The following is a 200,232-nucleotide window of genomic DNA, read 5'->3' on the forward strand; positions in this document are numbered from 1 at the left end:
GCCTGGCGCAGGCTGGCCTGGGTCACCTCACGGATGTCCCGGCCGTCGATCGTGATGCGGCCACCGCTGACATCGTAGAAGCGGAACAGCAGCCGCGCCAGCGTGGACTTGCCGGCCCCCGAGGGACCCACCACCGCGACCTTGCGGCCTGCCGGCACCTCGAAGCTCAGGTCGTGCAGGATGGGCCGGCTGGGGTCGTAGGCGAAGCTGACGTTCTCGAAGCGCACCACGCCTTCGTGCACCTGCAACGCCGGCGCCCCGGGCCGATCGTCGATCTCGCGTTCACGCTCCAGCAGGCTGAACATGCGCTCCAGGTCAGTCAGCGCCTGCTTGATCTCGCGGTAGATCACGCCAAGGAAGTTCAGCGGGATGTAGAGCTGGATCATGAAGGCGTTGATCATCACCAGGTCGCCCAGCGTCATGCGCCCGGCCACCACGGCCTCGGTGGCACGCCACAGCATCACGACCAGCGCGGTGGCGATGATGAGCTGCTGCCCGCTGTTGAGCACCGAGAGCGTGGACTGCGACTTGAGCTTGGCGCGCCGCAGGCTCTCCAGGCTCTCGTCGTAGCGGCGGGTCTCGTAGTCCTCGTTGTTGAAGTACTTGACCGTCTCGTAGTTCAGCAGTGAATCGATGGCCTTGGTGTGGGCCTTCGAGTCGAGCTCGTTCATGGTCTTGCGGTAGCGCGTGCGCCACTCGGTCACGAAGACGGTGAAGGCAATGTAGGCGACCAGCGCGAGGCCGGTGATGACGGCGAACCAGGCATCGAACTTGACGCCCAGCAGCGACAGCACCAGCACCACCTCGATCAATGTCGGGATGATGCTGTAGAGCGAATACGAGATCAGCGAATGCACCCCGCGCGTGCCGCGCTCGATGTCGCGTGTCATGCCGCCGGTCTGGCGCTCCAGGTGGAAGCGCAGGCTCAGGCTGTGCAGGTGGCGGAACACCTGCAGCGAGATGCTGCGCGACGCCCCCTCGGTCGCCTTGGCGAACACCAGCTCGCGCAGCTCGGTGAACAGCGAGGTGCACAGCCTCAGACCGCCGTAGGCCAGCAGCAGGCCGACCGGCACGACCAGCAGTGCGCGCGGGTCGCCCGGCTGGATCGAGAGGCTGTCGACCAGCCGCTTCAGCAGCAGCGGCACGCCGACGTTGGCGAGCTTGGCGCCGACCATGAAACCCAGCGCCAGCAGGACCCGCCAGCGGTACTGCCACAGGTAGGGAAACAGCTGCGACAGGGTGGCCCAGTCGGAGCGCGGCGTGCCGGCGGGAGCGTCAGGAGGCGCGGCCTCGGCCGGCAAAGCTGCATATCTGCGCATCGTGAAACAATTCAGTTTATGTCTGTACGATTTATGGAGTGAGGAAACGATGGCCGATTCCAACACCTGCCCGGTTCCCTGCGTGAACCAGCCCGCCAGTTTGCCTGCTGACATGCAACTCGTGCTGAGGGTCATGCCGATGCCCGCGGACGCCAATGCCAATGGCGATATCTTCGGCGGCTGGATCATGGCGCAGGTCGACCTCGCCGGCTCGGTGCTGCCGGTGCGCCTCGCCAAGGGCCGCATCGCGACCGTCTCGGTCAACCAGTTCGTCTTCAAGCAGCCGGTGTCCATGGGCGATCTGCTGTCTTTCTATGCCCGTGTCGAGCGGGTCGGCCGCACCTCCGTGACCGTGCATGTCGAGGTCTACGCCGAGCGCAACCCGGCCGATCCGCAGGTGGTCAAGGTCACGGAGGCCAGCCTGACCTATGTCGCGATCGACCGTGAGGGCCGGCCCCGGCCGCTGCCGGTCCAGGCCGGCAAGGCCGCGCCGGCCTCCCCCTGACCGGGACCCCGGGCACGGGGTACGGGCATCCACACTGGCCGCACGGGCATGTTCCAGGGAATGCCGTTTGCTCCCTCTTCAGGGTCGCATCACGGAGGATCCCCATGAAGATCGCGCAGGTGGCCCCGCTGATCGAGAGCGTTCCGCCCCATGGTTACGGAGGCACAGAACGTGTCGTCTCCTACCTGACCGAGGCGCTGGTGGCGCAAGGGCATGAGGTGACCCTGTTCGCCAGTGGCGATTCCGTGACGAGCGCCGACCTGGTGCCGGTGGTCGAACGCAGTCTGCGCCTGCACCCGCGCCGCCCGGAGCCGCTGCCCTGGCACACGATGATGCTCGACGAGGTGGCGTCGCGCGCCTCGACCTTCGACGTCATCCACTTCCACATGGACTACCAGCACTACCCGCTGGCACGCCGCTGCCGCACCCCCTGCCTGAGCACCCTGCACGGCCGCCTCGACCTGCCCGACGTGCAGGCGCTGCACCGCCACTTCCGCGAGCACCCGGTGATCTCCATCTCCGACGCCCAGCGGGCCCCGCTGCCCGAGGCCAACTGGTGCGCCACGGTCCACCACGGGCTGCCGCGCGACTTGTACACCTTCCAGGACCAGCCCGAGGACTACTTCGCCTTCGTAGGTCGCGTCTCACCCGAGAAACGGCTCGACCGCGCGGTGGAGATCGCGATGGCCTGCAACACCCGGCTGCGCGTGGCCGCCAAGGTCGACCAGGCCGACCAGGACTACTTCGAACGCCACATCCGCCCTCTGCTCGCGCACCCGCTGATGGACTTCGCCGGCGAGATCGAGGAAGCCCGCAAAAACGACTTCATCGGCAAGGCCCGGGCGCTGCTGTTTCCGATCGACTGGCCCGAGCCCTTCGGGCTGGTGATGATCGAGGCGCTGGCCTGCGGCACGCCGGTGATCGCCTACCCCTGCGGCTCGGTCCGGGAGGTGCTCGAGGACGGCGTGAGCGGCTACATCGTCGACAACCAGCGCGACGCCATCGAGGCGGCCCGCCGCATCGGGAACATCGACCGGCGACGCTGCCGGGAGATCTTCGAACGCCGCTTCACCTCGGCGACGATGGCCGGCAACTACCTCAAGGTCTACCAGACCCTGCTGCAAACGCGGGCGAGCCGGCGTACGGGCAACAGGGCTGCTGAAATAGCCACCTAGGGCCTGTAGACAGGCCCTAGCCCGCCTCCCGCCCCCGGCTGCCGACCAGGCCGAAGCCGGGGCGCGGCAACCCGATTGTCAGGAGATCAGCGTGACCGACAAGATCCGCATCGGCGACAAGTGGTACGTCAGCGCGCACGCCGCGCGGAGCGAAGACAACCCCCACGTGCTCAAACACAACGAGGCCTTCCTGCTGCTCGACCGCTTCGGCGACATCCACGGCCACGGCGACGGCGAGCAGGGGCTCTACCACGAGGACACGCGCTACCTGTCCCACCTGGAGCTGCTGATCGACGGCGTGCGGCCCATGTTCCTCGGCTCGGCGGTCAAGGAAGACAACAGCCTGCTGATCGTCGAGTTGATGAACCCGGACCTGCAGGAGAACGCGGTGCCCAAGGGCACGCTGCACCTGTTCCGCGCCAAGCTGCTCTGGAAGGACGCCTGCTACGAGCACATCCGCGTCACCAACCACGGCGACGAGAGCGCGCGGCTGCGCCTGTCACTGCTGTTCGACGCCGACTTCGCCGACCTCTTCGAGGTGCGCGGCATGGAGCGGGCCCGGCGCGGCGAGCTGCAGCCCTGGGCCTGCAACGGTAGCGAGGCCCAGCTGGTCTATCGCGGGCTCGACGACATCGTGCGGCGCACCCGGGTGGTGTTCGAGCCGGCCCCCTCCTCGCTCGCCCCCGGCCAGGCCGATTTCGTCCTGGAAGTCGATCCCAAGGAAGAGCTTCACCTCTACTGCACCGCCAGCTGCGAACAGGAGCCGGCCGGGGTCGCCGAGCCAGCCCCCCAGGCGCCCGCGCTGCTCCACTACGACGAGGCCTTCCGCCAGAACGACAGCGCGCGCCGTGCGGTTCTCGGCCTGTCCTGTCACGTCGAAACCTCCAACCCGCTGGTCAACCTGTGGCTCAACCGCTCGGTGTCGGACCTCGCGATGCTCACCTCGGCGCTGCCCAGCGGCCCCTATCCCTATGCCGGCACACCCTGGTACTCGACCACCTTCGGCCGCGACGGCATCCTGACGGCGCGCGAATACCTCTGGGTCGATCCCTCGCTGGCCCGTGGGGTGTTGAGCTTCCTGGCCCGCACCCAGGCCACCTCCGAGGAGCCCGAGCGCGACGCCGAGCCGGGCAAGATCCTGCACGAGGCCCGCAAATGCGAGATGGCCAACACGCGCGAGATCCCCTTCGGTCAGTATTACGGCACGGTCGACGCGACACCCCTGTTCGTCGCGCTGGCCGGCGCCTACCACCGCCGCACCGGCGACCACGAGTTCCTGCGCGGCATCTGGCCCAACATCCTGGCGGCGCTGGAGTGGATAGACCGCTACGGCGACCGTGACGGCGACGGTTTTGTCGAGTACGCCTGCCGCAGCAAGGACGGGCTGGTGCAGCAGGGCTGGAAGGACTCCAACGACTCGGTCTTCCACGCCGACGGCCGCATGGCCGAGCCGCCGATCGCGCTGTGCGAGGTGCAGGCCTATGTCTACGAGGCCAAGGTGCTGGCGGCCGAGATGGCGGTGCATCTCGGCGAGCCGGACCACGCGGTACGGCTGCGCAAAGAGGCCGAGGCGCTGAAGCAGAAGTTCCAGGCCAGCTTCTGGTGCGAGGACATCGGCGCCTACGCGATCGCGCTCGACGGGCACAAGCAGCCCTGCCGCGTCGCGACCTCCAACGCCGGCCATGCCTTGTGGACCGGCATCGCCGCGCCCGAACACGCCCGTCGCATGGCGCAGCGCCTGCTGCATCCCGACTTCTACTCCGGCTGGGGGGTGCGCACGGTGGCCGGCGGGCAGGCCCGCTACAACCCGATGTCCTACCACAACGGCTCGATTTGGCCGCACGACAACGCCCTGATCGCCGCCGGCATGGCGCGCTACGGCTATACGCAGGAAGCCTTGCGGGTGCTGACCGGGCTGTTCGACGCCAGCCTGTTTTTCGGTCAGCACCGGCTGCCGGAGCTGTTCTGCGGCTTCCCCCGCAGGCCGTCGGAAGGGCCGACCCTCTACCCGGTAGCCTGCTCGCCGCAGGCCTGGGCGGCGGCCGCGGTGTTCGGCATGGTGCAGGCCTGCCTGGGGCTGGACTTCCGCGCCGAGCCGGCCGAGGTGGTGTTGAAGTCGCCGCGCCTGCCGGCCTTCGTGGACTGGATGAAAATCCGCCAGCTCTCGATCGGCGGCAGCAGCGTGGACCTGCTGCTGCAGCGCTACGACAACAACGTCGGCATCGAGGTGACGCGCAAGACCGGCGAGATGGCGGTGCGTGTGGTGATCTGAGTCCTCAGGGCCGCCGCACGAAGGAGGCGGTGCTCAAGAAGGGATCGGCCGCGGCCCGCTGAGGGGCCGGCAGTCGCTGCGCCATCACGTGGCCCAGATGGCGGGCCCACCGCGCATACAGGCCGGCTCCGGGATGGAAACCGTCCTCCGCGAGTTCCGAGGCGGCCAGCTGCCCCTCTGCGATCTCCGCAGGCAGCTCGACGTGCACCACCTGCCGGGAGGGCGCCCAGGTCGCCTGCGCCCGGTTGAGCTGCTGCGCGTCGCGCCCCAGCACGCTCCTCAGCGGCCAGGGCAGCAGTTGGAAATGCTCCAGCGGCGGTGTCGCCGACCACAATACCAGACGGGGCCGGCACTGCTGGCAAAGCGCCAGCCAGAGCGCGTCGCGCTCGCGCACCGCGCGTGCCGGCGGCACCTGGCTCAAGACGTCGTTCATGCCCAGCACGACCAGCACCGCGTCGCAGGGCCGCGGTGGCAGCTGGCGCAGCAGCGGCAGCGCGTCCTGCGTGGTCAGGCCGGTGCGCGCGAGCAGCTGCCACGCGACCGGCCGCAACAGGCGCAGCGCCAGCTCGCGGGCCAGCGGGCCGGCCAGCGCTTCGTCCTGGGTGGTGACACCGACGCCGGCCGCCGAGGAGTCGCCCAGCACCAGCAGGCGCAAGGGCTCACCGGCAGCCTCCGCGGTACCGGCGGGCGCGGCCAGCCCTTCGCGCGGACCGTCGGCCTCGGGCAGCACCCGCGCCTGCTTGCGCACGCGCAGGCCCTGCGCCACCAGCAAGGGCGAGAGGGTGAACTTGGTCAGTCCCCACATGGTCGCGCGGCCGCTTCCAGCGTCCTTTTATTCGAACTTCGAGAAGTCGGGCTTGCGCTTCTCGAAGAAGGCCTGGAAAGCCTCGCGCGCTTCGGGGCTGCGCAGGCGCTGGCCGAAGATCTCGCCCTCGACGGCGATGGTCTCCTGCACCAGCTTGGCATGGGCCCGGCGCATCAGCTTTTTGGTCTCGCGCACGGCGGCCGGCGGCAGCTGGTTGAAGCGCTCGGCCATGCGGCGCGCGTGGTGGACCACCTCGCCAGCCGGCAGAATGGCGTTGACCAGGCGCATCTCCTGGGCCTCCTCGGCGCCGAAGGGATCGCCCAGCAGCAGCTTCTCGGCCGCCTTCACGTGGCCGGCGTAGAGCGGGATCGTGAAGCTGGACGCGAACTCGGCCACCAGGCCCAGGCTGGTGAAGGGCATCGCGAAGCGCGCGTCGTCGGCCGCGTAGACCAGGTCGCAATGGGCCAGCAGGGTGGTGCCGATGCCGATCGCGGCCCCGGTCACGGCCGCCACCACCGGCTTCTCGACCGCGGTGAGCTGCTGCATGAACTGGAACACCGGCGAGTCGCCGCCCTGCGGCGGGCGCTGCATGAAGTCCTCCAGGTCGTTGCCCGAGGTGAAGATGCCCGGCTGTCCGGTGATCAGCACCGCGCGCACCGTCGTGTCGGCCTGGGCGGCCTTGAGCGCATCCGCCATCGTCTGGTACATCGCGGCCGTCAGCGCGTTTTTCTTTTCGGGACGCGCGATTTCTATCGTCTGCACGCCGTTCACGACAGCGGTCTTGATGCTCATGTCATCTCCTGGTTGAAACTCTGGAAGCCGTGAAACAGCTCACTGGCACGTCGCCACAGTGTCGCCTCGAACTGCTCGCGGAAAAAGCCGAAATGGCCGATGCGCCCGACGTTGGCGTCCTGTGGCGTGATGCGCTCGATGCGGCGCGGCGCATTGCGGTAGCAGTCGACCAGCGCATGGGTGCCGCGCTCGGTCATCAGCTCGTCGTCGCTCATCGAGAACGCCACCACCGGGAAACGCGCCTCGGCAAAGGCCTGCTGCACATGGTGGCCCTCGGCGCCGACGTGGTAGCCCGGATGCAGGCACCAGCGCCGCCACTGCAGGATCACGCCGCGCGGCAGGTCGCCGACCTTGCGCAGCCGCCGACCCGGAAAGTAGCCGTACAGGCGGGTCGCCAGGGGCACCAGGACGTGCCAGAAATACAGCACCGTGCGGCGCGTGCGGGGTGCGTTGTCGCGCCAGTAGCCGCTGCCTGCAGCCACCGAGACCAGGCCGTCGACCCGGCCCCGGTTGCGCAGCAGCCCCGGCAACTGCGCCCCCAGGCTGTGCCCCAGCAGATAGAGTGGCAGTCCCGGCGCGGCCGCGCGCAAGGCCTCGATCGCGGTGTCGTAGTCGCAGGCCCAGTCGAACAAGTCGGCCTCGAAGCCCTTGAGGCTGCGGGCCAGCTCGCGCGGCCGGGAGTCGCCCATGCCGCGGTAGTCGAAGGTCGCGACCAGGTAACCCTGCTCCGCCAGCCAGCGGGCGAAGGGGCGGTAGAACTCCTGGCGCACCCCCATGGCCGGACCGATGAGCACCGCGGCGCGCGCAGTGGCAACCTGCGAGTCGGGCCGGAACAGGCGTGCCGCGATGCGGGCACCGTCCGGCGTCTGCAGCTCCACGTTTTCCATCTCTTCTCTCCTCGATGGCCTGGCCTCGGTCTGGGTGCCGGGGCTCGTCCTGCCCGCCATCCTCACCGCCGCCGCCCGGTGCGGCGGTCACCTGAGTGACAAGGGCCGCACACGGCGGCCCTTGTTCTTCACGCGTCCCGTCCGGAACGCCGCCGGGCCGCCGGCGGCGGCCCGGGGTCGATCAGACCCGCTCGAAGATGCCGGCCGCACCCTGGCCGGTGCCCACGCACATCGTGACCATGCCGTACTTCAGGTTGTGGCGGCGCAACGCATGCACCACGGTGGCCGCGCGGATCGCGCCGGTGGCGCCCAGCGGGTGGCCGAGGGCGATTGCGCCGCCCATCGGGTTGACCTTGGAGCGGTCCAGGTCCAGCGAGTTGAGCACCGCCAGCGACTGCGCCGCGAAGGCTTCGTTCAGCTCGATCCAGTCGAGGTCGGAGGCCTGCAGGCCGGCATAGCGCAGCGCGGCCGGGATCGCCTCGATCGGGCCGATGCCCATGATCTCGGGCGGCACGCCCTTGACCGCGAAGCTGACAAAGCGGGCCAGCGGCTTCAGGTCGTACTGCTTGATGGCCTTCTCGGAGGCCAGGATCAGGCAGCCGGCGCCGTCGGAGGTCTGCGAGCTGTTGCCGGCGGTGACGCTGCCCTTGGCCGCGAACACCGTCTTCAGGCGGCCCAGGCCCTCCAGCGAGGTGTCGGGGCGCGGGCCCTCGTCGACGTCAACGGTGCGGGTCTTGACCTTGATGGAGCCGTCGGCCAGGTTGGGGAAACGCTCGACGATCTCGACCGGGGTCATCTCGTCGCGGAATTCGCCGGCCTGGATGGCCTTGAGCGCCTTCAGGTGCGACTGCAGCGCGAACTCGTCCTGCGCCTCGCGCGAGACCTTCCACTGCTGGGCGACCTTCTCCGCCGTCAGGCCCATGCCGTAGGCGATGCCGATGTTCTCGTCCTTGGCGAACACGGCCGGGTTGATCGAGGGCTTGTTGCCGCTCATCGGCACCATGCTCATCGACTCCACGCCACCGGCGATCATCACGTCGGCCTCGCCGACGCGGATGCGGTCGGCCGCCATCTGCACCGCGGTGATGCCGGAGGCGCAGAAGCGGTTCACGGTCACGCCGCCGACGGTGTTGGGCAGGCCGGCCAGCAGCGCGGCAATGCGCCCGACGTTCAGGCCCTGCTCACCCTCGGGCATCGCGCAGCCGATGATGGCGTCCTCGATGGCCTTGGCATCCAGGGTCGGGACCTGCTTCAGCGCGCCCTGCATCGCGGCGACCAGCAGGTCGTCGGGGCGGGTGTTCTTGAAGTAGCCGCGGCCGGACTTGCCGATCGGGGTGCGGGTGGCCGCAACGACGTAGGCTTCTTGAATTTGCTTGCTCATGATTGATTCTCCGAGCGATCAGTTGCGGACCGGCTTGCCGGTCTGCAGCATGCCCATGATGCGTTCTTGGGTCTTGGGGTTGTCCAGCAGCGAGCAGAAGTGCTTGCGCTCCAGCGCCATCAGGTATTCCTCGGTCACCAGCGAGCCGCCTTCGACCTCGCCGCCGCAGAGCACGTCCGCAATCAGGCTGCTGATGTGGTAGTCGTGCTGGCTGATGAAGCCGCCGTCGCGCATGTTGACCAGCTGGTTCTTGATGCTGGCGATGCCCGAGCGCCCGGCCACCGGGAAGGGGCGACGCACCGGCGGGCGGTAGCCGCTGTCGAACAGCGACTTGGCCTGCTGGATCGCGACGTAGAGCAGCTCGTCCTTGTTGGGCACGATCACGTCGCTGTCGAGCAGGTAGCCCAGCTTGCGCGACTCGATCGCGCTGGTGCCGACCTTGGCCATCGCGGCACCCGTGAAGCCTTCGGTCAGGAAGGTCAGGATGAAGGCGCCGGCATTGCCCGCGGCCGCCATCTCGGCCGCACGGCGGGCGATGTAGGTCAGGCCGCCGGCACCCGGGATCAGGCCCACGCCGACTTCGACCAGGCCGACGTAGCTTTCCATCGCGGCAACCCGCTTGGCGGAGTAGACCGCCAGCTCGCAGCCGCCGCCCAGCGCCATGCCGCGGATCGCGGAGACCACCGGCACGTTGGCGTAGCGCAGGCGCAGCATCGCGTCCTGCAGCTTCTTCTCCTCGGCCTCGATGGCCTTGGAGCCGCCCGCCATGAAGGCCGGCAGCATGGCCTGCAGGTCGGCTCCGGCCGAGAAGGGATCATCCGGCGACCAGACCACCACACCCTTGTACTGCGCCTCGGCCAGATCGACCGCCTTCAGCAGACCTTCGACCACGCCCGGGCCGATGGCGTGCATCTTGGTCTTGATGCTGACGATGACGACCTCGTCGTCCAGCGTCCACAGGCGCACCGAGTCGTCCTCGTGCAGGGTCTTGCCGGCGGTCTCGGGGGCGGCGGCACCCGAGCCCAGCACATCCTCGGAGAACAGCTGGCGCTGGTAGACCGGCAGCTTGCTGCGCGGCACATAGGTCTTCTTCGCGGGCGACCACGACCCTTCGGCCGTGTGCACACCCTCGCGGCCGTCGAACACCCAGGCAGGCAGCGGCGCCTTGCTCAGGGCCTTGCCGGCGTCGATGTCGTCCTTGATCCACTGGGCGACCTGCTTCCAGCCGGCGGCCTGCCACAGCTCGAAGGGGCCCTGCTTCCAGCCGAAACCCCAGCGGATCGCGAAGTCGACGTCACGCGCGGTCTCGGCGATGTCTTCCAGGTGCACGGCGCAGTAGTGGAAACCGTCGCGGAAGATGGCCCACAGGAATTGCGCCTGCGGGTTGCTCGACTCGCGCAACAGCTTCAGGCGCTCGGCGGCGGGCTTCTTCAGGATGCGGGCGACCAGCTCGTCGGCCTTGCCGCCAGCCGGCACGTAGTCCGCCTTGGCCGGGTCCAGGCGCAGGATGTCCTTGCCGGCCTTCTTGTAGAAGCCGGCGCCGGTCTTCTGGCCCAGCGCGCCCTTCTCGATCAGCTTGGCCAGCACGGGCGGCGTCGCATAGGTGGGGAAGAAGGGGTCGTCAGCCAGGTTGTCCTGCAGCGTCTTGATGACGTGGGCCATCGTGTCCAGGCCCACCACGTCCGCGGTGCGGAAGGTGCCGGAGCTGGCGCGGCCGAGCTTCTTGCCCGTCAGGTCGTCGACGACGTCATAGGACAGGCCGAAGTTCTCGGCTTCCTTGATGGTCGCCAGCATGCCGGCGATGCCGACGCGGTTGGCGATGAAGTTGGGGGTGTCCTTCGCGCGCACCACACCCTTGCCGACGCTGCTGGTGACGAAGCTCTCGAGCTGGTCGAGGATCGCCGGCTGCGTGGTCGGGGTCGGAATCAGCTCGACCAGGTACATGTAGCGCGGCGGGTTGAAGAAATGGATGCCGCAGAAGCGCGGCTTGATCTCTTCGGGCAGCGCCTCGGACAGCTTGGTGATAGACAGGCCCGAGGTGTTGGAGGCGACGATGGCATGCGGCGCCACGAAGGGAGCGATCTTCTTGTAGAGATCGAGCTTCCAGTCCATGCGTTCGGCGATCGCCTCGATGATGAGGTCGCACTCCTTGAGCTGCTCCAGGTGCTCTTCGTAGTTGGCCTGGCCGATCAGTGCGGCGTCTTCGGGCACGCCCAGCGGGGCCGGCTTGAGCTTCTTGAGGTTGTCGATCGCCTTGGTCACGATCCCGTTTTTCGGGCCTTCCTTGGCGGGCAAGTCGAACAGCACGACCGGCACCTTGACATTGACCAGATGGGCAGCGATCTGCGCACCCATCACGCCGGCACCGAGCACGGCGACTTTGCGGACTTGGAATCGACTCACGGAGTTCTCCTAGATATTCGGCCGGCGCCCTCCCGATGGAGAGGGCGCCGGCGCAGACTCATTCGACGCGTTGCCAGACCTGCGTGCGCCCCAGCAGGGGAGCACCGATATAGCCGCGCACTTCGAGCTTCTGGCCGCCTTCGGTGGGTTTGAGCCTCACCTTGTAGACCTTGCCGTTGTTGGGATCGAGGATGTCGCCACCATCCCAGAGCTGGGCATCCTCGGCGTTTTTCTTGACGTTGCGAATGATCGTCAAGCCCGCCACCGGCTTGTCCTTGCGCTCGTCGGAACACTTCTCGCAGACCGCGTCCGGCTTGGCCTCGGGGTCGAGAATCTTCTCGACCTTGCCATTCAGCACGCCGTTGGTCTCCTGGATGCGCACCAGCGACTTCTCCTTCTTGGTGCCGTCGTCGATGGTCTTCCACAGGCCGACCGGCGAGGTGTTCGCGAAGGCGCCGCCGCAGACGAAGGCGGCGGCGACGAGGGCCAGAAGCTTGTTCATATGTTCTCCTTGATGGTGTTGGATGCCGGGCAGACCGCGTTGGACAGGCGGGCCGCCCGACCGGCCCAGCTTAGAACAAAGCCTCGTCCATCTCCATCAAAGGCTTGACGCCAGCACGGGCAGTGCGGATCAGCGAAGCGGTCTCGGGCAGCAGCTTGGCAAAGTAGAAGCGCGCCGTGATCAGCTTGGCCTTGTAGAAGGGATCACCGGAGTCGACCTTGGCCAGCGCCACCTTGGCCATGCGGGCCCAGAAGTAGGCGAACACCAGGTGGCCGCAGACACGCAGGTAGTCGACCGCCGCGCCACCGACTTCGTCGGGGTTCTGGAAGGCCTTCATGCCGATCTCGGTGGTCAGCTTGGTGACCTTGTCGCCCAGGTCGGCCAGCGGGTTGATGAACTCCTGCATGTTTTCGTTCACGCCTTCTTCTTCGACGAAGGTCGCGACGATCTTGCCGAACTTCTTCAGCTTGGCGCCGTTGTCGGCGAGCACCTTGCGGCCCAGCAGGTCGAGCGACTGGATCGTGTTGGTGCCCTCATAGATCATGTTGATGCGGGCGTCGCGGACGTACTGCTCCATGCCCCACTCGGCGATGTAGCCGTGGCCGCCGAAGACCTGCATGCAGTGCGAGGTCGCGATCCAGCCGTTGTCGGTCAGGAAGGCCTTCACGATCGGCGTCACCAGGGCCACCAGGTCGGCGGCTTCCTTGCGGGCGGCTTCGTCGGTGCTGGAGAGCTCGCGGTCGATCAGCAGCGCGGTCCAGAGCGACAGCGCGCGGCCGCCTTCGGCATAGGCGCGGGCGGTCAGCAGCATCTTGCGCACGTCGGGGTGCACGATGATGGGGTCGGCCGGCTTGTCGGTGGCCTTGGGGCCCGACAGCGAGCGCATCTGGATACGGTCCTTCGCGTAGGCCACCGCATTCTGGTAGGCCACCTCGGTCAGGCCCAGCGACTGCATGCCCACGCCCAGGCGGGCCGCGTTCATCATCACGAACATCGCCTGCAGGCCCTTGTGCGGCTCGCCCACCAGGGTGCCGACGGCGCCGTCCAGCACCATCTGCGCGGTGGCGTTGCCGTGGATGCCCATCTTGTGCTCCAGGCCGCCGCAATAGATCTTGTTGCGCTCGCCCACGCTGCCGTCGGCGTTCACGAGGAACTTCGGCACCACGAACAGCGAGATGCCCTTGGAGCCTTGCGGGGCGTCGGGCAGGCGGGCCAGCACCAGATGGACGATGTTCTCGGCCAGGTTGTGCTCGCCGGCGGAGATGAAAATCTTCTGGCCGGTGATGCGGTAGGTACCGTCGCCCTGCGGCTCGGCCTTGGTGCGCAGCAGGCCCAGGTCGGTGCCGCAATGCGGCTCGGTCAGGCACATCGTGCCGGTCCACTCGCCGCTGGTCAGCTTGGGCAGGAAGGTCTTCTTCTGCTCCGGCGTGCCGTGGGCATGCAGGGCCTCGTAGGCGCCGTGCGACAGGCCCGGGTACATGGTCCAGGCCTGGTTGGCCGAATTCATCATTTCGTAGAAGCACTGGTTGACCGTGATCGGCAGGCCCTGGCCGCCGTACTCGGGATCAGCGCTCAGCGCCGGCCAGCCACCTTCGACGTACTTCTGGTAGGCCTCCTTGAAACCCTTGGGCGCGGTCACCTCGTGGGTGGCCTTGTCCAGCGTGCAGCCCTCCTGGTCACCCGTCTGGTTGATCGGGAAGATCACCTCGGAAGCGAACTTGCCGCCCTCCTCCAGGATGGCGTTGATCGTGTCGGCGTCGACCTCGGCGTGCGCGGGCATCTGCTTGAATTCGTCAACGACGTTCAACATCTCGTGCAGCACGAATTGCATGTCGCGCAACGGCGGGGTGTACTGGGCCATGGAGGGTCTCCTACGAAAAAAGGGGGGACGGTTATCGGGTGGGGGCAGGGGTCTTGGCCGCCTTGCGCGAGACCGGCACGGCGGAACCGGGCTTGGGCGCCGTCTCGGTCGCGTAGTGGCTGATGATGAACTCGAAGCCGCGCCGAGCCCGGTCGATCGAACCTGGCGAGCGCAGGAAACGGGCGTCGTGGTGCAAGGCGAGGATCAGTCCGTGCACCTCGAACAGCATCTGCATCGCGTCGACATCGGGACGCAGGTGGCCTTCCTCGATCGAGATCGTGATGGCGCGGTTCAGCGCCCGGTGCCACATGCGGACCATCTCGACCAAGGCATCGCGGACCGGGCCGGGGCGGTCGTCGAACTCGACCGCGCCGCTGATGTAGATGCAACCGGAGTCGATCTCGACCGAGACGCGCCGCACCCAGCGCTCGAACAGCGCGCGCAGCCGCGGCAGGCCGCGTGGCTCGAGCACGGCCGGAAAAAACACCTCTTCCTCGAACTTGGCGTGGTACTCACGGATGACCGAGATCTGCAGCTCCTCGCGCGACCCGAAGTGGGCAAACACGCCCGACTTGCTCATGCGCGTGACTTCCGCCAGCGCGCCGATGGACAGGCCTTCCAGCCCCACCTGCGAGGCCAGGCTGAGGGCCGCGTCAAGGATCACGGCCTTGGTCTGCTGCCCCTTCTGGAGGCCGCGCGTGGACTCACGGGCGATTTCGCGCGTCGACTTGCTGGCGGTCATGGGGGGGGAGCTCACGATGCATCCGGAATAAAACGAACGGTCGTTCTATTTTGCAGAAATCCGGCGACCCGCACTGCAGAAGCCGGAGGAATTTCTAGAGCCGGGTGCCTAAAAGCGACAGACGTGGCCCGGATTGCGGGTAAACCCCGAGTGCAAGACAGCACCTCAGTCCTGCACGCCGCTGGAATCGCCCTCTTCCACCGATTCGTCGGCGGCTGCCTCAGTGTCCTCATCGCGAGCCTTGCGGTCCAGGCGATCCTTCAGCGCGGCCGCTTCCTCCAGGAAGGTCTGCGGCGCGACCGGCAGCGCCAGCCGCAGCGCCGGGGGCGGCAAGGTGGTGAGGTAGAGCTCGTCGGTGAGCCGGCCGCTGCGCTGCCACTGGAAGGCTGCCGCGGTCGCCAGCCCACCGGCGGTCAGCAGTGTCGTGGCCACGGCCAGGCGGCGCCGCCGCGACGGCAGCACCGCGCACAGGTGGGCGTACACCGCCCCGGCCAGCACGGCCGTCTCGGCGGCTGGGCGGATGCGGCTCAACAGGACCCAGGAGCTCGCGAAGGCCAGCACCGCCAGCAGCGCACCGAGCACGCCGGAGGCCAGCAGACCCGAGGCCGCGATGCGCAGATGGGTCCAGTAGTCGAAACGGTGCCGGAACAACTTGGAGCCCAGGGCCCACAGCAGGGACCAGAGCGACAGCGCCGCGCAGGACACGATCACCATCAGCGCGAAGCGCAGCAGGAACTCACCCGGATCGGTGGCGAGGTACTCCTCCCAGCTCATCCAGGCCAGCCACAGCGCGCTGGCGCCGAGCGCCGAGGCCGGCAGGCCGGGTCGCCAACTGCCCGGGCGCGGAACCGCCACCTCGGGCGCCAGCGGCTCGCCCCGCAGGCGCACCCGCAGACGCGTGCCGCCGAGCAGCAGCTCCTCGCCGGGCGGCCTCAAGGCCGAGCTGCCGGCGCGCAGCCAGCTGCGGCCGCTCTTCACGCCGTTGACGCTGTCACCGACGGCCAGCAGCAGCCCCTCGGGGCGCCCTTCCAGGCTCAGGTGGCGCGGCGCGACATGTGGATCGTCGAGCACGATGTCGCAGTCCAGCGAACGGCCCAGGCTCACCGGCCAGGCCGTCACCGGGTAGGACTGCCGCAGCTGGCCGTCGCGGTCCAGCACTTCGATCAGCGCGATCTTGTCCATCCGTAGCCTTGCAGGTAGTGGGCGGCGAGCCGCATCGCGTTCTTGAAATCGACCCCGCGGGCATCGAAGCGGCCTTGTACGCCAGCGGTGGATTGGTCCAGCGTCGCCACCAGCACGCTCAAGTCGTAGAGACCGGTCAGCTTGCGGTAGGCGCTCATGCAAAGCACCGCGCGCAGGGCCAGGCCGTCGCGGTCGACGAAACGTTCCTCGCACTGCGGCACGGTGCGGTGGCGCGTCGCGCGGCCGCCGAAGCTTTCGTTGCGGAAGCTGGCCGAGTACTGCGCGGCGAAACGCAGGCTGCCCAGGCGGCTGCCGTCGTAGGCTTCGTGGCGCACGCTCAGCCCCCCGGTCTGCAGCCAGTCCGAGATGAAGATCTGCGTGTCCATCTCGCACTCCGAGCGTTCGAACTCCAGGCCGCGCGTATCGGCCGGCGTGGAATTGCCCCAGCAGCGCATGAAGGTCTCCTGGGGCACCGGGATCGCGTAGCGCGCATGCGTGCTCTCGCGCCAGGGCTGTTTCAGGAAACGCTCGGTGAGGCGCTGCTGGTGAGCCAGCAGCTGTTCGCTCAGCCGGTCGTAGAGCGGGCCCTCGATGGCTTTGGCGTCGCGCCCCTGCGCGAGCAGCTCCTCGGCATAGCGGCCGGGCACCAGGAAGCTCACCAGCTGGCCGTCGCGCCGTGTTGCCACGTTCACGCCGATCACGCGGCCCTGCTCGTCCAGCGCCGGGCCGCCGCTCATGCCGGCGTTGAGCGCACCGGCGAAAAAGATGTTGGGATAGAAACTGCGCTCGACCAGGCCGTTGTAGTTGCCTTCCACCACGGCGAAGCCCACATCCAGCGGATTGCCCAGCGAGTAGATGCGCTCACCCTTGGCGAGGCTGCGCCCGGAGGGGCGGAAGGCCAGCGGCGTGCGCCCCTGCAGGCCGGCGTCGCCGGCGCGTACCAGCGCCAGATCGTGGATCGCGTCGAAGGCCAGCAGTTGCAGCGGTCCTTCGCGGCCATCGTCGGTGCTGTAGACCAGACGGTAGCGACCCGGCTCGAGCGCCACCTGGCTGACCACATGGTAGTTGGTGATCAGGTGGCCCTCGGCGGTGACGACAAACCCGGAGCCGACCGAGGCCTGGCTGGCCTGCCCCTTGAGCAGCGTGCGCACCTGCACCAGCTGGCCGCGGGTGACGCCATAGAGCCGCTGCGCGGTGGCCGACACGGGAGGAGCTGACAGGCTCGTGGCGGTTTCGCCTGGAGGCAGCGCCGGAGCGCCCTGGGACGGGGGTTGAGCCAGGGGCAGGCTCTGAGCCCAGACCGCCGCCATGCCCAGCCCCGCAAACCCGTACACGGCTGCGCGGCGCAGCCAGCCAAAGAAGGACTTCATGCCGGGCATTGTAGGAAGGCAGCTCGCTGTCGGTGGCCTCGCCCGCTGCCCCGGCCAAGATGTCGGAACGATGACCGGAGGCCGCCGCAGGGCCGCACTGTGGCGGCGTCGCCCCAGCACTTGCACGCAAGCCTTTGAGCCGGGAATGCATATTGCAGTATGCTGCGCGGAGAGGCAAAGCTATGGACGTCCTACAACTCGACGTGTCTGGCCGGCCCCAAGCGTGGATATCGCCCAAGGACGCGGCCATCCTGTACGCCAGCGACTGTGTCGCCTGGACGTTGGGGGATCCCTTTGTCGTTCTGCGAGGCGGCATACAGCGGATCACCGGGCTGCAATCGCGCATCGAGCTGCACCCCATCGTGGCGGTCCGCGGCTCGGTCCCCAGCCGGGCCTGGCGCCAGGTGCCGGCGCTTTCCAACGCCAAGCTGTTCGTGCGTGACCGCCACCTGTGCGCCTACTGCGGCCACCAGTTCCCGGTCGAGGACCTGACACGCGAGCACATCGAGCCCACCTCGCGCGGCGGCTGCGACAGCTGGATGAACTGCATCACCGCCTGCCGCAGCTGCAACGGGCGCAAGGGCAGCCGCACGCCCGAGGAAGCCCGCATGCCCCTGCTCTACCTGCCCTACGTGCCCAGCCTGCACGAGGACATGATCCTGCGCGGCCGCCGCATCCTGGCCGACCAGATGGAGTTCCTGCTCGCCAGCGTGCCGCGCAGCAGCCGGCTGCACGCCTGACCTTCCGGTGTTCGGGCGACGCCCTGCCGCGCCGCCTTTCTTATGCGGAAAACGAGTGAAGAAAGAACTTTTTATTTGTTCCCTTCATAAAAAGTCGTTTTGATAATCGTTTTCCGCATGTCGCACATCTGAACAAGGAGGAAGTCATGGCAAGTCTGCGTCTCGGGGACATCGCTCCCGATTTCGAACAGGATTCGACCGAGGGCCGCATCCGCTTCCACGAGTGGCTGGGCGACAGCTGGGGCGTGCTGTTCTCGCACCCGGCTGATTTCACGCCGGTGTGCACCACCGAGCTCGGTCTGACCGCCAAGCTGAAGGACGAGTTCGCCCAGCGCGGGGTCAAGGCAATCGCGTTGTCGGTGGATCCCGTCGATTCACATCAGAAGTGGATCGGCGACATCAACAGCACCCAGAACTGCCAGGTGAATTTTCCGATCCTGGCCGACGCGGACAGCAGCGTGTCCACGCTCTACGACATGATCCACCCGAATGCGAACGCCACGCTGACGGTGCGTTCGCTGTTCGTGATCGACCCGCAGAAGAAGGTGCGCCTCATCATCACCTACCCGGCCAGCACCGGGCGCAACTTCGACGAGATCCTGCGCGTCATCGACTCGCTGCAGCTCACCGACAAGCACAGCGTCGCGACCCCGGGCAACTGGAAGCAGGGCGAGGACGTCGTGATCGTGCCCTCGCTGCAGGACCCCGAGGTGATCCAGCAGAAGTTCCCCAAAGGCTACAAGGCCGTCACGCCCTACCTGCGGCTGACGCCGCAGCCGAACAAGCCCTGAGCCCCCCGCCTGCCGGGACCCGGTGGTCCGGGCCCCGCACCTGGACTTCTGTCGCGCCTGCGCCAAGGGCCGCGGGTCGCTCTTCTTTTGCCCGGCGTGCCGCCGGCCGGTAAACATCCATGAACTTCCAGCAATTGCGCTCCGTCCGCGAGACGGTCCGGCGGGGTTTCAATCTCACCGAGGTGGCCCATGTGCTGCACACCTCGCAGCCCGGCGTGAGCCGGCAGATCCGCGAGCTGGAAGACGAGCTGGGCATCGAGCTGTTCGTGCGGGCCGGCAAGCGGCTCACCGGCCTGACGCCACCGGGCGCCGAGGTGCTGCCCATCATCGAGCGCATGCTGCTCGATGCCGCCAACCTCCGGCGCGCCGGCGACGACTACGCGTCGCAGTCGCGCGGCAGCCTCTGCATCGCCACCACCCACTCCCAGGCGCGCTACGCGCTGCCGACCGCGGTGGGCGACTTCCGGCGGCAATTCCCCAACGTCACGCTCAAGCTGCACCAGGGCTCGCCGCGACAGGTGGCCGAGATGCTGTTGACCGGCGAAGCCGACATCGGCATCGCGACCGAGGCGCTGACACGTTATGAGGACCTGGTGGCGCTGCCCTGCTACCGCTGGACCCACTGCGTGATCGTGCCGCCGGATCACGAGCTGCTCGATGGCGAGCCGCTGACCCTGGAGCGCCTGGTGCGCCACCCCGTCATCACCTACGACGAGGGCTACACGGGCCGCTCGCACATCGACGAGGCCTTCCAGCGCGCCGGCCTCCAGCCCGAGGTGGTGCTCACCGCGATGGATGCCGACGTCATCAAGACCTATGTGGAACTCGGCATGGGCATCGGCATCGTCGCTTCGATCGCCTATGACGAGGAGCGCGACCGCAGCCTGCGCGCCCTCGACGCCCGCCACCTGTTCGCGATGAACATGACACGCCTGGGGATCCGCCGCGGCACCTATCTGCGCGCGTATGTCTATGCCTTCATCGAGTGTTTCGCGCCCCCCCTGACGCGCGCGGCGGTGGACCGGGCGCTCGGCGCCGAGCCGGGTACCAGCTTCGAGATCTGAGCCAGGCCCTAAACTCGCCGTGTCGCATCGCAAGGAGCAGGCATGGCAGACCTCGGGCGCATCCGCGTCGGCATCGGCGGCTGGAGCTACGAGCCGTGGCGCGAGACCTTCTACCCCGACAGCCTCCCGCAGCACCGGGAACTGCACTACGCAAGCCGGCAGCTCAGCGCGATCGAGATCAACAGCACCTTCTACCGCGCGCCGCCCGGCGAGATCTTCGCGCGCTGGCGTGACGAAACGCCCGAGGACTTCGTGTTCTCGGTCAAGGCGCCGCGCTACTGCACCCACCGCAAGGTGCTGGCCGAGGCGCTTGAGACGTCGGCGCGTTTCCTCGAGGCCGCGGCCCACCTGGGCGACAAGCTCGGGCCGGTGGTCTGGCAGTTGCCCCCGACCCATCGTTTCGATGCCGACGACCTCGACCGCTTCCTGCAGGCGCTGCCGCGCGAGGCCGGCCCCCGGAGCCTGCGCCACGTCGTCGAAGCGCGCCACGACAGTTTCCTGGTCGCCGAATTCCCGGCCCTGCTGCGCCAGCATCGGGCCGCGAGCGTCTACACCGACTCGGACAAGTACCCCAGCTTCGCCGACCTGGGCGGCGACTTCGTCTATGCACGGCTGATGAACTCCCAGCCCGACCTGCCGACCGGCTATCCCGACGACGAGCTGGACGACTGGAGCGAGCGCGCCCGCCGGTGGGCCGCCGGCGGCGAGCCGGCCGAACTGCCGCGTATCGTCGATGCGCCGGCGGAGCCGCGTGCGCGCGACGTCTTCATCTATTTCATCAACGGCGCGAAGGAAAACGCTCCGCAGGCGGCCGGCGCCCTGCTGTGGCGGCTGGAGCAGCACCCGCATTGAGCCCGGGCTTACGCAAGGACACAGTGCTTTCGATGTGAGGGGTTCATTGCACCCCCTCCTCGCTTCTATCGTTCACGGGCACACCCTGGATCCATTCTGGTGCTGCACCGACCGCAGGAGCGAACGAAGGCGCCGGCCAGGGGCCGCTGATGCCTGCATGCCGGGCTGCAGCACCCCACTACCGGAGACAACCATGCTGGACGCCGCAGGCGGCACCTCCTATGTCTACACCCCCGTGTACTACCGGGAGCCCGAACCCGAGCTGCCCCCGGCGCCGAAAAAACCGGATGTCCAGGCCGCGGCCGACCGCGTGATGGACGCCGGCGAGCGGCCCATCATCAAGGACAACTACGAAAAACGCCTGGACGTCTTCGCTCAGGAGATGAGCCAGGGCGACGCGCAGTACCAGGCCGAGCTGATCGACGAGATTCTCAAGCGCGACCCGGGCGCCTTCGACTCCTGGCTGAAGTCCAACCGGGTCCACGACCTCACCGGCGAAGGCCTGCTCACGACGCAGGAGCGCGACACGATCTTCCGCGGCATGAAGGCCGGCATCGAGGGCTGCCGCTTCAATGCCGACGAGATCCCGGCCAACTTCATCCGCGACTCCAAGGACCCGGCCCTGATCGCCAGCTACATGCGCCGGCAGAACACCGAAGACCGGGGCGGCTTCGAACGCTCGCTGACCGCCTTCAGCGGGGTGCCGGCCGACCAGATGCGCAGTTTCATCGCCGATCCGAACAACAAGACGCTGGTGCGCGACTTCACGCTCTCGGTGCAGCGCCACCAGGACTGGTACGAGAACCAGACCCTCGACCTGCTCCAGACCGTGACAACCCCCGGCGGTGTCGTCAGCCATCAGCATGACGCGCCGGTCAGCTTCTCGAAGGAGCAGCTGGCCGCGATGCGCGACGCCTTCCGCGACAACGACGGGCTGAAGACCAATGGCGAACTGCTGCTCGCCTACCCCGACCGCATCGAGCGCAACGAGGAAGTCACCCGGCAGTACTCCCAGTTGTCACACGACATGGCCGACATCGTCGGCAAGGACAACGCGAACTGGGCCACCTTTGCCGTCTGGGCCTCCGACGAAATCGGCCGCAATCTGGAAGGCGGGCTCGGCATCGAGCTCGGCGAAATGGGGCTGGGCGATCCCCGCCACTGGCTCAGCGTGGGCAACTCCAAGCTCATCTCCGACATCGGCCCGGGCTTCCAGCACTTCACCAAGGTCTTCAGCGACCCGGCCAACCGCAACATGAGCTTCGAGGACTTCTGGGCCGGCTTCGAGGCCGAGTGGGGCGGCCGCGGCATCTCCTACCTCGACGGCGGCCAGGACACGCAGCTGGACATGAAAAACGCCTTCAAGGCCTACCACGAGGCGATGCAGCTGCGCCAGCAGGAAACCGACCTCGGCCTCAAGGGCCCCGGCCACGAGCAGGAGATCGCGGCGCTGGCCAACCGCCGCGGCCAGCTGATGCTGTATGCCAACACCCTCGTGGGGCTGCAGGAGCAGGACATCATCCAGCCCGAAATCGAGAAGGGCATGCAAAGCGGCGCCGGCCTGGGGCCGGTCAATCTCTGGGGCGCCGGGCGGCACTGGATCGACCTGCACAGCCCCGACCGGACCTTCCACACCAACGAGTCCTTCCCGGTGTCGGGCGATCGCGTGAAGCTGGACGCGACCTTCACCACGGTTGACGGCAAGACCATCCGACTGAACGACGCGCTCAACGACCGGCTCGCCGGGCTGCGCGGCGACGACAAGGACCCGTCGGATCCGGCCAGCGCCGCGACCGGCCACTGGGAGCGCTACGGCGAGCGCATGACCTACATCTACCACCTGTTCGCCGAGTACCAGCGCGACGGCACGCTGTTCACGGATCCGCGCGTGGCCTTCGACTCGCGCGCGACCGAGCTCAACAACGACCCGCACTACCCCTACGGTTGAGTGGTGTGCCCGGCGCGTCTGCGCGTCGGGCACGAGCGGCCGTCAGACCGCTGAACGCCGCTCAGGCGGGCGACGACTCGAAGCGCGTCACCCGACGCGCCTTCAGGTGGACCGCCACGCCCGGACGCAGGCCCAGCCGCTCGCTCAAGGCACCGTATTCGGAGCGCGGCAGCTCGACATCGACATAGCTGCCGTCATCCACACGCTTGAACTCGATGCGGGTGTTGGGTCCGACCGTCAGCACCTGCGACAGCGTGACGGGCAGCGTGCCGGGCTCCGGCGTCGCAACGATCTCGAGTTCGTGCGGGCGCACGTAGCTGACCTCTCCAGCGGCCGCCAGGCCGCCCGGGCCATGGCCCAGCCGGCCGTGGAACAGGTTGACGTCGCCCAGGAACTGCAGCACGAAAGGCGTGGCCGGGTGGTCATAGACCTGGTCCGGCGAGCCCTCCTGCTCGATGCGACCCTGGTTCATCACGACGATGCGGTCGGCCACCTCCATGGCCTCGTCCTGGTCGTGCGTGACGAACACGCTGGTGACGTGCATCTCGTCGTGCAGCCGCCGCAGCCAGCGGCGCAGCTCCTTGCGCACCTTGGCGTCGAGTGCGCCGAAGGGTTCGTCCAGCAGCAACACCTTGGGCTCGACCGCCAGCGCGCGGGCCAGCGCGATGCGCTGGCGTTGGCCGCCGGAAAGCTGGTGCGGGTAGCGGTCGGCGATCCAGTCCAGCTGCACCAGCTTGAGCAACTCGTTCACCTTCGCGCGGATCTCACGCTCGGGCGGACGGCTGGCCTTGGGACGCACGCGCAGCCCGAAGGCGACGTTCTCAAAGATGCTCATGTGCCCGAACAGCGCGTAGTGCTGGAACACGAAACCCACCTGGCGCTCGCGCACGTCAGCGAATGTCGCGTCCTCGCCGTGGAAGCGCACCGAACCGCTGTCCGGCCGCTCCAGCCCGGCGATGATGCGCAGCAGCGAGGTCTTGCCCGAGCCCGAAGGCCCGAGCAGCGCGACCAGCTCCCCGGAGGGGATGTCGAGGTTCAGGTTGTCGCAGACGACGGTGGCGCCGAAGCGCTTGTTCAGACCACGGACTTCTATGCTCATTCCAGCTCTCCCGCGAGTTGTTTCTCGCGCTTCACCCGCTGCTCGACCAGCAGCTTCAGCACCAGCGTGACGAGCGCCAGCCCGGCCAGCAGCGAGGCCACCGCAAAGGCCGCCGCGAACTGGTATTCGTTGTAGAGGATCTCGATGTGCAGCGGCATCGTGTTGGTCTGGCCGCGGATGTGGCCCGAGACCACCGACACCGCGCCGAACTCGCCCATCGCCCGGGCGTTGCACAGGATCACCCCGTACAGCAGCGCCCACTTGATGTTGGGCAAGGTGACGCGCCAGAAGATCTGCCAGCCCGAGGCGCCCAGCACGCGTGCGGCCTCCTCCTGCTCCTGCCCCTGGCTCTGCATCAGCGGGATCAGCTCGCGCGCGATGAAGGGGAAAGTCACGAAGATGGTCGCCAGCACGATGCCCGGCACCGCGAAGATGATCTTCACGTCGTGGTCGCGCAGCCACTCGCCCCACCAGCCCTGCAGGCCGAACAGCAGCACATAGATGAGGCCGGCGATCACCGGGCTGACCGAAAACGGCAGGTCGATCAGCGTCAGCAGCAGGTTCTTGCCGCGGAAGTCGAACTTCGCGATGCACCAGGCGGCTGCGACGCCGAACACCAGGTTCATCGGCAACGCGATGGCGGCCGCCGTCAGCGTCAGCTGGATGGCCGAGAGCGCGTCAGGCTCGGTGATCGCGGCGAGGTAGACCTCGACGCCCTTCTTCAGCGCCTCGACAAACACCGAGACCAGCGGAACGAAGAGGAACAGCGTCAGGAACAACAGCGCGACGGCGATCAGCGTGACACGTACCCAGGGCGCTTCCTGGGTGGCCGAGCGCCGCTGCGGCGGCGGCACGGCCGTTGCGGGGTGGTGCGTGCCGGCGGGCATGGTAGCGGTATGGATCATGGTATCGGACGTCGGCCCTCAGCGGCCCTGCCGCCGGCGCGACCAGGCCTGCAGCAGATTGATGAAAAACAGCATCACGAAGGAGGCCACCAGCATCACCACGGCGATCGCGGTGGCGCCGGCGTAGTCGTACTGCTCCAGCTTGGTGATGATGAGCAGCGGCGTGATCTCGGACACCATGGGCATGTTGCCGGCGATGAAGATGACCGAGCCGTACTCGCCCAGTGCGCGCGCGAAGGCGAGCGCGAAGCCGGTCAGCAGCGCGGGCGTCAGGATGGGGAAGATCACCCGGCTGAAGGTCTGCCAGCGGCTTGCACCCAGCGTCGCCGACGCCTCCTCCAGCTCGGTGTGCAGGTCCTCCAGCACGGGCTGCACGGTGCGCACGACAAAGGGCAGGCCGATGAAGGTGAGCGCGACGAAAACGCCCAGCGGCGTGAACGAGACCTTCAGGCCCAGCAGCGCCAGCCACTGGCCGATCCAGCCGTTCTGTGCATACAGCGCGGTCAGCGCGATACCGGCCACGGCGGTCGGCAGCGCGAACGGCAGGTCCACCAGCGCGTCGACCACACGCCGCCCCGGGAAGGAGTAGCGCACCAGCACCCAGGCCACCAAGAGCCCGAACACCGCATTGACGAAGGCGGCTGCCAGCGAAGCGCCGAAGGTCAGGCGGTAGGAGGCCAGCACGCGCGGCGAGCTGACCGCCTCCCAGAACTGCGGCCAGCTCAAGGTGAAGGTCTTGAGGAAGGCCGCCGACAGCGGGATCAGCACGACCAGGCTGATGTAGAGCAGCGTGAAGCCGAGCGCGAGGTCGAAACCGGGCAGCACGCTGTGACGCCGCAGCAGGGTGCGGGAGAAGATCATGGTCAGCGTTCCGGGTCAGCGTTTCGCGGCCGACAGGATCTGATCGTAGGTGGCGCCGTCGTCGAAGTGCTCCTTCTGGGCCTTTTTCCAGCCGCCGAACACCTCGTCGATCGTGAACACCTGGACCCTGGGGAAATCCTTCGCGTATTTCGCGAGCACCTTGGCAGCACGGGGACGCAGGTGGTGGCGGGCGGCCAGGTCCTGGGCCTCGTCCGACCACAGGTACTTCAGGTAGGCCTCGGCCAGCTTGCGGCTGCCCCGCTTGTCAGCCACCTTGTCCACCACCGCGACCGGGTTCTCGGCCAGGATGGTCCAGCTCGGGTAGACCACGTCGAAGTCCTCGCCGAACTCGCGCTTGATCAGCGGCACTTCGCTCTCGAAGGTCACCAGCGCATCGCCGATGCCGCGCTGTGCGAACGTGGTGGTGGCGGCGCGCCCGCCGCCGTCGAAGACCGGCACATTCGCGAAGATGCGCGTCGCCAGCTCACGTGCGGCAGCCGGCGTCGCGCCCTTCTTGAGGGTCGCACCCCAAGCCGCCACATAGGTGTAGCGGCCGTTGCCGGTGATCTTGGGATTGGGAATCACCACCGAGACGCCCGCGCGGCCGAGGTCGTCCCAGTCCTTGATCTTCTTCGGGTTGCCCTTGCGCACCAGGATCACCGAGACCGAGGTGGTGGGCGCGCTGTTGTCGGGCAGGCGCTTGGCCCAGTCGGCCGGCACCAGCTGCCCGCGGTCGTGCAGCATGTCGATGTCGTTGGACTGGTTCATCGTGATCACGTCGGCCTCCAGGCCGTCGGCCACGCTGCGTGCCTGCTTGCTGGAGCCGCCGTGCGACTGGTTCAGCTTGACGTCCTGCCCGGTGCTGGCCTTCCAGTGTTTCGCGAACAGGGTGTTGTAGTCCTTGTAGAACTCGCGTGAAACGTCGTAGCTGACGTTCAGCAGGCTCTGCGCCTGGGCAAAGACCGGCAGTGCGGTCCCGCCGACGGCCGCCGCGGCCAAGGTGCACAGCAGGGCCCGGCGGCCGGGCAGGAAGCGAGAGGCGGGAAAGGGCATGGGGTGTCCAGAATCCAACAGAGATGCCCCATCCTAAGGACCCCTCCTTCCATGACGAACGATTTGATACGCAGTTGCTTATCCGGATTTCGTATATAGACTCACCTCAACACTACTTCCGGGTAAATATCTTGTCGAAGACACCGCCGTCCGCGAAGTGGGTCTTCTGTGCCTTGCTCCAGCCGCCGAAGGTCTCGTCGATCGTGAACAGGGTCACCTTGGGGAACTGCCCGGCGTACTTGGCTGCCGCTTGCGGGTCGACCGGCCGGTAGTAGTTGCGGCCGGCGATGTCCTGGCCCTCCGGCGAGTAGAGGTAGTCGAGATAGGCTTGTGCGACGGCTCGCGTGCCCTTTTTGTCGACCACCTTGTCGACCACCGCGACCGGCGGCTCGGCACGGATGCTCAGTGAAGGCGCGACGATGTCGAACTTGCCCGGGCCGAGCTCCTTCAGCGCCAGCAGGGCCTCGTTCTCCCAGGCCAGCAGCACGTCGCCGAGGCCGCGCTCGACGAAGGTGGTGGTCGCGCCGCGGGCGCCGGAGTCCAGCACCGGCACGTTTGCCAGCAACTTCGTGACGAACTCCTGGGCCTTGGCTTCCGAGCCGTACTTCTTTTGTGCATAACCCCAGGCGGCCAGGTAGTTCCAGCGTGCGCCGCCGGAGGTCTTGGGATTCGGCGTGATGACTTGCACACCCGGCTTCACCAGGTCGTCCCAGTCCTTGATGCCCTTGGGATTGCCCTTGCGCACCAGGAACACGATGGTCGAGGTGTAGGGCGCGCTGTTGTGCTTCAGGCGCTTCTGCCAGTCGGGGGCCAGCAACTTGGCGCGCGCGGCCACCTCGTCGATGTCGTAGGCGAGCGCGAGCGTCACGACATCGGCCTCCAGCCCGTCGATCACCGAGCGAGCCTGCTTGCCCGAGCCGCCGTGCGAGGTCTTGACGCTGACGGTGTCGCCGGTCTTGTCCTTCCAGTGGCGGGTGAAGGCGGCGTTGTACTCCTGGTAGAGCTCGCGGGTCGGGTCGTAGGAGACGTTCAGCAGGCTGACGTCCTTGGCGAGGGCTGCGGTGCCGGTGGCGGCCAGCGCCAGCGCGGCCAGCGAGTGTCGGAGGAAGCGGAAGGAAAACATCGGAGTCCTGTGGTGTTTGGTTTTGCGCTCTTCGCGGTGAAGAGATGCTAAAAACAGAGCAGCCGCGGAAGAACGAATGGATCCGCCGTTCCTTATTCGAAAAACAATGAAGCGAGCGGTTCAGACCGCGAACGAAAACTCCAGCGTGTGGGCTCGCTCCGGCCGCCGGGCGCGTTCGACCTGCTGCACCAGCAGGCGGGTGAGTGTTTTGGCCTGAGGCAGCGGCCCGAAACCGGAGTCCACGTTGATGTGGCCGACATCGCCGAGATTGAGAAACTGGCTGCCCCAGCGACGCGCCCAGGCGCGCGCCGACTCGATGTCCATCCAGGGATCGGTCTCGCTGGCGACCAGCCCATGCGGCAGCGCCAGCCGGTGCTGGGGCAATTGCGCCTCGACGCCGAACTTGGCGGGGTCGGCCGGCGCCACCAGCAGCGCCGCACGCACCGGCGCTTCGCGCTCCCCGGCGGCTTGCGCGAGCATCAGGTAGCGCGCCAGCGCCAGGCAGCCGAAGCTGTGCGCCACGGCCACCCAGGCGCCGGCCGGATGGCCCTGCAAGGTCGACGCAATGCGACCGGCCCAGCGGTCGAGGTCGGGCACCGTCCAGTCGTCCTGCTCGACGCGGACGCTGCCGCGAAACTGGTGCTGCAGCCAGGTCTGCCAGTGCCCCGGACCGCTGTCGTTCAAGCCCGGGATCACCAGCACCCGGACCGGATCGCCTCGATATGCCACACCGACTCCTTTCACCGGCTTCAGAGGGTGGCGATCGACACCTCGGTCGACTTCACCAGGGCGATCACCTCCTTGCCGACCGTCAGGCCGAGTTCCTTGACCGAGCGGGTCGTGATGACCGAGGTGACGATCAGGCCGGCCGGCGTCTCGACGTCGATCTCCGACACCACCGGCCCCTCGATGACCTCCTTCACCTTGCCGCGGAACTGGTTGCGAACATTGATGGCCGTGATGCTCATGGGCGGAAACTCCTGTGGGGGGTGAGGTGCGGCCCGGCCGCTCCCGGCGGGCTCGAGCAGCGAAGGTAACGAAGCGGACCTGGTCGGAGAACGAATGAATCCGACGCTGCACATGCGGAAAGCGCATGCGGGTCGGCGAGCAGAGGCTGGAACACCGGGCGCCGGCGTTCGCAGGAGAATCGGAGCTTTTACCGACGCCGCCCGCGATGCCCTCGGATCTTGTCGACGCCAATTACCGCTTCATCGCAGCCTCCAACGAGCTGAACGCGCGCATCAGCCAGCGCCTGCAGGCGCTCGGCCTCTACCTGACGCTCACGCTGGGGCTGCTGGCGGCCTTGCTCGGCCTCCAGCACGAGGGCGGCGCCCCGCGGCTGCCGGTGCACTGGCTGTCCTTGGGTTTTCCGGTCGCCTCGTGGTGCCTGGTCCTGCTCAACTACAAGACCGAACGTGCGCTGGCCCACTTGCGAGGTTTCCTGTCCGCGCTGGAGCAACTCGGCGACGCCCACCTGCGCCTGCCCAGCTACAACACGGATCCGCGCTGGTCGCTCAGCGCCAACAGCGCGCGCCGCTTCCAGGACTATGCCGCTGGCCTGCTCGCCGGTGCGGGCAACGGCCTGGCCCTCGGGGCCCTGTGGTACACCTACCCGGCCGAGCTGGCCGGGGCGCGGGTGCTGCTGTGGCTGAGCACCTCGACGGCGGCACTGTCGGTGCTCGCGCTGTTCTCGATGCAGCGGCTGGCGGTGCGAGCCGCCGGCTCGGCACAGGACACCGGCCCCGCGCCCCGCTGAGGGCACGGGGCGTGCATCATTGCCGCTCGGCCGCGCCGAGGTCGATGCCACCGACGCTGCGGCGCGGCACCGGCAGGCCCCTGGCGTCGAGCTGGTAGGTCACCGCGAGGTTGCGCACTGCCTGGGGCGACTCCTGGCCCGCGTTCACCACCGGGCTGCCGGCGAGCGGCTGCAGGGTCTGCAAGTCCACCGGCGGGGTGCGGCCGGTGATGAGGTTGGCGACGCCGTTGAGCGCGCCGCCCACCTGGTGCCAGAGACCGGCATCGGTCCAGCGCGCATCGATCCAGTTGCGACCCAGGTTGACGATGCCGCCCGAGGGGATGCCGTCGGCGTTGTCCTGCTTGTCGCGCATGCGCGGATACGGGATCGCGGCATCGAACAGGAAGACGTTGTTCCAGACCTCGGCGGTCTCTTCTGTGGTCGAGATCTGGAAGATCACGGCATAGTCGTCGCCCGTGATGTGCACCGTGTTGTTGAAGAAGTACAGCGTGCCCTTGCGGTAGCTGTCCTCGTTGCCGGCGTGGTCCCCACCGTAGTGGATGGTGCTGCCCTTGCGGCCGTCCTTGACGATCTGGTTGCCATAGACGTAGGTGCGGCGGTAGGCCGGGTCGTCCTTGATCAGCACGTAGTAGTCCTCGGTCTCGACCAGGTCGAGCGCGCGGGCTCCGTCCTCGATGCGGTTGTAGCGGATCACCGGGCCCACCGAGCGGTCCTTCAGCGAGTTGCCCGCCGCGCCCGCGCGCATCGGGCCGTAGCGGTTGAACTCGTAGACCGTGCCCACGCTCTGGATGTAGGTGGTGTGGTTCAGTTGGATGCCCGCCACGCCGTTGCCGTGGAAATGGTTGCCGGCGATGCGCAGGTTGCGCGTGATCGTGAAGTCGCCCTCTTCCTTCGAGTTGCTGAAGATGGCCTGGGAGCAGTCATTGATCTCGTTGTCGGCGATCGTGATGTTGTGGCCGCGCTCGATCCACACGCAGGCGCCGAACTCCACATACTCCCGGCGCTGGCCGAAGCTGTCGGTGAAGTGATTCCCGGGGCGGGCGCCGCGGATGTGCAGCCCGTCGATCTGGATGAAACGCGGGTAGGCCTGCCAGGCCTGCGTCTGCAGGCGGTTGACCAGGACCACCGAACGCGACTCGTGCAGCTCATGGCCGTAGGGCACGCCGCGGCGCGAGACCGCGTCCCGGCCGTCGAGGATGGGACGCTCGCCGTTGGGGCCGCGCACGCCGCACACGCGCACCGGCGCGTCGGCACGGCCCTGCGCAGCGATCACCACCTTGCCGTGGTAAGGCGTCGAGCGGTAGAAGACCCGCACCGTGTCGCCGGCCTTGAGCTGCTCCCAGGGCACCTGGTCGAGGTCGCTCAACTGTCCGGCGCGCGGTCCGACCTGGTAGTCCGTGCCGCTGCCCGGCTCGCAAGCGCTGATGCCGAGGATTTCGGCCGGGACTTCATGCCTGTCGGCAGCGTCGCCGGAGCCACCGCCACCGCCACCGCCGCCGCAAGCTGCGAGCAATGCCGCCAAGGCGATGGCACCGCTGGTGAGTGAGACAAAACGGCGCGCAGCCGCAGCAGGCAGGCGCCTGAACGTTTGTTGTTGCATCTTGATGTGTTCAGCCGCGACTGGCGTCGGCCGACCTTTCCCTGAGCGGCGAATTTAACATGCACTTTCACAACGGCGAGGCGGCTGGTCAGAGAAGGCTGTCACCCTGATCAACGGTCGAAATTGCCGACCGGACGGTTGAGACACCGGTCTCAAGGCCGCGGCAGCGTCTCGGCATCGCCGGGGCGACGGTAGCCGAGTCCGCTCCAGGCACGCACTGTCAGATCCTTCAGGAGCCCTCGGCGCCAGGCATCCCGCGTGAGATCGTGCACACCCTGTCATCGCCGCCCGTCCGCAAGGGCAGCGCTTGCGGCCGTCATAACATCCGCGACCGCTCACACGCCACCCCGCCATGACCCACCCCGACTTCATCGACGTCCAGCTCGAGCGCCCTTTCGCGATCGGCCCCCGGCCCTGCAACGCGCTGGCGACCTGGTTCGTGGCCGCGCTGGCCGAGCGCGCGCTGCAGGCCGGATCGCCGGCGAGCCTGCCGGCCGACGCACTGCGACGCCGCATCGGCAACGAAGCGGCCTATCCGATGGCCGTCACCCGGCTGTTCCGGCTCTGTGAAGCCGCCGGCGTGCAGATCGGCTGGGGTCCCGGCGGCCCGGCCGCGCCGACTGGACTCAGCCTGCACGGCCGCAAACATGGCCCCTTCTGGGTGGCGCCGGGCCAGGCGCGACGTTTGCGGTTCTGGCTGGGCGAGCGCCGCCTGCGCCTGCCGGCGCTGCGCCAGCACCTCTTGGCCGCGTGCGCCGACCCGGAAACTGCCGCAGGCACACCGGCGCCGACGGGGGACGGCCGCTTCTGGTTCTCCTTCCTGCAGGCCCGCCAGCAGGCGGAAGAAGGCGGATCGGTCCCGCCGGCCGCGGCCCTGCCCTCGCTGTCCGGTCTGGCAGCGCTGGCCCAGGGTCCCGGTGCCGACCTGCAGCAGGCCTGGGCGCTGTTCGCGCTGGCGCGCCAGGCGCGCCGGCGCGACGCGACCGGCTCCGCCCGCGAGGCCTTGCAGCGGGCCCTGGCCGCGACCGAGGCGCAGGCCCGCCAGCCGCGCCGGGAGGCGGTGCGCGGGCTCTGCCACCTGGGGCTGGCCTGGTGCGCCTACCAGGACAGACGTTACGGCGAGGCCCAGGCGCTGCTGGACCGCGGCCTCAAGCCCGCCGAGGGCGCCGTCTGGCAGCACAACCCGCGTCTGCGCGCAGAACGGCTCAACCTGCAGGCGCTGTTGCTGAAGAGCCGCCTCAGCCGGCCAGCCGGCAAGCCGGTGGCGACGGCCGATGCGGCCCGTGTCATCGCGGGCTTCGAGGAGGCGCTGGTGTGCGCCATCGAGGCGGATTCCTTCACGCTGGTGGAGAGCATCGCTTCCAACCTGGGGTATGCGATCTGGCTGCTTCAGCTCGGCGCGGCTGGCGACGCCCCGGACGGCGAGGCGCAGCGGGTCGACGCGATCCGCTGGCTGCTGCTCAGCGAGTGGTACCGGCGCCGCCACGCCCTGGCCGCCGGTTCGCTGTCCAATCTGTTGAGCGTGTGCCGCATCGCGCGCGGCGGCCTGCCCTATGCGGCGCCCTCCGCCACCGGCACGACAACGCCGCTGAAGCTGGCGACGCTGCGGCAGCAGCTGGGCCCCTTCGGGGAGTTGCTGGGCGTGCCGCCGGGCAGCGACGACTGGTCCCTCGTCACCTCCGCCCTGCTGGACGAAGTGCGCGCGCAGCCCGAGGCCCACGGCCGGCTGGAGACGGCCGGGGTGATGCTGGAGCACCTGTGGCAGCTGTGCCGGCGCGCTCACGCGGCCGCCGGCGGCGTGGCGCCTCTGCTCACCGAGCTGCGCTGCCTCGTCGCAGCCATGAACGCCGTGGACCGCGGCTTTTTCGCGCAGGAGTTGCGCAGCCTCGAAGCGAGCGGCCTGTCGTGAAGCTGCTCCCGGCCGCGATGCCGGGCTGGGTGGCGACCTCGGGATCGCAACGGCTTGCCTATGCTTGCCAGCTGCGGCCCGGCTGAGCGCAGGCTGCCCTTCCGGGCAGTAAACACCGGCGGTGACCGCCTCTGCCGCCCGCCTGGGCGCGCCGCTTGCTGCCGGCTTGCTCACTGACCACCCACAAGCTTCAGGAGATCCGCATGCCGACCGTGCCGCACACCCCCCTCGCCGCCCTGCTCTCGGTTGCCGCCCTCGGCGCCCAGGCCGTGCCGCTGACGCCCCCGGACACCATGCTGGAGGCCACGCCCGCCTCGATCGCCGACCGTCCCTCGCTGGCCGGCACCGTGGTCGCCGATGCCGTCGCCGATTTCAGCTACGCCGATTTCGACCTCGGCCCGCCCCCCATCGAGGACCGCCAGGTCACCGGCCAGTTGCAGTCGCGTGTGGTGCGTTCCTCGCTCGACGGCACGCTGGACTTCTACTGGCGCGTGACGCTGGACGCGAACTCGGACCCGGCCTGGGACTTCCGCGTCATGCTGGACGGCGTCTACAACGCCGCCTTCTCCTACGATGCCGGCTGGCGCACGGACGAGCCCGGAACGATGGCCCCCAGCTACCTGCACCGCTGGGACGAGCTGGCCCTCCCCGTCTCGCGCCAGCCGGGCAGCGTGGACTTCAGCTTCGCCGCCGGCGACGAGCCGCTCGCCGCCGGCGCCTCGACCTACTTCTTTTTCCTTGACACCGATGCCACGGCCTTTGCCGAGACCGGCAGCGTGAGCCTGGGTCGCAACATCGTCGGCCGGCCGATTTCCGACACCCTCACCACCTTCGCGCCGGCGGTGCCCGAGCCGTCCACCTATGCACTGCTCGCGGCCGGCGGCCTGGGCCTGTGGCTGCAGGCTCGCCGGCGCCAGCGTCGCAGCGCGGACTGAAGGCCGCGAGGCCTCAGCCGGCCACCGGCTCGGCCTCCACCGCCGGCCACGCGGCCGGCGCGGCCTCCTCCCCGCCGTGCGCGGCGAAACGCTCCGCCTGCTCGCACCGCAGCACGCCGAGCTGGACCAGGTGCAAGGTCGAACGCCGCTGGATCAGGTCGTTGTTGGCGAACAGCTCCGCCACCCAGTCCACGAACACGCGCAGCCGTGTCGTCAGGTGGCGGTTGGGCGGATAGATCACGTGGATGGGCTTGGGCTCCGCCATCCACTGGCACAACACCGGCTGCAGCGCACCGCTGCTGAGGTGCTGCTGCACCATGAAGGTGGGCACCTGGATGATGCCCATGCCGGCCAGGCCCGCCGCGAGATAGGCATTGCTGTCGTTGACCGACACGCGGTAGCTGCCCTTGACCTGCACTCTTTCGCCGTCCTTGGCGAACACGAAGTTCTTGTAGCGCCCCCCTGAAAGGAAGTAGCTCACCATCGTGTGCTGCTCCTCCAGCTCGGAGGGGTGGCGCGGCTGGCCGTGCTTCTGCAGGTAGACCGGGCTGGCGCAGGCGATGGACTGCACCTCGCCGATACGCCGGGCGATCATGGACGGGTCGGTCAGCTCCCCGGCGCGCAGCGCGCAATCGACGTTGTCGCCGATCAGGTCGACCGGCCGGTCGCTCACGCCCATGTCGACCTGGATCTTGGGATAACGCTCGAGAAAGTCGGGCAGCGCCGGCAACACCACCAGGGTGGCGACGCTGGCCGGCACCTCGATGCGCAGGCGACCGCCCGGGCAGGCGCGCGCGTTGTACATCGTCGTATCGATGTCGTCGAGTTCGGTGATCAGGCGCGCGGCGCGCTCGTAATACGCAGCCCCCTCGGAGGTCACGGTGACACGCCGCGTGGTGCGGTGCAGCAGCTTGGTGTGCAGGTGCGACTCCAGCGTCTGCACCAGCTTGGTCACGGTGGGCTTGGGGGTCTGGAGCAGGTCGGCGGCCTTGGTGAAGCTGCCCGTCTCGGCCACGCGCAGGAAGGCGCGCATTGCGGCAAGTTGGTCCATCTTTCCTCCGTCGGCAAGCCCGGTGGGCACCAGGCCAGCGGCGATTATTCATCCATAGAAATAAAGAAACCAAGAACTTCGTATTTATTCGGCGTAAGCAAAACCATATCGTTTGCCGCAGTGCAACACAAGCCCGGCCAACGATGCGCTCCGCCCCCTCCTCCCGCCCACAAAGCCCGTTCGGTGAGCCCGCCGACATCCGCGATGAACAGCTCGGCCTGGGCCCGTCGCGCCGTGTCGGGTTGAGGGTCTACGGCCGGCGTGACCGCCGCCCGGCGCTCGCGGAGTCCTGGCCGCTGGTGCTGCACTTCCACGGCGGCGCTTTTGTCGGCGGATCGCTGGACAGCGGTGCGGTGGTCGCGCGCCTGCTGGCGCTTGCTGGCGCGGTGGTGGTCTCGGTGGACTACCCGCTGGCCCCCGGCGCGCCCTTCCCGCAGCCCCTCGAAGTCGGCTATCGCGCGCTGCTGTGGGCCTGGGCCGCGAGGGTCCGGCTGGCCGGCCGGCGAGCCCGGCTGATGGTGGCCGGCGAGGAGGCCGGCGGCAATCTGGCAGCCGCGCTGTGCGCGGTCGCACGTGACCGCGATGCGCCGCCGCTGGCCGCCCAGGTGCTGCTGTCGCCGATGCTGGACCCCTGCCTGGGCACCGGCTCGGCGCGCCAGGCCGAAGCCGGCCTCAACGGCTGCCGCTGGGCGGCCGGCTGGCGCCACTACCTGGGCCCGGGCGGCGAGGCCGATCACCCCTATGCGGTGCCCGGACTGGCGCGTCGCATGAACGGACTGCCGGCGGCCCTGGCCATCACGGCGCCCGGCGACCCCTTCCATGACGAGACGCTGGCCTACACGCGTCGGCTGCGCGCCGCCGGCATCGCGGCCGAGGACTGCGTGATGGACGGGGCCCGCATCGCGCCGGGCAGCTGGGACGAGGTCACGACGCTGGAAGCGCCCTGGATCCCCCGGCTGCTGCAGCGGCTGCGGCGTTTTCTGCAGACCGGCTGACCCGCGCCCCGAATTCCGATCACCTGCTCCTTCACCTCAGAACGACACACTCTCAGGAGTTTTTCATGAGCCTCCCGCTCGACCCTCACTCGCCGCCCGCGACGGCATCACCTTCCTCTGCGTCTGCTCGGTCCGCTGCGCGCGGCCGGCGACGCCAACTCTGGGCCCTGGGCGGCCTGGTCGCGGCCCTGGCCGGCGGCGGCGCCGCGGTGCTGGGCCTGTCCTCCCCCAGCGCCGAAGCCAACGCCCCGGCCGCACCGCCGCCGGCCACACCGGTCTCGGTGGCACCGGCGCTGCAACGCAGCGTGGCCGCCTGGCACGAGTTCTCCGGCCGCCTTGAAGCGGTCGAGCGGGTCGACATCCGCCCGCGCGTGGCCGGCACGGTGCAGGCCGTGCACTTCCGCGAGGGCGCACTCGTCAAGGCCGGTGAACTGCTCGTCACGCTGGACCCGGCGCCCTATGCCGCCGAAGTCGAACGGCTGGACGCCCAGGTTGCGGCGGCGCAGGCCCGCGTCTCGCATGCCGCCAGCGAGCTGCAGCGCTCGCAACGCCTCTGGCAGGAGCGCGCCATCGCCCAACGCGAGCTGGACGAACGCGAGAACGCCGCCCGCGAGGCGGAGGCCAACCTGCGCTCGGCCCGCGCCGCGCTTCAGGCGGCCCGTCTCAACCTCGGCTACACCCAGGTGCGCGCCCCGGTGGCGGGGCGTGTCGGCCGGCTTGAGGTCACGGTGGGCAACCTGGTGGCCGCGGGCGCCTCGGCCCCGGTGCTGACCACGCTGGTGTCGGTGAGCCCGATCTACGCCAGCTTCGAGGCCGACGAACAGGTGGTGCTGCGCGCGCTGCGCCAGCTCCCCGGCGGCGGCTCGGCGCGCAGCCAGCTCGCGCGCATCCCGGTGCGCATGGGCACCGCCGAAAGCGCCGACCTGCCGCATGCCGGCCAGCTGCAGCTGGTCGACAACCAGGTCGACGCACGCAGCGGCACGGTGCGCGTGCGTGCCGTCTTCGACAACGCCGACGGCAGCCTGATGCCGGGCCAGTTCGCGCGCCTGCGCATGGGCCAGCCCAGCGAGCAGCCGGCGGTACTGATCAGCGAGCGCGCCATCGGCACCGACCAGAGCAAGAAGTTCGTGCTGGTGGTCGGCGCGGACAACACCGCCAGCTACCGGGAAGTGACGCTGGGCCCGAGCATCGACGGCCTGCGTGTCGTCGCCTCGGGCCTGAAGGCCGGCGAACGCATCGTCGTCAACGGCCTGCAGCGCGTGCGCCCGGGGGCGCAGGTCGCCCCGCAGCCGGTGGAGATGGACGCGCGCGCCCAGCAGCAGGCCGGCGGCCGTGGCGCCACCCGGTCCTGATCGCACCCCAGGGAGTCCAACGTGAACCTATCGAAGTTTTTCATCGACCGGCCCATCTTCGCGGGCGTGCTGTCGCTGCTGATGCTGATCGCCGGCCTGCTGGCCATGCGCGCGCTGCCGATCTCCGAATATCCCGAGGTCGTGCCGCCCTCGGTGGTGGTGCGGGCGCAGTACCCCGGCGCCAACCCCAAGGTCATCGCGGAAACCGTCGCGACGCCGATGGAGGAAGCCATCAACGGCGTCGAAGGCATGCTTTACATGAGCAGCCAGGCCACCACCGACGGCCTGCTGACCTTGACCGTGACCTTCCGCCTCGGCACGGACCCGGACAAGGCCCAGCAGCTGGTGCAGAACCGCGTTTCGCAGGCCGAGCCGCGCTTGCCCGAGGAGGTGCGGCGGCTCGGCGTGACCACGGTCAAGAGCGCGCCCGACCTCACCATGGTCGTGCACCTGCTCTCGCCCAACGAGCGCTACGACATGACCTACCTGCGCAACTACGGGCTGCTCAACGTCAAGGACAGGCTGGCACGGGTCGAAGGCGTCGGCCAGGTGCAGATCTTCGGCGCCGGCGACTACTCGATGCGGGTCTGGCTGGACCCGCAGAAGGTCGCCGAGCGGCGCCTGTCCGCGAGCGACGTGGTGCGCGCGATCCGCGAGCAGAACGTGCAGGCGGCGGCCGGCATCGTTGGCGCCTCGCCGAGCCTGCCTGGGGTGGACCTGCAGCTGTCCATCAATGCCCAGGGTCGCCTGCAGACCGAGGAGGAGTTCGGCGAAATCATTGTCGCGACCAGCGCCGACGGCGGCGTGACACGCCTGCGCGACATCGCGCGCATCGAGCTGGGCGCCTCGGAGTACGCGCTGCGCTCGCTGCTGAACAACAAGCCGGCAGTGGCACTGCCCATCTTCCAGGCGCCGGGCAGCAATGCGATCGCGATCTCCGACCAGGTGCGCCAGGTCATGGCCGAGCTGAAGCAGGACATGCCCGAGGGCGTGGACTACCAGATCGTCTACGACCCGACGCAGTTCGTGCGCGCCTCCATCGACGCGGTGGTGCACACGCTGCTGGAAGCCGTGGCCCTGGTGGTGCTGGTCGTGATCCTGTTCCTGCAGACCTGGCGCGCCTCCATCATCCCGCTGCTGGCGGTGCCGGTGTCCATCGTCGGCACCTTCGCGGTGATGCACCTGTTCGGCTTCTCGATCAACGCCCTGAGCCTGTTCGGCCTGGTGCTGGCGATCGGCATCGTGGTGGACGACGCCATCGTGGTGGTCGAGAACGTGGAGCGCAACATCGAGGCCGGCCTGAGTCCCCGCGAGGCCACCTACCGGGCCATGCGCGAGGTCTCGGGGCCCATCATCGCGATCGCCCTGGTGCTGATCGCGGTGTTCGTGCCGCTGGCCTTCATCAGCGGTCTGACCGGGCAGTTCTACAAGCAGTTCGCGCTGACCATCGCGATCTCGACCGTGATCTCGGCGATCAACTCGCTGACCCTGTCGCCGGCACTCGCAGCCCTGCTGCTGCGCGCCCACGGCACGCCCCCGGACGCGCTGACACGGGTCATGGACCGCAGCCTGGGCTGGCTGTTCCGCGGCTTCAACCGGGCCTTCGGGCGCGGCTCGACCGCCTACAGCGGCGGGGTGTCGCGCGCCATCGGCCGGCGCGGTCTGATGTTCGCCTTCTACCTGGCACTCGCGGCCGCCACCTTCGGGCTGTTCCGTGCCGTCCCGGGCGGCTTCGTGCCCGGCCAGGACAAGCAGTACCTGGTGGGCTTCGCGCAGCTGCCCGACGGCGCGACCCTGGATCGCACCGAGGACGTGATCCGGCGCATGGGCGAGATCGCGCTGAAGCAGCCCGGCGTCGAAGACGCGATCGCCTTCCCCGGCCTGTCGATCAACGGCTTCACCAACAGCTCCAACGCCGGCATCGTGTTCGTCACGCTCAAGCCCTTCGACGAGCGGCGCGACGAGACACTGAGCGGCGGCGCCATCGCGGCCCAGCTGAACCAGCAGTTCGGCGCCATCGAAGACGCCTTCATCGCGATGTTCCCGCCGCCGCCGGTGCAGGGGCTGGGCACCATCGGGGGCTTCAAGCTGCAGATCGAGGACCGCGCCGCGCTCGGCTACGAGGCGCTGGCCGAGGCGACCAACGCCTTCATGGCCAAGGCCTGGCAGGCGCCCGAACTGGCCGGCATGTTCAGCAGCTTCCAGGTCAACGTCCCGCAGCTCTACGCCGACATCGACCGCACCAAGGCGCGCCAGCTGGGCGTTTCGGTGACCGACGTGTTCGACACCATGCAGATCTACCTGGGCTCGATGTATGTCAACGACTTCAACAAGTTCGGGCGGACCTACTCGGTGCGGGTGCAGGCGGATGCGGCCTACCGGGCGCGCGCCGAGGACGTCGGGCTGCTGAAGGTGCGCTCGTCCAGCGGCGAGATGGTGCCGCTGGCGTCGCTGATCCGCATGCAGCCGAGTTTCGGGCCCGAGCGCGCGATGCGCTACAACGGCTTCCTCTCGGCCGACATCAACGGCGGCCCGGCGCCCGGCTACTCGTCGGGGCAGGCGCGCGAAGCCGTCGAGCGGATCGCCAGGGAGACCTTGCCCAAGGGCGTGAGCTACGAGTGGACCGAACTGACCTACCAGGAGATCCTGGCCGGCAACTCGGCGCTGTGGGTCTTCCCGCTCGCGGTGCTGCTGGTCTTCCTGGTGCTGGCGGCGCAGTACGAGAGCCTGACCCTGCCGCTGTCCATCATCCTGATCGTGCCGATGGGGCTGCTGGCGGCCATGACGGGCGTGTGGCTGTCCAGCGGCGACAACAACGTGTTCACCCAGATCGGGCTGATCGTGCTGGTGGGGCTGTCGGCCAAGAACGCCATCCTCATCGTCGAGTTCGCGCGTGAGCTGGAGTTCGCCGGACGCAGCCCGGTGGAGGCGGCCATCGAGGCGAGCCGCCTGCGCCTGCGCCCCATCCTGATGACCTCGCTGGCCTTCGTGATGGGCGTGCTGCCGCTGGTGCTGTCCACCGGCGCCGGCGCCGAGATGCGCCAGGCCATGGGGGTGGCGGTGTTCGCCGGGATGATCGGTGTGACGCTGTTCGGCCTGTTCCTGACGCCGGTGTTTTACGTCCTGATGCGCCGCCTCACCGGCAACCGGCCCCTCAAGCTGCACGGCGAGGTGCCGCACCCCTGGCAGGTGACCGAGCCCACGCAAGCGGGCGGCGGGGCGACCGCTCGCCCGCTGCCGGCCGCGCCCCGCGAGGCGCTGGACTGAGCCCGCATTCGAACCCGAAGGAATCTTTCATGACTGCGATCACCTTCCCTGCCTTGAAACGACCGGCCCTCGCCGCGCTGCTGGCCGCGATGGTGCTGGCCGGCTGCGCGACCCCCGAGGCCGTGGACCCGGCGGCGCTGCCCGCCGTGCCGGCCGGCTTCAAGGAAGCCGACAGCGGCCGCTGGACCGTGGCCGCGCCGGCTGACATGCAGGAGCGCGGTGCCTGGTGGCGCCTGTTCTCCGACCCGGTGCTCGACGGCCTGGCCGAGCGCGCCGCCCTGCACAACACCGACCTGCAAGGGGCCGCTGCCCGGCTGGCCCAGGCGCGGGCCCTGCTGCGTGTCAGCGATGCCGCCCGCGCCCCGCAGCTGCAGGCCCAGGCCGGCGCGCTGCGTGAAGCGCCCCCCGGCATGGGCGGCCGAGCCGCCACATTGCTGTCCGCGGGGCTGGGCCTGTCCTACGAGGCCGACCTGGTTGGCCGCCTGTCGGCCGCGACGCGCGCCGCCACGCTGGACGCCCAGGCTCGCGAGGCCCTGCTGCAAAGCACCCGGCTGGTGGTGCAGGCCGACGTCGCCTACACCTACCTGACCCTGCGCGCGCTGGACAGCGAGCGCAGGCTGGTGCGTGACACCCTGCTCGCCTACGGCGACACCCTGCGCCTCACCGAACGCCGCTTCGAGGCCGGCGACGTGGCCGAGCTCGACGTCGCGCGGGTGCGCACCGAGGTCGCCGCCACCGAGGCCGAGGCCCTCGCCCTGGACCGCCAGCGTGCCGAGCTGGAGCATGCGCTGGCCGTGCTGGTGGGCGAGCCGGCCTCCAGCTTCGCGGTGGTCGACCTGGCGGCCAGCGGGCAGCCCTTGCCGCAGGTCGAGCTGCCCCATGTGCCGCCCGGCCTGCCGTCCACGGTGCTCGCGCGCCGGCCGGACGTGGCGGCGGCCCAGCGCAGCCTGATGGCGGCCCAGGAGCGGGTCGGCATCGCGCGCGCCGCCTGGTTCCCCAGCCTTGCACTGACCGCCAGCGGCGGCCATGCCTCCGGTGAGCTGTCGGATCTGTTCGAATGGTCGGCGCGCGCCTGGAGTGTCGGCGCGCTGCTGTCGCTGCCGATCTTCGACGGCGGGCGCCGCGAGGCCGGCGTGCAAACCGCGCGCGCCGAGCTCGACGCCGCGCTGGCGGCTTACCGCCAGCAGGTGCTGACGGCCTTCCGCGATGTCGAGGACCAGCTGAGCGGCTTGCGCCTGCTGGCGCAGCAGTCACAGCTGCAGCAACGCGCGGTGGAGTCCGCGGCCCGCGCCACGGCGCTGTCGGCCTCGCGCTACCGCAACGGGCTGGTCAGCCAGCTGGAACTGCTCGACGCTCAGCGCAGCGAACTGCGCAACCGCCGCCAGGCCCTGGTGGTGCAGGCGGCGCAGTACCAGGCCACGGTGGGCTTGATCCGGGCCCTGGGCGGCGGGTGGGAGGGGCCCGCCGAGGGCGATGCCCCGCCCTCGCGCAAGCAGGCCAGCCTCTAGAAAACCTGCGCGGCACGGAGCCTGGCCCGCGCCCGCTCCGGGGCGGGTTCAGCCCGCCGCCGACCGGTGCGGCGGGTTGACGAAACCGAGCTGGGCTTCCTGAACCAGCTCGCAGGCCAGCCGGGTGACCACGGCCTCCACCGGCACCGGCGGTGCGTCCGCGGCGCTGCGCAGCAGCCGGCGCAGCGTGTCGGCGTGCGGCAGCGCGGGGCCAAAAAAACGCACCTCGCCGTCGCGCACGATCAGCAGGCTGGGGAAATCCTCGATGTCGAGGTCGCCGAGCAGCTCGGCTTCGTCCTCGATGTCCACCCAGCGGAAGGCCACGTCCGGCCATTCCGCCTCGGCCTGCTCCCAGATCGCCTGGTAAGCCTCGCAGACCCGGCACCAGCCGGCGCAGAGACAGGCAGCGAGCAGGCCGGCCGACGGGCCGGGCTGCGGGGCGGACGCGGGGGCGGGTGGTTGGCGCATCGGGCAAGCCTACCGCAGCCGCGGCTGCAAGCAGAATGCTCGGTTTTTCAGACCCGCCGGGACCGGTCACACTGTGGCCTTCATTGCCACTGCGGAGTCCTCATGAACCAACCGGCCACCCTCGCGATCGCCCTTCTCTGCACCGCTGCCCCGGCGCTGGCCGAGCCCATCGGCTCGGTCGACACCGTGTTCAAGCTGATCGGCCCGGACCACAAGGTGGTGGTGGAGGCCTACGATGATCCGAAGGTCACCGGCGTGACCTGTTATGTCTCGCGGGCGAAGACCGGCGGCATCTCGGGCGCGGTGGGCCTCGCCGAAGACAAGGCCGAGGCCTCGATCGCCTGCCGCCAGGTGGGCCCGGTGTCCTTCGCCCAGCCGGTGCGCCAGCAGGAAGAGGTCTTCAACGAACGCCTGTCCATCCTCTTCAAGAAGCTGCGTATCGTGCGCATGGTGGACCGCAAGCGCAACACCCTGCTCTACCTCACCTACTCCGACCGGCTGATCGAAGGCTCGCCGCGCAACAGCGTGACGGCGGTGCCGGTGGACCGCGGCACCCCGATCCCGGTGAAGTGAAGCGGCGACGAAGGGCTCAGGCCGCGGCAAGCGCCTGGTCGAGGTCGGCCAGCAGATCGTCGATGTGCTCGATGCCGACCGACAGCCGCACGGTGTCCTCGGTGACACCGGCCTTGCGCAGTTCCTCGCCGGACAGCTGTCGATGGGTGGTGGAGGCCGGATGGGTGGCGAGAGAGCGCACGTCGCCGATGTTCACCAGCCGTGTGAACAGCTGCAGCGCGTCGAGGAAACGCGCGCCGGCCTCACGGCCGCCGCGGATGCCGAAGGTGAGCAGGCCCGAGGCCTGGCCGGAGAGGTAGCGCTGCACCAGCGTGTGGTCGGCATGGTCGGGCAGGCCGGGATAGTTGACCCACTCCACCTTGGCGCTGCTTTTCAGGTGCCGTGCCACCTTCAGCGTGTTGTCGCTGATGCGGTCCATGCGCAGCGCGAGCGTCTCGATGCCCTGCAGGATCAGGAAGCTGTTGAAGGGCGAGATCGCGGCGCCGGTATTGCGCAGCGGCACCACCCGGGCCCGCCCGATATAGGCGGCGGCGCCGAGCGCTTCGGTGTAGACCACCCCGTGGTAGCTGACGTCGGGTTCGTTCAGGCGCTTGAAGCGCTCCTTGTGTTCGGCCCAAGGGAAGCGGCCGGAGTCGACGATGGCACCGCCCAGGCTGGTGCCGTGGCCGCCCAGGTACTTGGTCAGCGAGTGCACGACGATGTCGGCCCCATGTTCGATGGGCCGGCACAGGTAGGGCGTGGGCACCGTGTTGTCGACGATCAACGGTACGCCGTGGCGATGCGCCACCTCGGCGATCGCAGCGATGTCGGTCACGTTGCCCTGCGGGTTGCCGAGCGATTCGACGAACACGGCCTTGGTGCGAGCATCGATCAGCGGCTCGAAGCTGGCCGGATCCCGATAGTCGGCGAAGCGGCTCTGGATGCCGTACTGGGGCAGCGTGTGGGCCAGCAGGTTGTAGGTGCCGCCGTAGAGCGCGCTGGACGAGACGATGTTGTCGCCGGCTTCGGCGATGGTCAGGATCGCATAGGTCACCGCCGCCTGGCCCGAGGCCACCGCGAGCGCGCCGATGCCGCCTTCGAGCGCGGCGACCCGCTGCTCCAGCACCGACTGGGTCGGATTCATGATGCGGGTGTAGATGTTGCCCTGCACCTTGAGGTCGAACAGGTCGGCGCCGTGCTGGGCGCTGTCGAAGGCGAAGGCGACCGTCTGGTAGATGGGCGGCGCAACCGCGTGGGTGGTCGGGTCGGGCTGGTGGCCGGCGTGCACCGAAAGGGTCTCGAACTTCCAGTCGGGCTGGGAAGGCTGGGGGCTCTGGCTCATGGACGGGTCTCCGAGGGCTGAAGTGGTCACGGCGGGTTCACACTGCCAGGCTCACACGGCAAAGCGCCAGTCGGGCGCAGGCAGCGGCATGGCGGCGGGGTCGCGGGACGGCCTGTCCTGCCCTGGCTGCTGCAACACCCGCTTCAGGATACGCTCCTCCCGGGCCGCGAAGGCTGCCGCCCCGCGCGAGCGGGGCCGCTCCAGTCCGATGCGCTCGTCGAAGGCGATGCGCTGCTGCTCGATCAGCACCACGCGATCGGCCAGGGCCACCGCCTCGGACGCGTCGTGCGTGACCAGCAGCGCGGTGAAACCGTGCTCGCGCCACAGCGACTCGATCAGTTGCTGCATCTCGATGCGCGTCAGCGCGTCCAGCGCGCCCAGCGGCTCGTCCAGCAGCAGCAGGCGCGGCCGGTGCACCAGCGCGCGCGCCAGCGCGACCCGTTGGCGCTGCCCGCCCGAGAGCACCGCGGGCCAGTCCCCGGCCCGCTCGAGCAGACCCACCTGGGCCAGCGCCTCGCGGGCGCGCTCGCGGGCGTCGGGGCCGGTCAGCCCCAGCGCGATGTTGTCGAGCACCCGTTTCCAGGGCAGCAGGCGGGCATCCTGGAACATCAGCCGGGTGTCTTCGTCGCGACCCGCCAGCGTCCGGCCGTCGAAGCGCAGCTGCCCGGCATCAGCGCTTTCCAGGCCGGCCAACAGGCGCAGCAGCGTGCTTTTGCCGCAGCCACTGCGGCCGACGATGGCCAGGAACTCGCCGGGCGCGATGCGCAGGTCCACACGGTCGAGCACACGGCGGCCGGCATAGGCCTTGGACAGGCCTGCCACCTCGACGGCGGTGCCCCGTCCCCGGCTGCTGCGGGCGGCAGGCGCCTCGGGCACCGATAGCTCCAGGGATACGACACGTTCCAGTTCAGCGCTCATCTGCACGGCTCAGGCCTCCCCTTGGACCTGGTAGCCGGGATGCCAGCGCAGCCACCAGCGCTCCAGGGCCTTGGCGAACAGGTCGGCCAGCTTGCCCAGCAGCGCGTAGAGCAGGATGCCCAGCACCACCACGTCGGTCTGCAGGAACTCGCGCGCGTTCATCGTCAGGTAGCCGATGCCCGCCTGCGCGGAGAGCGTCTCGGCCACGATCAGCAAGACCCACATCAGGCCCAGCGAGAAGCGCAGGCCCACCAGGATGGAGGGCAGCGCCCCCGGCAGGATGACCTGCCGGTACAGCGTCCAGCCGCGCAGGCCGTAGCTGCGGGCCATCTCGATGAGTCCGCGGTCCACCGAGCGGATGCCGTGGAAGGTGTTGAGGTAGATCGGGAAAAACACGCCCACGGCGACCAGGAACAGCTTGGCCGCCTCGTCGATGCCGAACCACAGGATGACCAGCGGGATCAGCGCCAGCGCCGGGATGTTGCGCAGCATCTGCAGGCTCGAGTCCAGCAGGGTTTCGGCGCTGCGGAAGGTGCCGGTCAACAGGCCCAGCAGCAGGCCAAGACCGCCGCCCAGCGCGAGGCCGGCCAGCGCGCGGGCGCTGCTGACCCGCACATGCTCGAACAGCTCGCCCGAGGCCGCCAGCTGCCAGAAGGCGACCACGACGGCGCTCGGCTCGGGCAGCACGCGGGTGGACAGCCAGCCCGCACGCGAGGCCAAGGCCCACACCGCCAGGATGCCGATCGGCAGCAGCCAGGGCAGCCCCCGGCGCCGCAGGGCATGCCAGCGGGGCCTTGCCGCGCTGGGCCGGGCCGGCCCGGGAGACGCCGTGGTTTCAGACGGCAAGGTGAAGGTCGCGGACATGGTGCTCACCTTGGGTGTCGAAGGAATTCGAGGGCGGCTCGATGAGTTCCAGCCGGTTGCCGAAGGGGTCCTCGACAAAAACACGGCCGTCGTTCAGCGCCGAACGGTCGACGCGCTGCCCGGTGGCTTGCAAGGCATCGGCCAGCCGGGCGACACCGGCCACGCGCAAGGCGATATGCGCCTGCGGCGCGACGCCGGTGTAGGACCCCTCGCTGAGGTCCAGCCTTTGCCAGCCGAGCGAAAAGCGCAGCACGCCGGGCCGGTCCAGCTCGGGGTGCCGCACCTCGGTCAGGCCCAACAGGCCCTGGTAGAAGGCCCGTGCCCGCGGCGAAGCGCCGAAGGGGATGGGCAGTTGAATGTGGTCGATGCCGTGGATCTCTGCCATGGTGGTTCACTCCGGACTGCTGGAACGGTTCATCAGCTCGCGCCGGCCCGGGCGGACCGCGCCTCGTCGTTGCTGGGCGGTACGAAGCTGTTGGCGACGATCTCGCCGAAGGGGCCGGTCAAGCTGCGGTGCCCGGGCAGGCGGTCGCCGCCTTCGCGTGCCAGCGGCAGCAGCGGGAAGACCAGTTCGGCCACCCGGTGCGCCTCTTCGAGATGCGGGTAGCCCGAGAGGATGAAGTGCTCCAGGCCCAGCTCGGCATACTCCTTGAGACGGTCCGCCACCTGGTGCGGGTTGCCCACCAGGGCGGTGCCCGCGCCGCCGCGCACCAGGCCGACACCGGCCCACAGGTTGGGCGAGATCTCCAGGCCCTCGCGCACGTCGTGGCGGTTGAACCTGCCGCCGTGCAGCGCCGCCATGCGGCGCTGCCCGACCGAATCCATCTGCGCAAACTTCTTCTGGGCCGCCGCGACGACCTGGTCGTCGAGGTGCGAGACCAGCTCGGCCGCCGCCGCCCAGGCGGCCGCCTCGGTCTCGCGCACGATGACGTGCAGGCGGATGCCGAAGCTCAGGCTGCGCCCGTGGCGTGCCGCGCGCTGCCGGATGTCGGCCACCTTGGCCGCCACCGCCGCGGGCGGCTCGCCCCAGGTGAGGTAGGTGTCCAGCTGCTCGGCCGCGAGCTCGTGCGCCGCCTCCGAGGAACCGCCGAAAAACAGCGGCGGATGGGGGCGGCTGACCGGCGGATAGAGGGTCTTGGCGCCTTTCACCTGCAGATGCCGGCCGGGATAGTCGAAGCTGCCGCCCTCATGGCTGCGCGCGAGGATTTCGCGCCAGATCGTCAGGAACTCCCGCGACAGCTCGTAGCGCTCGTCGTGGCTCAGGAAGAGGCCGTCGCCTTCGAGTTCGTCGGGATCACCGCCGGTGACCAGGTTGATCAACAGGCGCCCGCCGGAGAGCCGGTCCAGCGTGGCCGCCATGCGTGCGCCCTGCGAGGGCTGCAGCAGCCCCGGCCGCAGCGCGACCAGGAATTTGAGCCGCCGGGTGGCGTCGATCAGGCTGGATGCCAGGATCCAGGAGTCCTCGCAGGACCGGCCGGTGGGCAGCAGCACGCCTTCGTAGCCCAGGCTGTCGGCGGCGATGGCGACCTGCTTGAAGTAGTCGAAGGTGGCGGCACGGGCGCCCCTGCTGGTGCCGAGGTAGCGTGAGTCGCCGTGGGTGGGAATGAACCAGTGCAGTTTCATGGCGGTGTCCTCGTGTTCCTGCCGGTTCAGCGGCCGCCCCACGCCGCAAGGGTGCCGGCGGGAGGCAGCGCGTCGGCGACGCGGATGGGCTTGGGGATGAGCTTGAGCTGGTGGAAGGCATCGGCGATCTTCTGCTGCTCGGCCACGACCGAGGCGTTGACCGGGCGGATGCCGTAGGCGAAGCGCGCGGCCGCCCGCTCGGTCACCTCGGCACTCAGTCCGATCTGCGCCGCCAGCACCGCCGCAACCTCCTTCGGGTGTTGGGCGGACCACGCGTCCAGCCGAGCCAGCTCATCGACGATGGCGCCGATCACCGCGGCGTTGTTGTCCGCATAGCCGCGCGCCGCGAGATAAAACTGGTGGTTGGCGACCAGGCCCTGGCCGTCGGCCAGCACACGCGCGCCGAGCTGGGTCTCGGCAGCAGCGAGGAAGGGGTCCCAGATCACCCAGGCGTCCACGCTGCCGCGCTCGAAGGCGGCCCGGGCGTCGGCCGGCGGCAGGAAGACCGGCTGCACGTCCTTGTAGCTGACGCCGGCCTTCGCGAGCGCCTTGACCAGCAGGTAGTGGACGTTGGAGCCCTTGTTCAAGGCAATGCGCTTGCCCTTGAGCCCGGCCACCGACTTGAGCGTCGAGTCCTTGGGCACGATGATGGCTTCGGCCGTCGGCGCGGGCGGCTGGTGGGCGACATAGACCAGGTCCGCCCCGGCGGCCTGCGCGAAGATGGGCGGCGCCTCGCCGACCGTGCCGAAGTCGATGGAGCCGACGTTCAGGCCCTCCAGCAACTGCGGACCGGCGGGAAACTCGGTCCACTTGACGCTGATGCCTTGGGGCGCAAGTCGCTTCTCCAGATCGCCGCGCGCCTTCAGCAAGGTCAGGGTGCCGTACTTCTGATAGCCAATGCGCAGCACACGGGCGGGCTGGTCGGCGGCCCGCGCCGGGATGCCGGCGCCGAGCCCGGCCGAGGCGGCGACGGCCAGCGCCGTGCGCAGCCAGGTGCGGCGAGCGCCGCGGAGGGGGGACGTGTCGTTTTTCATGGGGTGCTCTTGGGATCTCGGAGAAAGCGCGAAAAAGCCACCCCGCACGGCCGTCGGCACGCGGCGAGTCGGGGTGCAAGGCCCCGTGGCTGGGGGCGAGGAGACGCCGGTCCGTCAGGGCCGGCAGGGACAGGAGCGGCAGAGGGAGGACGAACTGCCTGAGATGCCGATGTTTTTCATGCCGACTTCGATGGGCCCCTGGGGCCGCCTGGGTGATGCGATGGGCCTCACGATAGAAGCGCGAGCCCGCGCCGGGAACGAAGCTTTTCGGCTTTGCTTGGGCGCAAAGCGCATGTGTCGCGACGCGCGTCGCAACGATTCGGCAGCCCGAGATGCACGGGGCTTGCAAAGCCCCCGGGGAGTGTGGCTATAATCTCGGTCTCTTGGCGCTTTAGCTCAGTCGGTTAGAGCGACGGAATCATAATCCGCAGGTCCGGGGTTCGAATCCCTGAAGCGCCACCAGAACACCACGCCCAACCGGTCTCGGTTGGGCGTTTTCGTTTGGGCAGTTCCCGCGCCGGCGCGGGGTTGCGGGCGGTTTGCGAAGGTCGATGGCCTGCCCTTCGCGGCCCATGAGAGGCCGGCGGCAGCTTCGCGAACTGGTCGAGGATGGGCCGCACTTCGACATCCTCGTCGAGCGCGCGGAAGTCGTGGAGCAGTTGGGATTCCGCACGCAGGGCGTCATGCCCACATCGTCGCGCTGGGTCGGGGTGAGCGGCGTGGCGGGCGTGTGCTTGTCCTCGCGGAGCACGAGGGCAAGTAAAGCGATCTGCAGGCGACTCTGGGCGCCGTCAATGACAGACCGGATGTCGTTTGCTCGGGCTTCTCCTGGCCGTGCTGCGCACACGGCTCAGGCCGGCAGGTGCGCGGAGCGCACCAGATGGCGGTAGCGCAGGTTGAGCAGCACATAGCAGATCATCGTCGCCGTCATGCCCGCCAGCATGGCCTCGAGCCGCAGGGGCAACATCAGCACGAGTGCCGTCAGGGCGAACACCGCGGCAGTGTTGGACAGCAGGTAAGGCCGCAGTTCCGGCACCTCCATGTAATAACCGTACTGCTTGCCCAGGAAGAACAGCCCGGTGCCGGCGGCGGCGAGCAGGCGGAAATCACGCGGGTCGAGCCCGCCCAGGATCGCATGCCGGATCAGCAAGGCCAGGATCGCCAGCCCGATGAACAGGAAGAAGTGCGAGTAGAGGATCGAGTGTCCAGTCGTCAACTTGCGATGCTCCAGCAGGTGGAAGCTGTCGAAGTAGATCCACCAGATCGCCGACACCATGACGAATCCGCTGACGGCGGCGATGACGTTGGAGCGGTTCCAGGCGATGTCCGCCAGTGCCGCGGAGATGCTGATCACCGATTCGCCCAGCATGATGATGGTCAGCAGGCCGACCCGCTCGACCAGATGCGTCGTGTGCGCAGGCACGACATGCAGGCGCCGGTTGAGCACCACCAGGGCCGCCATGTCGAACAGGATCCCGGCGTAGAAGACCAGGTAGTTCCACGGCGGCCGCAGCAGGACCGAGGACAGGCTCACCGCGGCGCCGATGGCGAACACCGTGCCCACCGTTGTCGCGATGCCACCCTGGTCGTGGTGCTTGCGCTTGGAGACAAAGTACATCCCGGCGACGATCAGCCGCGCCCCGCAGTAGCAGGCCACGGCCAGCTTGTACGTGCGAGCGTCCTGCGCGGCGTCCGAGACCTGCGCCGATATGACGACCAGCAGGAACATCATCAGCAGCGTCGACAGCCGGTGCTGGCGGCTGTCGGTGTCGAAGCGATTGGCGTAGATCGTGTGGCCCGCCCAGATCCACCATACCGGCAGGAACGCCAGCACGAACTGCAGGAACTGCTGCGGAGCGATGTGGCCGTCGTGCACTTCGGTCAGGATCTCGCCGACGTCGCGCAAGGCGACGACGAAGATCAGGTCGAAGAACAGTTCCAGCCAGGTCGCCCGCCGGTGCGGGTCGAAATATCTCAAGTCCTTCACGCAGCCATCCTAGGGTTTGGAGCCCGGCCATGCGCATGTCGAGGCCTCCTCGGTGCTTGTCCATCGTTCGCGGCCCAGGTTTGCGGCAAGTGCGTGCCATGAAAAGCAAGGCTTGGAGTGAGGGATGGCCTGCACGAACGACGAGCGGGGCAGGCACTGCAGAGCACTTGGGAGCCGGCCCGGCCGGACCGGCCGCAGTAGCGAAGTCCCGAGAACCGCACACAGGAGCCGAAGCCGCAACCCGAACATGTCTTTCGTCCGGTCGTCGACGAGTCCGAGTCGAGGAATGCGCACCAACAGCGGTCGCACCCGCAACGACGAAAGCAGCCATGCCAGGAAGCTGAGCGACACGGAGCACGGCATGGCCGCCGCGGGGGGAAAGTCAGGTGACGGCAAGAAGGCGCCCCCGCCTCTGGTCGGCACGCGTAGCAACTGATCGTTCCATCGAGATCTGGAAGGAGTTGAGTCATGGCCCATACCCAGCATAACCACCCGCGCACGCCGAGCGCCGGGTCCGGAAGCAACGACAAGAACGCCAGTCCGCCCGTTAAGGCACAGAACGATCCGCAGCGCGGCCAGGGCAAGAAGGTCACGCAGAGCCCGCGCAAGCCTGCGCCGCAGGCGGCGGCCGGCAAGCGTCACGAATAGCGTTGCCGGCCGGGCCGACCACGGGCGGCCCCGGCTCGTGCGCCTCGCCACGGCCTCAGCGCCACAGAAACCGCCGGCCGGCAGTGGCGGAGGTGGTGACGTGCGCCCGGCCCCGATCGGTTGCCTCTGGCGCCGACATGCAGCTTCGCCGCGGCGCGTTGTGGGGGCCAACGTACCAGTTCCACCTCAGGAGTTTGGGAAAGCGTTAGCCGAGGAAGCGTGTGAGTGCCGCCTCACGGCACTGCGGACAAAAAACTGGGGACGGACGCCCCGGTGATCCAGGCACCCACCGACGCCATCGTGCGCATCAGCGCCAGCGCCATCTGCGGTACCGACCTGCACATGGTGCGCGGCACATTTGCGGGATGGTGCCGGGGACGGTGCTCGGCCACGAAGCGACGGCGCCGAACTGCTTATCAATGCTGCAGGGCGCGTGTCGGTGACGGAGCGGCGCTTCCCTCCTTTGGATCTACCCGAGCTACCGAATGAGCGTCGAAGGTCGTGTGTGGGAGCAGGAACAGCACAGGAAGCTCTGCCTTTCGGTGGTCCTGCACCAGTCGCTGATGCCTCAATCGGCGGGCGCCCTCAGTGGCACGCAGGAGCTTGAGAGGAAAGTTTGCAATAGCCGCCGCCTCCTCCACCAGAACCTATCGAAGGCCCAGCACGGCTGCTGGGCCTTTGTCGTTTCCGGACCTCGCACCCGCTCCGGTGGGCGGCCGCGACGCTCAGGAAGCCTTGCCTGCCATCCGATCGCTGTTGCTGCTGCTGCGGCTGCCCTTGAGGTGCATCTCGACGTCGTCGGCGCCGTCGCCGACGGCCTCGACCGCCTCCCTGAGCTGCTCCGGCGTGGCATCGAGCTTTTTCGACCACTCGCGCAGCGCCTGCTCCTGATGGACGTCGATGCGTGGGCGCGCGTCGGCGCCGCGATGGGCTGGCTGATGGGCCATGAGGATCTCCTTCAAGGTGGAAGTGGGGATGAGACCGACAGGCAACGCCCATGCCGGGCCGCCGACACCGACCGCGGGGTGGAAAAAGTCTCGCTTTGCGTCGTGGCGAACCCTGACCCCGGGGCTGGCAGGGCTAACAGGTCGCTTAAGCTCATCGCTGCCGGTCGGACGCCTTGGCGGACGCCGATGCGAGCGAGCTGACAACCATGGCCCCTTTGGCAATTTCCACCGCCGCCGTCTGTATCTGCCTGGCCCTCGTGGCCTGGCTGTTCCGCCTCGTGTTCCGCAGCTCGATCCGCGCGGCTCAGGCCTGGGGACCGGCGCGCCGGCCGCATCCGCTGGACGTGCTGCTGTCCATCCTGGCGGACGAGCTGACCGAGTGGAAAGGCGGACGCCTGCTGGCCTTCGCTGTCGGGACGCTGTGCATCACGCTGGCCGGCGCCGGACTGGCCGCCGCCCTGCTGCGCCACTTGCGCTGACCCCCTCCGGCGCACCGGCCCGAGCGCTACACTGACAGGCTTTCCGCCGCCTGGAGCTTGCGCGGCCGCATTCACCCACAACAGCCCCTGGATCTACACCATGCACCGCTGTGTCCTCTTCGGCCTTGCCGCCGCCCTCGCCCTGCCGGCCATCGTGCAGGCCCAGGTGCAACGCGCCTTCCCCCAGAACGCCCTGCGCGGCGTGATCGTCGTGCAGCAGCCGCCGGAGATCACGCTCAACGGCGAGGCCGCACGCCTGGCACCCGGCGCCCGCCTGCGCGGCACCGACAACATGCTGCTGATGTCGGGCTCGGTAATCGGCACCAAGCTGCGCGTCAACTACACGCTTGACGACTACGGCCTGGTCAAGGACGCCTGGGTGTTGCGCGAGGACGAGGCGAAAAAGGTCTGGCCCAAGACCCGCGAGGAAGCGGCGCGCTGGCGCTTCGACCCGATCGCCCAGACCTGGACCCGTCCCTGAGGAGGCCGCCATGACCGACACGCTCAAGACCGGCAAGAAGGTCTACATCAAGACCTTCGGCTGCCAGATGAACGAGTACGACTCGGACAAGATGGCCGACGTGCTCAACGCCGCCCAGGGCTACCAGCCGACCGACAACCCCGAGGATGCCGACCTGATCCTCTTCAACACCTGCTCGGTGCGCGAGAAGGCCCAGGAGAAAGTGTTCTCGGACCTGGGCCGCTTCAAGCACCTCAAGCACAAGGGCGTCAAGATCGGCGTGGGCGGCTGCGTGGCCAGCCAGGAAGGCGCCGCCATCATCGAGCGCGCGCCCTATGTGGACGTGGTGTTCGGCCCGCAGACCCTGCATCGCCTGCCCGACCTGCTGGCCCGGCGGGAGCAGCTCAACCGCCCGCAGGTGGACATCAGCTTCCCCGAGATCGAGAAGTTCGACCACCTGCCGCCGGCCAAGGTGGACGGCGCCAGCGCCTTCGTCTCCATCATGGAGGGCTGCTCGAAGTACTGCAGCTACTGCGTGGTGCCCTACACGCGCGGCGAGGAGGTCTCGCGTCCGTTCGACGACGTGCTGGTGGAGGTCGCCGGCCTGGCGGACCAGGGCGTCAAGGAAGTGACCTTGCTGGGCCAGAACGTCAACGCCTACCGTGGTGCGATGGGCGACACGGCGGAGATCGCCGACTTCGCGCTGCTGATCGAGTACGTCGCCGAGATCCCGGGCATCGAGCGCATCCGCTACACGACCAGCCATCCCAACGAGTTCACGCAGCGCCTGATCGATGTCTACGCACGCGTCCCGCAGCTGGTGAACCACCTGCACCTGCCCGTGCAGCATGGCTCGGACCGCATCCTGATGGCGATGAAACGCGGCTACACGGCGCTCGAGTACAAGAGCACCATCCGCAAGCTGCGGTCGGTGCGCCCGGACCTTTGCCTGTCGAGCGATTTCATCGTCGGCTTCCCCGGCGAGACCGAGGACGACTTCGCGAAGATGATGAAGCTGATCGACGACGTCGGCTACGACAGTTCCTTCAGCTTCATCTTCAGCCCGCGCCCCGGCACGCCGGCCGCCGCGCTGCAGGACGACACCCCCAAGGACGTCAAGCTCAAGCGACTCCAGCACCTGCAGGCCACCATCGAGGCCCATGTGCGGCGCATCAGCGAAAGCCGCGTCGGCAGCGTGCAGCGCATCCTGGTCGAAGGCCCCTCCCGCAAGGACCCCGGCGAGTTGATGGGCCGCACCGAGTGCAACCGCATCGTCAACTTCGCAGGTGGCCCCAACGCCGCCCGGCTGGTCGGCCAGATGATCGATGTCACCATCACCCAGGCCCTGCCCCATTCGCTGCGTGGCGAGGTGCTGACGCGCGAAGGCGTCGCGCTGCCGGCCTGAGCCGGCCGACAGCGTTCAGGGCAGCTCGCGCACCAGCGCAGCGCTGCCCCGGCGGATCTGCCCGAGCAGTTGGTCGAGCCGCTCCACCACGGTCTTCGGGTCGCCCTTGAGGTGGCGTGGCAGATGGGCAATGGCCGCGTGCCAGTGCAGCTGCTCCAGCGGCGGCAGCTCGGGATGGTGGCGCAGGCCCAGCTCCAGGATGCGCTCGGCCACGGCGTGCGCCTCGCCGCGGCTGTGCACCTGCTCGACCAGCACGGCATAACGGTCGTCGTCCAGCCGGAGCGGCAGGTCACCCGGGTTGCAGGCCTCGCGCATCACCCGGCCGCAGGCCTTGGCAACCGCCTCGGAGAGGCCCGGGCCATGGGCGCGTCGCAGGTCGTCGAGGTTGGCCAGGCGCAGCAGCACCACCGAGCCCTTGGTATTCAGCCGCAACGCGCGCACCGCCATGGCCATCAGCAGCGAGGGCAGTTCGGCCGCATGCAGCAGGCCGCTGCGGCGATCCCGCCGCGCGCCCTCGCGCTTCAGGCCGGGGTCGCTCAGCACCTCTCGGGCGCTGAAGTTGAGCGCGTAGGTCAGCACCGCGATCTCGGCCGCCACGCCGGCCAGCATCGCGTAGCGGGCCGGACTGTCGGCCGGCAGCCAGCCCTGCGCATAGGCGATCTGGGTCGCCACGCCGACGGCGGCGGCCGCGAACGCCCCCACGTACCAGCGCATGTAGGGCAGGCGCAGTCCGCGCACGGTCCACAGCAGCAAACCGACGCTGAAGATCACCAGCGCGTAGTAGCCGTGCTGCGCTGTCAGCACGCGGGGCTCCTGCGACAGCTGGGGCCACAGCACGTAGGCGGCGGTCAGGGTGACGCCGAAGACCGCGACGGCCAGCGCCCAGGTGCTGGCGCGCAGGCCGCTGATGGCTTGCGGCAGGGCCCGCCGCACGAACAGCAGGCTGACCGATGCCAGCAGCGTGCCGCTGACCAGGCGCGCCGCCTGGGTCGCGCCGGCCTCGTGGCCGCCCAGGTAGACGCGCGCGTAGCCCATCTGCACCAGCTGGAACACCGCCATCAACACCACGTGCCAGGCGTACCAGGCGCTCACCGCGTCGCCGCGAAACAGCGCCTCGCCGCTCGCGTAGGCCACCGCCATCAGGGCCACGCCGAGGAAAAGCCCGATCCAGAGGTGCTCGATCGCCCGGTGGGTGTCGTAGCCCTCCTCGGGCCACAGCAGCGGCCGGGGCAGGAAGGGGTCGGCATGGCGCAGCCGCAGCAGCACCTCGGTGGGCTGTGCGCCGGCCAGCGCTCGCACCGGGAACGCGAGCTCCGGCGCCGAGATCGGCCACAGCGAGGGCAGGATGCGGTCGCCCGCCTCCAGGCGGCTCCAGCCACCGCCTTCGAGGGGCTGGAACAGGGTCGCCTCGCTCACCACCGTGCGCGGCAAGTCCAGCACGACCCGGGGTCCGAGCGCGGACGGCAGTGTGAAGCGCAGCCAGACCGCCGCCGGCGCAGCGGCGAATTCCTGGCGCGGACCCAGTCGGCGCCAGTCGCCGGCCTTGCGGGCTTGCTCGGGGCTCAGTCGGCCGCCGGCATCGACCAGGTAGTCGGCCTGGCCGACCAGGGGCATGGGCTCGACCGCCCAGGCCCGAGGGGCCAGCGCGAGCAGCAGCGCCGCCAGCACCACCGGCCCCAGCATGGGCAGCAGCCGGCGCACCGCCCGCGCCAGGCGATCAGCCACGACTGCGCGGTCCCCAGCCGACCCAGGCCAGCGCCAGCGCGCTGGCCAGCACCATCGCCAGATAGGTCAACATGCGGCCGTCGCGCCCCAGCACCACCAGCCCCGCCACCAGGGCCAGCGCCGCGCCAGCCCCGCTCCAGGCCGCCAGACGGCGCCAGGCCACCCCTTTGAGCTGGCCGCGCCAGGCCAGCTTGACGAAGCAGGCACTCAGCAGGCCGAGGGCCGCGGCGGGCGCGAAGAAATTGAGCAGGTGCCACAAGGCGTCCAGGGGGCCCATCAGCGGAAGCGCTCCATGAGTTGATCTCGATCAAGCCCATAGTGACACACCAAGTGCTTGAAACTCCTTGAAATTTTATAATCCCCCGCATGAGCGTTTTCGCCCTCGGTCTGAACCACACCACCGCCCCCGTCGATCTGAGGGGGCGGTTCGCGTTCACGGCCGAACAGCTGGGTCCCACGCTGCGCAGCCTGCGCGAGCGTTTCAGCCTGCGTCCCGAGGCGGCGCTGATCTCCACCTGCAACCGCACCGAGCTGTACTGCGCGGCGCCGCGCGACCTGGTGCGTCCGGCGATGGACTGGCTGGCCGGCATGGGCGGCGTGGCAGGCACCGAGCTGGCCCACCATGCCTATGTGCTGGAGGGCGGCCAGGCCGCGCGGCATGCCTTCCGCGTCGCCAGCGGGCTGGACTCGATGGTGCTGGGCGAGCCGCAGATCCTGGGTCAGATGAAACAGGCGGTGCGCGAAGCCGACGCCGCCGGGGCCCTCGGCACCACCTTGCACCAGCTGTTCCAGCGCTCCTTCGCGGTCGCCAAGGAGGTGCGCACCTCCACCGAGATCGGTACACATTCGATCAGCATGGCCGCCGCCGCGGTACGCCTGGCGGCCCAGCTCTTCGAGGATCTTCGCGAGGTCAAGGTGCTGTTCGTCGGCGCCGGCGAGATGATCGAGCTGGCCGCCACCCACTTCGCGGCCAAGGCGCCGCGTGCGATGGCGGTGGCCAACCGCACGCTCGAGCGCGGCGAGAAACTCGCCACCCGCTTCAGCGCCGAGGCCATGCGCCTCGCGGACCTGCCCGCGCGCCTGCACGAGTTCGACGTGGTGGTGTCCTGCACCGCCAGCTCCTTGCCCATCATCGGCCTCGGCGCGGTCGAGCGGGCCCTGAAGGCGCGCAAGCACCGGCCCATCTTCATGGTCGATCTCGCGGTGCCGCGCGACATCGAGCCCGAGGTCGCGCGCCTGGACGACGTCTACCTCTACACCGTGGACGACCTGTCCGGCGTGGTGCAGAGCGCCGGCGAGAAACGCCAGGCCGCGGTGGCCCAGGCCGAGGCCATCATCGAGACCGGCGTGCAGAGTTTCGTGCACTGGCTGGATCAGCGCGCGACCGTACCGCTGATCCAGGCCTTGAATGCCCAGACCGACGAGTGGCGCGAGATGGAACTGGCGCGGGCCCGCAAGGCGATCGCGCGCGGCGTCGACGTGGAGGCGGTGCTCGAGGCGCTGTCACGCGGCCTGACCCAGAAGATGCTGCATGGCGCGCTGGCCGAACTGCACAGCGCCGACCCCCAGCACCGCTCCCAGCTGGCCGACACGGTGTCGCGCCTGTTCCTGCGCGGATCCTCGCGGCCCGGCAACAGCCGCCGTTAGCCCCCCTCCCGTGCCCGGCGCGGAATGGGCGCGAGCGCGCTTTTCTGCCGTCGGGCCCCCTAATGTCCTCCAGTGTCCTGAACCGGGTCCACGATGAAAACCGCCCTGCGCCAACAACTCGAACGGTATGTCCAGCGTCTGCAGGACCTGGACGCCGTGCTCGCCGCGCCCGACGTGCTGAGCGACCTGTCGCGCTTTCGGGGGCTGACCCGCGAGCATGCCGAGGTCGCTGTGGTCGCCCAGCGCTACCAGCGCTACCTGCAGCGTGAGAACGACCTGCAGGGCGCGCGCGAAATGCTGGCTGACCCCGACATGGCCGAAATGGCCCGGGAGGAAATCGCCGCAGCCGAGGCCGAGCTGCAGCGCCTGGAAGGCGAGCTGCAGCGCTCGCTGCTACCGCGCGACCCTGACGACACGCGCAATGTTTTCCTGGAGATCCGCGCCGGCACCGGGGGCGACGAATCGGCGCTGTTCGCGGGCGACCTGCTGCGCATGTACCTGCGTTTCGCCGAGCGCCAAGGCTGGCGCAGCGAGCTGATGTCGTCCAGCGACTCGGACCTGGGCGGCTACAAGGAGGTGGTGGCCCGCATCGAGGGCGAGGACGTCTACGCCTGGCTCAAGTACGAATCCGGCGGTCACCGGGTGCAGCGTGTGCCGGCCACCGAGACCCAGGGCCGCATCCACACCAGCGCCTGTACCGTGGCGGTGATGCCGGAACCGGACGAGGCCGAGGAGGTCGCCATCAACCCGGCCGAACTGCGCATCGACACCTTCCGTGCCAGCGGAGCCGGCGGCCAGCACGTCAACAAGACCGAGTCGGCCATCCGCATCACCCACTTGCCCACCGGCATCGTCGCGGAATGCCAGGACGACCGCTCCCAGCACCGCAACAAGGCCAAGGCGATGGCGGTGCTGTCGGCACGGCTGCGCGACCGCGAACGCCACGAACGGCAGGCCAAGGAGGCGGCCACCCGCAAGAGCCTGATCGGCAGCGGCGACCGCAGCGACCGCATCCGCACCTATAACTTCCCCCAGGGCCGGCTCACCGACCATCGCATCAACCTGACCCTCTACCGCCTGCAGGCCGTGATGGACGGCGACCTCACCGAGGTCACCGGCGCGCTGCGTACTGCCCGTGAAGCCGAACAGCTCGCCGAGCAGCTCGACGCGCTCGAGCTGGGGGGCGCGGCATGAGGCCCGACCGGCCGTCCGAAGGGGCTCGCACCGCAGTGCGAAGCACGCAGGTTATCCAATGAACCCGGCGGTCACAACGCCCGCCAGCGTGGCCGAAACCTGGCGGGCCGGCCAGCGCCTGGGCCTGGAGCGCCTCGATGCCCAGGCCCTGCTAGCGCATGTGCTGGGTCTGCCGGCGGAGCGTGCCCGCGCCTGGCTGCTGGCTCACGACAGCGACCCGGTGCCGGCCGATGCGGCGGCCCGTTATGCCGCGCTCGCGGCGCGCCGGGCCGCCGGCGAACCGCTCGCCTATCTGGTCGGCGAGAAGGAGTTTTATGGCCTCCGGCTGGCGGTGTCACCCGCCGTGCTGGTGCCGCGCCCGGATACCGAGACGCTGGTGGAATGGGCGCTGGAGCTGGCCCGGCCGCTGCTGGCGGCGCGCATCGCCGACCTCGGCACCGGCAGCGGTGCCATCGTGCTGGCCCTGGCCGCCCAACTGCCCGGAGCCAGGCTCACCGCGGTCGAGCGGTCGCCCGAAGCCCTCGCCGTCGCGCGCGCCAACGGCGAGCGGCTGGGCCTGCCGGTGCGCTGGTTGCATGGCTCCTGGTGGCGGCCTTTCGCCGGGCAACCGCACGAGCGTTTCGAGCTGGCCGTCAGCAACCCGCCCTATATCGCCGAGGGCGACCCCCACCTCGACGCCCTGCGCCACGAGCCGCGGCAGGCGCTGACGGCGGGCGAGCGCGGCCTGGACGACCTGGCGGACATCATTGCGGGCGCTGCCGACCACCTCGCGCCCGGCGGCTGGCTGCTGCTGGAGCACGGCCACGAGCAGGCGTCCGAGGTGCAAGCGCTGCTGCGGCAGGCTGGTTTCGTGGATGTAGCGACCCGCCGCGACCTCGGCGGGCAGCCGCGCTGCACCGGCGGACGCCGTCCCTGAGGCCGCCTCGGCCTGCCCTTTTCGTATCAGGAAGTTTCAGGCACGAAGCCCGCGGCTTCGATCACGAAGCGCGACGATGCAAGTTCGCCTTGCCCCCTTGGCGAGGCCGCCGCGCCGGTCTACGATCACTTCATCGTAGTGCCAGGAGCGTGCCGCCCGGCCCCCGCCCAGCGGGCGTTCCACCAGGAGCGAGCCATGAAGTGCGCCATGTTCCTTCGTCTTGCCGCTGGCGGTGCGGCCCTTGTGCTCGCCGGGACGGCGCGTGCGGAAGACGGTCTGCTCTCGGTCCGCATCGAGGGCCCGGGCCTGAACATCAGCCGCACCCTGCCGCTCGGAGACCACGGCCGGGCCGCCGCCATGCGGCCCGCGATGCTGAAAAACGGCCGACTCGACCCGGGCGACCACAGTCTCACGTCCTTTTCCCGGCTCAGCCTCGCCGACTGGTCGCTGCTGGGCGACTACTACTTCCGCCGCAGCCTCGGGCTGCGCGCCACCGGCGGCCTGCTCAAGGCCGACAAGGCGCGCCCGATGCTGGCCGACGACACCGCCCCTGTCGCCGCTTCGCTGGGCAGCAGCAGCGCTCGCAGCACGCCAACCCTCGGGCTGGACAGCCGCAGCACCGCCCTGCCCTACCTCGGCATGGGCTATTCGGAGCTGGCAGCCGCCGGCGGCTGGGGCTTTTTCGCCGACGTCGGCGTCGTGATGCTCAAGCCCAAGTCGACCGTGAAGCTGGGCAGCTCTTCCGGCGGCGCCTGGTTCACGCACGAGGAAACACGCCGCGAGGGTGAGGTCGACCTGCCGCGTCTGCTGGGCGACTGGCGCCTGTCGCCGCTGGTGCAGGTGGGGCTGTCGTACTCGTTCTGACGCCTCGGGCCAAGACCGGTCCGGCAACGCCGCAGGCCGGCGCTCGGACATCCCGCACCGGCCCTGGCTTCCCGGCCTTTTTGCTCTATAAAGTGGGCTGATTCCCGACCCCATTTCAAGGCCACCATGAGCGACGTTCAAAAACGCATCGACGATCTCGTCAAGACCAACCGGGTAGTGCTCTTCATGAAGGGCACCGCGCAATTTCCGATGTGCGGCTTCTCGGGCCGCGCCGTGCAGATCATCAAGGCCTGCGGCGTGTCCGACCTGAAGACCGTCAACGTGCTGGAGGACGAGGAGATCCGCCAGGGCGTCAAGGAATACGCCAACTGGCCGACCATCCCGCAGCTCTACGTCAACGGCGAATTCGTCGGCGGCTCGGACATCATGATGGAGATGTACCAGGCCGGCGAACTGCAGGACGTGCTGAAGGCCGCGTGACCGCGCGTTTTGTCGTCGGCATCACCGGCGCCACGGGCGCCGTCTACGGCGTGCGGCTGTTGCAGCGGCTGCGCGCCCTGGGTCTGCAGACCCACCTGGTCGTGACGCCCGCCGGTGTGCTCAACGTGCACCACGAGCTCGGCCTGGCGCGCAGCGACCTGGAGGCTTTGGCCGACGTCTCCTACGCCCCGGCTGACGTCGGCGCGGCCATCGCCAGCGGCAGCTTCGCCGCCGACGGCATGGTGGTCGCTCCTTGTTCAATGAAGTCGCTGGCGGCCATCGCCCATGGCCTGTGCGACAACCTGTTGACGCGCGCCGCGGACGTGGCCCTGAAAGAGCGCCGCCGGCTGCTGCTGATGGTGCGCGAGACGCCCTTCAACCTCGCCCACCTGCGCAACATGACGGCCGTCACCGAGATGGGCGGCATCATCTTCCCGCCGCTGCCGGCCTTCTACCACCGGCCGCAAAACATCGAGCAGCTGGTGGACGACACGGTGGAACGGGCCTTGGCGCTGATGGGGGTGTCCCAGGCGCATCCGCGCGAGTGGACCGGCCTGTGAAGGCCGGTCTCCGGCTCATTCCTTGAATTCCCATTGGCGACGCGCGCCGAACACGGCGTTCGGATAGGTCGCTTTGCCGCGGCTGCCGTTGTAGCGCCCGAGGCTGAGAAAAAGATCGCCACGCTCGATGTCGAGGTAGTGGCGCAGGATCACGCAGCCGAAACGCAGGTTGGTCTGCATGTGAAAGAGCTTGCCCGGGTCGCCGTCGCCGATCAGGCGGCTCCAGAACGGCATCACCTGCATGTAGCCCCGCGCGCCCACGCTGCTGATCGCGTATTTGCGAAAGCCGCTCTCGACCTGGATCAGGCCCAGCACCAGCGCCGTTTCCAGCCCGGCGCGGCGGCTTTCGTACCAGACCGTCTCGAGGAACTCCAGGCGGGTCTGCACGTCCGGCTTGCGGCGCGCCAGCCGCTCGCTCATCGCCCCCAGCCAGCGCAGGTAGCGCAGCCGGTCGTCGATGTTGGTGAACACGGCCCTGGGCGGCGCGTTGTTTGCGATCGCGGCCGACAAGGCCGTCTTGACCGCATTGGCCAGCGGCTCCTCGACCTGGCCGCCGGCTTGCACCCGAGGGACCCAACCGGCACTCAGCAGGCCGGCGGCCGTGCCGAGCAGGCCGCGACGCGTCAGCCCTTTGAGCGGAAACCTGCCCGGCCGGCTCATGCCGACAGCTTCTCCTTCAGGAGGGCCAGCGCGTCGGCAGGCGCGACGGCGGTCGCCTGGGCGTCGCGGCGGCCCTGGTATTCGAGCTTGCCCTCCTTCAGGCCTCGGTCGGAGATCACCACGCGGTGCGGCACGCCGATCAGCTCCCAGTCGGCGAACATCGCGCCCGGGCGCTCGCCGCGGTCGTCCAGCAGCACGTCCACGCCCAAGGCGGCCAGCTCGTCGTGCAGTTGCTGGGCGGCGGCCTGGACCTCGGCCGAGCGGTCGTAGCCGATCGGGCACAGCACCACCTGGAAGGGCGCCATCGCCTCGGGCCAGACGATGCCGCGCTCGTCGTGGTTCTGCTCGATGGCGGCGCCCAGGATGCGGGTGACGCCGATGCCGTAGCAGCCCATCTCCATCGGGCGCGGCTTGCCGTTCTCGTCCAGGTAGTTCGCGTTCATCGCCAGCGAATATTTGGTGCCGAGGTAGAAGACATGGCCCACCTCGATGCCGCGCTGAATCGCCAGGCGACCCTTGCCGTCGGGCGAGGGGTCGCCCTCGACCACGTTGCGGATGTCGGCCACCAGGTCGGGCTCGGGCAGGTCGCGGCCCCAGTTGACCCCGGTGTAGTGGAAGTCGGCGTCGTTGGCACCGCAAACGAAGTCGGCCATCCGGGCAACGGTCCGGTCGGCGACCACCTTGACCGGGTGCTTCACGCCGACCGGGCCCAGGTAGCCGGGTTTGCAGCCGAAGTGGGCGACGATCTCGGCCTCGGTCGCGAAGCGGAAGCCGGCCTGCATCCCCTCGAGCTTGCCGGTCTTGACTTCGTTGAGCTCGTGGTCGCCACGCACCAGCAGCAGCCAGAGGGTGGTGCGGGTGATGTCGCCAGCCTCGTTTTTCTCGTCGGTCGCGAGCACCAGCGACTTCACCGTCTGGGACAGCGGCAGCTTCAGCAGCTCCGCGACCTGCCCGCAGGTGCTCTTGCCCGGCGTCGGCGTCTTGGCCAGCGACTGCGTGGCCGCGGCCCGCGAGTCGAGCAGGGCGACCGCCTCGGCCAGCTCGATGTTGGCGGCGTAGTCGGAGTCGGGGCTGTAGACGATGGCGTCCTCGCCGGTCTCCGCGATGACCTGGAACTCGTGAGAGCGGTCGCCGCCAATGGCGCCGGTATCGGCCGCCACCGCGCGGTAGGTCAAACCCAGGCGGTCGAAGATGCGGCAGTAGGCGGCATACATCGCGTCGTAGCTGCGGCCGGCGGACTCGACGTCACGGTCGAAGGAGTACGCATCCTTCATCGTGAATTCGCGGCCGCGCATGATGCCGAAGCGGGGCCGGCGCTCGTCCCGGAACTTGGTTTGGATGTGATAGAAGTTCTTCGGCAGCTGGCGGTAGCTGCGCAGCTCCTGGCGGGCGATGTCGGTGATCACCTCCTCCGAGGTCGGCTGGATGATGAAGTCGCGCTCGTGGCGGTCCTTGACCCGCAGCAGCTCGGGGCCCATCTTGTCCCACCGCCCGGTCTCTTGCCACAGCTCGGCCGGCTGCACCACCGGCATCAGCAGTTCCACCGCACCGGCCCGGTTCATCTCCTCGCGGATGATGTTCTCCACCTTGCGAATGACCCGCAGCCCCATCGGCATGTAGTTGTAGATGCCGGCGCCCAGGCGCTTGATGAGACCGGCCCGCATCATCAGCTTGTGGCTCACGACCTCCGCATCAGCGGGCGCTTCCTTCAGGGTGGAGATAAAAAACTGTGAGGCTTTCATGGATCGGGTCCCGCCCCCCGGCCGGGCCGAGACAGGCGGTGGACTGAGGGCTTGTGAGGGGGTTGAAACCGCACCCGCCGGTGCAATAATGGTTTCAGTTGACAAAATTGAGGTTTGATTATGCTCGACAGGGAAGGCTTTCGGCCCAACGTCGGCATCATCCTGCTCAACCAGAGGAATCAGGTTTTCTGGGGCAAGCGCATCCGCACGCACTCGTGGCAGTTTCCCCAGGGGGGCATCAAACACGGCGAGAGCCCCGAGCAGGCGATGTACCGTGAGCTGCACGAGGAAGTCGGGTTGCTGCCCGAACATGTGCGCATCCTGGCCCGGACCCGAGACTGGCTGCGCTACGAGGTGCCCGAGCACTATATCCGGCGCGACGCACGCGGCCACTACCGGGGCCAGAAACAGATCTGGTTCCTGCTGCAGCTGACCGGCCGCGACTGCGACATGAACCTGCGCGCGACCGACCACCCCGAATTCGACGCCTGGCGCTGGAACGAATACTGGGTGCCGCTGGACGTCGTGATCGAGTTCAAGCGCGACGTCTACCAGATGGCGCTGACGGAACTGGCCCGCTTCCTGCCGCGCGCCAACCACCACAACCGCTACCTGCGTGGCGGCATGCGGCCGCACCAGCGGGACGAACCGCGCAGCGAGCGCGGCGCCGCTCAGGCGGTCGGGGCCGAAGAACCGTCAGGCGAGCTGGATCCGGAGGCCTGACAGCGGCCCGGCGCGCCGTTGCGCGCGGGGCCGGCCCTCGTTCAGGTGAGCACCAGGTTGTCCCGGTGGATCATCTCCGGCTCGCCGGTGAAGCCGAGCAGGCGCTCGAACTCGCTGGACGGCTTGCGCGCAATCAGGCGTGCCTCGCTGCTGGAGTAGTTGGCCAAGCCGCGCGCCACTTCGAGGCCCGAGGGCGCACGCACGGCAATGACGTCGCCGCGTGCGAACTCGCCGCTGACCTCTACCATGCCGATGGGCAGCAGGCTCTTGCCTTCCTCGCGCAGCTTCTTCACGGCGCCCTCGTCGACCACCACGCCTCCGCGCAGTTGCAGGTGGTCGGCCATCCACTGCTTGCGCGCGGCGAGCTTGGCGGTCTTGGCGTGCAACAAGGTGCCGATCGCTTCACCCGCCGCCAGGCGCAGCAGCACATCGGGCTCGCGGCCCCAGGCGATCACGGTGGACGCGCCGCTGCCTGCCGCCCGCTTGGCGGCGAGGATCTTCGTGATCATGCCGCCCTTGCCGATGCTGGAGCCGGCCCCGCCGGCCATGCGCTCCAGCTCGGGTGTGCCGGCCTCGGCCTCGTGGATGAAACGCGCCTGGGGATCCTTGCGGGGATCGGCCGAATAGAGGCCCTTCTGGTCCGTCAGGATGACCAGCGCGTCGGCCTCGACCAGGTTGGCGACCAGGGCCCCCAGGGTGTCGTTGTCGCCGAACTTGATCTCGTCGGTGACGACCGTGTCGTTCTCGTTGATCACCGGCACCACACGCAGCCTCAGCAGCGTGAGCAGGGTCGATCGCGCATTCAGATAACGCTCGCGGTCGGCCAAGTCGGCATGTGTCAGCAGCACCTGGGCACTGCCCACACCCTGCTCGCGCAGCTTGGTCTCGTAGATGTGGGCCAAACCCATCTGCCCGACTGCGGCGGCCGCCTGCAGTTCGTGCAGCTCCTTCGGCCGCGCGGCCCAGCCCAGGCGTTTCATGCCCTCGGCGATGGCGCCGCTGGAGACCATCACGACCTCGCGGCCCTGGGCACCGAGCGCGGCCAGCTGGCGGCACCAGTGGCCGATCGCCTCGGCATCGACACCCCGACCCTCGTTGGTCACCAGGCTGGAGCCGACCTTGACGACGATACGTCGCGCGTTCTTGAGCACGTCACTCATGCTGAGAAGAAGAAGTCCGGAGAAGTAAGGCTGCCCAGCGGGCGGATGCGGTCAACGAAAGCGGGGATCGTCGGACGGCGGCGGCGGCGGCACCGCCTCCTCGGCGGGCGCGACAAAACGAACGTCAGGCACCTCGACCGGAGGCCGGCGCTCCGCAGCGACGTGCTGGTACACCGCGCGGATCAGATCTTCGCAACCCTCCCGGGTGAGCGCCGAGATCTGGTGCACCGGGCCCTTCCACTTCAAGCGCTTGACGAAGTCCTTGACGCGTTTTTCACGCTCCTCGGCCGGCACCATGTCCAGCTTGTTGAGCACCAGCCAGCGCGGCTTTTCGTACAAGGCCTGGTCGTACTTGCGGAGCTCCTCGACGATGGCCTTGGCCTGGGCGACCGGATCCACGCCTTCGTCGAAAGGCGCGATGTCGACCAGGTGCAGCAGCACCCGCGTGCGCTGCAGGTGACGCAGGAACTGGTGGCCGAGCCCAGCCCCCTCCGCCGCGCCTTCGATCAGGCCGGGGATGTCGGCGACCACAAAACTCTGCTCGGGCCCCACCCGCACGACACCCAGGTTGGGGTGCAAGGTGGTGAAGGGATAGTCGGCGATTTTCGGTCGCGCATTCGAAATCGCCGCGATCAGGGTGGACTTGCCGGCATTGGGCATGCCGAGCAGGCCGACATCGGCGAGCACCCGCAGTTCCAGCTTCAGACGGCGCTGCTCGCCGGGCCAGCCTGGTGTCTTCTGGCGCGGCGCCCGGTTGGTGCTGGACTTGTAGTGCAGGTTACCGAAGCCGCCGTCGCCGCCCTTGGCGATCATCACCTTCTCGTCCGGCACCAGCAGCTCGGTGATCACCTCGCCGGTGTCGGCATCGCTGATGATGGTGCCCACCGGCATGCGCAGCACGATGTCCTCGGCGGCGGCGCCGAACTGGTCGGAGCCCCGCCCCTGCTCGCCGTTGCGCGCCTCGTGGCGGCGCGCATAACGGAAGTCGATCAGGGTGTTGAGATTGGGATCGGCGACAACGAAGACATGTCCACCGCGCCCGCCGTCGCCCCCGTTGGGGCCGCCGAAGGGGATGAACTTCTCGCGCCGAAAGCTTATGCAGCCGCTGCCGCCGTTGCCGGCCGCGACGTCGATATAAGCCTCGTCTACAAATTTCATGGTTGTGTGTCCGACTTCGGGCGGCTCGTACGTCTGCTGGCAGCACCCCGAGCCGGGCTCACGAGGAGCCAGACGCCGAGCACCACCAGCAGAGCCGGCCACCACAGCGCCAGCCATTCGCTGCTCAACCAGCCGAAGTTGCGGGCCAGCAGCAGGAGGCCGACGAGGATGAGTATCAGGCCGCTCTTGTTCACGCGCCCTCCGGTGCCGGTCTATCGGGGAACCTGCCGATGGTACTTCAGGCAGGGCGGCGCCCGTGCGCCGCTCTCAAACGACAAAGCCCCGGCACGCCGGGGCTTCGAAATTCGCAGCGGGCGACGGTCAGACCGGCGTGACGCTGACCACCTTGCGGTTGAGCGGGCCCTTCACCGAGAAGGAGACCTCGCCGTCCACCAGGGCGAACAGCGTGTGGTCGCGACCGGTAGCCACGTTGGTGCCCGCATGGAAGCGGGTGCCGCGCTGGCGCACGATGATCGAACCGGCCGGGATGACCTGACCGCCGAACACCTTCACGCCGAGCATCTTTGGTTGGGAGTCGCGGCCGTTCCGGGTGGAACCGCCGCCTTTTTTCTGTGCCATGGAATGAGCTCCTTGAACTGTGGCCGGCGGATCAGACGCTCAGCGCGCCGATGACCAGCTCGGTGTAGGTCTGGCGATGACCTTGATGCTTCTGGTAGTGCTTGCGGCGGCGCATCTTGAAGATGCGAACCTTGTCGTGCTTGCCATGGGCCACGACCGTGGCCTTCACACTCGCGCCAGCCACCAAGGGCGTGCCGACCTTCAGCTCAGCGCCGTTACCCACGGCGAGGACCTGGTCGATCACGATCTCTTGGCCAACTTCCGCAGCAATCTGTTCTACCTTGATCTTTTCGCCTGCAGCAACCTTATATTGTTTGCCGCCGGTTTTTATGACCGCGTACATATCAGCCCCTTCATGGGCCCGAAGGCCCCTACACTGTGCGCCGGCCTGAGGGCCGGCACCCCTTACGATATCGCGGCGATGCGCCAAGGCATAGCCGCAACCCGGCCTTTTGGCCGAGCCGGCGATTGTAGCACGGACAAGGATGAGCACCGGGGCGGATATCATCGCGCCGGGCAGACGGCGGCCATCGCGCGGACAGCCGGCGCCGATGCACGGCGGCAGGGTGCACGCTCCCTATAATTTGCCCACTCTGCTTCAAGGTTTCGCGTGTCAGTCGCCTCCCCCTCCGCCGCCGCCCCGTCCCGCCATGCCCTGTCGCTCGTCGCCGACGAGATGGGCGAAGTCGACAAGGTGATACGCCAGCGCCTGGCGTCCGAGGTGGTGCTGATCAACCAGATCTCCGACTACATCATCAGCGCGGGCGGCAAGCGCATCCGCCCGATGCTGGTGCTGCTGTTCGCCAATGCCCTCGGCTTTGCCGGGCGCGAGCGCTTCGAATTGGCGGCCGTGGTGGAGTTCATCCACACCGCGACCCTGCTGCACGACGATGTGGTGGACGAGTCGGCGCTGCGGCGCGGCCGCGACACGGCCAACGCGTTGTTCGGCAATGCGCCCAGCGTGCTGGTGGGCGACTTCCTCTACTCGCGCGCCTTCCAGATGATGGTGTCGGTGAACCGCATGCGGGTACTCGACGTGCTGGCGGAGGCCACCAACATCATTGCCGAGGGCGAGGTCCTGCAGTTGATGAACATGCACGACCCGGACATCGACATTCCTGCCTATCTGAAGGTCATCCGCTACAAAACCGCCAAGCTGTTCGAGGCCAGCGCCCGCCTGGGTGCCGTGCTGGCCGATGCGCCGCGCGAGCTCGAGGATGCCTGTGCCGACTACGGCCGCAGCCTGGGCACCGCCTTCCAGCTGATCGACGACCTGCTCGACTACCAGGGCAGCACGGCCGAGCTGGGCAAAAACGTCGGCGACGACCTGCGCGAGGGCAAACCCACGCTGCCGCTGCTGCTGGCGATGCAACAGGGCACCCCGGCACAACGCGACTTCATCCGTGGGGCCATCCAGCAGGGCGAGGTCGAGCGGCTGCCGGAGATCATCCGCATCGTCGCCGAAACAGGGGCGCTGGAAGGCACGCGAGAGGCCGCACGACGCGAGGCCGACCGGGCCCGCGCCTCATTGGATGCGATACCCCTTTCACCTTATCGCGAAGCTCTGCTAGAATTATGTGTTCGCTCGATCGACAGGTCTTCTTGACCCATCACGAGCGACGCAACGCCGACGGGTCATGAGCTGATCCTGACCGCGATGCGGGTTCACACACGGGGTGTAGCTTAGCCTGGTAGAGCGCTACGTTCGGGACGTAGAGGCCGGAGGTTCGAATCCTCTCACCCCGACCAGACTTCTGATCTGCGTCGCAGATCAACATCATTCAGACCTCAACGATTCACCGCGAAGCTGCGGTTTATTGCACGGTCGTCTTCCCCCCGGTCGGTTTACAGTGCACGTCGGATCAGCGATGATTCGCCGGCTTTTGGCGCTCCCAGGAGGCCTCTTTCGAGCACTTTTGCTCGGCTTGCGCTGAGATTTCCCTATCCATGGACACATTGGCTGAGGCCCCGAACCTGACTCTGTCCGGCGTTGCGCGCGTGCTCGTGAACGCGGGCAAGCTCAACGCGAAGACGGCAGAGGACCTCGCCAAGCTCGCCAAGGACAAGCAGATCAGCTTCATCGCCGCCGTCATCTCGGCCGGCGCCGTGTCCGCCAGCGACCTCGCCCACGCCCTGTCGACGGCGTTTTCGCTGCCGCTGATCGATCTGTCCGCGGTCGACGTTCCGCGCCTGCCGAAGAACGTCATCGAGCCCAAGCTCGCCGCCCAGTACCAGGTCGCAGTGCTGGGCAAGCGCGGCAGCCGCCTGTTCGTCGCGGGCGCCGACCCGACCAACCAGGAAGCACTGGAGCGCATCAAGTTCGCGACGCAGCTGACCCCCGAGTGGGTGGTGGTCGAGCACGACAAGCTGCAGAAACTGCTCGAGAGCACCGGCACCTCGGCCGCCGAAGCCCTGGAAAACATCGTCGGCGGCGAGTTCGAGTTCGACGTCACCGACGAAGAAACGACGCCCCAGGAATCGCAGGAAGTCACCACCGATGTCGAGGACGCACCGGTGGTGCGTTTCCTTCAAAAGATGCTGATCGACGCGATCAACCTGCGCGCCTCGGACCTGCACTTCGAACCTTACGAACAGAACTACCGGGTGCGCTTCCGGGTCGACGGCGAGCTGCGCGAGATCACGCAGCCGCCGATCGCCATCAAGGAAAAGCTCGCCTCGCGCATCAAGGTCATCTCTCGGTTGGACATCGCCGAGAAGCGCGTCCCGCAGGACGGCCGCATGAAGCTGAAGTTCGGCAACCGCGCCATCGATTTCCGCGTCAGCACCTTGCCGACCCTGTTCGGCGAGAAGATCGTGATCCGTATCCTCGATCCGTCCAGCGCCAAACTGGGCATCGAGGCGCTGGGGTACGAAAAGGAAGAGAAAGAACGGCTGCTCAAGGCCATCGAGCGACCCTACGGCATGGTGCTGGTCACCGGTCCGACCGGCAGCGGCAAGACCGTCTCGCTCTATACCTGCCTGAACCTGCTGAACAAGCCGGGCGTGAACATCTCGACCGTCGAAGACCCGGCCGAAATCAATCTGCCCGGCATCAACCAGGTGAATGTCAACGACAAGGCCGGCCTGAATTTCTCAACCGCGCTCAAGGCCTTCCTGCGCCAGGATCCGGACGTGATCATGGTCGGCGAAATTCGTGACCTGGAGACGGCCGACATCGCCATCAAGGCCGCACAGACCGGCCACATGGTGATGTCGACCCTGCACACCAACGACGCGCCGACGACTTTGACGCGTTTGCGCAACATGGGGGTGGCACCCTTCAATATCGCCTCGAGCGTGATATTGATCACGGCTCAACGTCTGGCACGCCGTCTTTGCGAGAGCTGCAAAGCGCCCGCGGTCTACCCGCGCGAAGCCCTGCTACGAGCGGGATTCAAGGACACAGAGCTGGACGGCGGCTGGAAACCGTATCGCGCCGTGGGCTGCGCGAATTGCAACAATGGGTATAAAGGTCGTGTAGGTCTTTACCAAGTGATGCCGATCTCCGAGGAGATTCAGCGCATCATTCTGTCCGATGGCAGCGCAATGGACATCGCGGCCCAGGCAGAAAAAGAAGGTGTGAGAGACCTCCGGCAAGCCGGGTTGCACAAAGTCCGCTTGGGCGTGACCACGCTGGAAGAAGTGATCTCGGTCACGAACGAATAGACACGACAAGGTGGGGGTGGTGAGCCCCGGAGGCACTATGGCAACGGCTGCTGCGGCGAAAAAAGTTCAGGATTTCGTATTCGAGTGGGAAGGCAAGGACCGCAACGGCAAGCCCGTGCGCGGTGAAATGCGCGCCGGCGGGGAAGCCATGGTCAGCGCGAGCCTGCGCCGTCAGGGCGTGCTGATCACCAAGGTGAAAAAACGCCGCACCGCGGGCGGCAGGTCGATCAAGCACAAGGACATCGCCATTTTCACCCGCCAGCTCGCAACGATGATGCGCGCCGGCGTGCCGCTGCTGCAATCCTTCGACATCGTGGGCCGCGGCAGTTCCAACGCGAGGCTGACCAAGCTGCTGAACGACATCCGCAACGATGTCGAAACCGGCACCAGCCTGTCCTCGGCCTTCCGCAAACACCCGCTCTATTTCGACGCGCTGTACTGCAACCTGGTGGAAGCCGGCGAAGCCGCCGGTATTCTCGAAACGCTGCTCGACCGGCTCGCGCTGTATCAAGAGAAGACCCTCGCCATCAAGGCGAAGATCAAGTCGGCCTTGATCTATCCGGTCGCCGTCCTGGTGGTGGCCTTTATTGTCGTCGCGGTGATCATGATCTTCGTGATTCCGGCCTTCAAGGAAGTGTTCACGTCCTTCGGTGCCGACCTGCCGGCGCCGACGCTCATGGTCATCGCGATGTCCGAATTTTTCGTCTCGTACTGGTGGCTGATTTTCGGCACGCTGATCGGCGGCACCTATTTCTTCTTCGAATCCTGGAAACGCTCTGAAAAGATGCAGAAGACGATGGACCGGCTGCTGCTGCGCGTTCCCGTCTTCGGTTCCCTGGTCTACAAATCGGCGGTGGCTCGCTGGACACGCACCCTGGCCACGATGTTCTCGGCGGGCGTGCCGCTGGTCGAAGCCCTGGACTCCGTCGGCGGCGCCTCGGGCAACGCGGTATTTGCCGAAGCCACCGAAAAAATCCAGAAAGACGTCTCGACCGGCTCCAGCCTGACGATGTCGATGCAATCGACCGGCATCTTCCCCATCATGGTGCTTCAGATGTGCTCCATCGGCGAGGAATCGGGGTCGATCGACCACATGCTCAACAAGGCCGCCGAGTTCTACGAGGCCGAGGTCGATGAGGCCGTCAAGGGGCTGAGCAGCCTGATGGAGCCGATCATCATCGTGGTGCTCGGCACCATCATCGGCGGTATCGTGGTCTCCATGTACCTGCCGATCTTCAAGCTCGGCCAGGTGGTCTGAACGAACGCCGCCGCAGCCTTCCGTACCGTCCATGAATCCTGAAGTCCTGAGCTGGTGGCTCTCACCGGCCGTGCTGGGTGTGCTCGGCCTGTGCGTCGGCAGCTTCCTGAACGTGGTGATCTACCGCCTTCCGGTGATGCTGGAGCGCCAGTGGCGACGCGACAGCGCCGAGATGCTGGGCCAACAGCTCGAGGAAGATGAGGGCTCGCCCTTCAATCTGGCACGGCCGCGCTCGCGCTGCCCCCACTGCGGCCATACGATCCACTGGTACGAGAACATCCCGGTGCTCAGCTGGCTGCTGCTGAAGGGGCGCTGCGCGGGCTGCAAGACCCGCATTCCGCTGCGCTACCCCCTGGTGGAGCTGTTGACCGGGGCCCTGTTCGCCGCCGCGGGCTGGAAGCTCGGCCCCCAACCGCAGGCAGCACTCTGGTGCGGCGTGCTGGCGGCGCTGGTGGCGCTGACCTTCATCGACTGGGACACCACCCTGCTACCGGACGACCTGACGCTGCCGCTGCTGTGGGCCGGGCTGGTGGCAGCGGCGCTGGGCTGGAGCCAGCCCTTGAGCACGGCGCTGTGGGGCGCCGTGGCCGGCTACCTCTCGCTGTGGGCGGTCTACTGGCTGTTCAAGCTCACCACCGGCAAGGAAGGCATGGGCTTCGGCGACTTCAAGCTGCTGGCAGCCATCGGCGCCTGGCTGGGCGCGTCCATGCTGCTGCCGGTACTGATCCTCGCCTCGGTGGCCGGCACCGTGGTCGGTCTCGGCATGAAGTTCAGCGGCGCGCTGCGGGAGGGCCGTTACGTGCCTTTCGGCCCCTTCCTCGCGAGCGGCGGCGTCGCGGTGTTCCTGATGGGACCGGACAGCGTGGCCAGCTGGCTGGGCTGGTACTGACCCGTCCCCGCCTGGCTCCGCCATGCCCGCGCCCGCACGTCTCGGCCTCACCGGCGGCATCGGCAGCGGCAAGAGCACGGTCGCCGGCCTGCTGGCCGGGCTGGGCGCCCTGGTGGTCGACACGGACGCGATCTCGCGCGGCTTGAGCGCGGCCGGCGGTGCGGCGATTCCTGCGTTGCGCGAGACCTTTGGCGACGCCTTCATCGACGTCACCGGAGCACTGGATCGCGCCAGCATGCGAGAACTGGCCTTCCGCGACCCTGGCGCCAAACGACGGCTGGAACAGCTCCTTCATCCGCTGATCGGGCAGGAAACGGTGCGCCAGGCAGCGCTCGCCGCCGAGGGCCAGATGATCGTCTTCGACGTGCCGCTGCTGGTCGAGTCGGGCCGCTGGCGAGCCCTGGTCGACGCCATCCTGGTGGTGGACTGCAGCCCGGCCGCCCAGGTCGAACGGGTGGTGCGTCGCTCCGGCCTGCCGCCGGCCGAGGTCGAGCGCATCATTGCGCAGCAGGCCTCGCGCGAGCAACGCCTGGCGGCGGCCGACGCGGTGATCCACAACGACGGCCTGTCGATTGCCCAGCTCGGCACCGAGGTCGAAGCGCTCTGGGCCGGCTGGCACGGCGGCTGACACGAGCGAGCCGCTGCTCTGATCCGGGTGACAAGACGCTCGCGGCTGTTACGGTGTCTCTCCAAGGCGTGGCCGCGGGCAAAAGCCTGTGAAACAATGCCGCAAAGCTTCGCCACCGACGGCCCGGCGCCTGCGGGCCGAGGAATCTGCCTTGACACTGTACGAATACCCCTTCAACGAGAGCATCCGCACGATGCTGCGGCTCGAGCATCTGTTCGACCGCCTCGCCCAGCTGATGCCCCGCGAAGCAGCGGTGGATCATCATTTCGCCATCGCCACGATGTTCGAGATCATCGACGTCGCCTCGCGGGCCGACCTGAAGTCCGACCTGTTGAAGGAACTCGAACGCCAAAAGGCCCAGCTCAACGGCTTCCGGGGCAATCCTTCGATTTCGGAGCGGGTGCTCGACGACGTGATCGGCCGCATCGACCACGCCTTCAACGGGCTCAACCAACTGCCCGGCAAGGCCGGCCAGGCGCTGACCACCAATGAATGGCTGATGAGCATACGCAGCCGCATCAGCATTCCCGGGGGCACCTGCGAGTTCGACCTGCCGGCCTACTACGCCTGGCAGCAGCTGCCGGCTGCACGTCGCCAGGCCGACCTGCAACAGTGGATCGCCACCTTGATGCCGCTGGCCGAGCCGCTCAAGCTGCTGCTGTCGCTGCTGCGCGACTCCGGCATGCCGCACAAGGTGATGGCGCAGCAGGGGCAGTACCAGCAGAGCTTGCCGGCGGGCCGCACCTTTCAGCTGCTGCGGGTTCGCCTCGATCCGCAGCTGGGCATCATCCCCGAGATCAGCGGCCACCGCCTGATGGTGTCGATCCGGCTGATGCGCCAGGATGCCGAGGGCCGGCTGCGGCCCGCCATCGAAGACGCCGGCTTCGAGCTGGCCCTGTGCTGAGATGATCGAGCAGAAGAACCCGCCCGCCCCTCAGCCCCGCACCGTGCGTTGTCCCGCCTGTGGCGGGGCGAGTCTGTTCGCCCCCGAGAACCCCTGGCGACCCTTCTGCAGCGAGCGCTGCAAAAACCTCGATTTCGGCGCCTGGGCCAGCGAGACCTACCGTGTCGAGGACCGGCCCGACCCGCGCGAGTCACTCGACGACACCGACACGCCGCCGCATTGAGGCCGGCTCAGCCCGCGTGGGTGAGCCCCTCGAAGCCGCGTTCCTCGGCGAACCAGCGCAGCACCGGGATGGTCCCGGGTAGCACCGGCTGCACCTGCACGGGCAGGGACTGCCAGGCCATCGCCTGCTGTTCGCGCATCTCGAAGGCTCCGCTCCACTCGTAGACCTTGCAGAAGTGCAGCCGCACGAGTGCATGCGGGTAGTCGAACATCTCCATCTTCCACGGATGGGCGGCGCCTATCGTGATGCCCAGTTCCTCGTGCAGCTCGCGGCGCAGCGCCTGCTCGACGCTCTCGCCGGCTTCGAGCTTGCCGCCCGGGAATTCCCAGTAGCCGGCGTACACCTTGCCTTCAGGGCGCGAGGTCAGCAGGAAACGGCCCTCGGCATCGACCAGCACGCCGACCGCCACATCGACCGGCTCCCGAGCGGCCCGCTGCTGCGCGCTCATGCCTTACCGCCCTGCCGCCGCCCGGCGAAGTCGCGCGCGAACTGGTGCGCGACGCGGCCCGAGCGCGAGCCGCGTTCCAGCGCCCACACCAGCGATTCCTGCCGCGCGGCCTCGATCTCGGCCTCGCCGACGCCAAAGCTGCGCAGCCACTGGGCGACGATCGCCAGGTATTCCGGCTGACTGAAGGGATAAAAGCTGATCCACAGCCCGAAACGTTCGGACAGCGAAATCTTCTCCTCGACCACCTCGCCGGGATGCACCTCGCCGTCCTCGGTGTGCTGGTAGCTGAGGTTCTCCTTCATGTACTCGGGCAGCAGGTGGCGGCGGTTGGAGGTCGCATACACCAGCACGTTGGCCGAAGCGGCCGACACCGAGCCGTCGAGGATGGACTTGAGGGCCTTGTAGCCGGGCTCGCCCTCGTCGAAGCTGAGGTCGTCGCAGAAGACGATGAACCGCTCCGACCGCTCGGCGACCAGGTCGACGATGTCGGGCAGGTCGACCAGGTCCGCCTTGTCCACCTCGATCAGCCGCAGGCCCTGCGCCGCGTATTCGTTCAGGCACGCCTTGATCAGCGAAGACTTACCGGTGCCGCGCGCCCCGGTCAGCAGGGCGTTGTTGGCCGCGTGGCCGGCAACGAACTGGGCCGTGTTGCGCACCAGGCGCTCCTTCTGGCCGTCCACCTCCTTCAGCTCCGACAGCCGGATGCCCGCGACGTGGCGCACCGGCTCAATCGCGGCACCAGCCCCGCGGCGGCGGTAACGGAAGGCGGTCGAGGCCGACCAGTCCGGTGCGGCGGCAGGATGGGGCAGCACCGCTTCCAGGCGGGCCAGCAGGCGCTCGGCGCGGGAGATCAGGGCGTCCAGGGATTCAGTCATCGTGGCAGGAAAGGAAATGACAGAGCCGAGCGGCAGTGTAGCGGGCAGCCCGGCCGGCGCTAGCGCCCGGCGCCTCAGGCTCGTGGCACTTCGAACACCCGGTCTCCGGTGCTCACGAACAGGCGGTCGCCGGGCTGCGGGCGGATGTGCTGCATGCCGGTGAAACTGCCGAAAGCCGGCAGCACGCCCGTGGCGCCCGAGAACCAGAAGCAGGGCAGCCGGAGGCGGTCCAGCGCGCGGCCGCTCAGGGCGATGCAGGGATGCAGGTGGCCGGCCAGGCTCCAGGCCCCCGGCACCGCCTGCGGGTGGTGACACAGCGCCAGCGGCCCGAGCCGCCAGGGCTCGTCGACGCATTGCATGTCCAGCCCTGCGGGGGGATCGCCGGCACGCTCATCGTGGTTGCCGCGCACCAGCACGAGTTCCAGCGACCGGTGCGCGGCACGCCAGGCGGCCAGCGCTGCCAGCGTGCCCGGCGCATGCGAACGTTCGGAATGCAGGAAGTCGCCCAGAAACACGACCCGGCGGGCGCCGGTGCGCTCCACCAGGGCGGTCAGCAGCCCCAGGGTCTCGGCCGTGGTGCCTCGCGGCACCGGCACACCCCAGCGGCGAAAGGACACCGCCTTGCCGATGTGAGCATCGGCGATCAGCAGCGTGTGATCGGCCGGCAGAAAGACGGCCTTCTCCGGCAGCAGGACCAGGCTTGCGCCGCCGAAGTCGGTCGTCAGCACGGCCGGCGGGTCAACCCGCGACGAACACCTTCAGGCTGGCCTCGAGGTGTTCGCTGGGGGAGCGCTTGAAGCCCGAACGGGCGTAACGATGGAGCCGGCCGACGATAAAGCTGGTCAGCGCGGAGGCCTGGGCGGTGGCGTCCACGGTGGGGGACACCGAGCCGCCGGCCTCGGCCGCGCTGCGCAGGCTCTGGCGCAGCTGCGATTCGATGCGGTCGAAGAACTGGTTCATGCGGACCAGCAGGCGCTCGTTCTCGAACACCAGCGCGTCGCCGACCATCACGCGCGTCATGCCCGGGTTGCGCTCGCCGAACTGCAGCACGACGGCCGCGATCTTCTGAGCCTGGCCGCTGCCCTGTGGCTCGCGCTCGGCGATCTGGTTCACGAGGGTGAAGACGCTCTGCTCGATGAAGTCGATCAGGCCTTCAAACATCTGGGCCTTGCTGGCGAAGTGCCGGTAGAGCGCCGCTTCGCTGACGTCGAGCCGCGCCGCCAGGGCCGCCGTCGTCACGCGTTCGCCGCCCGGCTGTTCCAGCATGGACGCCAGGGTCTGCAGGATCTGAATGCGCCGCTCACCCGGCTTCGGGCGCTTGCGCGCCGCCGTTTCGATCGACGAGTCCTCGGCAGGCTGGTCCGAAGTGGAAGCCGCCACATCAATGGGGAAATTGGTATCTGACATCACAGCTCGCGTAACTTCTGTAGCGAGCCGATTCTCGCATGCACATATGTCGGACGGCGTCGCACGTAAACACCTACTTCAGGTCCGTGTGAATTGCTACGCATGTATCGCTGCATCCACACTGTCGACATGCCCAATCGGCGTGCAGATTTCTGATGTGCGAGGGTATCTTCAACCAAAAAACAACGGTGCGCCGGGACCTTCAGGCGCGCCAGCACGTGGCGCAGCATGCGGGCATCGGGCTTGGGCCGGAACTGCCCGAACATGCACATGTGCTCTATACAGAGCACAGCGTCGAAGCAGCCGTCCAGCCCCAGCGCCTTCAGCACGCGCAAGGCATAGGCCTCGGGGGCGTTGGTCAGCACGTACTTGCGCCCCGGCAGCCGCCGCAGGGCGGCACGGTCGTGCGCATGGCAGCGCAGGCGCTCTTCCAGGCCGGGCAGCAGGTGGGTGTGGTGCAGGAAGTGGGCGGCGCGCACCTGGTGGTGCCGCACCAGCCCCAGCAAGGTTGCGCCGTAGCGGCGCCAATAGTCGCGCCGCAGGACGTCGGCCTGCTCCGGGCTCACGCTCAGTTCGCGCGCGATGTACTCGTTCATCGACAGGTCGATCATGCCGAAGGCGGCATGCGAGGCGTCGTGCAGCGTGTTGTCCAGGTCGAACAGCCAGACCGGTGCGCGTTGTTGACTCGGCATCGTGAAAACGGCCGCTCGAAGCGGCCGTTGGTAGGTGGAAAAGCCCTGCTCAGTGCGAGCGGATCATCGTGCCATAAGCCTGCTCGGTCAGGATCTCCAGCAGCATGGAATGCGGCACACGACCGTCGATGATGTGCACGGAATTCACACCGCTCTTGGCCGCGTCGAGCGAAGAGGCGATCTTCGGCAGCATGCCGCCCGAGATGGTGCCGTCGGCGAACAGCTCGTCGATCTCGCGCGCCGACAGGTCGGTCAGCAGCTTGCCGGTCTTGTCGAGCACGCCCGGCGTGTTGGTGAGCAGGACCAGCTTCTCGGCCTTGAGCACCTCGGCCAGCTTGCCGGCCACGACATCGGCGTTGATGTTGTAGTTCTCGTTGTTTTCGCCGAAGCCCAAGGGCGAGATCACCGGGATGAACTGGTCGTCCTGCAGTGCCTTGACCACCGAGGGGTCGATGGTCTCGATCTGGCCGACCTGGCCGACGTCGTGCTCCTTGGACGGGTCGTCCTTGTCGAGCATCTTCAGCTTGCGCGCGCGGATCAGCCCGCCGTCGCGCCCGGTCAGGCCCACCGCCTTGCCGCCGGCGACATTGATGAGGCCGACGAGGTCCTGCTGCACCTGGCCCGCCAGCACCCACTCGACCACTTCCATGGTCTCTGCGTCGGTGACACGCATGCCCTGGATGAAGGTGCCCTTCTTGCCGACCTTGGCCAGCGCCTCGTCGATCTGCGGACCGCCGCCGTGCACGACCACCGGGTTCATGCCGACCAGCTTCAGCAGCACGACGTCCTCGGCGAAATCCTGCTGCAGGCCCGGGTCGGTCATCGCGTTGCCGCCGTACTTGATGACGATGGTCTTGCCGTGGAACTTGCGGATGTAGGGCAGCGCCTGCGCCAGGATCTCGGCCTTGTCTCGCGGCGAGATGTGCGCGAGGTCGGCTTCGGTGGACGGGGCGGCAGCGGGGGGCTCGGTGCTCATGAGGGGTGCACTCCGTGTGGCGGGTGAGGATGGACGGAAAAACAGTGTCGGATTTTAGGGTCGACTTGAAGGCGCGATCTGGTGCTGGAGGAACTTGCTGTCCCGTTCGGACGGTAGAGTGCGGCAGCGCGCGCCGGCTTGGATGCGAGGCCGAGGGAACATCTCGTCACGAACCGGCTCCAAGCCCACTACCCACCTAGGATTCCCGATGTTCACTGCCGCCAGACGCCGCTTTCTCCATACCTCCCTGGCCCTGGCCGCTGCGGCGGCCCTGCCCGCCCTCGCCACCGGCTCCCGTCCCCACATCGAGGTCTGGAAGTCGGAAAGCTGCGGCTGCTGCGAAGGCTGGGTGAAACATCTGCGCGACAACGGTTTCGATGTGAAGGTCCGCAACGTCGAGGGACCGGCGGACTACCGTGAAAAACTTGGCATGCCGGACCGCTACGGCTCCTGCCACACGGCACGGGTGGCAGCTTACGTGATCGAAGGTCACGTGCCGGCCAGCGAGATCCACCGGCTGCTGAAGGAAAAGCCGGCGGCCCTGGGTCTCGCCGTGCCCGGCATGCCGGTGGGCTCGCCCGGCATGGAGGTCGAGGGCCGGCACGACGCCTACGATGTGCTGCTCGTCAGCCGGCAGGGACAGGCCTCGGTCTACCGGAGCTACCGCTGAAACGTTGAGGGATCTGAAGGAGAACGTGTGAAGACGAAGATGAAGATGTTCCTGGCCGCCGCGGCGGCCCTGGCGGCCGGCACCTCGATGGCACAGATGACCGAGGGCGAGGTTCGCAAGATCGACAAGGACAGCGGCAAGATCACGATCAAGCACGGCGAGATCAAGAACCTCGACATGCCGCCCATGTCCATGGTGTTCAAGGCCCAGCCAGCCGGCCTGCTCGACAAGGTGCAGGTGGGCGACAAGGTGCGCTTCAAGGCCGAGAAGGTTGGCGGCACCTACACCGTCACGGCGATCGAAAAGTAGTCTCCAGGTCGGCGCGTGCGTCGAGCTCGCTCTTGTAGGTGATCCCAAACCCCTCCGCCGCCCAACGCCGCGCGATTTCGCCGTCGTCGCAGCGGCGCTGATGGAAGCCGGCCGCCTGCGCAGCACGCTGTCCGAAACGCTGGGCCCGGTCAACGCGACCGACCTGCGGCGTGCGCACGCGCTGGTCGAGAGCGGCCGGGTACACGGCAAGGTGGTGCTGGCGGGCTTCGGCGCCTGAGGCGCTCGCTAGCGCGCGTCGGCGGCCTGCAGCAGCGGCGTCACGTCAAGTTGTGCGGCGGCTGCCGCGACGTCCAGCGGCTCCAGCCAGGGCAGCACGCCCAGGCAAGGCGCGCCGTGGCGCTGCCGTAGCAGCCGCTCCAGCGTCGCCAAGTTGTCCTCGGGCCAGGCGAAGCGGGGATCGATGCGGTTGCCCACCCAGCCGGCCAGGTGCAGGCCGCGCGCCTGCACCGCCTGGGCCGTCAGCAGTGCATGGTTGAGGCAGCCGAGCCGCAGCCCCACCACCAGCACCACCGGCAGGCCGAGCTCGACCGCCAGGTCGTCGGCGCCCCAGTCCTCGCCCAAGGGCACGCAGAAGCCCCCGACCCCTTCGACCACCACCCAGTCGGCGCGCCGCGCCAGGCGCGCCGCCCCATCCAGCAAGGTGGCACGCGAGACGCTGCGCCCCTCCAGGCGCGCCGCGATGTGTGGGGCACAGGGCTCGCGCAGCAGGCAGGCACAGACCTCGGAAGGCTCGAGCGCGACGCTGCTCGCCGCGCGCAGCGCCTCGACGTCCTCGTTGAGCTCGCGGCCCTCGCGCAAGGCGACACCGGCCGCCACCGGCTTGTACCCGGCACTGCGCAGCCCACGCACAGCGAGCGCCTGCAACAGCGCGGCGCTGGCCAGCGTCTTGCCGACCTCGGTGTCGGTGCCGGTGACGAAGCAGCCCCTCAGCCGGCTGCTCATGCCAGCTCCTCGGCGGCCTGCACCAGCACCTCGACCAGGCGGTCGACGTCTTCCCGCCGGTGGTCGGCGCTCAGCGTGATGCGCAGGCGCGCGGTGCCCGCCGGCACCGTGGGCGGACGGATCGCCGGCACCCACAGGCCCTGTGCTTCCAGCCGGGCCGACAGGGCCAGTGCGTCCTCGTTGCTGCCGACAATGAGCGGCTGGATCGCGGTCAAGGACTCCGCGAGCCGCCAGCGGTGCCCGGCCAGGGCGCCGCCGAGGCGCCGGCGCAGCAAGGCGATGAGCGCCTGCAGGTGCCGGCGACGCTGCTCGCCCTCCTCTCCCTCGATCAGCCGCAGGCTGGTCGATAACGCGTGCGCCACCGCGGGCGGCGCAGCCGTGGTGTAGATGTAGGTGCGCGCGCTCTGCACCAGCCAGTCGATCACCGTGCGATGCGCGGCGACGAAGGCGCCGGCGATGCCGGCCGCCTTGCCCAGGGTGCCCATGTAGATCAGCCGTTCGCTGCGCAGACCGAAGTGCGAGAGGCAGCCACGGCCGCGCTCGCCCAGCACGCCGAAGCCGTGGGCATCGTCCACGACGATCCAGGCGTCGTGGCGCTCGGCCAGGGCCAACAGCTCGGGCAGCGGCGCGATGTCGCCATCCATGCTGAAGACGCCGTCGGTCACGATCAGCCGGAGCGGGCTGCGGCAGTCGGCCAGCTGCGTGGCGAGCGTCGCCAGGTCGCAGTGCGGGTACTTCACCACCTCGGCCCGCGCGAGCCGGGCACCGTCGATCAGCGAGGCATGGTTGAGCGCCTCGCAGAACAGCGTGGTCTGAGCGTCGCCGAGCGCGGTGAGCACCGCGAGATTGGCCATGTAGCCGGTGCAGAAGAACAAGGCCCGGGGCTCGGGCAGGTGCGGCGCCATCCAGTCGGCCAGCTGGTCCTCCAGCTCGGCATGCGCCCGACCGTGGCCGCTGATGAGGTGGGAGGCACCGCTGCCGGCGCCGTGGCGCGCCGCGCCCTCGGCGATGGCCGTGGCGAGCGCGGGGTGGCCCGCCAGTCCCAGGTAGTCGTTGCTGCAGAAAGCGAGCATGGGGCGGCTCGTGCCGTCCGGGCCTTGAACCCGCTGCTCGCGCCCGCAAGGCGTCTCGGTGGTGCGGCGGCGGCGGCGCAGCGACTGGGCGTCGCGCTCGGCCAGCTGGCGCTGCAGGTGCTCAAGCAGCATGGGCGGCTTTCGAAAGCGGCAGGACGGCGTCCAGTGTCGACACGGTGCGCTCGGCCAGCCAGGCGGCCAGGTCGGCATCGAGCACATAGGGCGGCATCAGGTAGACCGTGCGGCCGATGGGCCGGATCAGCAGGCCCTGTTCGCGGCCGGCCAGGTGGAAGCGTTCGGAAAAACGCTCGCCCGCGAGCGACTCCGACACATCGAAGGCCCAGATCATGCCGAGCTGGCGCTGGGCCTCGATGCGCGGGTCGTCCTGCAGGCGTTCGCGCAAGGCGGCGCTGAGCACCTCGGCGGCCTTGCGGTTGCGCTCGAGCACCGGCTCCCGGTCGAAGCGGTCCAGCACCGCGAGCGCCGCGCGACAGGCCAGCGGGTTGCCGGTGTAGGAATGCGAGTGCAGGAAGGCACGCGTCGTGTCGTCGCCGAGGAAGCTCCGGTACAGCGTATCCCGTGCCAGCACCAGTGACAGCGGCAGGTAGCCGCCGGTGATGCCTTTGGACAGGCACATCAGATCAGGCCAGAGCGGCTGCTTGCCGTCCGGGGCCGACTGCTCGAAGGCGAAAAAAGTACCGGTGCGACCGCAGCCCGTGGCGATCTCGTCGGCGATCAGGTGCACCTGGTAGCGATCGCACAGCGCCCGCGCCTCGCGCAGGTAGAGCGGGTCATAGCTCAGCATGCCGGCAGCGCATTGCACCAGCGGCTCGAGGATGAGCGCCGCGATGTGCTCGTGGCGCGCCTCGAGCAGCGCCGCCAGCTCGGCCGCCGCCCGCCGTGCCACGTCCTGCGCGGTTTCGCCGGGCGCGGCCTGCCGGGCCTCGGGGGACATCACCAGGTGAGCACGCATCAGCAAGGGGTCGTAGGCGTCGCGGAAGACCTTCACGTCGGTGACGGCCAGCGCGCCTATCGTCTCGCCGTGGTAGCCGCCGCGCAGGCAGACGAACTCGCGCTTGTCCCCCCGGCCCTGGTTGCGCCAGCTGTGGAAGCTCATCTTCAGCGCGATCTCGACCGCCGAGGCCCCGTCGCTCGCGAAAAAGACGTGGTCCAGCACGCCGCCGGTGCGCGCCGACAGCCGCTCGGCCAGCTCCACCGCAGGCGCGTGGGTGCAGCCGGCCAGCATCACATGTTCGAGTTCGTCGAGCTGGGCCTTGAGCGCGGCACCGATGCGTGCGTCGGCGTGGCCGAAGAGGTTGACCCACCAGGAGCTGACGGCGTCGAAATAGCGCCGGCCTTCGTGGTCGTACAGCCAGGGACCGGCGGCCCGCGCGATGGCCAGTGGCGGGACCGCCTCCAGCCTTTTCATCTGGGTGCAAGGGTGCCACACGTGACGCAGGCTGCGCGCCTGCCATGAGGCGCTGGCCGTCATCGTCGGGGGGGTATCAGGCGTCATCTCCCGTCCTCCTGCGCAGCCGCGGAACCGCCCCGGCCGCAAAGAGCGTGCATCTTAGGAAGCGGTCCCTCGCGAGGCAACCCGACAAGAAGCACGCCGATGGAGGGCCGATCGCCGAGGTAAACGTCCGGGGCTGGCGTCCCGGTCGATCCTGGACGGCTTCTGCCGGCAACGCCCGCCTCCAACACATCGCGGTCCTGTTGTATCCACACGAAACCACCCACCGCCGCGGCGCAGGGCAGCGACACGCCGCGGCAAGCGCGCCCTGCCCTCCCGCCGCTTCGGTGCGGTCCGGTGGCGCCGGCTCAGCTGCGGTAGTCGGCGTTGATGCTCACGTAGTCGTGCGAGAAGTCGCAGGTCCAGACGGTGGCGCTGGCCTGGCCCCGACCCAGCAGCACACGCACCGTGATCTCGCTCTGTTTCATCACGCGCTGGCCATCGGCTTCCTGGTAGTCCGGATGGCGGCCGCCCTGGCGGGCCACATGCACGTCGTCGAGGTAGAGATCGATGCCCGCCTGATCGAGATCGGTGATGCCGGCATAACCGACCGCCGCGAGGATGCGGCCGAGGTTGGGATCGCTCGCGTAAAACGCGGTTTTCACCAGCGGCGAGTGAGCGATCGCGTAGGCGACCTGGCGGCACTCGTCCTGGCTGCGCCCGCCGTCGACCTGCACGGTGATGAACTTGGTCGCGCCTTCGCCGTCGCGCACGATGGCCTGCGCCAGCTGCTGCGCGACCTCGACCACCGCCCGGCGCAGCGTCTGCCCGTCGGCCGAGCCGAGGTCGGTGATGCGCGGGTTGCCGGCCTTGCCGCTGGCGATCAGCACCAGCGAGTCATTGGTGGAGGTGTCGCCATCGATGGTGATGCGGTTGAAGGACAGGTCGGCCGCCTCGCGCACCAGCTGCTGCAGCACGGCCGGCTCGACGTCGGCATCCGTCGCGATGAAACCCAGCATCGTTGCCATGTTGGGCCGGATCATGCCGGCCCCCTTGCTGATGCCGGTGACCGCCACCGGCCGTCCGCCCACAGTGACGCGCTGCGACGCGGCCTTGGGCAGGGTGTCGGTGGTCATGATGGCCTCGGCCGCCTGGTGCCAGTGGTCGGCCCTGAGGTCGGCCAGCGCGACCGGCAGACCCTGCTCGATGCGGTCGTTGGGCAACGGCTCCATGATCACGCCGGTCGAGAAGGGCAGCACCTGCTCGGGCGCCAGCTCCAGGTGGCGGGCCAGCGCGACACAGGTCGAGAAGGCGCGCACCAGGCCGTCTTCGCCGGTGCCAGCGTTGGCGTTGCCAGTGTTGATCAGCAGCGCCCGCGTGCCCACGTCGAGGGCGAGGTGCTTGCGCGCCAGCTGCACCGGCGCCGCGCAGAAGCGATTCTGGGTGAACACGCCAGCCACCTGCGCGCCCTCGTCGAGCACGATCACCGTCAAGTCCTTGCGGTTGGCCTTGCGCACGCCGGCCATCGCGATGCCCAGGCGGACGCCGGCGACGGGGTGGAGTTGCTGCGGATCAGGGACGGACAGGTTCACTGGCATGTCAGGCGCTCGACGGTAAAAGGAAGAACGAAACATTGTAGGAGCCGCCTGCGCGCCCCAACACAAAGGGCTCCCGAAGGAGCCCTCGCAAGCGGGAGACCCCGGGCCTCAGGCGAGGCGCCCGTGGCACTGCTTGTACTTCTTGCCGCTGCCGCAGGGGCAGGGGTCGTTGCGGCCCACACGCGGCACGGCGTCGCGCGCGGTGGCCGGGTCGGTCTCGCTGGCCACGCTGCCGTCGTCGTTGGGGTGGGTGTAGGTGACGTTGGAGATGCTTTCGGCGCGGTCCTCGATGTCCTCGGCCGCCTGCGCGATCTGCTGCTCGGAGCGGATGCTCACGGTCAGCAGCACGCGGGTGACCTCCATCTTGACGACGTCGAGCAGCTGGGCAAACAGCTCGAAGGCCTCGCGCTTGTACTCCTGCTTGGGATTCTTCTGGGCGTAGCCGCGCAGGTGGATGCCCTGGCGCAGGTAGTCCAGCGCGGCCAGATGCTCGCGCCAGTGCGAGTCGATGGACTGCAGCAGCACCATGCGCTCGAACTGCGTGAACTGCTCCTTGCCGACCTGCTCGACCTTGCGCTGGTAGAGCTCGTGGCCGGCCTTCACGACCTTCTCGACAATGTCTTCGTCGGTGATGGCCGAGCTCTTCTCGACCTCGGCCTGGAGCGGCAGGTCGATCTGCCACTCCTCGCGCAGCGTTTTCTCCAGGCCGGCCAGGTCCCACTGCTCCTCGACGCTTTCGGCCGGCACAAAGGTGCGCACCACGTCGGTCAGCGCGCCTTCGCGCAGGCTGGCGATCTGGGCCGCCAGCTCGGTCGCGTCGAGGATGTCGTTGCGCTGCTGGTAGATGACCTTGCGCTGGTCGTTGGAGACGTCGTCGTACTCGAGCAGCTGCTTGCGCACGTCGAAGTTGCGCGCCTCCACCTTGCGTTGGGCGCTTTCGATGGAGCGGGTCACGATGCCGGCCTCGATGGCCTCGCCCTCGGGCATCTTCAGGCGGTCCATGATGGCGCGCACGCGGTCGCCCGCGAAGATGCGCATCAGCGGGTCTTCCAGCGACAGGTAGAAGCGCGAGGAGCCGGGGTCACCCTGGCGCCCCGAGCGGCCGCGCAGCTGGTTGTCGATGCGGCGCGACTCATGGCGCTCGGTCGCGATGATGCGCAGGCCGCCGAGCGATTTCACCTGCTCGTGCAGGCCCTGCCACTCGTCCTTGAGCTGCTGGGCACGCGCCTGCTTCTCGGCCTCGGTGATCGAGGCGTCGGCCTCGATCAGCTGGATCTGCTTCTCGACATTGCCGCCGAGCACGATGTCGGTGCCGCGGCCGGCCATGTTGGTCGCGATCGTGATCATCTTGGGACGGCCGGCCTGGGCGACGATCTCGGCCTCCTTGGCGTGCTGCTTGGCGTTGAGCACCTGGTGCGGCAGCTTGGCCTTGTCGAGCAGTCCGGAGATCAGCTCCGAGTTCTCGATCGAGGTGGTGCCCACCAGCACCGGCTGGCCGCGCTCGTAGCAGTCGCGGATGTCGGCGGTGACCGCATCGTACTTCTCGCGTGCGGTCTTGTAGACCAGGTCGAGCTGGTCCTTGCGCTGCATCGGCCGGTTGGGCGGGATCACCACGGTCTCCAGGCCGTAGATCTCCTGGAATTCGTAGGCCTCGGTGTCGGCCGTGCCCGTCATGCCGGCGAGCTTGCCGTACATGCGGAAGTAGTTCTGGAAGGTGATCGAGGCCAGGGTCTGGTTCTCGGCCTGGATCTGCACGCCTTCCTTGGCCTCGACCGCCTGGTGCAGGCCGTCGGACCAGCGCCGGCCGGTCATCAGGCGGCCGGTGAACTCGTCGACGATGACCACCTCGCCGTTCTGCACCACGTAGTTCTGGTCGCGGTGGTAGAGGTGGTTGGCCCGCAGCGCCGCATACAGATGGTGCATCAGCGTGATGTTGGCCGGGTCGTAGAGGCTGGCGCCCTCGGCGAGCAGCCCCGCCTGCGCCAGGATGCGCTCGGCATTTTCGTGGCCGGCCTCGGTCAGGAACACCTGGTGGGTCTTCTCGTCGACGGTGAAGTCGCCCGGCTCGATGACACCCTCGCCGGTGCGCGGATCGGCTTCGCCGATCTGCTTTTTCATCAGCGGCACGACCTTGTTGATCTGCAGGTAGAGCGCCGTGTGGTCCTCGGCCTGACCGCTGATGATCAGCGGCGTGCGCGCCTCGTCGATCAGGATCGAGTCGACCTCGTCGACGATGGCGTAGTTCAAGCCGCGCTGCACCCGGTCGCCGGTCTCGTAGACCATGTTGTCGCGCAGGTAGTCGAAGCCGAACTCGTTGTTGGTGCCGTAGGTGACGTCGGCGGCATAAGCCGCCTGCTTGTCCTCGCGCGGCATCTGGGGCAGGTTGACGCCCACGCTCAGGCCCAGGAAGTTGTAGAGCCGGCCCATCCATTCGGCGTCGCGGCGCGCCAGGTAGTCGTTGACCGTCACCACGTGCACGCCGCGGCCGGACACCGCGTTCAGGTAGACCGGCAAGGTCGCCATCAAGGTCTTGCCTTCGCCGGTGCGCATTTCGGCGATCTTGCCGTCGTGCAGCGCCATGCCGCCGATCAGCTGGACGTCGAAGTGGCGCATCTTCAGCACGCGCTTGCTGCCCTCGCGCACCACCGCGAAGGCCTCGGGCAGCAGCCCGTCCAGCGATTCACCCTTGGCACAACGCCCGCGGAACTCCTGGGTCTTGCCGCGCAGTTCGTCATCGCTGAGCTTCTCGAATTGCGGCTCCAGGGCGTTGATCTTCTCCACCACACGCCGGTATTGCTTGAGGAGGCGATCGTTGCGACTGCCGAAAATCTGGGTGAGAAGCTTGGGCAACATGCGGATTGGTTCTTGGATGAAAAGAGCGGCCTGGACGGCCGCAGCGCGCTGCGCACCGGCCATCGGCCGCGGCGAGCGGCTCACGCCGCGAAACTCGCCAGATGCGGCTCGGGTCCGGTCAGAGTCAGCGCAGGTGAGGCCGTGCGCGCGGTTTTGCAAGCCAGGCCCCGGGGCCCGGCGGCTGCCACACGTGCGGCTGCTCCAAAAGCGTCGGAGTTTAGCACCGGGGGCAGAGCCCTCCTGTGCCGCCCTTCCGGCGCTCGGGGCCGGTCAGGGCGCGGCCTGCGAGGCCGCGCGACACGTCGGCGGCGAGCCGCTCAGGGCGCCGCCGGAGAGGCGCCGCCAGTGGCGCTTGCGACGGTTCGGCTGCGCGGCGAAGCCGCAGCGAGAGCGGCTGGGGCGCGGTGGGAGGAGCGCCCGCCGCCGGCCAGGAACTTGGCCGGGTCCTGGTGGACGCCGTTGAGCAGCACCTCGAAGTGCAGATGCGGACCGGTCGACCGGCCGGTCGAACCCACCTGGGCGATCACCTGGCCGCGCTTGACCAGATCACCCTGCGCCGCGATCAGCTTGGAGGCATGCGCATACCGGGTCACCAGGCCGTTGCCGTGGTCGAGGTCGATCAGGTTGCCGTACTGGGGGTGGTACTCGGAGCGCACCACGACGCCGCCGGCAGCCGCCATGATCGGGGCGCCGGAGTTGGCGGGGAAGTCCAGCCCGGTGTGCAGCGCCGAGCGGCCGGAGAACGGGTCGGAGCGGAAGCCGAAGCCCGAGCTGGTGTGACCGTCCACCGGCTTGGAGTTGGGCACCATCAGCGACTTCATCTGCTCTTCGAAGAGGCGCGACTCGATCATCGTGAAGACGTCGGCGCGCTGCGCGGAGACGTCGTCGAGCAGGTCGATGGCCCGATTGAGCTCGCTCAGCGACGGCTTGTCGCTCGGCACGAAGGGCCCGCCCTGGCCGGGCAGCTTGTCGGTCGCCTTGAGCGCCGCGGGTTTCAGTTCTTCAGGCCGAAGGTCCTCGGGCTTCAGGCCGGCGAGACCGGAGACCCGATCGCCAACCGCTTCCAGATGGATCAGCTTGGCCTGCATCTCGCCAACGCGCTGGGCCATGGCATCGAGGTTCTCGCGCATGAAGCGGTCGCGCTGCGCGAACTCGTCCTTGACCACCAGCTTGACCAGCGAGCTGACCACGGGCCAGCCGTCGCGGGCGGCCTTCAGGAAAATGAAGTGGTAGATCGCGCCGGAGAGCGCTAGCATCAGGCCGGCCAGAACGAAGAGCAGCAGTGCCATTTGCCACGGGCCGAGTTGCAAGACGCGGGTTCTTGCCAGCCGTCCGTGTGTGATCATGATCTGCATCCATACACTCCTGCCATGACGCAACGCGCGGACCGCACTCTCGCCATCCATGAGGCGCTCAGCCGGCATGCCGGACTGAAGCGGCTCCAGGATCTGATGCGCGAATCCAATGAACGCTTCGCGGTGGTCCGCCCTCTCTTGCCACCCGCCCTCGCCGCCCACGTCAAACCCGGGCCGGTCGATGAGCAGGGTTGGTCCCTGTTGGCCCCGAACGGGGCAGCCGCAGCGAAGCTGCGTCAGCTGCAGCCGCGCCTTGAAGAGGCGCTCCGGCAGCGTGGCTGGCAGGTTAGCGCGATACGGGTCAAGGTTCAATCCGGGTGAAGGTCCCAGGCGCAACCGCCGGTAACCCGTGAGTAAGCCTTCACGGAATCCGTGCAAAAGTGCTCGAAAAGTGGTCTCGACCTGGGAAAACGATGGTGCCGGCTATCTGACTCGAACAGATGACCTACCGCTTACAAGGCGGTTGCTCTACCAACTGAGCTAAGCCGGCGGATGCGGCCTGTGGAGGCCGCTGGCGCACGATTTTACTGGATGCGCTTTTTACTTGACGCGCTTGAGCGAGGGCCGTCCGCCGGTGGGCGGGGTGGGCGGCTCGGTCGGCGCTTCCTCGCTGCTGGCGGCGGGGCTGCGCTCTTCGGATGCCGGGGCCAGCTTCAGCCCCGGGGGCGGATCGCCGCGAAGCGCCGCCTCGGGTGCCGGCTCGCCGTCGCCGGCGGCCAGGTCCACCGCAGCGGTGTCCCCGGGCATTGGAAAAGCCATGCCCTGGCCGTTCTCACGCGCGTAGATCGCGATCACGTGGTCGACCGGCACCACGATGTCGCGCGGGACCCCGCCGAAGCGGGCCCGGAACTCGATGTACTCGTTGCCGAGCTGCAGGCCGCTGGTGGCATCGAAGCTGACATTGAGCACGATCTCGCTGTTCTTCACGTACTCCATGGGCACCTGCACCGACCGGTCGACGAACACCGCCAGGTAGGGGGTGTAGCCGTTGTCGGTACACCAGTCGTGCAAGGCACGGATCAGGTAGGGCCGGGTCGAGCTGCCCGCGGACCCGCCGGTCGATTGCAGATTGCTCATGTGGACGGAGATTTACTTGCGCATCACCTTCTCGGACGGCGTCAGCGCCTCGATATAGGCGGGCCGCGAGAAGATGCGCTCGGCGTACTTCAGCAACGGCGCAGCATTTTTCGACAGCTCGATGCCATAGTAGTCGAGGCGCCACAGCAGCGGAGCGATCGCCACGTCCAGCATGGAGAAATCCTCGCCGAGCATGTATTTGTTCTTCAAGAAGATCGGTGCCAGCTGGGTCAGGCGGTCGCGGATCTGCGAGCGGGCCTTCTCCATCTGCTTGTCGTTGGGCTTGATGCCGCGCGACTCCAGCACGTTCACGTGCGTGAACAGCTCCTTCTCGAAATTCAGCAGGAACAGGCGCACGCGAGCACGGGCCACCGGGTCGCCGGGCATCAGCTGCGGATGCGGGAAGCGCTCGTCGATGTACTCGTTGATGATGTTCGACTCGTACAGGATCAGGTCCCGCTCCACCAGGATCGGGACCTCGTTGTACGGGTTCATCAGCGCGATGTCTTCGGGCTTGGCGAACAGGTCCACGTCGCGGATCTCGAAGTCCATGCCCTTTTCGAACAGGACAAAGCGGCAACGATGGGAATACGGACAAGTAGTCCCGGAGTAAAGCACCATCATGATGGCGTGCTCCTTGAGGGGCGAGGTTGACTCAAAAACACAAACGGAGTGGGCGCTGGTCGCTCACCCACTCCGAGGGGCGCAGCGTCGCCGCGAAGGCGACGCTGCACCGGATCACTTCACGTCTTTCCAGTAGGCGGCGTTGAGGCGCCACGCGATCAAGGTGAAGAAGGCCAGGAAGATCAGCACCCACACGCCCAGGCGCACGCGGGTGTTCTGCTCCGGCTCGCCCATCCACTGCAGGAAGGCGACCAGGTCGGCAACGGCCGCGTCGTACTCCTGCTGCGTCATGGTGCCGGGGGTCAGCTGCTCGAAGCCGGCGAAGACGTGGTGGGTCTTGCTGGCATCGTGCGGGTCCTTTTCCTCGACGTACTTTGCAGCGCGCTGGCCCTGCAGCTCCCACAGCGGATTCGGCATGCCGACGTTGGGGAAGGCCAGGTTGTTCCAGCCGGTCGCCTTGGTTTCGTCGCGGTAGTAGGTGCGCAGGTAGGTATAGAGATAGTCGGCGCCGGTACCCATGCCCGAGGAGGCGCGCGAGCGCGCGATCACGGTCAGATCGGGTGGCGTCGCACCGAACCAGTCCTTGGCCTGCTTGGCGTCCATCGCCACCTTCATCGTCTCGCCCACCTTCTCGGTAGCGAACATGAGGTTGTTCTTGATCTGCTCTTCGGTCAGGCCGATGTCGCGCAGCCGGTTGTAGCGCATGAAGGCCGCCGAGTGGCAGTTCAGGCAGTAGTTGACGAACAGCTTGGCGCCGTTCTGCAGCGCCGCCATGTCGGTCACCCGGGACACCGGAAAGCGGTCCCAGGGGATGCCGCCTTCCGAGGCGCGTACACCGGTCACGCTGAAGGCCACGGCCATGCCGGCCAGCAGGGAGAGGATCAGTTTTTTCATCAGAAGTGGCTCCGGCGGGCTCAGTGGGCGACGTAGACGACGCGGTCGGGCACCGGCCTGAAGGTCCCGAGGCGGCTCCACCACGGCATCAGCAGGAAAAAGCCGAAGTAGAACAGCGTGCCGGCCTGCGCGATCAGCGTGCCGATCTCGGACGGCGGCTTGATGCCCAGGTAGCCCAGCACCAGGAAGTAGACGACAAAAACGCCGTACAGGTAGGTGTGCCACTGCGGGCGATAGCGGATCGACTTCACCGGGCTGCGGTCGAGCCAGGGCAGGAAAAACAGGATCACGACGGCGCCGCCCATCACCACGACACCCCAGAACTTGGCGTCGAAGACCTTGAGCAGGAACACCGCCGCCGCCGCCGCGACCAGGATCACCAGCTTGGCGGCGGGGCGGAAGCCGCCCTTGAGCACGCCCAGGATGGCGCCGATCGCGATCACGCCGCACAGCACGTTGACCATCGGGTCGGTGGTGGCACGCAGCATCGAGTAGAAGGGCGTGAAGTACCACACCGGGGCGATGTGCGACGGCGTCTTCAACGGATCGGCCGGGATGAAGTTGTTGTACTCCAGGAAGTAGCCGCCGGCCTCGGGAGCAAAGAAGATGATCCCGGTGAAGACGATCAGGAAGATCGACAGGCCGAAGATGTCGTGCACCGTGTAGTACGGGTGGAAGGGGATGCCGTCGAGCGGGCGGCCCTTGGCGTCCAGCTTGTCCTTGATCTCCACGCCGTCCGGATTGTTGGAGCCGACTTCGTGCAGCGCGATGATGTGAGCCACCACGAGGCCGATCAGCACCAGCGGGATCGCGATCACGTGGAAGCTGAAGAAGCGGTTCAGGGTCGCGTCCGACACGACATAGTCGCCGCGAATCAGCAGCGCCAGGTCCGGGCCGATGAAGGGCACGGCGGCGAACAGGTTCACGATCACCTGGGCGCCCCAGTAGGACATCTGACCCCAGGGCAGCAGGTAGCCGAAAAAGGCCTCCGCCATCAGACACAGGAAGATGCCGCAGCCGAAGATCCAGACCAGCTCACGCGGCTTGCGGTAGGACCCGTAGAGCAGTCCGCGGAACATGTGCAGGTAGACGACGACGAAAAAGGCCGAGGCCCCCGTCGAGTGCATGTAGCGGATCAGCCAGCCCCAGGGCACGTCGCGCATGATGTACTCGACCGAGGCGAACGCCAGGTTGGCGTCCGGCTTGTAGTGCATCACGAGGAAGATGCCGGTGACGATCTGGATGACCAGCACCACCAGCGCCAGCGAGCCGAAGATGTACCAGAAGTTGAAATTCTTGGGCGCGTAGTACTCGCCCACGTGCTCGTTGTAGAGCTTGCTCAGCGGGAATCGGTTGTCGATCCAGTTGAGCAGCTGTTGCGCGCCTGTGGCGCCTGCCGGAGCTTCTTTGAATTTAGCCATGGGGTGTCACCTCAAAGTACTGCGTGGGCTTCAGGCCTTCTTGTCCTCGCCGATCAACAGCTTGGTGTCGGAGAGGTACATGTGCGGCGGCACTTCGAGGTTGTCCGGCGCCGGCTTGTTCTTGAACACGCGGCCCGCCATGTCGAAGGTGGAGCCGTGGCAGGGGCACAGGAAGCCCCCCTGCCAGTCGTCCGGCAGCGAGGGTTGTGCGCCGGGGGCGAACTTGGCGCTCGGCGAGCAGCCGAGGTGCGAGCAGATGCCGACGCCGACGAAAATCTCGGGCTTGATCGAGCGGTGCTGGTTTTTCGCGTACTCGGGCGTCGGGTACTGGGTGCGGGCCGAAACCGGATCCGCAACCTGCGCCTCGGTCTGCTTGAGCGATTCCAACTGCTGAGGTGTGCGTTTGATGATCCAGACCGGTTTGCCGCGCCACTCGACGGTGGTCATCTCGCCCGGTTGGAGCGCGCTGATGTCGACCTCGACGGCGGCACCAGCGGCGCGTGCTTTCTCGGACGGCTGGAAGGTGCTGACGAAGGGAACGGCAGTGGCCACGCCACCGACGGCGCCCGCGCCACAGGCAATGGCCACCCAGGTCCGGCGGCCTTTGTCCACTTGCTGGTCACTCATGGGGATCCTCAGAAGCACTTCTACTGTTAGGGGCAACCCGTGATTGTAGCCGACTGCCTCCAGAGGAAACCAGCCCGAAACCGCCGCGCCTCCTGGGCCGGGACATCCTCGCCGTGGCCGAGCCAGACGGCCGGCCTCGGACATACTTCGGGTCCCCCTCGCCCGGCACGGGGGCACCCGCGCCGTTCGTTCCCCACTTGAGCACAGGAGTGCGCTACATGGCGTTCTTGAAAGAGTTCCGGGAGTTCGCCGTCAAGGGCAACGTGATTGACCTCGCGGTCGGCGTCATCATCGGCGGCGCCTTCAGCAAGATCGTCGATTCGCTGGTCAAGGACATCATCATGCCGGTGATCAGCCGACTCTTCGGCGGGCTTGACTTCTCCAACTACTTCATCCCGCTGGCGGGCCAGAGCGCGCCCACGCTGGCCGAGGCCCAGAAGGCCGGCGCCGTGTTCGCCTACGGCAACTTCATCACCGTGGCACTGAATTTCCTGATCCTCGCCTTCGTGATCTTCCTGATGGTCCAGCAGATCAACCGCCTCAAGCGCCGCCAGGAAGCCGCGCCACCGCCGGCCGCGCCGGCGCCGCCGCCCGAGGACGTCCTACTGCTGCGCGAGATTCGCGACGCGTTGAAAAAGTAATCAAACGTAAAAACTGGCCCGCAAGGACCGGTCGGGGCCGCCTGGCTGCCGATCTGTTCACACTCAGGCCCGGTCCGCCGTTTTGCCCGCCCTTCCGAGCGGGTTTTTCACGCGATACTTGTTACCTCTTGCGAACGCAGGTGTGATGAGCCCCCAAGACCCGCGCCTCCACACCGCCATGCAATCGGCGGTGCAGAAGATCCTGTCCACGGTTTCCGCCACCTCGGCCCGGGTGGTGGACGCCATGGGCATGCTGGCGCTCGCGGCCAAGAGCAATTCTGAACGCCAGGGCTACATGACGGCCCAGTTCGACCTGCAGCGCTCGCTGCCCGTCTTCAACATGACCTTCTCGACGGTTCTCAACGAGAAGGTGGCGCAGGAACTCAACCCACGGCTGACGGCTCGCCTGTCGGGCCAAGCGACCAACTGGGCGGCGCTCAGCCTGGTCGGCGACAGCGAGGTCGAGGAGCAGGTCACGGCGCACCGGCTGGCGCTCGCCATTGCGCACGCTTGCGAGTGGGAACTGCGCGAGCTGGACGCCTACATGGGCTCGCTGCTGGGACTCGAACGCGCCGATCCGGAGCGCAACCCGGTGCGGCCGGAGGTGCTCGGCAAGGCACTGTTCCGCGCCATCGAGACCGCCTCGCCCGACGCGGCGGTGCGCAAGACGCTCGCCGGGGAACTGGGCCACGGCCTGGCCAAGGCCATGCGCAGCTGCTATGGCGAGATCGTCAGCGACTTCAGCGCCCGCGGCATCCAGCCGGCAGGGCTGACGGTGCGCGGCCGCTTCGGCATGGCCCCCCACCTGCCTGCCGGGGCACCCCACCCCACGCCGCCGACGGCGCCGGGCGCAGCGACGGCAGACGCCGTGCGGGCGCTCAGCGCGATGTTCGGCATGGCCCCGCCGGTCGAGCCGGCTCCGACCATGCCGGCCGGTTTCCGAGCGAGCAGCGGCAACAGCCGCGGCAGCGTCATGGGCGACGGCGGCTCGGCCTTCGGCAGCGGTTTCGGCCCGTCCACGCGCAGCAGCGCAACGGCTTTCGGCGCCCCCCGGTCGACCGCCACGCAGGCGGTGAGTGACGCCCAGATGGTGGAGCTGATCCGCCGGCTCGCCTTCCTCGCCAGCGCACCCAGCGAGCTCGACCCGCGCACCCACTGGGCCGGCACCGGCTCGACCCCTTTGACGACGGGCTCGGGAGCCGGCCTGGGCTCGAGCGCGAGCGCCGGCGGCACCGGCCTGAATGGCCTGATGGCGGTCAACCTGATCCGCACGCACCGCGAAGAGCTGATGAAAGCCTCCGGCGGGGCGCTGGATCACATGGTGATCGACATCGTCGCCTCGCTGTTCGACCAGATCCTGTCGGACAACAAGGTGCCGCCCCAGATGGCGCGCCAGATCGCCCGGCTGCAGCTGCCGGTGCTGCGCGTCGCGCTGAAGGACGTGCAGTTCTTCTCCTCGCGCAGCCACCCGGTACGCCGTTTCGTCAACCGCATGGCCTCGATCGCCTGCGCCTTCGAGGACTTCTCGGAAGGGCCCGGCCGGCGTTTCCTGGACCTGGTGCGCGAGCTGGTGCAGCAAGTGGTCGAGGGCGACTTCGACCAGATGGAGCTCTACGAGGCACAGCTGCGCGTGCTGGAGAGTTTCGTCCAGGAACAGACGCGCACCGAGGTCGAGGCACATGCCGAGGCGGTGCAACTGCTGGTCCACAAGGAAACCCAGCTGCGCATCCATGCGCGCTACCAGCAGCAGGTGCAGGCCCTGCTGCTGCCGCTGGCGCTGCCCGAGTTCCTGCGCGACTTCCTGCACCGCGTCTGGAGCCAGGTGCAGGTCGAGGCGGCGTTGCGGCACGGGCCCGAGGCCGAGGCCACCGAGCGGCTGCGCCACGCCACGCGAGAACTGATCCTCAGTGTGCAGCCCAAGAGCACCCCGGCCGACCGCAAGCAGTTCATCCTGGCCCTGCCCCAGCTGATGAAAACCCTCAATGAGGGGCTGGCACTGATCCAGTGGCCCGAGGCCAGCAAGAAGGCGTTTTTCGGCGAGCTGCTGCCCTGCCATGCGCAGTCGCTCAAGGGCCAGGCGCCGACCGACTTCCAGCTGCGTCAGCTGGAGGTGCACCTGCAGGCGCTGGAGCGCCAGCCGCTGCCGACGCCCGAGCAACTCGACCAGCTCTCGGCGCCAACCGCGCTGCCGGAGACCGACACCACCTTTTCGCACGACGAGGCGCGCCAGCTGGGTTTCGTCGAGGAAACCTCGATCGACTGGAATGGTGCGGTCGACATCGACCTGGGCAGCCTGGACGGCGGGCCGAGCAGCGACCTCGACATCAACCTCGACGGCCTGGGCCCCGAGCTGGCGCCGGAAACGCCGACGCGTGGCGCCCCGCTGGCGCAGTGCGTGCAGGCCGGCATCGCCTACCAGATGCACACCGAGGAGGGCTGGACCAAGGTGCGCCTCAACTGGGTCAGCCCAGGCCGCAGCTTCTTCATCTTCAGCCAGGGCAAGAAGCACCAGAAGATCATCTCGATGACGGGCCGCATGCTGGCCCGGCTGTGCGAGACCGGGCGCTTCAAGGCCTTCGAGCAGGCCTACCTGATCGAGCGCGCCGTCGCGCGCGCCCGCAAACAGCTGGCCGAGCTGTCGGTCAACAGCCGCAGCTGAGCGGCACCGAGCTCAGGCGGCGGCTGCCAGGCGGCGCGCCATCTCGATCGCGGACACCAGGCTGGACGGGTCGGCGCGGCCGCTGCCGGCCAGGTCGAAGGCGGTGCCGTGGTCGGGGCTGGTGCGGATGAAAGGCAGCCCGAGGGTGACGTTGACGCCGCGCTCCACGCCGAGGTACTTGACCGGAATCAGGCCCTGGTCGTGGTACATCGCGACCACCACGTCGAACTCGCCGGGATGGTCCAGGGTGTTGCGCGCGCGCATGAACACGGTGTCGGGCGCATAGGGGCCGCTGGCCGCGATGCCTTCGGCGCACGCCGCCTCGATGGCCGGCCCGATCACACGCAGCTCCTCGTCGCCGAACAGCCCGCCCTCGCCTGCGTGCGGGTTGAGGCCGGCAACCGCGATACGCGGCGCCGGCTGGCCCCACAGGCGGGCGCTGCGATGCACGATGCGCAAGGTCTGGAGCACGTTGTCGAAATCGACGCGCTCGATTGCCTGGCGCAGCGACATGTGGATGGTCACCAGCACGGTCTTCAGCTCGTCGTTGGCCAGCATCATGCGCACCGGCGGCCCCTCGGGGCCGTTGGCGTAGGCCTGCAGCATCTCGGTGTGGCCGGGAAAGGCGATGCCTGCAGCCGAGAGCGCTTCCTTGTGGATCGGTGCCGTGACCAGCGCCGCCACCTGCCCCGCCAGCGCCAGCTCGCAGGCGCGCCGGATGCAGTCGTGCGCGGCGGCGCCGGCGCGCGCGTCGATCTGTCCCTGCGGCAGAGAATCCGGCAATTGCACCACCGGCAGCACGCCAATGCAGCCGGGCGGCAGGGCGAGGGCATCGGCGGGGCGCTCGATCACCGCCACAGCCTGCAGCCCGCCGGTCTGGCGCACCGCGCGGCGCATCACGTCGACGTCGCCCAGCACGAAGGCACCGGCCGCGGCCTCGCCCCGGAAGGCCATCGCGATGATCTCGGGGCCGATGCCGCACGCATCACCCATCGTGATCGCCAGCGGGGCCTTGCCGGATGGCGCTTCTCGGTGGGGGGTCATTGGCTAAGCTCCGCGCTTCGCAAGCAGGAGGTCGACACTGGAGGTCTCATGCCGGGTTCTCCACCTCGATGTAGCGGTGCACCAGGCCGAAGCGTTCGGCCACGTGCGCCGCCAGTGCGGGCGCGCCATAACGCTCGGTCGCGTGGTGGCCGCAGGCCAGGAAGGCAACGCCGGTCTCCCGCGCGTAGTGGGCCTGGGGCTCGGAGATCTCGCCGGTGAGGAAGGCATCGGCCCCGGCGGCAATGGCGGCTTCGAAATAGCCCTGAGCACCGCCGGTGCACCAGGCGACGGTGCGGATCGGCCGCCCGTCGCCCTCGACCACCACCGGCGCGCGACCCAGCCGGCCCTGCACCAGAACAGCCAGCTGCGCCAGGGTCAGCGGCTGCGCCGGGCTGCCCAGCCAGCCCAGGTCCTGCTCGCCGAAGCGCGGCGCCAGCGGCGCGAAACCGAGCTCGCGGGCCAGCCGGGCGTTGTTGCCGAACTCGGGGTGGGCGTCCAGCGGCAGGTGGTAGGCGAACAGGTTGATGTCGTGCGCCAGCAGGCGTTGCAGGCGCTGTTTCATCCAGCCGACCACGCGGCCGTCCTGCCCGCGCCAGAACAGGCCATGGTGCACCAGCACCGCGTCGGCCTTGGCCTCGACGGCCGCCTCGATCAGCGCAAGGCTGGCGGTGACGCCGCTGACCAGGGTGCGGATCTGCGCCCGGCCCTCGACTTGCAGGCCGTTCGGCCCATAATCCCGAAAACGATCCACCTCCAGCAGACCTTTCAGGTACGAGTTCATTTCATCGCGGTGGGTCATCAAGAACGTCCTATGCGCAATACCTGGCTGATTTTCTCGCAAGCGGTCACCGTCGCCGTGGCCGCGCTGTTCGTGGTCGCAACACTCAAGCCCGAGTGGCTGCAGCGCAGCCCGACCGGCGTGGTGCCCACGATCTCGGTGACCGAGGCCCCGCCGGCCATGGGCCCCAAGGCGCCCGGCAGCTACTCCGGCGCGGCCAAGCGGGCGGCGCCGGCGGTGGTGAACATCGCCACCAGCAAGGCCCCTGCCCGCAACCCTCAGGCCGAGGATCCGTGGTTCCGCTTTTTCTTCGGGGACCAGGGCGGCAACCCCCAGCCGCAGGTGGGCCTGGGCTCGGGCGTGATCGTCTCGCCCCAGGGTTATGTGCTGACCAACAACCACGTGATCGAAGGCGCCGACGACATCGAGGTCATGCTCAGCGACGGGCGCAAGGCCCACGCCAAGGTGGTGGGCACCGACCCCGAAACCGACCTCGCGGTGCTCAGGCTCACGCTCGACAAGCTGCCGGCCATCACCTTCGGAGACTCCGATTCGCTCGAGGTCGGCGACGTGGTGCTGGCCATTGGCAATCCCTTCGGTGTCGGCCAGACGGTCACGGCCGGTATCGTCAGCGCGCTGGGCCGCAACCAGCTCGGCATCAACACCTTCGAGAACTTCATCCAGACCGACGCGGCCATCAACCCGGGCAACTCCGGCGGCGCGCTGGTCGACGCGGGCGGCAGCCTGATGGGCATCAACACCGCGATCTATTCGCGCTCGGGCGGCAACATGGGCATCGGTTTCGCCATCCCCGCCTCCACCGCGCGCCAGGTGATGGAAAGCCTGATCAAGGACGGCCAGGTCACGCGCGGCTGGATCGGCGTCGAGCCGCAGGACCTGACGCCCGAGATGGCCGAGACCTTCAACCTGCCGGTCAAGGAAGGCGTGCTGATCACCGGCGTGCTGCAAGGCGGGCCGGCCCAGCAGGCCGGCGTGCGGCCGGGCGACGTGGTCATCTCGGTGGCCGGCAAGGAGGTCACCAGCACCGTGCAACTGCTCAACGCGGTGGCCGACCTCAAGCCCGAGACCGATGCCCCCATCGAACTGCACCGCGGCGACCACAAGCTGGAGGTGAAGGTCAAGGTGGCCCAGCGGCCGCGTGTCTCGCGGCGCGCACCGGACCAGCGCTGATCGGGCCGCCCCCGCGTTGGCCGCGGCCGGCGTGACGCCGGCGCCGCCTCAGTGCGCCGTATCGTTCTCGGCGTCGGGCGCCTGGGTGTGCTTGATGAACACCTGCGCCGCCCAGATGCCCAACTCGTAGAGCAGGCACATCGGCACCGCCAGCGCCAGCTGCGAAATCACGTCCGGTGGCGTGACCACCGCGGCGATCACGAAAGCCAGCACGATGAAGTAGCTGCGGAAGGCCTTCAGCTTCTCGACGCTCACCATGCCGAGGCGCGCCAGCACCACCACCACGATGGGCACCTCGAAGGCCAGGCCGAAGGCGATGAACATGGTCAGCACGAAACTGAGGTAGGCCTCGATGTCGGGCGCGGCCGTGATGCTCTTGGGCGCAAAGCTCTGGATGAACTTGAAGACCTGCCCGAAGACGAAAAAGTAGCAGAAGCCGACGCCGACGAGGAACAGCAGCGTGCTGGAGATCACCAGCGGCAGCACCAGCTTCTTCTCGTGGGTGTAGAGGCCGGGCGCGACGAAGGCCCAGACTTGGTAGAGCACCACGGGCAGCGCGATCAGGAAGGCCGCCATCAAGGTGATCTTGAGCGGCACGATAAAGGGCGAGATGACATTGGTCGCGATCAGGGTCGCGCCCTCCGGCAGGTTCGCCACCAGTGGTGCGGCCAGCAGGTCGTAGAGCTGGCCGGGGCCGGGCCAGATCGCCAGCACACCGAAAACCACCGCGATGGCGAGGACCGCCCGGATCAGGCGGTCGCGCAACTCCACCAGGTGGGAGACGAACGGCTGCTCGGTACCGTCCAGTTCATCGGGACGGTCATTGTTGGAATTGGGGCTCACGAACGGGCTTTCGGCGGGCGGAAGCGCGCGACACGCGCGGCGCCGGATTGGGCGCGGGTGCGCACGCCGTGGCGCTGCTTGTACCACTGCGGCACCGCGCCGCGCTTGAGGCGCCAGTTTTTCTTCGGATGCTGGTATTGAGGCGGCGGCGGCTCCCAGCCGCCGTGCGCAGGCGTTGCGTCGGCAGCCGGGGTGTCGCCCCAGGCCTGTTCGAGGTCGCTGCGGGCCTGGCCCATCTCCTGCGACACCGTCTGTTCGACGTTGCGCGCGGCATCCTCGAACTCGGTTTTCATCTTCTTGAGCTCCTCGAGTTCGATGGAGCGGTTGACCTCCGCCTTCACGTCGGCCACATAACGCTGCGCCTTGCCCAGCAGGTGGCCAACCGTGCGCGCGACGCGCGGCAGGCGCTCGGGCCCGATCACGATCAGCGCGACCGCGCCGATCAGGGCCAACTTGTCGAAACCGAGGTCAATCATGAGGGGGACGGCGGGGCGGCAGGGTCAGCGCGACGGCACAGGCGTCCGCCCGCGGGTCTGGAGGTGTCAGGACTTGGTCTTGGCTTCAACGTCGATGGTCGGCTTCTCGGCCGACTTGTCGGCGGTGACCTGCTGCGTCGGCGCGGCCGGGTCGGCGGCCGAGCCGTCGCGCATGCCTTCCTTGAAGCCCTTGACGGCGCCACCCAGGTCGGAGCCGATGTTCTTGAGCTTTTTGGTGCCGAACACCAGCACGATGATCAACAGCACAATCAACCAGTGCCAGATGCTGAAGGAACCCATGATGTTCTCCTAACGACAGAGTCGAATTTTACGTTGAGGCGATTCAGCCGATTCTCCAGGGCCGCGGACCGCCCATGACGTGGACGTGGAGGTGGAACACCTCCTGTCCGCCGTCGGCACCGGTGTTGACCACGGTGCGGAAACCGTTCGCGGCGCCCTGCTCGCGCGCCAGCCGGGGCGCGAGCCCCAGCATGCGGCCCAGCAGCGCCTCGTGTTCGCTGCGCACATCCTCCAAGGAGGCCAGGTGCAGCTTGGGAATGATGAGGAAATGCACCGGCGCATGCGGCCGGATGTCGTTGAAAGCCAGCAGCTCCTCGTCTTCGTAGACTTTCTGGGCCGGAATCTGGCCGGCGACGATCTTGCAGAAGATGCAGTTCGGGTCGTGCGTCATGACATCGGGGTGCGACAGGGTGGCTGCGAAGCGGCCGGGGCGGTGAGACCCCGGTCAGGACTGGATCGGGCGGTTGGCGTTGAGGTTGATCCAGCCGCGCACGATACGGTAGAGGAACCAGATGGAAATCAGCGCCCAGGCGACCATGCCGGGGAGGAAAAACAGGAACCACAGCGGAAACGTCACGCCGTAGAGCACCATGGCCCAGACGACCGAGCGGATGCGCCAGCGGAAGTGCGACTCCTGCCAGCTGCCGGCGGCGTCGTCCTTCTTGACCAGGTCGAGGACGAAGGCGATCAGCAGCAGGACCACGCTGGCCTGTACGCCGGGCACCACGGCGCCGACCGCGACGATGCTGTGCAGCAGGTAGCTGACGACACCGATACTCTTCAGCGATCGTTCACGTTCGACGGAATCAATGGGGTCGGTCATCATGATGCCACTCCTGACAATGCGGATGTGCGCGCTCGCCGCCCGGCGCCGGGCTCAGCCCTTGCGCGAGGCGAACTCCTGCAGTCCCGACAGGCCCTCGCGCCGCTCCAGCTCGGCCAGCACCTCGGCCGGGCCCAGCCCGAATTGCGCCAGCGCGACCAGCGAGTGGAACCACAGGTCGGCGACCTCGTAGACGATTTTCGCGCGGTCGCCGTCCTTGGCCGCGATCACCGTCTCGGTCGCCTCTTCGCCGACCTTCTTCAGGATGGTGTCGGTCCCCTTGTGGAACAGCCGCGCGACGTAGGAACTCTCCGGGTCGCCGCCCTTGCGCGACTCGATCACCGCGGCCAGGCGCTCCAAAGTCTGGTTGGACGTCATGCCGCTCATTTGTAGATGCGCTCCGGGTCTTTCAAGACAGGGTCGACCTCCTGCCACTGCCCGTCGCGCCAGACCCTGAAGAAGCAGGAATGGCGGCCGGTGTGGCAGGCGATGCCGGGATCGTGTCCCAACTGCTCGACCTTGAGCAGCACCACGTCGGCATCGCAGTCCAGGCGCATCTCGTGCACCTTCTGGATATGGCCCGACTCCTCGCCCTTGTGCCACAGGCGCTGGCGCGAGCGGCTCCAGTACACGGCCTGGCCCAGTTCGGCGGTGCGTGCCAGCGCTTCACGGTTCATGAAGGCGAACATCAGCACGTCCTGGCTGCCCACTTCCTGCGCAATCACGGGCACCAGACCCTGCTCGTCCCACTTCACTTGATCCAGCCAATTCATCCTGGCAGTGTAGCGCCGGCTTGTGACGAAACCGTCATGAGCCGGTGGCCGGGCCGCCGGACGGCGGCTCAGTGCCGCACCGGGATACCGCGCTCGGCCATCAGGGCCTTGGCCTGGCCCACCGTGTATTCGCCGTAGTGGAAGATGCTGGCAGCCAGCACGGCGTCGGCCCGGCCTTGCTGGATGCCCTGGGCAAGGTGGTCCAGGTTGCCGACGCCGCCCGAGGCGATCACCGGCACCGGCACTGCGTCGCTGACCGCGCGCGTGAGCGCCAGGTCGAAACCGCTCTTGGTGCCGTCGCGGTCCATGCTGGTCAGCAGGATCTCGCCGGCGCCGTGCTCGGCCATGCGGCGAGCCCATTCGACCGCGTCCAGCCCGGTGTTCTTGCGCCCGCCGTGGGTGTAGACGTCCCAGCCGCCACCCGGGCGGGCCTTGGCGTCGATCGCCACCACGATGGCCTGGGCGCCGTACTTGCGCGAGGCCTCGCGGATCACCTCCGGGTTGGCGACCGCCGCCGAGTTGAAGCTCACCTTGTCGGCGCCGGCGTTGAGCAGGCGGCGCACGTCGTCCACGCTGCGGACCCCGCCGCCCACCGTCAGCGGGATGAACACCTGGCTGGCCACCGCCTCGATGATGGGCAGGATCAGATCGCGCCCGTCGCTGGTGGCGGTGATGTCGAGGAAGGTGAGTTCGTCGGCGCCCTGCTCGTTGTAGCGGGCCGCGATCTCGATCGGGTCGCCGGCGTCGCGCAGTTCGACGAAGTTGACGCCCTTGACGACACGGCCGCCGGTGACGTCGAGGCAGGGGATGATGCGTTTGGCAAGCATGGCTGAGTCCGGAAAGGAGAGCGCAAAGGCGGCGGCGCGAGCCCGGTTCCGGGCGCCGGGGCCACCCAGCCCCGGCGGCTCACACGCCGCCGTTGAGTTCGTCGGCGAGCTTCTGGGCCGCGGTGAAGTCGAGGTCGCCGGTGTAGATGGCGCGTCCACAGATCACCCCTTCCACCCCTTCGCTTTGGACGGCACACAGTTTCTCGATATCGGACAGGTTGCTGAGACCGCCCGACGCAATCACCGGGATGGTGAGCGCCTGGGCCAGCTTGACCGTGGCATCGATGTTGATGCCGGTCAGCATGCCGTCGCGACCGATGTCGGTGTAGATCACACCCTCGACCCCATAGTCCTCGAACTTGCGGGCCAGGTCGACCACCTCGTGCCCGGACAGCTTGGACCAGCCGTCGGTCGCCACCTTGCCGTCCTTGGCATCGAGGCCGACGATGATGTGGCCGCCGAAGGCGGTGCAGGCGTCCTGCAGGAAGCCGGGGTTCTTCACCGCCGCGGTGCCGATGATCACGTAGCTGAGGCCGTCGTCGAGGTAACGCTCGACGGTGTCGAGGTCCCGGATGCCGCCGCCCAGCTGTACCGGGATCTCGTCACCCACCTCGGCCAGGATGCTGCGGATCGCGGCCTCGTTGACGGGCTTGCCCGCGAAGGCGCCGTTGAGGTCCACGAGGTGCAGGCGGCGGGCCCCGGCCTCGACCCAGCGCCGGGCGATGGCGGCCGGGTCTTCACCGAAGGTGGTGGAGTCGTTCATGTCGCCTTGTTTGAGGCGCACGCACTTGCCGTCTTTCAGGTCGATGGCAGGGATCAGCAACATAGCCGAAGCTTGTGGAGTAGGGAGAAGAGGATAGGGACGGAGAAGAGAGGGGGTGCAGCCGTCAAGGCTTCCAGGTCAGGAAGTTGCGGTACAGGGCGAGGCCGTGGTCTGCGCTCTTCTCCGGGTGGAACTGCGTGGCGAAAATATTATCCCGTGCCACAGCACAGGTAAAGCGGGCGCCGTACTCGGTTTCCCCGGTGCTGTGGTGCGGATGCTGCGTGCGAACATAAAAGCTGTGCACGAAATAGAACCAGGCGCCGTCCGGCACGCCGTCCCACATCGCATGCGGGTGGGCCTGGAACACCCGGTTCCATCCCATTTGCGGGACTTTGTAGCGGCTGCCGTCGGGCTGGACCTGTCCGTCGAGCTGGAAGCGCAGCACCTCGCCCGGGATCAGACCCAGGCCTTCGGTGGGCCCCTCCTCGCTGCGGTCCAGCAGCATCTGCATGCCGACGCACACACCCATCAGCGGCTTGTTCGCGGCAGCGTGCAGCACGGCGTCCTGCAGGCCCGAGCGGCGCAGCTCGGCCATGCAGTCGGGCATCGCGCCCTGGCCCGGCAGCACCACCCGCTCGGCCGCATAGACGTCCTCGGGGGAGGAGGTGACGTGCACCTCCACGCCCGAGCCCCGGGCCACATGGAGCACGGCCTGCGACACCGAGCGCAGGTTGCCCATTCCATAGTCGACCACGGCAACTGTCGGCATGGCTTAGAGGGATCCTTTGGTGGAGGGGATGATGCCCGTCATGCGGGGGTCGAGTTCGAGGGCCATGCGCAGAGCGCGCGCAAACGCCTTGAACACCGTTTCGCACTGGTGATGGGCATTCTCGCCACGCAGGTTGTCGATGTGAAGCGTCACCAGCGCATGATTGGCGAAACCCTGGAAGAACTCATAGGCCAGCTGTGTGTCAAACGCACCAATCATGCCGGCCTTGAAGGGCACGTGCATGCTCAGCCCGGGGCGGCCGGAGAAGTCGATCACGACACGCGACAGCGCCTCGTCGAGCGGCACGTAGGCATGGCCATAGCGACGCAGGCCCTTCTTGTCGCCGACTGCCTTCGCGACCGCCTGGCCCAGCGTGATGCCGACGTCCTCGACGGTGTGGTGGCCGTCGATGTGCAGGTCGCCCTTGGCGGCTATCTCCAGATCGATCAGGCCGTGGCGGGCGATCTGGTCCAGCATGTGGTCGAAAAAGCCGATGCCGGTCGACAGGCTGGCCTTGCCGGTCCCGTCGAGATTGACGGCCACGCGGATCTGGGTCTCGGCGGTGTGGCGCGTGACCTCGGCCACGCGATCGGGTTGGGGTGTCGTGCTCATTGCAGGCTCTCGCGCAGGGCGGCGATCATCAAGTCGTTTTCTTCCGGGGTGCCCACGGTCAGGCGCATGCAGCCGGCCAGCACCGGGTTGCGATTGACCTTCTTCACAAGCACCTTGCGGGCCAGCAGGTGCTGGAAGCTGCGCTCCACGTCGGGCAGGCGCACCAGCACCATGTTGGCCTCGCTCGGGAACGGCTGCACGCCCGGCATCGCACGCAGCGCCGCGATCAGCCGCTCGCGCTCGGCGCGCAGCACCGCCGCCTGGCGGGCGAACTCCGGCTCGTGCTCAATCGCGAACAGCGCCGCCTCGCAATCCAGCACGCTGACGTTGTAGGGCGGGCGCACCTTGTCGATTTGCTCGATCAGCGCCTTGCGCCCCATCATGTAGCCGATGCGGGCGCCGGCCAGGCCGAACTTGCTCATCGTGCGCATCAGGATGACGTGCTGGTGGCGCGCCAGCCGGTCGATGTAGCTGCGGCTGGAAAAGGGCTGGTAGGCCTCGTCGATCACCACCAGGCCGGGCGCGGCCTCGACGATGCGCTCGATGGTGGCGTCGTCGAACAGGTTGCCGGTCGGGTTGTTCGGGTAGGCGATGTAAACCAGGGCCGGGCGGTGCTCGACCAGTGCGGCCAGCATGGCCGGCCCGTCGAGATCGAAGGTGTCGGGCCGCAGCGGTACGCCGACGTACTTCAGCCCGTGCAGCTGCGCCGAGACCGCGTACATCACGAAGCCGGGCTCCGGCGTGAGCAGCGTCGCGCCGGGCTTGGCGCAGGCGACCGCCAGCATCGAGATCAGCTCGTCCGAGCCGTTGCCCAGCATCAGCGAATAGCCCTCGGGCACCTGGGCGTGACGCGTCAGCGCCTCGCGCAATTCGGCGGCGCAGTCGTCGGGGTAGCGGTTCAAGGGCGCGCGCCCCAGCCGCTCGCCCAGCTTGCGCTGCAATTCCAGCGGCAGCGCGAAGGGGTTTTCCATCGCGTCGAGCTTGACCATGCCCGTGCTGGGCTGCACCACGTAGGTGTGCATCGCGCGCACGTCCTCGCGCAGGCAGGACTGCAGGCGTTGTTCCAGGCTGATGACGGCCATCTCAGGCTCCCTTCTTGTCGATGTCGGACAGGCGCAGCTCGGCAGCGCGCGCGTGCGCCTGCAGGCCTTCGCCGTAGGCCAGTTCGGCGGCGATGCCGCCCAGCGTGCGGGCCCCAGCCTCGCTCACCTCGATCAGGCTGGACCGTTTCTGGAAGTCGTAGACGCCCAGCGGGGACGAGAAGCGACACGTGCCGGAGGTCGGCAGCACATGGTTCGGACCGGCGCAGTAGTCGCCCAGCGACTCGCTGGTGTAGGCACCCAGGAAAATCGCGCCGGCATGCCGCAGCAGCGGCTCCCAGCGTTGCGGCTCGCGCGAAGACACCTCCAGGTGTTCGGGCGCGATGCGGTTGCTGATCTCGCAGGCCTCTTCCATGCTGCGGGTGTGGATCAGCGCGCCGCGGCCTTCCAGGGACGCACGGATCACCTCCCGCCTCGGCATCTCGGGCAGCAGGCGTTCGATCTCGAGGCGCACTTTTTCGATATACGCCGCATCCGGAGACAGCAGGATGCTCTGCGCCAGCTCGTCGTGCTCGGCCTGGCTGAAGAGGTCCATCGCGACCCAGTCCGGCGGCGTGCTGCCGTCGGCCAGCACCAGGATCTCGCTCGGCCCGGCAATCATGTCGATGCCCACGCTGCCGAAGACATGCTTCTTGGCACTCGCGACATAGGCATTGCCCGGGCCGGTGATCTTGTCGACCTTGGGCACGGTGGCGGTGCCGTAGGCCAACGCCGCCACCGCCTGCGCACCGCCGATCGTGAAGACACGGCTCACGCCGGCCACCGCAGCGGCCGCCAGCACCAAGGGGTTTTTCTCGCCGCGCGGGGTGGGCACCACCATGACAATCTCGCCGACACCCGCGACGCGGGCCGGGATCACGTTCATCAGCACGCTGGACGGGTAGGCGGCCTTGCCGCCCGGCACGTAGACGCCGACACGGTCCAGCGGCGTCACCTTCTGCCCCAGCAGGGTACCGTCCTCGTCACGGTAGCTCCAGGAACGGCCGCAGGCTTCCAGCTGGCGCTCGTGGTAGAGGCGCACGCGGCGCGCCGCCGCCTCCAGCGCCTGGCGCTGGGCCGGGGTGATCTTCTGCAGCGCGGCCTGCAGCTCGGCCTGACCCAGCTCCAGCGCGGCGACCGATGTCGCCCCGAGTGCATCGAAGCGGTTGGTGTACTCCAACACCGCCGCATCACCGCGCGAGCGCACGTCGGCCAGGATCTCGGCGACGCGCTGCTCGATCGCATGATCCGTCTCGGCCGCCCAATGCAGCGCGCGATGGAATTCGGCTTCGAAGTCCGGCGCGGTGGTGGCGAGTTGACGGATCTGCACCTTCATGGGGTTCACCTCTGTGGGATGGCGTTGGAAAAAACGTCGATGAGTCGGCGGATCGGCTCGCGCTTGAGCTTGAGCGCCGCCTGGTTGACGACGAGGCGCGAGGAGATCTCCATGATCTTCTCGACCTCGACGAGCTGATTGGCCTTGAGCGTGCTGCCGGTGGAGACCAGGTCGACGATGGCGTCGGCCAGGCCCGTCAGCGGCGCCAGCTCCATCGAGCCGTAGAGCTTGATCAGGTCCACGTGCACGCCCTTGTCGGCGAAGTGCTGGCGCGCCACGTTGGTGTACTTGGTGGCGATGCGCAGGCGTGAGCCCTGCTTCACCGCCGCCGCGTAGTCGAAGTCGGCGCGCGCCGCGACGCTCATGCGGCACTTGGCGATGCGCAGGTCCAGCGGCTGGTACAGGCCCTGGCCGCCGTGCTCGATCAGCACGTCCTTGCCGGCCACGCCGAGGTCGGCACCGCCATGCTGCACATAGGTCGGCACGTCGGTGGCGCGCACCAGCACGACACGCACGTCGTCCCGGTTGGTCGCCAGGATGAGCTTGCGCGAGGTCTCGGGATCTTCGGTGACCTCGATGCCGGCGGCCTTCAGCAGCGGCAGGGTCTCTTCGAAGATGCGTCCTTTGGACAGGGCTAGAGTGATCATTTACTTGACGCGCTCGATGTCTGCGCCGATGCCGCGCAGCTTGGCTTCCATCTGGTCGTAGCCGCGGTCCAGGTGGTAGATGCGGTCCACCACCGTCTCGCCCTCGGCGACCAGCCCGGCGATCACGAGGCTGGCCGAGGCCCGCAGGTCGGTCGCCATCACGGTGGCGCCCGAGAGCCGCTCGACCCCCTGCACCAGCGCCGTGTGGCCGTCGACCTCGATGCGCGCACCCAGGCGCACCAGCTCGTTGACGTGCATGAAGCGGTTCTCGAAGATGGTCTCGGTGACCTTGGACGGGCCCTCGGCGACGCAGTTGAGCGCCATGAACTGGGCCTGCATGTCGGTCGGGAAAGCCGGGTACTCGCTGGTGCGGAAGGACACCGCCTTCATGCGGCCGTCGCCGCGCACGCGCAGGAAACCCTGCCCCGCCTCGATGACGGCGCCGGCTTCACGCAGCTTCTCGATCACTGCGTCGAGGTGATCGGCCCGCGCCTGGCGAAGCACCACGTCGCCGCCGGCCGCCGCGACCGCGCACAGGAAGGTGCCGGTCTCGATGCGGTCGGGGATGATCTGGTGCGTCGCACCGCGCAGCGACGCCACACCCTGGATGCGGATGCGGCTGGTGCCGTGGCCTTCGATCTTCGCGCCCATCGCGATGAGCATTTCCGCCAGGTCGGGGATCTCGGGCTCCTGGGCCGCGTTCTCCAGCACCGTCTCGCCTTCGGCCAGCGCGGCCGCCATCAGCAGGTTCTCGGTCCCGGTGACGGTCACCATGTCGGTGGTGATGCGGGCGCCCTTGAGGCGGGAGGCCTTCGCGACGATGTAGCCGTGCTCGACCTTGATGTCGGCGCCCATCGCCTGTAGCCCCTTGATGTGCTGGTCCACCGGCCGCGAGCCGATCGCGCAGCCGCCCGGCAGCGACACCCGGGCCCGGCCGAAACGCGCCAGCAGCGGGCCCAGCACCAGGATGGAGGCGCGCATGGTCTTGACCAGGTCGTAGGGCGCCTCGGGTGTGTCGAGCCGGCCGGCGTCGAGCACCACCTCGTCCGGCCTTGCCTCGGAACGCTCGGCGACCACGCCCATGTTACGCAGCAGCTTCAGCGTGGTGCTGACGTCCTGCAGGCGCGGCACCTTGCGCAAGGTGACCGGCTCGGCGCTCAGCAGCGCGGCGCAGAGTTCGGGCAGCGCCGCGTTTTTCGCCCCGGATATCGTGACTTCACCGTTGAGGCGACGGCCACCGCGAATGAGGAGTTTGTCCATGGTGTAGGGGGTGGACCGCCCCGCGCCGCGCTGTCGTCAGGCCCACCATCGGCAGCGTGCCCGAGACGCACGCGCAGGGCCCGCAACCGCGCCGCAGCGGCGGTTGCCGATCAATGGTGGTGGTGGTTGGCCGAGGTCTCAGCCCACTCGGCAGGGGTCAGCGTCTTCATGGACAGGGCGTGGATTTGCTCGCGCATTCTATCGCCCAGCGCCCGGTAGACGCTCTGGTGACGGGCCACCCGGCTCTTGCCCGTGAATTCGGCCGAGACAATGGTCGCGAAAAAGTGACGGCCGTCCCCTTCCACCTCCAGGTGCTCGCAGGTGAGCCCCTGGGCGATGAAATCGCGGACCTCTTGGGGGGTGGGATCGGCCATAGGAAGCGGATTATGACCCAGCCGGGCGGCTTGCGCTCGGCACCGGGCCTTGGCGAAACGTCCGGTTCATTGCTGAAGCGATTCCGGCGACCCCGCCGTGACGTATGCCGCACTCAGTGGCGCAGCTTGTAGCCCGAGCGCAGCAGCTGCAGTGCCACCGCGGCGATCACGACGAAGCTGGTGCCCACCACCGCCAGACTGACCCAGGGCGAGACGTCGCTGACGCCGAAAAAGCCGCGCCGAAAGCCGTCGATCATGTAGAAAAACGGGTTCAGGTGGCTCACACCCTGCCAGAAGGCAGGCAGCGAGTGCACCGAATAGAACACGCCGGACAGGAAGGTCATCGGCATGATGATGAAGTTCTGGAAGGCCGCCATCTGGTCGAACTTCTCGGCCCAGAGCCCGGCGATCAACCCCAGCGAGCCCAGCATGCCGGCGCCCAGCACCGCGAACACGGCGATCCACCACGGCTCCGCGAAGGCCGGCGGCGCGAACCACACGGTGACCAGGAACACCCCCAGCCCGACCGCCAGCCCGCGCAGCACGGAGGCGCCGACATAGGCGGTGAACCAGGCCCAGTGCGACAGCGGCGTGACCAGCAGGAACACCAGGTTGCCGGTGATCTTGCTCTGGATCAGCGAGGACGAGCTGTTGGCAAAGGCGTTCTGCAGCACGCTCATCATCACCAGGCCCGGCACCAGGAAGCTGGTGTAGCCCACCGAGTCGTAGACCCGCACGTGGTCCTCCAGCACGTGGCCGAAGATCAGCAGGTAGAGCACCGCGGTCAGCACCGGCGCCGCCACGGTCTGGAAGCTCACCTTCCAGAAGCGCAGCACCTCCTTGTAAAGCAGCGTGCGCACGCCGGCGAAGCGGGTCGTGACGGCTTTCATCGCAGCGCCTCCAGGTCCCGCTGGGCGGCCCCGGGCTCGGCCTGCATGATTTCCAGGAAAACGTCCTCCAGGTCGGCGCGGCCGATCTCCAGGTCCTCGATCGTGCAGCCGCTCTTGCGCAGGGTCGCGAGGATCTCCTCGACCTCCTGCGCGTCGCGCGCCTTGATCTGCACGATGCGCCCGATCAGGCGGGCGCGCTCGGCCAGCGGCGCCGGCAGCGGGCCGTCGAGCTTGAAGCTGAGCATGGTGCTGGCGGTGCCCGCCAGCAGCGCCGAGGTGCGGTCGAGCGCGACGATGCGCCCGGCCTTGAGCATCGCGATGCGGTGGCACAGGGCCTCCGCCTCTTCGAGGTAGTGGGTGGTCAGCAGCACCGTGTGGCCTTCGCGATTCAGGCGCGCGATGAACTGCCACAGGGTCTGGCGCAGCTCCACGTCGACGCCGGCGGTCGGTTCGTCGAGCACGATCACGGGCGGACGGTGCACCAGCGCCTGCGCCACCAGGACGCGGCGCTTCATGCCGCCGGAGAGCTGGCGCATGTTGGCATGGGCCTTGTCCGACAGCCCCAGGTGGGCGAGCAGCTCGTCGATCCAGTCGTCGTTGTGCTTGACGCCGAAGTAGCCGGACTGGATGCGCAAGGCCTCGCGCACGCTGAAAAAGGGGTCGAAGACCAGCTCCTGCGGCACGATGCCGAGCTGGCGGCGCGCCTGGGCGTAATCGCTGACGACGTCATGGCCGTTGACCAGCACCCGCCCGCCGCTGGCCCGGGAGAGGCCGGCCAGGATGCTGATCAGGGTGGTCTTGCCGGCGCCGTTGGGCCCCAGCAGCCCGAAAAACTCGCCCGGCTGGATGTCGAAGCTGACCTCGCGCAGCGCCTGCAGCGGACCCTTGGGGCCGGGGTAGGACTTGGAAACCTGCTGGAAACAAACGGCTGGCATGGCGGAAGATTGTAGGCAGCACGCCTCCCGCGCGCTGCCGCGGGGTCTTCGCCGTTTCCGCTGCGCCGTGTTTTTGCTAGATTCGTGAAGCACCGGAGCCGCCATGCCACAGAAGAAGCCGCGCCGCACCGCGGAGCGCATCCTCGAAGTCACCCTCGATCTCTTCAACCGCTTCGGCGAGCCCAACGTCTCGACCACCCTGATCTCGGCCGAGCTCAACATCAGCCCGGGCAACCTCTACTATCACTACCCGGCCAAGGACGAGCTGATCAACTCGCTGTTCGACCGCTACGAGCGCGCCCTCGGCGAGGTGCTCGGTGCCGCCGAGAAGGTGCGCAACGTCGACGATGCCTGGCGCTTTTTCCATAGCCTTTTCGAGCTGATCTGGCAGTACCGCTTCCTCTACCGCGATCTCAACGACCTGCTGAGCAAAAACCGCCGCCTGGAGACCCACTTCCAATTCCTGCTCAAGAACAAGTCGCGCGCGGTGCAGGCCCTGCTCGACGGCCTCGGCCGCCACGAAGCCATGCGCATCGCGCCGGCTGAAGCGGCGACGGTCGCCACCGCGATGGTGGTGGTGCTGACCTACTGGCTCAGCTACGAGTACGTGCGCGACCCGCGCAAGGCCCTGGAGCCCGAAAGTGCCTCCGCCGCGCTGGTGCGCGGGGCGCATCATGTGCTGAGCCTGCTGCTGCCCTATCTGGAGCCGCCCGGGAAAGAGCAACTGCTCGCGCTCGTGGCCGGCGAGGGCCGCTCCCCCGACCCCGACCCCGACCCCGACTGAGGAGGCCGCCATGCGACCCTGGAGCGCCTTTCCTTACGAGACCACCGACTACCGCCATGATCCCGAGGCCCTGGAGCGGCTTTGGAGCCGCTTGCATGGCGGCGACGTCGAGCCCTGGCCCGAGGACCCCGCCGTGCAGCGGGCCTGGGCGCTGTTTCACGCCGGCGAGTTCGAGCCGGCGATGCGGGCCGGCCTGGCCGCCGGAGGCGCCGGCGTGGCAGCGGCCAACAAGGCCCAGGCGGTCTATGCCAGCTGCCTGGAGCAGAACGAAGCCCGCAAGCTGGCGCTGCTGCTGGAGGTGGCCGAGCGCGCCGCGGCGCGTCAGCGCGAGGACCCGCAGGACGCCAACGCCTGGTTCTGGCAAGCCTACGCGCTCGGCCGCTATGCGCAGGGGCTGGGCCTGGCGCGCGCGCTGGGGCAGGGTCTCGGGCAGAAAATTCGCCAGGCGCTCGACCGGACCCTGGCGCTGTCGCCGCGCCATGCCGATGCCCACATCGCGCTCGGCGTCCTGCACGCCGAACTCGTCCACACCGCGGGTGAGCGGCTGGCGCGCACGCAGGGGGCCGATCCCGCCGAAGCCCGGCGTTTGTTCGAGCAGGCGCTGGTCTTGCATCCCGAATCGGTGATCGCCAGGATCGAATACGGGTTCGCCCTCGCGGTGTTTGATGGCGAGCAAGGCCGCTTCGACGCCGCGCAGCGATGCTACGAGGAGGCGGCCGCCTGCCGACCGCTGGACGCCATGGAGCGGCTGCATGTCGAGATGGCGCGCGCCCTCCTCACGGAAGATTGAGCTGTTGTCCACCTCCCTGCTCCCCGCCGCCGACCGGCACACCCCCTTCGAGGACGTCCAGGCCCTGTTGATCGGCACCCTGTTCATTTCGCTGGGGGTGGTGATGTTCAAGCACGCCGGCCTGTTGAGCGGCGGCACCGCGGGCCTGGCCTTCCTGCTGCACTATGCCGGCGGCTGGGGCTTCGGCCAGGTGTTTTTCCTGCTCAACCTGCCCTTCTACTGGCTGGCTCGGCGCAAGATGGGACGGGCCTTCACGCTCAAGACCGTCGCCGCGGTCGCGCTGCTGTCGGTGTTCACCGAGCTCCACCCGCTGGTGCTGCGCTTCGAGCGGCTGGAGCCGGCTTACGCCGCGGTGCTCGGCGGCCTGGTGATCGGCACCGGCATGCTGATGCTGATGCGTCACCGCGCCAGCCTCGGCGGTGTCGGCGTGCTGGTGTTCTACCTGCAGGAATCGCACGGCTGGCGCGCGGGCAAGGTGCAGTTGGCCATCGACGGCGGCATCGTCGCGCTGGCCGTCCTGCTGGTCGAGCCGCGGCAGGTGCTCTACTCGCTGCTCGGCGCCGTCGCGCTGAACGGCGTGCTGGCGGTCAACCACCGGCCCGGGCGCTACCTGGCGATGTGAACCCGTGGCGGCCTTCAGCGGCCCTGCCGGCGCGCGACATCGATGAGCGCCTCGGCGACCGCCGAGGTCGTGTTGAGCGCATGCTCGGCCACCTGATCGGCATGGGCGAGCAAGGTCGCGAGCGGGTAGGTGCCGGACACGATGCCGCCATACCAGACCTCGGCGGCCGCAATGTCGTCCCCGCAGCCCTCGGCCGCCGCCCGCAGACAGTCCTCCACCGAGGTGAGGCCGTCGTCCGAGTAGAGCTCGGCCGCGTCGGCGCTGACCTCGTAGGCGTAGCTCGCGGCGCCGGAGCGCTCGATCAGGAAACGCACGATCATGGCTGTCTTCCCAGCACCGGCCGCAGCGCGATGCCTGTGTGGCTGCCCGCGGCGACCACCGCCTCGGGCGTGCCCTCCACCACCACGCGGCCGCCGTTGACGCCGCCGTCCGGGCCCAGGTCGAGGATCCAGTCGGCCTCGGCGATGACGTCCAGGTCGTGCTCGATCACCACCACGCTGTGGCCGCCATTGACCAGGCGGTGCAGCACCCGGATCAGCTTCTCGACGTCGGCCATGTGCAGGCCCACGGTCGGTTCGTCGAGCACGTAGAGCGTGTGTGGCGCCTTCTGGCCGCGCCGCGTGACGTCGTCGCGCACCTTGCTCAGCTCGGTCACGAGCTTGATGCGCTGCGCCTCGCCGCCCGAGAGCGTGGGCGAGGGCTGGCCCAGCGTCAGGTAGCCCAGCCCCACGTCCTTGAGCAGCTGCAGCGGGTGCGAGATGTTGGGCATGGAGGCGAAAAACTCGACCGCCTCGTCGACCTCCATGTTGAGCACGTCGCCGATGCTCTTGCCGCGCCAGGTCACCGCCAGTGTCTCGGCGTTGAAGCGCTGGCCGTGGCAGACGTCGCAGGGCACCTTCACGTCGGGCAGGAAACTCATCTCGATGGTGCGCATGCCCTGCCCTTCACAGGCGTGGCAGCGGCCGTCGCCGGTGTTGAAGGAAAAGCGCGCCGGCGCATAGCCGCGCGCCTTGGCCTCCAGCGTCTCGGCGAACAGCTTGCGGATGGTGTCCCAGAAGCCGACATAGGTCGCCGGGCAGGAGCGCGGCGTCTTGCCGATCGGCGTCTGGTCGACCTCCAGCACCCGGTCCACCCGCTCCCAGCCCTCGATGCCGCCGCAGCCGCTCCAGGCCGGCAGACCCTTGCCGCGGTTGGCGACGATGGCCTGGACGTTGGCCAGCAGCACGTCGCGCGCGAGGGTGGATTTGCCGGAACCGCTGACGCCGGTGACTGCCACCAGCCGGTGCAGCGGCACCCGCACGTCGACGTCGCGCAGGTTGTGCAAGTTGGCGCCGCGCACCGTCAGCACCGCGGTCTCGGCGTTCACCTCGCGGCGTGCCTGCAGCGGGTGGATCAGCGGTCGCGCCAGGAAGCGGCCGGTCAGCGAGTCGGCATGCGCCGCCAGTTCGGATGCCGTGCCCTGCGCGATCAGCCGGCCGCCGCGTTTGCCGGCGCCCGGCCCGATGTCGATGATGTGATCGGCGCGGCGTATGGTGTCCTCGTCGTGCTCCACCACCACCAGGGTGTTGCCCTGGCCGCCCAGCTTGTGCAGCGCGTCGAGCAGGATGTTGTTGTCGCGCGGGTGCAGGCCGATGGTGGGTTCGTCCAGCACGTAGCAGACGCCCTGCAGGTTGGAGCCCAGCTGGGCCGCCAGCCGGATGCGTTGGGCCTCGCCGCCCGAGAGCGTCGGCGCGGCGCGGTCCAGCGTCAGGTAGCCCAGCCCGACCTCGCCAAGGAATTCCAGCCGGCTCTTGATCTCGACGATCAGGTCGCGTGCGATCGCGCCCTCGCGGCCGTCGAGCTTCAGCCCCGCCACCCAGGCGGCCGCGTCGCCGACCGAGCGCGCCGCGATCTGCGCGATCGATGCCTCGCGAAAGCGCACCGCCAGCGACACCGGGTTGAGGCGCGCGCCGTGGCAGGTGACGCAGGGCTGGTCAGCGACGTCCTCGACCTCGGGCTCCGCGAAAGTCTGCTCGCGGCCCTGCTGGTCGTCGCGCTGGGTGTCGTCGTAGGCCTTGCGCTGCTCGCGCGTCAGCTGCACGCCGGTGCCGACACAGTCGGTGCACCAGCCGTGCTTGGAGTTGTAGGAGAACATGCGCGGGTCCAGCTCGGGATAGCTGGTACCGCACACCGGGCAGGCCCGCTTGGTCGAGAAGACCTTGGTGGTGCCGATGCGGTCGGTGCCGCCACCGGCGGCCATCGCCGCGTGCAGTCCGTCCAGAGGCCACAGCAGGTGCATCACGCCCTTGCCCAGTTCCAGCGTGCGGGCCAGCGCCGCGCGCAGCTCGGCCTCGTTGTCGGCACTGATCACGAGGTCCGCGACCGGCAGCTCGATGGTGTGCTCCTTGAAGCGGTCCAGCTTGGGCCAGGGCTCCACCGGGACAAAATGGCCGTCCACCCGCAGGTGGGTGTGGCCGCGGCCTTTGGCCCACTTGGCAAGGTCGGTGTAGAGGCCCTTGCGGTTGACCACCAGCGGCGCCAGCATGCCGACGTGCTGCCCCTTGTGGTCGCGCAGCAGCTGGGCGGTGATCGATTCGGGCGTCTGCGGGCGCACCTCGGCACCGTCGTGGATGCAGCGCTGCACACCCAGCTTGACGTAGAGCAGGCGCAGGAAGTGGTAGACCTCGGTGGTGGTCGCCACCGTGCTCTTGCGCCCGCCGCGCGAGAGGCGCTGCTCGATCGCGACGGTCGGCGGGATGCCGTAGACCGCGTCGACCTCGGGCCGGCCCGCCGGCTGCACGATGCTGCGCGCATAGGCGTTGAGCGACTCGAGGTAGCGCCGCTGCCCTTCGTTGAAGAGGATGTCGAAGGCCAGCGTGGACTTGCCCGAACCCGAGACGCCGGTCACCACACTGAACTTGCCGCGCGGGATGTCGACGTTCATCGACTTGAGGTTGTGCTCCTTGGCATTGACGATGCGGATCACGTCCTCCGCGGCGCGGCGGCTCTCGGCGCGGCGGGCCCGGACCAGCGATTGCAGCGGCAGCCCTTCCTCCGCCCGGGGTGTTGCCAGGCCCAGCGCGGCTTCGTAGTCGCGCAGCGCCTGGCCGGTGTGCGAGCCGCGGTGGGCCTTGACGTCGTCGGGCGTGCCGGTGCAGACCAGCTCCCCGCCCTGCTCGCCGCCCTCCGGGCCGAGGTCGACGATCCAGTCGGCGGCACGGATCACGTCGAGGTTGTGCTCGATCACGATCAGCGAGTGCCCAGCGTCAAGCAGCTTGCGGAAGGCCCGCATCAGCTTGGCGATATCGTCGAAGTGCAGCCCGGTGGTGGGCTCGTCGAACAGGAACAGGGTGCCTTTTTTCGCCACCGCCTGCCGGCTGGAGGTCGCGTTCTTGGCCGCCTCCGCCAGGAAGCCGGCCAGCTTCAGGCGCTGCGCCTCGCCACCGCTGAGGGTCGGCACCGGCTGGCCGAGCTTGACGTATTCGAGGCCCACGTCGACGAGCGGCTGCAGCACGCGCAGCACCTCGCGGTCGTCCTTGAACAGCTGCGCCGCCTCGCTGACGGTGAGCTCCAGCACGTCGGAGATGCTCAGCGCGCGCCAGCCGTCCTCGGCCTCGCGCTCGATGTGCACCTCCAGCACCTCGGGGCGGTAGCGCCGGCCGTCGCAGTCGGGGCAGCGCAGGTAGACGTCGCTGAGGAACTGCATCTCGACATGCTCGAAGCCCGAGCCGCCGCAGGTCGGGCAGCGACCGTCGCCGGCATTGAAGCTGAACATGCCGGCGCTGTAGCCGCGCTGCTGGGCCAGCGGGGCCGCCGCGAACAGGCTGCGGATCTCGTCGAAGGCCCCGACATAGCTGGCCGGATTGGAGCGCGCCGTCTTGCCGATCGGTGACTGGTCGACGAACACCGCGTCGGCAATCCGGTCGGCGTTGAGCAGGCGATCGTGCTCGCCGGGGCTTTCGGTGGCCTTGCCGAAGTGGCGCGACAGCGCCGGGAAGAGCACGTCCTGCATCAGCGTGGACTTGCCGGAACCGCTCACGCCCGTCACGCAGACCAGGCGCTGCAGCGGGAACTCGACCGAAACATTGCGCAGGTTGTGCTCGCGCACGCCCTCGACGGCCAGCTTGGGCGTGCTGTCGTCCACCAGCCGCCGCAGGCCCATGCCGATGCGCTTGCGCCCCCCAAGGTAGGCGCCCGTCAAGGTGTCGGCCTGGCGCAGCGCCTCGGGCGTACCGTCGAACACCACGGAGCCGCCGCGCTCGCCGGGGCCGGGGCCCATGTCGAGCACCCGGTCGGCATTGAGCATCACGGCCGGGTCGTGCTCCACCACCACGAGGGTGTTGCCGGCGTCGCGCAGCCGGTGCATCGCCTCGACGATGCGGTTCATGTCGCGCGGGTGCAGGCCGATGCTGGGCTCGTCGAGCACGAACAGCGTGTTGACCAGCGAGGTGCCGAGCGCGGTGGTGAGGTTGATGCGCTGCACCTCGCCGCCGGACAGGGTGCGGCTCTGGCGGTCCAGGGTGAGGTAGCCGAGGCCGACGTCACAGAGGTATTTGAGCCGGGTGCGGATCTCGTCGAGCAGCAGCTTGAGCGCCTCGTCCAGCATCGAACTGGGCAGCGAGAGCTGGTCGAAAAAGCGCTTCAGCCGCTCGATCGACAGCAGCATCAGGTCGTGCAGGCTCAGGCCGGGCAGCGCCTCGAGCTGCTCGCGCGACCAGGCGGCGCCGACCGGCAGGTGGCGCTTTTCGGGCGGCAGCACCGCGTCGGCCTCGTCCTTGCCGCCCAGGCGCCACAGCAGCGACTCGAGCTTGAGCCGCGCGCCGCCGCAGGCCCCGCAGGGCGTGTAGCTGCGGTACTTGGACAGCAGCACGCGGATGTGCATCTTGTAGGCCTTGCTTTCGAGGTACTCGAAAAAGCGCCGGATGCCATACCACTGCTTGTTCCAGTTGCCGGTCCAGTTCGGCGAGCCCTCGATGACCCAGTCGCGCTGGGCCGGGCTGAGCTGGCTCCAGGCCGTGTCGCGCGGGATGCCGGCCTCGCCGGCGTACTTGAGCAGGTCGTCCTGGCACTCCTTCCATGCCGGCGTCTGCAAGGGCTTGATGACACCCGAGCGCAAGGTCTTGCGGTGGTCGGGCATCACCAGGCCCCAGTCCACCCCGATCACCCGACCGAAGCCGCGGCAGGTTTCGCAGGCGCCGAAGGCCGAGTTGAAGGAGAACATGGTGGGCGTGGGCGCGCTGTAGCGCAGCTCGCTGTCCGGGCTGTGCAGGCCGGCGGAGAAGCGCCAAACGTCGGGCTCGCCCTCCTCGCGGAGCGCGTAGACGTTGACGCGGCCGGCGCCGCGCTTGAGCGCCACTTCCAGCGCCTCGACCACCCGCGCCTTCTCGGTCCCCTGCAGCCGGAAGCGGTCGGCCACGACGTCCAGCACCTTGCGCGGCCCGGTCGGCGTTGCCACCTCGCGCTCCGCCTGCACGCGCGTGAAGCCGCTGGCGGACAGCCATTGCTCGACCTCCTCGGCGCTGGTCCCGCCCGGCAACTCGACCGGGAAGGTCACCACCAGACGCGGCGAGGCCGCGCGGGTGCGCTCCTGCAGCTCGGCATAGATCGATTCCGGGTTGTCTTCGCGCACCGGCCGGGCGGTCTGGCGGTCGAACAGCCGGGCCGCGCGGGCGTACAGCAGTTTCAGGTGGTCGTTCAGCTCGGTCATCGTGCCGACCGTGGACCGCGAGGTGCGCACCGGGTTGGTCTGGTCGATCGCGATCGCCGGCGGCACGCCCTCCACCTTGTCCACCGCCGGGCGGTCCATGCGGTCGAGGAACTGCCGCGCATAGGCGCTGAAGGTCTCCACGTAACGCCGTTGGCCCTCGGCGTAGAGCGTGTCGAAGACCAGGCTGGATTTGCCCGAGCCGGAGGGCCCGGTCACAACCGTCAGTTCACCGGTCTGGATGTCGAGGTCGAGGCTCTTGAGGTTGTGCTGTCGTGCGCCGCGGATGCGGATGACGCCTGAACTCATGGTGGCGGGACTTTCTGGGAGGAATGGCGGGGCCGGCTGGCGAAGCATTCTAGGCAAGCGGCGCGGCCGCGCCGGGCGCCGCCACGATGTCCCCGCAAAGCGCGTCGAACCGGGCTGGCGCCGCGCTGTTTCCGCATGTAAATCCCGCAAGTTTCCTGCGATTCATCACATTGCACAGCTGAATCGACAGGTGACACTGTGCGACGAATTTTCAAGAGGCAAGCTTTTTCGCGGAGAAGGAGGACATATGCAGACAGGACACCTCGTCGCACGCTGGGCCTGTGCACTCGGCCTGTTGACGGCGCTCGGCGCCCATGCGCAGATCGTGGTGGGGCAGACGGCCGGCTTCTCGGGTCCGGTCGCTGCCGGCGTCAAGGAAACCACCGACGGCGCCCGGCTCTACCTGGATGCCGTCAATGCCAGAGGCGGCATCCACGGCCAGAAGGTCGAGCTCGTCTCGCTCGACGACAAGTTCGAGCCCAAGCTCGCGGCCGAGAACGCGCTCAAGCTGATCACGGAGCGCCAGGTGGCGGCACTGTTCCTCACCCGCGGCACGCCGCACACCCAGGCCCTGGCGCCCCTGCTGGTGGCGTACAAGGTGCCGCTGATCGGCCCGTCCACCGGCGCGATGGTGCTGCACGAGCCGGTGCACCCCTATATCTTCAATGTGCGGGCGACCTATCAGCGCGAGGCCGAGCGCGCGGTGCGACACCTCAGCCTGAGCGGCATGGAGCGTATTGCCGTGGTCCACGTCGACGATTCATTCGGCGCGGACGCGATGGAGGGCGCCAGCAAGGGCTTTGCGGGCGTCAACAAGACTCCGGTACTGGTCGAGAAGTTCGACCGCAGCCACCCCGACTTCGGACCGGTGGCCCAGAAAATCCAGGCAGCGGACGTGCAGGCCGTGCTGTTCATCGGCGCCGGCACGGCGCTGGTCGAAGGCACCCGGGCCATCCGCACGGCCGGCTCGCGGGCCCAGGTCGTGACCTTGTCGAACAACGCCTCGTCGGGTTTCGTGAAGTCCATGGGTGAGCTGGCGCGCGGCACCATCATCACCCAGGTGTTTCCCTACGAACGCTCGATCTCGGCGCCCATCGTCAAGGAGGCGCTGGAGCTCGCCAAGGCCAGGGGGGCCAGCGAGGTTTCGCCGGCGATGATGGAGGGTTATGCCTCCGCGAAGGTGCTGGTCGAGGCGCTGCGCCGCGCCGGCCCCTCGCCCAGCCGCGAGCGCATCCTCGCGGCCTTGCACAGCCTGCGCAAATTCGACCTGGGCGGCATGGAGATCAGCTACACACCCAGCGACCACTCGGGCCTCGACTACGCCGACCTGTCCATCATCGACGACCACGGCAGGTTCCGGCGCTGACACGCGCCGGCGCGCCAGCGCCAGGACGGAATCGCGCGGCGCGCCGGACTCGGGGCAGCGGCACGGCCTGCTCCCGCTGCTTCGCCGGCCCTCCCGTCACCCGTAGGACGCCAAGCGCAAATCGTCCGCGGCGAAAAAGCGCGCCACCATCTCCCATTGCTCGGGCACGTTGAGCGCCGGTGCGTGGCCGCAGTTCGGGATCGTCACCGAGACCGCGCAGGGCCCGCGCAAACGCATCTCCTCGACCGTCTCGGCCAGCAGCAGGTCCGAGTGCTCGCCGCGCAGGCAGAGCACCGGGATCTCCAGGCTGTCGTAGGCTTCCCAGAGGTCGTAGTCGTCGGGGTGGTGGGTGAACTGCATGGCCATCGCCGGGTCGTAATGCGTCGTCACGCCACCGCCCGGCAGCCGCCGGGTCGAGGTTTCGGTGAGACGACGCCACTGGGCCTCCGAGAGCCAACCGAAGGGCTTGTAGACGGTCCGCAGGAACTCCTCCAGCTCGGTCACGCGGGTGAACGAGGGCGGGTTGCCGGCGTAGTCGCGGATGCGCATGATCGCGTCGTCCGCCAGCTTGGGACCGTTGTCGTTGAGGATCAGCCGGCGGATGCGGCCGCGCAGCGAGGTGGCCGCCGCCAGGGTGCCGATGGCGCCGCCCATCGAGGTGCCCAGCCAGTGGAAACGCTCGATGCCGAGCTGGTCGACCAGCGAGGTCGCCAACCTCACGTAAAACGACAGCTTGTACTCCTGGACCGGATCCGGGCTCCATTGCGACAGGCCGCGGCCTATGGTGTCGGGGCAGATCACGCGGTAGCGCGTGGACAGGTGCTCGGCCACCTCGTCCATGTCTCGCCCGGTGCGCGCCAGGCCGTGCCAGGCAATCACCGTCTCGCGATGCTGTCCCCCCCATTCGGTGTAGTGGATCTCGCGACCTTCGCAGACCAGGTAGCGCGATGTAAAGCTCATGACTTCTTCCTTGCCAAACCGTTGGCTGAGGGTTTCAGCGGGCGGCGGCGGCCTGGGGCTGCCCCTGAGGTGGTGCTGCGGGCGGGACGGCGGCTGGTGCCTGACTGCTCTGGCGCAGCTTGCCGACGATACCGCTCGGGAAGTGGTAGACGCAGAGCACAAAAAGCACGCCCAGCCAGAGCAGCCAACGGTCGGCCGAGACCAGCTCCGAGATCAGTCCCAGCCCTTCGAAGGTACCCGACGCGGCCCGCATCAGGTCCTGCAGGTAGTTCTGGGCCAGCACGAACAGCACGCTGCCGATCACGGCACCGTAGATCGTGCCCATGCCGCCGATGACCACGATCAGCAGGATGTCCAGCATGATCTCGAAGCTCAGCGAGGTGTCCGGACCGTTGTAGCGCAGCCAGAGTGCCAGCAGGCAGCCTGCCAGCGTGGCGAACAAGGCCGACATGACGTTGCTCAGCGTGCGGTAGACCACGGTGCGGTAGCCGATGGCCTCGGCGCGGAAGTCGTTCTCGCGGATCGCCAGCAGCACGCGACCGAAGGGCGAATTGACGATACGCAGCATCAGGAGCACCAGCGCGGCGGCAGCGGCGAAAACCAGGTAGTAGGTGATCAACCGGCCGTCCACCGTGACGCCGAACAAGGGGCTCTGCAAGGGCTCGAAGCTGGGCGTGAGCGACTCCGGCACGCGGAAGCTCATGCCGTCCTCTCCACCGGTGAAGTGCGACAGCTGCGACGCGAGCGTCTGGAAAGCCGCCGCCACCGCGAGCGTGATCATCGCGTAGTAGATCGCCTTGACCCTCAAGCTGAACAAGCCGATGAGCAAGGACAGCAGCATCGACAGCAGCAGGGCCGCCCCGGCACCGACGGCCAGCGCACTCCAGCTCGCCCCCATGCGGGCGGAGGCGATCGCGATGCCATAGGCCCCGATGCCGAAGAACATCGTGTGCGCGAAGCTCACGATGCCGGTATAGCCCAGCAGCAGGTCGTAGCTCGCGACCAGCACGATGAAGATCAGGATCTTCGCGGCGACGTTGAGCGAGCGACTGCCCGGCATCACGAAGGGGACCAGCAGCAGGCCCAGGAAGATCACGACCAGCAGCGCGGCGAGCCAGCGGCTGCGCGGCAGGTCGTGGGACAACAAGTGCTTCAGCATCATGGAAGCTCCTCAGCGGTTGTGGACCGGGTACAGGCCCTGCGGACGCCACAGCAGGATCAGCACCATCAGGCCGATGTTGGAGAACAGCGCGGCCTTGGGAAACAGGAAGCCGGTGTAGTTGGCCATCAGCCCGACCAGCAGCGCACCGACGAAACAACCCAGCGTGGAGCCCATGCCGCCGATGATGATCACGATGAACAGCAGCACGTTGACCTGCGCCCCCATCTGCGGCACCACCATCTGCTGGTAAAGGCCCCACAGCACGCCGCCGAGGCCCGCGAGCGCAGAACCGACGACAAAAACGCCGATGAACAGCCGCCGGATGCGGTAGCCCAGGCTCTCGACCATCTCGCGGTCCTGCACGCCGGCGCGGATCAGCAGGCCGATCTTGGTGTTGTTGAGCAGGTAGAGCATCGCGGCCAGCACGCCCAGCCCGATGGCCACCGCCAGCACGCGGTACTTTTCGATGGCCGCGTCGCCCAGCAGGATCGCACCGCGCAACGCGTCGGGCAGCGGCAGCGGGATCTGCTGCGGGCCCCAGATCACCTTGATGATCTCCTCGCCGATGATCATGCCGCCCATCGTGATCAGGATCTGCTTCAGGTGCTGCCCGTAGACCGGCCGCACCACCACCCGCTCGAACGCATAACCGATGGCGCCGGCCACCGCCATCGCGACCGCCATGGCGGCGAACACGGCCATCACGTTCTGCACCAGCGAAGCGCTGCCGGTCCAGTCGGACATGCCGCCCAGCACGCTGGTGGCCACGAAGGCGCCCAGCGCGATGAACACGCCGTGGCCGAAGTTGAGCACGTCCATCAAGCCGAACACGAGGGTCAGGCCCGAGGCGATGATGAAGACGATCATGCCCATCGCGAGGCCCGCGACGGTGAGCGTCATCCACGTGGGCAGGGAGCCGACCAGGGGCAGTGCGACGACGGCCAGCACCACCACCAGCAGCAGCGGCGTCAGATCGAAACGCGTGCGCGGCACCTGGGCGCCGGCGGAACTGCCCGGCGCGGGGGCGGGAACGGTAACGGTATTCATGGCGGAGACCCTCCAGATTTATTGATGCGCCTGCAGCGACAGGCCCAGCAGCCGATGCTGCAACTCCTCGTCCTCGACCAGGTCGCTCATGCGGCCGTGGTGGACGACGTGGCCGTCGTCCATCACGGCGACGCTGTCGCCCAGGGCCTTGGCCATGCCGAAGTTCTGTTCCACCATCAGGATCGAGGTGGCCGTGCGCTTGAGTTCGCGCAGCGCGGTGATGAGGTTTTGCACGATGGCGGGCGCGAGACCCTTGCTCGGCTCATCGATCAGCAGCAGCTTGCGCGGCTCGATGATGGCGCGCGCCACCGACAGCATCTGCTTCTGCCCGCCCGAAAGCTTGCCGGCCGGGTAGAGCCAAAACTTCTTCAGGGCCGGGAAAAATCCGAAGATCCACTCCAGCCGGTGCGTGTCGATGTCGTCGATGCTGCGGGCGTGGCGCGCCGCCAGCAGCAGGTTCTCCTTGACGCTCAGGTCGGCGAAGATGCCCATGGTTTCGGGCACGTAGGCGACGCCGCGCTGGGCGATGTCCGGCGTCGCCAGCTGCCGACCGGGGCTGGCAAGGACATGACCGTCGAAGCGAACCTGGCCCTGGCTGGCCTGCCAGAGGCCCATGATGGTCCTCAAGGTGGTCGTCTTGCCGGCGCCGTTGCGGCCCAGCAGCATCGTGACCTGTCCGCGCGGGACTTCCAGGTCGACACCGTGGAGGATGTGATAGGCGCCAATGTGGGTGTGGACGCCTTCGAGGGTGAGGATGGGTGTGCTGCTCATGCAAGACCTCATGCAGGACTGTGGCTGGCGCTGCGGACACGGGCGAGGCGCCGGGGCTGCCCCCTCCCGGGTCCCGCGGGCTGGCCGCGCCCCGCTGGGGCCGCGGCACCTGAAAGACGGCGGCAGGTCGCGCCGGAGGACTGCGGGAACGTCATGCTGCCTCCAGGACCGTGCCCATGTAGGCGTTTTGCACCACCGGCAGCGCCATCACCAGGGATGGCTCTCCGTCGGCCAGCAGCTGCCCGTTGTGCAGCACGATGATGCGGTCGGCCAGCTCGCGCACCACATCCATCTTGTGCTCGACCAGCAGGATGGTCTTGTCGCGGCGTTGCTTGAGTTGGCGGATCAGGTCGAGGACCACCGGCACCTCGTCCACGCTCATGCCGGCGGTCGGCTCGTCGAACATGTAGACCTTGGGGTCGAGCGCCATCATCAGCGCCACCTCCAGCTTGCGCTGGTCACCATGGGGCAGGCTGGCGGCTTCGGCATCGGCCTTGTCGGCCAGGCGCACCGCATCAAGCACGGCGCGCGCCTCCTCGATCAGCTGGCGGTGATCGAGCCAGACGCTCAGGAAGCGCAGCCCGCCGCCATGGCGGGACTGCACAGCCAGGCGCACGTTCTCGAGCACCGACAGCTTGGGGAACAGCTGCGTGAGCTGGAAGGCCCGTCCCAGGCCGCGGCGCGTGCGCAGCGGCGCAGGCAAGTGGGTGATGTCTTCCCCATCCAGGGTCACGGACCCGCTGCTGGCCCGGATCTGACCCGAGATGAGGTTGAAATACGTCGTCTTGCCGGCGCCGTTGGGCCCGACGATGGCGGTCAACGTGCCCGGCTGGAAGGCACAGCTGACCCGATCCACCGCGACGTGCCCGCCGAAGCGAATGGTGAGATCCCTGGTTTCAAGCGTACCGCTCATGTACCGTTCCCCTTTGTCGAACAGGCTAGGTGCAGCTGCCCAGGACGTAGTGGTCCTGGCCGGTCTGCTTCAAGGTGGTGACTGTCGCCGGCGTCCACAGGCCCATCTTCTGACCCGACCCTTTGGCATAGGCGAAGCCGGACTGCTGATAGGCTCGGCCCGCCGACACATGGGCATAGTTGGACGCCGTGGTGCAGGAGGCCGTGACCCCGGTGGTCTTGCCGGTCGCGCCGGCCGAGGGACGGCTCTCGCCGCCCTGCCCATCGACCGACTTCACCGTCCAGGTGTAGGTGGTTCCGGGCTGCAGACCGGTGTCCTTGTGGCTGGTGCCGGTGACCGCCTGTGCGGTGACGCGTGAACCGTTGCGGTAGACGGTATAGCCCGCTGCACCCTGGACCGAGGACCACGCGATGTTCATGCTGGTGTTGGTCGCGCCCGAGGTGCTGACGCCCGTCGGCGGCGCCAGCCCGGACACCGGCGCGCCCGAACTGACGCGGTCCACCATGGCCTTGATCGCGCGCATCTGCGGCCCCGACTTCTTGGCGTAGTCGGGGCTGTCGTAACCCCACCAGTCCCAGCACCCGTTGGTTGCCAGGATGCTCGTCTGCGGATAGATCAGCACCATGTTGTTGGTGTCGGCCCAGCGGTTGTAGCCGGTGTTCTGCACGTACTGCTGGCCGACCGTGGCCGTGTTCTGCAGGCAGCCATGCAGCACCACATGCAACTTGCATCGCGTGCCGGCGGCGCAGCTCTGCGGCACATAGGCCCAGCCGGTGTTCGCCATCGCATGGCCGTTGACGAAAGCGGTCTGGTCGAACTCGATCAGCCTGCCGGTCAGCTGGCCGCTGTTGCGTGGATTCAGCGGGCCGTGGAGGTGGTTGAGGATCTGCCCGGCGAGGTCGAAGTTGCAGTCGCTGATGTAGGGCGCCGCCTTGGTCGCGCAGTCGTTCCCATAGTCCTCCGTGACGAAGGCATGCTCGGCATTGATGTCCTTTCTATAGACGATGTTGGCTGCCGGCACAAAATTCTTGTAATAGGTCAGCAGGTCGTTCATCACCGCCGTCCGGACCGCGCTGTCGAGCAGGCCCGAGAACATGTAGACCTTGGATCCGCTGAGGTTCTCGAGCGGGTCGATTTGACCGCTCGCGGCCCAGTTGCGGGTGGTGGTCACGAGGTTGCTGAGCGGGATGCCGCCCGAGTGCGTCATGCAGCGGCCGGTCGCGTTGAGGACCGTGCCTTCAGCACAGTAGAAAGGTCCGCCCGCGACGACGCCGGCCCCTCTTTTGAAGGTCGAAGAATAGGCCACATGCAATTGCACCGCCATGTAGCCGCCCGAGGACAAGCCCGAAACGCCAACCTGGCTTGCATCGATGGACAGCTGCGGCAAGGGCGCAGCCTGAAGGGATGTTGCCAGCGCCACTGCGGCACCGGCGATCCAGCCTTTCTTGGAATGGAACTTGTGGTGTTGTCTCATTTCTGTCTCCTGCTCTGGTGAGGGTAAAGACCCTCCCGCTGTTCTGCTTCCGGCACGAGTCCACCCATGGCCCGAGGGATCGGGCCGAGGTCGCTCGCATCTTCGAGGCAGCCCGGCTTGTCGCTCCGGGTCAGTCGGGGTCAGCGCAGGCGGGTAAGGCCTGGCGTGCTGCAGGGATTCAACGCTTGTTGCGTATCGGCACCTGCATTTCTTCTGGCTTGATCTCCCGCACCAGTTCAGGCACGCCCCAGGCGAAGGCCGGGTCGGCTTTGATCCTGAAGTGGTACATCGACTGCATGGCCTGATGGTCTTCGGGGCGGAAGGTCATGCGGCCCTTCGGGCTGTCGAAGCTCATGCCCTCCATGGCCTTGATCAGCTTGTCGGAGCTGGTATCGCCATCGGTCTTCTTCAGCGCCTCCACCAGCGCGATGCCGGCCGACATGCCCCCGGCGGTGAAAAAGTCGGGCGGTCCTTTGAACTTGCCGTAATGGTTGGCGACCAGCCATTCGTTGACCGGATTTTTGGGAATGCCAAAGTAGTAGTAGGTCGCGCCTTCCATGCCCGGGAACTGCTTGTAGGCCGTCATCGCGGGCAGGATGTTGCCGCCGGTGGCGATCTCGATACCGTAGCGCTTGGGATCGAGGTCGGCGATCTTGAACGGGTTGCCGGCACCAGCCCAGATGATGAAGATCACCTTGCGGCCCGGCTGGTCCTTGAGCTTGTCGAACAGCCGCTGTGCCCCGGCGGTGAAGTCGGTCGTGTTGGTCGGCAGGTACTCCTCGTGAACCAGCTTGGCCTTCTTCAGCGCCCCCTTGAAGGCCGCCACGCCGTCGCGGCCGAAGGCGTAGTCCTGAGCCAGCGTGGCGATCGAGGTGCCCTCCTTGTCGAGCGCCACCGCGTTGGAGATCGCATCCTGCGAACTGTTGCGGCCGGTGCGGAAAATGAACTTGTTCCACTTCTCGCCGGTGATGGAGTCGGCCACTGCCGGCTCCACCAGCAGCAGCTTCTTGTACTCCTCGGCCACCGGCAGCATCGCGAGCGCAACACCGGAAGAGGTCGGCCCCACGGCCACATCGGCCTTGTCGTCGGTATAGGCCGCGGCCAGCAGCGACTTGCCCACGTCGGGCTTGCCCTGGTCGTCCTTTTCCAGCACGACGATCTTCCTGCCCGCCACCGTCATGCTGCCGCGAGTGGCATATTCGAGGCCGAGCAGGAAGCCGGCGGCGGACTGCTTGCCGTAAGCTTCGAGAGGGCCGGTCTTGCTATAGATATGGGCCACACGGATGTCCTTGCCTTGCGCGATGGCGGCACCGGCGGCACAGGCCAGTGCAGCTGCCATGCAGGCAAGCAGGCCCCGGGGGGCGAAACGGAAGCTCATGTTGTTGTCTCCTTGGATTTTGGGATGGGCGTCGGCCTTCAGCCCTTGCCGCTCCGGCGGCAGGAGATGGAACTGCAAGGTATGTGCCAACAATTCACGCTAGTGCCAAGGGCTTGAAAACGTTACGGTTTTCGCCTGGCATCAGGGTTAATACGGCTGTCGCAATGCCCAGGATCCTCACAGCGTTAACCCGCGAACAGCGCCTGAAATCCAGACAGATGTCCGAAGTCAGGACATTCGCCAAGAGGCCCTCGTCGATCCGCCAGGGGGCATTGACGCAAGATCGTGATGCTTTCCACGCCAACATCCGTTTTCCGCCGCTGGGAGAACGTGCCGCACGACGGGGGTTCCGCGTCCCCGGACCTGCACGGCGGGTTTGACTCGCCCCTGTGTCTGGGAGCTGGTCAAGCCCGCAAGAACACGCTCCCGGGCCTGCGGCTTGCTGTGGAAGCGGTGAGGCCCGCACTGCCTGCGGGCCCGGCCCACTCGAAGGAGCTGTCATGGAAAGTCGCGCAAAGCTGCTCGGTCATCCGGTGCACCAGGTGCTGGTGGTCTTCCCGCTCGGGCTGCTGTCCACCGCGGTCATCTTCGATCTGATCTTTCTCGCCAACAACGATCCCATGATGTCGGCGGTCGCCTATTGGCTGGTGGCGGCCGGCCTGGTCGGTGCGTTTGCGGCGGCGCCTTTCGGCACGCGCGACTGGCTCGCCATCCCGTCCGGCACCCGTGCCAAGCGCATCGGCGCGCTGCACGGCGGTGGCAACCTGGTGGTGACCTTGCTCTTCCTGGGCAGCTGGATGCTGCGGCCCGAGCCGCCCGGACCGTCGCCCTGGCTGGCCTTGTTGCTGTCCTTCGCCGGCGCTGCACTGGCATTGGTGACCGGCTGGCTGGGCGGAGAGCTGGTCGACCGCCTCGGCGTGGGCGTCTCGGACGACGCCCATGTCGATGCACCCAGCTCGCTCAGCAAGCGTGGCGCGGCCACCGCCCCGCCGCGCGAGCAGCCCTGGGCCCGGCCGCGCTGAAACCGGGGAGCATCGTCTCAGGTCTTGACCAGCCCGCGGCTGGCCAGCTTCTCATATAGCGTCGCGCGCGAAATGCCTAGCAGGCGCGCCGCGGCGAGCTTGTTGCCGCCGGTCGCCTCCAGGGCTGCTTCGATGGAGCGACGCTCCAGTTCCGCGATGGCCTCGGGCAGCGGCCGGATCGCCGGCGCAGCGCCGGGTTCGGCCTCGGCCTCGGCCTCCGCCGGCTGGCCGGGCGCGGCCGTCTGCGGCAACGGCGGGGCCGCCGGCGCGGCCAGCTCACCCTGGGGTAGCACGCGGCGGAAATGCTGTGCGTCGAGCCGGAGGTCGTCGCACAGCATCGTGACCTGCTCGAGCACGTTGCGCAGCTCCCGAATATTGCCCCGCCAGGGATGGCGGCGCAGCACCTCGAAGGCCTCGGGGGTGAGCTCGCGGTGCGGCATGCCACTGCGCCGCGCGACGTCGTTCTCCAGCGCCTCGACCAGGGCCTCCAGGTCGCCCAGCCGCTCGCGCAGCGCCGGCAACCGGATCGGCACGACATTGAGCCGGTAATACAGATCCTCGCGGAAGCGACCTTCGGCGACCAGCCGCGGCAAATCCCGACTGGTCGCGGCAATTACCCGCACGTCCACCTTGATCACCTGGTTGGAGCCGAGCGGCTCGATCTCCTGCTCCTGCAGGGCGCGCAGCAGCTTGGCCTGGAGCGGGCCGGGCATGTCGCCGATCTCGTCGAGGAACAAGGTGCCGCCGTCGGCGAGCTTGAACTTGCCGTCCCGGTTGCGCCGGTCGGCGCCGGTGTAGGCCCCCGGCGCGACGCCGAAAAACTCGGCTTCGAGCAGGGCGTCCGGGATGGCGGCGATGTTGACGCCGATGAAAGGCCGCGCGGCGCGCGCGGAGGCGCCGTGGATCGCATGCGCCAGCAATTCCTTGCCGGTGCCCGTCTCGCCCAGCAGCAGCACCGTGCTCTCGGTCTGCGCCACCCGCCGGGCCTGCCGCTTGACCTCCACCACCTGAGGGCTGGCGCCGATGAAGCTGGCGAAGTTGTACTTGGGGCGGCGCTGTTCCGCGAGCTGTTTGCGGGCATCGTCGAGCTCGCTCTGCAGCCGGGAGAACTTGCGAATCAGCGGCTGCATGGTGCTTTCCGGGTGCGCCATCAGGACCAGGCCCAACGCGCCGATGACCTGCCCGCCGGGATCCCGGAGCGGAATGCGACTGACCAGGAAGGTGCCGGCCTTGTTGGTCAGCAGATCCACCAGCACCGGCCGGCCGCTCTGGATGACCTCGCGCATCAGGGTGTTGGGCACCACTTCCTCGACGGCATGCCCGACGAAATCGGATTCGTGCTGAAAGCCCAGGCCCGGCAGGAACTGCTTGTAGCCCTCGCTGATCCAGACCACCCGGCCCAGCCGGTCGACCACCATCATGCCTTCGGCCGTCTCGGCGAACAGCTGGAACATGGAGCGGGCAGTCAGCTCCAGCACGCTGCGGGCATCCCGCGGCAGGTCGGTGGCCTGGACCACGTCGTCCAGAGGTGAGAGGGAGCTTGTCACTCTCCCATGGTACTGCGCGGCCGGTCCCCTCATGCCACTCCCCGCTTCGCCCGCGCTCGCGGCAGGGCGTACGGAGGCGGCACAGCGGCCGCGACCGGGACAGCGGGCGTCATCAGGGGGGACTGACGGGCTGGGGCAAGCAGGCTCATCTCCGGGGCTCTCCTTTGTGGTCAGGGGTAGCGGGGGCTCATGCATCGTGAACAAAGCCGCTCGCCTGGGCCATCCCTTGTCCTTGGGGCCCCACCTACTCCTGAGGCCACGCAGCGAAAAAGTCAATTCAGGTTTTCCGGGCGTCGCCGACAACACCGCTCGGGGACAGCCGTGCCTGAGCCTCGCCGTCCTGGTCGAGACATCGCGGCGGGGGCGAAGGCCGGCGGGCGCCCGTTTCATCCCGGTCACCGAGGCGAGCGGGATGAACACCCCACTAGCCGCACGCCCCCGTGTAGCCGCAGGAGGTGCAGAAGTCGCAGCCATCCTTGCGGATCACGGTCGCATTGCCGCACTCGGGGCAGGCCGCGCCGGCCAGCACCGGCGCGCGGCCCTCCACGCCTTCGTGGGACCAGGGCGGCTGCAGGATGCCCATCGCACGCCCCGGGTAACCGGCCTCGTCGAGCACGCCCAGCATCGCGTAGCGGTGGATCACCAGGCGCGCCAGGTAGGCCACCGTCGAAGGCCAGACCTGCTGGCGCCGCTCGCCGGGCCCCAGGCCCGGCACGAAGGCGAGGAAGTGGCCCAGCGGCTCGGCATAGTTGAGCAGCTTGCGCAGCTTCATCCCGATCCAGGCCGGATCGACCACCCGCATGTCCAGCGACAGCAGTCGGGCCAGCCCGTCCATCGCACGCGGGTAGTTGCCCGACAGACCCATCGCGCAGGGACGCGTGACCGGCTGGCCGTCGGGGTCCGGCAGGGTGATCTCCTTGAGGGTCAACGTGAAGCTCTCGCCGCTGGCCGGGTTGTCGATATCGACCGCCCAGGCCAGGGTGCCCGAGGGCCCGGTGCGCGGCTCCTCGCGACTGAACATCGCGTCCAGCACCGGCGTCGCGGTCGCCTCGGAGCCGGCCTGCCAGACGCCCAGCTGCTCGCAGCGCCAGCGGATCACGGCCGCCGTGGCGGCCACCACGCCGGGGAAGCGGCGCGGCTCGCCCTGCGGCGGAAACGGCAGGTCGAAGGCGCGCTCCTCGGCCACCGTCGCGAGCGCGTCGAGCTTGAGGCGCAGCCAGGCCGCGTCGTTGGCGCGCAGGTCCATCGACAGGGTCTTGGCCAGCGCACCCAGGCCGCGCGGCTGCTCGGCGCCGTTGACCCAGACCTCGAAGGGCAGCGCCCGCCCGGGGCCGCCGCCCTCCCCCGCCAGCTCCCCGACAAAGAGGGCGAAGTCGCCGAAGGGGTGACGGATCATGTAGCTCCAGGCTGGATTGCCGCCCGGCAGCTCGGGCCGGCCGGGCCAGCGCAGCGAGGCCAGCACCGGCGCCGGCAGGCGCTCCAGCGCCAGGCGGCGGTTGGCGTCGGGCGGCGCCAGCGGCGCCGGCAGGGTCGCCGGCTGGACGCTGAGCACGGCGCCCAGCACGGTGTTGGGCCGGTAGGTGGCCAGCCCCTTCAGTCCCGACTTCCAGGCTCGCAGGTAGAGGTCCTGGAAGTCGGCATACGGGTAGTCCTCGGGCACGTTGACCGTCTTGGAGATCGAGGTGTCCACGTAGGGCGCCACCGCCGCGACCATTTCCTGGTGGGCCTGCGCGCTCATCTCCAGCGCGGTGACGAAGGCGGGCGTCAGCGGCGCCTCTTCGCCGTGCAAGTGTCGCCAGAGCCGCCAGGCATGGTCCTCGACCGCGTATTCGCTGAAGCTGCCATCGGGCCTGCGTTTCCTGCGCGTGTAGGTCCAGCTGAAGGCCGGCTCGATGCCGTTGCTGGCGTTGTCGGCGAAGGCCAGGCTGATGGTGCCGGTGGGCGCGATCGACAACAGGTGAGAGTTGCGCAGGCCGTGGCTGCGAATGCGCTCCTTGAGCGCCGCCGGCAGGCGCGACGCGAAGTTGCCCGGGCGAAAAAACAGCGCCGCATCGAACAGCGGGAAGGCGCCGCGCTCGCGCGCCAGCTCGACGGAAGCTTCGTAGGCGGCATCGCGCAGCGTCTCGACGATACGCCGCGCCATCGCGCGCGCCGGTTCGCTGTCGTAGCGCAGGCCCAGCATCACCAGCGCATCGCCCAATCCGGTCAGGCCCAGCCCGATGCGGCGCTTGTTGCGCGCTTCGGCCTGCTGCTGTGGCAGCGGCCAGTGGGTCGCCTCCAGCACGTTGTCGAGCATGCGCACGGCGACTTGGGCCACCTCGACGAAGGCGGCGCTGTCGAAACTGGCGTCCGCAGCGAAGGGATGCCGCACGCATCGCGTCAGGTCGATCGAGCCCAGGCAGCAGCAGCCGTAGGCCGGCAGCGGCTGCTCGCCGCACGGGTTGGTGCTCGCGATGGTTTCGCAATAGCCCAGATTGTTGTCGGCGTTGATGCGGTCGAGGAACAGAACGCCCGGCTCAGCATGGTCCCAGGTCGAGCGCATGATCTGCTCCCACAGTGCCCGCGCCGGCAGGCGGCGGTAGACCCAGCTGCCGTCGGCCTGCCGCTCGGCCCCGGCCGCCTTCTGCGCGGCGCCGGGCTCGGCACGGTGGCGCAGCTCGACCTCGGCATCGGCCTCCACCGCCTCCATGAAGGCGTCCGTCACGCCGACCGAGATGTTGAAGTTGCGCAGCTCGCCTGCGTCTTTGGCGTGGATGAACTCCTCGATGTCGGGGTGGTCGCAGCGCAGCACCGCCATCTGCGCGCCACGCCGTGCTCCGGCCGATTCCACGGTCTCGCAGGAGCGGTCGAACACCCGCATGTAGCTGACCGGACCGGAGGCGCTCGACTGCGTGCTGCCGACCCAGGCACCGCGTGGGCGGATGCGCGAGAAGTCGTAGCCGACGCCGCCGCCGCGGCGCATGGTCTCGGCCGCCTCGGCCAGCGCCGCGTAGATGCCGGGGTGGCCGTCCTCGGTCTGCGTGATGGAATCGCCCACCGGCTGCACGAAACAATTGATCAGCGTCGCGCTCAGCTCCGTCCCTGCGGCCGAGTTGATGCGCCCGGCCGGGATGAAACCGCGCTGCTGGGCATCGAGGAAACGTTGCTGCCAGCCAGCCCGCTGCTCGGGCGCCTCGACGGCCGCCAGGGCCCGCGCGACCCGTTCCCGCACCGCGTCGGCGCTGCGCTCGTCGCCCTTGGCGTACTTCTCCAGCAGCACCTCCTGGCTCAGCGGTTGAGGCGCCGGGCGGCTGCTGGGATGGTGGAGGATCTCGGCGGCTCTGTGGGCAGGCTGGACGGCAGGCATGGCGGCGGGGCGGGCGGCAGACCCGGGCGTGAGAGGGATGCCCCGGTTTAACGCTCACGGCCGCCGACCGCAAGGCGACCTGCCCATGCCCCTGGCGGCCGTGCAGCCGTCCGGCAGGCAGAGCCGACGGGCTCCCTCAGACGAACTTGCGTTCCGCCGGCGGCGGCGGGGTCCACTGGTACAGCCAGGTTTCGGTCAGAGGCTGGCCGTCGCTTTGCAAGTGCATGCGCAGGTTGATCGGCTCGGTGCTGTTGTCGGTGGGCCGCAGGTCGAACATCGCGCGCCAGCCATTGATGGCCCCGAGCGGCCGGGCCGAAGTGATCTCGATCTTGCCGCGCGAGGCGGTGATGACTGGCTCGACCTTGGCGTTGCGGCCCAGCAGCGAGAAGTCGCCGCCCGCGAAGTCCACCGCGAAGCGCCACGAAAAGTACTTGCGCGGCTGCCCGACGACACCACCCAAGCCGGTGCGGGTTGCGACGCAGTGGGCCAGCGGCGGGCGTGCCGGCGGCTGCGCGCCCCAGTAGAGCCGGTAGGAGAACAGCAGCTCCTGCCCGGGCTGGGGCTTGGCGGCCGGGTTCCAGAAGGCGACGATGTTGTCGAAGGTCTCGTCGATGGTCGGGATCTCGATCAGCTGCACCGAGCCGGCGCCCCAACCCGACTTGGGCTCCACCCACAGACACGGCCGCTTGTCGTAGAACACGCCGTCGTCCTGGTAGTGGTCGAAGTTGCGGTCTCGCTGCAGCAGGCCGAAGCCCCGCGGGTTCTCGTCCTGGTAGGCGTTGAAGCGCAGCTGCGCCGGGTTGCACAGCGGGCGCCAGATCCACTCGCCCGAGCCGGTCCACATCTGCAGGCCGTCGGTATCGTGGATCTCGGGGCGCCAGTCGTTGGCCATGCGGTGGTCGTTCTCGCCGAACTGGAACATGCTGGTGCACGGCGCGATGCCGAGGCGCTCGATGGCCTTGCGCGGATAGAGCGCCGCGTCGATGTCCATCACCTGGGTGTCGCCCGGCGTGATCGCGAAACGATAGGCCCCGGCCACGCTCGGCGAGTCCAGCAGCGCGTAGACGATCACGGTGTTGGACTGCGGCGCCGGCCGTTCCAGCCAGTAGGCCACGAAGTTCGGGAACTCCTCCGGCCGCGGCAGGCCCGAGTCGATCGCCAGCCCGCGGGCCGACTGGCCGTACTGCCATTCGCCGCCCACTGCACGGAAATAGCTCGCCCCCAGGAAGGCCGAGATGTCACGCTCAAGGTCGGTGTGGAAGTTGAGCCGGAAGCCCGCGAAGCCGAGGTCGGGCGGCAGGCTGGAGGCCTTCACGCCGCTCTTGCTGTGGTCGAACATCTGCGGGTTGTAGGCCAGCTCCTGGGCCTGCCCGTTGACCAGCTCGAAGAGCCGCACCGGCGACTTGAAATACAGGCCCAGGTGGAAAAACTGGGCCTGGAAGCGCAGCGGCTCGTCGCGCCAGAGCGCGTGCTCCTTCTTGAAGCGGATGGACTGGTACTGGTCCCAGTCGAGCGAGTCCAGGGTCTTGGGCAGGGTGCTGCGCGGCGCCTGGTAGGGCTTGGCCGCCAGCGCCCGGGCGTGGCCCTTGAGCCAGGCGTAGTCGAAGGCCTGCGGCTTGCCGATGGGCTGCATCTGGGCCGCCTGGGCGGCGAACGACAACAAGGAGGTGGAGGGGGCAAGAGCGGCCAGGCCGGCCGCTTTGCTCGTGTGGGAGAGGAAACGTCTTCTTTGCACGTGACAGGCGACAGCGGGGTTGGACACGCACGGCCGTGAGAGGAACACCGCGCGAAGCGGTCGCCAGGGCCGGCGTCGCCGGCGTCGGCCGCGAGGAAAAGGTCGCCTGCATGGTAGCGGCGAGAAGCCGCCGTCTCCCCCGCACATCGCAACTTTTGGTGACGCCGGCACCCCCGGGAGCGGGCCGCCGCGTCCCCGAAACGAAACGGCCCGGTGCGTGAACACCGGGCCGCGGATGAGGGGGCTGCGCGCGCTACTTGCTCGCGGCCGTGTCAGGGGCCGGGGCGTGGGTGGCCTCGACGCCGTGCTTCTCGCCGCTCATGTCGATGTCGCCACCGTTCATCAGCATGAAGATCGCCAGCGCCGAGAACACGGCGAATCCGGCCAGGATTTTCCACATGTGAAGTGTCCTTCCTTGTCAGTCGTTGGCGAAGATGTTGTTGTCCTTGGTTTCGCGCACGAACAGCGCGCCGATCACCACCGTCGCGAGCGCGATGGCCACCGGGTACCACAGGCCGTTGTAGATGTTGCCGGTCTGCGCCACGATCGCGAACGAGATGGTGGGCAGCAGGCCGCCGAACCAGCCGTTGCCGATGTGGTACGGCAGGCTCATCGAGGTGTAGCGGATGCGGGTCGGGAACATCTCGACCAGCATGGCGGCGATCGGGCCGTAGACCATGGTCACGTAGATCACCAGCAGGGCGAGGATCGCGACGACGAGCGGCCGGTTCAGCTTGGCCGGATCGGCCTTGGCGGGGTAGCCGGCCTCCTTGATCGCACTCGTGACCTCCTTCTTGAACTCGGCATCGCGCGCCTTGAGCGCGTCGCCGCTGAGGGCCTTGGCGTCGTAGGACTGGATCGTCTTGTCGCCGATCTTGATCACCGCGGTGCCGCTGCCGTCCACGGTTTCATAGTTGACCGAGTTGGCGGCCAGCAGCTGCTTCGCGACGTCGCAGGAGCTGGTGAACTTGGCAGTGCCGGTGGGATTGAACTGGAAGGAGCACTCGGCCGGGTTGGCGACCACCGAGACCGGGGCCGTGGCCTGGGCGCGGGCCAGGTCGGGGTTGGCCGCGTGGGTCAGGGCCTTGAACAGCGGGAAGTAGGTCGCCGCGGCGATCAGGCAGCCGGCCAGGATGATGGGCTTGCGGCCGATCTTGTCCGACAGCGTGCCGAACACCACGAAAAAGGGCGTGCCGATCAGCAGAGAGATCGCGACCAGCACGTTGGCCGTGGCGCCGTCGACCTTGAGCGCCTGGGTCAGGAAAAACAGCGCGTAGAACTGGCCCGTGTACCAGACCACCGCCTGACCGGCCACCATGCCGAGCAGCGCCAGGATCACGATCTTGAGGTTGCGCCATTGACCGAAGGACTCGGACAGCGGCGCCTTCGAGGTCTTGCCCTCGGCCTTCATCTTCTGGAAGGCAGGCGACTCGTTCATGCTCATGCGGATCCACACGGACACGGCGAGCAGCGCGATCGAGAGGATGAAGGGAATGCGCCAGCCCCAGTCCTTGAAGGTGTCCTCGCCCAGCAGGGTGCGGGCACCGAGGATCACCATCAGCGACAGGAACAGCCCCAGCGTGGCGGTGGTCTGGATCCAGGAGGTGAAGGCACCGCGCCGGCCGTGCGGCGCGTGCTCGGCCACATAGGTCGCCGCGCCGCCGTACTCGCCGCCCAGGGCCAGGCCCTGCAGCAGGCGCAGCGCGATCAGCACCACCGGCGCCGCAACGCCGATCGAGGCATAGGTCGGCAACACGCCGACGATGAAGGTCGACAGGCCCATCAAGAGGATGGTGACCAGGAAGGTGTACTTGCGCCCGATCATGTCGCCCAGGCGGCCGAACACCAGCGCACCGAAGGGACGCACGATGAAGCCCGCGGCAAAGGCCAGCAGCGCGAAGATGAAGGCCGAGGTCGGGTCCAGCCCGGAGAAGAACTGCGCGGCGATGATGGGCGCGAGCGACCCGTAGAGATAGAAGTCGTACCACTCGAACACGGTTCCGAGCGAGGAGGCGAAGATGACCTTCTTCTCCTCCCGGGTCATGGGCGCCTTGCCTGCGGCGGGCGCCTGCTTCGTCAGCGTTGCTGCCATGGTGTTTGTCTCCGGTTTGGACATCACCGCCCCTGCCGGGGCGGTAGCGGGGACGACTATCAGTGCGGGCTCTGACCGCGTGCTGACGGCCAGCCAACGAAAGCTGACAAATTAGGGTGCAACCCTGAGCTTTGATTTCTTGATGTGCAACAAGATGCGTGCCCGGGGGGCGCATCAAGGGAAAACGATCAGGCGCTCTCCCCCTGCCCTGGCCCGGCGCCGCGCCGCCGGCGCACCGAGCCGGGCTGCCACAGGCCAGCGTCCTCCCATCCGGGACCGTCGAACCAGGGGTCGCCCAGCAGGTACTCGCGCAACATCTCGAGCGAGTCGAGGCCCCAGAACAAGCGGCCGTCCACCTCGATGGTGGGAACGCCGAAGACGCCTCGCGCCGCGGCGTCGGCGGTCGCGGCGCGCAAGGCCTCCTTCACCTCGACGCTGCCCGGGTCGCGGCGCGGCGCGAGGCGGGCGACGAGATCGGGCAGGCGCGCCGGGTCCTCGGGGTTCTCGCCGCTGGTCCAGACATGGCGGAACAGGGTCTCGCAGACCCAGCGGTTGGGGGTGCCCTGCGGGCCCGCACAGGCGACCGCCAGGCGCAGCAGCGGCAGCGGGTTGAAGGGGTGGACGGCCGGGCGCTGCATCGGCAGTCCCAGCCGGCGCGCCAGCCAGCCGGCCTGGCGGTAGGTCCACTCGCGTTTCGGCGCGATCTCGGCGGGGCCCAGCTGGCCGTGGTGCTCCAGCAGGCCGGCGAACAGCACCGGCTGCCAGCGCACCTCGTGCGAGATGCCTTGCAGGGCCAGCGGCAGGCGCTCGAAGGCCATCCAGGCATAGGGCGAGATGACATCGAAATAGAACCGCAGCTGCTTCATTGCTCGCTTCCCCCGACGGTCCGCTGCACGCGGCGCAGCGGCAGTTGCTTCCACACCTGGCGCTTCTGCAGGTCGCTCATGCCGGACCAGGCCGCGATCTCGTCGAGCGTGCGCAGGCAGCCTTCGCACCAGCCGGTGCGGGGGTCCATGCGGCAGACGCTGACGCAGGGACTCGGAACGCCGGGGCTCACGGGGGCCGCCATGCTGCCTCTCGCGGGGCTCATTGGATAACCTCCGTGCTGCGCACTGCGGTGCGAGCCCCTTCGGGCGGCCGGGCGGGGCTCATTGGATAACCTCCGTGCTGCGCACTGCGGTGCGAGCCCCTTCGGGGCGGCCGGGCGGGGCTCATTGGATAACCTCCGTGCTGCGCACTGCGGTGCGAGCCCCTTCGGGCGGCCGGGCGGGGCTCATGCCGGCTCGGTGGCTGGTGTGACGTCCTCGACCGGCGCGCCGGTCAGTGCCGCCAGGTCTTGCGGCGCCACCCGGAACACCCCCTTCGGATGGCCTGCTGCGGCCCACACCTCGTCGAAGCGGAACAGCTCGCGGTCGATCAGGGTCACCGGCTCGGTGAGGTGCGCGACCGGCGAGACACCGCCGATGGTGAAGCCGGTGCGCGCCTTGACGAAGTCGGCATCGGCGCGGCCGACCGGGCCCACCAGGGCGGTGACCTTCTTCTCGTCGACACGGCGGTCGCCCGAGGTGACGACCAGCACGGCGCGGTCGTCGCTCTTGCGGCGGAAGATCACGCTCTTGGCGATCTGCCCGACCGCCACGCCCAGCGCCTCGGCCGCTTCCTGGGCGGTGCGGGCCGGCACTTCGAGGAACATCGGGGCATGCGGATGGCCCAGGCGGCGCAGCGCCTCGGTCACGCGCAGGAACCCCTCGGGCCGGGCCTCCATTCCGCTGGGGGTGTCCAGGGTGTCGTTCACACTGCTCATGCCGCCTCCGTCTGCGCAGCCGGCCGTTTCGCCAGCACCGCGTTGCTAACCCGCGAGACCGGCTTGCGGCCCAGCACGCCCGAGATGAAACTCGCCGCATCGACCAGCCGGTCGAGGTCGACGCCGCAATCGATGCCCAGGCCCTGCAGCAGGAACACCGCGTCCTCGGTCGCGACATTGCCGGTCGCCCCCTTGGCATAGGGGCAGCCGCCGAGCCCGGCGACGCTGGTGTCGAAGCTGGACACGCCCAGTTCCAGGCAGGCGTAGATGTTGGCCAGCGCCTGGCCATAGGTGTCGTGGAAATGCCCGCTCACCTCTGCCAGCGGGTAGTGCCTGAGGGCCCGCTCCATCGCGGCCTGCACGCGCCGCGGCGTGCCCACCCCGATGGTGTCGGCCACGCCGACATGGTCCACGCCGATGTCCTTCATCAGGCGCACGACCCGTTCGACCTCGTCGGGCGAGACCTCACCCTGGTAGGGGCAGCCGAGCGCGCAGGAAATCGCGCCCCGCACCTTGATGCCCCGTGCATGCGCCGCCTCGACCACCGGGCGGAAGCGCTCGATCGAGACTTCGATCGAGCAGTTGATGTTGCGCTGGCTGAAGGCCTCGCTCGCGGCGCCGAATACGACGATCTCGGCGGGCTGCGAAGGCAGCGCCGCCTCGTACCCCTGCAGGTTGGGTGTCAGCACCGAGTAGCGCACGCCCTCGCGGCGCTGCAGGCCGGCCAGAACCTCCGAGTTGTCGGCCATTTGCGGGACCCACTTGGGGCTGACGAAGCTGGTGACCTCGATCTCGCGCAGGCCGGCGGCCTGCAGGCGATGCACCAGCTCGATCTTGTCGCGGGCGGCCACCGGCTGCTTTTCGTTCTGCAGCCCGTCGCGGGGGCCGACTTCGACCAGGGTGACGCGGTTCGGCATCATCGGCAAACTCCAAGATGTTCAGGGCCGGACGGCATGACGCCGGTCCGGCCGTTCATTCTGCCCGCGAGGCGCGATCCGCGCTCGGGGTGCGCTCAGGCGGTCTTCAGGCGCAACAGCTCGGCGCCCTCGGCGAGCTGGTCGCCGACCCGGTAGAGCACCACGTCGACGATGCCGTCGGCGGGCGCGGCAATGCTGTGTTCCATCTTCATCGCCTCCATCACCGCGAGCGCCTGGCCCTTGCGCACCGACTGGCCGGCCTGGACGTGCAGCGCAATCAGCTTGCCCGGCATCGGCGCGGTGAGACGGCCCGCGTCGTGGCCGCCCTCGCCGGCATGGGCGATCGCATCGAGCCATTGCAGCGAGGCGCTGCCCTGCGGTCCGAACACCGCGAAGCCATCGCCATGGCGGTATACCGAAAGGGTCCAGCGCCGCTCGCCGAGGCGGACGTCGTAGCGGTCGGCACCGAGCGGGCCGGCGCGCAGCGGCAGGCGCTGCCCGGCGAGTTCCACCAGGTGCGAACCGTCGTGCAGGTATTCCAGGCTCGCGACATGGCGCTGGCCGGCCGCGTCGAGCACCTCGAGGCGCCTGCGCGCCACGCCGTGCAGGCGCCAGCCATCGCGACGCGACCACGGATCGGTGGTTTGCGTCGCCGCCTCCTCCTGCAGCAGGCGCGCCGCCACGCCGGCCAAGGCGCCCTCCAGCGGCAGACCGGGCTGCCCGAACAAGGCCTCGCGTTCGCGCTCGATCAGCGCGGTGTCGAGGTCGGCCTGAGCGAAGGAGCGGCTCGCCACGACGCGCCGCAGGAAAGCCACGTTGGTGTGCAGCCCGACGATGTGGGTCTCGGCCAGCGCGGCGTCGAGGCGGGCCAGGGCCTGGGCCCGGTCCTCGCCCCAGACGATGAGCTTGGCGATCATCGAGTCGTACCAGGGCGAGATCTCGTCGCCCTCGCGCACGCCGGCGTCGATGCGCACCGGCGCCACCGCGAACTCGGCCGCTGCAGCCGGGGCGCGGAACACACGCAGCCGCCCGGTGGCCGGCAGGAACTGCGCCTCCGGGTTCTCGGCGCACAGCCGCGCCTCGATCGCATGGCCGTGCAGGCGCAGCTCGTGCTGGCGCGCCGGCAGCGGCTCGCCCGCGGCGACCCGGAGCTGCCACTCGACCAGGTCATGGCCGGTGATGGCCTCGGTCACCGGGTGCTCGACCTGCAGCCGGGTGTTCATCTCCATGAAGTAGAAACGCCCGTCCTGCTCGGCGATGAACTCCACCGTGCCGGCGCCGACGTAAGCCACGGCCCGCGCGGCCGCCACCGCGGCCTCGCCCATCTCGGCCCGGCGCTCGGGTGTCATGCCCGGCGCCGGGGCCTCCTCCAGCACCTTCTGGTGGCGGCGCTGCACCGAGCAGTCGCGCTCGAAGAGGTACACGCACTCGCCGTGGCTGTCGCCGAACACCTGGATCTCGATGTGGCGCGGGCGTGTGACGTACCGCTCGACCAGCACGTGGTCGTCGCCGAAGCTCGCCGCGGCCTCACGCTTGCAGGACGCGAGCGCCGCCTCGAACTCCTCGGCCTGCTGGACCAGCCGCATGCCCTTGCCGCCGCCCCCGGCGCTGGCCTTGATCAGCACCGGGTAGCCGATGCGCCCGGCTTCGGCCTTGAGGAAGTCGGGCTCCTGGCGCTCGCCGTGGTAGCCGGGCACCAGCGGCACGCCGGCCTTCTCCATCAAGGCCTTGGCCGCCGCCTTGCTGCCCATCGCGGCGATGGCCGAGGCCGGTGGTCCGATGAAGGCGATGCCCGCCTCGGCACAGGCGCGCGCGAAGTGCTCGTTTTCGCTCAGGAACCCGTAGCCGGGGTGCACCGCCTCGGCGCCAGTGGCGCGGGCGGCTTCGAGCACGCGCTGGGCCAGCAGGTAACTCTCGCGCGGCGCCGAGGCGCCGATGTGCACCGCTTCGTCGCAGGCACGCACGTGGCGCGCGCCGGCATCGGCGTCGGAATAGACCGCGACGGTGCGGATGCCCAGGCGGCGCGCGGTGGCGGCGACGCGGCAGGCGATCTCGCCGCGGTTGGCGATCAGGATCTTCTTGAACATCGTGTCTCGGCGGGTTGTGTTCAGAGCGTCCAGGCGGCGGGCCGCTTGTCGAGGAAGGAGCGCACGCCTTCGCGCCCCTCGGCGCTCGCGCGCACGTCGGCGATGCGGCGGGCGGTGTCGGCGCGCAGTTCCGGCGTGAGCCGCGCGCCGGCGATGTCCTGCACCAGGCGCTTGCAGGCCTTCACGGCCTGCGGCCCGTTGGCGACGATCGCCTGCACCAGCGCCTCCACCTGCGTGTCCAGCGCCTCGGGCGCGCAGACCTCGTGCACGAAGCCGAAACGCTGGGCCTCGCGGGCGCCGAAGCGCTCGGCGGTGACGAAGTAGCGGCGCGCCGCCTGCTCGCCCATCGCCCGGATCACATAAGGGCTGATGGTCGCGGGCAGCAGCCCCAGCTTCGCCTCCGAGAGGCAGAACTGCACCGGCTCGGCGGCCACGACGATGTCGCACACCGCCGCCAGCCCCACGCCGCCGGCATAACAGTCGCCCTGGATGCGGCCGACCAGCGGCACCGGGCAGCTGTAGAGCGTCCACAGCATCTCGGCCAGGCGGGCCGCGTCGTCGCGGTTCTCCTCCCAGCTGTAGTCGGCCATCGCGCGCATCCAGTTCAGGTCCGCGCCGGCGCTGAAGGCCTTGCCGTGCGCGCCCAGCACGATCACCCGCAGGCTCTCGTCCTGGCCCAGCGCATGGAAGCAACGGGTCAGCTCGGTGATGGTGGTGTCGTTGAAGGCGTTGCGCACCTCGGGGCGGTTGAGCCACACGCGGGCCACCGGGCCCTGGCGCTGGATGTCGAGCGTCTGCATCGGGTTGCCTGCGTCGTAGGTCACATGCGGAAGACACCGAAGCGGGTGTCGGGGATGGGGGCGTTGCGACTCGCGCTCAGCGCCAGCGCCAGCACGCGACGGGTGTCGGCGGGGTCGATCACGCCGTCGTCCCACAGCCGGGCCGACGCGTAATAGGGGTGGCCCTGGTCTTCGTACTGGCGCCGTATCGGCGCCTTGAAGGCTTCTTCCTCCTCGGCGCTCCAGTGTCCGCCCTTGGACTCGATGCCGTCGCGCCTGACGGTGGCCAGCACGCTGGCGGCCTGCTCGCCGCCCATCACGCTGATGCGGGCGTTGGGCCACATCCACAGCAGGCGGGGGCCATAGGCGCGGCCGCACATGCCGTAGTTGCCGGCGCCGAAACTGCCCCCGATGATGACCGTGAACTTGGGCACCTCGGCGCAGGCCACCGCGGTGACCATCTTGGCGCCGGCGCGGGCAATGCCTTCGTTCTCGTACTTGCGACCCACCATGAAGCCCGTGATGTTCTGCAGGAACACCAGCGGCACCTTGCGCTGGCAGCACAGCTCGATGAAGTGTGCGCCCTTGTTCGCGCTCTCGGCGAACAGGATGCCGTTGTTGGCGATGACGCCCACCGGCATGCCGTCGATGTGGGCGAAGCCGGTCACCAGCGTCGCGCCATAACGCGCCTTGAACTCGTCGAACTCGCTGGCGTCGACGATGCGGGCGATGACCTCGCGCACGTCGAAGGGCTTGCGGGTGTCGGTGGGGATGATGCCGTACAGCTCCCGCGCGTCGTACTTCGGCGGTCGCGAGGCCACGGTCGCGCCGGTCTCCGGCTTGCACCCGTTGAGTCGCGCGACCGAGGCGCGCGCCAGGGCCAGCGCATGCAGGTCGTTCTGCGCCAGGTGGTCGGCCACACCCGAGAGCCGGGTGTGCACGTCGCCGCCGCCCAGGTCCTCGGCGCTCACCACCTCGCCGGTCGCCGCCTTCACCAGCGGCGGGCCGCCCAGGAAGATAGTGCCCTGCTCCTTGACGATGATGGTCTCGTCGCTCATCGCCGGCACGTAGGCGCCGCCCGCGGTGCAGGAGCCCATCACCACGGCCAGCTGGGGGATGCCCTCGGCGCTCATGCGGGCCTGGTTGTAGAAGATGCGGCCGAAGTGGTCGCGGTCGGGGAACACCTCGTCCTGGTTGGGCAGGTTGGCCCCCCCGGAGTCGACCAGGTAGATGCACGGCAGCCGGTTCTGCTGCGCGATCTCCTGGGCCCGCAGGTGTTTTTTCACCGTCATCGGGTAGTAGGTGCCGCCCTTGACCGTCGCGTCGTTGCAGACGATCACGCACTCGACGCCCGAGACGCGGCCGATGCCGGCGATCACGCCCGCGCCGGGGGCGGCATCGCGCCCGTCCTTCTCGGGGTACATCCCGAGCGCGGCCAGCGGCGCGATCTCGAGAAAGGGCGTGCCGGGGTCGAGCAGCATCTCGACCCGATCGCGCGGCAACAGCTTGCCGCGCGCCAGGTGCTTGGCGCGGGCGGCCTCGCCGCCTCCCTGGGCGATCGTGGCCAGGCGAGCGTTGAGGTCGGCCACCAGGGCCTGCATCGCGGCCGCATTGGCCTTGAAGTCCTCCGAGCGGGGGGACAACTTGGATTCAAGAACGGGCATGGGGTCCTCGGGGCCGGCCGGCGGGTCGTTTTGATTCGGCTCGCCCGCCTGTGACGTTTACGTAAACGTCAATCTTACGCAAGTTGTCGTCGCCTGACCAGCGCTTGCCCGCAAGCGGGGGCCCGCCTGGCTCAGAACGGGCCCTGGCTCAGCCAGCGCTCGATCTGCGCCTTGCGGTCGTTGCCCCAGAAGGGCTCGCCGTCGACCATGAAAAAAGGCGCGCCGAACACGCCCGCGGCCACGGCCGCCTCGTTGGCGTGTTTCAGGCGCTCCTTCCAGCGGCCGTCGTTCCAGACCGCCTCGGCCTCTTCCGGCAGCAGGCCGAAATCGGCCGCCAAGGCCTTCAGGGCCTCCACGTCGGCCAGGTTGACGCCGCGACCGAAATAGGCGCGGAAGGCGGCGCGCGCCCAGGGCACGGCCCGCGCCGGGTCGTTCTCGGCCAGCCACCAGTAGAGGCGGGCGGCGTTCTGGGTCGGGATGGGGAAAACCTCGGGCTGCACGAAAGGCACCCCCTCGGCGCTGGCCGAGCGGGCAAAGTCGCGCAAGGTGTACTCGCGTTTGATCGGGTGCTCCATGGGCGGCCGCAGTCCGGCCGCCTGGAAGGTCACGCCGAGCAGGATCGCGTGCCAGCGCACCGTGCGGCCATGGCGCGCCGCCAGCGCCTCGATCCACTCTGACGCGATGTAGGCGTAGGGCGAGGAGAAGTCGAAATAGAAATCGATGGGGGTACGCATGGGCCCATCCTAGTCCGCCTCGCCGCCAGCCAAGACGGGCAGAAACCCGTGGCCTCGGGCGGGCATTACTTGCGCCAGAACGAGGGAGTGAGCAGCACCATGAAAGACAGCATCTCCAGCCGACCGAGCAGCATTGCCAGCGTGCAGACCCAGGTCTGCACGTCGCTGAGGGGACCGAAGGTGCCGGCCGGGCCGACCGGCCCAAGGCCCGGACCCATGTTGTTGACACTCGCGGCCACCGCGGTGAAGGCGGTCACGACATCCAGGTCGGTCAGCAGCATCACCATCGTGAGCCCCAGGATGGTGGCGCCGTAGACCAGCATGAAGGCCAGCACCGCGAAGATGGCGCTGGAGTGCACCGGGCTTGCGCCCAGCATCACCGGGTTGACGGCACGCGGATGCACCAGGCGCGACATCTCACGCCGGGCCTGCTTGAGCAGGATGATCACGCGGACCATCTTGATGCCGGCGCCGGTCGAGCCGGCGCTGGTCGCGACACCGGACAGCATCAGCATCAGGACCGGGGCGAAGATGGGCCAGCGGCTGTAGTCGACGGTCGCGAAGCCGGTGGTCGAGGCCACCGAGACCACGTTGAAAAACGCATGCCGCAACGCGAGCAGCGGATCGGCATAGCTGCCCTTGAGCAGCAGCAGCGCGGCCACCAGCAAGCTGGCACCCACCATCAGGCCCAGGGTGGCCCGGGTCTCCGAATCGCCCAGCAGCTGGCGGGCGCTGCGTTTGCGCAGGGCCACGAAATAAAGCGCGAAATTGCAGCTGGCCAGCAACATGAACACCACGCAGGCCCCCTCGAGCAGAGGCGATCGGAAGTAACCGAAGCTGCTGTCGTGCGAAGACAGGCCGCCGAGGCTGACCGTCGTGAACATGTGCATCCAGGCGTCCGGCCAGCCCATGCCGCCGATGCGGTAGACCAGCAGGCAGGCGATCGAGAAGCTGACGTAGACGCTCCACAGGCCCTTGGCGGTCTCGGTGATGCGCGGCGTCAGCTTGGTGTCCTTGAGCGGGCCGGCCGTCTCGGCCTTGAAGAGCTGGCTGCCGCCGGCACCCAGCAGCGGCAGGATGGCCACTGCCAGCACCAGGATGCCCATGCCGCCCATCCACTGCAGCAGGCAACGCCACAGGTTGATCGAGACCGGCAGCGCGTCCAGCCCGCTCAGCACCGTGGCGCCCGTCGTCGTGAGCCCCGACATGGCCTCGAAGTAGGCGTCGGTGAAGGAGATCGGGCGGGCGTCCTGGTGGAAGTACAGCAGCAGCGGCAGGCAGGCGAACAGCGGCAGCACGGTCCAGGCCAGCGACACCAGCAGGACCCCGTCGCGCGCCTGCAGCTCACGTCGGAAGCGGCGCGCGCCGAGCCACAGCGCCAGGCCGCAGCCGAAGGTCGCGGCCATCGACGCCGGCCAGGCACCGATCGCCGTGTCCCGGAGCCAGCCCGAGACCGCATAGGGCACACCCATCGCGGCCGCGAAAAACATCAGGATGGCACCGAGGATGCCGAGCACGGGCAGGAGGGACTGCATCAGGAACACTGCTCAGAAGAAGGTCGCGCTCACCTGGAACAGCCGCTCGATCTCGCGCACGTCACGCTTGCTCGGCAGGAAGATGACGACATGGTCGTTGGCCTCGATCACGGTGTCGTGGTGGGCGATCAGCACCCGCGCGTCACGGCGCTGCGCCTCGGCCTCCTCGGCCGGCACGCCGTCCTCCGGCAGACCGCGCACGATGGCGCCGATCTGCGCACCGCGCGGCAGCGCGATCTGCTCGATGCGCCGGCCCACCACCTTGGACGACTTGGCGTCGCCGCGGGCCACCGCCTCCAGCGCCTCGGCCGCGCCGCGGCGCAGGCTGTGGACGGCCTCGACGTCGCCGCGCCGCACATAGGCCAGCAATTCGCCGATCACGGCCTGCGCCGGCGACAGCGCGATGTCGATCTCGGTGCCCTGAACCAGGTCGGCGTAGGACTTGCGGTTGATCAGCGCCAGCACCCGCCGCGCGCCCATGCGCTTGGCCAGCAGGCAGGACATGATGTTGTCCTCGTCATCGTTGGTGAGGGCGAGGAAGAGGTCCACGTCGCGCACGTTCTCCTCCTCGAGCAGGTCCTCGTCGGTGGAGTCGCCCTGCAGCACCAGGGTGCCCGCGGACAGCTGCGTCGCCAGGTACTGGCACCGCTGCGCGTCGTGCTCGATGACCTTCACGCGGTACTCGGCTTGCAGCAGGCGCGCCAGCCTGAGACCGACCCGGCCGCCGCCGGCGATCATGACCCGCTTGACCGGGCGGTCACGCCGGCGCAGCAGGTGCAGCACCGGCCGCACGTCGCCGGTGGGCGCGAGCACGAACACCTCGTCGCCGGGCTCGACCCGCGTCTCACCGGTGCACGCGATCAGGCGGTCGGGGGCTTCGCTCTCCCGGCGGTAGATCGAGACGATGCGCAGCTCGGCCTCGCCGATCATGGCCTTCAGATCCTTGATCGCATGCCCGACCAGCGGTGCGCCCAGCACCGCCCGCACCGCCAGCAGGCAGACCCGGCCCTGGGCGAACTCCACCACCTGGAGCGCCTCCGGGTACTCGATGAGCTTGCGGATGTAGCGCGTCAACGAAGCTTCGGGGCAGATCACGCGGTCCACCGCGAAACCCGAGCGCCCCATCAGCGGACCGCCATCGACGAACTCGGGCGAGCGCACCCGCGCGATCGTGGTCGGGATGTTGTAGAGATCGTGCCCGATCTTGCAGGTCACCAGGTTGGTTTCGTCCAGCGGCGAGCAGGCGATCAGCATGTCGGCATCGGCCGCGCCCGCCTCCTGCAGCACCGAGGGCTGGATGCCGTTGCCGACCACGCCGCGCAGGTCCAGGCGGTCCTGCAGCTCGCGGACCCGCACCGGGTTGGTGTCGATCACGGTGATGTCGTTGCACTCGGACACCAGGTTCTCGGCGACGCTCTCGCCGACCCGGCCCACGCCGAGGATGATGATGTTCATGTCGGGCGATTATGGGCCGGCTGCCCAGCTCAGCCCAAGGCCCTCGCAATCAGGATCTTCTGCACATCGGAAGTGCCTTCGTAGATCTGGCAGACGCGCACGTCGCGCCAGATGCGCTCCACCGGGAAGTCGCTCACATAGCCGTAGCCGCCGTGCACCTGGATCGCCTCCGAGCAAACGCGCTCGGCCATCTCGGAGGCATAGAGCTTGGCCATCGCGGCCTCCTTCAGGCAGGGCTGGCCGGCATCGCGCAGCGCCGCCGCGTGCCAGACCATCTGGCGCGCGACTTCGATGCGGGTGGCCATCTCGGCGAGCCGGAACTGCACCGCCTGGTGCTCGAAGATGGGCTTGCCGAAACTCTCGCGCTGCTTCGCATAGGCCAGCGCCGCCTCGAAGGCCGCCCGGGCCATGCCAACGCTCTGCGCGGCGATGCCGATGCGCCCGCCCTCCAAGGCCGACAGCGCGATGCGGTAGCCCTCGCCTTCGGCGCCGATGAGGTGATCGGCCGGCACGCGGCACTGCTCGAAGACGATCTGGGCGGTGTCGCTGGAATGCTGCCCGGTCTTCTCCTCCAGCCGCGCCACCTGGTAGCCGGGCGTGTCGGTGGGCACGACGAAGGCACTGATGCCGCGCTTGCCGGCAGCCTTGTCGGTGACGGCAATGACGATGGCGAGCTGGCCGTTCTTGCCGCTGGTGATGAACTGCTTGACGCCCTGGATCACGTAGCAGTCGCCGTCGCGGACCGCGGTGGTGCGCAGCGCCGAGGCGTCGGAGCCCACATGCGGCTCGGTCAGGCAAAAGGCGCCCAGCAGCTCGCCCTGCGCGAGCGGCACCAGCCAGCGCTGCTTCTGGGCCTCGCTGCCATAGCGCATCAGGATCGCGCAGACGGGGCAGTTGTTGACGCTGACCGCGGTGCTGGTGCCACCGTCGCCGGCGGCGATCTCCTCCAGCACCAGCGCCAGGCTGAGATAGTCCAGCCCGGCGCCGCCGTATTCGGCGGGCACACAGACGCCGTAAGTGCCGAGCGCCGCGAGACCGCGGTGCACGTCCTGGGGGAAGTGGTGTTCCCTGTCCCAGCGAGCGGCGTGCGGCAGCACCTGCTCCTGCACGAAGGCGCGCACCGCGTCGCGGATCAGGGTCTGGTCTTGGGTCAGCAGCATGGGTCGTGTTCCGTGCGTCGGGGCGCGCCTCGGGCTCTCGTGAAGCCCGCCGCGCGCAGCGGCACTCACCAGGGAATAGGGGCGCCGTCGTGGTTGAAAAATCCGCCGTTGTCGGCGCTGTCGAGACGGTCCATCAGGCGGCGCAGGTCGGAGACGCTGTGCTCGACAGGCAGGGCCGCGCTGGGCCCGCCCATGTCGGTGCGCACCCAGCCGGGGTGGACCGCGGCGCAGACCACGCCGCGCTCACCGAACACCCGGGCGGTGTCGGCCAGCACCGAGTTCAGCGCCGCCTTGGAGGCGCGGTAGAGCCAGCCGGCGCTGCCCGAGCGCTCGCCGATCGAGCCCATCTGCGAGGACAGAACGATCAGCCGTGCCCCGGGCGCGAGCGCGCCCTCGAGCTGGGACACCAGGCGCATCGGACCCAGCACGTTGGTGTGCATCACGTGGTCGAAGTCGGCCTGGCCCGGCGGCTCCAGACCGCTGGTGTGCGGGCCGTAGACGCCGGCGTTGAGCACCACCCGGTCGAAACGCTCGCCGTCGAGCCGCCAGCCCAGGCCCGCGACGCTCGCGGTGTCGGTGACATCCAGCGGCAGTGCCTCACAGCCGAGCGCGCGCAGCCGTTCCAGCCCGGCCTCGTCGCGGGCGGTGGCCACGACGCGCCACCCCTCGGCGCGCCACTGGCGCGCGAATTCATGGCCGATGCCGCGCGAAGCGCCCAGCACCAGCGCCGAGCTCATTCAACTTCCTTGACCAGCAGCGTGCCGCGGCTGACCACCGCGACGCCCGAGCGCTGGGTGCTTGCGGCGCCGTCGACCAGCACCACGTAGCCGCCGAGCTTGCGGTTCCATTCCACCGAGGACACCACCCAGTGCAGGGTGATGTCCTCGTTGGCGTAGACCGGTGCCTTGTACGCGAAGTTGAAATTCAGGCACACCATCTGCCGCTTCACGCCGTCGTTGCGACGCGAGAAGTGGCTGGCGGCCAGGCCCATCAGCATCGAGGCGGTGTGCGGGCCACTGGCGATGACTTCGCCGAAGCGGGACTGCCCCGCCTCGGCCTGGTCGCGGTGCAGCGGATTGCTGTCCTGGCAGGCGGCGGCAAAGGCCGCGATGTCCTGCTCCGTGAAACGTACGGTCTTGCCGAAGGTTTCACCGACCGCAACGATTTCGTTTTCTGCAACTGCACTCATAGGTGTCCTCCCAAGCTCAAGAAGTGGAGCTCAGAGGAGCTCCACGGCCATGGCGGTCGCTTCGCCGCCGCCGATACACAACGCTGCCACTCCCTTTTTCAGGCCCTGCTTGCGCAGCGCCCCCAGCAGGGTCACGACGATGCGCGCGCCGCTGGCACCGATGGGGTGGCCGAGGGCGCAGGCGCCGCCGTGCACATTCACCTTCTCGTGCGGCAATTTGTGCTCGGCCATGGCCGCCATCGTCACCGCCGCGAAGGCTTCGTTGATCTCCCACAGGTCGACGTCCGCCGCCGTCCAGCCGGTCTTTTGCAGCACCCGGTCGATGGCTCCGACCGGCGCAGTGGTGAACCACTCCGGCGCCTGGGCAAACACCGCGTGGGCCCGCACCCGCGCCAGCGGCTGCACACCCCTCTGGCGAGCGGTCGATTCGCGCATCAACACCAGGGCCGCGGCACCGTCGGAAATGCTCGACGAGGTCGCTGCCGTGATGCTGCCGTCCTTCTTGAAAGCAGGCTTCAGGCCAGGGATCTTGTCGAGCCGCGCCTTGAAGGGCTGTTCGTCCTTGGCGATCTGCTGCTCGCCGCCCTTGCCAGCCAGCGTGACCGGCGCCATCTCCCAGTCGAAGCTGCCGTCCTGGTTGGCTTTCAGCGCCCGCTCGGTCGAGGCGATGGCGAAGGCGTCCTGCGCTTCCCGGCTGAAGCCGTATTTCGAGACGCAATTCTCTGCGAAGACGCCCATGGCCTTGCCCCGCTCATAGGCGTCTTCGAGACCGTCCAGCGCCATGTGGTCGTAGAAGGTGGTGGCGCCGTATTTCTGGCCCTTGCGGACGAAGGCCAGGTGGGGGGCGTTGGTCATGCTTTCCATGCCGCCGGCCACCACCACGTCGGCGCTACCGGCAGCCAGCATGTCGTGGCCGAACATCATCGCGCGCATGCCCGAGCCGCACATCTTCGACAGGGTCACCGCGCCGGCCGACTGCGGCAGGCCGGCCTTCAGGGCCGCCTGTCGGGCCGGCGCCTGGCCCTGGCCGGCCATCAGGCAGTTGCCCATCAGCACTTCGTTGACCGCGTCGCCGGGCACGCCGGCGCGCTCCACGGCCGCGCGGATGGCGACGGCGCCCAGCTCCCAGGCCGACAGCCCGGCCAGTTCGCCGAGCAGGCCGCCCATGGGAGTGCGGGCGGCGGAAGCAATCACGATGGAATCGGACATGAGGGTCTCCTTCAAGGGATCAGTCGAAAGTCGAAATGCGGTTCACTTGGCGTCGGCCGGCGCCGCGGCCGGGGCCGGACCGGGGGCCGAGGCGCCGGGGCGCTCGCCGCGCGGACGTCCGTTGCGGATAAAACGTTTCGCCGTGTCGTAGGGGAACACGTCGTGCACGTGGCCGGCGAGGATGCGCTCCTTGTGGCCCTGCCAGAAAGCCGGGTCGAGCAGATCGGCATGGTGGCGCATGAACACCGCGCGCACCTTCTCGTTGCCGAGCAGAAAGGGCTCGAAGGTCTCGGGGAAGATGTCCTTGGGGCCCACCGGGTACCAGACCTCGCCGGAGAGCTCCTCTTCCTCGTTGCGCGGCGCGGGCACCTTGCGGAAGTTGCAGTCGGTCAGGTATTCGATCTCGTCGTAGTCGTAGAACACGACCTTGCCGTTGCGCGTGACGCCGAAGTTTTTCCACAGCATGTCGCCGGGGAAGATGTTGGCTGCCACCAGGTCCTTGATGGCGTTGCCGTACTCGATGACGCCGTGCTCGATCTGCTCGGGCGAGCCTTCCTGCAGGAAGATGTTGAGCGGGATCATGCGGCGCTCGATGTAGAGGTGCTTGATGACCAGGTCACCGTTGTCCTCCTCGATCAGGCTGGGGCAGAAGTGCTTCAGCTCGGCCACCAGCTCCTCGTCGAAACGGGCCCGCGGGAAGGCCACGTTGGAGTACTCGAGCGTGTCGGCCATGCGGCCCACCCGGTCGTGCTGTTTCACCAGCAGGTACTTGCTCTGGATCAGCTCGCGCGAGGTTTCCTTCTGCGGCGGGTAGAAGTCCTTGATGACCTTGAACACATAGGGAAAGGACGGCAGGTCGAACACCAGCATCACCATGCCCTTGATGCCGGGTGCGATGCGGAAGCGGTCGCTCGAATGCCTCAGGTGGAACAGGAAGTCCCGGTAGAACAGGTTCTTGCCCTGCTTCTGCAGGCCCAGCGCGTTGTAGATCTCCGAGCGCGGCTTGCGCGGCATCAGCGAGCGCAGGAAGTGCACATACGCGGCCGGGATTTCCATCTCCACCATGAAGTAGGCCCGCGCGAAGCTGAACAGCATCTGCATCTCGTCTTCGCCGAACAGCACCGCGTCGATGTAGAGCCGGCCCTTGCTGTTGTGCAGGATGGGCATCGCGAACGGCGTCTCGCGGAAGCCGTTGATGATCTTGCCGACGACGTAGGCGCCCTTGTTGCGGAAGAACAGCGAACTCAGCACCTGGATCTGGAAGTTGGTGCGCAGGCGCACCTCGCCGAACTGCTGGCTCATCGCGCGCAGCACGTTCTCGACGTCGCGGTCCAGGTCGTCGAACTCGCGGTTGAGCTGGAAGTTGGTGACGATGCGGTGCAGCACCTCGCCCATGGTCTCGCGCGTCGGGTAGTAGGCGCGGTAGGTCGGCTGCGAACCCGGCTCCTCGTTCTCGATGTACTCGGTCGAGATGGCCGGGCGCACGAAGATGAAATTGTTGTGGAAGTAGCTGCGGTGCAGGATCTTGGTGGTGACCGAGTTGAAGAAGGTCTCGGCCAGCTCCGGGCGCAGGTGGTTGGTCAGCAGCCCGATGTAGTGCAGCTTGACCTGCTGCCAGACGTTCATCGGCAGCTCGTGGGCCTTGAACTCGGTCTGCAGCCGCTCGACCGCCTCGTCGACGCGCTTGTCGTAGAACTCGATGCGTTCGCGCTGGGCGCGCTGCTGGCCGTGCCAGTCGGCCGCCTCGAAACGCTGCTTGGCCGCGATGCTGGCCTCGCGGAACAGCCGGTAGTGCCGGTTGAAGCCTTCCAGCATCGCCTGCGCGATGCCGAAAGCGCGGCGATCGTCGAGCTGCTGGGGGAACATCAGCCTGCCCCGAGCTCGCGCTGCCGGTCGTAGCGTGCCTTCAGCTGCGCCACCGCGTCCTGGTAGGCAGCCTGCACCGCATCGGCGTCGCCCACCGTCATGCGCAGGTCCTGCAGCAGGCCGTTGTGCAGGCCGTAGACCCAGCCGTGCACCACCACCTCCTGGCCTCGCGTCCAGGCCTCGCGCACCACCGAGGTCTGGCAGACGTGCACGGCCTGCTCCAGCACGTTCAGCTCGCACAGCGCGTTGTGGCGCTGGGTCTCGCTTTCCAGCGTGTCCAGCCAGGTCTGGTGCCGGTTGCGCACGTCCTCGACGTGGCGCAGCCAGTTGTCGGCGATGCCGATGCGCACGCCGTTCATCGCCGCCTTCACGCCGCTGCAGCCGTAGTGGCCCACCACCATGATGTGGCGGACCTTGAGCAGGTCGATCGCGAACTCCATCACGGACAGGCAGTTCAGGTCGGAGTGCACCACCACGTTGGCGACGTTGCGGTGCACGAACAGGTCGCCGGGCATCAGTCCCACGATCTCGTTCGCAGGCACGCGGCTGTCGGAACAGCCGATCCAGAGGTATTCGGGCGCCTGCTGCTCCAGCAGACGCGAGAAGAAGCCGGGCTGGCGCTGCTCGAGGTTCTGGGCCCAGCTGCGGTTCTTGTCGAAAAGGTCTTGAAGTGCTTTGCTCATTGCGCGGTCGCCGAAATTGCAGTGCGCAGTGTACGCACCCGCCCGGCACAGGGAGTTTCAGGCGTGTGTCAGCTTGAAGGCGGCCTGCGCCGGTGGCGCCGCCCTCAGGCGGTTTCGGAGAACAGCTCGCGGCCGATCAGCATGCGGCGGATCTCGCTGGTGCCCGCGCCGATCTCGTAGAGCTTGGCGTCGCGCCACAGCCGGCCCAGCGGGTAGTCGTTGATGTAGCCGTTGCCGCCGAAGATCTGGATGCCCTCGCCGGCCATCCAGGTCGCCTTCTCGGCGCACCAGAGGATGACCGAGGCGCAGTCCTTGCGTACCTGGCGCACGTGTTCGCTGCCCAGGCTGTCGAGGTTCTTGCCCACGGTGTAGCAGAAGGCGCGCGCCGCCTGCAGCACCGTGTACATGTCCGCCAGCTTGCCCTGGATCAGCTGGAACTCGCCGATGCTGCGGCCGAACTGGCGGCGGTCGTGGATGTAGGGCACCACGTTGTCCATCACGGCCTGCATGATGCCGATGGGCCCCGCCGCCAGCACGGCACGCTCGTAGTCCAGCCCGCTCATCAGCACCTTGGTGCCGCCGTTCACGGCCCCCAGCACGTTCTCGGCCGGCACCTCGACGTTCTCGAACACCAGTTCGCCGGTGTGCGAACCGCGCATGCCGAGCTTGTCGAGCTTCTGGGCGATCGAGAAGCCCTTCATGCCCTTCTCGACCAGGAAGGCCGTGATGCCCTGGGCGTTGAGCTCCGGATCGGTCTTGGCATACACCACCAGGGTGTCGGCGTCGGGACCGTTGGTGATCCACATCTTGCTGCCGTTGAGCAGGTAGCAGCCGCCCTTGTCCTCGGCGCGCAGCGTCATGCTGACGACGTCGGAACCGGCGCCCGGTTCGCTCATCGCCAGCGCGCCGACGTGTTCGCCGCTGATGAGCTTCGGCAGGTACTTGCGTTTCTGCGCCTCGCTGCCGTTGCGGCGGATCTGGTTGACGCAGAGGTTGGAGTGCGCGCCGTAGCTCAGGCCCACCGAAGCCGAGGCGCGGCTGATCTCCTCCATCGCGACCATGTGGGCCAGGTAGCCCATCGCGGCGCCGCCGTAGCTCTCCTCGACCGTGATGCCCAGCACCCCGACCTCGCCCATCTTGCGCCACAGGTCCATCGGGAAGCGGTCGCTGCGGTCGATCTCGGCGGCCCGCGGCGCGATCTCGGCCTCGGCAAAGGCGCGCACCGCGTCGCGCAGCGCATCGATGTCCTCGCCGAGCTGGAAGTTGAGTCCGGGCAGTTGCATGGAGGAAACCTTTCAGGAAAAAGCGGCGCTGCGCAAGGCCGCCGGCACGGGCCGGGCCGGCGCCGCGAATGAATTGACGTTGACGTAAACGTCAATTGTAGAGGCCGACGCTCCGCTCACGGCTTTTTCTTCTTCTCGCTTTCCCCAAGCAGGCGGCGGGTTTCCTTTTCGTGCGTGCGCACTTCCTCCAGGGTGATCTGCAGGTCTGCCATCTGCTGCTCCAGCTGCTCGCGGTGGGTGGCCAGCACGGTCAGGAACTTCTTGAGCTGCGGCATGGTGTCGCGGGGCGATTCGTACATGTCGACCAGCTCCTTGATTTCGGCCAGGCTCAGGCCCAGGCGCTTGCCGCGCAAGGTCAGCTTGAGCCGGGTGCGATCGCGCGCGGTATAGACGCGGTTGCGACCGCTGGGCCCCCTGCGCTCGGGGCTCAGCAGGCCGCAATCCTCGTAGAAGCGGATCGCTCGGGTGGTGAGGTCGAACTCCCGCGCCAGGTCGCTGATCGTGTACGTGGTGGCGGCCGGGACGGACGCCAAGGAGACAGCGGATGCAGCCATGGTTCTCTATACTGGATTGACGTTTACGTAAAGTGTAGCCAATGAACGCACTCGAACAACGCCTCCACTACCCGCTCGGCGACCAGCTGCCCGAGCCGGGGCACAGCCTCGAAGTCGCGCCCGGCGTTCGCTGGCTGCGCATGGGCCTGCCCTTCGCGCTGGACCACATCAACCTGTGGCTGCTGCGCGACCGCGCCGAAGGCCCGGATGGCCGGGCGGTCGAGGGCTGGACGGTGGTCGATTGCGGCATCACCAATGACGACACCCGCGCCGCCTGGGAGCGCGTGTTCGAGCACGAGCTGCAGGGCCTGCCGGTGTTGCGTGTCATCGTCACGCACATGCACCCGGACCACATCGGCCTGGCTCACTGGCTGACCGAGCGCTGGAACTGCCGGCTCTGGATCAGCGCGACCGACTACAACGGCGCGCGCATCGCGAGCCAAAGCACGACGGGTTACGGCGGCGAGGCGGCGGCCCGGTTTTTCGCCAGCCATGGCCTGACCGATCCGGACTCGGTCGAGAAGGTGCGCGCGCGCTCCAACTACTACGCCAACATGGTGCCGCAGGTGCCGACGCAGTACCGCCGCCTGATCGACGGGCTGGAGCTGTCCATCGGCGGTTTTGCCTGGCGCTGCATCGCGGGCTACGGCCATGCGCCCGAGCACATCTCGCTTTACAGCGAGTCGCTGGGCGTGATGATCTCCGGCGACATGCTGCTGCCGCGCATCTCGACCAACGTGAGCGTGTTCGACGTCGAGCCCGAGGGCAACCCGCTGCCGCTCTACCTGGCATCGATCGGGAAGCTGCGCGAGCTGAGCGACGAGGTGCTGGTGCTGCCCTCGCACGGCCGGCCCTTCCGCGGCGTCCACGAGCGGGTCGACCAGCTGCTGGCCCACCACGAGGAGCGCCTCGCCGAGGTGCGGGCCGCCTGCGGCGAGGCGCCCTGCTCCGCCGCCGACCTGCTGCCGGTGATGTTCAAGCGCAAGCTCGACCTGCACCAGACCACCTTCGCGATCGGCGAGGCGATCGCCCACCTGCACATGCTGTGGCTGGACGGGAAGCTGAGGCGCGTGACCGGGGCGGACGGCGTGCATCGTTTCGTGCTGGCCTGAGCCCCTCGTTGACCGTCCGTCGGCGCCGAGTAGCGGCTGCCGGCCTTGACATTGATGTGAGCGCCCATTGACGCCAGAATGTGACTTCCATCACACAACATGACGGGAGGAACACCATGGGCACACTCGCATGGCCGCTGGAGCGCAACCACATCCGGCGCGATATCCGAAACAATTCGTTTGGGTATGTGCGGGAGGGAGGCCAAAAAGCGCACCAAGGATGGGACCTGGCGGCGACGCTTGGCACCCCCTGCTATGCGATTGCGGACGGGGTCATAGAGTCGAGAGCGACACACGCCGAGTTCGGCAAACACATCCTGCTTAGGTTTGAGCATGGAGGTCAGACGCTGTACGCGGCCTATTGCCATTTGAGCTTCATGCTTGTCGAACGGACTGAGCCAGTCCAGCGAGGTCAACGCATCGGCTATACCGGCGACACCGGCAATGCGCGCTCGCCACATGGCGAAGACCAGCATCTTCATTTCGAGATACGCACCGTTCCACACCCCGGCAGAGGTCTGGGCGGCCGGATCGACCCGGCCACCTTGTACGGTCGCGCCCCCATAGGCTGGACCTTCTTCGAAGGCCATGGACAGAAAGTGCCCACGTCGGGAGCGACGGGTCTGAAGATCCGCGGCGTCAACGTCCGGGAGCGCATTGAATGAAGTCGCCGGCTTTCGCCCTCGTGTTCGGGCTGTTGTCGACGCTTGCGGCGGCAGATGACGATTGGTCGATCAGGGCCGAGAAGGAAGCCCAGGCCCTGGTCGGCGTCGAGTACACCTCTCGCTTCCCCGGGGATCGCATTGCGCCCCCCTTGTCGTGCACGACGGACGGCGGCGGAAGCATCGAGATCCGTGGGCGCCGGCGCGAACCATGGTGGTACACCCAAGCCCGCTGTCAGGGTCGAGCGGTCGTCATGCTGGAGCGCCAGGTCGGCAGGGTCGACCGCCATGCCACCATGCAGATTGCAGACACCCTGCTCCTGCCCCGCTTCGAAGTCGAGTGGGACCCCACGAACCCCGACGCCCTGTACCTGTACGCCAACGGCAGCTGTGAGTTGAACGGCCGCACGGACACCAGCTTTTTCGCCCTGATACGCTGGGGCCAACGCGAACGCATCGACGCCCGCACCGGCGTCGAGCGGGCCTGGACCTTCGACCTGAAGCGCGGCCGCATCGTACCGCTGTCGACCCAGCACATCGTTTGCTATCGACAGGATCCCTGATGGGGCAAGCGGGCCGCGCAGCTTTCAGTGCCGCGCCTGCCTCCCGCTGTACATGTCCCGCGCCACCGCGACGAAGGCCTCGGCCGCTGGCGACAGCTTCGCCATGTCCCGCACGGCCAGCCCCACCCGGCGCGGCGCCCGCGGCGTGAGCGGCCGGTAGACCACCCCCGGGTGCTCGTCGGGCAGGGCCAGCCGGGCTGCCGCCGACACTGCCAGCCCACGCGCGACGAAACCGAGGATCGAGAGCAGCTGCGGAAAGCGGTAGAGGATGCGCGGTCGCGCGCCCCCCGCGTCGAGCAAACCCTGGATCAGTTCGGCACATCCGGCCTCCGTCAAGATGAAGGGTTGGTCGTCGAGGTCGGCCGGCACCAGGGCCCGCTTGGCCGCCAGCGGGTGCGCCTCCGGCAGCAGCACCACGAACTCGTCCTCCACCAGCGGCAGCGTCTCGAATCGCTCGTCGGGCAGCACCACAAAACCGATCTCGACACGCCGCTCGGTGAGCCAGCGCACCACCGTCTCGTCGCCGGCCTCGTCGATGTAGACCTCGATGCCCGGATGCAGCGCCCGGTAGCGCGCCAGCAGGTCGGGCAGGATGCGCAGGCTGGACGTGAAGCCGAAGGAGCCGATGCGCAACACGCCCTCGCGCAGCCCGCGCGCGTCCTTCGCGTCCTGCACCAGCGCTTCGTGCAAGGTGCGGATCTCGTGGGCCCGCGCCAGCAGGCGCCGGCCGGCCGCCGTGAGCTCGGGCAGCGCCCGGTCGCGCGAGAACAAGCTCACCCCGAGTTCACGCTCCAGCGCGCGCAGCGCATGACTCACGGCCGACTGCGTGATGCCCAGCAGGGTGGCGGCGCGCGAAAAGCTGCCGGCCTGGGCCAGCGTGGCGAAAACTTCGAGTTGGGTAAAGGTCATGGCGTGGCGGCAAAAGAAGCAGCGTCAGCGTGAGCTCGATGAGCAATCGCTCATTTCACTATGAAGCGCGACAAGCATAAACTCATCCACATCCTCCGTCACCCAGGCCCCTCCCGGCTCCCCGCGCACTGCGCCCCGGAGATCGGCACCCGACATCCAGACCCAGCGAGTCCGAAAGGCTTCTTCCATGAGCGCTGTCCTGCCCGCCAGCCCCACCCCGGGCACCTCGTCCCTGTGGTCGCTTTACGCGCGCCTGCTCTGCGTGCCGGTCATCTGGGGCGGCACCTTCATCGCCGGTCGCGTGATCGCCCTGCAGGTGCCGCCGGCCACCGGCTCGGTGTTGCGTTACCTGGTCGCCTGCGTCGCGCTGCTGCTGGCCGCCTGGTGGCTGGAGGGCGGGCTGCCGCGGCTGAGCCGCCGCCAGCTCTTCGTGACCTTCGCGCTGGGCGCCTCCGGCATCTTCGCCTACAACCTGTTTTTCCTCGGTGCGCTGGCGCGCCTGCCAGCCAGCCGCACCTCGCTGATCATCGCGCTCAACCCGGCGGTGACCATCGCGCTGGCCTCGCTGCTGCTGCATGAGCGCCTCAATGCACGCCGCTGGTTCGGCGTCGTGCTGGCACTGGCCGGGGTCTGGATCGTGATCTCGCGCGGCGACCTCACCGCCGCGCTGGGTCAGGCCGTGGGCCTGGGCGAGGTCCTGATGTTCGGCGGGGTCTGCAGTTGGGCCGCCTACACGCTGATCGGGCGCGTGGCGCTCAAGGGCCTGACACCGCTGGCAGCGACCACCTGTGCCTCGCTGTGGGGCTGCGCGCTGCTGGCCGGCGTCGCGGCCTTCGAGTTGCCCGGGCTGGAGCCGGCGATGTTCAATGCCGAGGTGGGCCTGGCGGCGCTCTACCTGGGCGTCTGCGGCACCGCGCTGGCCTTCGTCTGGTACTCCCAGGGCGTGCAGCGCATCGGCGCGGCCCGCACCGTGGTGTTCAACAACCTCGTGCCGGTGTCCGGCGCGGCGCTGGGCTTTCTGCTGCTGGGCGAACCCCTGCTGCCCAGCATGCTGGTCGGTGGTGCCGTGGCCGTCACCGGCGTGATGCTCGCGTCGCGGCCCTGAGGCGCCTCCGGGCGGAGCCGGTGGCGACGCGGGCCGGCCCGCGCTCAGTCCAGCACCGGCAGCACGGTTTCCTTCAGCGTGCCGCGCACCTGCTGGTAGTCGGGCATCACCGAGCGCACCACGTCCCAGAAGCGCGGGCTGTGGTTCATCTCGCGCAGGTGGGCGAGTTCGTGCGCCACCACGTAGTCGATGGTGGGCAGGGCGAAGTGGATCAGGCGCCAGTTGAGCCGGATCGAGCCGTCCGCGGAGGCGCTGCCCCAGCGCGTCTGCGCCGAGGACAAGGCCAGGCGCTCGTAACGCACACCCAGCCGTTCGGCGAAATGCCGGCAGCGCTCTTCGAAGACGGCGCGCGCCTGGCGTTGCAGCCAGCTCTGCACCAGGTCGCGGATCTGCGCGGCGCCGGCCTGCTGAGGCAGGCCCACATGCAGCATCAGGCGCGGCACGCCGGGCAGCGCCGTGGCGTCGGTATTGAGGACGGCGCCGCTGACACGCGGGTCGAGTACCACGGTCAGCGTCTCGCCCAGGAAAGGCAGGCTGGTGCCGTCGCGCCATTCGACCCGCGCCTGCTGCAGCCGCTGGTTGCGCTCGCCCTGCTCGGCCAGCTTGCGCAGGATCCAGCCGGCCTTGTCCTGCAGCGCCGACTCGATCTCGGCCACCGCCACCCAGCGCGGGGCGCTGACGCTCAGGCCCTCGGTGCTGACGATAAAACCGATGGAACGCCGCTTCGCCCGCCTGAAGTCGTAGGCCACGCGTTGGCCGTCGAGCACGATCTCGCGCACCGCCCGGGGATGGTGGAAGATCGCAGGGCCCGTCGCCCCGGCCGGAGCCGGCGCGACGGGCGCGGGCGGCGCAGCAACACCACCCTCTGCCGTCGTGGCAGGTGGCGGCGCCTCGACGGCGGCGTCCGGCCCGCCGGGCCCGAAAGGCAGGGCCAGCTGGGGCGAGGCGAGGTCGGAGGCCCGGCTTCGCGTCATGGCGACAGGGCTGGCCTCAGCGGCCCGAGCCCAGCCCGGCCGGCGCGGCCGAGCCCGGCGAAGCGGCATAGGCCTCGGCATCCAGGCGCCGCATTTCGGCCTCGATCCAGGCCTCGACCTCGCGCATCACCTCGTCGGCGTCACGGCCGGCCGTCGGGATGGGCGAGCCGATCGAGACCTCGACCAGGCCGGGGCGCTTGATGAAGGCGTTGCGCGGCCAGCAGCGCGCCGAGGTGACCGCGATCGGCACCACCGGTGCGCCGGTCGCCACCGCCAGGCGGCTGCCGCCGGCCTTGTAGGGTCCCTGGCCGCCACGCGGCGTGCGGGTGCCTTCGGGAAACATGATGACCCAGTTGCCCTGCTCCATGAAACGGCGGCCCTGCTCGGCCACCTTGTTCCAGGCCTCGGTGCGTTTGCTGCGGTCGATGTGGACCATGTCCAGCCGCGCGATCGCCCAGCCGAAAAACGGGATGTACAACAGCTCGCGCTTGAACACATAGCTCAGCGGCCGCGGCATCAGGCAGGGATAGGCGAAGGTCTCCCAGGTCGACTGGTGCTTGGACAGCAGGATGGCGGGGCCGTCCGGCAGTCGCTCCATGCCCCGCACGCGCCAGCGGATGCCGCAGATCCAGCGCGCGCCGAGGATCGCGACGCGCAGCCAGCCGACGCACATCCAGTACAGCGGCGCGCCGCGCAGGAAGATCGAGACCACCAGCACCGCCAGGGCCCAGGGCATCACCGTCACGGCCAGCCACAGGGCATACAGCAGCGAACGCAGGAAGGACAACACGATCATCGGACGGAGGCTCCGGAGGCCAGGGCAGAAGGGTCGGCACGGTGGCTCAGCAGCGTGTCGGCGAAGGCGGCGAGGTCGGCGTGCACCAGGGTGCCCGGTACCTGGCGGACGATCTCGGCGAGGCCGCGGGCGTCGAGCCGGGCCCCCTTGCCGGTCTGCACCAGGTGCGGCTCGCAGCCGGCAGTGGCACCGGCCTGCAGGTCGCGCAGGCTGTCGCCGACCACCGGCACGCCGCGCAGGTCCACCTGGTAGCGCGCCGCGATCTGGTGGAACAGCCCGGGCAGCGGCTTGCGGCAGTCACAGCCGTCGGCCGGGCCGTGCGGACAGAAAAACACCGCGTCGATGCGCCCGCCATGCTGCGCCAGCAAGGCGTTCATCTTGGCGTGCATGGCGTCCAGGGTGGCGACATCGAAGAGGCCGCGGGCCAGACCCGACTGGTTGGTGGCGACGACCAGCTGCCATCCGGCGCGGTAGAGCCTCGCGCAGGCTTCGAGGGCGCCGGGAATGGGCCGCCACTCATCGGGCGACTTGACGAAATCGTCACGGTCCTCGTTGAGGGTGCCGTCACGGTCGAGAATGATCAGTTTCATCGGAATGAGGGAAGGATGTCGCCGTAGCTGGGGCCGCCCGGGTCGCGCTCGCCGCGCGCCGCCTGGCGGCGTTGCACCAGGTATTCGGCGAAGGCACTCAGGTCGTCGTGCACGATGCTGCCGGGCACCTGCTCGGCCAAGGCGCGGGCCTCCTCGTCGCTGAGGTAGCCGCTGCGCCCGGTGCGCAGCAGGTGGGGCTCGCAGCCGGCCGCACGGGCCGCCTGCAGGTCGCGCACCGTGTCGCCGGCCACCGCCACCTGATCCAGGCTGACGCCGAAGCGCTCGCCGATCTTCAGCAACAGACCCGGCGCGGGCTTGCGGCAGTCGCAGCCTTCGGCGGCGGTATGAGGGCAGATGAAGATGGCGTCCACCCGGGCGCCATGGCGAGCCAGCATCTCGTTCATGTGGTGGTGCACGGCATTGAGGCTCGCCATGTCGAGCAGGCCGGTGCCCAGCCCCGGCTGGTTGGTCGCCAGCACGACGTGCCAGCCGGCCTGGTTGAGCCGCGCCACCGCCTCCAGCGCCCCGGGCAGGGGCTCCCACTCGGCGGGCGAGGCGACGTGTTCTTCGCGGAAACGGTTGACGATGCCATCGCGGCCCAGCACCACCAGCTTCATCGCACGTTCCACGGCAGGACTCCTCAGGCGGCCAGCTTGGAGAGGTCTGCGACGCGGTTCATCGCCGCATGCAGGGTGGCAAGCAGGCCGAGTCGGTTGGCGCGCAGCGCGGCGTCCTCGGCATTGACCATCACGGCGTCGAAAAAGGCGTCCACCGGCACCTTGAGCGCCGCCAGCGCCTGCAAGGAAGCAGCGTAGTCGCCGCGCTCGAAGGCTGCATCGGACACCGGACGAGCGGCGACCAGCGCGTCGTGCAGGGCCCGCTCGGGGGCCTCGACCAGCAAGGCCGTATCGACCTGGGGCACCATCAGGCCTTCGGCCTTCTTGAGGATGTTGCCGACCCGCTTGTTGGCCGCCGCCAGGCTCTCGGCCTCGGGCAAGGAGGCGAAGGCGCGCACCGCCTGCAGCCGCCGCGGCACCTCGGCCAGGTGCGGCGGACGCAGGGCCAGCACCGCGTCGACTTCCTGGGCGCTGTAGCCCTGCTCGCGCAGGCCGCTGCTGAGGCGGTCGTAGATGAAATCGCCGAGCGGCGCGAGCGGCGCGTTCAGGAGTGCGCCGAAGGGCTCGGCAGCCAGTTTCAGCAAGGCCTCGACCGACAGCGGCAGCTGTTTTTCGCTGAGCATGCGGATCACGCCCAGGGCGTGGCGGCGCAGCGCGAAGGGGTCCTTGTCGCCGGTGGGCACCTGGCCGATGCCGAACAGGCCCACCAAGGTCTCGAGCTTGTCCGCCAGCGCCACCACCACGCCGAGCAGGTGGCGCGGCAGCTGGTCGCCGGCGAAGCGGGGCTTGTAGTGATCCTCGATGGCCGCGGCCACCTCGCCATCCAGGCCGTCGTGGCGCGCGTAGTAGCCGCCCATCACGCCCTGCAGCTCGGGGAATTCGCCGACCATGTCGGTCAGCAGGTCGGCCTTGGCCAGCATCGCGGCCTGGTCGGCGCGCGCGGCCAGCACCTCGCCGCCGAGCAGCGCACCGATCGCGCGGGCGATCGCGCGCACGCGCTCGACGCGCTCGCCCTGGCTGCCCAGCTTGCCGTGGTAGACCACCCGCGCCAGGCCCGGTACACGCGACTCCAGCGTTTTCTTGCGGTCCTGGTCGAAAAAGAACTTGGCGTCGGCCAGCCGCGGGCGCACCACCCGCTCGTTGCCACCCACCACCGCCGAGGGATCCTCGGGCCGGATGTTGCTGACCAGCAGGAAGCGGTGGGTCAGGCGGCCCTCGGCGTCCAGCAGCGGGAAGTACTTCTGGTTGGCCTTCATCGTCAGGATCAGGCACTCCTGCGGCACCTCGAGGAACTCGGCCTCGAACTGCCCGACCAGCACCTTGGGCCGCTCGACCAGGGCCGTCACCTCGTCGAGCAGGGCCTCGTCGTCGATCGGCCGCACGCCGCCGCCGAGCTGGGCAGCAGCGGCCTGCAGCTGGCGCACGATCTCGGCACGGCGCGCGGCAAAGCCGGCGATCACTGCACCCTCGGCCTCGAGCTGCTCCGCATAGCTGTCGGCATCGCGCAGCACCACCGGGCTCTGCAGCGCCTCGAAACGGTGGCCTTCGGTGTTGCGGCCGGCCTGCAGACCCAGCACGCCGACCGGCACGATGTCGGCGCCGTGCAGCGCGACCAACCCGTGGGCCGGGCGCACGAAATCGACGCTGGTCCAGCCGTCGGCCAGCTGGTAGCTCATGACCTTGGGAATGGGCAGTTTGCCGAGCGCTTCCTCCAGCGCCTTCTGCAGCCCCTCGGCCAGGGTCGCGCCCTGCACCACGCTGTCGTGGAACAGGGCTTCCGCCTTGCCGTCCATCGCGCGTTTGAGCTGCGGCACCACGGTCGCGTCCAGGCCCAGGGCGCCGAGCTTCTTGAGCAGGGCCGGGGTGGGCTGGCCGCTCGCGTCCAGGGCCACGCTCACCGGCATCAGCTTCTGCTGCACGGCGCGGTCGGGGGCCTGGGCCAGCACGCCGCTCAAGTGAGCGGCCAGGCGGCGCGGCGAGGCATAGGGGGTGACGGCACTGTCGGCGCCGGCGAGACCCTGGGCCTTGAGGCTGTCGGCGAGTGCGGCGGCGAAGCTTTCGCCCAGCTTCTTGAGGGCCTTGGGCGGGAGCTCTTCGACGAACAGCTCGACCAGCAGGTTCTCTTTTTTGCTCTGTGTGTTGCTCATGTTCAAGCTGCCTTCTTTGCCGGCAGTTGTGCCACCCACTCGCGCGGCGCCATGGGAAAGCCAAGCCGCTCGCGGCTCTCGTAATAGCTCTGCGCGACGCTGCGCGCCAGGTTGCGGATGCGGCCGATGTAGGCTGCGCGCTCCGTCACGCTGATCGCGCCACGGGCATCGAGCAGATTGAAAGTGTGTGCCGCCTTCAGCACCTGTTCATAGGCGGGCAGCGCGAGTTGCTGCTCCATCAGGTGTTTGGCCTGCTTCTCGTGCGCGCCGAAGGCGCCCAGCAGGAAATCGACGTCGCTGTGCTCGAAGTTGTAGGTCGACTGCTCGACCTCGTTCTGGTGGTAGACGTCGCCGTAGCTCAGCCCTTCTGTCCAGGTCAGGTCGTAGACCCGCTCGACGCCCTGCAGGTACATCGCCAGCCGCTCCAGGCCGTAGGTGATCTCGCCGGTCAGGGGCCGGCAGTCGATGCCGCCGACCTGCTGGAAGTAGGTGAACTGGGTCACTTCCATGCCGTTGAGCCAGACCTCCCAGCCCAGGCCCCAGGCGCCCAAGGTCGGGTTTTCCCAGTCGTCCTCGACGAAACGGATGTCGTTTTTCTTCAGGTCGAAGCCCAGCGCCTCCAGCGAACCGAGGTAGAGCTCCAGGATGTTGGCCGGCGCCGGCTTGAGCACCACCTGGTACTGGTAGTAGTGCTGCAGCCGGTTGGGGTTCTCGCCGTAGCGGCCATCCTTCGGGCGGCGGCTGGGCTGCACATAGGCCGCGCGCCAGGGCTCGGGGCCGATCGCGCGCAGAAAGGTCGCAGTGTGGCTGGTGCCAGCGCCCACTTCCATGTCGTAAGGCTGCAGCAGGGCGCAGCCTTGCGCGGCCCAGTACTCCTGCAGGCGCAGGATGATTTGCTGGAAGGTCAGCATCTTGTGTGATGAGGTGAGTCGCCGGACAAGCTGGCGGAACACCGGCTGCCCCCTGGCCGCCGGCTAAACGCTTGATTCTATTTGGGAAGCGCTGCCCGGGCAGTCGCCGCACCGACTTTCAGCGGGAGCGCCGCCGCAATCCGGCAGCCGCCAGCAGCACCGCGACCGCCAGCGCGAGCAGCGGCCACAGCCCGGCGACCGAGGCCCAGCGAGCGAAGGGCGTCAGGCCGCTGCGCCCCTGTACCGGCGCGCTCAGCACGCCGCGGGTGAAAGGCGGCAGCTGCTGGGTGACGCGGCCGTTGTGGTCGATCAGCGCGGTGGCGCCGGTGTTGGTGGCGCGCACCATCGGCAGCTGGAACTCCAGGGTCCGCATGCGCGAGATCTGCAAGTGCTGGTAGACCGCCACGGTGTCGCCGAACCAGCCGATGTTGCTGATGTTCGCGAACAGCGTCGGCGCGCGGGCCGGATCGGCGAAACGAGCCGCCAGTTCCTCGCCGAACAGATCCTCGTAGCAGATGTTGGGCGCCACCCGCTCGCCGTGCACCTCGAAGGACGGCGCGTTCAGCGGCCCGCGGTCGAAGTCGCCGAGCGGCATGTGCATCATGTCGACGAACCAGCGGAAGCCGGTGGGAATGAACTCGCCGAAGGGCACCAGATGGTGCTTGTCGTAGCGGTAGCCGGCGCCGCCGGGGGCCAGCCCGACCGCGGAGTTGGTGTAGCCCTCGGTGAAGTCGCCCAGCGGCTGGCCGATCAAGGCCGCCGTCCCGCCCTGGCGGAAACGCGCGGCCAGTCCGTCCCAGTAGCCCGCGGGCAGTTGGCCCGGCAGCAGCGGGATGGCCGTCTCGGGCGTGATCACGAGGTCGCCGCCGGCCGCCTCCAGCTCGTCGGCATACCACTGCAGCACCTGCGGCAGCAGGGTCGCGGAGAATTTCTCGTCCTGCGGCACATTGCCCTGCAACAGCGTGACCGCCAGGCTGCGTGTCGGGGTCGTGAAGCTGTCGCTCACCAGGGACGCCACCACACACAGCCCGAGCGCCGTCAGCAGCGGCGCCCAGCCATGCGCGCGCCGCCCGCCGCGGCCGGCCAGGCGGGCCGCCGACGCGCCCAGCCAGGCGGCGACGAAACCGATGCCGTAGACCCCGACCCACGGCGCCAGCGGCGCCAGCGGCCCGTCGACGTGGGCATAGCCCGAGGCCACCCACGGGAAACCCGTGAAGATCACGCCGCGCGCCAGTTCGGCCAGCAACCAGACGGCGGCGAACAGCAAGGCTTTCCAGAGCCGGGTGCGGGCCGCCAGGCGCACATACGCTGCCATCGCCAGGCCGAGGTAGAGCGACAGGAAGGCGCCCAGCAGCAGCACGGCCGCGCCGGCCAGCCAGGCCGGCAGGCCGCCGTAGCGGTGCATGCTGATGAACAGCCACCAGGTGCCCCCGACCAGCCAGGCGGTGCCGAAGACCCAGCCGAGCAGCGCGGCCCGGCCCGCCCGCCGGCAGGCCCGCACCCGCCAGGCCAGCAGTGCAACCGCCAGCAGCTGCAGCCACCACAGCGCGGTGTCGCTGAAGGACCAGGCGTGCAGGCCGCCGGCGCCCGCCGCGACCAGCAGCGCGATCCAGAAGGGCATCAGTGGTCTGCCGCCACGGCCGGCGCCTCGGCGCGCGTGACCTTGAACCAGCGCACCGCGCCGGCGCGAGTGAACATCACCGCGAAACGCAGCCCGCCGATCTGGGCCACCTCGCCGCGGCGCGGCACATGGCCGAGCTCGTGCGAGATCAAGCCGCCGATGGTGTCGAAGACATCCTCGGGCAGCTCGGCGGCGAAAAAGGCGTTGACGGCTTCGATATTGGCGTCTCCGGCGACGCGGTGGCTGCCGTCGGCCAGCGTGTAGATGCCCGTGGGCGCGTCGTCGTCGTCGAATTCATCCTCGATCTCGCCGACGATCTCCTCCAGCACATCCTCGATCGTGATCAGTCCGGCGGTCTTGCCAAACTCGTCGATCACGATGGCCAGGTGGTTGCGGTTGGAGCGGAAATCGCGCAGCAGCTCGTTGAGTCGCTTGGATTCGGGCACGAAAACTGCTGGGCGCAGCAGGGTCCGCAGGTTCAATTCCGGCGCCCGCTGCAGCTTCAGCAGGTCCTTGGCCATCAGGATCCCGATGATGTTGTCGCGCTGGTCTTCGTAGACCGGAAAGCGCGAATGGGCCGTGTCAATCACGATGGCCAGCAGTTCCTCGTAGGGAGCGTCGATGTCCAGCAGGTCCATGCGGGGCGCGGCGACCATGACGTCGCCGGCCGTCATGTCGGCCATGCGCAGCACACCTTCGAGCATCAAGCGGGATTCCGGCTCGATCAGTTCACGGTCCTCGGCCTCGGCCAGGGTTTCGATCAGCTCGTCTTTGGAGTCGGGGCCGGGAGAAATGAACTCGACCAGGCGTTCGAAGAGGGTTCGCTTGTCACTCGATCGGGACAGCGAACGACTCGGGTGCGGTTCGGACACAAGCATGCGTCGGAGTTGGGGAGCAGCAAGGATACCCCAGCCCCGCCCCCCGTTCCAGCCGACGGCGCCGCGGGCGGCGTCGCGCCTCGCTACACTCTCCGCTTCTTCGCGTCGCCGCCGCACCCGCGCGGCCGCCGCCCCAAACCGGGGCGACAGCCGCCCCCCGCCGGCCGCTCCTCTCTGATCACAAGGGTGTCCCCATGTCACAAGGCCTCATTCCCGCCACCATCCTCACCGGCTTCCTGGGCAGCGGCAAGACGACGCTGCTCAAGCGGGTACTGACCGAAGCTCACGGACAGAAGATCGCCGTGATCGAAAACGAGTTCGGCGAGGAAAACATCGACAACGACATCCTCGTCTCCGACACCCGCGAGCAGATCATCCAGATGAACAACGGCTGCATCTGCTGCACCATCCGCGAGGACCTGCGCGCCACCCTGACCGACCTGGCGGCCAAGAAACGCAAGGGCGAGCTGGACTTCGACCGCGTCGTGATCGAGACCACCGGCCTGGCCGACCCCGGCCCGGTGGCCCAGACCTTTTTCATGGACGACGAGATCGCCGAGCAGTTCCTGCTCGACTCCATCCTGACCCTGGTGGACGCGAAGCACGGCCAGCAGCAGCTCGACGACCGGCTGGAGGCGCGCCGCCAGATCGGCTTCGCCGACCAGATCTTCATCAGCAAGACCGACCTGGTGGACGAGGCCGCCGCCGACGACCTGGCGCACCGCATCAAGCACATGAACCCGCGCGCGCCGCAGCGTCGGGTGCATTTCGGCGAGGTGCCGCTGTCGGAGGTGTTCGACCTGCGTGGCTTCAATCTCAACGCCAAGCTCGAGATCGACCCGGACTTCCTGAAGGCCGACGACGAGCACGAGCACCACCATCACGACCATGATCACGACCACGAGCATGGCGAGCACTGCGACCACCCGCACCACCACCACCATGACGACGATGTGAAATCTTTCGTGTTTCGCTCCGAGCGGCCCTTCCAGCCGGCCAAGCTGGAGGACTTCCTCGGCACCATCGTCAACATCTATGGCCCGCGCCTGCTGCGCTACAAGGGTGTTCTTTATATGGTGGGCACCGACCGCAAGGTGATTTTCCAAGGTGTGCACCAACTGATGGGCAGCGACCTGGGACCGAAGTGGGCCGAAGGCGAGACCAAGACGAACAAGATGGTTTTTATCGGCATCGACCTGCCGCGCGACATCTTCCTGCAAGGCCTGGAGCAGTGCCTGGCGGACTGAGAGGGGCACAAGAGTGACGAACGGTCACACCACCCTGGGGAAAACGCCAGCGCTTCTTCTTGTGGGATCGCTACAATCCGCGGCGCCCTTGGGTGCCCTGGCAGCGCTCAAGTTCCTCGTCGCACCTAGCCGATTCTGACGAGAGCAGGTATATAACTGCCCCTGCGAGGAGACGGAAAGTGAGCAAGACCCCGGCCCAGCGAAACAGCAGCAGCAAGCCCGCCGCCAAGACAGAGCCCCTGAGGGCCGGCGGCGACGCGTTGGCGCCCGCGCCCAAGGCCCCTGCCAAGGCCGGCGAGCGAGGCGCTGCTGCCGTGAAGGCGCCGAAAGCGTCCGCTGCACCGGCCCAGGAACCCGACGAAAGCGAAAGCATCGCCTTGAGCACCGCCCCGGCAAAGTCCAAGACCGCCGCCCGCAAGGCCGCGGCTGAAGCCAAGGCGAGCCCGGCAGTCGGCAGCGAGGCGTCGGCCGCGGCCGACGCGCTTTCGTCAGCGCCTGCCCACGCCGGGCGCGCCACCTCCCCCACCCCCATGTCCAAATCATCTGCTACCGCGGTTCTCGATCAGCCCCGCCCCACCATGCCTCAAGCCGACCCCAAACTCGCCAACGCCTGGAAAACCAAGTCCGGGCGCGACCTGACTGACGCCGAGGTGCTCGCCATGCCGGAAGCGGAGTACATGAGCGACAAGCAGCTCGAGTTCTTCCGCACCAAGCTCGAGGCCCTGAAGGAGGACCTCCTGAGCAATGCCGGCGAAACCACCGAGCACCTGCGCGAGGACACCACCATCGTGCCCGATCCGGCCGACCGCGCGACCATCGAGGAAGAACACGCGCTCGAACTGCGCACCCGCGATCGTGAGCGCAAGCTGCTCAAGAAGATCTCCCAGGCGCTGGCCCGCATCGACGCCGGCGACTACGGCTTCTGCGACGAGACCGGCGAACCGATCGGCCTGGGCCGGCTGATCGCGCGCCCCACCGCTACACTGTCCCTCGAAGCTCAACAACGGCGTGAGCTCAAGCAAAAGCTGTTCGGAGACTGATCTCTCCCGCGAGCCATGTCGGACCCCAAAGACAAAGACAACCCGAGTTTTCTGCGCAAGGTGGTGAGGTTCGTCGCGAACCCCACCACCGATTGGTCCGACCTCAGCACCAACAGCACCGAATCGCGCGAGAGCGAGTACGCCAAGTCCGAGCTCAAGGCGATGATCGAGCGCAAGCGGCGCAACGATTTCGTGCGCAAGCGCGAGTTCGACATGCTGCGCAAGGTGCGCCGCGAAGGCCTGACCGAGGCCACCGTCGGCTACCTGGAAGCCACCTCCAACCTGGACGAGAACGACCGCGACCTGGCGGCCCGCTCCGACATCGGCGTCGTCAAGGCCAAGATCGACGAGATCGAGCAGCAGATGGTCGGCGAATCCATCGGCATGCGCCGCTCGCCGTCCTTCTACAACGCGCCAACGCAGCCGGCCCCGCTGCCTGAGCTGCTGAGCCAGCCGGCCACCGTCACCGCGCCGCTGGCCGGGCCACCGCCGGCCGTGGCGGCCCCGGCGCCGGTCGCGCCACTGCCGCCCGCGCCCCAGCCGGCCCAGCCGCCGGCGCCGCCCGCGCACACGCCCATCCCGGTGCTGGGCGCCAATCTGGCGGCCTTCGGAGAGGAGTTCGCGGTCGAGGTCAACGAGGTCGCGCATGACCCGGAACTCGACGAGGCGGTGATCGCCTTCGCGAATGCCGACTTCACGTCCTGCGAACAGTCGCTCTCGGAGCTCATCCAGGCCGGCGCCAGCCGGGCCCAGCACGGCGAGACCTGGATGGTGCTGTTCGACCTCTACCGGGCCACCGCCCAGCAGGCCAAGTTCGAAAGCCTGGCACTGGACTATGTGCACCAGTTCGGCTGGTCGGCGCCGCAGTGGTTCTCGCTGCCGCGCATGGTCGCCGAGGCGGCCGCCGAAGAAGCGCCGCCGACCATCTCGTCGAAGCTGGAAGGCCAGATCGGCTGGGTCTGCCCCGAGTTGCTGGACGTCGACGCGGTCGCCCAGCTGCGCTCGCAGACCCTGCAGATGCCGCTGCCCTGGGTGCTGGACTGGGCCCCGCTGCAGTCCATCGATGCCGAAGCCGCCGCCCGGCTCAGCGAGGTCTTCCGGGGCTGGGCCAAGGACAACCTGGAAATGCGCTGGCTGGCGGGCGACCGCCTGATCCAGGTGCTGCAGGACGCCGCGCCGACCGGCGTCAAGGACGCAGATCCGGCGCTGTGGCTGCTGCGGCTGGACGCGCTGCGCCTGGCGAACCGGCCCGACCAGTTCGACGAGGTCGCGATCGACTACTGCGTCACCTATGAAGTGTCGCCGCCGTCCTGGGAGGCGGCACGCTGCCAGGTCAAGATCGGCGGCGCCACCGGAGCGCTCAACACCTCCTCGGCGCCGCTGTCGGTGGTCAGTGATGTGTCGACCAGCTTCGTCGAGTCCCAGATCATGGACGACCCGGGTGTCATCGAGGTCGCGTCCCTGGAGCTCTCGGGCCAGCTGGTCGGCGACATCTCCGAGACGCTGAAGGTGCTGGACCAGGGCCTGGGCAAGGCGGCGATCGTCAAGGTCGCCTGCACCCGCCTGATCCGCGTCGACTTCATTGCCGCCGGGGACCTGCTCAACTGGGTGCTCAACCGCCGTGGCGAAAACCGCGCGATCCAGTTCGAGGAAACACACCGGCTGGTCGCGCTGTTTTTCGGCGCCATGGGCATCACCGAGCATGCCCGGGTCAAGGTGCGCAACATCTGAGCGGTGCGCTGCCGCCGCGCGGCAGCGCCGGCGGCGCGCTCGCTTGAACGGTCGCAAGCCGTCCCCACATCCAGTTGTCGCCGCCTCGGCGCGGCGCGTGCATGCATCCTCGTGCACCCTGCACTAGACTCACCCGGATCACCCATGGAACCCTATCACGGCACCACCATCGTCAGCGTGCGCCGCGGCAACACTGTCGCCATCGGCGGCGACGGCCAGGTCACGCTCGGCAACATCGTCGTCAAGGCTTCAGCCCGCAAGGTGCGCAAGCTCTACCGTGAGCAGGTGTTGGCCGGCTTCGCCGGCGCCACCGCCGACGCCTTCACGCTGTTCGAGCGTTTCGAAGCCAAGCTGGAGAAACACCAGGGCCACCTCACGCGCGCCGCCATCGAGCTGACCAAGGACTGGCGCACCGACCGGGTGCTGCGCCGCCTGGAGGCGATGCTCGCGGTGGCCGATAAGGACACCTCCCTGATCATCACCGGCAACGGCGACGTGCTGGAGCCCGAATACGGCATCGTTGCCATCGGCTCGGGAGGCGCCTATGCGCAGGCCGCGGCACGCGCCCTGCTCGAACACACCGAGCTGGCACCGCGCGACGTGGTGAAGCGGTCGCTGGAGATCGCCGGCGACCTCTGCATCTATACCAACCAGCATCACACCATCGAGTCGCTGGGCTGATGCCCGCCCGGCCCTCGATCTTGCCCAGACTACGCAGAAAGACATCCCGATGAGCGCGATGACCCCGCAGGAGATCGTCTCGGAACTGGACCGCCACATCATCGGCCAGTCGCATGCCAAGCGCGCGGTCGCGATCGCGCTGCGCAACCGCTGGCGGCGCCAGCAGGTGGACGAGAAGCTGCGTCCCGAGATCACCCCCAAGAACATCCTCATGATCGGCCCGACCGGGGTCGGCAAGACCGAGATCGCCCGGCGCCTGGCCAAGCTGGCCGACGCGCCCTTCATCAAGGTCGAGGCGACCAAGTTCACCGAGGTCGGTTATGTCGGCAAGGACGTCGACTCCATCGTGCGCGACCTGGTGGACATGGCCGTCAAGCAGACCCGCGAGTCCGAGATGCGCAAGGTGCGCACCCGGGCCGAGGACGCCGCCGAGGAGCGCGTGCTCGATGCCCTGGTGCCGCCGCCGCGCGGCGACTTCGGCCTGACACCCACACCGGCGAACGACAACACCGCCCGCCAGACCATGCGCAAGCGCCTGCGCGAGGGTCTGATGGACGACAAGGAAATCGAGATCGACATCGCCGACGTCAAGCCCTCGCTCGAAATCATGGGCCCGCCGGGCATGGAAGAGATGACCGAGCAGCTGCGCGGCATGTTCGCCAACCTCGGCAACGGCAAGCGCAAGACCCGCAAGCTCAAGATCGCCGAAGCGATGAAGCTGCTGGTCGACGAGGAAGCGGCCAAGCTGCTCAACGAGGACGAGGTCAAGACCCAGGCCCTGGCCAATGCCGAGCAGAACGGCATCGTCTTCATCGACGAGATCGACAAGGTCACCTCGCGCTCCGAGGGCAGCGGTGCCGAGGTCTCGCGTCAGGGCGTGCAGCGCGACCTGCTGCCGCTGGTCGAGGGCACGACGGTGAACACCAAATACGGCATGGTCAAGACCGACCACATCCTGTTCATCGCCTCGGGCGCTTTCCACTTGAGCAAGCCGAGCGACCTGATCCCGGAACTGCAGGGGCGCTTCCCGATCCGCGTCGAGCTGGGTTCGCTGTCGGTGGACGACTTCGAGGCCATCCTGACCCAGACGCACGCCAACCTGACCCGCCAGTACCAGGCCCTGCTGGCGACCGAAGGCGTGGACCTGCAGTTCACGCCGGAGGGCATACGCCGGCTGGCGCAGATCGCCTACGAGGTCAACGAGCGCACCGAGAACATCGGCGCGCGCCGGCTGTCCACCGTGATGGAGCGCCTGCTCGACGAGGTGTCTTTCGACGCCACACGGCTGAGCGGCCAGACGGTCACGGTCGACGCGCCCTATGTCGAGAGCAAGCTGGCCGAGCTGTCCAAGAACGAGGACCTGTCCCGTTACATCCTCTGAGCGCGCGGGCCGGAAGGCCCGCCCGGCTCAGCGCCCGCTGCTGCGCTGCTGGGCGACGTGCAGCAGGCCCTCGAAGACCAGCGACTCCACCAGTTCGAAGGGCACGCTCAGGTAGGGCGCCATCTTCCAGCCGGCGCCGCCGCCGACGATGCACTGCGGCGCCTCGCCGCAGTGCTGCACGATGTTGCGGTGCATGCGCTCGATCGCCCCGGCGATCGCGTAGGTGCCGCCGCTGGTCAGCGCGTCGCTGGTGTTGGACGGGAAGTCGCGCACCTCGCCGGTGGGCACGTGCAGGCCGGCGGTGCCGGACTCCAGCGCCTTCAGCATGATGCCGTGACCCGGCAGGATCAGGCCACCGAGGAAACGCCCGGAGGCATCGACGGCGTCCACCGTCACCGCGGTACCGACCATCACCACCAGGACCGGGCGCGGCGGGCCCTCGCGCAGCAGCCGCGAGCGGGCGCCTATCATCGCCACCCAGCGGTCGGCGCCCAGCCGCGAGGGATGATCGTAGCCGTTGACCAGCCCGCCCTCCTCGGCGCTGGAGACCACCCAGCTTGGCGTCACGTCCCACAGCTCCAGCTGCTCCTCGACGCTGTGCCGCACCGCGTCACCGGCGACACAGCAGCCCAGCACCATGGAAGGCGGCGGCAGCGCCTTCCAGTCGCCTTCGGCGAGCTGGTGGATGGTTTCGAGAAACGCTGCGCCATGCGCGACCAGGCGGGCACCAGCCTGGGGCGTTTCGTAGAGCGCCCACTTCAGACGCGTGTTGCCGATGTCGATGGCGAGGAACATGTCGAGCGGCATTATCCCGAATTCGAACGCCCGTGCTCGGCGGCCTGACGGCCACCGCAATGACAACCCCGGCACATCGCCTGGCAGACTTGCCATGCCTGGCGGTCGGCGGCATGCTGGAGCCCACGATGGCCAAATCCGACAAGAACCGCGAAAATAACACCGGCGTTGACGCCGCCAGAAACAAGACCGGGGAGCCGCTGCGCGCCTGGCAGGTCGGTCCCGACGGCGTCAGCGCCAAGGACTTCCGGTTGGGGTCCATGGACCCGGGCGCCAAGCCCTTCAGCCAGGGAGACAAGGCAAGCGACCGCGCCGCGCTCGGCGAGCAGGCGCAGCGCCTCGACGAGTTGCAGGACCTGCTTTACGCCGACGGCCGCTTCAAGCTGCTGGTGGTGCTGCAGGGCATGGACACCAGCGGCAAGGACGGCACCCTGCGCGACGTCTTCGGCCGCATGAGCCCGCAGGGTGTGCACAGCGTGTCCTTCAAGGCGCCGAGCAGCGAGGAACTGGCACACGACTTCCTCTGGCGCGTGCACGCCAAGGTGCCGCGCACCGGCGAGCTGGTGGTGTTCAACCGCAGCCACTACGAGGACGTGCTGGTGCCGCGCGTGCGCGGCTGGATCGACGCCGCCGAACTGCAGCGCCGCTATCGCCAGATCAACGACTTCGAACGCCTGCTGACGGAAACCGGCACCGTGGTCGTGAAGTGTTTCCTGCACATCTCCAAGGCCGAGCAGCTGCGCCGCCTCCAGTCGCGCCTGGACGACCCGGCCAAACACTGGAAGTTCGACCTCGCCGACGTCGAGGCCCGCAAGCAGTGGGACGACTACCAGCGTGCCTATGAGGACGCCATCGCCGCCACCGGCACCGCCTGGGCCCCTTGGACCGTGGTACCGGCGGATTCCAAGAGCCACCGCAACCTCATGGTGGCCACGCTGATCGAGCAGACCCTGCAGCGCATGCAGCTGCGCCATCCCCCGCCGGCGCCGGGCCTGAAGGACCTGGTGCTGACCTGAGAGGCCTGCCCGCCTCCCGGGTTGGAGAGGGCCCGGGCGCCGCCTCCGGCTGTGGCATGATTGACGTTGACGTAAACGTCAATAATCAGAGGAGACCCGCCCGATGACCGACCTGTCCGACGCCAAGGCCCTGGCCGCCTACCGGCCACGCCACAAGGTGCGTTTCGTCACCGCGGCCTCGCTGTTCGACGGGCACGACGCCTCCATCAACATCATGCGGCGCATCCTGCAAGGCATGGGCGCCGAGGTGGTGCACCTGGGCCACAACCGCTCGGTCGACGAAGTCGTGACAGCGGCGCTGCAGGAGGACGCCCACGGCATCGCCATCAGCTCCTACCAGGGCGGCCACGTCGAGTACTTCAAGTACATGGTGGACCTGCTCCGGGCCCGCGGCGGCGAGCACATCCGGGTCTTCGGCGGCGGCGGCGGCGTGATCGTGGCCCCCGAGATCCGCGAGCTGCAGGCATATGGCGTCACCCGCATCTACAGCCCGGAGGACGGCCAGCGCCTGGGGCTGCAGGGCATGATCGGCGAGATGCTGATGGCGAGCGACTGCGACCTCACGACGCTCGCTCCCCGCAGCGTGGACGAGATCCGGGGTCACGACGAGGCGGCCTGGCGGGCCCTGGCCCGGCTTGTCACCGCCCTGGAGGCCGGCAGCGTGGAGCCGGCGCTGCGCCACGCCCTGCATGCCGCGGCCCGGGAGCGCGCGGTACCGGTGCTGGGCATCACCGGCACGGGCGGTGCCGGCAAGTCCAGCCTGACCGACGAGCTAATCCGTCGCCTGCGCCTGGACCAGGACGACGCGCTGCATGTCGCGGTGGTCAGCATCGACCCCTCGCGGCGCAAGAGCGGCGGCGCCTTGCTGGGCGACCGCATCCGCATGAACGCCATCCAGCCCTGGCGCCGTGGGCCACGCGTCTACATGCGCAGCCTCGCGACGCGCGACTTCGGCTCCGAGATCAGCCAGGCCCTGCCCGACGTGGTGGCGGCCTGCCGGGCGGCCGGCTTCGACCTGGTGATCGTCGAGACCTCCGGCATCGGCCAAGGCGACGCGGCCATCGTGCCACACGTGGACGTGCCGCTCTACGTGATGACGCCCGAGTTCGGCGCCGCCAGCCAGCTCGAGAAGATCGACATGCTGGACTTCGCCGAGTTCGTGGCGATCAACAAGTTCGACCGCAAGGGCGCGCTCGACGCACTGCGCGACGTCGCCAAGCAGGTCCAGCGCAACCGCGAGGCCTTCGGGCAAGGGCCCGAGCAGATGCCGGTGTTCGGCACCATGGCCAGCCGCTTCAATGACGACGGCGTCACCGCGCTCTACCAGGCGCTGCTGCCGCGCCTGGCCGGGCTGGGCCTGAAGGCCGCCCCCGGCCGGCTGTCACGCGTCGAGACCCGCCACAGCAGCAACCAGACCCCCGTCGTGCCGGGCGCCCGGGTGCGCTACCTGGCCGAGATCGCCGAGACGGTGCGCGGCTACAAGCAGCGCGCCCGTGTGCAGGCGCAGCTGGCGCGCGAGATCCAGCAGCTGCGCTGCGCCGGCGGCCTGCTGCAGGCGGCCCATCCCGAGCAGGGCGACGCGGTGCAGTCGCTGCAGCAGCTCGCCGCGGCGCGCGAGGCCCGGCTCGATCCGCTGGCGCGCGAGCTGCTGGCGGGCTGGCCGCAGCTGCAGGCCGACTACGCGGGCGACGAACATGTCGTGAGCGTGCGCGACCGCGAGATCCGTACCTCCCTGGTGCACACCACACTCAGCGGCACGCGCGTCCGCAAGGTCGCGCTGCCGGCCTACGAGGACCACGGCGAGCGCCTCAAGTGGCTGATGCTGGAGAACGTGCCGGGCCGTTTCCCCTACACCGCCGGGACCTTCGCCTTCAAACGCGAGGGTGAGGACCCGACCCGCATGTTCGCCGGCGAGGGCGATGCCTTCCGCACCAACCGGCGTTTCAAGCTGCTCAGCGAGGGCATGCCGGCCAAGCGCCTGTCCACGGCTTTCGACAGCGTGACGCTCTACGGCCACGACCCCGACCCGCGGCCCGACATCTACGGCAAGGTGGGCAACTCGGGCGTCAGCATCGCGACCCTGGACGACATGAAGGTGCTCTACGACGGCTTCGACCTCTGCTCGCCGAGCACCTCGGTCAGCATGACCATCAACGGCCCGGCGCCCGCCCTCCTGGCGATGTTCATGAACACCGCGCTGGACCAGCGGCTGGACCGCTTCCGCGCCGAGCACGGCCGCGAGCCGGACGCCCGGGAGGCCGCGGCGCAACGCGCCTGGGTGCTGGAGAACGTGCGCGGCACGGTGCAGGCCGACATCCTCAAGGAAGACCAGGGCCAGAACACCTGCATCTTCAGCACCGAGTTCAGCCTCAAGGTCATGGGCGACATCGCCCAGTATTTCGTCGAGCACCGGGTGCGCAATTTCTACTCGGTCAGCATCAGCGGCTATCACATCGCGGAGGCCGGCGCCAACCCGATCTCGCAGCTCGCCTTCACGCTCAGCAACGGCTTCACCTTCGTCGAGGCCTACCTGGCGCGCGGCATGCACATCGACGACTTCGCGCCCAACCTGAGCTTCTTCTTCAGCAACGGCATGGACCCCGAGTACACCGTGCTGGGCCGGGTGGCGCGCCGCATCTGGGCGGTGGCGATGCGCGAGAAGTACGGCGCCAACGAGCGCAGCCAGAAGCTCAAGTACCACGTCCAGACCAGCGGCCGCAGCCTGCACGCGCAGGAGATCGCCTTCAACGACATCCGCACCACCCTGCAGGCGCTGATTGCCATCTACGACAACTGCAACTCGCTGCATACCAACGCCTACGACGAGGCCATCACCACGCCCACCGAGGACAGCGTGCGCCGCGCGATGGCCATCCAGCTCATCATCAACCGCGAATGGGGCCTGGCGAAAAACGAGAACCCCCACCAGGGCGCCTTCGTGATCGACGAGCTGACCGAACTGGTCGAGGAAGCGGTGCTGGCCGAGTTCGAGAAGATCTCGGAGCGCGGCGGCGTGCTGGGTGCAATGGAGACCGGCTACCAGCGCGGCAGGATCCAGGAGGAGAGCCTGCACTACGAGATGCTCAAGCACACCGGCGAGCTGCCCATCGTCGGCGTCAACACCTTCCGCAACCCGCAGGGCGACAGCGTGCCCGACACGCTGGAGCTGGCCCGCTCGACCGAGGCCGAGAAGCAGTCGCAGCTGCGGCGCCTGGCCGACTTCCACGCCCGCCATGCGGACCAGGCGCCGGCCCTGCTGCAGCGCTTGCAGCAGGCGGTGATGGCCGACCGCAACGTCTTCGAGGTGCTGATGGACGCGGTGCGGGTCTGCTCACTCGGCCAGATCACCGCCGCGCTGTTCGAAGTGGGCGGCCAGTACCGCCGCAACATGTAGGCCCGGCGCCGCCGCCGTTTCACTTCTTCACCCGCCTTCCCGCCGCGCGACGTGGTGCCGACGGCAGCTCAGGCGCGGCGCTTGCCACGCTCCTGGTCGAGACGCCGAGACAGCCCGGGCGACGACTCTGCCCGGCCGCCTCCCGCCCTCCCCTCCACAACGTTCAAGGAGTACGCGATGCGAGCCCTCCGCTGGCACGGCAAGAAGGACATCCGCTGCGATCACGTTCCCGACCCCACCATCGAGGACGGGCGCGACGCGATCATCAAGGTTTCGAGCTGCGCGATCTGCGGTTCCGACCTGCACCTCTTCGGCGGTTTCATGCCCGGCATGGAGTCCGGCGACATCCTGGGCCACGAGTTCATGGGCGAGGTGGTGGACGTCGGCAAGGACAACCGCCACCTCAAGGTCGGTGACCGTGTGGTCGTGCCCTTCACGATCTGCTGCGGCGAATGCGAGCAGTGCCGGCGCGGCAACTGGTCGGTGTGCGAGCGCAGCAATCGCAACAAGGACCTGGCCGACAAGGTCTTCGGCCACGGCACCGCCGGCATGTTCGGCTACACCCACCTGACCGGCGGCTATCCGGGCGGCCAGGCCGAGTACGTGCGCGTGCCGTATGCCGACGTGGCACCGGTCAAGATCCCCGACGGCCTGACCGACGAGCAGGTGCTGTTCCTGGGCGACATCTTCCCGACCGGCTGGCAGGCCGCGGTGCAATGCGACATCCAGCCCACCGACACCGTGGCCGTGTGGGGCGCGGGGCCGGTGGGCCAGTTCGCCATCCGCAGTGCCGTGCTGCTGGGCGCCCGGCAGGTGATCGCGATCGACAACGTGCCGGAGCGGCTGGGCATGGCGCAGGCCGGCGGTGCGATCACGATCAACTTCGAGGAAGAGAGCGTGATCGAGCGCCTGCAGGAACTGACCCAGGGCAAGGGCCCCGAGAAATGCATCGACGCGGTCGGCATGGAGGCGCACGCGACCCGCTCGATCGACTCGGTCTACGACCGCGCCAAGCAGGCGGTGATGCTGGAGAGCGACCGGCCGCACGTGCTGCGCGAGATGATCTACGTCTGCCGCCCGGCCGGCATCCTCTCGATCCCCGGCGTCTACGGCGGGCTGGTCGACAAGATTCCCTTCGGCGCGCTGATGAACAAGGGGCTCACCGTGCGCACCGGGCAGACCCACGTCAACCGCTGGACCACCGACCTGCTGCGCCGCATCCAGGAGGGCCAGATCGATCCTTCCTTCGTCATCACCCACACCGTGGGCCTCGAACAGGGGCCCGAGATGTACAAGACCTTCCGTGACAAGAAGGACGGTTGCGTCAAGGTGGTCCTCAAGCCCTGAACCCGGGAGACATCATGCAGAACAGATCCCCCCTTCCCCAGGCCCGCCGCCACACCCCCACCGCGACGCTGGCGCGCAGCCTCGGCTGGTTCAGCATCGGGCTGGGCGTCGCGCAGGTCCTGATGCCGCGGGCGATGTGCCGGCTCACCGGCATGCCCGGCGGCACCGGGCTGATGCGAGCCTGCGGCGTGCGCGAGATCGTCACCGGCCTCGGCATCCTCAACGCCCGGCGCGCCGCCCCCTGGGTGTGGAGCCGGGTCGCGGGCGACGCCTTCGACGCGGCCACGCTGGCGACGCACCTGCGCCCGGACAACCCGCTGGCTTCGCGTGCTGCCGGCGCCTTGGCGGCGGTCGCCGCGGTGGCGGCGCTGGACGCCGCCGGTGCCCAGGCGCTGCGCGTCGAACAGCGCCGTCTCGACGCTGCGGTCCCCGACTACAGCGACCGCAGCGGCCTGCCGGCCGCGCCGGAGCAGATGCGCGGCGCCGCGGTGGAGGACTTCGAGGCGCCCCCGGACATGATCACGCCCGAGCCGCTGCGACCCCGGCATGCCGCCGAAGACAGCCGCTTGAGGGCATAAACGCTCGCTCCTAGTTGCCGCCGGGCGGGCCCAGTGCCGCCCGGCAAATATGCTGCACGCGGGACACCCAGGCGTGCAGGTCGACGTCGCGCGGCTGCACCATCAGCAGGTAGCGCCGACCGCCCCACACACAGGCGAACAAGGCGCTGACCGTCCCGGCATCCGGCGGCGACGGCAGGTCGGTGCAGGCCGCGATCGCGCGCTGCCACTGCGCCGACAGCTCCTCGAAGGCCCGGCGGTGGTGCTTGGGCTCGGCGATCTGGGCTTCCAGCGCCAGCATCTCGGCGTCGAAATACGGCTGCTCCGGCACGTCGACGCCGCAGCTCAGGCGCACCAGCCGGTCCATGCGCTCGCCCCAGTCCAGCTCGGCGGGGTGGATCACCTGCTGCTCGATGGCCTGCAGCAGCGCCTCCACGCAGTGCCTGACATAGCCGGACAGCAAAGCCTGCTTGTTGGGGAAGTAGTCGTAGAGCGTGCCGACCGAGATGCCGGTTTCCAGCGCCACCGCCCGGGTGGTGACACCGGCCCAGCCCTCGCGCCGCCAAATCCGAACCAATGCATCGTAGATCGCCTGCACGGTGAACTTGGCGCGAGCCTGGGACGGTCGCTTGAGCGGCTTCGTGGCGGTGCTGCCGCGGCGCTGGGTCGCGGCAGCCGCCTTGCCGCCCTGCTTTCCGAACCCGGCACCGGGGCGCGCTCGATACAGTGAAGTCGCCATGTCTTTGGATCAACGCAATCGAGGGAACACCATGAAGACGGAAACGACGATGACGGTAACACGCCTGCTCACCCGCAAGACCGACCTGGGTGACACGCAGCTTCGCACCGACATCGAAACGGCCGGGCTGGCCGAGGGTGAAGCGCTGTTGCGCATCCAGCGCGTCGCGCTGACGACCAACAACATCACCTATGCGGCCTTCGGCGACGCGATGCAGTACTGGGGCTTCTTTCCGACCTCCGATCCGGCGTTCGGCCACATGCCGACCTGGGGCTTCGCCGAGGTGGTGGCCTCGACCGTGCAAGGTGTCGAGGCCGGCGAGCGCTTCTACGGCTACTTCCCCATCGCCAGCCATCTGCGCGTGCAGCCTCACCGCGTCACGGCGCGCGGCTTCTACGACGCCGCCGAGCACCGGCAGGGCCTGACGTCCGCCTACAACCACTACGTGCGCTGCAGCACCGACCCCGTCTACTCGCCCGGGTACGAGAACTACCAGATCCTGCTGCGACCGCTGTTCATCACGTCCTTCATGCTGGCCGACTTCCTGCAGGACAACGACTTTTTCGGCGCCCGGCAGCTGGTGGTGTCGAGCGCGTCCAGCAAGACCGCCTACGGCACCGCCTTCTGCCTCACAGGGCAGCCGGGCATCGAGATGATCGGCCTCACGTCGGCGCGCAACCAGGACTTTGTCGACAACCTGGGTTGTTATCAAGGCACGGTCCGTTACGAAGGGCTCAGCGCCCTGCCGAAGGACAAGCCGACGCTCTACGTTGATTTTTCAGGCGACGAGGCGCTGCGCGAGCGTGTGCACCATCACTTCGGCGAGGCCTTGACCTACGACTGCTTCGCCGGCTCGGCACAGAACACGCAGTTCCTGCGCGACACGGGGCTTCCCGGTCCGACACCGATCTTCTACTTCGCGCCGGTGCAGATCAAGAAGCGCAACGCCGACTGGGGGCACGCGGAAGTCAACCGCAAGTTCAACGAAGCCCAGCTGGCCTTCATCCGGCGCGTCAGCGAACCGGGCCGCCCGTGGCTGCAGGTCCAGGAACACCGCGGCTTCGACGCCGCCCGCACCTTGGTGGCCGACCTGCACGCGGGCCGCATCGACCCTGTGGCAGGGCATGTGGTCGTGCTCTCCTGATGCGGCCGGCGCCCCCTGAGAGCGGCGGTCCGGGGCGGACACCGCACAATGCCGCCCCATGGATTCACTCTCACAACTCGCGCTCGGCGCGGCGGTCGGCATCGCAGTGATGGGGCGGCGCACCGCCGTCTGGAAGGCGGCCCTGTGGGGCGGCGTCTGCGGCACGCTGCCCGACCTGGATGCCTTCGTCGACCATGGCGACCCGGTCAGCAACATGACCTTGCACCGCACCGAGAGCCACGCGCTGTTCTACCAGACGCTGCTGGCGCCCCTGCTGGCCGGCCTCATCGCGAAGCTGCACCGCGAGACCGACCGCTTCCGCGGCTGGTGGGCCGCGGTGTGGCTGGCCCTCGTCACGCATCCGCTGCTCGACTGGATGACGGTCTACGGCACCCAGCTGGGGCTGCCCTTCACCGACCACCCCTATGGCGTGGGCAGTGTCTTCATCATCGATCCGCTCTACACGGTGCCGCTGCTGATCGGCGTCGGCGTCGCGATGGCGCGGCGCAACCCGGCGGGCTGGCGCTGGAACGCGGCCGGGCTGGTGCTCAGCACGGCCTACCTGGGTTGGGGTGTGGCGGCACAACAGCATGTCGACAGCGTGGTGCGGGCCTCGCTGCAGACCCAGGGCCTGCAGGCGGAGCGCCTGCTGGTCACGCCGACCCCCTTCAACACGGTGTTGTGGCGCATCGTCGCGATCACGCCCGAGGGCTACAGCGAGGCCTACCACTCGCTGCTCGATGAGGACCACGAGGTCCGCTTCGAGCCCCATGCGCGCGGCGAAGCGCTGTGGCGCGACCTGCGCGGCAACCCGGCCGCCGAGCGCATGGCCTGGTTCACGCACGGATTCTTCAAGCTCAGCGAGCAGGACGGCGAGCTGCGCATCGCCGACCTGCGCATGGGCATGGAGCCGCACTACAGCTTCAGTTTTGTCGTGGCCCGGCGCGCGCCCGGCGGCGTGGAAGCCGTCACGCCGCGCCACATCGAGATGCGGCCCGACCTCAGGCAGGGTTTGTCCTGGCTGTGGCGGCGCGCGGCCGGCGAGCCCCTGCCGCCGCCGCGCTGAGGCCCGGCTCCACCCCACGAAACTGCCGCCGGCAGGCCGAGGGTGAGGTGCGGAAGGCGGCGGCGTCGAGCTGCCGTCGGACGCGAGCGGCTCGCTGCGGTATGCCAACAGTGCCGGCAGCGCCAGCGCGGAGGAGATCCAGCGTCTGGTCCTCCAACCAGCGGGCGCGGGCCCAGCCCGCGGCCTGAAGCGGCTACCCCCATTGGGGGTCCCCACCCGGGGCGAGGCGGCGGCGCCTCCGCTTGGCTAGCTTGATGAAGTGGCCCACCGGCCACTTCATCCACAGGAGCCAGACATGAAACTTTTCAATCCCAACCAGGTCTCCTTCGCCGAGGGCGCGGTCCGCGTCGAGGGGGTGGTCAAGGCGCTGGGCCTGGACCTGCGCCGCAAGGTGCTGACCTCGCGCGATCCCGAGGCGCAGCGGCTGCGCAAGCTGCTGCCGGTCAGCAACGTGCCGCCGGGCTTCGAGAAGTACCAGCTGCCCTTCGTGCTGCAGCCCTCGCAGCTGTTTGTCACCAGCGCACCGCCCGGCGCCGAGGTGGCCGAGCACTCGCACGACGAGGGCGACGGCGTGCGTTTCATCGCGGACGGTTCGGTGATCTACAACGGCACCGAACTGGTCGCCGGCGACTGGATGTACATCCCGCAAGGCACGCCCTACAGCCTCCGCATCGGCGACCGCGGCGCCCTCATGTGCTACTGCTATTGCTGCTCCTGTGCCGGGCGCGCGGACATCGCGGAGTGGGTCACCAACCCGCCGCTGGAGCGCTTCCTGCCGTGAAAGGCGAGCGGCCCAGGCCGTCTCGCCTCACCAGGTGTCGATGTAGGCGCGGCCCCGGTCGCCGTCCTGCGGCGGCCGGGCCGAGGCCAGCGCGCGGACCAGCCAGGACCGCGTGTCCGCGGGGTCGATCACCGCATCGATCTCCAGGGTCTCGGCCATGTGGATGGCCTGGCCGTTCTCGACCTGGCGCGCCAGCAGTTGCTCGAACAAGGCTTCGCGCTCGGGGCCTTCCGGCCGTGCCTCCAGCTCCTTGCGATAGCCCAGCCGCACGGCCCCCTCCAGCCCCATCGCGCCGAACTCGCCGGTGGGCCAGGCCGCCGTGGCCAGCGGCACGTGGAAGCCGCCGCCCGTCAAGGCCATCGCTCCCAGCCCATAGGCCTTGCGCAGTACCACGCTGACGAAGGGCACACGCAGCTTGGCGGCGACGACAAACAGGCGGCTGACATGGCGCACCTGGGCGCTCGCCTCGGTGTCGGGGCCGACCATGAAGCCCGGCGTGTCGACCAGCGAGACCAGCGGCAGCCCGTGCGCATCGCACAGCTGCATGAAGCGCGCGGCCTTGTCGGCCGCCTCGGCATCGACCGCGCCGCCCAGCCAGGCCGGATTGCTGGCCAGCAGGCCGACCGGCCGCCCCTCGATGCGCGCCAGCGCCGTCAGCACGCTGCGGCCGAAACCCTCGCGCAGCTCCAGCAGCGAGCCGGCATCGACCAGCACTTCCATCACGCGGCGCACCTCGTAGGCGCGCACGCGGCTTTCGGGCACCGCGTCGCGCAGGCTGTCCTGCGGCGCGGCTTCCCACTGCGCGAGGCGTCCCTGGAAGAAGGACAGGTAGTGCCGGGCGCGGGCGACCGCTTCGGCTTCGTCTTCCACCAGCAGGTCGATCACGCCGTTGCGGGCCTGCACCTCGCTCGGGCCGATCTGCTCAGGACGGAAGACACCCAGTCCGCCGCCCTCGATCATCGCCGGGCCGCCCATGCCGATGTTGCTGGCGCGGGTCGCGATGATGACGTCGCTGCAACCCAGCAAGGCGGCGTTGCCGGCGAAACACCGCCCCGCGGCGATGCCCACCACGGGCACCTGGCCCGACAGGCGCGCATAGGCCGCGAAGGTGCCGACGTTCAGGCCGGCGACGATGGGCATGTCGGTGTCGCCGGGGCGCCCGCCACCGCCCTCGGCAAACAGCACCACCGGCAGGCGCTGCTGCAGCGCGATGCCCAGCATGCGGTCGGTCTTCTGATGGCTGCGGATGCCCTGGGTGCCGGCCAGCACGGTGGCGTCGTAGGCCATCACGACGCAGCGGCTGCGCTCGATGCCGAACGCGGCCGCATTGACCGAGCCGATGCCGGTGACGATGCCGTCGGCCGGGGTGAGGCGCACCAGCTCTTCGTAGCTGCGGCGGCTGCGCTGGGCGGCGATCGCCAGGGCGCCGTACTCGCTGAAGCTGCCGGGGTCGCACAGGTCGGCGATGTTCTCGCGCGCGGTGCGTTGCCCTTGCGCATGGCGCTTCGCGACGGCCTCGGGACGCGCCGCATCGTCGGTGCAGGCAAGCCGCTCCTGCAAGCGCCGCAGGTCGGCGCGCGAAACGGCTTCGGCCGGCTCGGCGGCGGGCGGCCGAGCCGGCGTTGTCTGGACCGCGGGCCCGGCCGCAGCCGGTTCCTGGGCCGGCACCGCGTCGAGCACCACGAGGCGCAGCAGCACGTCCCCCTCGGCCAGCAGCTCGCCCGGGCGGGCAAGCACCGCTTCCACGCGCCCGTCCGAGGGCGCGCGCAGCTCGTGCTCCATCTTCATCGCCTCGAGGATCAGCAGCGCCTGGCCGGCGCGTACCGTTTGCCCGGGCTGGACCTCGACCAGCAGCAGGGTGGATGCCATCGGGGCGGCGATGTCGATCTGTCTCATGAAGGCCTCCTTCGCGGTCGACTGTAGCGTCGCCGCCGGCGCGCGGCTGACGCATGGACGACAACGCCGATTGCGAGGGCCGACCGTAGGCCCCTTCCTACACCCGCGCGAGGAGCCTGCGGACAGCCTCGCGCAGCGGCCGGCGCGACGATCCCGGCACGATACGAACTCAAGGAGCGAACCATGGCCCTCACTGCCCCTGCCTTCCCCGGCCGGCAGGCGGCCCAGCCTGGCTGGGCCGCCCTGCAGGCCCTGCTGCGCTCGCCGCGGCATCAGGCCGCCTTCGGCGTGATGCTGGCGCTGCTCCTCCTGCTGGCCTTCCACCAGGTGCTGGCTGGCGCCGTGCTGCGGGCCGAGCAGGCGCGCGCGGCCGCGGGCCAGCGCGCCGAAGCCGCGGCACGCTGCACCGACGAACCTGCCGCCCCGCTGCGCGACCTGTGCCAGGCCAGCGTCCAGGCCGGTCTGAGTCTGCCGGGCGGGCCAGCGACGGCCGGCCCCGCCGCCCTGCCGCAGGTGACCCGAGCCAGCGTCACCGCGGTGCTGTCGGCCGGCGTCTGAGGCCGCCCGCGCCGCCGCCCGCCTGGCTGACGCGGGCACTGGAACACTTGTTGCAAGCAGGGCCTCGCGCCACCGCGCGGCCCCGCACCCGACTCGGGCCAAAATCGGCAGGCCATCCGAGGAAAAACAGGTTTTTATGTCAGCCCCCAGTTTCCCCACCCAGCAGTTCCACGACCCCGAGGCCGCCCTGGCCCGCGTGCAGGAGATCTACGACGCCAACATTGCGCACCTGCGCCAGGCCCTGCACCGCTTCATCGCCGGCGACACCCCCGAGGCCCACGTGCGGGCCTACTATCCCTTCGTGCGTGTGCACACCGACACGGTGGCGCGGGCCGATTCCAGGCTGGCCTACGGATTTGTCGCCGGACCCGGCACCTACGAGACCACGCTGACCCGGCCGGAGCTGTTCGGCAACTACTTCCGCGAGCAATTCGGCCTGCTGCTGAAAAACCACCGCATCCCGCTGGAGATCGGCACCAGCGCCCAGCCCATCCCGCTGCACTTCTCCCTCTTCGAGGACGACCACCTCGAAGGCACGCTGCCGGCCGGCCGCCGGCTGCTGATGCGCGACGTGTTCGACCTGCCCGACCTCGCCGCGATGGACGATGGCATCGCCAACGGCACCTACGAGCCGCCCTTCGGCCAGCCCTGGCCACTGGCCCTGTTCACCGCGCCGCGGGTGGACTACTCGCTGCACCGGCTGCGCCACTACACGGGCACCGCGCCGCAGCACTTCCAGAACTTCGTGCTCTTCACGAACTACCAGTTCTACATCGACGAATTCGTGCGCATCGGCCGCGAGCTGATGGCCTCGGCCCCCGACAACTCGCCCAACGACGACTACATCGCCTTCGTCGAGCCCGGTAACGTCGTGACGCGGCGTGCCCACCTGCTGACCGACGAAAGCGACCTCAACGGCTCGCCGCCGCCCCGGCTGCCCCAGATGCCCGCCTACCACCTGGTGCGCAAGGACCGCAGCGGCATCACGATGGTCAACATCGGCGTCGGCCCCAGCAATGCCAAGACCATCACGGACCACATCGCGGTGCTGCGCCCGCATGCCTGGATCATGCTTGGCCATTGCGCCGGCCTGCGCAACTCCCAGCAGCTGGGTGACTACGTGCTGGCCCACGGCTACGTGCGCGAGGACCATGTGCTCGACGAGGACCTGCCGCTGTGGGTGCCGATTCCGCCGCTCGCCGAGGTGCAGGTGGCCCTCGAGTCGGCGGTGACTGAGGTCACCCGACTGCAGGGCTACGAGCTCAAGCGGGTGATGCGCACCGGCACCGTCGCATCGGTGGACAACCGCAACTGGGAGCTGCTGCCGCACCGCACGCCCGAGCGCCGCTTCAGCCAGAGCCGCGCGATCGCCCTCGACATGGAGAGCGCGACGATCGCCGCCAACGGCTTCCGTTTCCGGGTGCCCTACGGCACCTTGCTGTGCGTCAGCGACAAGCCGCTGCACGGCGAACTCAAGCTGCCCGGCATGGCCAACCAGTTCTACCGCGAGCGGGTCGACCAGCACCTGCGCATCGGCCTGCGCGCGGTCGACATCCTGCGCCAGCAGCGCCAGGACCAGCTGCACAGCCGCAAGCTGCGCAGCTTCGCCGAAGTCGCCTTCCAGTGAGCCTCGGGCGGCGGCCAGCCGCCGCCGCCCCCCGCCTGCCTTACACTCGCCGGCAGAATTCCTAGAAGGAGGGCCGGTCGGTGAGCCGATGCCAAACGCTGTTCCAGCGGGTGTCGGGCCTGTGCCTGCGCGCGGGCCGGACGTCAGCCTGGCCGGGAAGGCCCGGCCGACGCGCGCCGTTTTTCTTGCGCCCGCCCGCGCACACTGCTTCCAGCTCCCTCCCCCTTCCTTGCCGTCCTGCCTGCCGGCGCGCCGCTGCGGCCGCCAGCCCCTGCGATCCCAAGCGAAAGGATTCGGCATGAAGCACCCGCTCGCCTCCCTGGAGAAGCTGGAGATCCACCACGTCCGCGCCCTGGTGCGCGCGCTGCACGAGCTGTCGCTGGTCGACGGACAGCACGACAGCGAGCAGGCCCTGCTGCGCTGCTTCTACGACACCTGCCACGGCCGGCTCGCGGCACCCGACTCGTTCGAGGACATCGTGCGCGAGCCGCTCGACAGCAGCACGCTGAGCCGCGTTTTCGACAGCGCCGAGCTGCGTACCGTGTTCCTGCAATGTTGCCTGTACCTGGCCTTTGCCGACGGCCGCTACACCGGCGGCGAGCGCCAGCGCATCGAGCACTATGCCACCGCACTGCAGGTCTCGCCGGCGGCCCTCGTCGAGCTCGAAAACGAGGTCGCCGGCCATCTGATGGAGCAGCTTGCAAAGAAGGGCCGCGCCGGAAATCCGGAGGGCTGAACACCAGAAGCAGGGGCCTCAGGTCCGGCGGCCGGCCGGACCGCCGCCCAGCCGTCGCCGTGGCGCCGGGGCCGGCACCTGCTCGACGGCCTCGTAGACATCCCGCACGCGGGCATTGAAATGCCGCCCCAGGGACGGGGCCGCCATCAACTGCTGATAGGCCAGCTCGGGCACGTCCAGGTAGCGGTAGACCCGACCGGTGACGAACTCGACCTCGAGCGTGCGGTGCACCGCGTCGTAGCCGATCGAGCGCAGGCTGCTGGAGGCGACGGGATGGCGGTGCATGGGGCGCGGGGCCAGCTTCGCAGGGCCGCTGGACGACCCGCCGGCATGCAAGCCCCATACCCACGGGCTGCAGTACCGGACGGCGCCGGACCGTCAGCGCCAGACCACCGGCTGTCCCTGTCCGCGGATCGACCTCCTTGTGCGGCGCCGCGTCATCCCTTACCCTGTGCCGCACCGGTCGGCCCACCCCAGCAGTCGCGCGACTTGCCCGCCATGCACGGTGCATGCGACGCCTCTGCAGTCCTCAGGAGAGCGCCCATGACCTTGCCCGGCTTGCCCGGCCCCGCTTCGATACGCACGCTTGCACTGGTCGGTGCGGCAGCGTCCGGCAAGACGACCTTGCTGGAGGCCTTGCTGCACAAGGCCGGCGCCATCGGCGCGCCGGGCAGCGTCGAGCGGGGCAACACCGTCTGCGACTTCGACCCGCTGGAGCGCAAGATGCAGCACTCGCTGGCGTCGGCCGTGGTGCACTTCGACCACCTCGACACCCGCATCCATGCCATCGACACGCCGGGGGCGCCCGACTTCCTCGGCCAGTCGCTGACCGCGCTGGAGGCGGTCGAGACCGCCGCCGTGGTGCTCAGCGCCTCCACCGGCATCGAGCCCCTGAGCGCGCGCATGATGGACTGGGCCGCCGGCCGCGGGCTGTGCCGCCTGATCGTGGTCAACAAGATCGACGCCGAGCGGGTCGACCTGCCGGCCCTGCTGGAGCAACTGCGCGAGGCCTTCGGCAAGGAATGCCTGCCGCTGAACCTGCCCGCCGACGGTGGCACCCGCGTGGTGGATTGTTTCTTCAACCCGTCGGGCGAGGCCGACTTCTCCTCGGTGGAGCAGGCCCACCGCGCCCTGGTGGAGCAGGTGGTGGAGGTCGACGCCGGCTTCGTCGAGCGTTACCTCAACGACGGCGACGTCGACCCCCGCGAATTGCATGCCCCGCTGGAGCAGGCCTTGCGCGAAGGCCACCTGATCCCGGTCTGTTTCGTCTCGGCCCGCAACGGTGCGGGCATCGCCGAGCTGCTGGACGTGATCGTGCGGCTGCTGCCCAACCCGGCGGAGGGCAATCCGCCTCAGTTCCTGCAGGGCGAAGGCCCCGAAGCCCAGCCACTGAAGGCCGAACCCGACCCGGCCAAACACGTGCTGGCCCACGTCTTCAAGATCACCGTCGACCCCTATGTCGGCAAGATGGGCGTGATGCGCATCCACCAGGGCACGGTGACGCGCGACAGCCTGCTGTATGTCGGCGACGGCCGCAAGCCTTTCAAGGTCGGCCACCTCTTCCTGCTGCAGGGCAAGGAGCATGTCGAGGTGCCGCGCGCCGGCCCGGGTGACCTGTGCGCGGTCGCCAAGGTCGACGAGATCCACTTCGACGCGGTGCTGCACGATGCCGCCGAGGACGAGCACATCCACCTGAAGCCGCTGGACTTCCCGACCCCGGTACACGGCCTGGCGATCGAGCCGCGCCGCCGCGGCGACGAGCAGCGTCTCTGGGACATCCTGCAGAAGCTGGTCGACGAGGACCCTTGTCTGCGGGTGCAGCACGTCGCGGTGACCAACGAAACGGTGGTCTACGGGCTGGGCGAACTGCACCTGCGCACCCTGCTGGAGCGGCTGACCGAGGTCTACAAATGTGAAGTGAATGCGCGGCCGCCGCGCATCGCCTACCAGGAGACCATCACCGCGCCCGCCGAAGGCCACCACCGCCACAAGAAGCAGACCGGCGGCGCCGGCCAGTTCGGCGAGGTGTTCCTGCGCGTCGAGCCGCTGCCGCGCTCGAGCGGCGCGGCCTCGGGCTTCGAGTTCGTCGACCAGGTCAAGGGCGGCGCCATTCCCTCGCAGTTCATCCCGGCCGTCGAGAAGGGGGTGCGCCAGGTGCTGGACAGCGGCGTGATCGCCGGCTACCCGGTGAAGGACGTGCGGGTGGTGGTGTACGACGGCAAGCACCACTCGGTCGATTCGAAGGAAATCGCCTTCGTGACGGCCGGCCGCAAGGCCTTCATCGACGCCGTGCAGAAGGCCCGGCCCATCGTGCTGGAGCCCATTGTGGATATCGAGATCACGGCGCCGGAGAGCAGCGTCGGCGACGTCACCGGCGACCTGTCGTCCAAACGCGGGCAGGTCAGCGGCACGCGCGCGCTCGGACAAAACACGATGACGGTGCTCGCCCAAGTGCCGCTGTCCGAACTCAACGGCTACCAGTCGCGCCTCAACGCGATGACCGGCGGCCAGGGTCAGTACAGCATCACGCTGTCGCACTACGACCCGGTGCCGCCCGGGGTTCAACAGCAGCTGGTGAGCCAGTACCGGGTGAAGGACGAGGAGTGAGGGACGGGATAAAAAGCCCGGCCGCCAGCCCGAGGTCACACACCACGCACAGCTCGTTTCCGCGATGGCGGCGTACGACGACGCCAGCCATCGGGTCCTCCTGAGAGATTATCGAAATGCGTGTTCCTGCCGGCAAACCGGTGGGAAGCGCTCCCGCGATCATTTCACAGCAGGGCTGCGGCACGGTAAGCAAGCGTCGCGAAGCGCAACCGACACGCTGGACTCGACACACCCGCTCGCAGTTCTGGTCATCCGGTCACAGTTGCCGACCCTCATGGCCCAGCTCGGCCCGCATGCGCGGCAGGAATTGCGGGTAGTCGCGCCGCATCAGCGTGACCAGCGCCTCGCGCACCGCGCAGCGGAGGTCCCAGTTCTCGCCCGAGGAGCGTGACGTCACCAGCAGACGCAGCTGCACCCCTTGGGGAGAGGTGTCGGTGACCTGCAGCAGGCACAGCCGCCCGTCCCACTCCGGCGTCGCCTCGCAGACGCGCTTCGCCTCGGCACGCAGGGGCTCCAGCGGCATGCCGTAGTCGACCCACAGGAACACCGTGCCGATGATCTGCGAGGTGGTGCGGGTCCAGTTCTCGAACGGGTTCTCGATCAGCCACTGCAGCGGGATGATGAGGCGGCGCTCGTCCCAGATCTTCAGCACCACGTAGGAGCCGGTGATCTCCTCAACCCGGCCCCACTCGCCCTTGACGATCAGCACGTCGTCGATGCGGATGGGCTGGGCCAGCGCGATCTGCAGCCCGGCGATCAGGTTGCCGAACACCGGCTTGGCGGCCAGACCCGCGACCACGCCGGCCACGCCGGCGGAGGCCAGCAGGCTCGCGCCAACCTGGCGCGCCCCGGGGATGGTCATCAGGATCAGCGCGAGCCCGACCAGCAGGACCGCGAACTGCGCCGTGCGCGACAACACGCGCGCCTGGGTCTGGATGCGGCGGGCCTGCAGGTTGTCCGCGACGTCCGCCGGGTGCAGCTTGATGAACCCCGCGGTCGCCCCGCGCACCGCCCGCATGCCGAGCCAGGTGATGCAGGCGAGCAGCACGACGGCATTGACGTGGCGCAGCACGATGAGGCGCGGCAGCGTCTCGCTCGCGCCGAACCAGACCACTTGCAGCGCGGCCAGCGGCAGCACGAACTGCGCGGGCCGGTCGCAGCTGCGCGCCACGGCGTCGAGCACCGTGGTGTGCCGGGTGATGCGCAAGAGCAGAAAACGCCCGATGCGGTGCCCGATGAGCGCGAGCACGACGGCCACCAGTGCGGCCCAGGCGGTATTGATCCAGGGGGACAGGGTTTGCAGGAGCGTCATGTCCCGCGAGGCTAACAGAGCCTGTCGGCCGCTCCGCGGCAGCGCGCGACGGACGTCCCGGACGGCGGGGCTTGCCCGTCCCCGGACGGCGCCTTATTTGGCCGGGGCCAGGCTTTCCAGCCGCGCCAGATCCAGTGCCTCGACGGCCTGGCGCACCGAGGCCAGCGGCATCGCATTGCCGTGCGCCTCGACCACCACACCGTTGGCGAGCACGATGGAGATCTCGGCGGACGAGCCGTCCTTCTCGCTCTGCTCGCGGACCGTGCGGCCGCCGGCCTTGTAGACCTTCTCGATGCGGGTCTCGGTTTCGCGTTCCCCGGTCATGCTCATCCACCCGGCCATCGCCGCCAGTCCGCCGAGGCCGCCAACGTCGGCGATCGAAACCTGCAGCGTGGCCTCGCCACCGTTGCCGTAGCCCGCTTCGGCCGAGGAGGTGTTGAAGCCCATGCCGGCCCCGCTCTGCGCCTCGTAGCTTTCACGCTTGAGGCCGGCCAGCGACTCTGGCAGCAGCGCCTTCAGCTCCTGGGCCGCGATCGGTGCGCGTCCGCCGGCCCCCATGGCCTTCACCATCTCGCCGGCCGCTGCACCGATGGCGGCGCTGTCGCCGGACTGGCTGGCCTGCTCCATGCGCTTGCCGGCCTCCTCGATGCGGCGCGCCATCTCGTCGAGCTTGACCTCACCCTGCGGCGTGTCGACGGTCACGCCGGCACCGGCGCTGCCCATCGAGGGCATGCCGGGCGCCACCAGCGCCGCCAGCGCGCCGACCAGCAGGCCCAGCACGATGGCGCAGACCACCACCGCGGCGGTGTAGCCGACCGCCTTGTCCTGTGCCACCTTCATCAGCACCGGCAGGCCGCGGTACAGCAGCCAGATCGACCAGACCGCGCCGATCAGCCCCAACAGCGCGCCCAGCATCGGGAAGACGCCGCCGATGCCCAGCACCATCGAGGCGGTCATGCTGTAGGCCGCCGCCTTGAAGGCCTGCAGCGCGTCCTTCTGGCCGCCGAAGGTGGGCGCCAGCGCATTGATCACCAGCCCCAGCACGAACACCATCACCAGCGACAGCCCGTAGCTGACCAGCGCCTGCACCAGGCTGCCGAAAAAGGGCAAACGCACGCTGACGCCGAAAAAGCCCACCCCGACCACGGCCATGCCGATGAAGGTGGCGATGGCCGGGATGGCGGCCAGCAAGGCCAGGTAGCGGGCATAGATGGTGCCGATGCTGTGGTTCTCACCCGCGATCACCGGCCATTCGGTGTTGGACGAGAACAGCAGGTTGCGCGCGCGGTTGACGACATTCATGAGTGAAAAGCTCCAGCAGGACGGCTCCAAGGCCTGATGGGGCCGGATGCTAACGAGCTGTTTCAACCGGCGCCCTCCCTTGATGTTGGGGGGGTCGGCAGCTTGTCCCCTGTTTCAGGGACGCCCCTCGAAGCTGTCTGCGGCAGGGCTTCAAAACCGCCCTGCCCCCCCGGCGCGCCCAATCGCCGCGACAATCGGGCCGACCCCGCGCATGACCCGAGGACCGCAGCATTGGCGCCATCCCTGATCGAGACCCAACACCTGGACAAGCGTTTCCCGACCGGCACGCTGGCCCTGCAGGACATCAGCCTGCGCATCAAGGCCGGCGAGTTCGTCGCCCTGCTGGGGCCCTCGGGCTGCGGCAAGAGCACCCTGCTGCGCCTGGTGGCCGGGCTGGAGGCGCCGAGCGCCGGGCAGCTGCGGCTGCCCGGGGCCGAAGCAGCGATCGGCTATGTGTTCCAGGAGG

General features: G+C 68.6%; 188 protein-coding genes, 3 tRNA genes and 2 pseudogenes (1 of these 193 cut by a window edge). 70 read left to right on the forward strand and 123 right to left on the reverse strand.

Annotation, left to right across the window (positions count from 1 at the left end; genetic code table 11):
- A protein-coding gene (locus tag OOT46_RS04430; protein WP_265402381.1) for an ABCB family ABC transporter ATP-binding protein/permease crosses the window boundary here: on the reverse strand, nucleotides 1-1,319 show its 5' portion. The gene continues 499 nt to the left of window position 1, outside the view; 1,319 of the gene's 1,818 nt are visible here — the first part of the coding sequence; the start codon lies at nucleotides 1,317-1,319; its stop codon lies beyond the left edge, outside the window.
- Between the two features lie 112 nt (nucleotides 1,320-1,431).
- Here OOT46_RS04430 and OOT46_RS04435 point away from each other — a divergent pair, with 112 nt between their 5' ends.
- From OOT46_RS04435 to OOT46_RS04445, 3 genes are all read left to right on the forward strand, one after another.
- Nucleotides 1,432-1,824: an acyl-CoA thioesterase gene (locus OOT46_RS04435; protein WP_265402382.1), complete on the forward strand. Its 393-nt coding sequence runs from the start codon at nucleotides 1,432-1,434 to the stop codon at nucleotides 1,822-1,824.
- Between the two features lie 104 nt (nucleotides 1,825-1,928).
- Entirely contained in the window at nucleotides 1,929-2,999 is a 1,071-nt protein-coding gene (locus tag OOT46_RS04440) for a glycosyltransferase family 4 protein (protein ID WP_265402383.1), read from the forward strand.
- Nucleotides 3,000-3,090: 91 nt separating this feature from the next.
- A complete protein-coding gene (locus OOT46_RS04445) occupies nucleotides 3,091-5,271 on the forward strand; it encodes an amylo-alpha-1,6-glucosidase (protein WP_265402384.1) in 2,181 nt (726 codons plus the stop codon).
- A 4-nt stretch (nucleotides 5,272-5,275) separates the two neighbouring features.
- Here OOT46_RS04445 and OOT46_RS04450 read toward each other — a convergent pair whose 3' ends face one another.
- The 10 genes from OOT46_RS04450 to OOT46_RS04495 all read right to left on the reverse strand — a co-directional run bounded on the left by OOT46_RS04450 (nucleotide 5,276) and on the right by OOT46_RS04495 (nucleotide 17,196).
- Nucleotides 5,276-6,076 carry an SGNH/GDSL hydrolase family protein gene (locus OOT46_RS04450; protein ID WP_265402385.1) on the reverse strand — a complete coding sequence of 267 codons (801 nt, stop codon included), beginning with the start codon at nucleotides 6,074-6,076 and terminating at the stop codon, nucleotides 5,276-5,278.
- 27 nt (nucleotides 6,077-6,103) lie between these two features.
- Nucleotides 6,104-6,868, reverse strand: a complete 765-nt coding sequence (locus OOT46_RS04455; RefSeq protein WP_265402386.1) for an enoyl-CoA hydratase — start codon at nucleotides 6,866-6,868, stop codon at nucleotides 6,104-6,106.
- Nucleotides 6,865-7,755, reverse strand: coding sequence for an alpha/beta fold hydrolase (locus tag OOT46_RS04460; RefSeq protein WP_265402387.1), 891 nt, complete (start codon nucleotides 7,753-7,755; stop codon nucleotides 6,865-6,867). The genes OOT46_RS04455 and OOT46_RS04460 overlap by 4 nt, the downstream gene beginning before the upstream one ends.
- A 181-nt stretch (nucleotides 7,756-7,936) precedes the next feature.
- Complete coding sequence (locus OOT46_RS04465) at nucleotides 7,937-9,136, reverse strand: acetyl-CoA C-acyltransferase (protein WP_265402388.1); 1,200 nt, start codon at nucleotides 9,134-9,136, stop codon at nucleotides 7,937-7,939.
- 18 nt (nucleotides 9,137-9,154) lie between these two features.
- A complete protein-coding gene (locus OOT46_RS04470) occupies nucleotides 9,155-11,539 on the reverse strand; it encodes a 3-hydroxyacyl-CoA dehydrogenase/enoyl-CoA hydratase family protein (protein ID WP_265402389.1) in 2,385 nt (794 codons plus the stop codon).
- A gap of 58 nt (nucleotides 11,540-11,597) precedes the next feature.
- Nucleotides 11,598-12,041 carry a DUF2147 domain-containing protein gene (locus OOT46_RS04475; RefSeq protein ID WP_265402390.1) on the reverse strand — a complete coding sequence of 148 codons (444 nt, stop codon included), beginning with the start codon at nucleotides 12,039-12,041 and terminating at the stop codon, nucleotides 11,598-11,600.
- Between the two features lie 70 nt (nucleotides 12,042-12,111).
- The gene (locus OOT46_RS04480; RefSeq protein WP_265402391.1) at nucleotides 12,112-13,902 is read right to left on the reverse strand and encodes an acyl-CoA dehydrogenase C-terminal domain-containing protein; all 1,791 of its coding nucleotides are present in this window, start codon (nucleotides 13,900-13,902) and stop codon (nucleotides 12,112-12,114) included.
- A gap of 31 nt (nucleotides 13,903-13,933) precedes the next feature.
- Nucleotides 13,934-14,644, reverse strand: a complete 711-nt coding sequence (locus OOT46_RS04485) for a TetR/AcrR family transcriptional regulator (protein WP_265402555.1) — start codon at nucleotides 14,642-14,644, stop codon at nucleotides 13,934-13,936.
- 165 nt (nucleotides 14,645-14,809) lie between these two features.
- Nucleotides 14,810-15,826, reverse strand: coding sequence for an FHA domain-containing protein (locus OOT46_RS04490; protein WP_265402392.1), 1,017 nt, complete (start codon nucleotides 15,824-15,826; stop codon nucleotides 14,810-14,812).
- Entirely contained in the window at nucleotides 15,808-17,196 is a 1,389-nt protein-coding gene (locus OOT46_RS04495) for a S1 family peptidase (RefSeq protein ID WP_265402393.1), read from the reverse strand. The genes OOT46_RS04490 and OOT46_RS04495 overlap by 19 nt, the downstream gene beginning before the upstream one ends.
- 182 nt (nucleotides 17,197-17,378) lie before the next feature.
- On the opposite strand from OOT46_RS04495, the gene OOT46_RS04500 reads away from it, so the two are divergent.
- The 5 genes from OOT46_RS04500 to OOT46_RS04520 all read left to right on the forward strand — a co-directional run bounded on the left by OOT46_RS04500 (nucleotide 17,379) and on the right by OOT46_RS04520 (nucleotide 22,591).
- Nucleotides 17,379-17,936: an HNH endonuclease gene (locus tag OOT46_RS04500; RefSeq protein ID WP_265402394.1), complete on the forward strand. Its 558-nt coding sequence runs from the start codon at nucleotides 17,379-17,381 to the stop codon at nucleotides 17,934-17,936.
- A gap of 146 nt (nucleotides 17,937-18,082) precedes the next feature.
- Nucleotides 18,083-18,727 carry a peroxiredoxin gene (locus tag OOT46_RS04505; RefSeq protein WP_265402395.1) on the forward strand — a complete coding sequence of 215 codons (645 nt, stop codon included), beginning with the start codon at nucleotides 18,083-18,085 and terminating at the stop codon, nucleotides 18,725-18,727.
- Nucleotides 18,728-18,846: 119 nt separating this feature from the next.
- Complete coding sequence (locus OOT46_RS04510) at nucleotides 18,847-19,791, forward strand: CysB family HTH-type transcriptional regulator (protein WP_265402396.1); 945 nt, start codon at nucleotides 18,847-18,849, stop codon at nucleotides 19,789-19,791.
- Between the two features lie 42 nt (nucleotides 19,792-19,833).
- Nucleotides 19,834-20,643, forward strand: coding sequence for a DUF72 domain-containing protein (locus OOT46_RS04515; RefSeq protein WP_265402397.1), 810 nt, complete (start codon nucleotides 19,834-19,836; stop codon nucleotides 20,641-20,643).
- Between the two features lie 193 nt (nucleotides 20,644-20,836).
- Complete coding sequence (locus OOT46_RS04520) at nucleotides 20,837-22,591, forward strand: hypothetical protein (RefSeq protein ID WP_265402398.1); 1,755 nt, start codon at nucleotides 20,837-20,839, stop codon at nucleotides 22,589-22,591.
- Between the two features lie 61 nt (nucleotides 22,592-22,652).
- On the opposite strand, the gene OOT46_RS04525 is transcribed toward OOT46_RS04520, so the two are convergent.
- The 7 genes from OOT46_RS04525 to OOT46_RS04555 all read right to left on the reverse strand — a co-directional run bounded on the left by OOT46_RS04525 (nucleotide 22,653) and on the right by OOT46_RS04555 (nucleotide 28,600).
- Nucleotides 22,653-23,690 carry a sulfate/molybdate ABC transporter ATP-binding protein gene (locus tag OOT46_RS04525; protein WP_265402399.1) on the reverse strand — a complete coding sequence of 346 codons (1,038 nt, stop codon included), beginning with the start codon at nucleotides 23,688-23,690 and terminating at the stop codon, nucleotides 22,653-22,655.
- On the reverse strand, nucleotides 23,687-24,577 hold the full coding sequence (cysW, locus tag OOT46_RS04530) for a sulfate ABC transporter permease subunit CysW (protein ID WP_265402556.1): 891 nt from the start codon (nucleotides 24,575-24,577) through the stop codon (nucleotides 23,687-23,689). Before cysW ends, OOT46_RS04525 begins: the two co-directional genes overlap by 4 nt.
- A 36-nt stretch (nucleotides 24,578-24,613) precedes the next feature.
- The gene (gene cysT / locus OOT46_RS04535) at nucleotides 24,614-25,456 is read right to left on the reverse strand and encodes a sulfate ABC transporter permease subunit CysT (protein WP_265402400.1); all 843 of its coding nucleotides are present in this window, start codon (nucleotides 25,454-25,456) and stop codon (nucleotides 24,614-24,616) included.
- A 15-nt stretch (nucleotides 25,457-25,471) separates the two neighbouring features.
- On the reverse strand, nucleotides 25,472-26,509 hold the full coding sequence (locus OOT46_RS04540; protein WP_265402401.1) for a sulfate ABC transporter substrate-binding protein: 1,038 nt from the start codon (nucleotides 26,507-26,509) through the stop codon (nucleotides 25,472-25,474).
- Nucleotides 26,510-26,621: 112 nt separating this feature from the next.
- Entirely contained in the window at nucleotides 26,622-27,632 is a 1,011-nt protein-coding gene (locus OOT46_RS04545) for a sulfate ABC transporter substrate-binding protein (RefSeq protein WP_265402402.1), read from the reverse strand.
- Nucleotides 27,633-27,752: 120 nt separating this feature from the next.
- Entirely contained in the window at nucleotides 27,753-28,361 is a 609-nt protein-coding gene (locus OOT46_RS04550; protein WP_265402403.1) for an RBBP9/YdeN family alpha/beta hydrolase, read from the reverse strand.
- 20 nt (nucleotides 28,362-28,381) lie between these two features.
- On the reverse strand, nucleotides 28,382-28,600 hold the full coding sequence (locus tag OOT46_RS04555) for a TOBE domain-containing protein (protein WP_265402404.1): 219 nt from the start codon (nucleotides 28,598-28,600) through the stop codon (nucleotides 28,382-28,384).
- A 206-nt stretch (nucleotides 28,601-28,806) separates the two neighbouring features.
- Here OOT46_RS04555 and OOT46_RS04560 point away from each other — a divergent pair, with 206 nt between their 5' ends.
- Nucleotides 28,807-29,388 carry a hypothetical protein gene (locus tag OOT46_RS04560; RefSeq protein ID WP_265402405.1) on the forward strand — a complete coding sequence of 194 codons (582 nt, stop codon included), beginning with the start codon at nucleotides 28,807-28,809 and terminating at the stop codon, nucleotides 29,386-29,388.
- Between the two features lie 16 nt (nucleotides 29,389-29,404).
- On the opposite strand, the gene OOT46_RS04565 is transcribed toward OOT46_RS04560, so the two are convergent.
- Nucleotides 29,405-30,988: a right-handed parallel beta-helix repeat-containing protein gene (locus tag OOT46_RS04565; protein ID WP_265402406.1), complete on the reverse strand. Its 1,584-nt coding sequence runs from the start codon at nucleotides 30,986-30,988 to the stop codon at nucleotides 29,405-29,407.
- 352 nt (nucleotides 30,989-31,340) lie between these two features.
- Here OOT46_RS04565 and OOT46_RS04570 point away from each other — a divergent pair, with 352 nt between their 5' ends.
- Together OOT46_RS04570 and OOT46_RS04575 are read left to right on the forward strand one after the other, a co-directional pair.
- The gene (locus tag OOT46_RS04570; protein WP_265402407.1) at nucleotides 31,341-32,897 is read left to right on the forward strand and encodes a hypothetical protein; all 1,557 of its coding nucleotides are present in this window, start codon (nucleotides 31,341-31,343) and stop codon (nucleotides 32,895-32,897) included.
- Between the two features lie 203 nt (nucleotides 32,898-33,100).
- Entirely contained in the window at nucleotides 33,101-33,832 is a 732-nt protein-coding gene (locus OOT46_RS04575; protein ID WP_265402408.1) for a PEP-CTERM sorting domain-containing protein, read from the forward strand.
- Nucleotides 33,833-33,845: 13 nt separating this feature from the next.
- Here the strand turns inward: OOT46_RS04575 and OOT46_RS04580 are convergent, their stop codons facing one another.
- Nucleotides 33,846-34,883: a LysR family transcriptional regulator gene (locus OOT46_RS04580; RefSeq protein WP_265402409.1), complete on the reverse strand. Its 1,038-nt coding sequence runs from the start codon at nucleotides 34,881-34,883 to the stop codon at nucleotides 33,846-33,848.
- A gap of 143 nt (nucleotides 34,884-35,026) precedes the next feature.
- On the opposite strand from OOT46_RS04580, the gene OOT46_RS04585 reads away from it, so the two are divergent.
- From OOT46_RS04585 to OOT46_RS04600, 4 genes are all read left to right on the forward strand, one after another.
- On the forward strand, nucleotides 35,027-35,878 hold the full coding sequence (locus OOT46_RS04585) for an alpha/beta hydrolase (protein WP_265402410.1): 852 nt from the start codon (nucleotides 35,027-35,029) through the stop codon (nucleotides 35,876-35,878).
- A gap of 65 nt (nucleotides 35,879-35,943) precedes the next feature.
- Nucleotides 35,944-37,230 (forward strand): efflux RND transporter periplasmic adaptor subunit, encoded by a 1,287-nt coding sequence (locus OOT46_RS04590; RefSeq protein ID WP_265402411.1) that lies wholly within the window; start codon nucleotides 35,944-35,946, stop codon nucleotides 37,228-37,230.
- Nucleotides 37,231-37,251: 21 nt separating this feature from the next.
- Nucleotides 37,252-40,497 carry an efflux RND transporter permease subunit gene (locus tag OOT46_RS04595; RefSeq protein ID WP_265402412.1) on the forward strand — a complete coding sequence of 1,082 codons (3,246 nt, stop codon included), beginning with the start codon at nucleotides 37,252-37,254 and terminating at the stop codon, nucleotides 40,495-40,497.
- 29 nt (nucleotides 40,498-40,526) lie between these two features.
- Complete coding sequence (locus OOT46_RS04600; RefSeq protein ID WP_265402413.1) at nucleotides 40,527-42,005, forward strand: efflux transporter outer membrane subunit; 1,479 nt, start codon at nucleotides 40,527-40,529, stop codon at nucleotides 42,003-42,005.
- A gap of 48 nt (nucleotides 42,006-42,053) precedes the next feature.
- Here the strand turns inward: OOT46_RS04600 and OOT46_RS04605 are convergent, their stop codons facing one another.
- The gene (locus OOT46_RS04605; protein ID WP_265402414.1) at nucleotides 42,054-42,473 is read right to left on the reverse strand and encodes a thioredoxin family protein; all 420 of its coding nucleotides are present in this window, start codon (nucleotides 42,471-42,473) and stop codon (nucleotides 42,054-42,056) included.
- Between the two features lie 102 nt (nucleotides 42,474-42,575).
- Between OOT46_RS04605 and OOT46_RS04610 the strand changes: the two genes are divergently transcribed.
- Nucleotides 42,576-43,046 (forward strand): CreA family protein, encoded by a 471-nt coding sequence (locus OOT46_RS04610; RefSeq protein ID WP_265402415.1) that lies wholly within the window; start codon nucleotides 42,576-42,578, stop codon nucleotides 43,044-43,046.
- Between the two features lie 16 nt (nucleotides 43,047-43,062).
- Here OOT46_RS04610 and OOT46_RS04615 read toward each other — a convergent pair whose 3' ends face one another.
- The 6 genes from OOT46_RS04615 to OOT46_RS04640 are packed head-to-tail and all read right to left on the reverse strand — an operon-like array spanning nucleotide 43,063 to nucleotide 48,806.
- Entirely contained in the window at nucleotides 43,063-44,367 is a 1,305-nt protein-coding gene (locus OOT46_RS04615) for an O-acetylhomoserine aminocarboxypropyltransferase/cysteine synthase family protein (RefSeq protein WP_265402416.1), read from the reverse strand.
- A 51-nt stretch (nucleotides 44,368-44,418) separates the two neighbouring features.
- Entirely contained in the window at nucleotides 44,419-45,285 is an 867-nt protein-coding gene (locus tag OOT46_RS04620) for an ATP-binding cassette domain-containing protein (protein ID WP_265402417.1), read from the reverse strand.
- A 9-nt stretch (nucleotides 45,286-45,294) separates the two neighbouring features.
- Complete coding sequence (ssuC, locus tag OOT46_RS04625; protein WP_265402418.1) at nucleotides 45,295-46,149, reverse strand: aliphatic sulfonate ABC transporter permease SsuC; 855 nt, start codon at nucleotides 46,147-46,149, stop codon at nucleotides 45,295-45,297.
- Nucleotides 46,121-46,534 (reverse strand): VOC family protein, encoded by a 414-nt coding sequence (locus OOT46_RS04630; protein ID WP_265402419.1) that lies wholly within the window; start codon nucleotides 46,532-46,534, stop codon nucleotides 46,121-46,123. The genes ssuC and OOT46_RS04630 overlap by 29 nt, the downstream gene beginning before the upstream one ends.
- Nucleotides 46,535-46,566: 32 nt before the next feature.
- Entirely contained in the window at nucleotides 46,567-47,772 is a 1,206-nt protein-coding gene (ssuD, locus tag OOT46_RS04635) for an FMNH2-dependent alkanesulfonate monooxygenase (RefSeq protein ID WP_265402420.1), read from the reverse strand.
- Between the two features lie 26 nt (nucleotides 47,773-47,798).
- The gene (locus OOT46_RS04640; RefSeq protein WP_265402421.1) at nucleotides 47,799-48,806 is read right to left on the reverse strand and encodes a sulfonate ABC transporter substrate-binding protein; all 1,008 of its coding nucleotides are present in this window, start codon (nucleotides 48,804-48,806) and stop codon (nucleotides 47,799-47,801) included.
- A gap of 385 nt (nucleotides 48,807-49,191) precedes the next feature.
- On the opposite strand from OOT46_RS04640, the gene OOT46_RS04645 reads away from it, so the two are divergent.
- Nucleotides 49,192-49,268 (forward strand) — tRNA-Met (locus OOT46_RS04645).
- Between the two features lie 388 nt (nucleotides 49,269-49,656).
- Here OOT46_RS04645 and OOT46_RS04650 read toward each other — a convergent pair.
- A complete protein-coding gene (locus tag OOT46_RS04650) occupies nucleotides 49,657-50,793 on the reverse strand; it encodes a low temperature requirement protein A (RefSeq protein WP_265402422.1) in 1,137 nt (378 codons plus the stop codon).
- A gap of 468 nt (nucleotides 50,794-51,261) precedes the next feature.
- On the opposite strand from OOT46_RS04650, the gene OOT46_RS04655 reads away from it, so the two are divergent.
- Together OOT46_RS04655 and OOT46_RS04660 are read left to right on the forward strand one after the other, a co-directional pair.
- Nucleotides 51,262-51,441, forward strand: coding sequence for a hypothetical protein (locus OOT46_RS04655; protein WP_265402423.1), 180 nt, complete (start codon nucleotides 51,262-51,264; stop codon nucleotides 51,439-51,441).
- A 225-nt stretch (nucleotides 51,442-51,666) separates the two neighbouring features.
- Nucleotides 51,667-51,836 (forward strand): annotated as a pseudogene (locus OOT46_RS04660) (alcohol dehydrogenase catalytic domain-containing protein); the annotation flags it as partial.
- A gap of 330 nt (nucleotides 51,837-52,166) precedes the next feature.
- Here OOT46_RS04660 and OOT46_RS04665 read toward each other — a convergent pair.
- Nucleotides 52,167-52,388 (reverse strand): DUF3606 domain-containing protein, encoded by a 222-nt coding sequence (locus OOT46_RS04665; RefSeq protein ID WP_265402424.1) that lies wholly within the window; start codon nucleotides 52,386-52,388, stop codon nucleotides 52,167-52,169.
- A gap of 206 nt (nucleotides 52,389-52,594) precedes the next feature.
- On the opposite strand from OOT46_RS04665, the gene OOT46_RS04670 reads away from it, so the two are divergent.
- From OOT46_RS04670 to miaB, 3 genes are all read left to right on the forward strand, one after another.
- Nucleotides 52,595-52,867: a hypothetical protein gene (locus OOT46_RS04670; protein WP_265402425.1), complete on the forward strand. Its 273-nt coding sequence runs from the start codon at nucleotides 52,595-52,597 to the stop codon at nucleotides 52,865-52,867.
- Between the two features lie 100 nt (nucleotides 52,868-52,967).
- Complete coding sequence (locus OOT46_RS04675; RefSeq protein ID WP_265402426.1) at nucleotides 52,968-53,348, forward strand: hypothetical protein; 381 nt, start codon at nucleotides 52,968-52,970, stop codon at nucleotides 53,346-53,348.
- A 10-nt stretch (nucleotides 53,349-53,358) separates the two neighbouring features.
- Nucleotides 53,359-54,732 (forward strand): tRNA (N6-isopentenyl adenosine(37)-C2)-methylthiotransferase MiaB, encoded by a 1,374-nt coding sequence (gene miaB / locus OOT46_RS04680; RefSeq protein ID WP_265402427.1) that lies wholly within the window; start codon nucleotides 53,359-53,361, stop codon nucleotides 54,730-54,732.
- Between the two features lie 15 nt (nucleotides 54,733-54,747).
- Here miaB and OOT46_RS04685 read toward each other — a convergent pair whose 3' ends face one another.
- Together OOT46_RS04685 and OOT46_RS04690 are read right to left on the reverse strand one after the other, a co-directional pair.
- Complete coding sequence (locus OOT46_RS04685) at nucleotides 54,748-56,457, reverse strand: 7TM diverse intracellular signaling domain-containing protein (protein WP_265402428.1); 1,710 nt, start codon at nucleotides 56,455-56,457, stop codon at nucleotides 54,748-54,750.
- Complete coding sequence (locus tag OOT46_RS04690) at nucleotides 56,450-56,734, reverse strand: hypothetical protein (RefSeq protein ID WP_265402429.1); 285 nt, start codon at nucleotides 56,732-56,734, stop codon at nucleotides 56,450-56,452. Before OOT46_RS04690 ends, OOT46_RS04685 begins: the two co-directional genes overlap by 8 nt.
- An 89-nt stretch (nucleotides 56,735-56,823) precedes the next feature.
- Here OOT46_RS04690 and hemA point away from each other — a divergent pair, with 89 nt between their 5' ends.
- From hemA to OOT46_RS04720, 6 genes are all read left to right on the forward strand, one after another.
- On the forward strand, nucleotides 56,824-58,104 hold the full coding sequence (hemA, locus tag OOT46_RS04695; RefSeq protein ID WP_265402430.1) for a glutamyl-tRNA reductase: 1,281 nt from the start codon (nucleotides 56,824-56,826) through the stop codon (nucleotides 58,102-58,104).
- A gap of 93 nt (nucleotides 58,105-58,197) precedes the next feature.
- Complete coding sequence (gene prfA, locus OOT46_RS04700; RefSeq protein WP_265402431.1) at nucleotides 58,198-59,298, forward strand: peptide chain release factor 1; 1,101 nt, start codon at nucleotides 58,198-58,200, stop codon at nucleotides 59,296-59,298.
- Between the two features lie 58 nt (nucleotides 59,299-59,356).
- Entirely contained in the window at nucleotides 59,357-60,214 is an 858-nt protein-coding gene (gene prmC / locus OOT46_RS04705) for a peptide chain release factor N(5)-glutamine methyltransferase (RefSeq protein WP_265402432.1), read from the forward strand.
- Between the two features lie 195 nt (nucleotides 60,215-60,409).
- Nucleotides 60,410-61,078, forward strand: coding sequence for a hypothetical protein (locus OOT46_RS04710; RefSeq protein WP_265402433.1), 669 nt, complete (start codon nucleotides 60,410-60,412; stop codon nucleotides 61,076-61,078).
- A gap of 126 nt (nucleotides 61,079-61,204) precedes the next feature.
- Nucleotides 61,205-61,519 carry a Grx4 family monothiol glutaredoxin gene (gene grxD, locus OOT46_RS04715; RefSeq protein WP_265402434.1) on the forward strand — a complete coding sequence of 105 codons (315 nt, stop codon included), beginning with the start codon at nucleotides 61,205-61,207 and terminating at the stop codon, nucleotides 61,517-61,519.
- Entirely contained in the window at nucleotides 61,516-62,079 is a 564-nt protein-coding gene (locus tag OOT46_RS04720) for a UbiX family flavin prenyltransferase (protein WP_265402435.1), read from the forward strand. Before grxD ends, OOT46_RS04720 begins: the two co-directional genes overlap by 4 nt.
- Nucleotides 62,080-62,094: 15 nt before the next feature.
- Here the strand turns inward: OOT46_RS04720 and OOT46_RS04725 are convergent, their stop codons facing one another.
- Nucleotides 62,095-62,739, reverse strand: a complete 645-nt coding sequence (locus tag OOT46_RS04725; protein ID WP_265402436.1) for a lytic transglycosylase domain-containing protein — start codon at nucleotides 62,737-62,739, stop codon at nucleotides 62,095-62,097.
- Nucleotides 62,736-64,481, reverse strand: a complete 1,746-nt coding sequence (locus tag OOT46_RS04730; protein WP_265402437.1) for a proline--tRNA ligase — start codon at nucleotides 64,479-64,481, stop codon at nucleotides 62,736-62,738. Before OOT46_RS04730 ends, OOT46_RS04725 begins: the two co-directional genes overlap by 4 nt.
- A gap of 120 nt (nucleotides 64,482-64,601) precedes the next feature.
- Between OOT46_RS04730 and OOT46_RS04735 the strand changes: the two genes are divergently transcribed.
- Nucleotides 64,602-65,204, forward strand: a complete 603-nt coding sequence (locus tag OOT46_RS04735; RefSeq protein WP_265402438.1) for an RNA pyrophosphohydrolase — start codon at nucleotides 64,602-64,604, stop codon at nucleotides 65,202-65,204.
- A gap of 41 nt (nucleotides 65,205-65,245) precedes the next feature.
- On the opposite strand, the gene proB is transcribed toward OOT46_RS04735, so the two are convergent.
- The 5 genes from proB to rplU all read right to left on the reverse strand — a co-directional run bounded on the left by proB (nucleotide 65,246) and on the right by rplU (nucleotide 68,444).
- The gene (gene proB, locus OOT46_RS04740) at nucleotides 65,246-66,364 is read right to left on the reverse strand and encodes a glutamate 5-kinase (protein WP_265402439.1); all 1,119 of its coding nucleotides are present in this window, start codon (nucleotides 66,362-66,364) and stop codon (nucleotides 65,246-65,248) included.
- A gap of 51 nt (nucleotides 66,365-66,415) precedes the next feature.
- Complete coding sequence (cgtA, locus tag OOT46_RS04745; protein ID WP_265402440.1) at nucleotides 66,416-67,522, reverse strand: Obg family GTPase CgtA; 1,107 nt, start codon at nucleotides 67,520-67,522, stop codon at nucleotides 66,416-66,418.
- Nucleotides 67,519-67,716 (reverse strand): LiaI-LiaF-like domain-containing protein, encoded by a 198-nt coding sequence (locus tag OOT46_RS04750; protein WP_265402441.1) that lies wholly within the window; start codon nucleotides 67,714-67,716, stop codon nucleotides 67,519-67,521. The genes cgtA and OOT46_RS04750 overlap by 4 nt, the downstream gene beginning before the upstream one ends.
- Nucleotides 67,717-67,843: 127 nt before the next feature.
- Nucleotides 67,844-68,101 carry a 50S ribosomal protein L27 gene (gene rpmA / locus OOT46_RS04755; RefSeq protein WP_265402442.1) on the reverse strand — a complete coding sequence of 86 codons (258 nt, stop codon included), beginning with the start codon at nucleotides 68,099-68,101 and terminating at the stop codon, nucleotides 67,844-67,846.
- A 31-nt stretch (nucleotides 68,102-68,132) separates the two neighbouring features.
- Complete coding sequence (gene rplU / locus OOT46_RS04760) at nucleotides 68,133-68,444, reverse strand: 50S ribosomal protein L21 (RefSeq protein WP_265402443.1); 312 nt, start codon at nucleotides 68,442-68,444, stop codon at nucleotides 68,133-68,135.
- 267 nt (nucleotides 68,445-68,711) lie between these two features.
- On the opposite strand from rplU, the gene ispB reads away from it, so the two are divergent.
- The 8 genes from ispB (at nucleotide 68,712) to OOT46_RS04800 (ending at nucleotide 75,669) form a co-directional block, all read left to right on the forward strand.
- Entirely contained in the window at nucleotides 68,712-69,707 is a 996-nt protein-coding gene (gene ispB / locus OOT46_RS04765; RefSeq protein ID WP_265402444.1) for an octaprenyl diphosphate synthase, read from the forward strand.
- 66 nt (nucleotides 69,708-69,773) lie between these two features.
- A tRNA-Pro gene (locus tag OOT46_RS04770) sits at nucleotides 69,774-69,850 on the forward strand.
- A 198-nt stretch (nucleotides 69,851-70,048) separates the two neighbouring features.
- Nucleotides 70,049-71,767, forward strand: coding sequence for a type IV-A pilus assembly ATPase PilB (gene pilB / locus OOT46_RS04775; RefSeq protein ID WP_265402445.1), 1,719 nt, complete (start codon nucleotides 70,049-70,051; stop codon nucleotides 71,765-71,767).
- Nucleotides 71,768-71,804: 37 nt separating this feature from the next.
- Nucleotides 71,805-73,025, forward strand: coding sequence for a type II secretion system F family protein (locus OOT46_RS04780; protein ID WP_265402446.1), 1,221 nt, complete (start codon nucleotides 71,805-71,807; stop codon nucleotides 73,023-73,025).
- A gap of 31 nt (nucleotides 73,026-73,056) precedes the next feature.
- Nucleotides 73,057-73,914 (forward strand): prepilin peptidase, encoded by an 858-nt coding sequence (locus tag OOT46_RS04785; protein ID WP_265402447.1) that lies wholly within the window; start codon nucleotides 73,057-73,059, stop codon nucleotides 73,912-73,914.
- 22 nt (nucleotides 73,915-73,936) lie between these two features.
- Nucleotides 73,937-74,542: a dephospho-CoA kinase gene (coaE, locus tag OOT46_RS04790; RefSeq protein WP_265402448.1), complete on the forward strand. Its 606-nt coding sequence runs from the start codon at nucleotides 73,937-73,939 to the stop codon at nucleotides 74,540-74,542.
- A gap of 151 nt (nucleotides 74,543-74,693) precedes the next feature.
- The gene (gene zapD / locus OOT46_RS04795) at nucleotides 74,694-75,446 is read left to right on the forward strand and encodes a cell division protein ZapD (protein WP_265402449.1); all 753 of its coding nucleotides are present in this window, start codon (nucleotides 74,694-74,696) and stop codon (nucleotides 75,444-75,446) included.
- A 1-nt stretch (nucleotide 75,447) separates the two neighbouring features.
- Nucleotides 75,448-75,669 carry a DNA gyrase inhibitor YacG gene (locus OOT46_RS04800; RefSeq protein ID WP_265402450.1) on the forward strand — a complete coding sequence of 74 codons (222 nt, stop codon included), beginning with the start codon at nucleotides 75,448-75,450 and terminating at the stop codon, nucleotides 75,667-75,669.
- A gap of 7 nt (nucleotides 75,670-75,676) precedes the next feature.
- Here OOT46_RS04800 and OOT46_RS04805 read toward each other — a convergent pair whose 3' ends face one another.
- The 6 genes from OOT46_RS04805 to argB all read right to left on the reverse strand — a co-directional run bounded on the left by OOT46_RS04805 (nucleotide 75,677) and on the right by argB (nucleotide 80,067).
- Complete coding sequence (locus tag OOT46_RS04805) at nucleotides 75,677-76,117, reverse strand: NUDIX domain-containing protein (protein ID WP_265402451.1); 441 nt, start codon at nucleotides 76,115-76,117, stop codon at nucleotides 75,677-75,679.
- Nucleotides 76,114-76,992, reverse strand: coding sequence for an ATP-binding protein (locus OOT46_RS04810; protein ID WP_265402452.1), 879 nt, complete (start codon nucleotides 76,990-76,992; stop codon nucleotides 76,114-76,116). Before OOT46_RS04810 ends, OOT46_RS04805 begins: the two co-directional genes overlap by 4 nt.
- 74 nt (nucleotides 76,993-77,066) lie before the next feature.
- On the reverse strand, nucleotides 77,067-77,720 hold the full coding sequence (gene pdeM, locus OOT46_RS04815) for a ligase-associated DNA damage response endonuclease PdeM (protein WP_265402453.1): 654 nt from the start codon (nucleotides 77,718-77,720) through the stop codon (nucleotides 77,067-77,069).
- A gap of 10 nt (nucleotides 77,721-77,730) precedes the next feature.
- Complete coding sequence (gene slmA / locus OOT46_RS04820) at nucleotides 77,731-78,399, reverse strand: nucleoid occlusion factor SlmA (RefSeq protein ID WP_265402454.1); 669 nt, start codon at nucleotides 78,397-78,399, stop codon at nucleotides 77,731-77,733.
- Nucleotides 78,399-79,091, reverse strand: coding sequence for a pyrimidine 5'-nucleotidase (locus tag OOT46_RS04825; RefSeq protein ID WP_265402455.1), 693 nt, complete (start codon nucleotides 79,089-79,091; stop codon nucleotides 78,399-78,401). Before OOT46_RS04825 ends, slmA begins: the two co-directional genes overlap by 1 nt.
- A 49-nt stretch (nucleotides 79,092-79,140) precedes the next feature.
- Nucleotides 79,141-80,067, reverse strand: coding sequence for an acetylglutamate kinase (gene argB / locus OOT46_RS04830; protein WP_265402456.1), 927 nt, complete (start codon nucleotides 80,065-80,067; stop codon nucleotides 79,141-79,143).
- A gap of 208 nt (nucleotides 80,068-80,275) precedes the next feature.
- Here argB and OOT46_RS04835 point away from each other — a divergent pair, with 208 nt between their 5' ends.
- From OOT46_RS04835 to OOT46_RS04845, 3 genes are all read left to right on the forward strand, one after another.
- Complete coding sequence (locus tag OOT46_RS04835; RefSeq protein WP_265402457.1) at nucleotides 80,276-80,737, forward strand: DUF411 domain-containing protein; 462 nt, start codon at nucleotides 80,276-80,278, stop codon at nucleotides 80,735-80,737.
- Between the two features lie 27 nt (nucleotides 80,738-80,764).
- Nucleotides 80,765-81,046 carry a copper-binding protein gene (locus OOT46_RS04840; RefSeq protein ID WP_416136151.1) on the forward strand — a complete coding sequence of 94 codons (282 nt, stop codon included), beginning with the start codon at nucleotides 80,765-80,767 and terminating at the stop codon, nucleotides 81,044-81,046.
- Nucleotides 81,047-81,146: 100 nt separating this feature from the next.
- Entirely contained in the window at nucleotides 81,147-81,284 is a 138-nt protein-coding gene (locus OOT46_RS04845; RefSeq protein WP_322114230.1) for a zinc-binding dehydrogenase, read from the forward strand.
- Between the two features lie 8 nt (nucleotides 81,285-81,292).
- Here OOT46_RS04845 and bioD read toward each other — a convergent pair whose 3' ends face one another.
- The 6 genes from bioD to OOT46_RS04875 form a co-directional block, all read right to left on the reverse strand.
- A complete protein-coding gene (gene bioD, locus OOT46_RS04850; RefSeq protein ID WP_265402458.1) occupies nucleotides 81,293-82,009 on the reverse strand; it encodes a dethiobiotin synthase in 717 nt (238 codons plus the stop codon).
- The gene (gene bioF, locus OOT46_RS04855) at nucleotides 82,006-83,214 is read right to left on the reverse strand and encodes an 8-amino-7-oxononanoate synthase (RefSeq protein ID WP_265402459.1); all 1,209 of its coding nucleotides are present in this window, start codon (nucleotides 83,212-83,214) and stop codon (nucleotides 82,006-82,008) included. Before bioF ends, bioD begins: the two co-directional genes overlap by 4 nt.
- Nucleotides 83,204-84,598, reverse strand: coding sequence for an adenosylmethionine--8-amino-7-oxononanoate transaminase (gene bioA / locus OOT46_RS04860; RefSeq protein WP_265402460.1), 1,395 nt, complete (start codon nucleotides 84,596-84,598; stop codon nucleotides 83,204-83,206). Before bioA ends, bioF begins: the two co-directional genes overlap by 11 nt.
- A gap of 305 nt (nucleotides 84,599-84,903) precedes the next feature.
- On the reverse strand, nucleotides 84,904-86,133 hold the full coding sequence (gene argJ / locus OOT46_RS04865; protein WP_265402461.1) for a bifunctional glutamate N-acetyltransferase/amino-acid acetyltransferase ArgJ: 1,230 nt from the start codon (nucleotides 86,131-86,133) through the stop codon (nucleotides 84,904-84,906).
- A gap of 108 nt (nucleotides 86,134-86,241) precedes the next feature.
- Nucleotides 86,242-88,986 carry a preprotein translocase subunit SecA gene (secA, locus tag OOT46_RS04870; RefSeq protein ID WP_265402462.1) on the reverse strand — a complete coding sequence of 915 codons (2,745 nt, stop codon included), beginning with the start codon at nucleotides 88,984-88,986 and terminating at the stop codon, nucleotides 86,242-86,244.
- Between the two features lie 317 nt (nucleotides 88,987-89,303).
- Nucleotides 89,304-90,341: a M23 family metallopeptidase gene (locus tag OOT46_RS04875; protein ID WP_265402463.1), complete on the reverse strand. Its 1,038-nt coding sequence runs from the start codon at nucleotides 90,339-90,341 to the stop codon at nucleotides 89,304-89,306.
- Nucleotides 90,342-90,356: 15 nt separating this feature from the next.
- On the opposite strand from OOT46_RS04875, the gene OOT46_RS04880 reads away from it, so the two are divergent.
- Nucleotides 90,357-90,662, forward strand: coding sequence for a DciA family protein (locus tag OOT46_RS04880; RefSeq protein WP_265402464.1), 306 nt, complete (start codon nucleotides 90,357-90,359; stop codon nucleotides 90,660-90,662).
- Between the two features lie 93 nt (nucleotides 90,663-90,755).
- Here OOT46_RS04880 and OOT46_RS04885 read toward each other — a convergent pair.
- From OOT46_RS04885 to petA, 6 genes are all read right to left on the reverse strand, one after another.
- Nucleotides 90,756-90,831: transfer RNA gene (locus OOT46_RS04885), tRNA-Thr, on the reverse strand.
- Between the two features lie 50 nt (nucleotides 90,832-90,881).
- A complete protein-coding gene (locus tag OOT46_RS04890) occupies nucleotides 90,882-91,418 on the reverse strand; it encodes a ClpXP protease specificity-enhancing factor (RefSeq protein ID WP_265402465.1) in 537 nt (178 codons plus the stop codon).
- A gap of 12 nt (nucleotides 91,419-91,430) precedes the next feature.
- Nucleotides 91,431-92,042: a glutathione S-transferase N-terminal domain-containing protein gene (locus OOT46_RS04895; protein ID WP_265402466.1), complete on the reverse strand. Its 612-nt coding sequence runs from the start codon at nucleotides 92,040-92,042 to the stop codon at nucleotides 91,431-91,433.
- Between the two features lie 114 nt (nucleotides 92,043-92,156).
- Nucleotides 92,157-92,936, reverse strand: coding sequence for a cytochrome c1 (locus OOT46_RS04900; RefSeq protein ID WP_265402467.1), 780 nt, complete (start codon nucleotides 92,934-92,936; stop codon nucleotides 92,157-92,159).
- Nucleotides 92,937-92,956: 20 nt separating this feature from the next.
- Complete coding sequence (locus tag OOT46_RS04905) at nucleotides 92,957-94,357, reverse strand: cytochrome b (RefSeq protein WP_265402468.1); 1,401 nt, start codon at nucleotides 94,355-94,357, stop codon at nucleotides 92,957-92,959.
- A gap of 30 nt (nucleotides 94,358-94,387) precedes the next feature.
- Nucleotides 94,388-94,984 carry a ubiquinol-cytochrome c reductase iron-sulfur subunit gene (gene petA, locus OOT46_RS04910; protein ID WP_265402469.1) on the reverse strand — a complete coding sequence of 199 codons (597 nt, stop codon included), beginning with the start codon at nucleotides 94,982-94,984 and terminating at the stop codon, nucleotides 94,388-94,390.
- Nucleotides 94,985-95,202: 218 nt separating this feature from the next.
- Here petA and mscL point away from each other — a divergent pair, with 218 nt between their 5' ends.
- Together mscL and OOT46_RS04920 are read left to right on the forward strand one after the other, a co-directional pair.
- Nucleotides 95,203-95,625, forward strand: coding sequence for a large conductance mechanosensitive channel protein MscL (gene mscL, locus OOT46_RS04915; RefSeq protein WP_265402470.1), 423 nt, complete (start codon nucleotides 95,203-95,205; stop codon nucleotides 95,623-95,625).
- Between the two features lie 145 nt (nucleotides 95,626-95,770).
- Nucleotides 95,771-98,284 carry a DUF1631 family protein gene (locus OOT46_RS04920; protein ID WP_265402471.1) on the forward strand — a complete coding sequence of 838 codons (2,514 nt, stop codon included), beginning with the start codon at nucleotides 95,771-95,773 and terminating at the stop codon, nucleotides 98,282-98,284.
- 12 nt (nucleotides 98,285-98,296) lie between these two features.
- On the opposite strand, the gene pdxA is transcribed toward OOT46_RS04920, so the two are convergent.
- Nucleotides 98,297-99,328 carry a 4-hydroxythreonine-4-phosphate dehydrogenase PdxA gene (gene pdxA, locus OOT46_RS04925; protein ID WP_265402472.1) on the reverse strand — a complete coding sequence of 344 codons (1,032 nt, stop codon included), beginning with the start codon at nucleotides 99,326-99,328 and terminating at the stop codon, nucleotides 98,297-98,299.
- A 46-nt stretch (nucleotides 99,329-99,374) separates the two neighbouring features.
- Nucleotides 99,375-100,127 (reverse strand): Nif3-like dinuclear metal center hexameric protein, encoded by a 753-nt coding sequence (locus tag OOT46_RS04930; RefSeq protein ID WP_322114231.1) that lies wholly within the window; start codon nucleotides 100,125-100,127, stop codon nucleotides 99,375-99,377.
- Between the two features lie 12 nt (nucleotides 100,128-100,139).
- On the opposite strand from OOT46_RS04930, the gene OOT46_RS04935 reads away from it, so the two are divergent.
- The gene (locus OOT46_RS04935; RefSeq protein ID WP_265402473.1) at nucleotides 100,140-101,297 is read left to right on the forward strand and encodes a Do family serine endopeptidase; all 1,158 of its coding nucleotides are present in this window, start codon (nucleotides 100,140-100,142) and stop codon (nucleotides 101,295-101,297) included.
- A 48-nt stretch (nucleotides 101,298-101,345) separates the two neighbouring features.
- On the opposite strand, the gene tatC is transcribed toward OOT46_RS04935, so the two are convergent.
- The 18 genes from tatC to OOT46_RS05025 form a co-directional block, all read right to left on the reverse strand.
- Complete coding sequence (tatC, locus tag OOT46_RS04940) at nucleotides 101,346-102,140, reverse strand: twin-arginine translocase subunit TatC (protein ID WP_265402474.1); 795 nt, start codon at nucleotides 102,138-102,140, stop codon at nucleotides 101,346-101,348.
- Nucleotides 102,137-102,616, reverse strand: a complete 480-nt coding sequence (tatB, locus tag OOT46_RS04945) for a Sec-independent protein translocase protein TatB (RefSeq protein ID WP_265402475.1) — start codon at nucleotides 102,614-102,616, stop codon at nucleotides 102,137-102,139. Before tatB ends, tatC begins: the two co-directional genes overlap by 4 nt.
- A 66-nt stretch (nucleotides 102,617-102,682) precedes the next feature.
- Nucleotides 102,683-102,916: a Sec-independent protein translocase subunit TatA gene (tatA, locus tag OOT46_RS04950; protein ID WP_265402476.1), complete on the reverse strand. Its 234-nt coding sequence runs from the start codon at nucleotides 102,914-102,916 to the stop codon at nucleotides 102,683-102,685.
- A 43-nt stretch (nucleotides 102,917-102,959) separates the two neighbouring features.
- Nucleotides 102,960-103,307 carry a histidine triad nucleotide-binding protein gene (locus OOT46_RS04955; protein WP_265402477.1) on the reverse strand — a complete coding sequence of 116 codons (348 nt, stop codon included), beginning with the start codon at nucleotides 103,305-103,307 and terminating at the stop codon, nucleotides 102,960-102,962.
- A 54-nt stretch (nucleotides 103,308-103,361) separates the two neighbouring features.
- Nucleotides 103,362-103,739, reverse strand: coding sequence for a DUF4870 family protein (locus OOT46_RS04960; protein WP_265402559.1), 378 nt, complete (start codon nucleotides 103,737-103,739; stop codon nucleotides 103,362-103,364).
- 54 nt (nucleotides 103,740-103,793) lie between these two features.
- Nucleotides 103,794-104,117, reverse strand: coding sequence for a phosphoribosyl-ATP diphosphatase (locus tag OOT46_RS04965; protein WP_265402478.1), 324 nt, complete (start codon nucleotides 104,115-104,117; stop codon nucleotides 103,794-103,796).
- 5 nt (nucleotides 104,118-104,122) lie between these two features.
- Complete coding sequence (gene hisI, locus OOT46_RS04970; RefSeq protein ID WP_265402479.1) at nucleotides 104,123-104,512, reverse strand: phosphoribosyl-AMP cyclohydrolase; 390 nt, start codon at nucleotides 104,510-104,512, stop codon at nucleotides 104,123-104,125.
- 68 nt (nucleotides 104,513-104,580) lie between these two features.
- A complete protein-coding gene (gene hisF / locus OOT46_RS04975) occupies nucleotides 104,581-105,339 on the reverse strand; it encodes an imidazole glycerol phosphate synthase subunit HisF (RefSeq protein WP_265402480.1) in 759 nt (252 codons plus the stop codon).
- 79 nt (nucleotides 105,340-105,418) lie between these two features.
- Nucleotides 105,419-106,165 (reverse strand): 1-(5-phosphoribosyl)-5-[(5-phosphoribosylamino)methylideneamino]imidazole-4-carboxamide isomerase, encoded by a 747-nt coding sequence (hisA, locus tag OOT46_RS04980; RefSeq protein WP_265402481.1) that lies wholly within the window; start codon nucleotides 106,163-106,165, stop codon nucleotides 105,419-105,421.
- Between the two features lie 61 nt (nucleotides 106,166-106,226).
- Nucleotides 106,227-106,871, reverse strand: a complete 645-nt coding sequence (gene hisH, locus OOT46_RS04985) for an imidazole glycerol phosphate synthase subunit HisH (protein ID WP_265402482.1) — start codon at nucleotides 106,869-106,871, stop codon at nucleotides 106,227-106,229.
- 3 nt (nucleotides 106,872-106,874) lie between these two features.
- The gene (hisB, locus tag OOT46_RS04990) at nucleotides 106,875-107,483 is read right to left on the reverse strand and encodes an imidazoleglycerol-phosphate dehydratase HisB (protein WP_265402483.1); all 609 of its coding nucleotides are present in this window, start codon (nucleotides 107,481-107,483) and stop codon (nucleotides 106,875-106,877) included.
- The gene (gene hisC / locus OOT46_RS04995; protein ID WP_265402484.1) at nucleotides 107,480-108,565 is read right to left on the reverse strand and encodes a histidinol-phosphate transaminase; all 1,086 of its coding nucleotides are present in this window, start codon (nucleotides 108,563-108,565) and stop codon (nucleotides 107,480-107,482) included. Before hisC ends, hisB begins: the two co-directional genes overlap by 4 nt.
- A 1-nt stretch (nucleotide 108,566) precedes the next feature.
- Nucleotides 108,567-109,898, reverse strand: a complete 1,332-nt coding sequence (hisD, locus tag OOT46_RS05000; protein ID WP_265402485.1) for a histidinol dehydrogenase — start codon at nucleotides 109,896-109,898, stop codon at nucleotides 108,567-108,569.
- A gap of 5 nt (nucleotides 109,899-109,903) precedes the next feature.
- On the reverse strand, nucleotides 109,904-110,545 hold the full coding sequence (gene hisG, locus OOT46_RS05005) for an ATP phosphoribosyltransferase (RefSeq protein WP_265402486.1): 642 nt from the start codon (nucleotides 110,543-110,545) through the stop codon (nucleotides 109,904-109,906).
- Complete coding sequence (murA, locus tag OOT46_RS05010) at nucleotides 110,546-111,805, reverse strand: UDP-N-acetylglucosamine 1-carboxyvinyltransferase (RefSeq protein ID WP_265402487.1); 1,260 nt, start codon at nucleotides 111,803-111,805, stop codon at nucleotides 110,546-110,548.
- Between the two features lie 110 nt (nucleotides 111,806-111,915).
- A complete protein-coding gene (locus tag OOT46_RS05015; RefSeq protein ID WP_265402488.1) occupies nucleotides 111,916-112,179 on the reverse strand; it encodes a BolA family protein in 264 nt (87 codons plus the stop codon).
- A 113-nt stretch (nucleotides 112,180-112,292) separates the two neighbouring features.
- Complete coding sequence (locus OOT46_RS05020) at nucleotides 112,293-113,069, reverse strand: ABC transporter permease (protein WP_265402489.1); 777 nt, start codon at nucleotides 113,067-113,069, stop codon at nucleotides 112,293-112,295.
- Nucleotides 113,066-114,004 carry an ABC transporter ATP-binding protein gene (locus OOT46_RS05025; RefSeq protein WP_265402490.1) on the reverse strand — a complete coding sequence of 313 codons (939 nt, stop codon included), beginning with the start codon at nucleotides 114,002-114,004 and terminating at the stop codon, nucleotides 113,066-113,068. The genes OOT46_RS05020 and OOT46_RS05025 overlap by 4 nt, the downstream gene beginning before the upstream one ends.
- A gap of 103 nt (nucleotides 114,005-114,107) precedes the next feature.
- Between OOT46_RS05025 and OOT46_RS05030 the strand changes: the two genes are divergently transcribed.
- From OOT46_RS05030 to OOT46_RS05040, 3 genes are read left to right on the forward strand one after another with little or no spacing between them, the layout of a single operon-like run.
- The gene (locus OOT46_RS05030) at nucleotides 114,108-114,788 is read left to right on the forward strand and encodes a TetR/AcrR family transcriptional regulator (RefSeq protein ID WP_265402491.1); all 681 of its coding nucleotides are present in this window, start codon (nucleotides 114,108-114,110) and stop codon (nucleotides 114,786-114,788) included.
- Nucleotides 114,789-114,798: 10 nt separating this feature from the next.
- Entirely contained in the window at nucleotides 114,799-115,578 is a 780-nt protein-coding gene (locus tag OOT46_RS05035; protein WP_265402492.1) for a tetratricopeptide repeat protein, read from the forward strand.
- A gap of 4 nt (nucleotides 115,579-115,582) precedes the next feature.
- On the forward strand, nucleotides 115,583-116,200 hold the full coding sequence (locus OOT46_RS05040; protein WP_265402493.1) for a YitT family protein: 618 nt from the start codon (nucleotides 115,583-115,585) through the stop codon (nucleotides 116,198-116,200).
- Nucleotides 116,201-116,214: 14 nt separating this feature from the next.
- On the opposite strand, the gene OOT46_RS05045 is transcribed toward OOT46_RS05040, so the two are convergent.
- Together OOT46_RS05045 and uvrA are read right to left on the reverse strand one after the other, a co-directional pair.
- Nucleotides 116,215-116,520 (reverse strand): hypothetical protein, encoded by a 306-nt coding sequence (locus OOT46_RS05045; RefSeq protein ID WP_265402494.1) that lies wholly within the window; start codon nucleotides 116,518-116,520, stop codon nucleotides 116,215-116,217.
- Complete coding sequence (gene uvrA, locus OOT46_RS05050) at nucleotides 116,517-122,192, reverse strand: excinuclease ABC subunit UvrA (RefSeq protein WP_265402495.1); 5,676 nt, start codon at nucleotides 122,190-122,192, stop codon at nucleotides 116,517-116,519. Before uvrA ends, OOT46_RS05045 begins: the two co-directional genes overlap by 4 nt.
- A 247-nt stretch (nucleotides 122,193-122,439) precedes the next feature.
- Between uvrA and OOT46_RS05055 the strand changes: the two genes are divergently transcribed.
- On the forward strand, nucleotides 122,440-123,558 hold the full coding sequence (locus OOT46_RS05055; protein WP_265402496.1) for an ABC transporter substrate-binding protein: 1,119 nt from the start codon (nucleotides 122,440-122,442) through the stop codon (nucleotides 123,556-123,558).
- A 96-nt stretch (nucleotides 123,559-123,654) separates the two neighbouring features.
- Here OOT46_RS05055 and OOT46_RS05060 read toward each other — a convergent pair whose 3' ends face one another.
- The 7 genes from OOT46_RS05060 to OOT46_RS05090 form a co-directional block, all read right to left on the reverse strand.
- Entirely contained in the window at nucleotides 123,655-124,518 is an 864-nt protein-coding gene (locus OOT46_RS05060; RefSeq protein ID WP_265402497.1) for an alpha/beta fold hydrolase, read from the reverse strand.
- 34 nt (nucleotides 124,519-124,552) lie between these two features.
- Nucleotides 124,553-125,677 (reverse strand): branched-chain amino acid ABC transporter permease, encoded by a 1,125-nt coding sequence (locus OOT46_RS05065; protein ID WP_265402560.1) that lies wholly within the window; start codon nucleotides 125,675-125,677, stop codon nucleotides 124,553-124,555.
- Between the two features lie 12 nt (nucleotides 125,678-125,689).
- Complete coding sequence (locus OOT46_RS05070) at nucleotides 125,690-126,727, reverse strand: branched-chain amino acid ABC transporter permease (RefSeq protein ID WP_265402498.1); 1,038 nt, start codon at nucleotides 126,725-126,727, stop codon at nucleotides 125,690-125,692.
- Between the two features lie 18 nt (nucleotides 126,728-126,745).
- Complete coding sequence (locus OOT46_RS05075) at nucleotides 126,746-127,498, reverse strand: ABC transporter ATP-binding protein (RefSeq protein ID WP_265402499.1); 753 nt, start codon at nucleotides 127,496-127,498, stop codon at nucleotides 126,746-126,748.
- Nucleotides 127,499-127,649: 151 nt separating this feature from the next.
- The gene (locus OOT46_RS05080; RefSeq protein WP_265402500.1) at nucleotides 127,650-128,411 is read right to left on the reverse strand and encodes an ABC transporter ATP-binding protein; all 762 of its coding nucleotides are present in this window, start codon (nucleotides 128,409-128,411) and stop codon (nucleotides 127,650-127,652) included.
- 25 nt (nucleotides 128,412-128,436) lie between these two features.
- Nucleotides 128,437-129,885 carry a PHB depolymerase family esterase gene (locus OOT46_RS05085; RefSeq protein ID WP_265402501.1) on the reverse strand — a complete coding sequence of 483 codons (1,449 nt, stop codon included), beginning with the start codon at nucleotides 129,883-129,885 and terminating at the stop codon, nucleotides 128,437-128,439.
- 178 nt (nucleotides 129,886-130,063) lie between these two features.
- On the reverse strand, nucleotides 130,064-131,224 hold the full coding sequence (locus OOT46_RS05090; RefSeq protein ID WP_265402561.1) for a substrate-binding domain-containing protein: 1,161 nt from the start codon (nucleotides 131,222-131,224) through the stop codon (nucleotides 130,064-130,066).
- 539 nt (nucleotides 131,225-131,763) lie between these two features.
- Between OOT46_RS05090 and OOT46_RS05095 the strand changes: the two genes are divergently transcribed.
- Nucleotides 131,764-132,285, forward strand: coding sequence for a DUF2231 domain-containing protein (locus OOT46_RS05095; protein ID WP_265402502.1), 522 nt, complete (start codon nucleotides 131,764-131,766; stop codon nucleotides 132,283-132,285).
- Between the two features lie 17 nt (nucleotides 132,286-132,302).
- Here OOT46_RS05095 and OOT46_RS05100 read toward each other — a convergent pair whose 3' ends face one another.
- The 23 genes from OOT46_RS05100 to OOT46_RS05210 all read right to left on the reverse strand — a co-directional run bounded on the left by OOT46_RS05100 (nucleotide 132,303) and on the right by OOT46_RS05210 (nucleotide 159,924).
- A complete protein-coding gene (locus OOT46_RS05100; RefSeq protein ID WP_322114232.1) occupies nucleotides 132,303-133,865 on the reverse strand; it encodes a sigma-54 interaction domain-containing protein in 1,563 nt (520 codons plus the stop codon).
- Nucleotides 133,866-134,256: 391 nt separating this feature from the next.
- Nucleotides 134,257-137,178, reverse strand: coding sequence for an adenosylcobalamin-dependent ribonucleoside-diphosphate reductase (locus OOT46_RS05105; RefSeq protein ID WP_265402503.1), 2,922 nt, complete (start codon nucleotides 137,176-137,178; stop codon nucleotides 134,257-134,259).
- Nucleotides 137,179-137,314: 136 nt separating this feature from the next.
- A complete protein-coding gene (locus OOT46_RS05110; protein WP_416136152.1) occupies nucleotides 137,315-138,913 on the reverse strand; it encodes a glucan biosynthesis protein in 1,599 nt (532 codons plus the stop codon).
- A 253-nt stretch (nucleotides 138,914-139,166) separates the two neighbouring features.
- Complete coding sequence (locus OOT46_RS05115; protein ID WP_265402504.1) at nucleotides 139,167-139,313, reverse strand: hypothetical protein; 147 nt, start codon at nucleotides 139,311-139,313, stop codon at nucleotides 139,167-139,169.
- Nucleotides 139,314-139,331: 18 nt separating this feature from the next.
- Complete coding sequence (locus OOT46_RS05120; RefSeq protein ID WP_265402505.1) at nucleotides 139,332-141,005, reverse strand: MFS transporter; 1,674 nt, start codon at nucleotides 141,003-141,005, stop codon at nucleotides 139,332-139,334.
- Nucleotides 141,006-141,193: 188 nt separating this feature from the next.
- Nucleotides 141,194-141,871, reverse strand: coding sequence for a 2-hydroxychromene-2-carboxylate isomerase (locus OOT46_RS05125; RefSeq protein ID WP_265402506.1), 678 nt, complete (start codon nucleotides 141,869-141,871; stop codon nucleotides 141,194-141,196).
- Nucleotides 141,868-142,074: a DUF1289 domain-containing protein gene (locus OOT46_RS05130; protein WP_265402564.1), complete on the reverse strand. Its 207-nt coding sequence runs from the start codon at nucleotides 142,072-142,074 to the stop codon at nucleotides 141,868-141,870. Before OOT46_RS05130 ends, OOT46_RS05125 begins: the two co-directional genes overlap by 4 nt.
- Before the next feature lie 204 nt (nucleotides 142,075-142,278).
- A complete protein-coding gene (locus tag OOT46_RS05135) occupies nucleotides 142,279-142,770 on the reverse strand; it encodes a YbaK/EbsC family protein (protein WP_416136153.1) in 492 nt (163 codons plus the stop codon).
- A 35-nt stretch (nucleotides 142,771-142,805) separates the two neighbouring features.
- A complete protein-coding gene (locus OOT46_RS05140; protein WP_265402508.1) occupies nucleotides 142,806-143,729 on the reverse strand; it encodes a hydroxymethylglutaryl-CoA lyase in 924 nt (307 codons plus the stop codon).
- 92 nt (nucleotides 143,730-143,821) lie between these two features.
- Nucleotides 143,822-145,813 carry an acetyl/propionyl/methylcrotonyl-CoA carboxylase subunit alpha gene (locus tag OOT46_RS05145; protein WP_265402509.1) on the reverse strand — a complete coding sequence of 664 codons (1,992 nt, stop codon included), beginning with the start codon at nucleotides 145,811-145,813 and terminating at the stop codon, nucleotides 143,822-143,824.
- A gap of 20 nt (nucleotides 145,814-145,833) precedes the next feature.
- A complete protein-coding gene (locus tag OOT46_RS05150; protein ID WP_265402565.1) occupies nucleotides 145,834-146,613 on the reverse strand; it encodes an enoyl-CoA hydratase/isomerase family protein in 780 nt (259 codons plus the stop codon).
- 20 nt (nucleotides 146,614-146,633) lie between these two features.
- Nucleotides 146,634-148,256 (reverse strand): carboxyl transferase domain-containing protein, encoded by a 1,623-nt coding sequence (locus OOT46_RS05155; protein WP_265402510.1) that lies wholly within the window; start codon nucleotides 148,254-148,256, stop codon nucleotides 146,634-146,636.
- A 131-nt stretch (nucleotides 148,257-148,387) separates the two neighbouring features.
- Nucleotides 148,388-148,990, reverse strand: a complete 603-nt coding sequence (locus OOT46_RS05160) for a 2-hydroxychromene-2-carboxylate isomerase (protein WP_265402511.1) — start codon at nucleotides 148,988-148,990, stop codon at nucleotides 148,388-148,390.
- A 65-nt stretch (nucleotides 148,991-149,055) separates the two neighbouring features.
- A complete protein-coding gene (locus tag OOT46_RS05165) occupies nucleotides 149,056-150,525 on the reverse strand; it encodes a TrkH family potassium uptake protein (protein ID WP_265402512.1) in 1,470 nt (489 codons plus the stop codon).
- Nucleotides 150,526-150,537: 12 nt separating this feature from the next.
- On the reverse strand, nucleotides 150,538-151,980 hold the full coding sequence (gene trkA / locus OOT46_RS05170) for a Trk system potassium transporter TrkA (protein ID WP_265402513.1): 1,443 nt from the start codon (nucleotides 151,978-151,980) through the stop codon (nucleotides 150,538-150,540).
- Between the two features lie 29 nt (nucleotides 151,981-152,009).
- Nucleotides 152,010-153,140 (reverse strand): acyl-CoA dehydrogenase family protein, encoded by a 1,131-nt coding sequence (locus OOT46_RS05175; protein WP_265402514.1) that lies wholly within the window; start codon nucleotides 153,138-153,140, stop codon nucleotides 152,010-152,012.
- Between the two features lie 65 nt (nucleotides 153,141-153,205).
- Nucleotides 153,206-153,877, reverse strand: a complete 672-nt coding sequence (locus OOT46_RS05180) for an SDR family oxidoreductase (protein ID WP_265402515.1) — start codon at nucleotides 153,875-153,877, stop codon at nucleotides 153,206-153,208.
- Nucleotides 153,874-154,329, reverse strand: a complete 456-nt coding sequence (locus tag OOT46_RS05185) for a MaoC family dehydratase (RefSeq protein ID WP_265402516.1) — start codon at nucleotides 154,327-154,329, stop codon at nucleotides 153,874-153,876. The genes OOT46_RS05180 and OOT46_RS05185 overlap by 4 nt, the downstream gene beginning before the upstream one ends.
- Nucleotides 154,330-154,359: 30 nt before the next feature.
- Entirely contained in the window at nucleotides 154,360-155,538 is a 1,179-nt protein-coding gene (locus OOT46_RS05190; protein ID WP_265402517.1) for an acetyl-CoA C-acyltransferase, read from the reverse strand.
- Nucleotides 155,539-155,580: 42 nt separating this feature from the next.
- Nucleotides 155,581-157,404, reverse strand: coding sequence for a bifunctional isocitrate dehydrogenase kinase/phosphatase (gene aceK / locus OOT46_RS05195; RefSeq protein WP_265402518.1), 1,824 nt, complete (start codon nucleotides 157,402-157,404; stop codon nucleotides 155,581-155,583).
- The gene (gene can / locus OOT46_RS05200) at nucleotides 157,404-158,087 is read right to left on the reverse strand and encodes a carbonate dehydratase (RefSeq protein ID WP_265402519.1); all 684 of its coding nucleotides are present in this window, start codon (nucleotides 158,085-158,087) and stop codon (nucleotides 157,404-157,406) included. The genes aceK and can overlap by 1 nt, the downstream gene beginning before the upstream one ends.
- Before the next feature lie 104 nt (nucleotides 158,088-158,191).
- Nucleotides 158,192-159,370, reverse strand: a complete 1,179-nt coding sequence (locus tag OOT46_RS05205) for an isovaleryl-CoA dehydrogenase (RefSeq protein WP_265402520.1) — start codon at nucleotides 159,368-159,370, stop codon at nucleotides 158,192-158,194.
- 116 nt (nucleotides 159,371-159,486) lie between these two features.
- A complete protein-coding gene (locus OOT46_RS05210; RefSeq protein ID WP_265402521.1) occupies nucleotides 159,487-159,924 on the reverse strand; it encodes a MerR family transcriptional regulator in 438 nt (145 codons plus the stop codon).
- A 41-nt stretch (nucleotides 159,925-159,965) separates the two neighbouring features.
- Between OOT46_RS05210 and OOT46_RS05215 the strand changes: the two genes are divergently transcribed.
- The 3 genes from OOT46_RS05215 (at nucleotide 159,966) to OOT46_RS05225 (ending at nucleotide 162,261) form a co-directional block, all read left to right on the forward strand.
- Nucleotides 159,966-161,036 (forward strand): MBL fold metallo-hydrolase, encoded by a 1,071-nt coding sequence (locus OOT46_RS05215; protein ID WP_265402522.1) that lies wholly within the window; start codon nucleotides 159,966-159,968, stop codon nucleotides 161,034-161,036.
- Nucleotides 161,037-161,152: 116 nt separating this feature from the next.
- The gene (locus OOT46_RS05220) at nucleotides 161,153-161,701 is read left to right on the forward strand and encodes a M23 family metallopeptidase (RefSeq protein ID WP_265402523.1); all 549 of its coding nucleotides are present in this window, start codon (nucleotides 161,153-161,155) and stop codon (nucleotides 161,699-161,701) included.
- On the forward strand, nucleotides 161,698-162,261 hold the full coding sequence (locus OOT46_RS05225) for a hypothetical protein (protein WP_265402524.1): 564 nt from the start codon (nucleotides 161,698-161,700) through the stop codon (nucleotides 162,259-162,261). Before OOT46_RS05220 ends, OOT46_RS05225 begins: the two co-directional genes overlap by 4 nt.
- Nucleotides 162,262-162,285: 24 nt before the next feature.
- Here OOT46_RS05225 and OOT46_RS05230 read toward each other — a convergent pair whose 3' ends face one another.
- The gene (locus OOT46_RS05230) at nucleotides 162,286-163,170 is read right to left on the reverse strand and encodes a LysR family transcriptional regulator (RefSeq protein ID WP_265402525.1); all 885 of its coding nucleotides are present in this window, start codon (nucleotides 163,168-163,170) and stop codon (nucleotides 162,286-162,288) included.
- 187 nt (nucleotides 163,171-163,357) lie between these two features.
- Between OOT46_RS05230 and OOT46_RS05235 the strand changes: the two genes are divergently transcribed.
- On the forward strand, nucleotides 163,358-164,275 hold the full coding sequence (locus tag OOT46_RS05235) for a DMT family transporter (RefSeq protein WP_265402526.1): 918 nt from the start codon (nucleotides 163,358-163,360) through the stop codon (nucleotides 164,273-164,275).
- Nucleotides 164,276-164,319: 44 nt separating this feature from the next.
- Here OOT46_RS05235 and OOT46_RS05240 read toward each other — a convergent pair whose 3' ends face one another.
- The 8 genes from OOT46_RS05240 to OOT46_RS05275 form a co-directional block, all read right to left on the reverse strand.
- Complete coding sequence (locus OOT46_RS05240) at nucleotides 164,320-165,249, reverse strand: M48 family metallopeptidase (RefSeq protein WP_265402527.1); 930 nt, start codon at nucleotides 165,247-165,249, stop codon at nucleotides 164,320-164,322.
- A 16-nt stretch (nucleotides 165,250-165,265) separates the two neighbouring features.
- Nucleotides 165,266-166,036, reverse strand: a complete 771-nt coding sequence (locus OOT46_RS05245) for a lysophospholipid acyltransferase family protein (RefSeq protein ID WP_265402566.1) — start codon at nucleotides 166,034-166,036, stop codon at nucleotides 165,266-165,268.
- Nucleotides 166,037-166,041: 5 nt separating this feature from the next.
- Nucleotides 166,042-166,635: a D-glycero-beta-D-manno-heptose 1,7-bisphosphate 7-phosphatase gene (gene gmhB, locus OOT46_RS05250; RefSeq protein ID WP_265402528.1), complete on the reverse strand. Its 594-nt coding sequence runs from the start codon at nucleotides 166,633-166,635 to the stop codon at nucleotides 166,042-166,044.
- Nucleotides 166,632-167,252 carry a D-glycero-beta-D-manno-heptose 1,7-bisphosphate 7-phosphatase gene (gene gmhB, locus OOT46_RS05255; RefSeq protein WP_265402567.1) on the reverse strand — a complete coding sequence of 207 codons (621 nt, stop codon included), beginning with the start codon at nucleotides 167,250-167,252 and terminating at the stop codon, nucleotides 166,632-166,634. The genes gmhB (OOT46_RS05250) and gmhB (OOT46_RS05255) overlap by 4 nt, the downstream gene beginning before the upstream one ends.
- A 23-nt stretch (nucleotides 167,253-167,275) precedes the next feature.
- Nucleotides 167,276-169,399: a glycine--tRNA ligase subunit beta gene (glyS, locus tag OOT46_RS05260; RefSeq protein ID WP_265402529.1), complete on the reverse strand. Its 2,124-nt coding sequence runs from the start codon at nucleotides 169,397-169,399 to the stop codon at nucleotides 167,276-167,278.
- Between the two features lie 2 nt (nucleotides 169,400-169,401).
- Complete coding sequence (gene glyQ / locus OOT46_RS05265; protein WP_265402530.1) at nucleotides 169,402-170,310, reverse strand: glycine--tRNA ligase subunit alpha; 909 nt, start codon at nucleotides 170,308-170,310, stop codon at nucleotides 169,402-169,404.
- Nucleotides 170,311-170,428: 118 nt separating this feature from the next.
- A complete protein-coding gene (gene lnt / locus OOT46_RS05270; RefSeq protein ID WP_265402531.1) occupies nucleotides 170,429-171,931 on the reverse strand; it encodes an apolipoprotein N-acyltransferase in 1,503 nt (500 codons plus the stop codon).
- Entirely contained in the window at nucleotides 171,931-172,809 is an 879-nt protein-coding gene (locus OOT46_RS05275) for an HlyC/CorC family transporter (protein WP_265402532.1), read from the reverse strand. Before OOT46_RS05275 ends, lnt begins: the two co-directional genes overlap by 1 nt.
- 194 nt (nucleotides 172,810-173,003) lie before the next feature.
- Between OOT46_RS05275 and OOT46_RS05280 the strand changes: the two genes are divergently transcribed.
- The 5 genes from OOT46_RS05280 to hslU all read left to right on the forward strand — a co-directional run bounded on the left by OOT46_RS05280 (nucleotide 173,004) and on the right by hslU (nucleotide 178,889).
- Nucleotides 173,004-174,056: a CobW family GTP-binding protein gene (locus tag OOT46_RS05280; RefSeq protein WP_265402533.1), complete on the forward strand. Its 1,053-nt coding sequence runs from the start codon at nucleotides 173,004-173,006 to the stop codon at nucleotides 174,054-174,056.
- Between the two features lie 179 nt (nucleotides 174,057-174,235).
- Nucleotides 174,236-175,096, forward strand: a complete 861-nt coding sequence (dksA, locus tag OOT46_RS05285; protein ID WP_265402534.1) for an RNA polymerase-binding protein DksA — start codon at nucleotides 174,236-174,238, stop codon at nucleotides 175,094-175,096.
- Nucleotides 175,097-175,111: 15 nt separating this feature from the next.
- Entirely contained in the window at nucleotides 175,112-176,827 is a 1,716-nt protein-coding gene (locus OOT46_RS05290) for a hypothetical protein (protein ID WP_265402535.1), read from the forward strand.
- Nucleotides 176,828-176,971: 144 nt separating this feature from the next.
- On the forward strand, nucleotides 176,972-177,508 hold the full coding sequence (gene hslV / locus OOT46_RS05295) for an ATP-dependent protease subunit HslV (protein ID WP_265402536.1): 537 nt from the start codon (nucleotides 176,972-176,974) through the stop codon (nucleotides 177,506-177,508).
- Nucleotides 177,509-177,557: 49 nt separating this feature from the next.
- The gene (hslU, locus tag OOT46_RS05300; protein WP_265402537.1) at nucleotides 177,558-178,889 is read left to right on the forward strand and encodes an ATP-dependent protease ATPase subunit HslU; all 1,332 of its coding nucleotides are present in this window, start codon (nucleotides 177,558-177,560) and stop codon (nucleotides 178,887-178,889) included.
- Between the two features lie 27 nt (nucleotides 178,890-178,916).
- Here hslU and OOT46_RS05305 read toward each other — a convergent pair whose 3' ends face one another.
- A complete protein-coding gene (locus tag OOT46_RS05305; protein WP_265402568.1) occupies nucleotides 178,917-179,684 on the reverse strand; it encodes a type III pantothenate kinase in 768 nt (255 codons plus the stop codon).
- A 128-nt stretch (nucleotides 179,685-179,812) separates the two neighbouring features.
- Here OOT46_RS05305 and OOT46_RS05310 point away from each other — a divergent pair, with 128 nt between their 5' ends.
- The 4 genes from OOT46_RS05310 to OOT46_RS05325 all read left to right on the forward strand — a co-directional run bounded on the left by OOT46_RS05310 (nucleotide 179,813) and on the right by OOT46_RS05325 (nucleotide 186,019).
- Complete coding sequence (locus OOT46_RS05310; RefSeq protein ID WP_265402538.1) at nucleotides 179,813-180,700, forward strand: polyphosphate kinase 2 family protein; 888 nt, start codon at nucleotides 179,813-179,815, stop codon at nucleotides 180,698-180,700.
- Nucleotides 180,701-180,803: 103 nt separating this feature from the next.
- Nucleotides 180,804-184,094, forward strand: a complete 3,291-nt coding sequence (gene icmF / locus OOT46_RS05315) for a fused isobutyryl-CoA mutase/GTPase IcmF (RefSeq protein WP_265402539.1) — start codon at nucleotides 180,804-180,806, stop codon at nucleotides 184,092-184,094.
- Between the two features lie 177 nt (nucleotides 184,095-184,271).
- Entirely contained in the window at nucleotides 184,272-185,441 is a 1,170-nt protein-coding gene (locus OOT46_RS05320) for a zinc-dependent alcohol dehydrogenase (protein WP_265402540.1), read from the forward strand.
- A 14-nt stretch (nucleotides 185,442-185,455) separates the two neighbouring features.
- Nucleotides 185,456-186,019, forward strand: coding sequence for a hypothetical protein (locus tag OOT46_RS05325; RefSeq protein ID WP_265402541.1), 564 nt, complete (start codon nucleotides 185,456-185,458; stop codon nucleotides 186,017-186,019).
- Nucleotides 186,020-186,029: 10 nt separating this feature from the next.
- Here OOT46_RS05325 and OOT46_RS05330 read toward each other — a convergent pair whose 3' ends face one another.
- A complete protein-coding gene (locus OOT46_RS05330; protein ID WP_265402542.1) occupies nucleotides 186,030-186,737 on the reverse strand; it encodes a TetR/AcrR family transcriptional regulator in 708 nt (235 codons plus the stop codon).
- 31 nt (nucleotides 186,738-186,768) lie between these two features.
- Here OOT46_RS05330 and OOT46_RS05335 point away from each other — a divergent pair, with 31 nt between their 5' ends.
- The 3 genes from OOT46_RS05335 to OOT46_RS05345 all read left to right on the forward strand — a co-directional run bounded on the left by OOT46_RS05335 (nucleotide 186,769) and on the right by OOT46_RS05345 (nucleotide 189,728).
- The gene (locus tag OOT46_RS05335) at nucleotides 186,769-187,881 is read left to right on the forward strand and encodes a DUF2855 family protein (protein WP_265402543.1); all 1,113 of its coding nucleotides are present in this window, start codon (nucleotides 186,769-186,771) and stop codon (nucleotides 187,879-187,881) included.
- A gap of 58 nt (nucleotides 187,882-187,939) precedes the next feature.
- The gene (locus OOT46_RS05340; RefSeq protein WP_265402544.1) at nucleotides 187,940-188,947 is read left to right on the forward strand and encodes a metal-dependent hydrolase; all 1,008 of its coding nucleotides are present in this window, start codon (nucleotides 187,940-187,942) and stop codon (nucleotides 188,945-188,947) included.
- Nucleotides 188,948-189,242: 295 nt separating this feature from the next.
- Complete coding sequence (locus tag OOT46_RS05345; RefSeq protein ID WP_265402545.1) at nucleotides 189,243-189,728, forward strand: cupin domain-containing protein; 486 nt, start codon at nucleotides 189,243-189,245, stop codon at nucleotides 189,726-189,728.
- 27 nt (nucleotides 189,729-189,755) lie between these two features.
- Here OOT46_RS05345 and OOT46_RS05350 read toward each other — a convergent pair.
- Nucleotides 189,756-191,609 (reverse strand): annotated as a pseudogene (locus tag OOT46_RS05350) (carboxyl transferase domain-containing protein); the annotation flags it as partial.
- Nucleotides 191,610-191,807: 198 nt separating this feature from the next.
- Between OOT46_RS05350 and OOT46_RS05355 the strand changes: the two are divergent.
- From OOT46_RS05355 to OOT46_RS05365, 3 genes are all read left to right on the forward strand, one after another.
- On the forward strand, nucleotides 191,808-192,182 hold the full coding sequence (locus OOT46_RS05355) for a hypothetical protein (protein WP_265402546.1): 375 nt from the start codon (nucleotides 191,808-191,810) through the stop codon (nucleotides 192,180-192,182).
- A gap of 136 nt (nucleotides 192,183-192,318) precedes the next feature.
- Nucleotides 192,319-193,809, forward strand: a complete 1,491-nt coding sequence (locus OOT46_RS05360; RefSeq protein WP_265402547.1) for an AMP nucleosidase — start codon at nucleotides 192,319-192,321, stop codon at nucleotides 193,807-193,809.
- Between the two features lie 298 nt (nucleotides 193,810-194,107).
- On the forward strand, nucleotides 194,108-194,545 hold the full coding sequence (locus OOT46_RS05365; protein WP_265402548.1) for a hypothetical protein: 438 nt from the start codon (nucleotides 194,108-194,110) through the stop codon (nucleotides 194,543-194,545).
- Nucleotides 194,546-194,563: 18 nt separating this feature from the next.
- On the opposite strand, the gene OOT46_RS05370 is transcribed toward OOT46_RS05365, so the two are convergent.
- Nucleotides 194,564-194,830: a KTSC domain-containing protein gene (locus tag OOT46_RS05370; RefSeq protein WP_265402549.1), complete on the reverse strand. Its 267-nt coding sequence runs from the start codon at nucleotides 194,828-194,830 to the stop codon at nucleotides 194,564-194,566.
- A gap of 258 nt (nucleotides 194,831-195,088) precedes the next feature.
- Between OOT46_RS05370 and fusA the strand changes: the two genes are divergently transcribed.
- Nucleotides 195,089-197,152: an elongation factor G gene (gene fusA / locus OOT46_RS05375; protein WP_265402550.1), complete on the forward strand. Its 2,064-nt coding sequence runs from the start codon at nucleotides 195,089-195,091 to the stop codon at nucleotides 197,150-197,152.
- 256 nt (nucleotides 197,153-197,408) lie between these two features.
- Here the strand turns inward: fusA and OOT46_RS05380 are convergent, their stop codons facing one another.
- Both OOT46_RS05380 and OOT46_RS05385 read right to left on the reverse strand, forming a co-directional pair.
- Nucleotides 197,409-198,464, reverse strand: a complete 1,056-nt coding sequence (locus tag OOT46_RS05380) for a mechanosensitive ion channel family protein (RefSeq protein WP_265402551.1) — start codon at nucleotides 198,462-198,464, stop codon at nucleotides 197,409-197,411.
- 93 nt (nucleotides 198,465-198,557) lie between these two features.
- Complete coding sequence (locus OOT46_RS05385) at nucleotides 198,558-199,766, reverse strand: Yip1 family protein (RefSeq protein ID WP_265402552.1); 1,209 nt, start codon at nucleotides 199,764-199,766, stop codon at nucleotides 198,558-198,560.
- Nucleotides 199,767-199,997: 231 nt separating this feature from the next.
- Here OOT46_RS05385 and OOT46_RS05390 point away from each other — a divergent pair.
- Nucleotides 199,998-200,232: ATP-binding cassette domain-containing protein (locus OOT46_RS05390; protein ID WP_265402553.1), on the forward strand; the 235-nt coding region annotated here is incomplete at its 3' end.

Source organism: Aquabacterium sp. A7-Y, assembly GCF_026153205.1.
Lineage (GTDB): Bacteria > Pseudomonadota > Gammaproteobacteria > Burkholderiales > Burkholderiaceae_C > Caldimonas.

What these genes read in the sequence shown, in the direction of transcription:
- OOT46_RS04435 (WP_265402382.1), top strand. Translation starts at nt 1,432, where the DNA reads ATGCAACTCGTGCTGAGGGTCATGCCGATGCCCGCGGACGCCAATGCC.
- OOT46_RS04440 (WP_265402383.1), top strand. Translation starts at nt 1,929, where the DNA reads ATGAAGATCGCGCAGGTGGCCCCGCTGATCGAGAGCGTTCCGCCCCAT.
- OOT46_RS04450 (WP_265402385.1), bottom strand. Translation starts at nt 6,076, where the DNA reads ATGTGGGGACTGACCAAGTTCACCCTCTCGCCCTTGCTGGTGGCGCAG.
- OOT46_RS04455 (WP_265402386.1), bottom strand. Translation starts at nt 6,868, where the DNA reads ATGAGCATCAAGACCGCTGTCGTGAACGGCGTGCAGACGATAGAAATC.
- OOT46_RS04460 (WP_265402387.1), bottom strand. Translation starts at nt 7,755, where the DNA reads ATGGAAAACGTGGAGCTGCAGACGCCGGACGGTGCCCGCATCGCGGCA.
- OOT46_RS04465 (WP_265402388.1), bottom strand. Translation starts at nt 9,136, where the DNA reads ATGAGCAAGCAAATTCAAGAAGCCTACGTCGTTGCGGCCACCCGCACC.
- OOT46_RS04475 (WP_265402390.1), bottom strand. Translation starts at nt 12,041, where the DNA reads ATGAACAAGCTTCTGGCCCTCGTCGCCGCCGCCTTCGTCTGCGGCGGC.
- OOT46_RS04480 (WP_265402391.1), bottom strand. Translation starts at nt 13,902, where the DNA reads ATGGCCCAGTACACCCCGCCGTTGCGCGACATGCAATTCGTGCTGCAC.
- OOT46_RS04485 (WP_265402555.1), bottom strand. Translation starts at nt 14,644, where the DNA reads ATGACCGCCAGCAAGTCGACGCGCGAAATCGCCCGTGAGTCCACGCGC.
- OOT46_RS04490 (WP_265402392.1), bottom strand. Translation starts at nt 15,826, where the DNA reads ATGGACAAGATCGCGCTGATCGAAGTGCTGGACCGCGACGGCCAGCTG.
- OOT46_RS04495 (WP_265402393.1), bottom strand. Translation starts at nt 17,196, where the DNA reads ATGAAGTCCTTCTTTGGCTGGCTGCGCCGCGCAGCCGTGTACGGGTTT.
- OOT46_RS04500 (WP_265402394.1), top strand. Translation starts at nt 17,379, where the DNA reads ATGGACGTCCTACAACTCGACGTGTCTGGCCGGCCCCAAGCGTGGATA.
- OOT46_RS04505 (WP_265402395.1), top strand. Translation starts at nt 18,083, where the DNA reads ATGGCAAGTCTGCGTCTCGGGGACATCGCTCCCGATTTCGAACAGGAT.
- OOT46_RS04510 (WP_265402396.1), top strand. Translation starts at nt 18,847, where the DNA reads ATGAACTTCCAGCAATTGCGCTCCGTCCGCGAGACGGTCCGGCGGGGT.
- OOT46_RS04515 (WP_265402397.1), top strand. Translation starts at nt 19,834, where the DNA reads ATGGCAGACCTCGGGCGCATCCGCGTCGGCATCGGCGGCTGGAGCTAC.
- OOT46_RS04520 (WP_265402398.1), top strand. Translation starts at nt 20,837, where the DNA reads ATGCTGGACGCCGCAGGCGGCACCTCCTATGTCTACACCCCCGTGTAC.
- OOT46_RS04525 (WP_265402399.1), bottom strand. Translation starts at nt 23,690, where the DNA reads ATGAGCATAGAAGTCCGTGGTCTGAACAAGCGCTTCGGCGCCACCGTC.
- cysW (WP_265402556.1), bottom strand. Translation starts at nt 24,577, where the DNA reads ATGCCCGCCGGCACGCACCACCCCGCAACGGCCGTGCCGCCGCCGCAG.
- cysT (WP_265402400.1), bottom strand. Translation starts at nt 25,456, where the DNA reads ATGATCTTCTCCCGCACCCTGCTGCGGCGTCACAGCGTGCTGCCCGGT.
- OOT46_RS04540 (WP_265402401.1), bottom strand. Translation starts at nt 26,509, where the DNA reads ATGCCCTTTCCCGCCTCTCGCTTCCTGCCCGGCCGCCGGGCCCTGCTG.
- OOT46_RS04545 (WP_265402402.1), bottom strand. Translation starts at nt 27,632, where the DNA reads ATGTTTTCCTTCCGCTTCCTCCGACACTCGCTGGCCGCGCTGGCGCTG.
- OOT46_RS04555 (WP_265402404.1), bottom strand. Translation starts at nt 28,600, where the DNA reads ATGAGCATCACGGCCATCAATGTTCGCAACCAGTTCCGCGGCAAGGTG.
- OOT46_RS04560 (WP_265402405.1), top strand. Translation starts at nt 28,807, where the DNA reads ATGCCCTCGGATCTTGTCGACGCCAATTACCGCTTCATCGCAGCCTCC.
- OOT46_RS04565 (WP_265402406.1), bottom strand. Translation starts at nt 30,988, where the DNA reads ATGCAACAACAAACGTTCAGGCGCCTGCCTGCTGCGGCTGCGCGCCGT.
- OOT46_RS04570 (WP_265402407.1), top strand. Translation starts at nt 31,341, where the DNA reads ATGACCCACCCCGACTTCATCGACGTCCAGCTCGAGCGCCCTTTCGCG.
- OOT46_RS04575 (WP_265402408.1), top strand. Translation starts at nt 33,101, where the DNA reads ATGCCGACCGTGCCGCACACCCCCCTCGCCGCCCTGCTCTCGGTTGCC.
- OOT46_RS04580 (WP_265402409.1), bottom strand. Translation starts at nt 34,883, where the DNA reads ATGGACCAACTTGCCGCAATGCGCGCCTTCCTGCGCGTGGCCGAGACG.
- OOT46_RS04585 (WP_265402410.1), top strand. Translation starts at nt 35,027, where the DNA reads ATGCGCTCCGCCCCCTCCTCCCGCCCACAAAGCCCGTTCGGTGAGCCC.
- OOT46_RS04590 (WP_265402411.1), top strand. Translation starts at nt 35,944, where the DNA reads ATGAGCCTCCCGCTCGACCCTCACTCGCCGCCCGCGACGGCATCACCT.
- OOT46_RS04600 (WP_265402413.1), top strand. Translation starts at nt 40,527, where the DNA reads ATGACTGCGATCACCTTCCCTGCCTTGAAACGACCGGCCCTCGCCGCG.
- OOT46_RS04605 (WP_265402414.1), bottom strand. Translation starts at nt 42,473, where the DNA reads ATGCGCCAACCACCCGCCCCCGCGTCCGCCCCGCAGCCCGGCCCGTCG.
- OOT46_RS04610 (WP_265402415.1), top strand. Translation starts at nt 42,576, where the DNA reads ATGAACCAACCGGCCACCCTCGCGATCGCCCTTCTCTGCACCGCTGCC.
- OOT46_RS04615 (WP_265402416.1), bottom strand. Translation starts at nt 44,367, where the DNA reads ATGAGCCAGAGCCCCCAGCCTTCCCAGCCCGACTGGAAGTTCGAGACC.
- OOT46_RS04620 (WP_265402417.1), bottom strand. Translation starts at nt 45,285, where the DNA reads ATGAGCGCTGAACTGGAACGTGTCGTATCCCTGGAGCTATCGGTGCCC.
- ssuC (WP_265402418.1), bottom strand. Translation starts at nt 46,149, where the DNA reads ATGTCCGCGACCTTCACCTTGCCGTCTGAAACCACGGCGTCTCCCGGG.
- OOT46_RS04630 (WP_265402419.1), bottom strand. Translation starts at nt 46,534, where the DNA reads ATGGCAGAGATCCACGGCATCGACCACATTCAACTGCCCATCCCCTTC.
- ssuD (WP_265402420.1), bottom strand. Translation starts at nt 47,772, where the DNA reads ATGAAACTGCACTGGTTCATTCCCACCCACGGCGACTCACGCTACCTC.
- OOT46_RS04640 (WP_265402421.1), bottom strand. Translation starts at nt 48,806, where the DNA reads ATGAAAAACGACACGTCCCCCCTCCGCGGCGCTCGCCGCACCTGGCTG.
- OOT46_RS04655 (WP_265402423.1), top strand. Translation starts at nt 51,262, where the DNA reads ATGGCCCATACCCAGCATAACCACCCGCGCACGCCGAGCGCCGGGTCC.
- OOT46_RS04665 (WP_265402424.1), bottom strand. Translation starts at nt 52,388, where the DNA reads ATGGCCCATCAGCCAGCCCATCGCGGCGCCGACGCGCGCCCACGCATC.
- OOT46_RS04670 (WP_265402425.1), top strand. Translation starts at nt 52,595, where the DNA reads ATGGCCCCTTTGGCAATTTCCACCGCCGCCGTCTGTATCTGCCTGGCC.
- OOT46_RS04675 (WP_265402426.1), top strand. Translation starts at nt 52,968, where the DNA reads ATGCACCGCTGTGTCCTCTTCGGCCTTGCCGCCGCCCTCGCCCTGCCG.
- miaB (WP_265402427.1), top strand. Translation starts at nt 53,359, where the DNA reads ATGACCGACACGCTCAAGACCGGCAAGAAGGTCTACATCAAGACCTTC.
- OOT46_RS04690 (WP_265402429.1), bottom strand. Translation starts at nt 56,734, where the DNA reads ATGGGCCCCCTGGACGCCTTGTGGCACCTGCTCAATTTCTTCGCGCCC.
- hemA (WP_265402430.1), top strand. Translation starts at nt 56,824, where the DNA reads ATGAGCGTTTTCGCCCTCGGTCTGAACCACACCACCGCCCCCGTCGAT.
- prfA (WP_265402431.1), top strand. Translation starts at nt 58,198, where the DNA reads ATGAAAACCGCCCTGCGCCAACAACTCGAACGGTATGTCCAGCGTCTG.
- prmC (WP_265402432.1), top strand. Translation starts at nt 59,357, where the DNA reads ATGAACCCGGCGGTCACAACGCCCGCCAGCGTGGCCGAAACCTGGCGG.
- OOT46_RS04710 (WP_265402433.1), top strand. Translation starts at nt 60,410, where the DNA reads ATGAAGTGCGCCATGTTCCTTCGTCTTGCCGCTGGCGGTGCGGCCCTT.
- grxD (WP_265402434.1), top strand. Translation starts at nt 61,205, where the DNA reads ATGAGCGACGTTCAAAAACGCATCGACGATCTCGTCAAGACCAACCGG.
- OOT46_RS04725 (WP_265402436.1), bottom strand. Translation starts at nt 62,739, where the DNA reads ATGAGCCGGCCGGGCAGGTTTCCGCTCAAAGGGCTGACGCGTCGCGGC.
- OOT46_RS04730 (WP_265402437.1), bottom strand. Translation starts at nt 64,481, where the DNA reads ATGAAAGCCTCACAGTTTTTTATCTCCACCCTGAAGGAAGCGCCCGCT.
- OOT46_RS04735 (WP_265402438.1), top strand. Translation starts at nt 64,602, where the DNA reads ATGCTCGACAGGGAAGGCTTTCGGCCCAACGTCGGCATCATCCTGCTC.
- proB (WP_265402439.1), bottom strand. Translation starts at nt 66,364, where the DNA reads ATGAGTGACGTGCTCAAGAACGCGCGACGTATCGTCGTCAAGGTCGGC.
- cgtA (WP_265402440.1), bottom strand. Translation starts at nt 67,522, where the DNA reads ATGAAATTTGTAGACGAGGCTTATATCGACGTCGCGGCCGGCAACGGC.
- rpmA (WP_265402442.1), bottom strand. Translation starts at nt 68,101, where the DNA reads ATGGCACAGAAAAAAGGCGGCGGTTCCACCCGGAACGGCCGCGACTCC.
- rplU (WP_265402443.1), bottom strand. Translation starts at nt 68,444, where the DNA reads ATGTACGCGGTCATAAAAACCGGCGGCAAACAATATAAGGTTGCTGCA.
- pilB (WP_265402445.1), top strand. Translation starts at nt 70,049, where the DNA reads ATGGACACATTGGCTGAGGCCCCGAACCTGACTCTGTCCGGCGTTGCG.
- OOT46_RS04780 (WP_265402446.1), top strand. Translation starts at nt 71,805, where the DNA reads ATGGCAACGGCTGCTGCGGCGAAAAAAGTTCAGGATTTCGTATTCGAG.
- OOT46_RS04785 (WP_265402447.1), top strand. Translation starts at nt 73,057, where the DNA reads ATGAATCCTGAAGTCCTGAGCTGGTGGCTCTCACCGGCCGTGCTGGGT.
- coaE (WP_265402448.1), top strand. Translation starts at nt 73,937, where the DNA reads ATGCCCGCGCCCGCACGTCTCGGCCTCACCGGCGGCATCGGCAGCGGC.
- OOT46_RS04800 (WP_265402450.1), top strand. Translation starts at nt 75,448, where the DNA reads ATGATCGAGCAGAAGAACCCGCCCGCCCCTCAGCCCCGCACCGTGCGT.
- OOT46_RS04805 (WP_265402451.1), bottom strand. Translation starts at nt 76,117, where the DNA reads ATGAGCGCGCAGCAGCGGGCCGCTCGGGAGCCGGTCGATGTGGCGGTC.
- OOT46_RS04810 (WP_265402452.1), bottom strand. Translation starts at nt 76,992, where the DNA reads ATGACTGAATCCCTGGACGCCCTGATCTCCCGCGCCGAGCGCCTGCTG.
- slmA (WP_265402454.1), bottom strand. Translation starts at nt 78,399, where the DNA reads ATGTCAGATACCAATTTCCCCATTGATGTGGCGGCTTCCACTTCGGAC.
- OOT46_RS04825 (WP_265402455.1), bottom strand. Translation starts at nt 79,091, where the DNA reads ATGCCGAGTCAACAACGCGCACCGGTCTGGCTGTTCGACCTGGACAAC.
- argB (WP_265402456.1), bottom strand. Translation starts at nt 80,067, where the DNA reads ATGAGCACCGAGCCCCCCGCTGCCGCCCCGTCCACCGAAGCCGACCTC.
- OOT46_RS04835 (WP_265402457.1), top strand. Translation starts at nt 80,276, where the DNA reads ATGTTCACTGCCGCCAGACGCCGCTTTCTCCATACCTCCCTGGCCCTG.
- OOT46_RS04845 (WP_322114230.1), top strand. Translation starts at nt 81,147, where the DNA reads ATGGAAGCCGGCCGCCTGCGCAGCACGCTGTCCGAAACGCTGGGCCCG.
- bioD (WP_265402458.1), bottom strand. Translation starts at nt 82,009, where the DNA reads ATGAGCAGCCGGCTGAGGGGCTGCTTCGTCACCGGCACCGACACCGAG.
- bioF (WP_265402459.1), bottom strand. Translation starts at nt 83,214, where the DNA reads ATGCTGCTTGAGCACCTGCAGCGCCAGCTGGCCGAGCGCGACGCCCAG.
- bioA (WP_265402460.1), bottom strand. Translation starts at nt 84,598, where the DNA reads ATGACGCCTGATACCCCCCCGACGATGACGGCCAGCGCCTCATGGCAG.
- argJ (WP_265402461.1), bottom strand. Translation starts at nt 86,133, where the DNA reads ATGCCAGTGAACCTGTCCGTCCCTGATCCGCAGCAACTCCACCCCGTC.
- secA (WP_265402462.1), bottom strand. Translation starts at nt 88,986, where the DNA reads ATGTTGCCCAAGCTTCTCACCCAGATTTTCGGCAGTCGCAACGATCGC.
- OOT46_RS04875 (WP_265402463.1), bottom strand. Translation starts at nt 90,341, where the DNA reads ATGCAGATCATGATCACACACGGACGGCTGGCAAGAACCCGCGTCTTG.
- OOT46_RS04880 (WP_265402464.1), top strand. Translation starts at nt 90,357, where the DNA reads ATGACGCAACGCGCGGACCGCACTCTCGCCATCCATGAGGCGCTCAGC.
- OOT46_RS04890 (WP_265402465.1), bottom strand. Translation starts at nt 91,418, where the DNA reads ATGAGCAATCTGCAATCGACCGGCGGGTCCGCGGGCAGCTCGACCCGG.
- OOT46_RS04895 (WP_265402466.1), bottom strand. Translation starts at nt 92,042, where the DNA reads ATGATGGTGCTTTACTCCGGGACTACTTGTCCGTATTCCCATCGTTGC.
- OOT46_RS04900 (WP_265402467.1), bottom strand. Translation starts at nt 92,936, where the DNA reads ATGAAAAAACTGATCCTCTCCCTGCTGGCCGGCATGGCCGTGGCCTTC.
- OOT46_RS04905 (WP_265402468.1), bottom strand. Translation starts at nt 94,357, where the DNA reads ATGGCTAAATTCAAAGAAGCTCCGGCAGGCGCCACAGGCGCGCAACAG.
- petA (WP_265402469.1), bottom strand. Translation starts at nt 94,984, where the DNA reads ATGAGTGACCAGCAAGTGGACAAAGGCCGCCGGACCTGGGTGGCCATT.
- mscL (WP_265402470.1), top strand. Translation starts at nt 95,203, where the DNA reads ATGGCGTTCTTGAAAGAGTTCCGGGAGTTCGCCGTCAAGGGCAACGTG.
- OOT46_RS04920 (WP_265402471.1), top strand. Translation starts at nt 95,771, where the DNA reads ATGAGCCCCCAAGACCCGCGCCTCCACACCGCCATGCAATCGGCGGTG.
- pdxA (WP_265402472.1), bottom strand. Translation starts at nt 99,328, where the DNA reads ATGACCCCCCACCGAGAAGCGCCATCCGGCAAGGCCCCGCTGGCGATC.
- OOT46_RS04930 (WP_322114231.1), bottom strand. Translation starts at nt 100,127, where the DNA reads ATGACCCACCGCGATGAAATGAACTCGTACCTGAAAGGTCTGCTGGAG.
- OOT46_RS04935 (WP_265402473.1), top strand. Translation starts at nt 100,140, where the DNA reads ATGCGCAATACCTGGCTGATTTTCTCGCAAGCGGTCACCGTCGCCGTG.
- tatB (WP_265402475.1), bottom strand. Translation starts at nt 102,616, where the DNA reads ATGATTGACCTCGGTTTCGACAAGTTGGCCCTGATCGGCGCGGTCGCG.
- tatA (WP_265402476.1), bottom strand. Translation starts at nt 102,916, where the DNA reads ATGGGTTCCTTCAGCATCTGGCACTGGTTGATTGTGCTGTTGATCATC.
- OOT46_RS04955 (WP_265402477.1), bottom strand. Translation starts at nt 103,307, where the DNA reads ATGACGCACGACCCGAACTGCATCTTCTGCAAGATCGTCGCCGGCCAG.
- OOT46_RS04960 (WP_265402559.1), bottom strand. Translation starts at nt 103,739, where the DNA reads ATGACCGACCCCATTGATTCCGTCGAACGTGAACGATCGCTGAAGAGT.
- OOT46_RS04965 (WP_265402478.1), bottom strand. Translation starts at nt 104,117, where the DNA reads ATGACGTCCAACCAGACTTTGGAGCGCCTGGCCGCGGTGATCGAGTCG.
- hisI (WP_265402479.1), bottom strand. Translation starts at nt 104,512, where the DNA reads ATGAATTGGCTGGATCAAGTGAAGTGGGACGAGCAGGGTCTGGTGCCC.
- hisF (WP_265402480.1), bottom strand. Translation starts at nt 105,339, where the DNA reads ATGCTTGCCAAACGCATCATCCCCTGCCTCGACGTCACCGGCGGCCGT.
- hisA (WP_265402481.1), bottom strand. Translation starts at nt 106,165, where the DNA reads ATGTTGCTGATCCCTGCCATCGACCTGAAAGACGGCAAGTGCGTGCGC.
- hisH (WP_265402482.1), bottom strand. Translation starts at nt 106,871, where the DNA reads ATGCCGACAGTTGCCGTGGTCGACTATGGAATGGGCAACCTGCGCTCG.
- hisB (WP_265402483.1), bottom strand. Translation starts at nt 107,483, where the DNA reads ATGAGCACGACACCCCAACCCGATCGCGTGGCCGAGGTCACGCGCCAC.
- hisC (WP_265402484.1), bottom strand. Translation starts at nt 108,565, where the DNA reads ATGGCCGTCATCAGCCTGGAACAACGCCTGCAGTCCTGCCTGCGCGAG.
- hisD (WP_265402485.1), bottom strand. Translation starts at nt 109,898, where the DNA reads ATGAAGGTGCAGATCCGTCAACTCGCCACCACCGCGCCGGACTTCGAA.
- hisG (WP_265402486.1), bottom strand. Translation starts at nt 110,545, where the DNA reads ATGATCACTCTAGCCCTGTCCAAAGGACGCATCTTCGAAGAGACCCTG.
- murA (WP_265402487.1), bottom strand. Translation starts at nt 111,805, where the DNA reads ATGGACAAACTCCTCATTCGCGGTGGCCGTCGCCTCAACGGTGAAGTC.
- OOT46_RS05015 (WP_265402488.1), bottom strand. Translation starts at nt 112,179, where the DNA reads ATGGCCGATCCCACCCCCCAAGAGGTCCGCGATTTCATCGCCCAGGGG.
- OOT46_RS05020 (WP_265402489.1), bottom strand. Translation starts at nt 113,069, where the DNA reads ATGAAAGCCGTCACGACCCGCTTCGCCGGCGTGCGCACGCTGCTTTAC.
- OOT46_RS05025 (WP_265402490.1), bottom strand. Translation starts at nt 114,004, where the DNA reads ATGCCAGCCGTTTGTTTCCAGCAGGTTTCCAAGTCCTACCCCGGCCCC.
- OOT46_RS05030 (WP_265402491.1), top strand. Translation starts at nt 114,108, where the DNA reads ATGCCACAGAAGAAGCCGCGCCGCACCGCGGAGCGCATCCTCGAAGTC.
- OOT46_RS05035 (WP_265402492.1), top strand. Translation starts at nt 114,799, where the DNA reads ATGCGACCCTGGAGCGCCTTTCCTTACGAGACCACCGACTACCGCCAT.
- OOT46_RS05045 (WP_265402494.1), bottom strand. Translation starts at nt 116,520, where the DNA reads ATGATCGTGCGTTTCCTGATCGAGCGCTCCGGCGCCGCGAGCTACGCC.
- uvrA (WP_265402495.1), bottom strand. Translation starts at nt 122,192, where the DNA reads ATGAGTTCAGGCGTCATCCGCATCCGCGGCGCACGACAGCACAACCTC.
- OOT46_RS05055 (WP_265402496.1), top strand. Translation starts at nt 122,440, where the DNA reads ATGCAGACAGGACACCTCGTCGCACGCTGGGCCTGTGCACTCGGCCTG.
- OOT46_RS05060 (WP_265402497.1), bottom strand. Translation starts at nt 124,518, where the DNA reads ATGAGCTTTACATCGCGCTACCTGGTCTGCGAAGGTCGCGAGATCCAC.
- OOT46_RS05065 (WP_265402560.1), bottom strand. Translation starts at nt 125,677, where the DNA reads ATGCTGAAGCACTTGTTGTCCCACGACCTGCCGCGCAGCCGCTGGCTC.
- OOT46_RS05070 (WP_265402498.1), bottom strand. Translation starts at nt 126,727, where the DNA reads ATGAATACCGTTACCGTTCCCGCCCCCGCGCCGGGCAGTTCCGCCGGC.
- OOT46_RS05075 (WP_265402499.1), bottom strand. Translation starts at nt 127,498, where the DNA reads ATGAGCAGCACACCCATCCTCACCCTCGAAGGCGTCCACACCCACATT.
- OOT46_RS05080 (WP_265402500.1), bottom strand. Translation starts at nt 128,411, where the DNA reads ATGAGCGGTACGCTTGAAACCAGGGATCTCACCATTCGCTTCGGCGGG.
- OOT46_RS05085 (WP_265402501.1), bottom strand. Translation starts at nt 129,885, where the DNA reads ATGAGACAACACCACAAGTTCCATTCCAAGAAAGGCTGGATCGCCGGT.
- OOT46_RS05090 (WP_265402561.1), bottom strand. Translation starts at nt 131,224, where the DNA reads ATGGCAGCTGCACTGGCCTGTGCCGCCGGTGCCGCCATCGCGCAAGGC.
- OOT46_RS05095 (WP_265402502.1), top strand. Translation starts at nt 131,764, where the DNA reads ATGGAAAGTCGCGCAAAGCTGCTCGGTCATCCGGTGCACCAGGTGCTG.
- OOT46_RS05100 (WP_322114232.1), bottom strand. Translation starts at nt 133,865, where the DNA reads ATGAGGGGACCGGCCGCGCAGTACCATGGGAGAGTGACAAGCTCCCTC.
- OOT46_RS05105 (WP_265402503.1), bottom strand. Translation starts at nt 137,178, where the DNA reads ATGCCTGCCGTCCAGCCTGCCCACAGAGCCGCCGAGATCCTCCACCAT.
- OOT46_RS05115 (WP_265402504.1), bottom strand. Translation starts at nt 139,313, where the DNA reads ATGTGGAAAATCCTGGCCGGATTCGCCGTGTTCTCGGCGCTGGCGATC.
- OOT46_RS05120 (WP_265402505.1), bottom strand. Translation starts at nt 141,005, where the DNA reads ATGGCAGCAACGCTGACGAAGCAGGCGCCCGCCGCAGGCAAGGCGCCC.
- OOT46_RS05125 (WP_265402506.1), bottom strand. Translation starts at nt 141,871, where the DNA reads ATGAAGCAGCTGCGGTTCTATTTCGATGTCATCTCGCCCTATGCCTGG.
- OOT46_RS05130 (WP_265402564.1), bottom strand. Translation starts at nt 142,074, where the DNA reads ATGGCGGCCCCCGTGAGCCCCGGCGTTCCGAGTCCCTGCGTCAGCGTC.
- OOT46_RS05135 (WP_416136153.1), bottom strand. Translation starts at nt 142,770, where the DNA reads ATGGAGGCCCGGCCCGAGGGGTTCCTGCGCGTGACCGAGGCGCTGCGC.
- OOT46_RS05140 (WP_265402508.1), bottom strand. Translation starts at nt 143,729, where the DNA reads ATGATGCCGAACCGCGTCACCCTGGTCGAAGTCGGCCCCCGCGACGGG.
- OOT46_RS05145 (WP_265402509.1), bottom strand. Translation starts at nt 145,813, where the DNA reads ATGTTCAAGAAGATCCTGATCGCCAACCGCGGCGAGATCGCCTGCCGC.
- OOT46_RS05150 (WP_265402565.1), bottom strand. Translation starts at nt 146,613, where the DNA reads ATGCAGACGCTCGACATCCAGCGCCAGGGCCCGGTGGCCCGCGTGTGG.
- OOT46_RS05155 (WP_265402510.1), bottom strand. Translation starts at nt 148,256, where the DNA reads ATGCCCGTTCTTGAATCCAAGTTGTCCCCCCGCTCGGAGGACTTCAAG.
- OOT46_RS05160 (WP_265402511.1), bottom strand. Translation starts at nt 148,990, where the DNA reads ATGCGTACCCCCATCGATTTCTATTTCGACTTCTCCTCGCCCTACGCC.
- OOT46_RS05165 (WP_265402512.1), bottom strand. Translation starts at nt 150,525, where the DNA reads ATGCAGTCCCTCCTGCCCGTGCTCGGCATCCTCGGTGCCATCCTGATG.
- trkA (WP_265402513.1), bottom strand. Translation starts at nt 151,980, where the DNA reads ATGAACATCATCATCCTCGGCGTGGGCCGGGTCGGCGAGAGCGTCGCC.
- OOT46_RS05175 (WP_265402514.1), bottom strand. Translation starts at nt 153,140, where the DNA reads ATGCTGCTGACCCAAGACCAGACCCTGATCCGCGACGCGGTGCGCGCC.
- OOT46_RS05180 (WP_265402515.1), bottom strand. Translation starts at nt 153,877, where the DNA reads ATGAGCTCGGCGCTGGTGCTGGGCGCTTCGCGCGGCATCGGCCATGAA.
- OOT46_RS05185 (WP_265402516.1), bottom strand. Translation starts at nt 154,329, where the DNA reads ATGAGTGCAGTTGCAGAAAACGAAATCGTTGCGGTCGGTGAAACCTTC.
- OOT46_RS05190 (WP_265402517.1), bottom strand. Translation starts at nt 155,538, where the DNA reads ATGTCCGATTCCATCGTGATTGCTTCCGCCGCCCGCACTCCCATGGGC.
- aceK (WP_265402518.1), bottom strand. Translation starts at nt 157,404, where the DNA reads ATGTTCCCCCAGCAGCTCGACGATCGCCGCGCTTTCGGCATCGCGCAG.
- can (WP_265402519.1), bottom strand. Translation starts at nt 158,087, where the DNA reads ATGAGCAAAGCACTTCAAGACCTTTTCGACAAGAACCGCAGCTGGGCC.
- OOT46_RS05205 (WP_265402520.1), bottom strand. Translation starts at nt 159,370, where the DNA reads ATGCAACTGCCCGGACTCAACTTCCAGCTCGGCGAGGACATCGATGCG.
- OOT46_RS05210 (WP_265402521.1), bottom strand. Translation starts at nt 159,924, where the DNA reads ATGGCTGCATCCGCTGTCTCCTTGGCGTCCGTCCCGGCCGCCACCACG.
- OOT46_RS05215 (WP_265402522.1), top strand. Translation starts at nt 159,966, where the DNA reads ATGAACGCACTCGAACAACGCCTCCACTACCCGCTCGGCGACCAGCTG.
- OOT46_RS05220 (WP_265402523.1), top strand. Translation starts at nt 161,153, where the DNA reads ATGGGCACACTCGCATGGCCGCTGGAGCGCAACCACATCCGGCGCGAT.
- OOT46_RS05225 (WP_265402524.1), top strand. Translation starts at nt 161,698, where the DNA reads ATGAAGTCGCCGGCTTTCGCCCTCGTGTTCGGGCTGTTGTCGACGCTT.
- OOT46_RS05230 (WP_265402525.1), bottom strand. Translation starts at nt 163,170, where the DNA reads ATGACCTTTACCCAACTCGAAGTTTTCGCCACGCTGGCCCAGGCCGGC.
- OOT46_RS05235 (WP_265402526.1), top strand. Translation starts at nt 163,358, where the DNA reads ATGAGCGCTGTCCTGCCCGCCAGCCCCACCCCGGGCACCTCGTCCCTG.
- OOT46_RS05240 (WP_265402527.1), bottom strand. Translation starts at nt 165,249, where the DNA reads ATGACGCGAAGCCGGGCCTCCGACCTCGCCTCGCCCCAGCTGGCCCTG.
- gmhB (WP_265402528.1), bottom strand. Translation starts at nt 166,635, where the DNA reads ATGAAACTGATCATTCTCGACCGTGACGGCACCCTCAACGAGGACCGT.
- gmhB (WP_265402567.1), bottom strand. Translation starts at nt 167,252, where the DNA reads ATGAAGCTGGTGGTGCTGGGCCGCGATGGCATCGTCAACCGTTTCCGC.
- glyS (WP_265402529.1), bottom strand. Translation starts at nt 169,399, where the DNA reads ATGAGCAACACACAGAGCAAAAAAGAGAACCTGCTGGTCGAGCTGTTC.
- glyQ (WP_265402530.1), bottom strand. Translation starts at nt 170,310, where the DNA reads ATGCTGACCTTCCAGCAAATCATCCTGCGCCTGCAGGAGTACTGGGCC.
- lnt (WP_265402531.1), bottom strand. Translation starts at nt 171,931, where the DNA reads ATGCCCTTCTGGATCGCGCTGCTGGTCGCGGCGGGCGCCGGCGGCCTG.
- OOT46_RS05275 (WP_265402532.1), bottom strand. Translation starts at nt 172,809, where the DNA reads ATGCTTGTGTCCGAACCGCACCCGAGTCGTTCGCTGTCCCGATCGAGT.
- OOT46_RS05280 (WP_265402533.1), top strand. Translation starts at nt 173,004, where the DNA reads ATGTCACAAGGCCTCATTCCCGCCACCATCCTCACCGGCTTCCTGGGC.
- OOT46_RS05290 (WP_265402535.1), top strand. Translation starts at nt 175,112, where the DNA reads ATGTCGGACCCCAAAGACAAAGACAACCCGAGTTTTCTGCGCAAGGTG.
- hslV (WP_265402536.1), top strand. Translation starts at nt 176,972, where the DNA reads ATGGAACCCTATCACGGCACCACCATCGTCAGCGTGCGCCGCGGCAAC.
- hslU (WP_265402537.1), top strand. Translation starts at nt 177,558, where the DNA reads ATGAGCGCGATGACCCCGCAGGAGATCGTCTCGGAACTGGACCGCCAC.
- OOT46_RS05305 (WP_265402568.1), bottom strand. Translation starts at nt 179,684, where the DNA reads ATGTTCCTCGCCATCGACATCGGCAACACGCGTCTGAAGTGGGCGCTC.
- OOT46_RS05310 (WP_265402538.1), top strand. Translation starts at nt 179,813, where the DNA reads ATGGCCAAATCCGACAAGAACCGCGAAAATAACACCGGCGTTGACGCC.
- icmF (WP_265402539.1), top strand. Translation starts at nt 180,804, where the DNA reads ATGACCGACCTGTCCGACGCCAAGGCCCTGGCCGCCTACCGGCCACGC.
- OOT46_RS05320 (WP_265402540.1), top strand. Translation starts at nt 184,272, where the DNA reads ATGCGAGCCCTCCGCTGGCACGGCAAGAAGGACATCCGCTGCGATCAC.
- OOT46_RS05325 (WP_265402541.1), top strand. Translation starts at nt 185,456, where the DNA reads ATGCAGAACAGATCCCCCCTTCCCCAGGCCCGCCGCCACACCCCCACC.
- OOT46_RS05330 (WP_265402542.1), bottom strand. Translation starts at nt 186,737, where the DNA reads ATGGCGACTTCACTGTATCGAGCGCGCCCCGGTGCCGGGTTCGGAAAG.
- OOT46_RS05335 (WP_265402543.1), top strand. Translation starts at nt 186,769, where the DNA reads ATGAAGACGGAAACGACGATGACGGTAACACGCCTGCTCACCCGCAAG.
- OOT46_RS05340 (WP_265402544.1), top strand. Translation starts at nt 187,940, where the DNA reads ATGGATTCACTCTCACAACTCGCGCTCGGCGCGGCGGTCGGCATCGCA.
- OOT46_RS05345 (WP_265402545.1), top strand. Translation starts at nt 189,243, where the DNA reads ATGAAACTTTTCAATCCCAACCAGGTCTCCTTCGCCGAGGGCGCGGTC.
- OOT46_RS05355 (WP_265402546.1), top strand. Translation starts at nt 191,808, where the DNA reads ATGGCCCTCACTGCCCCTGCCTTCCCCGGCCGGCAGGCGGCCCAGCCT.
- OOT46_RS05360 (WP_265402547.1), top strand. Translation starts at nt 192,319, where the DNA reads ATGTCAGCCCCCAGTTTCCCCACCCAGCAGTTCCACGACCCCGAGGCC.
- OOT46_RS05365 (WP_265402548.1), top strand. Translation starts at nt 194,108, where the DNA reads ATGAAGCACCCGCTCGCCTCCCTGGAGAAGCTGGAGATCCACCACGTC.
- OOT46_RS05370 (WP_265402549.1), bottom strand. Translation starts at nt 194,830, where the DNA reads ATGCACCGCCATCCCGTCGCCTCCAGCAGCCTGCGCTCGATCGGCTAC.
- fusA (WP_265402550.1), top strand. Translation starts at nt 195,089, where the DNA reads ATGACCTTGCCCGGCTTGCCCGGCCCCGCTTCGATACGCACGCTTGCA.
- OOT46_RS05380 (WP_265402551.1), bottom strand. Translation starts at nt 198,464, where the DNA reads ATGACGCTCCTGCAAACCCTGTCCCCCTGGATCAATACCGCCTGGGCC.
- OOT46_RS05385 (WP_265402552.1), bottom strand. Translation starts at nt 199,766, where the DNA reads ATGAATGTCGTCAACCGCGCGCGCAACCTGCTGTTCTCGTCCAACACC.